A 230,686-nucleotide genomic window follows, 5' to 3' on the forward strand; every position below is an offset into this window, starting at 1 on the left:
AGACCGAGGAGACGTTCCGCTTCGACGGCGGCATCAGCGAGTTCTGCGAGTTCCTGGCCCAGGACAAGGCCGTCTGCGACGTGCTGCGGCTGACCGGCCAGGGCACCTTCAAGGAGACCGTCCCGGTCCTGGACGACCGCGGCCACATGACCCCCACCGAGGTCACCCGCGAGCTCGCCGTGGACATCGCCCTGCGCTGGGGCACCGGGTACGAGACCCAGCTGAAGTCCTTCGTCAACATCATCGCCACCCCCAAGGGCGGCACCCACGTGTCCGGATTCGAGCGCTCGGTCGCCAAGACGGTGAACGAGGTGCTCCGCTCCGCCAAGCTGCTCCGCGTCGCCGAGGACGACGTCGTCAAGGACGACGCCATGGAGGGCATGACCGCGGTCGTGACCGTCCGGCTGGCCGAGCCGCAGTTCGAGGGCCAGACCAAGGAGGTGCTCGGCACCTCGGCGGCCGCCCGGATCGTCGGCCAGGTGGTGGCCCGGGAGCTGAAGGCGTTCCTCACCTCCACCAAGCGGGACGACAAGCAGCAGGCCCGCGCCGTGATGGAGAAGATCGTCGCGGCCGCCCGGACCCGTATCGCGGCCCGCCAGCACAAGGAGGCCCAGCGTCGGAAGACGGCCCTGGAGACCTCCTCGCTGCCCGCCAAGCTGGCCGACTGCCGCAGCGACGACGTCGAGCGCAGCGAGCTCTTCATCGTCGAGGGGGATTCCGCCCTCGGTACCGCCAAGCTCGCCCGGAACTCCGAGTTCCAGGCCCTGCTGCCGATCCGCGGCAAGATCCTCAACGTCCAGAAGTCCTCGGTCTCGGACATGCTCAAGAACGCCGAGTGCGGGGCGATCATCCAGGTCATAGGGGCCGGCTCGGGCCGCACCTTCGACATCGACCAGGCCCGCTACGGCAAGGTCATCATGATGACGGACGCCGACGTGGACGGCTCGCACATCCGCACCCTGCTGCTGACCCTCTTCCAGCGGTACATGCGGCCGATGGTCGAGGCCGGCCGCGTGTTCGCCGCCGTACCGCCGCTGCACCGGATCGAGCTGGTCCAGCCCAAGAAGGGCCAGGACAAGTACGTGTACACGTACTCGGACAACGAGCTCCGCCAGACGCTGCTGGAGTACCAGCGCAAGGGGATCCGCTACAAGGACTCCATCCAGCGGTACAAGGGCCTCGGCGAGATGGACGCCGACCAGCTCGCGGAGACCACCATGGACCCGCGGCACCGCACCCTGCGCCGGATCAACATCGGCGACCTGGAGGCGTCTGAGCAGGTGTTCGACCTGCTCATGGGCAACGAGGTCGCCCCCCGCAAGGAGTTCATCACCAGCTCGGCGGCCACCCTGGACCGTTCGCGCATCGACGCCTGACCCGCTCCGGAGGGCTTCGCTCCATCACCTGATGGAGTGAAGCCCTTCGATACCCCAGTCCGGAATGAGTCCTTCCGTCCATCCTTGGGGCACTCGGCCACAGCGGCCGCGGGCAAGGGAGAGCTCGGTGGACAAGGACGACGGTCGCGATGCCGGAACGATCCGGCTCGACGACCCCTGGTACGACGCGCCGGCCACCGGCTGGGGCGACGAGGGCGGCGACGAGATCGGGCGCACGGGCGGGGAGTCCGGCCCGGGCCCGGACCCGACCGGGGAGCAGCCGGCCCGGACGGCGGCCGACATCTACCTGGAGGTGCAGCGCAGCCCCGCCTTCCAGGAGGTCCGCCTCCGGTACCGCCGCTTCGTGGTCCCCGCGACCGCGGCCTTCCTGCTCTGGTACGTCGCCTACGTGGTCGCCGCCACCGCCGCACCCGGCCTGATGGCGCGTCCGGTGTTCGGCACGGTCAACGTGGCGCTGCTGGCCGGACTCGGCCAGTTCCTCAGCACCTTCCTGCTGACCTGGGCCTATGCCCGGCACGCCCGGCTGCGCCGGGACCGCGCCGCGCTCGACCTGCGGTGGACGGTGTTCGACGAGGAGCACGCCCGAGGAGCCGGCCGGTGACCGCCGAGCACCAGACCCTCGCCCTGGTCCTGTTCAGCCTCTTCATCGCCGTCACCCTGGGCATCACCACCTGGGTCAGCCGCCACCGGCAGGGCTCGGCGGAGGAGTTCTACGCGGGCGGCCGGCTGTTCTCCCCCCTGGAGAACGGTTTCGCCATCGCGGGCGACTACATGTCGGCCGCCTCCTTCCTGGGCATCTCCGGCCTGATCGCGCTGTTCGGCTACGACGGCATGCTGTACTCGGTGGGCTTCCTCGTCGCCTGGCTGGTGGTCCTCTTCCTGGTCGCCGAACTGGTCCGCAACTGCGGCCGGTTCACCCTCGCAGACGTGGTCGCCGCGCGGATGAGCGAACGGCCGGTCCGGATCGCCGCCGGAGCCTCCTCCGTCACCGTCTCCGTGCTCTACCTGGTCGCGCAGATGGTCGGCGCGGGCAGCCTGGTCGGCCTGCTGCTCGGCAGCAGCGGTGCGGCCGCCCGCACCTGGACGGTGATCGGCGTCGGCGCCCTGATGGTGTTCTACGTGTCCTTCGGCGGCATGCGCGCCACCACCTGGATCCAGATCGTCAAGGCCGTGCTGCTGATGGGCGGCGCGATCGCCCTCACCGTGCTGGTCCTGCTCCGCTTCCACGGCGACTTCGGCCGCCTGCTGGCCGGGGCCGCCGACCGCAGCGGACACGGCGCGGCCTTCCTCGGGCCGGGCCTGCGCTACGGCGGCGACTGGACGGCGCGCTTCGACTTCATCAGCCTCGGGCTGGCCCTGGTGCTCGGCACCGCCGGCCTGCCGCACATCCTGTCCCGCTTCTACACCGTGCCGACCGCCCGCGCGGCCCGCCGCTCGGTGGTCTGGGCGATCGCCCTCATCGGCGGTTTCTACCTGATGACCATCGTGCTGGGCTTCGGGGCGGCCGCCCTGATCGGCCCGGACGCCGTGCGGGAGTCCAACGCCTCGGGGAACACCGCCGTACCGCTGCTCGCGGCCTTCCTGGGCGGCGGGGCCGAGTCCACCGGGGGCGCCGTGCTGTTCGCCCTGGTGGCCGCGATCGCGTTCGCGACGATCCTCGCCGTGGTCGCGGGCATCACCCTGGCCTCCTCCGCCTCGGTGGCCCACGACCTGTACGCCTCCCTGCGCCGGCGGCACGCCAAGCAGCGCAGCGAGGTGGCGGTGGCCCGGCTGGCCGCGGCCGGCATCGGGGCGGTGGCGATCGGCCTGGGGCTGCTGGCCCAGGACCTCAACGTGGCCTTCCTGGTCGGGCTGGCCTTCGCCGTGGCGGCCTCGGCCAACCTGCCGGTGCTGCTGTACTCGCTGTTCTGGAGCCGGTTCACCACGCGGGGCGCGGTGTGGTCGGTCTACGGCGGACTGGTCCCGGCCGTCCTGCTGGTGCTGGTCTCGCCGGTGGTCTCGGGCAGCCCGGGCGCCCTGTTCCCCGGTGTGGACTTCCAGGTCTTCCCGCTGCAGAACCCGGGCATCGTCTCGGTCCCGCTGGGCTTCCTGACGGGCTGGCTCGGCACCGTGACCTCGCGCGAGGCCCCGGACCCGGTGAAGTACGCGGAGACGGAGGTCCGCGCGCTGACGGGGGCGGGGGCGGTGTGAGTCGTATGGTCGGTGTGCCCGGTGTGAGTGGTGTGCCCGGCGCGGGCCTCAGCCGGCCGGGATCCAGGCGTAGCGGTGTTCGGGGCGGCCCGTCTCTCCGTAGCGGAGGGTGAGCCGGACCCGGCCCGCGCGGTCCAGGAGCTTGAGGTAGCGCTGGGCGGTCTGCCGGCTGATCCCGGCCCGGTCGGCGATCTGCTGGGTGGAGAGCGGGCCGTCGGCCGTACGGAGCACCTGCCGGACCAGTTCGGCGGTGGTGGGGGAGTGGCCCTTGGGGAGGTCCACCGGTCCGGCGGCGCCGGCCAGGGTCCCGAAGATCCGGTCGACCTCTGCCTGTTCGGCCTCGCCGCCCCCGTCCAGGGTGCGCCGCAGGGCCGCGTACGCCTCCAGCTTGGCGCGCAGCCCGGCGAAGGTGAACGGCTTGACCAGGTACTGGAGGGCGCCGAGCCGCATGGCCGACTGGACGGTGGCCAGGTCCCGGGCCGCGGTCACCATGATCACGTCGGTCTGCCGGCCGAGCTGACGCAGCCGGCGTACGAGGTCCAGGCCGGTCCCGTCCGGCAGGTAGTGGTCCAGCAGCACCAGGTCCACCGGGTGCCCGCCCAGGAACTCCATGGCGTCGGCCGCGGAATGCGCCTGCCCGGACACGGTGAAGCCGGCGACCCGTGCGACGTAGGCCGCGTTGATGCGGGCGACGTGCACGTCGTCGTCCACGACCAGGACCCGGATCGGCCCGGCGTGCGTCGCTCCGCCCGTGCCGCCGGTCATCTCAGGGCCTCCGGGAGCACCACGGAGAACTCCGCCCCGCCGTCCGCGGCCTCGCCGGCCCGGGCGCTGCCGCCCTGCCGCTCCGCCAGCCGGCGGACCAGCGCCAGCCCCAGACCGCGCTCCCGGTGGGCCCGGGGCTGCTTGGTGGACCAGCCTTCGGTGAAGATCTCCTCACGGCGCGCGGCGGGAACCCCCGGCCCGCTGTCGCGCACCCGCAGGACGGCGGTGCGGCCCTCCGCGCGGAGCTCCACCTCGACCCGGGCGCCCTCCGATCCGGCCGCCGCGTCCAGGGCGTTGTCCACCAGGTTCCCGAGGATGGTGACGAGGCCGCCCGGGTCCGCCAGCCGGTCCGGCAGGAGGGTGGAACCGGCCAGCCGCAGGGCCACCCCGCGCTCGGCGGCGACCGTGGCCTTGCCCACCAGGAGGGCGGCCAGCAGCGGGTCCCGGACCTTCTCGGTGACCTCTTCGGCGGTGCTCCGGTGCACCCCGGCCACCTCGGTGACGTACTGCACCGCCTCCTCGTACAGCCCGAGTTCCAGGAGTCCGACGAGGGTGTGCAGCCGGTTGGCGTGCTCGTGGTCCTGGGCGCGCAGGGCGTCGATCAGGCCGCGGGTGGAGTCGAGCTCGCGGCTCAGGTGCTCCAGTTCGGTGCGGTCGCGCAGGGTGGCGACGGCACCGCCGTCCTCGGTGGGCATCCGGTTCGCCACCAGCACCCGGGGGCCGCGTACGGCGACCAGGTCGTGGCCGGTGACCCGGCCGGACAGCACGTCGGCGGTGCGGCCGGGGCCGAGCACGTCCGCGACCGGGCGTCCGGTCAGGGCGTCGGGGTCGAGGCCGAGCAGCCGGGCCGCCTCGTCGTTGACCAGCCGGACGCGGCCGGCGGGGTCGAGGGCGACCACGCCCTCGCGGATCGAATGGAGCATGGCCTCGCGTTCCGCCAGCAGTCCGGAGATATCGGAGAAGGCCAGGTCACGGGTCTGTCGATGGATCCGGCGGGAGATCAGCCAGGCGGCCAGCGCGCCGACGGCGAGTGCGCCGCCCGCGTGCGCGAGCAGGCCGGGGATGGCGCCGAGCAGCCGGTCCCGGACGCTGTCGTAGGCGATCCCGACCGAGACCGCGCCGACGATCTCCCCGTCGGCGGCGAGCAGCGGCACCTTGCCGCGGGCCGAGCGGCCCAGGGTGCCCTCGTCGATCTCCATCACGTCGTGGCCGGCCAGGGCCCGGCCCGGGTCGGTGGAGACGGGCAGGCCGATCCGGTCGGGGCTCGGGTGGGAGCGGCGGATGCCGTTCCGGTCGAGGACGACGACGTACTCGGCGCCGGTGGCGCGGCGGATCCGCTCGGCGGCGGTCTGCACGGGGCTGTCCTCGGTGGCCGCGGAGTCCAGCAGGCCGGCTGCGACGGCAGGGTCGGCGGCGGTGCTCTGGGCGATGGCGAGGGCGCGGCGCATCGCCTGGTCGTCCAGCTGGGCGCTGAGCGGTGCGAGGAACAGTCCGGTGGCCAGCACGGCGACCCCGGCGGCGATGGCCAGCTGGGTCAGCAGGATCTGGGAGACCGCGCGCCGGGGGAAGCGGAGGGTGCGCCGTGTGCTCATGGCGGTCCACGGTAGCCGCGCCGGCTCCGGGGCGTGCGGCCGTGCCGGCTCGGGGTGCGCCGGGTGCCGCCGGTCCGGCGGGAGGCGCCGTTTCCCCTCCCCGCCCTTTCCCGAAACCGGGGCTCCGCCCCGGCTCGGGGGCTACCCCGTTCGTACCGGCCTGCGGGTGGGTGGGGGCCGGTCGCGCAGTTCCCCGCGCCCCTGGCATCTCGCGCCCCTTGCGTTCAGGGGAGGGGGCGGGGTGGGCGGGGGCCCGTGTACTGGCCGGTGGGGCGCATGCGGAGGGGGCGTTCGCCGTATTCCTCCAGGGCGTGTGCGATCCAGCCCGCGGTGCGGGCCACCGCGAACACGGTCTCGCCGGCCTCCGCGGACATGCCGTAGGACACGGTCAGCACGGCGAGCGCGAGGTCGACGTTGGCGTGCAGGCCCCGGCCCTGGCGGGCGGTGACCGCCACGACCTCCCGGGCCGCGGCCAGCGCCGGGGCGGCGGGCTCCAGTCCGGCGAGCCGGGCGAACAGGGCGGCGGCGCGGGGGTCCTCGCCCTGGTAGAGCCGGTGCCCGAGGCCCGGCACCCGGCGGCCGGTCCTCAGGTGGTCCGCGACGACGGGGGCGGCCCCGCCGCGCTCCAGCACGTCCAGCAGCATCCGGTGCGCCAGCGGTCCGGCACCTCCGTGCAGCGGGCCTTCGAGGGCGCCGAGTCCGGCCGAGACGCAGGCGTACGGGTGGGCCCGGGCCGAGGCCGCTACCCGGACCGCGAGCGTGGAGGCGGCCAGGTCGTGGTCGGTGAGCAGGGCGAGCGCCAGGTCCAGGACGCCGACGGCGGCGGGGTCACGGTGGAGTCCGGTGAGCCGTGGCCAGAGCTCCGCGGCCAGGCCGGCCGGTCCCTCCCCGGCGTCCGGCGGCTCGGTGCCGAGGATCGGAAGGGCGCCGACCAGCGTCGGGATCAGGCCGCGGGCCGCGCCGAGCACGGAATCCTCGGACAGGTCGAACCGCAGCGGGTCCGCGACCGCCGCCGCGGCCGTCGCCACCCGCAGCCGGTCCACCGGCCCGCTGTGGTCCGGCAACGCGGCCACCGCCCGCCGGGCGGCCGCCAGCAGCCCGGGCGGGGCCGTGAAGCGGATCCCGAGCTGCAGCCGCCCGGTCCACAGCCACTCGGCGACCTCCTCGTAGCCGTGTCGGCCGGCCAGCTCCACGGCGTCCACCCCGCGGAACCAGTAGCGGTCCGGCTCGATGAGCGTCAGCGCGGTGCGCACGGACAGCTCGCCGGACGGGGCGGCCGCCTCCCGGCGGTTCCGCCGGGCCAGTGCGGCGACCTCGGCGGCGTCGAAGGTGCTGCCCCGGCCGACCGGCTCGCGGCGGCTGCCGAGCAGGCCGCGGCTGACGTACGCGTACACCGTCGCCGGTTTCACGCCGAGCAGTTCGGCGGCCTCGCGGGTGGTGAGCCGGTCGTTCATATGTCCACCCTACATATGTTGATTGAATCAAGATTGACGAGGACTCCATCAAGCATGGATGGTCGACTCATGAATACCACCGTGAACGCCACCGCTGCCACCGCCGGCCAGACCGAGGTCATCGCACCCCGCGGACTCGCGGGCGTCGTCGTCACCGAGACCGCGCTCGGTGACGTCCGGGGCCGCGAGGGCTTCTACCACTACCGCCAGTACTCCGCCGTCGAACTGGCCGAGCGGCGCAGCTTTGAGGACGTCTGGCACCTGATGTTCCGGGGCACCCTGCCCGGCCCCGCCGAACGGGCCGCCTTCGCCGCCGAGCTGGCCCCGCTGCGCCGCCTCCCCGGCGACGTACGGGCGGCGCTGCCCGCCCTCGCCCGGTCCACCGCCGCCTCCGGACCGCTCGCCGGACTGCGCACCGCGCTGTCGCTGCTCGGCGCCTCGGCCGGGTTCCGCCCGCTGTACGACCTCGACCCCGAGCGCCGGGCCGCCGACGCGCTGGCCGCCTGCGCCGCCGTACCCACCCTGCTCACCGCCCTGCACCGGCTCGGACGGGGCCTGGAGCCGGTGGAGCCGCGCGAGGACCTGCCGTACGCCGCCAACTACCTGTACATGCTCACCGGCGAGGAACCGGACCCGGTCAGGGCCCGGGCGGTCGAGCGCTACCTGATCTCCACCGTCGACCACGGCTTCAACGCCTCCACCTTCACGGCCCGGGTGATCGCCTCCACCGGGGCGGACGTGGTGGCCTGCCTCACCGGGGCGATCGGAGCGCTCTCCGGCCCGCTGCACGGCGGGGCGCCCAGCCGCGCCCTGGACACCCTCGACGCGATCGGCACCGCGGACCGGATCGACCCGTGGATCCGCGAACGGGTGCGCGCCGGGGACCGGATCATGGGGTTCGGCCACCCCGTCTACCGGACCGAGGACCCGCGCTCCCGCATGCTGCGCGAGGTCGCGCGCGGTTTCGGCGGGCCGCTGGCCGACTTCGCCGTGGAGGTCGAGGAGCGGGTCGAGGCGATCCTCGCCGAGCTGAAGCCGGGCCGCGAACTGCACACCAACGTCGAGTTCTACGCAGGGGTGGTGATGGAGCTGTGCGGTCTGCCGCGCGAGATGTTCACCCCCACCTTCTGCGTGGCGCGGGTGGTCGGCTGGAGCGCCAACGTCCTGGAGCAGGCGGCCGACTCGAAGATCATCCGCCCGGCCGCCCGCTACGTGGGCCCGACCCCGCCGCAGCCCGTTCCGGCGGCCGGCTGACTACGATCGTCCGGGTGAACAGCAGCGCCCGGGCGGACAGCAGGCAGCCCATCCACCCCATCCCCGTCGTCGTCCTCGCCGGATTCCTCGGTTCCGGCAAGACCACCCTGCTCAACCACCTGCTCCGGGCCGCTCGGGGGACCCGGATCGGCGTGGTGGTCAACGACTTCGGCTCCATCGAGATCGACGCCATGAAGGTCGCCGGCCAGGTCGGCGACTCCATGGTCTCGCTCGGCGGCGGCTGTCTGTGCTGTGCGGTGGACGGCAGCGAGCTCGACCTCTACCTGGGGAAGCTCTCACAGCCGCAGCACCGCATCGACGTGATCGTCATCGAGGCGAGCGGGCTGGCCGAGCCGCAGGAGCTCGTCCGGATGCTGGTGGCCAGCGAGAACCCCGCCATCCGCTACGGCGGCATGGTCGAGGTGGTGGACGCCGCCGAGTTCGACGCCACCCGGGCCCGGCACCCGGAGACCGACCGCCACCTGGGCGTGGCCGACCTCGTCGTGCTCAACAAGACCGACCGCGTGGCCCCGGCCGAAACCGCCCGCATCGAAGGCGTGCTGGCGGGGCTCTGCCCCGGTGTCCCGGTGGTCGCCGCCGACCACGGACGGATCGACCCGGAGATCCTCTTCGACCGGAGGCCGTGGGCCGAGACCCGGGGCCAGCTGTCCTTCGAGGACCTGCTCGCGGAGGCCGAGGACGAGGCCGGGAGCGGGTCCGGGAGCGGTTCCGCAGGACATCAGGGGCACGCCCACGCGCACTACGAGAGCACCGAGTTCACGTCGGACGGCGCCCTCAGCCCGCGCCGGTTCATCGACTTCCTCGACGCCCGTCCGCCCGGCCTGTACCGGATCAAGGGCTACGTGTACTTCGGCGTCCCCGGCCACCGGGAGAAGTACGAGGTCCATGCCGTGGGCAGGTTCCTGCGGTTCGCCCCGCTGCCCTGGGGCCGCACCGAGCCCCGCCGGACCCAACTGGTCCTGATCGGTTCCGGCACGGACGGGGCAGCCCTGCGCGCAGGGCTGGAGGACTGCCGGGAGCCCGACCCGGGGCGGCTCGGCCCCGAGAGCATGTGGGGCGTGCTGCGCTACGTACACCGGGAGCCGGAGCACGAGCCGGACCCCGACTCGGACCCGGAGTCGGAACGGGACTCGGCGCCGGACCGGGAGGCCGATCCGGGAGCGGACGCGTCCTGGAGTCAGGCGACCTCGACGCCGTGGTCGCCCAGCAGCTCCGCCAGCCCGCCCCGGTAGCCGCGGCCGCCGGCCACGAAGTCCCAGTCGCCGTTGGCCCGGCGCCGGAACGAGCCGAGGGCGAGCGCGGTCTCGCCGGGCCGGCCGTCGTTGACCTCCAGCCGGTCCAGCTCCTCGCCGGCCGCGCCGAGCAGCCGTACGTAGGCCCCCGAGAACCCGGCGAGGTCCCCGGCCGGGTCCTGCTCCGGGTCCACGGCGGCGACCAGCACCAGCCGGTCGGCGCGGTCCGGGAGGTGGTCGAAGGCGACCTCCACCGCGGCCCGGTCCGGAGCGGCGTGCTGCCGGGCCCGTACGGAACCGTCGGGGGTGCTCGGGTTGTTGAAGAACACCAGGTGCTCCTCGCTCAGCACCTCCCCGCCCCGGCAGACCAGTGCGCACACGTCGAGCGGTACGGCGCCCGCCCAGTTCAGCCCGAGCACGTTGAACGCGTCCGGCGGTATGTGCCCCGCGGCCGGCGGGGCACCCGGGACGCCCGGGGCCCCGGCGGGACCCGCCGCGGTGACCGCGGGCATCGCGGCCACGGTGGGCGCCGTGGACACCGAGGGGAACGCGGGGGCGGCCGGGGGAGCGGAGGGCATGGCCGGCGGAGCGGGGGGCACCGGCGGGACCGGCAGCGCGGCCAGCGTCGGGGCCCAGGCGTCCGCCGCGGACGGGACGCCCGCCGGGGGCGTCGCGCCCGAGGGGGCCGCCATACCCGCGGGGGAAGGCGGGGAGGGCGGGGCCGGCGGGCCCGCCGGGCCGCCGCCCAGACGCCCGCGCAGCCCGTGCCGGTGCAGCAGCTCGACCAGGTCGGGCCCGGACACCAGCTCCAGCGGCTTGCCCTCCGCGAACCGGTGCGAGGAGGGCCCGAACGAGGAAGTGGTGACCAGGACGCCCTTGTTGGCGCCGCGGTCCTGCACCGTCCCGAACAGGTCCCGGACCGCCGTCGGCGGCACCGTGTTCCGGTAGCGCTTGACCTGCACCACGATCCGGCCGCCGCGGATCGGCGTCGGGTCCACCGCCTCGACGTCCACCCCGCCGTCCCCGGACCGCTGGGTCGTCACTGCCTCCATGCCCATCGCCCGGAACAGCTCGGCGACCAGGTCCTCGAACTCGATCGGGTCCATGAGGAACAGGTCCGGCTCCGGCCCGCCGGGGCCGCCGCCCGCGGAACCCGCGGCCCCGGCGCCCCCGGGAACGCCGGCACCCGCGCCGGGTCCGGCCGCCGGGCCGGTGCCGCGGCCGGCCTCGGCCACCGGCAGCACCGGCCGTACGGCCGTCTGCTGGTCGGGGCGCGCCGACAGCTGCCCGCGGAGCTCGTCCACCAGGCAGTCCACCGCGCTCACCTGCTCCAGGTGCAGTCCGGTCACCGCGGACCGGGCGGCCTGCACGCCCGCCAGGTAGATCCGGGCCGGGCGGCCGGTCGCCGGATCGTGTCCGTCCAGGAAGCCGTTGACCACCACCGAGTCCAGCACGCCGAACTCGTCCGCCGCGAACGCCCGGTGCACGACCAGCAGCACGCACTGCGCCAGCACGTCCCGGTACAGCTCGCGCCGCTGGGTGACCGGCCGGGCGGTCTCCTTGTCCTGGTCGGTGCTCGGCACGTACCGCACGGCCTTGGCCTCCGGCACCACCTCGAAGCCGGGCAGTTCCCAGTCGACGACCAGTCGGCGGGTCGCCGGTTCGTACGCGGCCTCGTGCTGGAGCGGCAGCTCCTGCGGCCAGCCCGGTGCGGACTCCAGGGCCTCGGAGAAGTGGTCCACGACCGCCCCGGGGTCCCCCGCCCGCAGGGCGCCGCCCCGCCCGGTCAGCGCCGCGTTGTGCCGGCGGATCTCGGCCAGCCGCTGCTCCGCCCACCGGTCGTACTGCGCGCGGAGGGCCGCGAGCTGCCGCTGCCGCTCGCCCTCGGCGGCGTGCGCCGCCTGCCAGGCCTGGGTGTAGCGGGCGTGCGCCTCGCGTTCGGCCCGCTGCCGCTGACCCGAGGTCAGCGACCAGCCCGACTGCCCCTGGAAGTGCGCCAGCTGGGGCATCGGCACCGGCTGCGCCAGGTGGCCCGGGTCGAAGGGCTCCACCTGCTCCGGGAGCCGCTGTGCCCCACCGGGCCGGAACGCGGGGGCGCGGCACCCGGCCGCCAGCAGTCCGCGCAGGGCCTCCGCCCGGGCCTCCAGCTCATCGGTGCGGCGCTGCGCCTCGGCCGCACGGTGGCGCCGGTAGGCGGTCTCCTGCCGGCGCAGCCCCTGTGCGACCTCGCGCTCGTGCGCGCGCTGCCGCCGCTCCGCCTCCTGCTGCTGCCGCTGGATGGCTGCCCAGGTCTGCAGCGGACCGTTCGACCGACGGCTCATCAGCGGCTCTCCCCCCACCCGCAGCGGCCACGACATGAGGGCCGACTGCGTCACCAAGACCTTAACGGCCCGAAACGGGCCGCGGACCACCCGATGCCGCCGGATCCGCCCGGAGCACCGGGATCCGCCCGGAACACCAGGATCCGCCCGGACCGGCCCGGACCCGGCCCTGACCCACCCGTACCGGCCGCGGCGGACGGAGCCGCGGCCGGTACGCAGGTCAGAGCATGCCGCCGGCCACCACGTCCACCGGCTTCGGCAGCGGCGTACCCGAGCCGTCCCGGCGCGGGTCCGGCTCCGGCAGGTCCACCGGGGTGCCGTTGGCCGTGGCGCCGCGGGCCGGGGCGTGGCCCGCCCAGGCCAGCACCAGGCCGTCCTCGCCCTTGAGGAACCGCTGGCAGCGCACGCCGCCGGTGGCCCGGCCCTTGCGCGGGTACTGGTCGAACGGGGTCAGCTTGGCCGTGGACGACGAGTCGTCCAGGGTGCCCTGGCCGCCGGCGACCGTGAAGACGTACGCCTCCGCCGCCGGGTCCACCGCCGAGAAGTGGATCACCTTGGCGCCGTCGGAGAGCTTGATGCCCGCCATACCGCCCGCCGGGCGGCCCTGCGGGCGCACCTGGCCTGCCGGGTAGCGCAGCAGCTGGGCGTCGTCGGTGATGAAGACCAGGTCCTCCTCACCGGTGCGGAGCTCCACCGCGCCGACGATCCGGTCGCCCTCCTTGAGGGTGATGACCTCCAGCTCCTCCTTGTTGGCCGGGTAGTCCGGCACCACCCGCTTGACCACGCCCTGTTCGGTGCCCAGGGCCAGGCCCTGCGAGTTCGCCTCGTCCAGCGAGGTCAGGCAGACCACCCTCTCGTCCGGCTCCAGGCCGGACAGGAACTCGCTGATCGGGGCGCCGCCGGCCAGGTTGGGCGCGGAGGCCGTGTCGGGCAGCTGCGGCAGGTCGATCACCGCGATGCGCAGCAGCCGGCCCGTCGAGGTGACCGCGCCGACGTCGGCCCGGGCCGTCGCCGTGACCTGGGAGGCGATCAGGTCGTGCCTGCTGCGCCGGCCGTCGGCCTCGGGCAGCGGGGCGGCGGTCACCGTGCGGGCCAGCAGACCCGTCGAGGACAGCAGCACCCGGCACGGGTCGTCGGCGACCTCCAGCGGGACCGCCGCCACCGGCGCGCCCGCCGACTCCAGCAGCACCGTGCGCCGCTCGGTGCCGAACTTCTTCGCCACCGCCGCCAGTTCCGCGCTGACCAGCTTGCGCAGCTCGCTGTCCGAATCCAGGATCCGGGTGAGCTCCTCGATTTCGGCGTTCAGCCGGTCGCGCTCCGACTCCAGCTCCAGCCGGTCGAACTTGGTGAGCCGGCGCAGCGGGGTGTCCAGGATGTACTGGGTCTGGATCTCGCTCAGCGAGAAGCGCGCCATCAGGCGCTCCTTGGCCTGCGCCGAGTTCTCGCTCTCCCGGATCAGCGCGATGACCTCGTCGATGTCGAGCAGCGCCACCAGCAGGCCCTCGACCAGGTGCAGCCGGTCGCGGCGCTTGCCGCGGCGGAACTCGCTGCGCCGCCGCACCACGTCGAAGCGGTGGTCGAGGTAGACCTCCAGCAGCTCTTTCAGACCGAGGGTCAGCGGCTGCCCGTCGACCAGCGCCACGTTGTTGATGCCGAAGGACTCCTCCATCGGCGTCAGCTTGTAGAGCTGCTCCAGCACGGCCTCCGGGTGGAAGCCGTTCTTGACCTCGATGACCAGGCGCAGGCCGTGCGCGCGGTCGGTGAGGTCCTTGACGTCCGCGATGCCCTGCAGCTTCTTCGAGCCGACCAGGTCCTTGATCTTCGCGACGACCTTCTCCGGGCCGACCGTGAACGGCAGCTCCGTCACCACCAGGCCCTTGCGGCGGGCCGTCACGTCCTCCACGGACACCGTGGCGCGGATCTTGAAGGTGCCGCGGCCGGTCTCGTAGGCGTCCTTGATCCCGTTCAGGCCCACGATGCGGCCGCCGGTGGGCAGGTCCGGACCCGGGACGAAGCGCATCAGCGCCTCCAGGTCCGCCTGCGGGTACCGGATCAGGTGCCGGGCGGCCGCGATGACCTCGCCCAGGTTGTGCGGGGGCATGTTGGTGGCCATGCCGACCGCGATGCCGGAGGCGCCGTTCACCAGCAGGTTCGGGTACGCCGCCGGGAGGGCGACCGGCTCCCGCTCCTGGCCGTCGTAGTTCGGCGTGAAATCGACCGTGTCCTCGTCGATGGACTCCGTCATCAGCGAGGTCGCGTCGGCCATCCGGCACTCGGTGTACCGCATCGCGGCCGGCGGGTCGTCATTGCCCAGCGAACCGAAGTTGCCGTGGCCGTCGACCAGGGGCACCCGCATGGAGAAGGGCTGCGCCATGCGCACCAGGGCGTCGTAGATCGACGCGTCGCCGTGCGGGTGCAGCTTGCCCATGACCTCGCCGACGACGCGGGCGCACTTGACGTATCCCCGGTCGCGGCGCAGGCCCATCTCGTTCATCTGGTACACGATCCGGCGGTGCACCGGCTTCAATCCGTCCCGCGCGTCCGGCAGGGCGCGCGAGTAGATCACCGAGTACGCGTACTCGAGGAAGGAGCCCTGCATTTCGTCGACGACGTCGATGTCGAGGATCTTCTCCTCGAAATCCTCCGGCGGCGGGGTCTTCGTGCTGCGGCGGGCCATCGCTGCGGCGCTCCTTACCAAGACGGGACGGGGGTCTGACGCGGACCATTGTGGCCCCCAGCACCGACAACGCCGACCCCGACCCAGGCGGAGTCGCCCTCGGGGGCTGCTCTGCGGCTCGTTGCGGGGGCATTCCGGGGGCCGCCCGGCGGAGTCGCCGGACACCGGGAACTTCTCCGGATGTCGGTGCGCTTGCATACAGTGACAGGTCTGACAGGAATCTCAGCATCGCCATCGAAGGGACCACATGCCCATGGGTCACACGGCCACCGAGCAGACCGCCTCCGGCGGCCTGACAGCGACCGAGCACCGGCTGGCCAACGGCCTGCGCGTGGTGCTCTCCGAGGACCACCTGACCCCGGTGGCCGCGGTCTGCCTGTGGTACGACGTCGGCTCCCGGCACGAAGTCAAGGGGCGTACCGGTCTGGCTCACCTCTTCGAGCACCTGATGTTCCAGGGCTCGGCGAGCGTGAAGGGCAACGGCCACTTCGAGCTCGTCCAGGGCGCCGGCGGCTCGCTCAACGGCACCACCAGCTTCGAGCGCACCAACTACTTCGAGACGATGCCCACCCACCAGCTGGAGCTCGCGCTGTGGCTGGAGGCGGACCGGATGGGCTCGCTGCTGGCCGCCCTGGACGACGAGTCCATGGAGAACCAGCGCGACGTGGTGAAGAACGAGCGCCGCCAGCGGTACGACAACGTGCCGTACGGCACCGCCTTCGAGAAGCTGACGGCCATGGCCTACCCCGAGGGCCACCCGTACCACCACACCCCGATCGGCTCGATGGCCGACCTGGACGCGGCCTCCCTGGAGGACGCCCGCACGTTCTTCCGCACCTACTACGCGCCGAACAACGCGGTGCTCTCGGTCGTCGGCGACATCGACCCCGAGCAGACCCTCGCCTGGATCGAGAAGTACTTCGGCAGCATCCCCGCGCACGACGGCAAGCAGCCGCCGCGCGACGGCACCCTCCCCGAGACCATCGGCGAGCAGCTGCGCCAGGAGCTCGTCGAGGAGGTGCCCGCCCGGGCCCTGATGGCCGCCTACCGGCTGCCCCACGACGGCACCCGCGAGTGCGATGCCGCCGACGTGGCCCTGACCATCCTGGGCGGGGGAGAGTCCTCCCGCCTCCACAACCGCCTGGTGCGCCGTGACCAGACGGCCGTCGCGGCCGGGTTCGGCATGCTGCGCCTGGCCGGCGCGCCCTCCCTGGGCTGGCTGGACGTCAAGTTCTCCGGTGGGGTCGAGATCCCCGCCATCGAGGCCGCCGTGGACGAGGAGCTCGCCCGGTTCGCCGCCGAGGGCCCCACGGCCGAGGAGATGGAGCGCGCCCAGGCCCAGCTGGAGCGCGAATGGCTGGACCGGCTCGGCACGGTGGCCGGGCGCGCCGACGAACTCTGCCGGTTCGCGGTGCTGTTCGGCGACCCCCAGCTGGCGCTGACCGCCGTCAAGCGGGTCCTGGACATCACCGCCGAGGAGGTGCAGGCCGTGGCCGCCGCCCGGCTGCGCCCCGACAACCGGGCGGTGCTGGCCTACGAGCCGCTCACCGCGGAAGCCGGCGAGGCCGCCGATGCCGCTGACGCCGCCGATGCCGGGAACGACGAGAACGAGGGGGCGGAGCAGTGAGCGACACCGCAGCCGTCACGATGACCTTCCACCCGCAGCCGCAGGCCGGCGCGCCCAAGCCGTGGGCCTTCCCCGCCCCCGAGCGCGGCACCCTGCCCAACGGCCTGACCGTGCTCCGCTGCCACCGCCCCGGCCAGCAGGTGGTGGCCGTCGAGATCTTCCTCGACGCCCCGCTGGACGCCGAGCCCCAGGGACTGGACGGCGTGGCCGCGATCATGGCGCGGGCCCTGTCCGAGGGCACCGACAAGCACTCCGCCGAGGAGTTCGCGGCCGCGCTGGAGCGCTGCGGCGCCACCCTCGACGCGCACGCCGACCACCCCGGCGTCCGGGTCTCCCTGGAGGTCCCGGCCTCCCGGCTGCCCAAGGCGCTGGGCCTGCTCGCCGAGGCGCTGCGCGCCCCCGCCTTCGCCGACGGCGAGGTGGACCGCCTGGTCCGCAACCGCCTCGACGAGATCCCGCACGAGCTGGCCAACCCGCAGCGCCGGGCGGCCAAGCAGTTCTACAAGGAGCTGTTCCCGGCCGACCTCCGCATGTCCCGGCCCCGCCAGGGCACCGAGGAGACCGTCGCCCGGATCGACTCCGCCGCCGTACGCGCCTTCTACGAGGCCCACGTACGCCCCGCCACCGCCACCGCCGTGGTCGTCGGCGACTACACCGGCATCGACCTGGACGCGGTGCTGGCGGACACCCTGGGCGGCTGGACCGGCGGCACCGCCACGCCCCGCCCGGTGCCCCCGGTGACCGCCGACGACACCGGCCGCGTGATCATCGTGGACCGGCCCGGCGCGGTCCAGACGCAGCTGCTCCTCGGCCGGATCGGGCCGGACCGGCACGACCGCGTGTGGCCGGCCCAGGTGCTCGGCACGTACTGCCTGGGCGGCACCCTGACCTCCCGGCTGGACAAGGTGCTCCGCGAGGAGAAGGGCTACACCTACGGGGTGCGCGCCTTCGGGCAGGTGCTGCGGTCCACCCAGGAGGGCACCGGAGCGGCCATGCTGGCCATCAACGGCTCCGTGGACACCCCGAACACCGGTCCGGCCCTGCAGGACCTGTGGACGGTGCTGCGGACGCTCGCCGAGGGCGGCCTGACCGACGCCGAACGGGACGTGGCGGTGCAGAACCTGGTGGGCGTGGCCCCGCTGAAGTTCGAGACCGCGGCCTCCGTCGCGGGCACCCTCGCCGACCAGGTCGAGCAACAGCTCCCGGACGACTTCCAGGCGCAGTTGTACGCGCGGCTGGCCGAAACCGGCACCGTGGAGGCGACGTCGGCGGTCGTCAGCGCCTTCCCGGTGGACCGTCTGGTGACGGTGCTGGTCGGCGACGCGTCGCAGATCGCGGAGCCGGTCCGGGCGCTGGGCATCGGCGAGGTGACCGTGGTCGCCAACTGACCACGGCAACGGCCGGTTGAGCAAGGCCGGTTGGGCCCGTAGGCGCACCGCCGGACGGGTCCGGCCGCCGTCAACCGGGTTTCCGCTCAAGGGGTCCTGGCGGGTTGTCCGCCAGGGCCCCCTTGCGTCTCGAATGTCTGGTTTACGGGTGGGGTTGCCCGTATGTCGTGTGGCGTACGCAACAAAAACCCGTGTCCGTTTGGTGATCGAGTGATGATCCGCCTAGCGTCGGTCTCGCTGTCCGTCAGCTGCAACAGCCGCACCCGCGGCACCGGACAGCGATCGCCGAGTCCCCGTCAGGCGCGAGCCTGGGGAGCCGGGGACCCACATCAGTCCCTGGGGTGAATCGGACAGCCTTCCCCCCGGAGGCGTCCGTAGGAGACCTTCCTGCTCCGAACCCGTCAGCTAACCCGGTAGGCGAGAGGGAAGGAAAGGATCACCCTTTTCATGGGCACTCGTGGCGCCGGCAAGCACCGTGGTTCCAGCCGCCTGACGAAGAAGACCGCCGGCATAGCCGGGATCGCCGCCCTCGCCACCACCGGCGTCATCGGCTCCTTCGCCGCCCCGGCCTTCGCGGCCGACAACGACAGCACGGCGCCGGACCCGGGCCTGAACCACATCAGCATCGGTGACGACGCGGCCCTCGAGATCGAGGCCCAGGCCGACGCCCAGCAGTCCGCCGCCGAGGCCGCCGCCCTCAAGGCGCAGGCCGAGGCCGAGGCCAAGCAGCGGGCCGCCGAGGCCAAGCGCATGGCCGAGGTCCGGGTGAAGGCGGAGCGCGAGGCCAAGGAGCGCGCCGAGCGCGAGGCCGAGCGCAAGCGGCTGAACACCTTCGTCTCGCCGCTTGCCGACTCCTACGTCTCCACCCAGTACAAGGCCGGCGGCGGCATGTGGTCCTCCGGCAGCCACACCGGCATCGACTTCCACGCCTCCGAGGGCACCGTGGTCCGCGCCGTGGGCATGGGCACCGTCGTCGAGGCGGGCTGGGGCGGCGCCTACGGCAACAACGTGGTGATCAAGCACGCGGACGGCACCTACACCCAGTACGGCCACATGAAGTCGCTGAGCGTCCGCGTCGGCCAGCAGGTCGCCCCGGGCCAGCAGATCGGCCTGTCCGGCGACACCGGCAACTCCAGCGGCCCGCACCTGCACTTCGAGGCCCGGACCGGCGCCCAGTACGGCTCGGACATCAACCCGATCACGTACCTGCGCGGTCACGGCGTCACCGTCTGACCGGACGCGAGAACCCCGAGGAAGGCCCCGGCTCACCGAGCCGGGGCCTTCCTCCGTCTCCGGGCGGGGTCTCCGGTCCCTTGGGTTTCCCGTCCGTACTCGGAAATTCCCGCGCCCTGTCATACAGTTCTCGGATAGGTATCCGATCGGTACCGGTTTCGAAATCGGCGGCTCGCAATCAGGCGGAGGTCCGGTCTTGCGTATTCCTGCGCATGCGGTGTGTACGGCAATTCGCGACGACATCGTCACCGGTGTATTCGAGCCGGGCGGCAGACTCACCGAGGAACTGCTGGCCCGCCGGTACGGGGTCTCCCGGGTCCCGGTCCGCGAGGCGCTGCGCACCCTGGAGTCCGAGGGGTTCGTGATCACCCGGCGGCACGCGGGCGCGTGCGTGGCCGAGCCGACCGAACAGGAGGCGGCGGACCTGCTGGAGCTGCGGATGCTGCTGGAGCCGCTGGCCGCGGCCAGGGCGGCCCGGCGCCGTACGGACGCCCATCTGAAGGTGCTGCGGGGGCTGGTCAGGCTGGGCCAGGAGCGGGCCAGGCAGGGGCAGGGCGATGACCTGCGGGCACTGGGTGGCTGGTTCCACGAGACGCTGGCCCAGGCGTCCGCCAGCCCCGGCCTGATCTCGCTGCTGGCGCAGCTGAGGCACAAGGTCGCCTGGATGTTCGCGGTCCAGCCGCCGACCCGGCCGGTGGAGTCCTGGGCGGAGCGCGGCGCGATCGTGGACGCGGTGGCGCGGGGGGACGCGGAGCGCGCCCGAGCCCTGACGGCGGCGCACGCGGAGCGGGCGGAGGAGGGGTACCGGCCGCGGTGGCGGACGGCCCGGGCCGGGGCGGCGCGGTGAGGATTCCGCAACGTGCCGTCAACACGACGGGCGGCGGTATTTAACAATTCCGGTATACAAAGGGACGGCTGCCGCGGCCCGCACGGCGGCTTTTCCTGATGCCGGTAATTCGCGGAGCTCCGGGTGTTCTCATGGCACCTGCCCGCGCAGTTCGCCCGCGTTCGCGGAATAGTGCCCGGGGGAATTCTGGTGCCGATATCGGCGCCCCGCCGAGGTGTGGGCAGGCGTTCCGCGGGGCGATGGGGGTCCCCCTGCTCGAGCGGAGCCGAGAGCTTGGGGGAGGGTGGGCGCACCGGAACGCCGCTCCGCAGGCTCGCTCCCGCCCGGCCGAAGCCCCGCTCGGCGCCGGCACGCACACGGTCGGCCGCGGCGACACCGCACATGCCGGAGCCGCGGCTCCCGACCAAGCGGAGCCGCGGCTCAGGGGTGTGTGGGGACCCGGAGGGTCAGACCGTCTCGGGAAGCTCCTCGAGACCCTCGGCGACCAGCTTCGCCAGGCGGTCCAGCGCGACCTCCGCGCCCTCCGCCTCGGAGGCGAGCACGATCTCCTCGCCGCCCTGGGCGCCCAGGCCCAGCACCGCGAGCATGGAACCGGCGTTGACCGGGGTGCCGTCCGCCTTGGCGATCGTCACCGGGATGCCGGAAGCAGTCGCCGCACGGACGAAGATCGAGGCGGGACGAGCGTGCAGGCCCTCGGCCCAGCCGACGTTGACGCGGCGCTCTGCCATGGTGGTTGCCCTTCAGGTTCTGGCGGTTGTCTAGACCAGTCTCTCACGGCGTGCGGAATGCTCCGGCCGACCTCCGGCCCGCGCTCCCGCATCCCTGGACCTTCCCCAGCTTGCACCGCTTTGTCCCCTGTTGCCCAACACGCCGCGCGAGCGCTCACCAGCGCGTTCCGGCCTTAAGATCACCCCATGACCACCGCGTCGGATCCCTCGTACCCGGCCCACTGGGAAGCGGACGTCGTGCTGCGCGACGGCGGCACCGCCCGTATCCGCCCCATCACTCCCGAGGACGCCGACCGGTTGGTCAGCTTCTATGCGCAGGTGTCGGAGGAGTCGAAGTACTACCGGTTCTTCGCCCCGCACCCCCGGCTCTCCGACCGCCAGGTCCACCGCTTCACGCACCACGACTACGTGGACCGCGTCGGCCTCGCCGCCACCGTGGGCGGGGAGTTCATCGCCACCGTCCGCTACGACCGGATCGACGCGGACGGCCGCCCCGCCACCGCCCCCGCCGACCGGGCCGAGGTCGCCTTCCTGGTCCAGGACGCCCACCAGGGCCGCGGAGTGGCCTCCGTACTCCTCGAACACATCGGCGCGGTGGCCCGCGAACGCGGCATCCGCCGCTTCGTCGCCGAGGTGCTGCCCGCCAACATCAAGATGATCAAGGTGTTCAAGGACGTGGGGTACCAGCAGAAGCGGACCTTCGAGGACGGCTCGGTGCACCTCACCCTCGACCTGGAACCCACCGCGGAGTCCCTCGCCGTCCAGCGCGCCCGTGAACAGCGCGCCGAGGCCCGCTCGGTGCAGCGGCTGCTCGCGCCCGGCTCGGTCGCGGTGATCGGGGTCAGCCGGTCCGGCGGCGGCCTGGGTGCCGCCGCCCTGCGCAACCTGCGCGACAGCGGCTTCCGCGGCCACCTCTACGCGGTCAACCACGCCCTCCCCGCGGGCGGCATAGCCGGAGACCTGCTGGAGGGCGTCCGCGCCTACCGCTCGCTCGGCGACATCGGCGCCCCCGTCGACCTCGCGGTGGTCGCCGTCCCGGCGGAGCGCGTCCCCGAGGTGGTCGCCTCCTGCGGCGAGCACGGCGTCCAGGGCCTCGTCGTCCTCTCCGCAGGCTACGGCGAGAGCGGCCCCGAGGGGCTGGAGCGGCAGCGCGAACTGCTGCGCCAGGCCCGTTCGTACGGGATGCGGATCATCGGCCCCAACGCCTACGGCGTCATCAACACCTCGCCGGAGGTCAGCCTCAACGCCTCGCTCACCCCGGGCCCGGCACCGGCCCGGGGCCGGATCGGGCTGTTCACCCAGTCCGGCGCGATCGGCATCTCCCTGCTGTCCGGGCTGCTGCGGCGCGGCGAAGGGCTGTCCTCCTTCGTCTCGGCGGGCAACCGTGCGGACGTCTCGGGCAACGACATCCTGCAGTACTGGTACGAGGACCCGGACACGGACGTGGCCCTGATGTACCTCGAAACCCTGGGCAACCCGCGGAAGTTCACCCGGCTCGCCCGCCGCACCTCGGCGGTGAAGCCGGTGGTCGTCGCCAAGGGCGGCCGGCACACGGGGGTCACCCCGGCCGGGCACGCCGTCCCCGGCACCCGGCTCCCCGACGCCACCGTCTCGGCGCTGCTCCGGCAGGCGGGCGTGATCCGCGTGGACACCGTCACCGAACTGGTGGACGCCGGCCTGCTGCTGGCCGGACAGCCGCTGCCCGCCGGGCCCCGGGTGGCCATCCTCGGCAACTCCGAGTCGCTGGGCGTGCTCACCTACGACGCCTGCGTGTGGGAGCGGCTGCGGCCGCACCCGCCGGTCGACCTGACGACGGAGGCCACGCCGGAGGACTTCCGGGCCGCTCTCGCCGCGGCCCTGTCCTCGGCGGACAACGACGCGGTGGTCGTCACCGCCATACCTGCCGTGGGGGAGCCGGAGCTCGCCGACGAACTGGCCCGGGCCCTGCGGTCCGCGGCCGCGGAGGTGCCGGGCAAGCCGGTGCTGGTGGTCCACGTCGAGCTCGGCGGGCTGGCCGACGCCCTGTCCGCCGCGCGGATCCCCGGACCGACGGGCCTCGCGGGCCTCGCCCACGTCCCGGTCCCGGGACCGGGCGGCACCGGCCCGGGTGCCGCCGGGGCGGGAGCCGCGGAGGGCGCGGGCCGGCCCGCCGGCGTCACCGGCCGGAGCGCCGGCCCGGCCGAGCCGCGGCCGGACGGCACGCATGATGGCGCGGGCCACGGCGCGGGCGACACCACGCCGGGCGGTGCCGTCCCGGATGGTTCCGCCGGGCAGCCGGGCGGTTGTGCCGGGCACCCTGTCGTTCCCGCCGGGCACCCGGGCGGTTCCGGCCCGGCCGCCGGCGAGGACCCCGGCGCCACACGGGGTACCGGCACGCACCGGGGCTCTGCCGACACGGCCGGGGTGTCGGACGGTTCCACGGCCGTCGGGCCGGGCACCGGTTCCCGCCGGGGCCCCGCTGACACGGCCGGGGTGCCGGACGGTCCCCCGGACACTGCTCGGGGTACCGGTACGCACCGGGGCTCCGCCGCCGCGACCGAGGCGCCGACCGGCCCGACGGCCACCGGCCCCGCGGCAACCACCCCCGCGGCGACCACCCCCGCGACGACCGCTTCCGCGTCCACCGGCCCCGCGCCGGCCGGTCGGGAGGCCGTCGGCGCAGACGCCGCCGGGTACCCAGGGTCCGCCTGGTCCCCGGGGCACACCGGGTCCGTAGGGTCCGCCGGATCCCCCAGGCCCGCCGGATCCCCGGGGCCCGACCGGGCCGCCGCCTCCGCGGTTCCGTCCGCGGCCCCGCACCCCGGCCCCGCGCGGGAGCCGCTCCGCATCCCCGCCTACCCCGCCGCCGAACGCGCCGCCCGCGCACTCGCCCAGGCCGTCCGCTACGCCGACTGGCGCCGGGCCGACGCCGAGGCCGGCAGCACGCCCGAATACGAGGACATCGACGAGGCCGGCGCCGCCGACCTGCTCGCCGGCCTGCTGCGGGACGCCGGCGGCGAAGCCGTCCTGACCCTCGGCCCGGCGGACGCCGCAGAGCTCCTGGCCCGGTACGGCATCCGCGTCCTGCCCACGTTCCCCGCGCCCACCCCCGACGCCGCCGTGGACGCGGCCCGGCGGCTCGGCTTCCCCGTCGCCCTCAAGACCACCGCCCCGCACCTGCGCCACCGCGCCGACCTGGGCGGCGTACGACTGGACCTGACCACCGAGGCCGAGCTGCGCCGGTCCTACGACGAGCTCACCGAGACCCTCGGGAAGCCCGCCGAGCTGCAGCCGGTCGTCCAGGCCATGGTGCCGCGCGGCGTGGACACCGTGATCCGGTCCGTGATCGACCCGGCCGTCGGCGCGGTCCTCTCCTTCGGCCTGGCCGGCGTCGCCTCCGAGCTCCTCGGTGACACCGCCCACCGCCTGGTGCCCGCCACCTCCCGGGACGTGGCCGAGCTCATCCGTTCCATCCGGGCCGCCCCGCTCCTCTTCGGCTGGCGCGGCAGCGACCCCGTCGACACCCCGGCCCTGGAAGAGCTGCTGCTGCGGCTGTCCCGGCTCGTCGACACCCACCCCGAGGTGGTCGGGGTGGAGCTGGAACCCGTCGTGGTGGCCGCCGAGGGGCTCTCCGTGCTCAGCGCGACCGTCCGCGTGGCGCACCCTCCGGCACGCACCGATCTCGGCCCGCGGACCCTCCCCAGCTATTGAGCGGACACCGACCGGGGGCGCGCGGCGGCCACGGGGCGCCGCACGGCGAGGCCGGAGCGCCCCGTACGGGCCTTAGGATGGACCCCATGGCGAAATCCGGTACGACGACCCAGGGGCTGCGCGCGGCGATCGAGCGCAGCGGCTACTACCCGGCCCTCGTGGCCGAGGCCGTGGAGGCCGCGGTGGGCGGCGAGCCGATCTCGTCGTACCTGGTCCACCAGGAGACCACCTTCGACTCCAACGAGGTGCGCCGGCACGTCACCGTGCTGGTCCTGACCGGCAACCGCTTCATCGTCAGCCACACCGACGAGCAGGCCGCCGACGCCGGTTCCCCGTCCCCGTACGCGACCACCTCCACCGAGTCGGTCAAGATCGGCGCGATCTCCTCGGTGGTCCTCAGCCGGGTCGTGGCCAACCCCGAGTCCTACACCCCGGGCACCCTGCCCCGGGAGGTCGTCCTCACCATCGGCTGGGGCGCCGTCTCCCGGATCGACCTGGAGCCGGCCGCCTGCGGCGACCCGAACTGCGACTCCGACCACGGCTACACCGGCAATTCCACCGCGGACGACCTGAGCCTGCGGGTCAGCGAGGCGGGCGACGGCCCCGAGGCCGTCCGCCAGACCCTGGCCTTCGCCCAGGCGCTCTCCGAGGCCACCGCGGCCACCGGCTCCCCCGCCGCCCGCTGATGGCGTACCCGCCCGCGCAGCCGGACTGGGACGAGCCCGAACTGCTGGACCTCGGCACCGCCCCCGTTCCCGAGTACGGCGCCGGCTCCCTCGCCGACCTGCTGCCCACGCTGGCGGCCGGCCAGGGCGTGCCCGGTCTCTCCGCCACCCTCACCGAGCTCACCCCGGCCGACCGGAACTGCGTGTTCCTGATCGACGGGCTCGGCTGGGAGCAGGTCAGGGCCCACCCGGCCGAGGCGCCCTTCCTCACCTCGCTGCTGCCGTCCTCCCGCGGCGGCACCGGCCGGCCGATCACCGCCGGCTTCCCGGCGACCACCGCCACCTCACTGGCCTCCGTCGGCACCGGCCTCCCGCCGGCCCGGCACGGCCTGCCCGGATACGCGGCCCGGAACCCGGAGACCGGCGAGCTGATGAACCAGCTCCGCTGGCACCCGTGGACCCCGCCCGCGGTCTGGCAGCCGTACCCCACCGTCTTCCGGCTCGCGGACGCCGCGGGGGTGGCCACCGCCCAGGTGTCCTCGCCCGCCTTCCAGACCACCCCGCTCACCAAGGTCGCGCTGAGCGGCGGCACCTTCCACGGCCGGATGAGCGGCGAGGAGCGGATGGACCTGGCCGCGGACCGGCTCGCCGCCGGGGACCGCTCGCTGGTCTACACGTACTACAGCGAACTCGACGGCGCCGGACACCGGCACGGTGTGGACTCCGACCTCTGGCGCGGCCAGCTGATGTACGTGGACCGCCTCGTGCAGCGCCTGGCCGAGCAGCTTCCGCCGCGCACCGCCCTCTACGTCACCGCCGACCACGGCATGGTCGACATCCCCTTCGACGAGGACGCGCGGATCGACTTCGACGAGGACTGGGAACTGCGCGCGGGCGTCGCCCTGCTGGGCGGCGAGGGCCGGGCCCGGCACGTGTACGCCGTCCCGGGAGCCGAGGTCGACGTGCTGACCGTGTGGCGCGAGGTGCTCGGCGACCGCTTCTGGGTCGCGAGCCGCCAAGAGGCCCTGGACCTGGGCTGGTTCGGGCCGCCGGGGGAGTGCGACGAGCGGGTCCTCGGTCGGATCGGCGACGTGATCGCCGCCGCCCACGCCGACGTGGCGATCACCGCCTCCGTCAACGAGCCCAACGAGTCCGCCCTGACCGGCATGCACGGCTCGATGACCCCCGCGGAACAGCTCGTCCCGCTCCTCGAAGTCCGCTCCTCCTGACCCCGCCGACGGTCGAACGCCGACCGTCGCCCCGCCCCGGCCGCCCACCGACCGCCGACCCGGCCGACCGTCGACCCTGCCGAAAGGTTTCGAACTCCCCATGCCCGAGCTGGTGTTCTTCTCCGGAACGATGGACTGCGGAAAGAGCACTCTGGCGCTCCAGATCACGCACAACCGCTCCGCACGCGGTCTGGTCGGCGTGATCTTCACGCGGCAGGACCGCGCCGGCGAAGGAAAGCTCTCCTCGCGCCTCGGTCTGGTGACGGACGCGGTAGAGGTCACCGACCCGATGGACGTCTACGCGTACCTGGTGGGCGAGCTCTCGGCGGGCGGCAAGGCGGACTACGTGATCGTGGACGAGGCCCAGTTCCTGACCCCCGCCCAGATCGACCAGCTGGCGCGGATCGTGGACGACCTCGGCATGGACGTCTTCGCCTTCGGCATCACCACCGACTTCCGCACCAAGCTCTTCCCGGGCTCGCAGCGGCTGATCGAGCTGGCCGACCGCATCGAGCAGCTCCAGGTCGAGGCCCTCTGCTGGTGCGGCGCCCGCGCCACCCACAACGCCCGCACGGTGGGCGGCGTGATGGTCGTCGAGGGCGAGCAGGTGGTCGTCGGAGACGTCAACCGCCCGGCGGAGGAGATCGGCTACGAAGTCCTCTGCCGCCGCCACCACCGCCGCCGCATGACCTCCGCCGCAGTCCACGCCGGCGCCCTCTCCCCGGACGTCCTCCCGGTCAACCAGGCCTGAGTCCGCCTTCTCCGCCCTCTCCGCACCCGTCGCCCCGATGTGTTGACCGGGTGATCGCGCCACCCGCCATCGACGGGGCGGCCGAGCGGCTGACCGCAGCGGGCGTCCGGCACGGCGGGGTGCCGCCGTCGTCTTCCGTCCCGTCAACCGCCCCTGAGTGAGCCGTCGTTCACGTGATCGGCCATTGGCCGCGCCCCTGACGGACGAGCGGGCTATCGTGCTGCCGTGGAGCAGCTGATCAACGAGGACCCCGACCGCATAGGCCCGTACCGGCTGATCGCCCGGCTGGGTGCGGGCGGGATGGGCCTGGTGTACCTGGGGCGTTCCGAGGGCGGCCGGACGGTGGCGGTGAAGGTCGTGCAGGCCGAGCACGCCCAGAACCCGGAATTCCGCAGGCGGTTCGCGCGCGAAGTGGCCGCGGCGCGCCGGGTGGGCGGGAGCTGGACGGCCGACGTGCTCGACGCCGATCCGGAGGCCGCCGTGCCCTGGGTGGCGACCCGGTACGTCCCGGGGCCGGACCTGCACGCCGTGGTCGAGCGGGACTTCGGGCCGCTGCCCGGGCACTCGGTGCGCATCCTCGCCAACCGCCTCGCGCTCGCCCTGCAGGCCGTGCACGGGGCGGGGCTCATCCACCGCGACCTCAAGCCGTCCAATGTGCTGGTCACCGTCGACGGGCCGTGCGTCATCGACTTCGGCATCGTGCGGGCCATGGACACCCTCGGGCCGGACAGCCTGCACACGCACACGGGGATGCTGATCGGCTCCCCCGGCTTCATGTCCCCCGAGCAGGTCCGCGGGCTCGAACTCACCCCCGCGAGCGACGTCTTCTGCCTGGGTGCGGTCCTCGTCTACGCCGCCACCGGGCGCATGCTCTTCGGCGCCAGGGACACCGGCCTGAACGCCCACCTCTTCCGCGTCGCCGAGGAGGAGGCCGATCTCACCGGTGTCCCGGAGGGCCTGGCGGACCTCGTCCGGGCCTGTCTGGACAAGGACCCGGCCCGCCGGCCCACCCCGGAGCAGGTGGTCGAGCGTACGGCGGCCGCCGACGGCGCGGAATGGCTGCCCGGTGCGGTGCTCGCGCAACTCGGGCGCCATGCCGCAGGGTTGCTGGACTTCGCTCCCGAGACGCGCGTCGCCGGGACCGCAGCCGCTGCGCCCGCCGCACCGCCGGACCCCCGGGTACCGGTCCGGCCCCCGTCCCCCTCGCCCTCGTCCTCCTCCCCGTCCGGGCCTCCGGTGCCGCCCCCGCCGCCCGCCTACGCCCCGGCGGGCCCGACGCCTCCGGCGTACTCCCCTCCCGGGCAGGGCTTCGGCCCGCCCCCGGGCGCCCTCCCCGACGAGGCCCCCGGCCCGGCCGCGGCGCCGCCCCACCCCCGGCGCTGGTGGGGCCTGGCGGTGATCGCCCTGGCGCAGCTGATGGTGCTGCTGGACGTGACGGCCTTCAACCTCGCCCTGCCGACCGTGCAGGCCGACCTGGCCTTCCCCTCCGAGGATCTGGACCCGCTCTTCGAGAGCTACACGTTCGCCTTCGCGGCCCTGCTCGTCCTCGGCGGCCACCTCGCGGACCTCGTCGGCCGCAAGGCCCTGCTGATCAGCGGCCTGGCCGGATCCGCGGCGGCCTCCGTGGTCGCGGGCACGGCCGGCACCGCCGGCCTGCTGACCGCGGCCCGGATCGGGCAGGGCGCCTTCGCCGCGCTGCTCACGGCGTCCACACTGGCCCTGCTGACGGCCTCCTTCCCCGCCGGGAAGGAACGCGGCACGGCGTTCGGCGTCTACGCCGCGGTCGTCGGCGGCGGTTCCGTGTTCGGCCTGCTGACCGGAGGATGGCTCCTGGAGGCCCTCTCCTGGAGGGTGGCCGCGTACGCCACCGCCGTCCTCGCCGTGGTCGCCCTGGCCGGCACGCTCGCCCTGGTGCACGACGGCCCCCGGCGCCCCGACCGCCCCGCCGGCCCCGGAGGCCGGTTCGACCCGATCGGCGCGCTGCTCGGCACCGCCGGACTCGTCGTCCTCACCTGCGCCTTCACCGCGGCCCAGCCGGACCACTGGGCCGACCCGATCACCCTGGTCCTGCTCGTGGCCGGCGCCGCCCTGTTCACGGCGTACGCCGCATGGCGGGCCAGGACCCCCCGCCCGCTCCCGGGGTCGGCCGACAGCCCCGCCCGCGCCCGCCTGGGGTGCTTCCTCGCGCTCTTCCCGGCCGGGGTCGGCGCCGCCGCCTCCTTCCCTCCCGTGGTGTTCTTCCTGCAGAACTTCCTCGGCTACCCCCCGGTCCGGGCCGGCACCGCCCTGCTGCCCATGGTCGCCGCGGTCGTCACCGGGTCCCAGGCCTCCGGCCGCCTGGCGGCCCGGGTCGCCCCCCGCGTCCTGATCGCCGTGGGACTTGCGGCCGCAGCCGGCGGGCTGCTGCTCCTCTCCGGCATGGCGCCGGGGGGCGCGTACGCCGTCCAGGTCCTGCCCGGCACCGTCCTGTACGGCCTCGGGACGGGCGTCGCCCTCGCCCCGCTCTTCGCCACCGGCACCGCCGGCGCCGACCCGCAGCGCTCCGGCGCGGTGGCCGCGGCCGTCACGGCGGCCCAGCACGCGGGCGGAACGTTCGGCGCGGCACTCTTCAGCAGCGTCCTGCACGCCGGCATGAAGGACTGGATGCCGGAATCCCTCAAGACCGACCTGCTGGCCGGGTACACCGACACCCTGCTGTGGGCGGCCGGAGCCATGCTCCTCGGGGCCCTGATCGCCGGCCTGACGGTCACGGCCACGGCCACGACCCCGGTCGGGGCCACGGCCGGGAGCGGGGCAGGGGGACGGGGGCCGGTGACCCCGGGGACGGCCGACACCGCGGGGTGAGCCCCCGGGGCGGGGCGGTCAGCCGCCGGACTCCGGCGGGTCCTAGCATGGCGGGCGTGCTGCGCCGCCTCCCCCTGCCGCTCCGGGCCTGGTCCGGGATGCTGCTGGCGTGCGCGCTGTTCGTCTGCCTGTCGGGTGCGGCACGGCAGGCGGGAGCGCTGCACGCGGCGTCGGCCGCGGGCTGGATGCGGGCTCCCATGACGTCCCCGATGGCGACGGCGATGGCGATGGTGATGCCGGACGCACTGCCGGAGGCGGCCGTGCCGACGGCACCGGAGACGGCCACGGCCTCGGGGACACCGGCGGCATCGGCCGTTCCGGCGGCATCGGCCATGCCGACGCCGGCCGTCACCACGGCCCGGCTACACCACGGATGTCCGGACGCCGATCCCTGCCCCGCCCCCAAGGTGCTGCCCGTTCAGGACGCTTCCGGGCACGCGCAGCCTCCCGCCGTGACGCGCCCGGCGGGCGCCTGCGGTACCGCCACCGGGGCGGCGTGGGCCCATGCCCCGCCGCCGCCCGTACCCGACCCTCCCGATCTGCACCGGTTGTGCGTGTCCCGGACGTGAGACGACAGGCCCGCCCGTCCTCCCACATCCTTCGGCGTGCCCTGAGAGCGAGCACGCCGACCGCGCAACACCGCAGAACAGGAGTCACGACGCATGTCGTCGTCCGTCGCTTTGCTGATCACCGGTGCGGGCACCGGTCTGTTCGCCGGCGGTGCCTCGTGCGCCGCCGTTCAGGGGGGCCTGCTGGCCGGAGCGGTGACCCGCCTCCGCAACCCCGAGGAGGGCGCACGCGCCCCACTGGCCCCGGTCGGGGCCTTCCTGGCAGGGAAGCTGGCCTCGCACGCCCTCCTCGGCGCCCTGCTGGGCGCCTTCGGCAGTGCCCTGCAGCCCGGTCCGCGGGTGCAGGCGGGACTGCTGCTCGCGGCCGGGGCACTGATGGTGCTGTTCGCGCTGGACCTCTTCGGGGTCAAGGCGGCCGGGCGGCTGGTACCGCGTCCGCCCGCCGCGCTCGGCCGGGTGCTCAGGCGCAGCGCCCGTACGCGTTCGGTCGGCACCCCGGCACTGATCGGTTTCGCCACCGCCCTGGTGCCCTGCGGGGTGACCCTGTCCATGGAGCTCCTGGCCGTCACCTCGGGCTCGCCGGTGGCCGGCGCCGCCGTGATGGCCGGGTTCGTCGTGGGCACGGCCCCGTTGTTCGGTCTGCTCGGGTACCTGTTCCGGCGCGGCAGCCAGGCCCTCTCCGGGCAACTGGCCGGGCTGACCGGGGTGGTGGTGCTGGCCGTGGCCGCCTGGACGATGGCATCCGCCCTCCAGGCGGGCGGCTGGGTCGCCTTCGACTCCCCGGACCGCCGCCCCACCGCCACCGGCCCGTTCACGGTGGAGGGCGTGGAAGGCGGCGCCCCGGCCTCCGAGGACCCCGCCTCCGAGGACCCCGCGAACCCCGCCGGCCCGGCCGGGTCCAGCGGCTCCGCCGACGGGTCCGGGTCCCTGCCCGCACCCGTACGGACCGATGCGAACGGGCGGCAGATCGTCACGCTCACCGTGACCGACTTCTACGCGCCCACCCGCTTCACCGCCCGGTCCGGAGTGCCGACGACGCTGGTGCTGCACGGCAAGGACTCCGGCGGCTGCGCCCGTGCCTTCACCATCCCCGCCCTGGGGGTCCAGGAGATCGTCAAGCGCGACGGGGACACCGAGGTGGACCTGGGCACTCCCGGGCCCGGAACCCTCCGCTTCACCTGTGCCATGGGGATGCAGACCGGCGCCATCGACTTCGGGAAGGGGCGGTCGTGAACCTCTTCCGGCGCAAGGACCGGCGCAAGGACCGGCCCACGGACCGGCCCACGGACGGGAGCGGTGAGCACCCCGGCGGGCAGGTGGTGGTCCTCGTCGTCGAGGGCATGCACTGCACCGGCTGCGGCCTGCTCATCGACGACGGGCTGGAGGAGCTCGATGGGGTCCGCTCGGCCTCCACCAGCGCCCGCACCGGCCGTACGGTGATCCGCCTCGCGCCCGGCGCCCGGACCGATACGGCGGCCCTGGTCGCGGCCGTCGAGTCGGCGGGGGAGCCGGGACGGTACAGGGCCCGCCCCGCCGGCTGATCCGCGCTCAGCGTTCGCTGCGGACGATCGTGAAGATCGCGCCCTCCGGGTCCGAGACCACGGCCAGCCGGCCGTTCGCGGTCTCGTGGGGCGGCCGCAGGACCCGGCCGCCGACATCGGCGGCCAGCTCCGCCGCCGCGTCCGTGTCGTCGACCTCGAAGTACGTCATCCAGTGCGCGCCCCGGTCGTGCGGCAGGGCGCGCCCCACCCCGTGCACGGCGGCGACCGGCCGGCCCACCACGTGGAGCGTCAGGTAGTCGAAGTCCGCCGACACCACGGCCTCCGGGTCATGGCCGAAAACCGCTTGGTAGAACTTGCCGACCGTGGACGTGTCCCGGGTGACCAGTTCGTTCCACGCAGGGGTGCCGTGGACCCCGGTCAGCCGGGTGCCGATGTGCGCGGCCCCCTGCCAGATGCCGAAGACGGCGCCGACCGGGTCGGAGCAGATCGCCATCCGGCCGGCGGCGCCCGCGTCCAGCGGCCCCACCGCCACGGTGCCGCCGCACCCGCGGATCGTCTCCGCCGTCTCGTCGGCGTCGTCGGTCGCGAAGTACGTCGTCCAGGCCACGGGCAGGTTGTGGTCCGGCGGCAGCTGTCCGATGCCGGCCACCTCCCTGCCGTCGATCAGCGCCCGCACGTAGGGGCCGAAGGGCTCGGGTCCGGGCGCGAACTCCCAGCCGAACAGGGCGCCGTAGAAATCCTCCGTCGTGCCGAGACCGTGCACCATCAGGCTCACCCAGCACGGGGTGCCGGGGGCGCGCCGTGTCTCCGCATGGTCGGTCATCGCCCTGTCTCCTCCGTCGTTGCCGCCGTCGCCGCCGCGTCGGTCGTGGGGGTGATGCTTCCACTCCGAGGGCCGTCCCGCGCCCCGACCGGCCGCGTTTCGCGGTGCCGGCCAGGAGATGACCGAATCCCTGCGGCCCGTCCATGTCGGCCTTGTTACACGCGGTACGCACGGGGGTGGAGGATGGGGCCATGACTTCGATCCTCTCTGCAACCGAACTGAAGGCCGAGCTTGCGGGCTCCCGGCCGCCGGTGCTCCTGGACGTCCGCTGGCAGCTGGGCGGCCCCGACCTGCGGCCGGAGTACGAGGCCGGACACGTGCCGGGGGCGGTGTACGTCGACCTGGACCGGGAGCTCGCCGGTCCGCCCGGGAAGGGCGGGCGGCACCCGCTGCCGGAGGCGGAGGCGTTCGGAGCGGTGATGCGGCGGGCCGGTGTCGGCACGGACACGCCCGTGGTCGTGTACGACGGCGGGCTGGGCTGGGCGGCCGCCCGGGCGTGGTGGATGCTGCGCTGGACGGGTCACCCGAACGTGCGGGTCCTCGACGGGGGACTGGCCGCGTGGACCGCGGCGGGCGGCGAGCTGTCGGCCGAGGCGCCGGCTCCGGAGGAGGGCGATTTCAAGCCACAGCCGGGTGCGATGGGGCTGCTGGACGCGGACGAGGCGGCGGCGCTGGCCCGCTCGGGTCTGCTGCTCGACGCGCGGGCGGGGGAGCGGTACCGGGGAGAGGTCGAGCCGATCGACCGGATCGGCGGGCACATCCCGGGCGCGGTGTCGGCTCCGACGACGGAGAACGTCGGGCCGGACGGGCGTTTCCTGCCGGCGGCGGAGCTGCGGGCGCGCTTCGGTGCGCTGGGTGCCTCGGCGGAGGGGGAGGTGGGCGTGTACTGCGGCTCGGGCGTCTCGGGCGCACACCAGGTCCTGGCGCTGTCGGTCGCGGGCGTTCCCGCTGCGCTGTACGCCGGGAGCTGGTCGGAGTGGTCCTCGGACGAGTCCCGCCCGGTCGCGGTCGGCCCGGACCCGCAGTAGCCGCCGGCGGCGGCGCGGCGGGGCACTCCGCAGGGCAGCTCCGCCCCACCCGGCCTCCGATCCGGTCCCGGCTCCGCCGAGGTGCGGCCAGGCGTTCCGCCTGGCTTGGCCCACCCCGTGGGTGGGTCCGGCTCCGCCGAGGGTATGGGCGGCGGCTTCGCCGAGGTGTGGGCAGGCGTTCCGCGGGGCGGAACGGGTGGGCACACCGGAACGCCGCTCCGCAGGCTCGCTCCCGCCCGGCCGAAGCGATGGCTCGCTCCGACGGAGCCGCCGCCCCTGAGGCGAAGCACCGGCTCCGCCTGGGTGCGGAGCTCCGTCCGGAGCGGGGGTCGACCCCGTCAGCGGGGTCGGGGTACAGGCACACGCTGCGCGTTCGGCGCGCGCCGTCGTGCCGTGTGCCCACCCGTGCCGCCCTGCGGCACGCCTGCCCACACGGCCGTGTGAACGGCGCGAGCCCCGCCCGGCCGAGGCAACGGCCGGCAGTCGCACGGCGGCGCGGCCTGCGGCCGCAAAGCCGCACGGCTGGGCATCGGCTGCGGCCCGCCGGAGGCTACTCCTGCTTTTTGCGGCGGGTGCCGAAGACGATTTCGTCCCAGCTGGGGACCGCCGCGCGGCGCCCCGGCCGGACGCCGTCCGCTTCGGCCTGGCGGTCGGTGGTGCCGGTCAGCCGGTCGCGGTGGCCGGCCACCGTCCGCGGCATGAGGACGTCCGCGTACGCCGAGCCCGCTCCCGCCGATGCCGCCGGCGGAGCCGCGGCGGCCTCCTCGGCCTCCGCGTCCTCATCGGCGTACGGCTCCGCAGGGGCCACGGCGGGCCGCTCCGGGACGACCAGGTCGCCCCGGAAGCTGGGCACCGCTTCCAGCAGGCTGGTCAGCGAGTCCCGCTCCTCCTCCGGTTCGGGCGGGGGTGCGGAGGCGATCGCCGGCAACTGGCGGTCCAGCGCACGGTCGAGCGGCCGGTCCCGCGGCAGCCGTGCGATCCGCGGCACGAACGGGAAGGTCGGCTCCGGTGCGGACGGCAGGTCGTCCGATTCGCCGATCAGCGAGCGGGCCTCGTCGTCCACGGCCACGACCAGCCGGCGCGGCGGGTCGTACGTCCAGCTCGCCGAGTGCGGTTCGCCCGCGACCCGGTAGACCAGCAGCACCTCCCAGGTGCCGTCGTCCCGGCGCCACGAATCCCACTGCACGGTGTCCTTGTCGGCGCCGCGCAGCAGCAGCCGCTCCTGTACGGCCTCGCCGAGCTGGGGTCCGGTGTTCTCACCGGGGCGCCGTACGGGGGTCTTCCGGGCGCGCTCGGCCATGAAGGCGCGCTCTGCCAGGACCGGTCCCTCGAAGCGGCGGACGCGGTCCACCGGGATGCCGGCGAGCTGTGCGACCTCCTCCGCGGAGGCACCGGCACGTATCCGGGCCTGGATGTCCCGCGGGCGGAGGTGGCTCTCCACCTCGATCTCGATCTGGTTCAGCCGGGCACGGTCGTTCCGGACCGCCGCCCGCAGCCGTTCGTCGATCGGAAGCGTGTACTCCGTGCTGTCCGCAGCCTTGAGAACCAGTCGTGTGCCGTCATTGGAGACGGCCACGACACGCAGTTCGGGCATGGGGACCTCCCGGGTGGTGCCTGCCGACGTCACGTGCGTCGCTGCTTCCGCTAGTCGAGTGTGGCCTGCCCGGGTGCAGCCTGCCACAACCTTGCCGAGTTAAACCGGCGTGTCGGGCATGCGCCCTTGATCGCCGTTATGGCACGGTTACCTGATGGCCACTCACAGTGACCGAGTGGTCACTGTGCGCAGCAGGAATCCGTGCGATCGTGCGTCATCGCCGGTTTCGAGCGCCGTTTCTCCATCGTCGGCCCCCTCTCCCGGGTCCGGACATCCGTGAGGATGGACGGTCCCAGGGTTGGTCACAGTACTCCATTCGGGCCACCTGGGTGGACCGCCGCGCCGCCGAACTTGTCCCAGGGCTGGGGTGTTGTGGGCGCGACGGGGTCGATATGCCTGCGGACAGGGTCGATTCGGGGTGTCCTGATTCACAGGATCCACAGAAGTGGAACGATCGGCTTCGATGATTTGTCGGCGACTGCCCGCCGACTGCCCGCCGACTGCCCGCCGACTGCCCGGCAGCGGCCCGGAGAGTGTCCGGCAGCGGCCTGGCGAGTGCTCGGTAACAGCCCGGGCGAGTGCCCGGTGAGCGCCCCGGCCGGGGCGGGGTGGCCGCTCGGTCCGTCACCCCGCCCCGCTGCAACCTCCCTGACTTCGGGTCAGTCCCCGAGCACCCGCCGCAGGTAGTCGTTGGCGAACCTGCGCTCCGGGTCCAGCCGGTCCCGCAGCGCGGTGAACTCGCCGAAGCGCGGGTAGACCTCCGCGAAGTAGGCGGCGTCCCGGGTGTGCACCTTGCCCCAGTGCGGCCGGCCCCCGTGGGCGGTGAAGATGCGCTCGGCCGCGGTGAAGTAGGCCTGGTAGGGCGTGCCCCTGTACATGTGGACGGCGATGTAGGCGGTCTCCCGCCCGGACGCGGTCGACAGGGTGATGTCGTCCGCCGGGGCGGTGCGGACCTCCACCGGGAAGCTGATCCGCAGGTCCGACCGGTCGACCATGGACTTGAGTTCGCGCAGCGCCTCGACGACCCGCTCGCGCGGGAGGGCGTACTCCATCTCCACGAACCGGACCCGGCGCGGGCTGGTGAACACCTTGTACGGGATGTCCGTGTAGGTCCGGGCGGACAGGGCCCGGCTGGCGATCCGGGCGATGGAGGGAATGCTGGCGGGGACGGCGCGGCCCAGCGAGTTGACCGCCTGGAAGAGCCCGTTGGAGAGGAGTTCGTCCTCGATCCAGGCGCTGACCGCGCCGGGCGGGGCGGCCGGGCCCGTGCTGCGGTTGTTCCGCTTGGTGTTGCAGTTGCCGGTGTGCGGGAACCAGTAGAACTCGAAGTGCTCGTTCTCCGCGTGGTGCTGTTCGAATTCGGCGGTGACCCGGTCGAAGAGCATCGGCTCCTCGCGGGCGGTGAGGTGGAAGAGGGGCTCGACCGCGAAGGTGATCGCGGTGACCACGCCCAGTGCGCCGAGCCCGATCCGGGCCGCCGCGAAGACCTCGGGGTTCTCCTTCTCGGAGCAGGCCAGCAGGGTGCCGTCCGCGGTGACCAGCTCCAGGCCGCGGATCTGCGCGGCGATGGAGGCGGAGTCCCGGCCGGTGCCGTGGGTGCCGGTGCCGGTCGCGCCGGAGACCGTCTGCTCCATGATGTCGCCCATGTTGGTCAGCGACAGGCCCTCCCGGGCCAGGGCCCGGTTGAGGTCCTTGAGCGAGGTCCCGGCGGCCACCGTGACCGTGCCGGCGGGCCGGTCGAGCGCGAGGATCCCGGCCAGGGCCTGCGGCCGTATGAGCACGCCGTCGGTGACGGCGGCCGCGGTGAAGGAGTGGCCGGTGCCGACCGCCTTCACCCGCAGTCCGTCCTCGGCGGCCCGGCGGACCGCCTCCTGAAGCTCCCCGACCGAGGCCGGGGTCACCACACGGGCGGGTGTGGCCGTGACGTTGCCCGCCCAGTTACGCCACTCGGTCCCGTACTTCGCTGCTGTCGCCGTCCCCATCGGTAGAGGGCTCCTCCCCTAGCGCCGACCTCGTCAGCCGGCGGTAACCCGCGAACGCCACCGCCGCCGCGGCCGCTCCCGCCGAGATGGAGACCACGTATCCGGCGCGCGCCCCGGACATGTCGGCGACCTGTCCGGTCAGGGACGACCCTGCCGCGACCCCGACCGCCAGACCGGTGCTGATCCAGGTCATGCCCTCGGTCAGCTTCGCGCGCGGTACGTGCTTCTCGATCAGGGCCATCGTGGTGATCATCGTGGGAGCGATGGCGAGGCCCGAGACGAAGAGCGCCACGGCCAGAAACGGCAAGTTCCCGGCCAGTAGGAGGGGGATCATACTCACGGCCATCGCCACCACGCCCAGGACCCACCTGGGCTCGGCCCGGCCCTTCAGCTTCAGCAGGCCGAAGACGATGCCCGCCACCATGGAGCCGAACGCCCAGATCGCCAGGACGATCCCGGTGAGGTTCTTGTGGCCCAGGTCCTCCGCGTACGCCAGTGTCGCGGTGTCGATGGAGCCGAAGATGGCGCCGGTGGCCACGAAGGTGAGGGTGAGGACCTGCAGGCCCGGCGAGCGCAGTGCGGAGGTCTTGTCGGCCTGCTCGGCGCGCGGGTGCGGGGCCGGCTCGGTGGCGCGCTGCGCGGTCAGCCACCAGACGCCGACCAGGAGGAAGGCGGCGGCGATCAGCGGTCCGGCCTCGGGAAACCAGACGGTCGACAGGGTGATCGAGATGATCGGGCCGAAGATGAAGCAGACCTCGTCGAGCACGGACTCGAAGGAGTACGCGGTGTGCATCTGGGGCGTGTCCCGGTAGATGGCCGTCCAGCGGGCCCGGGTCATGGAGCCCACGCTCGGCACGCAGCCGGCGATCACGCAGCAGACGAACAGGGTCCAGTCCGGCCAGCCCTGGGAGGCGGCCACCAGCAGGACCGCGACGGAGAGGAAGCACACCAGTGCGGTCGGCCGCAGCACCTTCCGCTGCCCGTGCTGGTCGACCAGCCGGGAGATCTGGGGTCCCACCGCGGCGGCGGAGAGCGCGAGCGTGGCGGTGAGGGCACTGGCCAGGCCGTAACGGCCGGTGAACTCCGAGATCATGGTCAGGATGCCGACCCCGACCATGGACAGCGGCAGCCGCCCGATGAATCCGGCGGTGGTGAACGCCGTGGTGCCGGGGGCCGCGAATATCGCGCGGTAGGGACTGGGCAAGGCGTGCCCTCCGTAAGGGACGTGGTCAATTCGAACAGATTACGTTCGCGCGGTCCGGGGCGCACTGGCTGTCCAGGCAGCGGGATCATGGAAAGTAAGGGTTACCTTACCTGTCGCGCGCTGAGGGTGTCCTAACCTGTGGGATTCCAGCGGGCCGGTTACCGCCGGTCTGCGGCGGGTGGCAGGATTCCAGACATGTCTGACCAGCGCCCGAACCCCGAAGGCGGATCCGCCCGCCCCTACGACGCCCTGCTGCTGCTGTCCTTCGGCGGCCCGGAGGGTCCCGACGACGTCGTGCCCTTCCTGGAGAACGTCACCCGCGGCCGGGGCATCCCGAGGGAGCGCCTCAAGGAGGTCGGACAGCACTACTTCGGCTTCGGCGGGGTCAGCCCGATCAACGCGCAGAACCGGGAGCTGCTGGACGCCCTCCGCAAGGACTTCGCCGAGCACGGCCTGGACCTCCCGGTGTACTGGGGCAACCGGAACTGGGGCCCGTACCTGAACGACGTGATGCGCGAGATGGCCGCCGACGGCCGCCGCCGCATCGCCGTCCTCGCGACCAGCGCGTACGCCTCGTACTCGGGCTGCCGCCAGTACCGCGAGAACCTCGCCGACGCGCTGGCGCTGCTGGAGGCGGAGGGCTTCGACCTGCCGCGGGTGGACAAGCTGCGGCACTACTTCAACCACCCCGGCTTCGTCGGGCCCATGACCGACGGGGTGCTCGCCTCGCTGGACTCGCTGCCCGAGGACGTCCGCGACGGCGCCCGCCTGGTCTTCACCACCCACTCGATCCCGACGGCCGCGGCCGACACCTCCGGCCCGGTCGAGGACCACACCGGGGGCGGGGCCGGCGGCGCCTACGTCAAGCAGCACCTGGACGTGGCGGAGGTGATCGCGGCGGAGGTCGCCGCGGTCACCGGCGTGGACCGCCCCTGGGAGCTCGTCTACCAGTCGCGCAGCGGAGCCCCGCACATCCCGTGGCTGGAGCCGGACATCTGCGACCGCCTGGAGGAGCTGCACGAGGCAGGGACCGCCGCGGTGGTGATGGTCCCGATCGGGTTCGTCTCCGACCACATGGAGGTCCTCTACGACCTCGACACCGAGGCCACCGCCAAGGCCGCCGAGCTGGACCTGCCGATCCGCCGCTCGGCGACCGTCGGCGCCGATCCGCGCTTCGCGGCGGCCGTGCGCGAGCTGGTGCTGGAGCGGGCCGCGCTGGAGCGCGGGGAGCCCGTGGAGCGGTGCTGGGTGGGTGCGCTGGGGGCGTCCCACGACCTCTGCGCGGTGGGCTGCTGCCCGGCGCGCGAGGCGCGCCCCGCGGCCGCCGGCGCCGACAGCCCGTACGCGTGAGGGGCCCGGACATGGCGGACGGGAACGTGCCGGGCGGCGACGGGGCCGGCGAGGACCTTGCGCGGGAGCTGCTGGAGCTCGCCCTGGAGGCCGCCCGGCGTGCGGGCGAGCTGCTGCGGGACGGCCGCCCGGCCGACCTGTCCGTGGCCGCCACCAAGACCAGCGCCGTCGACGTGGTCACCGAGATGGACGTCGCCGCCGAGAAGCTGATCACCGGCTTCCTGGCCGAGCGCCGGCCCCGGGACGGGCTGCTCGGCGAGGAGGGCTCGGACAGCGAGGGCACCAGCGGGGTGCGGTGGGTCGTGGACCCGCTCGACGGCACGGTGAACTACCTCTACGGCCTGCCGAGCTGGGCGGTGTCCATCGCCGCCGAGTACCGGGGCGAGACCGTCGTGGGCGTGGTGTACGCGCCGATGCGCGGGGAGACGTACCACGCGGTGCGCGGCGGCGGGGCCTGGCTGGACGGCGTACGGCTGTCCTGCCGCGCGGCGGCGCCGCTGGACCAGGCGCTGATCGCGACCGGCTTCGGCTACCTGCAGGAGCGCAGGGTGCGGCAGGCGGAGGTGGCGGCCCGGGTGATCCCGCTGGTGCGGGACATCCGGCGGGGCGGGTCCGCGGCGATCGACCTGTGTGACGTGGCCTGCGGCCGGGTGGACGGCTACTACGAGCGCGGGCTCAACCCCTGGGACCTGGCCGCGGGCGAGCTGATCGCCCGCGAGGCGGGCGCGGTGACCGGAGGCAGGCCCGGTGAGGCGGCCTCCGGCGGGCTGGCGATCGCGGCGACGCCGGCGGTGTTCGCCTCGCTGCAGCCGCTGCTGGACGAAGCGGGAGCCTGGCACGACTGACCCCGGGCCGGGGTGTCGCGGTGCCGGGGTGCCGGGGTGCCGCGGTGTCGAGGGGCCCGGGGTGCCGAGGGTGCCCTGGACCGGCCCCAGGAGCCGTTCCAGGGCCTGTAGGAGGCCACCGTGGGGGTGGCCGGTCCTGCCCGGGCCAGTGGTGGTCTGTGGAGGTCTGAGGAGCCTCGTGGCGGTCCGTGGCGGTCCGTGGAGGCCGGCGGGAACGGCGACGGGGCCGGTCCGCCCCCGAGGGTGGGCCGGCCCCGCCGGGAAGGCGAAGCGTCGTCAGGCGGCGTTCACGTGCACGCCGTGCTCCGCCGCCAGGCGGTGGAGGTCGTCCAGTTCGCCCTGTTCGACCTCCGCCAGGAAGTCGTCGCCCGACTGGCGGGCCCGGTCCAGGTCGTACTGGGTGCTGCGGATCCGCTGCAGAAGCCCTGCGGTGAATGCGTCCATGGTGGTTGCGCCCCCTCTTCGTGGCACGGAGGTGTCCGGGAGGTAGGTGATCGGGTGATCGGGGTGTGCAGTCGTCCTCCCCAGCACCCTGGACCCAGAAACCTCGTGAAGCGAGGGAATCCTCACGTCCGCCTCACCTGCGCCGTACCTTCGCACCACCTCCGCATCACGTACGCCTGACGTCCGCCTGTCGTCCACCACCCGGCGGGTCCGGGGGCGCGGGAAGGCGCCCGGTGGCCGCCGTACGCCGCCTTACAGCCGGTTTACGGCCGAAACGGGCAGGATGTATGGCGGAATCGACCCTGCCCGCCCCGGGCACATGAGGAAGGAAATCGACGTGCGCGTACTCGTCGTCGAGGACGAGCAGCTGCTCGCCGATGCGGTGGCCACCGGACTGCGCAGGGAGGCCATGGCCGTCGACGTCGTGTACGACGGCGCCGCCGCCCTGGAGCGCGTAGGCGTCAACGACTACGACGTGGTCGTGCTCGACCGGGACCTCCCCCTCGTGCACGGCGACGACGTCTGCCGCAAGATCGTCGAGCTCGGCATGCCCACCCGGGTGCTGATGCTGACCGCGTCCGGTGACGTCAGCGACCGGGTCGAGGGCCTGGAGCTGGGGGCGGACGACTACCTGCCCAAGCCGTTCGCGTTCAGCGAGCTGACCGCCCGCGTGCGCGCGCTGGGCCGGCGCACCACCGTCGCGCTGCCGCCCGTCCTGGAGCGGGCCGGCATCAAGCTGGACCCGAACCGCCGCGAGGTGTTCCGGGACGGCCGCGAGGTCCAGCTGGCACCGAAGGAGTTCGCCGTGCTGGAGGTGCTGATGCGCAGCGAGGGCACCGTGGTCTCCGCCGAGCAGCTGCTGGAGAAGGCGTGGGACGAGAACACCGACCCCTTCACCAACGTGGTCCGGGTGACCGTGATGACGCTCCGCCGCAAGCTCGGCGAACCCCCGGTCATCGTGACCGTGCCCGGCTCCGGATACCGGATCTGACGCGCGTGGCGGCGACCCCGGTGCCACACCCCGCACCACCGAAACCGACCTGGGACCCCGGCCCGCCCGAGGGTCCCTTCCCGTGGCTGAGGCCGACGATCCGGATACGGCTCACGCTGCTCTACGGCGGGATGTTCCTGATCGCCGGGATCCTGCTGCTGTCGATCATCTACCTGCTGGCCGCGCAGACCATGCGGGTGGGCAGTCCCGTCCCGTTCAGGATCGTCGCCGGTCAGGACGTCAAGGTCACCAGCAGCACCTGCCCGGCCGTCGACCTGGTGCGGACCAACACCGAGCTCAACGCCGCGGTCGCCGCCTGCATGGACGTCCAGCGCAAGCACGCCCTGGACGACCTGCTGAGCCGGTCGCTGATGGCGCTGCTCGGCCTGTCGATCATCGCCTTCGCCTTCGGCTACGCGATGGCCGGCCGGGTGCTCTCGCCGCTGGGCAAGATCACCCGGACCGCCCGCCGGGTGGTCGGCTCCGACCTGACCCGGCGGATCGAGCTGGACGGCCCCGACGACGAGCTCAAGGAGCTGGCCGACACCTTCGACGAGATGCTGGACCGGCTGGAGCGGGCGTTCACCGCGCAGCAGCGCTTCGTGGCGAACGCCTCGCACGAGCTGCGGACCCCGCTCGCGATCAACCGGACCCTGTTGGAGGTGCACCTTTCCGACCCCGGCGCACCGCTGGAGCTCCAGCAGCTCGGCAAGACCCTGCTGGCCACCAACGAACGCAGCGAACAGTTGGTGGAGGGCCTGCTCCTGCTGGCCCGCAGCGAGAACCAGATCGTCGAGCGCAAGCCCGTGGACCTGGCCGAGGTCGCCTCGCGCGCCATCGACCAGGCGCGGGGCGAGGCCGACGCACTGGGCGTGGAGATCCGCGGCGAGCGCGCCCCGGCCGTGGTCCAGGGCAATGGCGTCCTGCTGGAGCGGATCGCCCTCAACCTGGTGCAGAACGCCGTCCGGTACAACGTGCCGGAAGGCGGCTGGGTGGAGGTCGCCACCGATGCCGGGCACGGCCAGGCGGTGCTCGTGGTCTCGAACACCGGCCCGGTGGTGCCCGCGTACGAGATCGACAACCTCTTCGAGCCCTTCAGGCGCCTCCGTACGGAGCGAACGGGCAGCGACAAGGGTGTCGGCCTCGGGTTGTCCATCGCGCGCTCCGTGGCGCGCGCACACGGCGGCCGGATCCACGCCGAGCCCCGGGAGGGCGGTGGCCTGGTGATGCGCGTCACCCTGCCGATCTGACGCAGGAAGCCCCTGTTCGCTCTGGGCTGAATCCCGGAAGGGGCGGACGGGCGGCTCCCTGTGTGATCGATCACAGTGGCGAGTGCCCACCCCGGTACGTTCCGTGATCTCCGAAACGCCGGAACGCCCGGGAAAGTCCGGGTTTCCGGCGCCTCGAACGGCGGAAAATACTCGGGGTGGCTTCCGTGCAGGAGGTTTCCGAACCGTGTACGGTCCGCCTCGACATATCGGCCCATCGCCCCTTCAGGCGGGCGGCCGGGTGTCGATTGAGTAACAGACCTTGATGTGAGGCAAAATCTCCGCCTCAGGTCGGGCACAAGTCCGGCCTCTCGCGCGTTACGTGCGCTGAGACACCGCTAACACCCAGAGGGGGAGAGCGAAAAATGGCAACGGACTACGACACCCCACGCAAGACCGACGACGACGTCGACAGTGACAGCCTCGAAGAACTCAAGGCTCGGCGCAACGACAAGTCCGGCACGGTCATCGACAACGACGACTTCGACGGCGTCGAGGGCCTGGAGCTGCCGGGCGCGGACCTCTCCAACGAGGAGCTGGCCGTCCGGGTGCTGCCCAAGCAGGCCGACGAGTTCACCTGCATGAGCTGCTTCCTGGTGCACCACCGCAGCCAGCTGGCGCGCGAGAAGAACGGTCAGCCCATCTGTCGCGACTGCGACTGAGGCTGCCGGCCGTGACGGGCGCGACGCCGCCCCGCAAGGAGAATTCCCCCGCTCGGCAGGAGCCGAGGGCGTGGGGGAGGTTCTTCCGCAGGCAGGGTGACGCGGTGGAGACGGACGTGGAGGCCACGGGCCCGGAGACGGGCCCCGGCGTCCCTGACGTGTCCACCGGGCCGGCCGCATTCCCGGTCCCGGTGACGGGCGGGGAAGACGCCGGCAAGGCCGCCGGACGCCGCCTGGAGGCGGTCCGCAGCGGCATGCGCAAGGGCGGCGTGACCGCCAGGGCGGTCGTCGGCTACATCGCCGACCGGATCATCGACATCGCGCCGCGCATCCCGGTACGCGACCTGACGACGCTCCGCGCCCAGTTCCCGGGCCTGGGCCCCGATCAGCTGGCCGACAAGCTGATCGCCGGCGCGGCCCACGGGTCCTCGGCCGTGGGAGCCGGGATCGGCGCGGCCGCCATGCTGCCCGCCCCGCCGGCCATGCCGGCCGAGCTGGCGGCAGAGATCACCGGAGTGGCGGCGATCGAGCTGAAGCTCATCGCCGAGCTCCACGAGGTCTACGGGCAGCGCCCGCCGGGCGGCCTCAAGGACCGCAGCATGGCCTATCTGACCTCGTGGACGGAAGAGCGCGGCATCGACCTGACCAAGCCGACCACGCTCAACGCGGCCCTCGGCGGTCAGATGAAGCGCGAACTGCGCCAGCAGATCGTGAAGCGGATGTTCCGCAACCTGCCGAACCTGATGCCCTTCATGGTCGGTGCGGCCGTGGGCGCGGTCATGAACCGCCGCGACACGAAGAAGGTCGCCGAGAAGATCCGCGGGGACCTGCGGACGCGGGCCGTCCCGTGGGACGCGCTGCCCCCGCTCCCGCCGCTGGAGCGGCCCGGCCGGCGGCTCGGCCCCGGCCCGGAGGACCCCAAGGCCCTGCAGGGCCCGGACGCCGGCCCACAGGCCTGACCACCCCCCGGCACGGGCCACCGGGCCTGCCGGCCTGACCACCGGTCGGCCCGGCCGCAGGCCGATCCGACCACCGACCGTCCGTCAGCGGGCCCACGGGTTCGAGCGCCGTCCCGGAGCGGCCGGGGACCCGGGCGGATCCGGCCCCGGACGGCCGGGTGACCGAACGCTCGGACGGCCGGACCGAACGGCCGGATGCCCGGATGACCGGATGCCCCGGGGAAGTGCCGTCGGAGCCCCGCCCGCCCGGAGCCCGGCACCCCCGCCGCTAGCGGGCCGAGGCCGCCCGGGCCGCGGTGATCGCCGCCGCCAGGGCCGCCGGCTCCCGCGTGGAGACGTAGACGTACGGCGTCGGGTCGTCCGGGTCGGTGACCTCGACCCGGACCGCCGTGGGGACGTAGCTACGCATCAGCATGAACGCCCGGGTGTCCGCCTTGTACGTGCGCCAGGCGCGCGCCTGCTCCGCGTCCAGCACCTCCGGCTCGCCCAGCGCCGAGACCGGGATCCGCGCGTCCCCCGCGGCCAGCACCCCGTTCACCACTCGAACGCGAGCACTGCCGTACGCACTCGTGGCCAGGCCCGCCAGCGCCGTGCCGCCGACCAGCCCGGCCAGCAGCGGCAGGGTGCCCAGCGGCAGCAGCATCAGGGCGCAGGCCAGCCCCAGCAGGACCGAGATCCCCCACCACGCGGCGGGGGCGCTGAGACGTTCGTCGTGGTGCGCGGACGGGCTCGCGGCGGGACCTGCGGGGGAAGGGGAGACGTGCTGCATGTCCCCAAGCTTGGCACGGGGCGACCGGTGGGTAGCCGCGCGGGTAAGGTCTCCGCCTGTGAGTGGACGAAACCCAAGCCTGACGCCCCCGGCAGATGCCGCGGCGCCGGTCCGGCACCCGGACGCCCCGGCCCCCGGGGAACTCCTCGGCGCGCACTACGAGCACTGCTTCGGCTGCGGTGCCGGACAGGCGCACGGCCTGCACCTGGAGGCCCGGGCCGGGGACGGCGTGAGCGTCACCGCCGAGTTCACCGTCAGGACCGCCCACCAGGGCGCCCCCGGTCTCGCCCACGGCGGGGTACTGGCCACCGCGCTCGACGAGACCCTCGGCTCGCTCAACTGGCTGCTGCGGGTCATCGCCGTCACCGGCCGGCTGGAGACCGACTACCTGCTCCCGGTCCCGGTGGACACCGTGCTCCACCTGTCGGCCGAGGTCACCGCCGTCGCCGGGCGGAAGATCTACTCCAGGGCCGTCGGCCGGATAGGCGGCCCCGAGGGCCCGGTCGCGGTGCGCGCCGAAGCCCTCTTCATAGAAGTCAAGGTCGACCACTTCATCGAGAACGGCCGGCCCGAGGAGATCCGGGCGGCGATGGCCGACCCGGACCAGGTCAGGCGCGCCCGCGCCTTCGAGGTGAATCCCTGATGGCACAGAGCTTCCACACCCCCGTCGACGTACTCATCAAGCGGGTTGACCCGGAGGTGCCCCTTCCGGCGTACGGCCACCCCGGCGACGCCGGCTGCGACCTGGTGACCACGCAGGCCGCCGAGCTCGCCCCCGGGGAGCGCACCGTACTCCCCACCGGGGTGTCCATCGCCCTGCCCGACGGCTACGCCGCCTTCGTGCACCCGCGGTCCGGGCTCGCGGCCCGTTGTGGGCTCGCGCTGGTGAATGCCCCGGGGACGGTGGATGCCGGGTACCGTGGGGAGATCAAGGTGATCGTGGTCAATCTCGACCCGCGCGAGAGCGTCCGGTTCGAGCGCTTCGACCGCATTGCCCAGCTGGTTGTCCAGCGGGTCGAGAAGGTGCGCTTCCACGAGGTGGCGGAACTTCCCGGCTCGGCACGGGCCGAGGGGGGTTTCGGCTCCACCGGCGGTCATGCGGCTGTGGCCGGAAACGGCGCTGGTCAGCAGGGTGGGAATGGCTACGCTTCGGTCGTATCCGACCGGGAAGGACAGTGACGTGTTCGGACGTCGCAAGAAGAACAGCTCCGTCAAGGACGGTGGCGCGGCCGAGCAGGTCGCGGGCGGCGTCGGGGCGGAGGACGAGTACTCCGACGGTGCCGACGACGCGGAGGCTGCCGAGACCGGCGAGTTCGCCGGCGGCGAGCAGCGTCGGGTGAACCTGCCGCCGGCCCCGCGGCCGGACGGCCCCTGGGACGTCTCCGAGGTGCCCGGTGATCCGGCCGAGGGCCGGGTCGACCTCGGCGGTGTCTTCGTACCGGGTGTCGAGGGCATGGAGCTCCGGGTGGAGGTCGCCGGTGACGCGATCGTCGCCGCGACCGTGGTGCTGCGCGACAGCGCCATCCAGCTCCAGGCGTTCGCGGCCCCCAAGAAGGAGGGCATCTGGGGCGAGGTCCGCGAGGAGATCGCCGCGGGCATCACCCAGCAGGGCGGACTCATCGAAGAGGTCCAGGGCCCGCTGGGCTGGGAGCTGCGCGCGCAGGTCCCGGTCCCGCTGCCGGACGGCACCCGGGGTGCGCAGCTCGTGCGCTTCGTGGGCGTGGACGGGCCGCGCTGGTTCCTGCGCGGCGTGATCTCCGGCCAGGGCGCCGTGCAGCCCGAGTCGGCGGGTCTGCTGGAGACCATCTTCCGCGACACCGTCGTGGTCCGCGGCGAGGGCCCGATGGCCCCGCGCGACCCGATCGTCCTGAAGCTGCCGACCGACGCCCAGATGGTGCCGGACGGCGTGCAGACGGAGGACCAGGAGGGTTCCCGCTTCTCCGGCGGCATGGGCCAGCTGGAGCGCGGCCCGGAGGTCACCGAGATCCGCTGACCCCGGCGCAGCCTGCCGCACGTGTCCGACGGGCCGTACACCCCTGCCCGGGGGGTACGGCCCGTCGCCGTACGTGAGGGCCGTCGCCGTACGTGAGGGAGCCGTACGCAAGAATGGGGCGCATGGGACAGATGGGGCGCGGGCGTCTGCGGATCTACCTCGGCGCGGCGCCCGGGGTCGGGAAGACGTACGCGATGCTCTCCGAGGCCCACCGGCGGCTGGAGCGGGGCGCGGACTGCGTGGTGGGGTTCGTCGAGCACCACGGGAGGCCGCGGACCGAGGACCTGCTCCACGGGCTGGAGGCGGTCCCGCGACGGCGGCTGGAGCACCGGGGGGCGGTGTTCACGGAAATGGACGTGGATGCGGTCCTGGCGCGGCGGCCGGCCGTCGTGCTGGTGGACGAGCTCGCGCACACCAACGTGCCGGGATCGCGCAACGCCAGGCGCTGGCAGGACGTCGAGGAACTCCTGGAGGCCGGGATCGACGTGGTGTCCACGGTGAACATCCAGCACCTGGAGTCGCTGGGCGACGTGGTGGAGTCGATCACGGGGGTGCGGCAGCGGGAGACCGTCCCGGACGAGGTGGTGCGGCGGGCGGACCAGATCGAGCTGGTGGACATGTCCCCGCAGGCGCTGCGCCGCCGGATGGCCCACGGGAACGTCTACCGGCCCGACCGGGTCGACGCGGCCCTGTCGAACTACTTCCGGCCGGGGAACCTCACGGCCCTGCGGGAGCTCGCGCTGCTGTGGGTGGCCGACCGGGCCGACGAGGACCTGCGCGAGTACCGCGGCGAGCACGGCATCAGGACGACCTGGCAGGCGCGGGAGCGGATCGTCGTCGGGCTGACCGGCGGCCCGGAGGGGCGGACGCTGATCCGGCGGGCGGCCCGGCTGGCGGAGAAGGGCGCGGGCGGGGAGGTCCTGGCCGTCTACATCTCCGCGAGCGACGGGCTGACCTCCGCCTCGCCCAAGGAACTCGCGCTGCAGCGCACGCTGACCGAGGACCTCGGGGGAACGTTTCACCATGTCATCGGGGACCGGGTCCCCGAAGCGCTGCTGGAGTTCGCCCGCGGGGTCAACGCCACCCAGATCGTCCTCGGCTCCAGTCGCCGAAGGGCCTGGCAGTACGTGTTCGGGCCGGGTGTCGGGGCCACCGTCGCCCGTGAGTCCGGACCGGACCTCGACGTGCACATCGTCACCCACGAGGAGGCCGCCAGGGGCCGCGGGCTGCCCGCCCCCCGCCCCGGGGCCCGCCTCGGCCGGCCCCGGATCGTCGCCGGCTGGACGGTCGGCATCGCCGGCCCGGCCCTGCTGGCGCTCCTGCTGCGGCACACCGAGACCGACCCCGGCCTGGCCAACGAGATGCTGCTGTTCCTGGCGCTCACGGTGGCCGCGGCCCTGCTGGGCGGCCTGCTGCCGGCGCTGGCCTCGGCGGCCTTCGGGTGCCTGCTGCTCAACTACTTCTTCGCCCCGCCCCTGCACCGGCTGACCGTCTCCGACCCGAAGAACATCGTCGCCATCGTGGTGTTCTTCTGGGTGGCCGCCTCGGTGGCCTCCGTGGTCGACCTGGCCGCCCGCCGCACCCAGCAGGCCGCACGGCTGCGCGCCGAGTCGGAGATCCTCTCCCTGCTGGCAGGGAGCGTGCTCCGGGAGGGGGTCCACCCCGCGGAGCCGGGGCGGGAGAGCACCCTGGGCGCCCTGCTGGAGCGGGTCCGGGAGACCTTCGCGATGGAATCGGTGGCCCTGCTGGAGCGGGACGGCGACACGGCCCCGTGGGTCCCGGCCGGCAGCGTGGGCCCGCACCCGGCGTCCCGCCCGGAGGACGCCGACGTCGACATGCCGGTCGGCGAGCACATGGCGCTCGCCCTGTCGGGGCGGGTGCTGCCCGCCGAGGACCGGCGCGTGCTGGGTGCCTTCGCCGCCCAGGCGGCCGTCGTACTGGAACGGCAGCGGCTCGTCGACGAGGCCGAGCGGGCCCGCCGGCTGGCCGAGGGCAACAAGATCCGCACCGCGCTGCTCGCCGCTGTCAGCCATGACCTGCGGACCCCGCTGGCCGGCATCAAGGCATCCGTCAGCTCACTGCGCTCCGACGACGTGGACTGGTCGGAGGAGGACCGCGCCGAACTGCTGGCCGGCATCGAGGAGAGCGCCGACCGGCTCGACCACGTGGTGGGCAACCTGCTCGACATGTCCCGGCTGCGGACCGGCACCGTGACCCCGCTGGTCCGCCCGGTCGGCCTCGACGAGGTGGTCCCGATGGCCCTGGGCGGCGTACCGGCGGACAGCGTGACGCTGGACATCCCCGAGACCCTGCCGATGGTGGAGGTCGATCCGGGGCTGCTGGAGCGCGCGGTGGCGAACGTGGTGGAGAACGCCGTCAAGTACAGCCCCGCCCGGCAGACCGTCACCGTGGCCGCCAGCGCCCTCGGGGACCGCGTCGAGCTCAGGGTCGCCGACCGCGGGCCCGGCGTGCCCGACGAGGCCAAGGAGCGCATCTTCGAGCCCTTCCAGCGGCACGGGGACGCCCCGCGCGGCGCCGGCGTGGGCCTGGGGCTCGCCGTCGCCCGGGGGTTCACCGAGGCCGTGGGCGGCACCCTGACGGCCGAGGACACCCCGGGCGGCGGACTGACCATGGTGCTGACCCTGCGTGCGGCACCCGGAGCCGGTGCGGACGGGCACGTACGCGCACCGTCGCACGGAGAAGAGAAGCGCGCCCGAGCTCAGCGCGACCGGGAGAAGCGCGACCGGGGCGAGCGCGACCTGGACGAACGCGACCAGGACAAGCGCCGGCAAGAGGAACGCGAACAAGAGAAAGCAGGACCCCAATGACCCGGGTGCTCGTGGTCGAGGACGAGCCGCAGATCGTCCGCGCCCTCGTGATCAACCTCAAGGCACGGAGGTACGAGGTCGACGCGGCCCCCGACGGCGCCACCGCCCTGGAGCTGGCGGCCGCCCGTCACCCCGACGTGGTCGTCCTCGACCTCGGCCTCCCCGACATGGACGGGGTCGAGGTGATCAAGGGCCTGCGCGGCTGGACCCGGGTCCCGATCATCGTCCTGTCCGCCCGCCACAGCTCCGACGAGAAGGTCGAGGCGCTGGACGCCGGCGCCGACGACTACGTCACCAAGCCGTTCGGCATGGACGAGCTGCTGGCGCGGCTGCGCGCGGCCGTCCGGCGGGCCGAGCCGGTCGCCTCGGCGGGCGGGGACGAGGTGGTCGTGGAGACCGCCGGCTTCACCGTGGACCTGGCCGCGAAGAAGGCGGTGCGCGACGGACGCGACGTACGCCTGACCCCCACGGAATGGCACCTCCTGGAGGTGCTGGTGCGCAACGGGGGCAAGCTGGTCAGCCAGAGGCAGCTGCTGCAGGAGGTGTGGGGGCCGTCGTACGGGACGGAGACGAACTACCTGCGGGTCTACATGGCCCAGTTGCGGCGGAAGCTGGAGGCCGACCCGGCGCATCCGGTGCACTTCATCACCGAACCCGGCATGGGCTACCGCTTCGAGCGGTAGGGGGCGGGGGTTGACAAAGGAGGGGGCTTCGGGACCTCCGGGGCCGCCGGTACGCTTCCTGTATGAGTGCTGAACCGCGTCCCGACAAGCCCGCTAAACCGGCCAGGCCGGCGGGCCGGTTCCGCCGGATGATAGAGCGGCTGTCCTCCACCCAGGAGGAGCTGCATTCGGCGGAACTGCAGGAGGACGCAGAAGCCGCGGGGTGCACGCGGATCTGCGACTGCCACGACCGCCAGATAGTCAAGGTGACCGGAACGCTCCGTACCGTCACCCTGCGGCCGAGGGCGGGCGTGCCCGCGCTGGAGGCCGAGCTGTTCGACGGCTCGGCCGCACTGGACGTGGTGTGGCTCGGACGTCGCTCGATCGTGGGAATCGAGCCCGGCCGGCGCATGATCGCCTCCGGACGGATCTCGATGAGCCACGGCCGCCGGGTCCTCTTCAACCCGAAGTACGAACTCCGACCGCTCGGACAGGAGCACTAGCCGGTGACGTCAGTGGACAAGCCGACCCCTGAGCAGGCCGCGGCCGCCGCCGATCAGAAAGCGGTGACGCAGGCGGCGCTCTTCGATGCCTTCGGCGGCATCCGCGGCACCCTGGAGACGATGCTCCCGGGGCTGCTCTTCGTGATGATCTACACGGTCAACAAGGACGTGAAGATGTCCGCCATCGCGGCGGGCACGGTCGCGGTCCTGCTGGTGATCGTGCGGTTGCTGCGGCGGGACACCGTCAAGCACGCCTTCAGCGGGGTCTTCGGCGTCGCCGTGGGCGTCGCCTTCGCCCTCTTCACCGGCACGGCCAAGGGCTTCTACCTGCCGGGCATGATCTACGGCGCCGGCCTCGGCGTGGCCTTCACCCTCTCCGCGCTGGTCGGCTTCCCGCTGCTCGGCGTGGTCCTGGGGCCGGTCTTCAAGGAGAACCTCTCCTGGCGCACCCGGAACCCGGGCCGCAAGAAGGCGTACACCAAGGCGAGCCTGGCCTGGGGCATCATCTTCCTCGCCAAGTACGCCATCCTCTTCCCGCTGTACTGGTGGGGCGACGCGACCCAGCTGGGCTGGCTGCTGATCGCGCTGAAGCTGCCGCCGATGGTGCTGGCCGTGTACTTCACCTGGGTCTTCCTCGCGAAGGCCCCGCCGCCGATCGACGTCTTCGCCGAGATGGAGGCGGAGGAAGAGGCGGAACGCGCCCGCAAGGCAGCCGCCACCGGCGCCGACCGCCGCGAACGCTGACCCGTACGGGCACGAACCCGTACGGGCCCACGGACCGGTACGGGCGGACGAAGAGGGGCGGGGGGGGGGGGGGGGGGGCCCCCCCCCCCACGCCCCGCCCCGCCCCCCGGGGGGCGGGGGGGGGGCGGGGGGGGTGGCACCCTCTGCCCGTCCGGCCCCCGGCCCCGTTCGGGGGGTACTACGTGGGGGGGGGCCCCCCCCGGGCCCCCCCGCCCCTCTTCGCGCTCCGCGCGCAGCGTGTCAGCGTCGGGCCTGGAGGAGGTCCTCCAGCTGCTCCTCACGCGCCTGCGCCGCCACGAACAGCAGTTCGTCGCCCGCCTCCAGGGTCTCCTCGGGGCTCGGCGTCAGCACCCGGTTGCCCCGGATGATCGTCACCAGCGAGGTGTCCTGCGGCCACTCGATGTCGCCGATCTGGGTACCGGCCACCGAGGACTCCGGCGGCAGGGTCAGCTCGACCAGGTTCGCGTCGCCGTGGCTGAAGCGCAGCAGCCGGACCAGGTCGCCGACGCTCACCGCCTCCTCCACCAGGGCCGACATCAGACGCGGCGTGGAAACGGCGACGTCGACGCCCCACGACTCGTTGAACAGCCACTCGTTCTTCGGGTTGTTCACCCGGGCGACCACGCGCGGCACCCCGTACTCGGTCTTCGCCAGCAGCGAGACCACCAGGTTCACCTTGTCGTCACCCGTGGCCGCGATGACCACGTTGCAGCGCTGCAGGGCCGCCTCGTCCAGCGAGGTGATCTCGCAGGCGTCGGCCAGCAGCCACTCCGCCTGCGGCACCCGCTCCACCGAGATGGCCGTCGGCGCCTTGTCGACGAGGAGCACCTCGTGCCCGTTCTCCAGCAGCTCGCCCGCGATGGAACGGCCCACCGCGCCGGCTCCGGCGATCGCGACCCTCATGCGTGAGCCTCCTCGGGACCCTGGGCGAAGGCCTCCTCGACCTTCTCGATCTCGTCGACCCGCATCATCACGTGCACGAGGTCGCCCTCCTGCAGCACCGTCTGCGAAGTCGGCAGCATCGCCTCGCCCAGCCGGGTGAGGAACGCCACCCGGACCCCGGTCTCCTCCTGCAGCTTGCTGACCTTGTGCCCGATCCACGCGGTGGAGGTGTGCACCTCGGCGAGCTGCACCCCGCCGCTCGGGTCCCGCCACAGCGGTTCGGCACCCGAGGGCAGCAGCCGGCGCAGCATCTGGTCGGCGGTCCAGCGTACGGTCGCCACGGTCGGGATCCCCAGGCGCTGGTAGACCTCCGCGCGCTTGGGGTCGTAGATGCGGGCGGCGACGTTCTCCACACCGAACATCTCGCGGGCCACCCGGGCGGCGATGATGTTGGAATTGTCACCACTGGAGACCGCGGCGAAGGCGCCCGCCTCCTCGATCCCGGCCTCGCGCAGGGTGTCCTGGTCGAAGCCGACCCCGGTCACCCGGCGACCGCCGAATCCCGCTCCCAGCCGACGGAACGCGGTGGGGTCCTGGTCGATCACCGCGACCGTATGCCCCTGCTGCTCCAGGGTCTGCGCAAGGGCGGAGCCCACCCTTCCGCAGCCCATAATGACGATGTGCACGGCCGTCCTTCCGGCTGTCAGTGGCTGTTCTTCTCTTCAGCCCATTCACGCTCAGGCTTCACAGGGTCTCAGACCATGGCCCAAGCTACACACGGGCGGTCACGTTTGTGGTCCGCAAGCGCGCAGTGGTGCGTAATTGGTGAGGGCCACGGCCGGGGGTTGGGCACCGGTCTTTTCGAACGCTTACCATCCTCTCCGTGTCCAAACTGACCGACGTGCCCAAACGGATCCTGATCGGCCGGGCTCTGCGCAGCGACCGCCTGGGGGAAACGCTCCTCCCGAAGCGCATCGCACTTCCCGTCTTCGCCTCCGACCCGCTCTCCTCGGTCGCATACGCTCCCGGAGAGGTCCTGCTGGTCCTTTCGATCGCGGGCGTATCGGCCTACCAGTTCAGCCCGTGGATCGCGGCAGCGGTCGTCGTGCTCATGTTCACCGTGGTCGCCTCGTACCGGCAGAACGTGCACGCCTACCCGAGCGGCGGCGGCGACTACGAGGTCGCCAACACCAACCTCGGACCCAAGGCCGGACTCACCGTCGCCAGCGCGCTGCTCGTGGACTACGTCCTGACCGTGGCCGTGTCGATCTCCTCCGGTGTCGAGAACCTCGGATCAGCCGTGGATTTCGTCATCGAGCACAAGGTCCTCTCGGCGATGGTCATGATCCTTCTCCTCACCATCATGAATCTGCGCGGGGTGAAGGAATCCGGGAGCCTCTTCGCGATTCCGACGTACGTGTTCGTCGCCGCCGTCTTCATCATGATCGCCTGGGGTATCTGGCAGAGCACCGTGATGGGAGAGACGCTCACCGCACCCACCGCGGACCTGGAGATCAAGCCGGAACACCAGGGAATCGCCGGTTTCGCGCTGGTCTTCCTGCTGTTGCGCGCATTCTCCTCCGGCTGTGCGGCCCTGACCGGCGTCGAGGCGATCAGCAACGGCGTACCGGCCTTCCGGAAGCCCAAGAGCAAGAACGCGGCCAGCACCCTCGCCCTGATGGGCATCCTGGCCGTCACCATGTTCTGCGGGATCATCGGCCTGGCCATGGCCACCGACGTACGGATGGCCGAGAACCCGGCCCAGGACCTGCTCAGCAACGGGGTCCCGGTCGGTGACGCCTACGTCCAGCACCCGGTGATCTCCCAGGTCGCGGAGGCCGTCTTCGGCGAGGGCAGCTTCTTCTTCATCCTGCTCGCCGCCGCCACCGCACTGGTCCTGTTCCTCGCGGCCAACACGGCGTACAACGGCTTCCCGCTGCTCGGCTCGATCCTCGCCCAGGACCGCTACCTGCCGCGCCAGCTCCACACCCGCGGCGACCGCCTCGCCTTCTCGAACGGCATCGTGCTGCTGGCCGGCGCTGCCATGCTGCTGGTCTGGCTCTACGACGCCGACTCCACCAAGCTGATCCAGCTCTACATCGTCGGCGTGTTCGTCTCCTTCACGCTCAGCCAGATCGGCATGGTCCGGCACTGGAACCGGCACCTGCGGAGCGAGCACGACAAGGCCGCCCGCCGCCGGATGATCCGCTCCCGGGCCATCAACACCTTCGGAGCGATCTTCACCGGCCTGGTCCTGGTCGTGGTCCTGGCCACCAAGTTCACCCACGGCGCGTGGGTCGCCCTGCTCGGCATGCTGATCTTCTACGGCACGATGACCGCGATCCGGAAGCACTACGACCGGGTCGCCGACGAGATCGCCGCCGCCGACGGCCCCTCCGACGACAGCGTGCGCCCCTCCCGGGTCCACTCCATCGTCCTGGTGTCCAAGGTCCACAAGCCGACCCTGCGCGCCCTGGCCTTCGCCAAGCTGACCCGCTCCGACACCCTCGAAGCGCTCAGCATCAGCGTCGACCCGGCCGAGACCAGGGCCCTGCGGGCCGAGTGGGAGCGGCGCGGGATCAACGTCCCGCTCAAGATCCTCGACTCGCCGTACCGGGAGATCACCCGCCCGGTCATCGAGTACGTCAAGGGCCTGCGCAGCGAGAACCCGCGCGACGCGGTCAGCGTCTACATCCCCGAGTACGTGGTCGGCCGCTGGTACGAGCACGTCCTGCACAACCAGAGCGCGCTGCGCCTCAAGGGCCGGCTCCTCTTCACCCCGGGCGTGATGGTCACCTCCGTCCCGTACCAGCTGGAGTCCTCCGAGCTCGCCAAGAGGCGGGCGCGCAAGCGCCAGGACTGGAACGCGCCGGGCGCGGTCCGCCGGGGTCCGGTGGACACCCGCTCGAAGGAGAGCAGCAAGTCGTAAGAGCCTCTCCGGGCGACGTAGACTGATGGGTCGGCTGTCTCAGCGGGGATTCCCCGGGAGGCACCGGCCCGTCAGCCGTTCTTCCGCAGATCCTCTGGAGCTCCTTCACCATGACCACGCCGCAGCACGACAACACGCAGCAGTCGCCGGCGCGGGCGCAGGCGGAGCCGCTGTCGCTGATCGGGGAGGAGTACGAGGTCGAGGTCGGCCCCGTCGCGCACGGCGGCCACTGCATCGCCCGCACCGACGCCGGCCGGGTCCTCTTCGTCCGTCACGCCCTGCCCGGCGAGAAGGTCGTCGCCAAGGTCACCGAGGGCGACTCCGACTCCCGCTTCCTGCGTGCGGACGCGGTACGGGTGCTGGACGCGTCCAAGGACCGGGTCGAGGCCCCCTGCCCCTACGCCGGCCCCGGCAAGTGCGGCGGCTGCGACTGGCAGCACGCCAAGCCGGGCGCGCAGCGCCGCCTCAAGGGCGAGGTCGTCGCCGAGCAGCTCAGCCGCCTCGCCGGGCTGACCCCGGAGGAGGCCGGCTGGGACGGCACGGTCATGCCGGCCGAGGGCGACAAGCTGCCCGCCGGCCAGGTCCCGCAGTGGCGCACCCGCGTCCAGTACGCCATCGACGAGGACGGCCACGCGGGCCTGCGCAAGCACCGCTCCCACGACGTACAGGTCGTCGACCACTGCATGATCGCCGCCCCGGGCGTCTCGGAACTCGGCATCGAGAAGCGCGAATGGCCGGCCATGGCCTCGGTCGAGGCCATCGCGGCCTCCGGCTCCCAGGACCGCCAGGTCGTCCTCACCCCCCGCCCGGGAGGGCGCCTCCCGCTGGTCGAGCTCGACAAGCCGGTCTCGGTCCTCCGCGTCGAGGAGAAGGACGGCGGCGTCCACCGCGTCCACGGCCGCCCCTTCGTCCGCGAACGCTCCGACGGCCGCACCTACCGCGTCGGCATGGGCGGCTTCTGGCAGGTCCACCCCCAGGCCGCCGACACCCTGGTCCGCGCCGTCATGCAGGGCCTGATGCCCCGCAAGGGCGAGATGGCCCTCGACCTCTACTGCGGCGTGGGCATCTTCGCCGGCGCCCTGGCGGAACGCCTGGGCGAAACGGGCGCGGTCCTCGGCATCGAGTCGACGAAGCGCGCGGTGGAGGACGCCCGCCACAACCTTGCGGACTTCCCCCGCGTCCGCATCGAACAGGGCAAGGTCGAATCGGTCCTCCCGCGCACCGGCATCACGGAGTGCGACCTGATCGTCCTCGACCCGCCCCGCGCCGGCGCCGGCAAGCAGACCGTCCGCCACCTGGCCTCCCTCTCGGCCCGCCGCATCGCCTACGTCGCCTGCGACCCGGCCGCCCTGGCCCGCGACCTCGCCTACTTCGCCGAAGCCGGCTACAAGCCCCGCACCCTCCGCGTCTTCGACCTCTTCCCGATGACGCACCACGTGGAGTGCGTGGCGATCCTGGAGCCGGTCCGCGACGACGCCTGACTTGCGGCTTCAGTCGGGGAGCGCCGTCGCATCCTCCGGCAGCACTCGTGCACTCTTCAGGAAGCTGACGCCCTTCCTGTAACCTCGCCACTTCGGCCCGGCCGTGTCCCGTGAACACGACCGAGCCGAGGGCGGGTGCCCACACGCTGCGTGCGCGGGCGTTGACGTCACCTCACCGCCGTGATGAGGTCGGAGCTCCCGGATGTCGGCGGTCAGTGTGGCGCGGATGTCGGAGCCCAGCCGGCGTCTGCCGAAGAACTCGCAGGACTGCCGCATCAGCTCTTGGTCCGACATACCAGGGCACTTGGCGGCCAGCTCCCAGAGGGCAATCCGGTGCTCGACCGGGGCGACGTGCAGCACCTTCCGTCCGGCCTGACCGGTGTTCGGCGTGCGAGCCCGGAGCGTGACCCGGTTCGGAACGTCGAAGAATCGACCGGGACGGGTGTCAAAGTGATGAAGTACACGCTTGGCGATGAACTCGGCCTCTGCACGGTTGTCGCGACGGCCACCGCGATCGTAGACGCCGTCGGACTGGAAGAAGGAAGCCCCGACGTCGTGACCCTGCCGAGGTGTTCGTGCTCGTACTCGGACTCGGTGACCGTGGTCCACCGGCCTGCCCGCATGTGCGGCCCCCGCTTTGTTGCTTCCTGCTGAGAGCTGACCGGCTCGGCCATCCGGTGGTAGAGAAGGCTTTCGGGAGATCCTAACGGTGGGCAGTGACATCCGGCGCAGCCGAGATGAACCGGGCACGGAGCTGCCGGGGCGTGGCCCAGTGTGATCCGGCCATGATGGTCGTGGTTTCGGCCGACGGCCGTGGCGGGGTGCCTGGGCGTGGAGCCGTTCCTTAAGATCACCGGAACCGATTGCGGCCCGACGGGCTTCCCCGCGAGGACATGCCCCCACCCGCACGAGTCACTCGTGCCCTGGGGGAACCACCTCGTGTCCATGCTCCTGCTGAAGTTGTCGGCGCAAGATCTGCTCACGCTGAACGCCCGACGCCGTATGGTCCCGCACCTTGCCGCCCGATGGCGGCATTTCCGGGGGGCCGACGCTTCGCTGTCGGAACGGTCCGCATGGGCGGAGAGCCTCGTCAGCCTTGCGAGCGACCTCGTGGTAGCAGGGCGCGGAAACGTGGAGATGATCGTCGAATGCGCCGCGACGATCGACGAGAGTGACCGGCCCGGTGATCCTCGGCTGATCGATGTCGTCCTGGTGGGCCGGCATCCGGAGCGGAGCGTGCCGTCCGTGCAGTTGGTCGAGTTGAAGCGCTGGTCGATGGTAACCAGGGTGGAACGGGCCACCGCGGAGCTGGTCCACGTGACGGGAATGGGGGAGAAGAAGCACCCGGTTCTCCAATTGCGCGACTACTACCAGGCGTTCACGAGTGATCGCGGACCCTTCGGGAACCTTGATTTCGCGTGCGGTGGTTTCGCCTACCTGCACAACGCCACGGACGATTCGGTGCGCGCCCTGATCGATGTGGATGCGCCGATGGGCGCCTACGGGCATGTCTACACCAGTGACCGGCGGGAGCGGTTGCTGTCAGACCTCCGCAAGAACTTCGCGGAAGACGGTGCCATGTCCCAAGCGGAGACGATGCTGCAGAGGATGGGCCTGCGTAACACGCCCCTGCTCGACGCGATGATCGAGTCCCGCGGAGACGACACCGTGTTCACCCTGCGGGGGGCACAGAAAGAGGTTGCTGATCAAGTCCTGGAGGCTGCCGCCAAGGTGCTCCCGGATCCCGCGCGTCCTGCCCTCGTCCCGGACGAACGGAGAGTGGTCTTCTTGGTGACCGGTGGAGCCGGTACGGGCAAGAGTGCGATCGGCCTCCAGATCAAGGCGGAACTGGAGGCGCAGGGGCGGACGGTCAAGTACGCCAGCGGCAGCAGGGCCTTCAACGGAGCACTTCAGGAGCACGTCGGGTACGGAGACCGGGAGTTCAGGGAGTCCTTCACCTACTTCAGTAGCTTCGTCACCCCGCCGGACCCGCCGCTGGACGTGTTGATCTGCGACGAGGCGCACCGTCTTCGCGACCGCTCCACGAACCGGTTCTGGAAGCCGGAGGACTGGGGCACCGGCCCGCAGGTCGACGAGCTCCTGGCGGCTTCGCGGCTCACCGTCTTCTTCCTGGACGAGGGCCAGTCGGTCCGGCCGAACGAGGTGGGCACCGTAGCCCTCATCGAGGACGCGGCCAGGCGGCACGACGCCCGACTCGTCCCGAGCAATCTCCGGGAGCAGTACCGGTGTGGCGGGAGCGACGCATACATCCGCTGGGTGCAGGCGGTGCTCGGCGTCTCCGGCGAGCCCGTCGAGCAGTGGCGGCCGGACGGACTGATGCACATCGAAGTTGCTGACACTCCCGAGGAGCTTGAAGGGATCATCCGTGCCGAAGCACTGGCCGGGGCCTCGGGACGCATGGTCGCCGGCTACTGCTGGCCCTGGACGAAACCGCTCGGCAAGGAAAGGCGGCTGGAGGCCGACGTACGGATCGGCGACTGGCACCGCCCCTGGAACGCCGACAGTGAAAGCTACTGCGAGGGAGGTCAGGCACCTCCTGCGAAGACCTGGTCCGTCGATGCGAACGGCCTCGGACAGATCGGCTGCGTGTACACGGCGCAAGGTCTCGAGTGGGACTGGTGCGGGGTGATCATGGGCGAGGACATGGTGCGCCGTGGAGACAAGTGGGTCTTTCGCAGGGGCAAGGAACGCAAGGAGGAGGGCTCGAAGATCAAGCGGGTGGGCCTCCCCGGCTCCTTCGACCCGAAGGTGCGACCAGGCAGCGTCGACGACGAAGAGTTCGCCCGGTTGATCCGCCACGCCTACCACGTGCTGATGACCAGGGCCAGCCGCGCGACGGTGCTGTACTCCACCGACGCGGAAACGCGGGCGTACCTCAAGCAACTCGTCGGCGAGGTCGAGATCCACGGCTTGCGCCCCACCTGGGCGAACCTGCCCCCCGAAGCCCGCAAGCCGCATCTTCCGAGGCCGCGCCGAGGAACGGGCAGTCGAGGCAAGCGGAAGCGGAGGGCGAATGAGGCGAAGGGCCCGGACCTGAGGCTGTTCTGACGCGGAACCCCGAGGAATTGGGAGGCAGGCTCACCGGGCCCGCCTCCCGCCTGCGTCAGAAGAGCAGGCTCGCAATCGCGGCCAGAGTCGCCACCAGAAGGTTGGAGACGACTCCCGCAGCGATGTCGATCAGGATCCTGCGGATCCGGTCACGACGCGCAGACTTGTACTCGACCGAGGTCATGGCCACTCCAGAGCAGTGAGATACGGAATGGCAGGGGGACGCCCTACCGGGTATCCACGCTCACGTCGTGTGTCGCCACATGACGGGCACAACCATTCGTCACCCGCTGCCCGTTGGGGTCAGCGCACGACCATCGCCTCGTACCCTCCGGGAAGGTGCGCAGCGCACTGATGCTAACCCGTTTGGGATCAATGTGCTGCGGGGATCAGGGAGCGGAGCTTTCTGCGGGTCTCGGCGTCTGTCGAGTAGACGACCGTTCCGATCATGCCGCGGGTCAGGAGCACCTTGTACGTATTGCGGATCAGGCGGTCGATGTCCTCGTCAGGCGTCGCCTTCGTGAAGGAGGGGTCCTTCGAGGCGGTGCGGTCGACCACCCAGCGGTCCGTCCGCCAGACCAGGTCCGGGCCCATGATCACGCCCGACCAGTCGTATTCGAAGCCCTGGGCGGTGTAGACACAGCCGACCTGGCCGAAGCCTGCGGGATCAGTGGCCCAGAGCGGAGCCGGCGGTGCGCCCAGCAGGGATCGGTCCCCGTACAGGTTCCACGGCCTCGACCAGTCGCCGATGGCCACGTCCGCGGGCAGCGTCGTCATCGCCGGAGTGATCTTCGTGGTCCACTTCCAGCAGTAGCCGGCGGAAAGACGGGCGCCGTACCCTTGCGCACGCTTGTCGCAGAGGAGGTCCTCCAGTTCCTGTGGGCTGTCCACCGTAAGCAGCTGTACCTTGCCGTCCGGCTCCCACTCGATCGGCCCCTCGCCCTCCAGGCCCAGGAGACCGGTCACCCAACGCAAGTAGGCGTCGCTGCCTCCGCACCGGAACTGGCTGTCCAGCTCGACCAGTGTGAAGTCCACTTCCTGTTCGGCCGCAGCCTGCCTGATCTGCTCGACGGTACCCATCTCGCCGGGACGTACCACCTGGTGCTGGTCGAGGAGGAACACCGGGACACGGGCGGCGTCGATCAGCTCCACCACCTGCGGGCGGCCGGTGCGGAGGGCGGCCTTGGTGTAGCGGTTGGCGGACGTCTTGCGGAGCCGGTGCGCCTCGTCGCAGACGAGCACGTCGATGTCGTTGGGCTCGGCCTCCATGAAGCTGTTGAAGTAGCGGAACAGGCGCTGGACCTCGGGCTTGCGGGCGCCCGCGACCTTGCGCATGGTCTTCGTGAACGACTGCGAACCGGTGGCATGGAGGGCCGGTACGCCGCGCCGGTAGAGGTCGCCGAGAACGGACAGGGCGATCACGCTCTTGCCGGATCCGGGCCCGCCGGTCACAACGACCACCTGCTTGCGGTTGGCGCGGCGCGCCTTGCGGACCGCCGCCATCACCGTCTCGTAGGCGAGTCGCTGTTCGTCCAGCAGCACGAACTGCTCGCGGTCGCGGACCTCGTCGGCGGCCACGGCCATCAGCTGCCTGGACGGACGGATCCTGGCCTGAAGGAGGTCGTCAGCGGCGGCAGCGCCAGGCTTCGCGGCCAGCCTCGAACGCAGGTAGTCGAGGAACGCGCCACGTTGATCGCCGGTGAACATGCGGCCGCGGCGGTCCTCCTCGACCTCGCGCAACCCGACGACCCCGAACTCGGTCGCGTTGTGCAGGTAGGCCACTCCAGTGACGGAGTCGGGGTTCCTTTCGAGAGCCCCGTTGAATGAGACAAGGTAGTCGCAGTAACCGCGAACCTGCTCGATGGGGTTCAGTACGGGCTCGCGGTAGGAGGGCACACTGCACCGCAGCGGATCGTCGTCCACCGGGTGGGCCTCGCTCCACTGCTTGAGTTCCACGATGACGTACGACGGCTCCCCGGACACCGGATGGATGCCGGCCAGTATTACGTCCGCGCGCTTGCTCGTCAGCGGCAGTCCGTACTCCAGCAGCATCTCGACCTCACCGAGACCTGCTTCGACCAGAGCGTGGGTGAGCGCGGGGATGCTCCGCTCCCAGGAGCGCACCTCCGAAGCGTGCGGCTTGTGGCCGTGCCTGTGCAGGAAGTTCTCGCTCAGGAGTTCTGACAGCCGGCCTTCGAGGCGGGTGCGGTTGGCCAAGGACGCCGCGGACTCACGGAACAGCAAGAAATCGCCCCCAGGCAGCACGGAGTAGCTCGTGCGGGTGGGGGCGTGTCCTTCGGTTCCACGTGAGGTGGAGCGGAAGCCCGGCGGGCCGCTGAGATTGTCCTTGCCATCTTATGACAGTGAGTGATCAAGCAGCCAGGCCGGTGATCGTGATCAGGACCGGCGCCTCAGGGTCGATCACGGCATTGCGGAAGAGTGGCGCGCTGGATCAGGCACGTTCGCGGCGGCTCGGCAGATGGCTGAAACAGCGCTCTTTCCCGGTGCGTAACGACTGCTCACTCTGGAGATCGGAGAGGTAGGTCGAGGTTGCGCCAAAGAGGGAGCCGCCATGACCAGACCGCTGTACGTTCCTGTCCTGCCGACCCGGCCGCATGCGGTGGACGCCTACTCTCGGCTTCGGCCGGAAGCGCAGAACGCAATGGCGCCGGTCTGGAATCTGCCGCCACGTCCCGGACTCGCACCGGCCGAGCTCGCGGCGAAGGTCCGGAAGGACCTGGCTGCAGTAACCAGGGTCCAGAGGTACCGTCCTGCTTGGCTGGACGCTCCGTTCGCGGACGAGGACGAAATATCCGTACTCGCTGAGCTGATGCCGGAGACGAGCGCGTTCGCGCTGCTGCGCCCGGTGACCGGGCCTGAAAGGCCCGAGGTGCAGCAGGCCGTGGCCCTGCAGACTGCCCGGACTGCCGGCGACGGACTGGGCATACGGGTTCGGGTGCCAGGTCAGTGGGACGGTCGTACGGGCGACCGGGTACGCCACCTCCTCGAGAGGTCCGAACCGGTGGTTCGGATGGACCTCCTTCTGGACCTGGGCGCTGTACAAGCCGACAGGGCTGACGCCGGCAAGGAGGCCCTGCGCGCCTTGGACTCTCTCGTCCCGCTGACGCCCTGGCGAACCGTCGCTGTACTCAGTGGCGGATTTCCCCTCGTCACGGCCGACATGCTCGACAGGGGACTGTGTGAAGTGCCGAGGACAGAGCTGTACATGTGGCATGAGGTCGCTGCCGGCGGCCGTGCATACCAGGGGCTACTCAGCTATGGGGACTACGGAATACAGCCGGCCGAAGCCATCAGCCTGCCCCCTCGTTCGGGTGGGGGCGGACCGTCCTGGGGCTTTCTCCGTTACACGCTCGACGGAGCCTTCCTGCTCGGCAGGGTGCTCGCGTCGGGCCGTGGCCGCGACGCACACAATCGTGCAATCGCCCGTGAGTTCCTTGCGCATCCGGGATTCCGCGGCCCGGCTGCCGGCGGTGGGGAAAGCTGGCTGCGGGACTGTGCCCATGGAATTGGCCGAGGGGGGACGGGTAACTTCGGCACGTGGCTGCGGGTCGGAAACCTGCAGCATATGACCTACGCCGTGCGGCAACTGTGACGCGCGCGGATCCGCACCTCCGACGTCCCCGGACCGCAGTCCGGGGTCCGGGGTGGCTTCGGGATCAGCTGTGCAGGTCCTTGGCCTGGTGGCGGATGCGGCGGACTGTCCAGGCCAGGACGGTTGCGGAGCGGATGGCCAGCCAGAGGGTGTCTGCGTCGGGGGTGGCGGTTGGGTGGTACGCCGTGTGCCAGAGGTAGGGGGCCGTGACGAAGGCTGCGGCCAGGGTGGGGGCCAGGCGCCAGAGGATGAACGGCAGGGCTGCGTACCAGTCGAGGGACAGGGCCAGCAGGTCGTAGCGGGGGGCACCGCGGTAGGCGCCCACCAGGGTGGTGCCGACCAGGGCGGGGCCCGCGAGCAGGAGTGCCGTGGCGTAGGCGCCGAGGGGTCCCTCGCCCGAGAGCAGGGACGCGGTCCAGGCGGCACCGCCGGCGGTCCAGAGGAAGGCGGTCGGTACCGCCAGGTGGGAGAGGGCCAGGGCGCCGGGTGAGAGGGGTAGCAGCAGGGCTCGGCGCGGTCGGTCCGTGTCCTGGTAGGCCGGTTCGGAGAGTGCTACCGCCGCGAGATAGGGCGGTACGACGAGGAGCAGGCCCATGAATGCTGCTTTGAGGGGGCCGGCGGATTGATGGTTTGGCTCCGTCAGCCAGTCCGTCACCAGGTGGAGTTGGGCGAAGCCGGCGACCAGGGCGGCGCAGGCCAGGAGCGGGCGCCAGGGGTGGCGGAGGAGGATGACGGCGTCCCGCCAGAGCGGTACCGCCCAGCGGGAGCGCGGCATCGGGATGCGGGCCGTCCACCGGCGTCGGCCGCCGGTCGACTGGAGGACGAGGGTCAGTGCGCGCAGGTCCAGCAGCGTCGCGCCCTGGGTGACCTCCCGCCCGGTGCGGGCCCGGGAGAGGAGTGCGTCCGTGGGGATGGCCGCCGCGGTGCGGAACGCCTTGCGCAGGGTGATCGTCGTACACGCGGCGAGGCCGGCGAGTGCCGCCGCCCAGGTCAGGGGGGAGTTGTGTTCGGATGCTGTGGCGACGGCCGCTCCTGCCCAGCCCCAGGGGCCTGACCAGGCAGCCACCTCGGTCACCGCGGGCGCCGAGGTTCCGCAGGTGAGTACGGTCGCTCCGGCCAGTGCCAGACCGGCGCCGAGCAGCCGGATCCGGCCCGCCTGGATGGGATTGGCCTCGGCCACGGTGCCCAGACCGACTGCGAGAGCGGCCAGTGCCAGGTGGGCGAGGAGTGCCACGGGGAGGGTCTCGTAACGCTGTTCGGCCTGGAGGGTCAGGGCCAGTGCGGCGGCCAGGGCGCCGGTGGGGAGGGCCGCCGCGCAGGCGACGGCCACGGCCCGTACGAGGCGAGGGCGCAGGAGTCGGCCCCGGTCGCCGGGCAGCGGCAGGAGCCAGGTGATCTCGGCGGGGCTGAGCAGTACCGGGCCCAGACGGATGCACAGGGCGATCTGGCCGGCGAAGAGGAGCAGCGTGGTGCCGACCACCCCGGCGCGGGCGGCCGGCCCGCCGGACCATCCCAGTCCCTGGCCGATGCCCGGTGCCGCCTGGACCAGGCCCGCGAGTACCACCAGTGCGGAGACTGCCGCGCACACCCAGGTCCACACGTCGTCGAACCTGGGCCGGCCGGCGCCGCGTTCGCGCCGGGCCCGCGTCGCGGTGGCCACGGCCGTGGCGGTGGCGTCCCGCTCCTCGGCGGTGGGTTCGGTGGTCACCGCCACGGTGAGACCTCCGCTACGCCGGTCACTTCGGCGGGGGTGCCCAGGGCGACCGTCCGGCCCCGGTCCAGGAGCAGCACCCGGTCGGCGGCCTCCTCGACGGTGGCGCGGTCGTGCGAGGCCAGCAGTACGGCCGTGCCGGCGGCCTTCGCCGCCCGGAGTGCGGCGGCCAGCCTGCGCCGGGCGGCGGTGTCCAGGCGCTGTTCGGGCTCGTCCACGACGATCAGGCGGGCCGGACGGACCAGGACCGAGGCGAGCAGTAGCATCTGGCGCTGTCCCGCCGACAGGGCGTCGGGGAAGGCGTCGCCGCGGTGGTCCAGGCCGAGTTCGGCCAGCACCCGGTCGGTGGCGGCGTCGGCCCGGGAGCCGAGGCCGTGGGCGGTGGCGATCATGCGTATGTGCTCCGCGACGGTGAGGTCGGGGAAGCATTCGGCGCCGTCGAGGAGCAGCCCGACGTCCCGCCGGAAGGAGGGGGCCGCCTCGCGCGGTGCGGTCCCCGCGAAGCGGACCTCGCCCCGGTCCGGCTGCTGGCGGCCCACGCAGACGCGCAACAGGGTCGACTTGCCGGAGCCGTTGGCGCCGGCGAGAGCCAGACACGCGCCGGGCTCCAGGGCCAGGGAGACGTCGGCCAGGACGGTCTCCTCGGCGTAGGCGACGTGGATGTCCTGCGCGGACAGCAGGCCGGTGTTCCGGGAAATGTCATCGACGGCGTCAGTCACGCCCGTACCCCTTCGCCGCCGGTACCGGCAGTCGCTGTACCGGCAGTCGCTGTACCGGCAGTCGCCGTGCCGGCAGTCGCCGTACCGACCGTGGCCGTATCGGCCGTGGGTGTCCCGGTTGGGGCCCGCAGCAGCCGGGCAGCGGCCTCCGCCAGAATGTATTCATCGTGCACGAATATACCCATGCGATTGAGCGTCATATGGGTGTGGGAGATCAGCAGGCCGGATCGGGCGGGTGCGGTGGGGGCGAGGGGCAGGAGGGCGGCCAGCGCCTCGGCCCACGGTGACACCGCCGAGGCCCGTGCGGTGAGCGCCGGGGCGTTCACCCGCCCGCGGGACAGCAGGAGTTGGGCCCAGTCGGCGGCATGCTGCGCCAGCAGCGCGGTGGGGAACACCTCCTGAGGGGCGGACCGGGACCAGCCGCTCCAGTAGTCGGCGTGAGCCCGCAACTGGGCCATTGCCGGATCGGCTTCGCCGTCGTCGGCCGCCGGCCCGCCCTCCTGCCGCACCCCGTCGTCGGCCAACGCCGCTGCCTTGAGCAGGACTTCGGTGCCCAGCAGCCGCAGCCGCAGGTCGTCCAGCTCGGACCGGGCCGCACGCAGGGCCAGTTCGCTGGAGAGCGTGAACACCTCCTCGGTCGCCTCCAGCGCCGCCCCGGTGCCGTATCGGTCGGTCTCCGGTACGTAGTCGGCCGCGTGCACACCGGGCGGCAGCACCGTCGCGGCGAGCCGCCGGTCCACCGTCGGGTCGGAGACGACCGAGGCCGCCGCCAGGTCGCCGATGGAGGCCAGGTAGCCCTCGGGGTCGTGACCCTCGCGGGGAACGTCGGCGAAGGCGCGCCGTACCGCCGCGTCCAGCGCGTCGGGCGTGGCGGCACGGCCGGCGCCGGGCTGTGGCAGGAGGCGGATCCGCAGGTGCGGGCCGCCCTCCCAGTAGCGGATGAAGAACCACCGGTGCAGCAGTCCGGCCTCGCGCAGCGGGGCCAGCAGCGCCGGGAGCTGTTCCCGTACCAGCGGCGTGAGCCGGTCCGTACCCTCCGCGTCGGCGGGTACGTGTACGTGCCAGGAGAGCCAGCCGTCGGGGTTGGGGGCGGGGGTGCTCATGCACGACCTCCGGGGAAGTGGCGGACGTCGAGGGCGGGCTCGGTGAACCGGTTGGGCCCGCAGGCCAGTTGGTAGACCGGCACCCGGTCCGGTCCCAGGCCCAGCGCGGTGGCGGCACCCTCGGCGTCGTAGCTGCGCAGCGGCCGTGCGAACAGCCCGTGCGCGGCCATCGCGTACGACAGGTGCTGGGCGGTCCAGCCCGCGGCGGCCAGCAGGTCGGCCGCCAGCCGGGGCGCGGGCGCGTCCGACGTACGGCAGGCGGCCGTCACGTCCGCGGTGACCAGCCACACCAGGTTGCACGCGTCGAGTTCGAAGGCGAGGCCGGGCGCGGCGGCGGAGTCCACGAGGAGCGCGCCGCGCGCTGTCCCGAGCTCCCCGACGCGGCGGGCCGTGCCGTCGAAGCCGATCTCGTAGCAGCCGTCCGCCACGTCCTCCACCTCGCGCACCCAGCAGAACAGGCCGAGGCCGGATCGGGCGGGCAGCAGCGTGCCGAGGCCGCGGCCGCTGCTCGCGAGGGTGCTCAGGGCTGCGTGCCACAGCGCGGCGGGTGCCGGGCGGTGAGCGCCGGTGAAACCGGAGACGCCGCGCGGCGCCCGGCCGCTGTTGCGCGCCCAGACCACCTGGTTCCAGGTCGTGGCACCGGATCCGGCGGATGGCGCGATGACCGGCGACGGGGTTCCCCCGGGGTCCGGCGACGGGACCGGCGGCGCCTCCGGATCGGGGGTCATGACGTAGCCGGGCACAGCAGCGCCCGGCAGCGGGGCGGCCCACGCCTCGGCGGCCCCGGACGGCCCCGCGATGCTCAGCGGTCGGCCCAGGGCCCTGCCCAACAGGGCGAGCGAGGCCAGGACATGACCGGTTTCCAGGCCGGTCAGCACGGTGCGCAGCGGTCCGTAGAACGACGGCAGGGCGTCGGGGAGCGCGAACGTCCGGATGTGGTCCCCGCCTTCGCCACCCCCGGGCGCGGGCACGGCGAGGGCGTCGCCCGCCTCGGGCCGCGGGAAGCGGCCGACGCCGTCCTCCTGGGCGACCAGCCGCACCGGGAACTTGGCCCGGGGCGACGGATACGCCCGGTGTTCGGGATACGGGTTGTCGACCTCGAAGCGCACCGGGGCACAGACGGTGGCGGCCACCTCGTACAGGGACACCTCCGAAGCGGGTGCCGCGGCGGGCCAACGGGTCCGCGCCAGCAGGTCCCAGCGCGCGGGCAGGCCGCCACCGGTTGCGTCGGTTGCGTCGGTCGCGTCGGTTACGTCGGTCGCGTCGGTCGCCAGGGCGGCAACGGCCGAGCGCACCCGCTGGCGCTCGGGGCGTGCTTCGGGGTCCACCCGGGTGTCACCGGACGGCACGGCCATCAGGATCGCCTTCAGCGAGGCAGGGCGGGCCGGGCCGGAGCCGGGCTCGGGGGCGGGAGGGGGAGGGGGCGCAACGACCACGGAGGGCAGCCACTTCCTTCGTGCGGAACGGGGACGGGCAGACGGGCTCAGAGGGACTCGGACGGACTCGGACGGCCGGGGACGAAACCGGACCGAACGGGGACCGGCCCCCGGGACCGGACGGGGTACGCAGGACCCCGCCCGGCACGCCGGTCAGGGGAACGGGTGCACGGTGAGCCGTTCCAGGGACAGTTCCTGTTCCCCCGCCGCCGCGAGCAGCCGGGGCAGGCCGAGCACCCGCTGGTGTGCGAAACCGAAGGCCAGGGGGACGCTTCCGGGCACCAGGACCCGTGCGGCGCGCAGCCCGGCGGACCGGTGCTCACGCCCGGTCTGGTCCACGACCAGCACCTCGTCCATGCCCGCGTCGGCGAGCAGCCCCAGCAGCCGCCGCCGGGCCCGGCCGAGCGTGGCGGCCCCGAGCAGCGGGGAACGCGGGAACGCCTCGGCCAACGGCACGGACGGGCCCGTCAGGTACGGCTCGAAGGCACCGGCGGCCTCGGGCACGGAGTACCACTCGATGTGGTGGTCGAGGTCGGTGACGCTCCAGCGGTCCGTACGCAGTCGGCGGGCCCGCTCCGGTGAGGGGGCCACGACGTCCCCGAGGACCAGCGGGGCCAGTTCCGCGACCGCGGCGCGTACCGCCTCGGCCGGATCGGGGTGGGCGGCGGCCGTCGTCAGACTGTACTTGTCCGGCGAGCGGGGGTTGCGGGCCAGCGCCCACACCGCCGGGACCGGAACGTCCCTGGTCAGGACCAGCAGGTCCACCTCGTAGCCGGCGCGGTGCATCGCGGCGCGCAGTTCGACGGTGGTGGGGTCGGTGACCGAACGCCAGTCGATCCGGGGGACGGGCCGTCCCGCCCACCAGGTCAGCAGGAACGCGTCGCGTTCGAGGAGTTCGAGCAGGGCGTGCAGTGCCGCCTCGTCGAGGGTGGCTCCGAGCGCACAGCCGTTGGAGGACTCGTACAGCACCCGTCCCCACTTCTGTCCGGGCCGGGGCTCGGGATGGACGTGGTAGGAGCCGGCCTCCAGCGGCACCCAGCATTCCTCGTCGGTGCCCCAGACGCGGGCGGGGATCCAGCGCAGGACGTCGTCCGGGGAGAACGGATCGACCCGGCAGGAGGGGTGGGCGTACTGCTCCGGCGCGAGGTCGCCGAGCCGGCGCGGGTCCAGGGCGCGCCCGGGCAGCTCCCGGTGGGTGGCGCGGACCGGCCGGGCCGCGCTGACGACGGCCTCCGACCCGGAACGCTCCAGGCGCTCCAGCAGCGCCAGGCGGGAGGCCGCGGCGATGGTGCGGCCACGGCCGTAGCCGGCGGCTTCGGACGCCTTGCCGTGCCGGGCGTGGACGGCCGCGACCAGGGAGGCCGGACTGTCGGGAACCGGCTGGAGGCCGATCACCGGGCCGTAGCGGCTGTCGACGAGCAGGGCGCTGAGGGTCGACACCGACAGGTCCGGCCCCGGCACCTGCCGCAGCGCCCCGTCGAGTGCCGGGTCCGCGTACCGGTCGGCGTCCTCGTCCACGCTGCGGTCCACGTCCACGTCCACATCCGCGTCCACGTCGTCCGGGTCCACGTCCGCGTCGGCATCCGGCCCCGGGAGCCCGTCCGCCCCCCGCCCGGGGACGGCGCCCCCGCAGCCCGGGCAGCCGGTCTGCGGCAGCACCCGGTGCCGGGAGCTGCCGGCCGGCCCGACCACGACCGTCTCTCCCGGTCCCGGCGGCTGCCGGCGGACCAGCCCGCAGGCGGCGGCCAGCGCGGCGGCCGACGCCCGGGCCAGGCCGGGCCCGGCCGAGAGCCGGCGCGGCGGGTTGGTGATGCCGCGCGTCCGCAGGTGGGCGGAGACCTGGCAGAGCGGGCAGCCGACGGCCGCGTCCCGCTGCCACAGCGGTCCGATCTCCACCTCGGCGCCCCACAGGCGCACGGGCAGCAGGGGCAGGCCCAGGCGCTGGGCCTCGGCCATCCGCTGCTGCTCCCAGTCCGCGTCGTGGCCGGCCACCAGCGCCACCAGCGCGCCCTGTTCGTTGACCAGTTCCGCCAGCAGGCCGGCGGCCTGCGGCCATTCGTTCCCGGTCGCGGCGTGCACCGCGAGCCGCCCGGTCACCGGTCACCCCGGACGTCACGGACGTCACCGACGTCACGGACCAGCGTGCCGTGCACCAACGGATGCGCGCCGAGCAGCGGGTCGGGGGCGGCGGGCCGGAACCCGACGCCTTGGCCCAGCAGTTCGGCGGCCAGGTCGTACGGCCGTGCCGATGCGGCCAGCTCCTCGGCGATACGGCAGTCCGGGCCGAGCGCCCCCGCCAGCACGGGGTCGTGCGCGGCGAGCTGTGCGCGGGCCCGGGCGGCGGCCCGTGCCGCCTCCGTCGCGGCCGTGCGGTCCAGGCCCCAAGCAGTGCCGTGCCACGCTGCGGGCCGCCCCGCCGCGCCGCCGTCGCGGTCGCCCTCCGTCTCGACGGGCGGGGTGAGCGCGGCCTCGGCGCACACCAGTCCACCGGGGGCCTCGTGCAGGCGGTACCGCCAGGAGGGACCGGACGGAGCCGTCCGCTCCGCATCGCCCTCCTGCCACGGCACACTGCCGTCCGCCTGCCGGTCGAGGGCGGCGAGCCGCAGTGCCGCGTCCAGCAGGGCCGCGCCTTCGGTGGTACCGGCCCCGCCCTCCGGGTGGGGGCCGCGCAGGAAGGCCCGCAGTGCCTCCTCGTCCGCCTCGCCTCCGGTGGCCCCCCAGCCCGCGGCGGCGCGACCGTCCGCTGTGCCGGGCCCGGGGACCACGCGCGCCAGGCAGGCCGGCAGCTGGGTCCAGTCGGCCGGCGTGTCGGTCCGGTGCAGGCCGATCAGTGCCGCCGCATCGGGGCCGCGGGCCTCGCCGTCGTCGGTGAGGTCGAGCGAACGCCAGCCCAGCGGACGGGAGTCCACCACGTGCACGGTGCGCGACCCGCGGCCGGCCAGCCCGGTGATCTCCTTGAACGCCTGCTCGGCGGCGAGCTGAGCGGCGAGCTCGGTGGCCGCCGCGTCCGGCACCGCAGGCGCACCGGCTGCGGGCGTCCCGGTCGTCAGCCGGGCGCGCAGGGCCGCAAGGGCTGCCGGGACGGCCGCGAGCGCGGACGAGACGACCCACAGGCGACCGCCGGCCGCCTCCACCCGTATGCCCAGCCCCGGTCCGGTGACGGCCGCCACCCCGGAGGGACCCCGGCCGCCCTGCTCCGTCCCGCTGACCACCCGTACGCGCACGCCCCGTGCGACGAGGGCGGCTTCGGCGGTCGCCGCCTGCGGCCACGCGGCCTCGACCGACACCTCGGCCGCCGCCAGTGCGCGCAGCGCGGCTGCGGGGTCGTCGCTGTAGCTCTCCACGTACGCCACCGCGGCCTCGGGGATGCCGGGCGGTGCGTCGTACGCCTCCACCAGCGCTCCCTGGGCCCGCATCTGCGCGACGACCCGCTCGACGAACGGCGCCGCCTTCGGGTTTCCGGCCGCGGCCACCAGGTCGGCCGTCGTACGCGGCTCCTCCAGGGCCCGGATCCAGGCGCAGGCGGGTTCGGCCAGGGGTGCGGGCAGGCGCAGGGTGAAGGCCCCGCGCGGGGTCTGCACGAACACCCCTTCCGGGTAGGCCCCGTACACGGTGCTGGGGCGGAGTTTCACGCGCATGTCAGGAGGGCCTCGCTGTGAGTCGGTCCTGCCAGGTCTCGCCGAGCCGCTCGTCTACGGCGTGGGCCAGGCAGTGGCAGTACAGGTATCGGTTGATCGGGGTGACGCCGAGCCATTGCAGGGCCTCGTAGAGCCAGTTCACGAGCACCCGGTATGCCTGGAAGGCGGGCGGTGTGCGCTCGCCGAAGCCGAGTTCGGCGAGCCGGCGGTGGAAGGCGCTCGGCGCTCCGCCGGCGTCGGGACCACGCGAGTCCGGGCCGCCCGCGCCGGGGCCACCGGTGTCCGGGCCACCGGTGTCCGGACCACCCGCGTCGGGGCCACCCGCGTCCGGGCCCGCCCCGGCACGGCCGGTCCAGCCGGAGCCGGCCGGGCCTCCGAGCACGTCCTCCAACTCCCCGTGCAGCCGCGGGTCGCGCAGCTCGGCGAGCGCGGTGGCGCAGGCGGCGTACCCGGGCAGCTCCTCGGGCCGGTGCAGGGCGAGGTCGACCAGCCGGCCGGTCTGCGGCGCGTACCGTTCGGCCGCGGCGGCGAAACGGGCCCGCAGCTCTTCGCCCTCGGGCCGGGAGGCGAGGAACGCCTCGGCGTGCGAGCGGAACGACAGGGATCCGAACCGCGCGCCCCCGGGGTAAGCAGCCGCCAGGGCCGCCATCCAGCGCAGCGCGGTGCCGGGGGCCCCGGCCCGCGCGGCCGCCGGGTCTGCGGGCAGCAGGCCGGCCAGCTCACGGGCGAGTGCGGTCAGGAACCGGTGCCGCACGGCCTCCACCGGGCCGGGAACCGCGGTGTCGGTGGACACCGGCACCGACCCGTGCGGGTGGGGCAGCCCGTGGCGGACCGCCACTCCCTCGGCCCGGGCGAGTGCGCCCGCCCGGCGCGCGTACTCCTCGGGCGTCCAGGCGGAGCCGTGCCCGGCAGCGGCGGCGAGCCGTCGGCGGGCCCGTTCCAGGACGTCGGCGGCGGGGGCCGCGTAGCCCAGGTGCAGGGCCAGGTGGGGGCCGCCGTCCCAGTGCCGGGTCGGGAAGCACACGTCCAGGGCCGGGTCGGCGGCGAGACCGGCGATCAGGGGCAGCGCCCCCTCGGTGAGCAGCGGCAGCGTGTCGGGACGGTAGTCGTGGACGCGCAGGGTCGTCAGCACGCGGAGCCCTCCTCGTGGCCGGCAGGGGTACCGGGACCGGCGCTACGACCGGACCCGGACCCGGACTCGGACCCGGAGGAGGCGGCAGCGGAAGCGGTGGCGGAGGCGGCGTCGGCGCGGGTCGACTCCGCCTCGGCCAGGTCGAACTCGTAGACCGCCTCGCGCACGTGGTGGCCGGCCGCCGGGCCGGGCAGGCATTCCTCCAGGTACGGATGGGTGAAGTCGGCGGCGTCCTTGGCGAAGGAGGCCAGGCCCAGCACACCGGCCGTGTCCACGTAGCGGGGCTTGGGCTGGGAGACGGGGCGGGAGGTGACGTCGGGCACGAGCGCCTCGCCGCGCTCCCACTCCGGCAGCTGCTTGACGAAGAACCGTGCGGGTACGCCGTGTTCGGCCCGCAGCCGTACCAGCCGGTGCAGGTCGTCGACCGATCCCCGGCAGGTCCCGGTCAGGACCTCGGCGTCCGGCAGGTACCAGCGGCGACGCTGGAGCACCAGGTTGCCGTGGCGGAGCCGGGGTACGGCGATCACGCCCGCGCCGGGGCGGGCGCGCTCGCGGAAGACGTGGTCGTAGGCGCACGCGATCACACCGCCTCCCTGGAGCCACAGGGCGATCCGGCTGGGCGCGGGCATCAGGTCCCAGCGGGTGGAGCCGACGGTGATCGGGCGCAGGCCGCGCGGGGTCCGCAAGCGCAGCCGGCCGGCCGGACCCTCGTCGACGAGGACGGTGCCCGCCCAGTCGCGGGCGGTCATCTCCCGGTCGAGGAGCGGGGGGTGGCAGCCGGTGTTGAACCCGTGCGCGGCCCGGTCCTCGGCGACCGCGGGGCCCAGGACGCGGCGCAGCCGGGCGCGGAGGCCGGCGGTGGCGGCACCGCCGGCGGCGGAATCCGCCTCCAGGAACCGGGACGAAGTGGCGCCGTAGCCCCCGAACCATCCGTTGGCGGCCCACCGGCCGTCCGCGTACTGGGCCATCAGGGCGTACGAGGAGCCGTCCGCGTGGAGCTGTTCGGGCAGGGCGGCGGCCCAGGCCGCCAGGTGCTCGTCCTCGATGACGGCATCGACGCCATCCCCCGCCGCGAGGGCCGCCTCGAACAGGTCGGCCAGGTCTGCCAGCACCCGCCGCCGGAAGGTCCACAGGCCGACCATCGCCGCCCGGCTGTCCGGGTCGAGCGGTGCGCCGGTGTCACCGGCGGCCGCCGAGGTGGCGAGGCGGGCGGCGTCGGCGGCGAGGTTCTCGGCCTCGGCCACCAGCCGGACCGTCCCGCCGCGGGCACGGACCGCGGCCCGGAGGCCGATGCGCAGGTCGGCCTTGAGGTCGAAGGCGCCGAGGACCGGCAGCAGGGCCGCCGCGGCGGCGGCCGGGGACGCCTCGGATCCGGGCAGGGGCGGCAGGACGGCAACGGCGTCCTCGTACAGCTGCGGCGCCAGCGCGTCGGCGTGCGGCAGCCGGGACGCCGCCGCGCGGAACCGGGCGTGCAGGGCGGGCCGGGCGGCGACCGTGTCGGCGGCCAGGAGGGCGGTCGCCCCGGCCAGTTCGGCGACGACGGCCCGCAGACCGCCGTGCCCTGCGCCGTCCACGAGGGCGAGGGCGCCGGGCTCCACCTCGGCCCCGGTCTCACCCACCATGACCTCGGGCAGGGCGTCGTGACACGCCGTCAGGAAGTTCGGGTCCTGGTCGTCCACGGGCAGCGCGGAACCGAGCAGCCCGGCCCGGAGCGCCGCGCGCATGACCTGTTCGGCCCGGGAGGCCGGGCAGTCGAGGGCCTCGGCGAGCCGCCCGGCCACGTCCTCCCACGCGTGGACGCCGAACCGGGCGACGGCGGTGAGTTCGGTCAGTTCCGGGGCTCGGCGCAGGGTCACCTTGCGCGGGCGGGGATGGGCCGGGGTGATGGCCATGAACGCCAGCTCGCCGGGCGCGGCCGGCAGCAGCGGAGCCAGGCGCACGGGAAGTCCGGGCCGCGGTGCGGGTTCCAGGGCGGACAGCAGGGCGCCGCGCTGGACCTCCACCGTGCGCAGCGCGACGGTGGGCGGTGCGGTCGCCCAGCGGGCGGCGGCGGGCGCCCCGGGACCGGCCGCCGGTCCGTCCTGCGCGGCCGAGAGGGCGACGGCGGTGAACCGGGAGCGCGGGCTGGTCCGGGTCATGGCCCGCAGCGCGTAGGCGGTGATGCGGGGTTCGGACTTGCGGTCCGCCCGCGTGGCCTCGCCGCCGGAGTCGGCGTACCGCCGGACGGCGGCGCCCAGATGGGGGCTGATCAGCTCGACGGAGGAGGCGAGCTCCTCCTCGGCGCAGAGCAGGCTCAGTGCATGGCGCTCGTGGGCGGCAGCGGCCGCCCGGTCGTGCGCGACCTGCTCCAGCAGCGTGCGGTAGGCGTCGGCGGCCGCCTGCCAGTCCGCGACGGCCGGGACGGTCGCGGCGTCACCGCCGGGGGCCGCAGCGGGGAGCGGGGTGAGGGGCTTTTCGCGGATCCTGCGGCGCACGCGCAGGTGCCAGGCGGGGGCGCCGGCCGAGCCGGCCGACTCTGCGAGGGCACCGTCGGCGAGGCGTGCCGTCACCAGGGCGCGGTCGGCAGCCGCGGCGAGGCGGTCCCACGCGGCGGCGGTCTGTGGCCGTACGAGCGGGGCGTACGGCAGGAGGTTGACCCGTGTGGCGGCCGTGTCGGCCACGACGAATCGCCGCATGGCAGGCGGTGCCCTTCTGGCTTGCCCGGCCTACCGGTTGTGAGGTCCGGCCGGGAGTGGTTCCTGTCGGCTGGCGCGCCGGGGGCCGCGAGCGGCCCCCGGCGGCGAATCAGCTGCTGCTGCTGCAGCAGGAGCAGCTGGCCCGGCAGCACGAGGCTCCGTTGGAGGCCCCCATCACCGGCAGGCCGGTGGTGTCGGGCACATCCTCGACGGCGATCTCCTCGAGGGAGAACTCATCGAAGTCGATCTCCAGAGCGTCCATGACGCCTCCTTGGATTCGTTGGCCACGACCGGGTACGTCAATGGTTTTCGACGACAGGCCGGTGACCGGTTACTTGTGGGTAGATCCCCGACGCTACGATCCGCCGATCTTGAAGACCAGAAGGCGTATCAGACATTCCGCTTCTATCCGGCAATGCCCGAGATCCCCTGGTCTTCCGGGGATCCGTAGCCTCGGCCCGGAGGAAACAAGGCGCCTGGGGGTGGCTGAAATTCGCCTAAAGCTTCTGGAATGATGCGTGTCGTTTCAGTCACCCGCAGGGCCCGATCGCCGTATCGAAAATGGCCTGACCTGTGAATATGTCAACTTCCCCGCCGGGTGACCCGTACCGATCCGGCCGGGGTGCCGCTCGGGGGCGATCCGGAATCGGGGATTCGGTGGGGTGGCAGACTGGCGGGCGGTCCGGCCGAAGGAGTCGCAGTGTCCGTGTTCAGCAGCATCCGCCAGGCGGTTCGTCGTAGTTATCGGCGGGCCGTGGACCTCAGTCATCCGGCGCGGTCGCCGCTGGGGAGTGCGGTGGTGAACTGCGTCGTGTACCTGGAGGGTGTGCGGCAGGAGGGCTGTGCGGAGGTCGAGGAGGCCCTGCGGCGGGTCCGCAAGGCGGGGGACGGGTTCGTCTGGATCGGGCTGCACGAGCCGGAGCAGGAGGAGTTCGCCGGTCTCGCGGAGCTGTTCGAGCTGCATCCGCTGGCGATCGAGGACGCCGTTCACGCGCACCAGCGGCCGAAGGTGGAGCGGTACGACGGCACGCTGTTCGCGGTGTTCAAGACGGTGCGGTACGTGGAGCACGCCGAGCTGACCGCGACCAGCGAAGTGGTGGACACCGGTGAGCTCATGGCTTTCATCGGGGCCGATTTCGTCATCACCATCCGGCACGGCGGCCACGGTTCGCTCGGGCCGCTCAGGGAGGCGCTGGAGGCTTCGCCGGAGCAGCTGGCCAAGGGGCCGGCCGCGGTCCTGCACGCCATAGCGGACCATGTGGTGGATGACTACCTGGCGGTCACCGACGCCGTGCAGCACGACCTCGACGCGGTGGAGAGCGCGGTCTTCAGCGAGAGCGGCGGTCGTGGCGACGCGGGCCGGATCTACCAGCTCAAGCGCGAACTGCTGGAGCTCAAGCGGGCCGTGGCACCGCTGGAACGACCGCTGCAGCAGCTCGCCACCCAGGCCATGCCCGCCGTCGAGCTCGACTTCCGCGCGTACTTCCGGGACGTGGCCGATCACCTGAGCCGGGTCATCGAGCAGATCACCTCCTACGACGCGCTGCTCGACTCGGTCCTCCAGGCGCACCTCGCCCAGGTGACCGTCGCCCAGAACGAGGACATGCGGAAGATCACTGCCTGGGCCGCGATCGTCGCCGTCCCGACCATGGTGTGCGGGGTCTACGGCATGAACTTCGAGCACATGCCGGAACTGCGGTGGACGTACGGGTATCCGACGGTCCTGGGCGTGATCGCCGTCGCCTGTTTCGTCATCCACCGCAGCTTCCGCCGCAACGGCTGGCTCTGAGGGCGGAGTCATCGGGTGATGAGCCCCCGCACCCCCGGGCCGGTCGGTCAGTGGGTGTCGCCGTGGCCGTCGCCGCCGTGGTCGGAGCCGGCGCCGGAGCCGGCGCCGGAGTCGTCCGTGGTGGGGCCGGTGGCCGTGGGCGTGGTGGGCCCGCCGGTGGTGGGGAGGGTGAAGGCGGCCGTGCGGACGGTGCCCTGGTGCTTGAAGTCGAGGAAGAGGCGGTAGGTGCCGGCAGTGGGGGCCGTGGCGGAGAAGGAGACGGCGGGGCCGGGGGCGGTGGCCGGGTCGCCGGGGGTGCCTTCCGGGTGGACGTGGAGGTAGGCGAGGTCTCCGGCGCGGAGCGCCACCAGGTGGCCGTACGAGCCGAGGTAGGGCTCCAGGTCGGTGACCGGGCGGCCGTCCTTGGCCACGCTGAGGGTCAGCTTGCCGGCGCGGCCCGGGGTGAGGCCGCCGTTGAGGGTGACCGTGTAACCGTCCTCGGTCCGGGCCGTGGCGTCGGGTGCGGGCAGGTCGCGGGGCTCGTAGGGGCCGGCGACGGCCAGGTCGGCGCCGAGGGTGAGGGAGGGGGCGCCCTCGCCGGCCGGGGTGAAGTCGGCGAAGACGCGGTGGTCGCCGGCCGTGGGCAGGTCGAGCGGGGTGCTCCAGGTGCCGTCCGCCGCGCGGGTGGGGTGCAGGTGGCGGAAGGTGTTCAGGTCGCGTGAGGCCACGATCAGGTGCAGTTCCCTGTCGTGCGACGTGCGGTATCCGGTGACCGGCCGGCCCGCCCCGTCCTTGATCGTGAAGCGCAGGGATTCCTGCCGTCCGGCGGTCAGGCGCGGGGTCTGGAGGGCGAGGGCGTAGCCGTCCTGCGAGACCTGGAGGCCGCCGGGGGGAGGCGGGGTGCGGGTGCCTTGCGCCGTGCCTTCCCCTGGGCTTCCCGCCGTGCCTCCCGTGCGGGCGGCGGCGTGGTGTGCGGCGGGGGCGGTGCGGTCCGTGAGGGGGCCGGCAGCCGACCCGAGGGCGAAGGCGCCGGTGAAGGCCACCGCGAGGGCCGCGCCGTAGAGGCTGATCCTGGCCGCCGTGTTCATGGTCGTCTCCCTGTCTCTGGTGTCGTCGTGCGTGCTCACAATACCCCTGGGGGGTACCCAGTCAAGGGGTGGGAGGGGGTTGCGGTTGATACGGGGTGGGGGTATACATAAACCAACCCGCCGGATACCCCCGAGGGGTACCGGGTGAAGCTGGTCCGCCGGCCCCGAACCGAGACTCAGGAGAACGCCATGTCCTCGTCCTGCTGCTCCCCGAACAACACCTGCTCCACCACCGCCGCCGAGTCGCAGACGGCCGTCGCCGTGGAGGGTTTCCGTACCGTCTACGCGGTCGCCGGCATGACCTGCGGACACTGCAGGACCACGCTCACCCGGGAGATCGGCGCGGTGGAGGGCGTCACCCGGGTCGAGGTGGACCTGGGCGCCGGTCAGGTCACCGTGATCAGTGACGGTCCGCTCGACGACTCCGTGATCGCCGGTGTCGTCGACGAAGCCGGCTACGAGGTCACCGGCCGCGTCGCCGTCTGATCCCCCTGTCGGATCCCTTGGCCCGAGCTACCCGAGCTACCCGAGCCACCCGAGCCACCCGAGCCACCCGAGCCACCTGAGCCGCCGGGGCCCTGCCGGGCCCCGGCCGGGTACCCCCGAACCATCCCGCACGAGGAGTTGCACATGACCGTCGCCACCACCACCGGCGCCGCCGAGGTCGAGCTCGCCATCGGCGGCATGACCTGCGCCTCGTGCGCGGCCCGGATCGAGAAGAAGCTCAACCGCATGGAGGGCGTGACCGCCACGGTCAACTACGCCACCGAGAAGGCCAAGGTCAGCTTCGCGGAGGGGGTCAGCGTCGCCGATCTGATCGGGACGGTGGAGGCCACCGGATACACCGCCCGTGAACCTCAACCGCCCCGCGAGACGGGTGGTCCTGCCGGGTCCGAAGCCGCGGCGGAGGCGGCGGAGGAGGAAGAGCTGCGGCCGCTGCGCCAGCGGCTGGTCACCGCCGTGCTGCTCGCCGTACCGGTGATCGCGATGGCGATGGTCCCGGCCCTGCAGATCGAGTACTGGCAGTGGCTGTCGCTGACACTGGCCGCGCCCGTGGTCACGTACGCCGCCTGGCCCTTCCACAAGGCCGCGTTCACCAACGCCCGGCACGGCGCCGCCACCATGGACACGCTCATCTCGGTGGGTACGTCGGCCGCCTTCCTGTGGTCGCTGTGGGCGCTGTTCTTCGGTACCGCCGGTACGCCCGGCATGACCCACCCCTTCGAGCTCACCATCGCCCGCAGCGACGGCGCGGGCAACATCTACCTGGAGGCGGCGGCCGGAGTGACCGCCTTCATCCTGGCCGGCCGCTACTTCGAGGCCCGTTCCAAGCGGAAGGCCGGGGCCGCGCTCAAGGCGCTGCTGGAGCTCGGCGCGAAGGACGTCGCCGTGCTGCGCGGAGGCCGCGAGGAGCGCATACCCGTCACCGAACTGCGGGTGGGGGACCGGTTCGTGGTCCGGCCGGGCGAGAAGATCGCCACGGACGGCGTGGTCGCCGAGGGCGCGTCCGCGGTGGACGCCTCCATGCTGACCGGTGAGTCCGTCCCCGTGGAGGTCGGGCCCGGCGACGGTGTCACCGGAGCCACCCTGAACGCCGGCGGCCGGCTGGTCGTCGAGGCCACCCGGGTCGGCGCGGACACCCAGCTCGCCCGGATGGCCAAGCTGGTGGAGGACGCGCAGAACGGCAAGGCCGCAGCCCAGCGGCTCGCCGACCGGATCTCCGCCGTGTTCGTCCCGGTCGTCATCGCGCTCGCGCTCGGCACCCTCGGGTTCTGGCTCGGCAACGGCGCGGGCTGGACCGCCGCGTTCACCGCCGCCGTCGCCGTACTGATCATCGCCTGCCCCTGCGCCCTCGGACTGGCCACCCCGACCGCGCTGATGGTCGGCACCGGCCGGGGCGCCCAGCTCGGCATCCTCATCAAGGGGCCCGAGGTGCTGGAGACCACCCGTCGCGTCGACACCATCGTCCTGGACAAGACCGGCACCGTCACCACCGGCAGGATGACCCTCCTGGCCGTCCACACCGCCGCCGGCACCGACGAGCAGGAGGTGTTGCGGCTGGCCGGAGCCCTGGAGCACGCCTCCGAACACCCCATCGCCCGGGCCGTCGCCGCCGGTGCCGCCGAACGCGTCGGTGAACTGCCCGCCCCGGAGGACTTCGCGAACGTCGCCGGGCTCGGCGTCCAGGGAATCGTCGAGGGGCACGCCGTCCTGGCCGGCCGCGAGAAGCTGCTGGCAGAGTGGGCCATCGAACTGCCCGCGGAGCTGGCGGAGACCAAGCGCCGGGCCGAGGCGGCCGGCCGGACCGCGATCGCCGTGGCCTGGGACGGTGAGGCCCGTGCGGTCCTGGAGGTCGCCGACGCGGTCAAGGACACCAGCGCCGAGGCGATCGCCCGCCTGAAGGGGCTGGGCCTCACCCCGATCCTGCTGACCGGCGACAACAAGGCCGTGGCCGAAGCGGTCGCCGCCGAGGTCGGCATCGAGCAGGTCATCGCCGAGGTGATGCCCGAGGACAAGGTCGACGTCGTCAAGCGGCTCCAGGCCGAGGGCCGGTCGGTCGCCATGGTCGGTGACGGGGTCAACGACGCCGCCGCGCTCGCCCAGGCGGACCTCGGGCTGGCCATGGGCACCGGCACCGACGCGGCGATCGAAGCCGGCGACCTGACCCTGGTCCGCGGCGACCTGCGGGCGGCCGCCGACGCGATCCGGCTGTCCCGGAGGACCCTGGGCACCATCAAGTCCAACCTCTTCTGGGCCTTCGGCTACAACGTGGCCGCGCTGCCGCTGGCCGCTGCCGGACTGCTCAACCCGATGATCGCCGGAGCGGCCATGGCCTTCTCCTCGGTCTTCGTCGTCGGCAACTCCCTGCGACTGCGCTCCTTCCGGCCGGCCGGCTCCTGAAGTCCCGCCCGGCACCCGCAGGCAAGCTCCACCAGGCACCCCCGCACCGGACTCCGGGCGGGGGTGCCCTGCCGTGCACGGCAGGTGGGGACATCGTGGAGACCTGCGCCCCGGCTTTGGCTTGCCGCGCGCCGTCCCATAGGTTGGACGGCCGAAGCGGAACGGGGGCTTTGAAATGGGACTGGTCGAGGAAATCGCCCGGATGCGCGCGGGGGAAGGCGAACCGGCGAGCCTGGTCGGTGAATTCCGGCGGACGGCGCTGCTGGTGCCGGTCGTCGACGGCGGGCTGATGTCCGGCTTCCAGGGCGGGGTCCGCTGGATCCACGCGTTCACGGACGAGGAGGCGCTGGCCCGGTTCGCCGTGGCACGCGGCATGGACGCGACGCGCGAGCTGGAGTACCTGGCCGTACTGGGTGCGCGGCTGGTGGACGGGATCGTGCCGGGCCTGGACGGGCCGACCGGGGTCGCGCTGAACGTCGCGGACCAGGACGGGGCCATGCTGTTCCCGCCGGTGAGCGGGATCGTGCCCGACGCGGTCGCGGTGGACGTACGGGCGGATCCGGTGCGGGCGGAGCCGGCGCAGACCGAGGGGGTGGCCCGGGCATGAGCGGGAACGAGGACCTCGGGCTCGACCCGGCCGCGGTGAAGAACATCCGGGACGGGCTGCGCGGCGCGGTCGCGGAGCTGCGCGAGGTCGGCACGGCCGGCGGCGCCTCCATGGGCGCCGGCTTCGAGTCGATGTCGATGACCGGGATGGAGGCCGGGCACCCGGGCGTGGCCGACCTGTTCGAGGACTTCTGCGAGAAGTGGGAGTGGGGCGTACGGGCGCTGGTCCAGGACGCGAGCACCCTCTGCTCGAACCTCGGGATCGCGGCCGGCACCGTCTGGGAGGAGGACCAGTACATCCAGGGCGCCTTCAAGGTCGGCGTGAACTCCCTCTACGGCAATCCGCACGCCTCGGAGGACGAGATCGAGCAGAAGTCCTGGGACGACATCACGCGCCCGCCGTGGGAGGTCTACAAGCCGGACTACAGCGCGGAGTCCTTCGAGAAGATGCAGAAGGACGTCAAGGACAACTGGTCCCAGACGGGCGAGACGCTGAAGACCACGGGGAAGATCGGTTCGCTGAACGACCTGCTCGAACAGGCCAAGGGCGGCAGTGGCAGTGGCAGTGGCAGCGGCAGTGGCAGCGGCAGTGGCAGCGGCAGGGGTAACGGGGGCGAGGGCTGATGGGCTGGCGGGACTGGACCCCGGACTTCATCGAGGACGCCGGTGAGGACGCCGTCGAGGGCATGGGCGACGGCATCGAGTGGCTCGGCGACAAGAGCGCCGACCTCGCCGAGGACGTCGGCTGGGACGACGGCGCGGACTGGATCCGGGAGAAGAGCCGCTCGCTGGCGAACACCATGGGCGCGGAAGTCGCCGAGATGGAGCTCGACCAGACCGAGGACCCCAAGAAGATCATCTACGGCAGCGTGTCGAAGATCCGGGAGAACGCCAAGCACCTGGCCGACTTCCGTACGAACTTCGACAAGGTCGGCAACGGCGTCAAGGGCCTGGACTCCGATGCCATCAAGGGCGTGACCGCCGACTCGTACGCCGGCGAGGTGGCCAAGCAGCCCCCGAAGTGGTTCAAGGCAGCCGACGCCTTCGAGAAGGCCGAAGGAGCCCTGACCCGTTTCGCCGAGACCGTCGAATGGGCCCAGAACGAGGCCCGCGACGCCATCGAGGCGTACAGGAAGGCGAAGCAGGCCTCCGAGGACGCCCGCACCGCCTACAACACGAAGGTCGACGAGTACAACGACGCGGTCAAGGCGAAGAAGGACGACCTTCCGCCCCGCCCCTCGGGCTTCAAGGATCCGGGCGAGGCCGGCATCAAGGCCGCCTACGACAAGGTGATCAACGCCCGCAAGCAGCGCAACGAGGCCGCGGAGACGGCCAGGACGGCGCTGACCGCGGCCCGCGACGCGGCCCCGCCCAAGCCCTCGTACGCCGAACAGCTCGACGACGGCCTGCAGGGCCTGCAGATCGACGCCAACCACCTCACCGGCGGCGTCATCAAGGGCACGGCCGGCCTGATCGACTTCGCGCGGTCGGTCAACCCCACCGACCCGTACAACCTCACCCACCCCGCCGAGTACCTCACCAACCTCAACAACACCGTCACCGGCCTCGTGGTCGCCGCCAACGACCCCGTCGGCACCGCCAAGACCATGCTCGACGAGTTCATGAAGGACCCCTCCGAGGGCATCGGCAAACTCATCCCCGAGCTCGTCGGAACCAAGGGCCTGGGCGCGGCCAAGAAGGCCGCGAACATCGCGAAGCACGCCGACGACCTGAAGGTGCCCGGGCGCAAGGGGCCCGGGCGCAAGCAGACGGACGGGGACGGTCCGGACGGGCCCGCGCGGTGCGGTACCGACAAGGTCTGTGACGGTGACCCCGTGGACGTGGCCACGGGCCGGATGCTGCTCCCGCAGACCGACCTGGCCCTGCCCGGCTCACTGCCACTGGTCTTCGAGAGGACCTTCGAGTCCTCGTACCGGACGGGCCGGTGGTTCGGTCCGACCTGGGCGAGCACCATAGACCAGCGGCTGGAGGCCGACCCGGAAGGCATCGTCTTCATCCGTCAGGACGGCGGCATCCAGCTCTACCCGCACCCGGCCCCCGGCCTCCCGGTCCTGCCGACGCACGGGCGCCGCTGGCCGTTGGAGCGGTACCCGGACGGTCGCTACACCGTCACGGACCCGGACGCCGGGGTGGTCCGGCGCTTCGGGCCCGTCGGGGGCGCCGAGCCGGCGGACGTGGCCGCACCCGCGGACGGCGACGGCGTGGCCGTGCTCCAGGAGATCACCGACCGCAACGGTGCCGCCCTGGCATTCGAACACGACGCGGACGGCGTCCCGCTGGGGATCACCCACAGCGGCGGATACCGGGTCCGCTTCGAGACCGCCGACGGCCGCATCACCGGACTGGCCCTGGCCGACGGCCCGCACGTGCTCACGTACTCCTACACCGGAGGGAACCTCACCGAGGTCGTGAACTCCTCCGGGAAGCCGCTCCGCTTCGGCTGTGACGGCCGGGGCCGGGTCACCTCCTGGACCGACACCAACGGCCACCGCTTCGACTACGTCTACGACGACGCCGACCGCTGCGTCTCCCAGGCGGGCACCAACGGTCGCATGAGCACCACCTTCGTCTACGAGGACGGTGCCACCACCGTCACCGATGCCTGCGGGCGCCGCCGCCGGTACGAGGTCAACGCGCGGTACCAGGTCGTGGCGGACATCGACGCGCAGGGCGCCGCCGTCCGCTACACCCACGACCGGTACAACCAGCTGCTCACCCACACCGATCCGCTCGGCCACGTCACCACCTGCCGGTACGACGAGCACGGCCGGCTGGTCGGCATCACCCGCCCCGACGGGCGGTCGACCACGGCCGAGTACGACGCGCTGGGCCTGCCGACCCGGGTGGTCCGCCCCGACGGCACCGTGCTGCGGCAGACCTTCGACGAACGGGGCAACCGCCTCTCCGAGACCGCGCCCTCCGGGGCGCGCACGCACTTCGCCTACGACGGGCGCGGGCACCTGAGCTCGGTCACGGACGCCCTCGGCCGGACGACCACGTACCGCTGTGACGCCGTCGGCCGGCCCGTGGAGATCGCCGATCCGCTGGGGGCCGTCACCCGTTACGCCTACGACTCCTTCGGGCGGCCCGTCACGGTGACCGGCCCGCTCGGCGGGACCACCCGCCTGGAGTGGACGCCCGAAGGCAGACTGGCCCGGCGGACCGACCCGGACGGCGCCGAATCCGCGTGGAGCTACGACGGCGAGGGCAACCTGCTCGTCCACCGTGACCCGGCCGGTGCGACCACGACCTACGAGTACGGCGACTTCGACCTGCTGATCGCCCGCACGGACCCGGACGGCGCCCGCCACCGGTTCAGCCACTACCCGGACCTCCGGCTCAGGGAAGTCACCAACCCACAGGGCCTCACCTGGTCCTACACCTACGACCACGCCGGCCGGATGATCTCCGAGACGGACTTCGACGGGCGTACGCTGACCCGCACCTACGACGCGGCGGGTCGCCTGGAGAGCCGGTCCAACGCCCTGGGCCAGACCGTCCGGTTCGAGCGCAACGCCCTGGGGCAGGTCGTCCGCAAGGACGCTGCGGGGCGGGCCACCACGTACGAGTACGACGTCAGCGACGAGCTCACCCGGGCGGTCGGGCCGGACGCGACCCTGACCTGGCTGCGGGACCGCGACGGGCAGCTCCGGTCGGAGACGGTGAACGGGCGCGAGCTGCGCTTCGAGCACGACGTGCTGGGCCGCAGGACCCGCCGCACCACCCCCGGCGGGGCCGTCAGCTCCTGGGAGTACGACGCGGCCGGGAACCGTACCCGGCTGACCGCCTCCGGCCGCGAGCTGCGCTTCGAGCACGACGCCGCAGGACGCGAAACCGTTCGCAGCCTCGGCGGGCCGGTGACGTTCGGCAGCAGCCGGGACCTCATGGGCCGGCTGACCGGACAGTCCGTCACGGCCGGTGGGCGGACCATCAGGCGGCGCGACTACCGTTACGACGCCGCCGGGAGCCTCACCGGAATCGAGGGGACGGGCGGGGCGCCCTCCCGCGGTTTCCGGCTGGACCCGGCCGGTCGCGTCACGGACGTGGACGGGAACGGGTGGACCGAGCGGTACGCGTACGACACCGCCGGCAACCTGGCCTCGGCCCGCCACCCGGCACTGCACGCGGACACGGCGGCCACCGGGGCGCACCACACGTACGAGGGCAACCGCGTCGTCGGCGCGGGCACCCTCCGCCACGAACACGACGGGCAGGGCCGGGTCGTACGGCGGACCCGGAAGAGGCCGTCCCGCAAAGCGGACAGCTGGCGCTACACGTGGGACGCGGAGGACCGGCTGACCGAGGTGGTCACCCCCGACGGGACGACGTGGCGGTACACGTACGATCCGCTGGGCCGCAGGCTGTCGAAGCAGCGGTCGGCCGGCGACGGGGCCGTGGCCGAGGAGACGCTGTTCACGTGGGACGGCCACACGCTGTGCGAGCAGTCCACCCGGACACCGGAACGGCCGCACGAGGTGGTCCTGACCTGGGACCACCGGGGACTGCATCCACTCGCCCAGACCGAGCGGGTCCTCGACGCCTCCCGCGAAGAGGTGGACAGCCGCTTCTTCGGCATCGTCACCGACATCGTCGGCACCCCGACGGAACTGGTCGACGAGGCCGGCGGCATCGCCTGGCAGTCCCGTTCCACGCTGTGGGGCACCACCGGCTGGAACAGCGACGCCACCGCCTACACCCCCTTGCGCTTCCCGGGGCAGTACTTCGACCCCGAGACCGGCCTCCACTACAACCTCCACCGGTACTACGACCCGGAGACCGCCCGGTACCTGAGCGTGGACCCGCTCGGTCTCGATCCGGCGCCCAACCCCAGGGCGTACGTGGACAACCCGCACCTGTGGGCCGACCCGCTCGGCCTCAAGCCGTGCAAGGTCAAGGTCTCGCCGGTGGCGTCCGACTGGGCGACCAAGGGGGCGCACCTCCACGTCGGTGCCGACGAGGTGAGGATCAGCGTCAACAAGGACGGCGAGCTGGTGGGCGAGCCCATCCGGCTGAAGGCGACGGGCTGGGCGTCCGACAAGAGTGTCAGAACGGCGGTCGAGGCGGTGGAGAACGACCCCAAGCTGCGGGCGGACCTGCTGGCCAAGGCGAAGTCGGCCAAGGAACACATGGAGGACCACAACTGGGGCAACACGCAGAACCGGAAGGACGAAATGCAGGCCCTCATCGACAAACTGGAGAACTGGCCGTGACCGGAGCCGAGTTCATTGCGAAGCTGCTCGCCGACGGCAGCCCGTTGGGCCTGCGGGCCGGGGACGGACCGGAGGCCGCCGAGCGGGCGGTGCCCGTGGGGTTCCTCGACGTCGAGGAGGTCCCGGGCGCATCCCTGCGCCGGGACCACGGGCTGCTGGAGCTGTCCTTCTCGGGCGGCGGCGAGACCGCCGGCTGGACCCTGAGCAGCGGCGTGCTCGAGCTGCACCGGCTGCCCTTGGACCCCGGGCCCGGCACCGAGTGGCGGGAGGCGACCGGCGTGGATTTCGCGCCGTACACGGCCTGGTCCGAGGTCGAGGCGGCACTCGCCGCCGTTCCGGGTCACCCGGAGCCCGTCCTCGAACTCATCCACCAGGGGGGCTACCTGGAGTACCGCAATCCCGCGTCGGGAGTCTCGGTGCTGGTCGTCGACGATCCGGACGAGGAGCGCGACGAATGGCCGGGGAACGGCGACGTGTGGAGCGTCGGTTTCGGAGGAACGGGGAAGTGGTGACCGGCAAAATCCGGTGAGCGGTGGCCGGGAGCCGTGGCATCGTGGCCCGGGAACGGGAGAGGAGCCGATATGACGGCGGAGACGGCGGAGGCGGGGCGGGGGCACACCCATGAGGTGCGCGCCCTCCACACGGACGAGACGATCACCGTGTACCAGGCGTACTCCGCGCGGATCGCCGGACCGGCCCTGGCCGCGGGTACCTTCGTGCCGCCCTTCAAGCGGGAGCGCATGACCTGGATCAAGCCCTCCTTCCTGTGGATGATGTACCGCTGCGGCTGGGGTGCCAAGCCCGACCAGGAGCGGGTACTGGCCGTCGACATCACCCGGGAGGGCTTCGAGTGGGCGCTGGCCCACGCCTCCCTCAGCCACTACGACCGGGACCGCTTCGCGAGCGAGGCCGAGTGGCGCGAGCAGCTGAAGGCGAGCCCGGTCCGCGTGCAGTGGGACCCGGAACGCGACCTCCACCTGAACCCGCTGCCGCACCGGGCGATCCAGATCGGCCTCTCCGGCTCCGCGGTGGACCGCTACACCGACGAGTGGATCACCGGCATCCGCGATGTGACCGCCCTCGCCCACGAGGTCCGTGCGGCCGTCCGGGCCGGCGACCTCGACACGGCGGGCGAGCTGCTCCCCGCCGAGCGCCCGTACCCGCTCCCGGCGGACCTCGTCACCCGCATCGGCCGCCGCTGACCGCACCTGACCGTGGGACCGCCCGTGAGCGGCGCCGACCGGCGCTGACCGGCGCTGACCGGCGGGGACGCGGGGGAGCATCAGCTCCGGCCGACCGGGAGGCCCGTCGGTTCCTTGATGCGCTTCATGATGATCTGGGAGTTGACCTCGGTGACCCCCGAGAGGGCGGTGAGCTGCTCGATCCAGAGGCGTTCGTACGCCCGGAGGTCGGCGACCGCGATCCGGAGGAGGCAGCCGGGGCTGCCGAAGAGGCGGTACGCCTCGATCACGTCCGGGATGTCCTGGAGGGCGGCCTCGAACGCCTCGACCGCCGCGCGGTCCCGCCGGACCTCCACCGACACCAGCACCTCGAAGCCGCGGTCGACCGCCTCGGGGTTGATCACCGCCCGGTAGCCCTGGATCACGCCGTCCTGCTCCAGCTGGCGGACCCGGCGCATGCAGGGGGACGGGGTGAGGCCCACGCGCTGGGCCAGCTCCTGGTTGCTGAGCCGGCCGTCCTGCTGGAGCTCGCGCAAGATTTCTCGGTCGATCGCATCCATGGCGCAATTATCCACCACCGAATGTGAACGGACGGCCGGAATCCGCAATCACATTGCGTGAGGAACCGCTTACCATTGCTTGCTGCGCACGTGCGTGCGAAACCCGTGGGTACGTCACCCGTACGGGTGAAGTGGTGCAGTCCGGCGTCAGGCGAAAGGTGGGCATTCCGTGGGACGGATCGTCGTCATCAGCACCGGCGGGACCATAGCGAGCCGCTGGCAGGGTTCAGGGTTCGCGGCGGACGCGGACGGCACCGAGGTCATGGCCACGGCGCCGCTGCCGGAGGACGTGACCGTCGAGGTCGTCGACCTGTTCAGCGTGAACAGCCCACGCCTCACCACCGCCCACCAGCTGACCCTGCTGCGCACGGTGCACGAGGTGCTCGCCGACCCCGGCGTCGACGGGATCGTCGTCACCCACGGAACGGACACCCTGGAGGAGTCCGCCTTCCTGGTCGACCTCCACCACCACGACGAGCGCAGCGTCGTCTTCACCGGGGCGCAGCTCCCCATGGGCGCGGAGGACGGGGACGGCCCCGGCAACCTCTACGACGCCCTGCTGGTCGCCGCCCGTACGCGGGGCCTGGGGGTGCTGGTGTCCTTCGCCGGGCAGGTGCACGCGGCCCGCGGCACCGTCAAGACCCAGACCCTGGCCGCCGACGCCTTCGCCGATCCCTCGGGGGAGTGGCTGGGCAAGATCGGCTTCGGCAAGGTCACCGTGCTCCGGCAGCCGCGGCGGCCGGAGGCGCTGGCCCTGCCCCCGATGCCGGAGGCCCTGCCGCGCGTGGACATGGTCATGCACCACTCCGACGGCGACCCGCTGCTGTTCCGGGCGTCGGTCGACGCCGGCGCGCGCGGTGTGGTGCTGGTCGCCACCGGCGCCGGCAACGCCACCCCGGAGTTCGTGGAGGCCGTCGCCGAAGCGACCGCGCGCGGGGTGCTCGTCGCCCTCACCACACGGGTGTCCGCCGGCCCGGTCACCGAGATCTACACCCACGGCGGTGCCGTCGACCTGGTGGCGGCGGGCGCGGTCCCGACCGGCACCCTGCGCGCCGGCCAGGCCCGGATCGCCGTACTCGCCGCCCTGCTGGCCTCCGGCGAGCGCGCGGAGCAGGACCGGGTGCTGCGGCTGGCGCTGGCCGCGGCGGAGTCGAAGCCGCTGGTCGATGCGTAAGTCCCGCTGACCGGGCCGCCGTTCGGGACGTAGGATCGTCCCGGGCGGCGGCTTGTTGAGCTCGGCGGGGGGCGCGTACACGTGGAACCGGGGACCATCGGCATCCGGCTGGCTTCGAGCGTGCTCGGCCCGCTGGTACGGAAGCTCTTCGTCAGCGAGGGGCCGGGCGCCGGCCTCGTCGACAAACCGGTCCGGATCTCCGGGTACGTCTCCTTCCGGGGCGAGAAGCGGAGCCTGACCGAGGCGGACGTACGCACCCTCGCGGCGAAGATCGTCAAGCACGCCCTGCGGACGGGCGGCGAGCGGCCGATCGCGGCGGACGAGGAGCAGGCGGTCGTGGACGCCCTGGCGGCGACCCTCTCCGCGCTGGGCGAGCTGACGATCACCGACCTGGACGCGGTCCGGCTGGGCGCGCCGGAGTTCGCCCGCACGCTGCGCAGCGCCGCCGAGGCGGCTAGCGGCGACCCCACCCGCGAACTCACCGCCGACGCCGCGTACTTCCACGACCGGCTGCTCGACTCGGCCTGCCTTCACATCCTGCACTTCTTCACCCAGCGGTCGACGTTCGTCGCCCACGCCCTGGTCGAGCAGACGCGTGCGGTGGGCGACCTGACGGCGAAGGTGGACGAACTGATCCGCCGCAACCCGCTCCCCGGTGCGGAGGACGCCGCCTTCGAGCAGGAGTACCTGCGCTACATCGCCAGGAAGCACGGCAAGCTGACGATCTACGGCATCGACCTCAACCGCTCCCCGGCCCGCTGGCCGCTGGACGTGGCCTACCTCAGCCTGGAGGCGACCGTCTCCGCGGCATCGCCGTGGCCGCACTACGACGACCCGTGTGCCGCCGACCCGTACCCCGACGGCCCCCCGGACGAGGACCCGGAACCGCCCGCCGGACCCGAGTACATGCCCGACGAGCTCGCCGAGCAGTTCTACCGGGACACGTTCGAGGCCGCGGCGGAGGCGAGTGACCCGGAACACGAGGAGTACCACCGGAGGGTCAACGAGCATCTCCTCAGGAGCCTCTTCCCCCAGCCCGCGGACGAGGTGCTCGCCGGCAGCCGCCGCGTGCTGCTCCGGGGCGAGGCCGGATCGGGCAAGACCACCCTGGTGCAGTGGCTGGCGGTCGGGACGACCGGACGGAGCCGGACCCCGGCGATGGCGTACCTCCACGACCGGATCCCGTTCGTGCTGACCCTCCGTACGATCACCCGCAACGGCGGCCGGCTGCCCGCGCCCAGGGACTTCCTCGGCGCCGTCGACTCCCCCCTCGCCGGGTCCCAGCCGGCCGGGTGGGAGCAGCGCGTCCTCACCGCCGGCCGTGGCCTGGTGCTCATCGACGGCATCGACGAGGTACCCGAACGCGAGCGCGAGCGGACCCGCCGGTGGCTGCGGGACCTGATGGAGGCGTACGACGGCGACAACCGCTGGCTGGTCACCTCCCGGCCGTCCGCCGTGGGCGTGCGGTGGCTGGCGGAGGAGGGGTTCGACGAGCTCACGCTGTCCGCGATGGGTCCCGCCGAGGTCGCCACGTTCATCCGGCGCTGGCACGACGCAGCCCGCCCGGACGCCGACGACCCGGCCGAACTCGACGCGTACCAGGAGCAGCTGCTTGCCGCGGTACGCACCAAGCCGGACCTCGGACGGCTCGCCACCAACCCGCTGATGTGCGGTCTGATCTGCGCCCTGCACCGCGACCGGCGGGGGTACCTGCCGCACGGGCGCAAGGAGCTGTACGACGCCGCGCTGTCCATGCTGATCGGCCGCCGCGACCGGGAACGCGACATCGAGGTGCCGGAGCTCGGGGAGGACGCCCGGCTGGATCTCCTCCAGCGCCTCGCGTACTGGCTGATCAAGAACGGCCGGACCGAGATGGACCGGGAGCGGGCCGAGGACATCATCGGCCGGGCGCTCCCGGCCGTGCCCGAGCTGGCGGCACTGGGGGACGCCTCCGCGGTCTTCGGGCATTTCCTGCTCCGCAGCGGCCTGCTGCGCGAACCGGCCCCGGACACCGTGGACTTCGTCCACAAGACCTTCCAGGACTTCCTCGGCGCCCGCGCGGCGGTGGAGGAAGGCGACTTCGGCCTGCTGATCGGCCACGCAGCCGACGACCAGTGGGAGGACGTCATCCGGATGGCGGTCGCACTGGCCAACAAGCGGGAGCGCGCCGAGATCCTCCGCGGCCTGCTGGAAGCCGGGGACAACTCGACGGACCGGCCGACCCGGGTGCGGGTGTACCTGCTGGCCTCGGCCTGTCTGGAGCAGGCGACGGTGCTGGATCCGGCGGTCCGCGAGGCCGTGCGGGAACGGACGGCCTCACTCATCCCGCCGAAGACCGAGGACGAGGCCCGAGCCCTGGCCGAGATCGGCCCGCTGGCCCTCGGGCTCCTGCCGGGACCTGGAGACACGCGCGGAAGCAGCGAGGCGTACCTGGTGGTGGTCGCCGCATCGCACGTGACCTCCGACGCGGCACTCCCGTTGCTGGCCAGGTACGCCGAGCACCCCTCCCTCCAGGTCCGGTCACAGCTCATGTGGGCGTGGTCGCGTTACGACAGCGCTGCCTACTTCGAGGAGGTCATCGTCCGCCTGCGCTCAGACGGCCTCCGGTACACCGTGCAGTCCGCCGAGCAGCTGGACCTGCTCCACCGGCTTCCGGCGCGACCCCGCCGACTGGACGTCCGCAGCGAGGTTCCGCTTCAGCGCCTGGAGTCCTACCTCGCCGAAACCACGCTCGATGAATTGGTGCTCGCCCACCCGGAGGTCTCCGACCTCGGATTTCTGGCCCCGCAGGGAGAACTGCGGGACCTGCGCGTGGTGGGATGTCCCGCTCTCACGGACCTTTCGGCGCTCGGCGGACTCCCTCTGGAGTCCCTGGCGATCGGCGGCAGCCCGGACCTCCGCGCGCATCCGGTCGGGCCGCTGCCCGAACTGCGCTACCTCATCGTGGACGTCCCGGCCGACGCGGACTGGGAGGTGGCCGACCTGCCCACCGGCCCGCTGCTGCAGAACCTGGTCCTGCGCGGCACCGCGTTGCCGAGCGGCCTGAGCGGCCTGAGCCGCCTGCGCAACCTCGAATCCCTGACCTTCGGCCCCGAAAGCGGCCCCGCCTCCGAGGGCGATTGGCGGGAGGTCCGGGACCTTCCCCTGCTGAACGACCTGGTCATGAAGGCGTCCCGCTTCGTCACCCTGCCGGCCGGCGCCGTCCTGCCCGCGGTCTCGACCCTCGGCCTCCGGGACTGCGGTGATCATGACGTGCAGGCCGTGCTCACCCGCCTGAGGGGCGCGTGTCCCCGGTTGCAGAGGTTCTCCCTGCGCGGGCTGATCGGTGAGGAGGCCGAGCTCGACGTCGCTCCGCTGGCAGACCTGCCCCACCTGCAGTACCTCTCCCTGCCGGTACCGTTCCACCGCGTCCGCAACGCCGACACCCTGCCCGATGGTGTCGGGCTGACCGCGCTCAGGCCCCCGCCCTGATCGCCCTCAGCCCCCCGCCGGCTCCCCGAACGCCGCCAGGATGCGGTCCGCCGCCGACGTGGCGGTGACCTCGCCCGCGCGGACCGCCGCCTCCAGGTCCGGGGCCACGCCGCGGACGCCCGGGTGGGAGCGCAGCCGGTCCAGAAGCTCGTCGCGGACCATCGACCAGGTCCACTCCACCTGCTGGGACGCCCGCTTCGCCGTCAGCCGGCCGGTGCCGGACAGCAGCTCGCGGTGGGCCTCCAGGCGCGCCCAGACCTCGTCCAGCCCGGTGGACTCCCGGGCGCTGCAGGTCAGCACCGGCGGGGTCCAGGCCGCGTCGGCCGGGTGCATCAGGCGCAGGGCGCCGGACAGTTCGCGGGCCGCCGCCTTCGCGTCGCGCTCGTGCGGGCCGTCCGCCTTGTTGACGGCGAGGACGTCCGCCAGTTCCAGGACGCCCTTCTTGATGCCCTGCAGCTGGTCGCCCGTACGCGCCAGGGAGAGCAGCAGGAAGGAGTCGACCATGCCGGCGACCGTGGTCTCCGACTGGCCGACGCCGACCGTCTCCACGAGCACCACGTCGTAGCCCGCCGCCTCCATCACGATCATGGACTCGCGGGTGGCCTTCGCGACCCCGCCCAGGGTGCCCGCGGAGGGCGAGGGCCGGACGAAGGCCGACGGGTCCACCGACAGGCGCTCCATCCGGGTCTTGTCGCCCAGGATGGAGCCGCCCGTACGGGTCGAGGACGGGTCCACCGCCAGCACCGCCACCCGGTGGCCCAGGCCGGTCAGCATCGTGCCGAAGGCGTCGATGAAGGTGGACTTGCCCACCCCGGGGACACCGCTGATGCCGATCCGGCGGGCGTTTCCCGAGTGCGGCAGCAGCTCCGCGAGCAGCCGCTGGGCCAGCACCCGGTGGTCGGCGCGGGTGGACTCGACGAGGGTGATGGCGCGCGCGATCTGCGCGCGCTTCCCGTCGAGCACGCCCTTCGCGTACGCCTCGATGTCGATACGAGGGGGCATTCCTCGGCTCGCCCCCGCCTACAGCTCGTGGCCGAGGTCCGCGGCGAGCCGCGTCACCAGGTCGTGCGCCGCGTCGGGGATGACCGTGCCGGGCGGGAAGACCGCCGTCGCGCCCATCTCCAGCAGCGTGGGGACATCGGCCGGCGGGATGACGCCGCCCACCACGATCATGATGTCCTCACGGCCCTCCTCCGCGAGCTGCTCGCGCAGCGCCGGGACGAGGGTCAGGTGGCCGGCCGCCAGCGACGACACGCCCACCACGTGGACGTCCGCCTCGACGGCCTGGCGGGCCACCTCCGCCGGGGTCTGGAACAGCGGGCCGACGTCCACGTCGAAGCCCAGGTCGGCGAAGGCCGTGGCGATCACCTTCTGGCCGCGGTCGTGGCCGTCCTGGCCCATCTTGGCGACCAGGATGCGCGGGCGGCGGCCCTCCGCCTCCTCGAACCGGTCCACCAGGGCGCGGGTGCGCTCCACGTTCGGGGACTCTCCTGCCTCGTTCCGGTACACACCGGAGATCGTACGGATCTGGCTGGCGTGCCGGCCGTACACCTTCTCCAGGGCGTCCGAGATCTCGCCCACGGTGGCCTTGGCGCGCGCCGCGTCCACCGCCAGGGCGAGGAGGTTGCCGTCACCGCGGTCCGCCGCGTTCGTCAGCGCGCGCAGCGCGTCCTGGGTGACCGCCTCGTCGCGCTCCTCGCGCAGCCGCCGCAGCTTGGCGATCTGCTGGGCGCGGACGGAGGAGTTGTCGACCTTGAGCACCTCGATCTGCTCGTCGTTCTCGACGCGGTACTTGTTGACGCCGATGACGGGCTGGCGGCCGGAGTCGATCCGCGCCTGGGTGCGGGCCGCGGCCTCCTCCACCCGGAGCTTGGGGATGCCCGCGTCGATGGCCTGCGCCATGCCGCCGGCCGCCTCGACCTCCTCGATGTGCTGCCAGGCCCGGCGCGCCAGGTCGTACGTCAGCTTCTCCACGTACGCGCTGCCGCCCCACGGGTCGATCACCCGGCAGGTGCCCGACTCCTGCTGGAGCAGCAGCTGGGTGTTGCGGGCGATGCGGGCCGAGAAGTCCGTCGGCAGGGCCAGGGCCTCGTCGAGCGCGTTGGTGTGCAGCGACTGGGTGTGGCCCTGGGTGGCCGCCATCGCCTCGATGCACGTACGGGTGACGTTGTTGAACACGTCCTGCGCGGTCAGCGACCAGCCCGAGGTCTGCGAATGGGTGCGCAGGGACAGCGACTTGGCGTTCTTCGGGTCGAACTGCTTCACCAGCTTCGCCCACAGCAGGCGGGCCGCGCGCAGCTTGGCGACCTCCATGAAGAAGTTCATGCCGATCGCCCAGAAGAACGACAGGCGGGGCGCGAACGCGTCCACGTCGAGCCCGGCGCCCTGCCCGGCCCGCAGGTACTCCACACCGTCCGCCAGGGTGTACGCCAGCTCCAGGTCGGCCGTCGCCCCCGCCTCCTGGATGTGGTACCCGGAGATGGAGATCGAGTTGTAGCGCGGCATGTGCTGCGAGGTGAAGGCGAAGATGTCGGAGATGATCCGCATCGACGGCTTCGGCGGGTAGATGTAGGTGTTGCGGACCATGAACTCCTTGAGGATGTCGTTCTGGATGGTCCCGGCGAGCTTGTCGGGGGAGACGCCCTGCTCCTCCGCCGCCACGATGTAGAGGGCGAGGACCGGCAGCACCGCGCCGTTCATCGTCATCGACACCGACATCCTGTCCAGCGGGATCCCGTCGAACAGCTGCCGCATGTCGTAGATGGAGTCGATGGCCACGCCGGCCATGCCGACGTCACCGGTGACGCGCGGGTGGTCGCTGTCGTAGCCGCGGTGCGTGGGCAGGTCGAAGGCGACCGACAGGCCCTTCTGTCCGGCCGCGAGGTTGCGCCGGTAGAAGGCGTTGGACTCCTCGGCGGTGGAGAAGCCCGCGTACTGCCGGATCGTCCACGGCTGGTTGACGTACATCGTCGGGTAGGGGCCGCGCAGGTACGGGGCCACGCCCGGGTACGTGCCCAGGAAGTCCAGGCCCTCCAGGTCCCGGCCGGTGTACAGCGGCTTGACCCCGATGCCCTCGGGGGTCTCCCACAGCAGGTCGGAGGCGGCGGAGCCGGTGGACTCCTTGACGGCCGCCCGCCACTGGTCCTCGGTCGCCCCGGCGGGGGCGCCCGGCCCGAGCGGCAGCTCGGTGAAGTCGGGGATCCCCATCAGGACACTCCCATCCGGTCGAGTACGGAGGACAGCACGGCGACGGCGTCGCAGCCGGCGAAGACGTACTCGTCCACGGCGTCGGCGGCGGTGCCGGGCCGGCCGGCCAGGAACACGGTCGTGGCGCCGGCGGCGCGCAGGGACTCGGCGACCCCCGCCGCCTGCTCCTCGTACAGCGCGTCGCTGGAGCACAGCACCGCCATGGCCGCCCCGGAGGCGGTGAAGGCGGCGCCGGCGGTGGCCGCGTCCACCGACACCGGGTCGTGGACGGCCTCGATGCCGCCCGCCCGGAACAGGTTCGCGGCGAACGTGGCACGGGCGGTGTGCGCGGCGGCGGTGCCCAGCGCGGCCAGGAAGATACGCGGCCGGGTGCCGGTGGCCGCGAGGTGCGCGTCCGAGCGGGCCCGCAGGGCCTCGTACGCCTCGTCGCGGCGGACCCGCGGCAGGCCGCCGGAGAGCGGTGCCGGAGCGGGCTCGCGCTCCGGGAGCTTCTCGTCCAGGTTCGGGAACTCGCTGACCCCGGTGACGGGTTCGCGGCGCTTGGCGAGCTTCTTCGAGCGCTCGGCCCAGGTCGCGGACAGCCGCCCGGCCACCAGGCCGGAGCGCAGTGCGGCCGACAGGCCGCCCGACTTCTCGATCTCCCGGAAGAACTCCCAGGCGGCGTGCGCGAGTTCGGAGGTGAGCTGCTCCACGTACCAGGAGCCGCCGGCCGGGTCGATCACCCGGGCCAGGTGCGACTCCTCCAGCAGCACGGTGGAGGTGTTGCGGGCGATCCGGCGCGCGAAGGCGTCCGGCAGGCCCAGTTCGTGGTCGAAGGGGAGCACGGTCACCGCGTCCGCGCCGCCGACCCCGGCGGCCATGCAGGCCACCGTGGTGCGCAGCATGTTCACCCACGGGTCGCGCCGGGTCATCATCACCGGCGAGGTCACCGCGTGCTGCCGCTGCGCTCCCGCCTCCGGGGCGCCCGACGCCTCCGCGACACGGGCCCACAGACGGCGCGCGGCCCGCAGCTTGGCGATGGTCAGGAACTGGTCGGCGGTGGCCGCGTAGCGGAACTCCAGCTGCCCGAGGGCGGCCCCGACGGACAGGCCCGACTCGGTCAGCGCGCGCAGGTAGGCGACCCCGGTGGCCAGCGACAGGCCCAGCTCCTCGGCCGCCGAACCGCCCGCCTCGTGGTAGGGCAGTGCGTCCACGGTCAGGGCCCGCAGCCCCGGCCAGGACTCGGCGGCCTCCCGGGCCAGCGAGACGGCCGGGCCGAGGTCGAGGACCTCGCCGGTACGGGCCTCGTGGCCGAACGGGTCCGCTCCCAGGCTGCCGCGGGCGTCCTCGGGGGACACCTCGCGCTCGGTGTACAGGCGGAGCAACTCCCGTGCCGCCTGCGCGTATTCGGCTCCGGCGTCCAGGGTGACCGGGGCCAGGTCAAGGTAGACCCCGACCAGTGCGCGGGCCAGTCCGGAGACCGGGACGCCGCCCCGGCCGACGGCGAGCCACAGCGAGGTGACCCCGTTCTCCAGGTCGGCGAGGACGGCCTCGTTCAGCCGGGCCGGGTCGGTGTGCAGCTGCCGCTGCCGTACGTCCCAGCCGGTCGCGGCGTTCCCGGCAGCCCGGCCGCCGCGCACGTAGGGCGCGAATCCCGGAAGGCCGGCGCCGTCGGCGCCGGGCGCGCCGGAGCCGGCCGCGGTGGCCGGGGTGGCCGCGGTGTACAGCGGGCGGGTGCTGAGCCCGTCCTGGAGCTGGGTGGACAACGCGTCTTCCGCGGCCGCGCCGACAGCTTCCTTGCCCGACTTGCGCAGTACGCCTTCAACCAGGCGCTGCCACTGCTCATGCGTCGCGTCAGGGAACTCGGCGGCCAGGGAGAGCCCGTCGTCAGGCAGGACCGTCATGGCTCGAATGCTAGGGGGGTCGCTCATGCGAGACCATAACCACCGGATGTGATCTCGCACCCACGAGTAGCTACGCCAAACCGGGCGAACCGGACGGGTCGGTGAAGAGGGGGCCGAGCAGGACGGTCGCGGCCGCCTCGGGCAGCACGGCGGGGCCGGCGTGCGGGACGACGATCCGCCCGGGGTCGGTGCAGACGTGGGAGAACGCGATCGCCGCCGTCCGGACCTCCTCCAGGTACTCCTCGTGCAGCACGCTCGACAGTTCCGTGACGACCATCACGGCGGGGTTGAACACGTCGAGGAGCAGCGCGGTGGCCCGCCCCACGTTCCGGGCGCGGTCCCGCAGCAGCCGGTCGGCCCGCGGGTCGCCGCCGGCGGCCGCGTCCACCAGGAGCCCGATCGCGGGGGTCGGCACGATGCCCAGCCGGACCGCCTCCGCGGTGACCGCGGTGTCCGAGGCGGTCGCCTGGAGGCAGCCGGTCCGCCCGCAGGCCGCACAGCGCGCCGTCGATCCGGGCACCGGCAGGTGCGCGACGTCGCCGGCCGCCGCGTCCGGCCCCTGGTGCAGGGATCCCTCGATGCCGAAGGCCGCGTCGACCACGTTCCCGATGAACAGGTGGACCAGGCTGCGGCGGGCCTCCGGACGGCCGAAGAGGATCTCCGCGCCCGCCACCGCGCGCGCGTGGTTGTCGATGCGGACCGGCAGGCCGAGGGCGTCGGACAGCTCGCGGGCCAGCGGCCGGTCCCGCCAGCCCAGGCGCTCGTGCCGGACGACCAGGCCGTCGTCCGGACGGATCCAGCCGCCCAGCGCCGCACCCACCCCGAGCAGCGGCCGGTCCGAGGCGAACTCCGCGAGGAAGGCGGCCAGTCCGGCGGCGATCCGGGCGGGGGAGTGGTCCCCGTGGTGCGGCAGGGTCCGGCCGGCGAGGACCCGGCCGCGCAGGTCCACCAGCCCGAACGTGGAGGAGGGCACGCCGATGTGCAGCCCGGCCACGACGGCCCCGCCGACCGGACCGGTGTGCAGGTCGAGCGGGACGCGGGGGCGGCCCACCCCGCCCGGCGGGGGCGGTTCCGGCAGTTCCCGCAGCAGGCCGCGCCGGAGCAGGCCGGTGGTCTGCCGGGACACCGCGGCCGGACTCAGGCCGCAGAGGTGCGAGATGGTGCTGCGGGCGACCGGGCCGTGGTCGAGCACCGTGCGCAGCACGGTGGCGGAGTTGGCCGCGGCGCGGTCGTCACCGGTCACGGCGGGCTCCGTCACATCGGCCCGGACGCCCGGCGGCGGGGCGGCGGCGGTGGGGTTGGGTCACGGCCGTCGACAGTAACCGCGACCGGGCGCGACGCACCCGGGGTGGCCGATTGGCGCCGTCCTGATGGCCGGTTCCCGTGTGTACGGGGCGTGGCGGGGTGTGCGAAGGCGTGGCGGGAGCGTTGCGGCACCGTGAAATCGAACCGTGGCGGGAGCGTGCCGGGCATGGGTTCGCCCGCCCCGGGCGAAGGGGAAGAACCGCAGGTCAGTTGGGGTGCGGCGGAGATTCCGGGGGTGTGCGGGGAGCCCGCCGGGCGGCCCCCGGGGCGGGGTCGCGGGCCCTTGACCGGGGGCGGGCCCGCTGACACGCTCCTGCCCATGTCCGCAACCGAGCGATTCGCCGAGCGGCTCCACACCTCCGGCGGCACCCCCACCGTGCCGACCGCGTGTCAGGGCCGCTGTCCGGCCTGTTCCTTCTCCGCCTGAGGGCGACCGGCATCGGGCCGGGCGCATCCGGCGACCGACCGGCACGCACCGCGCGCCGTGACGGGGCCCGCCTCGCACCCTATTTCTTCCGCTGAGGAAGTAACCCGTCGCGCGCCCCGTCCCTCCGGGCGGTCGTCCGCCCCGGTGGCGTGCCGGTCGGTGCTTCCGTCACGGACCTCCGTGCACCGGGCACGTCGCGTCGGGCACTGAACCGCACCGCGCACAACTGCGCAGAACCGCGCCGAACCACACCGAACCACACCGAACCGAACCACACCGCACGTCTCCGGACCGCGGCCGGTCCGTGGCGCCGGTGCGGCCGTGCCCGTCCGGCCGCCCGTCCCGTCCGGCCGCCCGCTCCCGCGACCACCCGCTCCGTACGGCCTCACCGCCTCACCGCCGCACCGCCGCACGGACGCGCTGCCGGCACCTCCCGTCCCCGCATCGTCCCCCGCTCCGTCTCCCCTCCGTCCCCGTGCCGTACGTCCGGCACGTCTCCGCCCGGGCCCCGGCCCGTGCCCGTCCCCAGGAGTCACCATGGCCACCGCCACCCAGCCCGCCGCCACCACCGAGCCCGCGGCCGCGGCCGTCCCGTCCGACACCGGATCCGGGATCACCGCCACGCCCATCGGCGGCCGTATCGGCGCCGTCATCGAGGGCGTCCGGCTCGGCGGCGACCTCGCCCCCGAGGCCGTCACCGCCGTCCGGGACGCCGTACTGGCCCACAAGGTCATCTTCTTCCGCGCCCAGCACCACCTGGACGAGGAGGGCCACGAGGCGTTCGCCCGGCTGCTGGGCACGCCCGTCGCGCACCCCACCGTCCCGTCCGCCGACGGCCGCTACGCCCTGGGCATCGACTCCCACCACGGCGCCCGCGCCAACCAGTGGCACACGGACGTCACCTTCGTCCCCGCCTACCCGGCCTTCTCCATCCTGCGCGCCGTCACCATTCCCCCGTACGGCGGCGACACCCTCTGGGCGAACACCGCCACCGCCTACGCCCACCTGCCCGAGCCGCTCCGCGCCCTCGCCGACGGCCTGCGCGCCGTCCACTCCAACGAGTACGACTACGCGGCCCTCAAGCCCGACGCGGTGCCCGAGGCCCTCGCCCAGTACCGCGAGGTCTTCACCTCCACGAAGTTCCTGACCGAGCACCCGGTCGTACGCGTTCACCCGGAGACCGGCGAACGCACGCTGCTCCTGGGCAACTTCGTGCAGCGCCTCCAGGGCCTCACCGGCCGTGACTCCCGCGCGCTGGTGGACCTCTTCCAGGCGCACGTCGAGCTGCCCGAGAACACCGTCCGCTGGCAGTGGCAGCCCGGTGACGTCGCGATCTGGGACAACCGCGCCACCCAGCACTACGGCGTGGACGACTCCGACGACCACGAGCGCACCCTGCGCCGGGTCACCGTAGACGGCGACGTCCCCGTCGGCGTGGACGGCCGTCCCTCCCTCCTGCTCAGCCCCGAGACCGTCCCGGCGCCCGCCTTCGGCATCGCCTCCGGGGACTCCGTCACGCCCGAGACGGCCTGACACCTCACCGCCCTCACGCCCCAACGGCCCGACGGCCCCGACGGGCCGGCCCGCTCCGGCGGCCGGCCCGGCCTCCGGCCCACCCGATCAGCCCGCACCGCCGAGTACCGGAAAGAGAAACCGTGCCCCGCATCCTCGCTCTCACCGGCAGTCCCTCCGTCCAGTCCCGCACCGCCGTCGTCGCCGAGCACGCCCTGAGCCGTCTCGCGCACGCCGGCTTCGACACCGCGCACCTGGCCGTCCGTGAGCTCCCGGCGGCCGACCTGCTGGCCGCCCGTACCGGACAGCCGGAGCTGCGCCGCGCCCTGGAGGCCGTCGCCGAAGCCGACGGCCTGCTCATCGCCACCCCCGTCTACAAGGCCTCGTACACCGGTCTGCTGAAGGCCTACCTCGACCTGCTCCCGCAGGACGGCCTGGACGGCAAGACGGTGCTGCCGCTCGCCACCGGCGGCAGCCTCGCCCACGTCCTCACCCTCGACTACGCCCTCCGCCCGGTGCTCTCGGCGCTCGGCGCCCGGCACGTCACGGCGGGCCGGTTCGTCCTGGACTCCTCCGTGGAACGCGGCGCCGGACCCGACCGGCTCCGCCCCGAGGCGGAGCTCGACCTCTACCAGGCCGTCGACGAGTTCGCCGACGCCGTCCGTGCCGGTGTCGGTGTCCGTCCCGGTGCCGTCCGCGCCGGCGCCGCCGCCGTCACAGCCGCCGGCTGACCCACCCTTCCCCGTACCGAACAAGGACCACGCCATGCCCGCAGCTCTCACCTCGTCCACCACCTCCCGGCGCCAGTTCCTCACCCTGCTCGGCATCTCGGCGGCCGCGGTGAGCTGCGGCACGGCCACGGCCGGCAGCGGCGGGGGATCCGGCAAGCAGGTGAAGACCCTCAAGTACCAGGGTGCCGTCGGCTCCGTCACCCTTCCCGAACTCGCTGCGGACCTCGGCTTCTTCGAGGACGTCAAGCTGGAGTGGGTCGGCAACACCATCAGCGGCCCGCAGGACATCCAGTCCGCGGCCACCGGCCAGACCCACTTCGGCAGCGCCTTCAACGGCGCGGTCATCAAGCTGGCCTCCAGCGGGGCTCCGATCAAGGCCGTCATCTCCTCCTACGGCTCCGACCAGTACACCTACGGCGGCTACTACGTGCTGGAGGACAGCCCGATCCGGTCCGCCCGGGACCTGATCGGCAAGAAGGTCGGGATGAACACCCTGGGCGCCCACTACCAGGCCCTGCTCGACATCTACCTGAGCCGCAACGGACTCTCCAAGTCGGAGGCGGGCAAGGTCGAGCCGCTGGTGGTGCCGCCGGTCAACACCGAGCAGGCGATCCGGCAGAAGCAGATCCAGGTGGGTGTGCTCAGCGGCATCCTGCGCGACAAGGCGCTGGCGACCGGAGGCATCCGCCCGCTGTTCACCGACACCCAGCTGCTGGGCCCGTTCAGCGCCGGCACCTACATCATGACCCAGCGCTTCATCAAGGAGAACCCGGACACCGTACGCACCTTCGTCACCGGCGTGGCCAAGGCCATCGAGTGGTCCCGGACCACCCCGCGCGAGGAGGTCATCGCCCGGCAGACCGAGATCGTCAAGAAGCGCGGGCGCAACGAGGACGCCGCCAACCTCAAGTACTGGCACTCCTACGGCGTCGCGGAGACGGGCGGCCGGATCGAGGACAAGCACTTCCGGCTGTGGCTGGACTGGCTCGGCGAGCGCGGCGAGATCAAGCAGGGCCGCCTGAAGGCCTCCGAGCTCTACACCAACGAGTTCAACGGCTTCGGGAAGGGGTGACGGCCGTCATGGCGAAGATATCGATCGAGGGCGTGCACAAGGCGTTCGGGGGGTTCACCGCCCTCGACGGCATCGACCTGGAGATAGACAGCGGCGAGTTCCTGGTGGTCGTCGGCCCCAGCGGCTGCGGCAAGTCCACCCTTCTGGACCTGCTGGGCGGCCTGGCCCGGCCCACCGGTGGACGGATCCTGCTCGACGGGAAGCCGATCACCGGACCGGGACTGGACCGGGGCATCGTCTTCCAGCAGTACGCGCTGCTGCCCTGGCGCACCGCCCAGGGCAACGTCGAGTTCGGCCTGGAGGCCACCGGCGTGCCGCGCCGTCAGCGTGCAGCCCGTGCCCGCGAGTTCCTGGACCTGGTGGGGCTCACCGGCTTCGAGGACCGGCACCCGCACGAGCTGTCCGGAGGCATGCGCCAGCGCGTGGCGATCGCCCGCTCCCTCGCCTACGACCCGGACGTGCTCCTGATGGACGAGCCGTTCGCGGCGCTGGACGCGCAGACCCGCGAATCGCTCCAGGACGAGCTCCGCCGCATCTGGCAGAGCACCGGCAAGACCGTCGTGTTCATCACGCACGGCATCGAGGAGGCGGTCTACCTCGGGCAGCGGGTCGCCGTCATGACCTCCCGGCCCGGCCGGATCAAGGAGGTCGTCCCGGTCTCCTTCGGCGAGCGCGACGCACTGCTGGGCGAAGCCCTCCGGTCCAGCCCGGAGTTCGCCCGCTACCGGCACGAGATCTGGACGCTGCTCCACGACGAAGTGGCCCGTGCCCAGCAACTGGAGAAGGAGGCGGCAGCCGCATGACCACCGGAACCGACATCACCGCCCTGGCCGCGGCGGGCGCCCGGGCCCCGGGCACCCCGGCCGACAGCGGCACGGAACCCGGCGGGGCACCCCGTCCCGCCGGAACCGCCGCCACCGCCGCGGCCGTACTCGACGCGTCCACCACCGCCGACGCCCCGGACGCCGACGCCCCAGCCGCCCAGGCTCCCGACACAGCGGCTCCCGGCGCCCCGGACACCGCCTCGGACACGGGCACCGCCTCGGCCACCCCCGCACCCGCCCCCGAGCCCGGCGCGCCGGGCAGGAGTGCCGCCGCGGCCCTGGCCGTCGTACGCGGCCTCAAGGCCGCTCTCGTACGGTCCGTCGCGATCCTCGCCCTGCTCGCCCTGTGGGAGATCGCCCCGCGCGCCGGCCTGGTCGACTCCACCTTCCTGCCCCCCATCAGCGAGGTCGCCGTCGCCTGGTGGGAGCTCGCCCTGGACGGCCAGCTCGCCGAGCACACCGAGGCCAGCCTCACCCGCTCGTTCGGAGGCTTCGGCATCGCAGTCCTCGTCGCCGTCCCCCTCGGACTGCTGATCGGCTGGTACCGGCCCGTCGCCGACGTGCTCGGCCCGCTGCTGGAGCTGTTCCGCAACACCGCCGCCCTCGCCCTGCTGCCCGTCTTCGTTCTGCTGCTCGGCATCGGCGAGACCTCGAAGGTGTCCATCGTCGTCTACGCCTGCGTCTGGCCGATCCTCCTCAACACCATCAGCGCCGTACGCAACGCCGATCCGACCCTGATCAGACTCGCCCGGTCGATGGACCTGTCCACGCCCCGGCTGTTCCAGAAGGTGATCCTCCCGGCGTCCGTCCCGACCATCTTCACCGGCATCCGGCTGGCCGGAGCGATCTCCATCCTGGTCCTGGTCGCCGCCGAGATGATCGGCGCCAAGGCCGGCCTCGGCTACCTCATCAACGCCTCGCAGTTCAACTTCGCCATCCCGCAGATGTACGCCGGGATCATCACGATCTCCGCGATCGGCGTCGCCTTCAACCAGCTCCTCGTCACCGTCGAACGCCGCCTCAGCCTGTGGCGCGTCCCCGCCTCCGCCTAGGGAAACCCAGATGACCACCGAGACGCCCCGCACCCTCCACCTCAACGCGTTCCTGATGAACGCCGGCCACCACGACGCCGCCTGGCGGCACCCCGGGTCCCAGCCCGAGCGGATCACCGACCTGGCCTACTTCCAGGAACTCGCCCGCACCGCCGAGCGCGGCAGGCTCGACTCGATCTTCTTCGCCGACGGCGTCGCCCTCTGGGGGAAGGCCCGGCACAACGCCCTCGGCGGGTTCGAGCCGCTCACCCTGCTGTCCGCGATCGCGGCCGTCACCGAGCACATCGGCCTGATCGCCACCGTCTCCACCACCTTCAACGAGCCCTACAACCTGGCCCGGAAGTTCGCCTCCCTCGACCACATCAGCGGCGGCCGGGCCGGCTGGAACATCGTGACCTCCGGCACCGTCGACGAGGCCCGCAACTTCAACCGCGACGAGCATCTGGAGCACGCCGTCCGCTACGAACGGGCCCGCGAGTTCCTGGAAGTGGCAGGAAAGCTCTGGGACAGCTGGGAGGACGACGCGATCGTCCTGGACCGGGAAGCCGGCATCTACGCCGACACCGACAAGCTCCACCCGGCCGCCCACCGCGGCACGCACTTCCGGGTCGCCGGCCCGCTCAACGTGCCCCGCTCCCCGCAGGGCCACCCGCTGCTGGTGCAGGCCGGATCCTCCGAGGACGGCAAGGAGTTCGCCGCGCAGTACGCCGAGGCGGTGTTCACCGCCCAGCAGACCCTCGCCGACGGACAGACCTTCTACAAGGACCTCAAGTCCCGCCTCGCCCGCCACGGCCGCACCGAGGACGAGCTGCTCGTCCTGCCCGGCATCGCGCCGGTCATCGGCTCCACCGAGGCCGAGGCCAGGCGGCTGGAACAGGAGCTCACCGACCTCCAGGTGCCCGAGTACGGGCTGGCCCAGCTCTCCGGCATGCTCGGCGTCGACCTGACCGGGCTGCCGCTCGACGGCCGGCTGCCCGACCTCCCGGAGGAACGCGACATCAACGGCAACAAGAGCCGCTTCACCCTGGTCGCCGAACTCGCCCGGAAGGAGGAGCTCACCCTGCGGGAGCTGATCGCCCGGCTCGGCGCCGGCCGCGGCCACCGGGTGTTCGCCGGCACCCCGGAGCAGATCGCCGACCAGCTCCAGGAGTGGTTCGTCAGCGGCGCGGCCGACGGCTTCAACATCATGGCGCCGGTGCTGCCCACCGGCCTCGCCGACTTCGTCGACCAGGTCGTGCCGATCCTGCAGCAGCGCGGCCTGTTCCGCACCGAGTACACGGGCACGACCCTGCGCGACAACTACGGACTGCCCCGGCCGGCCAACCGATACGCACGGACCGCGGGATGACCGCGGCCACCGGCCACACCGCGGAGCTCGCCGCCGACGTCCTGGTCGTCGGCGGCGGGCCCGCCGCCACCTGGGCCGCCCTCAAGGCGGCCGAGAACGGTGCCGCCGTGGTCCTCGCCGACAAGGGCTACTGCGGGACCAGCGGCGCCACCGCCGCCGGAGGCACCGGCGTCTGGTACGTGCCGCCCGAGCCGGCCGCCCGCGAGGCCGCCATGGCGAGCCGGGAGGGCCTCGGCGGCCACCTCGCCGACCGCCGCTGGATGTCCCGCGTCCTCGACGAGACCTACGACCGGATCAACGAGCTCGCCGGCCGGGGCCGGTACCCCTTCCCGGCCGGCCCCGACGGACGGCCCCTGCGCAACGGCCTCCAGGGCCCCGAGTACATGCGGCGGATGCGCATCCGTATCCGCCGGGCCGGGGTCCGGATCCTCGACCACAGCCCGGTCACCGAACTGCTCACCGACCGCGAGGGCGCCGTCGCCGGAGCCGCCGGATACCGCCGCCAGGCCCGCGCTTCCTTCCGGGTCCGGGCCGGCGCCGTCGTCCTCGCCACCGGCGGCTGCGCCTTCCTCAGCGGGGCGCTCGGCACCAACACCAACACCGGCGACGGCGCCCTGTTCGCCGCCGAGGCAGGAGCCGAACTCTCCGGGATGGAGTTCTCCAACGCCTACGGCATCGCCCCCGAGGGCACCTCGGTCACCAAGACGGCCTTCTACTCCTTCGCCACCTTCTACCGGGAGGACGGCGAGGTGCTGGAGGGCGCGGCCAGTCAGGGAGGCCGCTCCGTCATCGCCCGCGAACTGCTCGCCGGCGGCAGGGTCCTCGCCCGCCTGGACCGGGCCGGCGCCGACGCCCGCGAAGCGATGCGGCGCGCCCAGCCGAACTTCTTCCTCACCTTCGACCGGCTGGGCATCGACCCCTTCACCGAGCGCTTCCCGGTGACCCTCCTCGCCGAGGGCACCGTCCGCGGCACCGGGGGCATCCGGATCGTCTCGGACGACTGCGCCACCGGGGTGCCCGGCCTGTACGCCGCCGGGGACGCCGCCACCCGCGAGGAGATCTGCGGGGGCTTCACCGGGGGCGGCAGCCACAACGCGGCCTGGGCGATCTCCTCCGGCAGCTGGGCGGGCCGCGCCGCCGCGGGGTACGCGCGGTCCCTGCCCTCGGGACGCGCCGCGCACCGTCCGCTGACCGGCACGGGCGGAGCGGGGCTCCGGCCCGGCGGCACCCCCGGCCGACCGGACGGATACCGCGAGGCCCTGGAACTCGTACGGGCGGAAGTGCTGCCGTACGACAAGAACTACCTGCGGCACGGGGACGTGCTGGCCCGGTCGCTGGAGGTGCTCGACCGGAGCTGGGCCGGACTGCGCACCTCCCTGTACGCGGAGGGCGCCGATCTGGTGCGGGCCCGGCAGACGGCAGCCATGACCGCGCACGCCCGGTGGATGTACGCGGCGGCACTCGCCCGGCCGGAGAGCCGGGGGATGGCCAGGCGGCTGGACCATCCGGGGCAGGACCCGGCGCTGCACCACCGGATCACCGTCGGCGGACTGGACCGGGTGTGGACCCGGCCCGGCCGCCGGCGGACGGCGGTCCCGGCCGGAGATCCGGCGGCGGTCCCGGCCGTGGTTCCGGGCGTGGTCCGGGCCGTGCTCCCCCGACAGAGGGGAGCGGGCGGGTGATCGAACTCGTTTCGGCCGACCGGTGCATCGCCTGCGACAAGTGCGTCGAGGTGTGTCCCACGGACGTGTTCGAGCGCGGACCCGGGGGGATCCCGTTGCTCGCCCGGCAGCAGGACTGCCAGACCTGCTTCATGTGCGAGGCCAACTGCCCGGTGGACGCCCTGTACGTGGCCCCGCAGACCAGGCCGCTGCCGGAGGACCCGGCGGTACGGGACGAGGAGGCGCTGGCCGCCGGCGGGCTGCTCGGCAGCTACCGGCGGGAGATCGGCTGGGGCCACGGCCGGACCCCCGGCGCACTGCGCGCGGTCGGGCCGCCACTGGGGTCCGCGACGCCGCCGATCACCTCCTGAAAGGCCGCGGGTGCCGCCGGAGCCCCGGGCTCGGACTCCGGCGGCACCCGCTCGTTCCGGTCAGACCGTCAGGACGATCTTGCCTCGGGTGCGGCCGGACGCGCTGAGCTCCCAGGCCCGTGCGGCCTCCGCGAGCGGGAGCGCGTGCTCCACGCTGATCGACAGCTTCCCGGCGTCGGCGAGTTCGGTGAGGAAGGTCAGGTCGGTGGTGTCCGGCCGGGCCCACATCTTCTTGGCGCCCTTGGCCTCGGCATCCTGATCGGCGATCGAGAGCACCCGTCCCTGCTCCTGGACCAGGGAGAGCAGCAGCTCCACGCCGTCGCCGTAGAAGTCCAGGCCGGCGTCGACCCCTTCGGGCGCCAGCGCGCGGATGCGGTCCCCGAGCCCCTCGCCGTAGAGGACCGGCTCGGCGCCCAGCGAACGCAGGTAGTCGTGGTTGTGCGCGCCCGCCGAGCCGATCACGCGCAGGCCGAGGGCGACGGCGATCTGGACGCCGAGCGAGCCGGTGCCGCCGGCCGCCGAGTGGATGACCACGGTCTCGCCGGACTTCACGCCGACCCGCTTCAGCGCCTGGTAGGCCGTCAGTCCGGCCAGCGGTATGCCCGCCGCCTGCTCGAAGGTCAGGTCCCGGGGCTTGCGGGCCAGGGTCCGCACCGGGGCGGACACCAGCTCGGCGTAGGTGCCCAGCTCCACCCATTCCTTGCGTACGTACCCGTACACTTCGTCGCCCACGGCGTAGTCGGTGGTGTCGTCGCCGACCGCCTCGACGATTCCGGCCACGTCCCAGCCGGGGACGACGGGATAGTGGACCTCGAAGGTCGATTCGAGGTAGCCGGCGGCCACCTTCCAGTCGATCGGATTGACCCCGGCGGCCTTCACCCGGACGAGGACCTCTTCGGGTCCGACCTTCGGTGACGGAGCGTCAACCAACTCCAGGGCGGCGGGTGTTCCGTATGCGCTGTACGTGATTGCCTTCATGATCAAGGCCAACCGGGCGCCGTGGCGGGGTATTCCGGCAGGAGAACGCCGGTTTGGGCCGGTCTCGGTCCGGGTCGTGGCTCGGGTCCGGGCCGGTCGTGGTCGGGTCGGTCCGGGGTCCGCGCCGGTCTCGGGTCCGGGCCGGGCTCAGGCCGGGAGGGTGTTGCGGTGGGACATCCGGCGGGCCTTGCTGACGAGAGCCTGGATCTGGGCGCCGGACTGTTCGACGTCGTCGAGCCGGGAGGGGAAGGGCAGCCGTACGTCGTGGTGCCCGTGCCGGGACTCCACCCGCAGGGTGAGCCCGTAGCGGTCCATCGCGAGCGGCAGCGCGCGCAGCACCGTGCAGCCCGGGGCGGGCGGCGGGGCCAGCCGGAGCAGCAGCGGCACGAGCTCCGCGTGGCCGTCCATCAGATGGGTCAGCATGCCGGCCTCGTGGGCGGCGAGCGGGTCCGGGTACGCCTCGTCGAGCTCGTCCAGGCCGACGTGCACGATCCCCTCGGCCGTCTCCAGGACGGCCCGGTCGTATTCCACGCAGGTGCTCGCGGCCGGATCGGAGGGGGCGGCGGCCGGGTGCGGGGTGAGCAGCCTGCCGAGGACGGTGACCCGGGCGCGGACGCGGTCGCGGACCGGGGTGGGCGCGATGTCGGTGAACTCCAGCCGGACGGCCGGGCGGTCCCCGGCCCGAGCGGCGGGCCCCTCCGGATCGGCGGGGCCGGGCGCGGGGTGGAGGTGGAAGCGGCCCAGCACGTCCGCGCCGGGGGACCGGTGGACCTCGGTGCGGAGCCCGTCCGTGACCACGCTCATGGAGTGGGCCGCGGCGAGGACCGACCGGACCCGCTCGGCGTCGGTGGGCCGGGCCGGTGCGGGGTCGGAGGCGGGGAAGCCGGACAGGCGCATGCGGATCTCTCCATCCCAGGGGGCGGGGCGAACGGACTGACTTAGGTTTGCCTAACCTAACTCATAGGGGGGTGGGGTCGGCAACCACGTCCCGCGCGCCACGCCGCTCGTGTCGTTGTTGGGCTGAACGGGTGAAAGGGGGGAGGATGGGGGGATGCACATGAAGCGTGGGGCCGAGGTGGGCCGGTGAGCAGGTACGACGTCACCGACGAACAGTGGGAGGGGCTCGCGCAGGTCGTGCCCCTGCGCGGCCGCAACGAGTGGCCGTCGCGGGTGGACCACCGCACGATCCCCACGGCTCCCGAGGCGGCCGCCTCCGAACAGCGCCGCTTCGTGGTCATCCGGGTGCAGATCTTCGCGGACGCGCGCGAGGTCGCCGAATACCTGATCTCGCAGGTGCCGGTGCTGCTCGACCTGACCGGGGCGGACACCGAAGTGGCCAAGCGCATCCTGGACTTCAGCAGCGGCGTGGTGTTCGGGCTCGGCAGCGGCATGCACCGCGTCGACCGGAACGTCTTCCTGCTGGCCCCGGTCGGCACCGAGGTCGAGGGGATTGCGGCCGCGGCCGTCCCCCGATCGTAGGAAGAGCGGCCCGGTGGAACGGTTCGGCGGCCGACCGGCCCGCCGGGGCGGCCGTACGGTCCGCCCATGGACGCCATGACGAACGCCACGACGAACGCCACGACGAACGCCGCGACCGACCCCGCCACGGACCCCTTGGCGAACGGCACGGCGGACTGCACGAGGGGCATCGCGCCGGAGCCGCGTACGCCGGAGCCCCGTATGCCGGAGCCGCGCTCGCCGGAACCCCGGACGCCGCAGCCCCGTACGCCGGATCCGCGGGCGTACGACTGGCGGGCGGGGCCGGGCCCGGGCGGCGGTGCCGGGCGGGTGCCCCGCAGGCCGCAGCCGCGGCCCGTGCTCTCCGAGCTGAGGCTGTCCGCCTTCGGCCCGCACCGGGCCGCCGCCTTCGGGTTCGGGCCGGTCACGCTGATCGCCGGCCCCAGCGGCAGCGGCAAGTCCCGGCTGGTGGCGGCCTGTACGGCCCTGGCCGGGCTGGGCGCGGGCGGCACGCTGGCCGAGGTGTTCCCCGAGCCGGCGGCCTGCGTCCCGGACGGGTCGGTCCCCGACGCGGAGCGGCGGCGCGGATTCCGGATCGGCTGTACGGTCGACGGTCCGGCCGGGCCGGTCCGGCTCGACCTGGCGGTGCAGGCCGAACCCTCCTTGCGGATCGTCGGCGAGCGGCTCAGCGCCGGCGGCCGGCCGCTGCTCACCACCGCGTTGCGGGAACCCCGACTGCCGGTGGTCGAGGCGGCCTGGCTGACCGAGGGGACCCACGGGGTCACCCGCGCCCCGCTGCCCGACGACCGGCTCGGCACTGCCCTGCTGCCGCTGCGGGTGGCCGGCCGCACGGAGGGGCAGCGGCGGGTGCTCGCGGCCGCCGAGCAGGTCGTGGTCGCCCTGCGGTCGGTGTACGGGTGCGATCCGCGGCCGGAGGCGATGCGGGAGCCGGTGCCGCTGGGTGCGGGCCGGCTGGCCGGGAACTGCGCCGACCTGGCCGACGTACTGCGCCGGACCCGGCGGGAGTGCGGCACCCGGTACGCGCTGCTGCTGAACGCCGCCTGGGCCGGGTGCGCGGGCGGCCCGGTCCGCGAGGTGGCCGCGCGGGCGCTGGCCGGCGGACGGGTCGTGGCCGAGCTGGTGCGCGAGTCCGGGCCCGCGACCCCGCTGGCCCGGCTGGGCGACGGGGAACTGCGCTTCCTCGCCTTCGCCCTGGTCCTGCTGACCGGGCCCGGGGTGCTGGCCGTGGACCCGGCCGCGGAACTGCCGTCCGCCCGGCAGGCGCTGACCGTGCTCGCCGACGGCTTCGACCGGTGCCTGGACCGGCGGCAGCGGACGGAGCTGGTCCGGCTGGCCGTGACGGCGGCGGAGCGCGGGCACCTGAGGCTGGTGGCGACGGTGGGGGAGGACGCGATGGGGGCCCGGGGGCTGCCCGGGGTGTCGGTGGTAGACCTGGTGCCGTGAGCGATGAACTGACTGCGGATGACGGGGCGGACGGCCGGGACGGCGGCGGCGCGGGCGGCGGCGGTGCGGGCGGGGGCGACGGCGTGGGCAGCGGCGGTGCGGGCGGGGGCGCGGACGGCGGGGAGCGGCTGGCCCGGCTGCAGCGCCGGCTGGCAGAGTTCGCGGAGGCGCGCGGCTGGGGGCCGTACCACACCCCGAAGAACCTGGCGGTGGCGTTGAGCGTGGAGGCGTCCGAACTGGTGGAGATCTTCCAGTGGCTGACGCCGGAACAGTCGGCGCGGGTGATGGAGGAGCCGGACACCGCGCACCGGGTGGCCGACGAGGTGGCCGACGTGCTGGCGTATCTCCTGCAGTTCTGTGAGGTCCTGGGGGTGGATGTGCTGGATGCGCTCGCCGCGAAGATCGAAAGGAACGAGCTCCGCTTCCCGGTACCGGGCACTCCGGGGCCTGATCGTCACTCTTCGGAGTGATGGCGTTGTCCACAACCTTGATTCTGTCCACATTTTCCGAATACCCCTGGCTTTACTGACTCGTTGCCCTCACTCTGGGTAGTGGTGAGTACGGGATGTCGTGCGGACGGGGGACGGCATATGGATGCGGTACGGCTGATCGCGGCCGGCCGGCATGCGCTGGCACGGAGCGGGGCGGCGATGGACATCATCGGCGAGTCCTGGCAGGCACAGGCACTGGCCCAGGGGATCGGGAGCTGGCTGGCGGTCACCGGGCCGCAGGAGCTCAGAGCGGAGGCACGGGGACTGAGGGAATCGGGGGGCAGAGGCTGCGGGGCGCTGGACCGCGCCCAGCCGCGCGGCGAGGACAGAACCGTCGACCGCACGCCGCGGGCGGAGCGGTTGACGGAGGTTTCGGACGTGCGGCAGGCGCTGTTGGGGTTGCAGGCGCTGCTGGGCGAGGTCGGCATAGCGCTGGTCGGGGTGGCCTGTGCCACGGATGACGACGGGCTGTACTGGCCCTGCATAGAAGCCATCGACGCGGCCGACGAGTCCAGCGACCGGGTCCGGGCGATCCTGCGCCGCCTCGCGGTCCGCGAGCGGGGCTCCGCCTCGGGCGTGGCCTGAGCGGCGGAGGGCCTTCCGGGGCCGGCCGGACGTCGTCGTCCGTGCCGGGCCGGAAGGCCCTGGGGCGGCCCCGGAAGCTAGTGGGTGCCGAAGGGGGCGCGGTGCTCGGTCGTGGGAGTGTGCTTTCCGGAGGACTGCAGATCGGCGTCGAGTTCGGAGAGGTCGGCGTTGAGCGCGGCCATCAGCTCTTCCATCTGCTGGAGGAGGCCCTTGGGTGCCCCGCTCTGCGCGGGTACCGCGGGCTCCCCTGCGACGGGCTCGGGCACGGACTCCTGGGACATGGCGGCGGCCTCCTCGGCCCTGCCCTTCCGGGACGGAAGGGGTGGCGGACGCACCGGCGATCGGTGGCCGCCGGCGCGCGGGCCGGGCGGTCCGGCTCCGGACGGGCCAACGATCACCGTCGGCGCCGGTCACTGGCGGGGACCTGCCGGAGGCTCGACGTTGACGGAGATTCACCCTGCCGGGGCGTCGGGCCGTGTCTTTCTGATCGTGCCGGCCCGCGGCGTCCGGATCGCGCCGATCCGGACCGATCCGAAAGGCACGGCACTGGGGGCAGGATGGGGGTATGGATCTTCGCATTTTCACCGAGCCCCAGCAGGGCGCCTCCTACGACACCCTGCTCACCGTGGCAAAGGCAACCGAGGACCTCGGCTTCGACGCGTTCTTCCGCTCCGACCACTACCTGAAGATGGGCTCGGCCGACGGGCTGCCCGGGCCGACCGACGCCTGGATCACCCTCGCCGGGCTGGCCCGCGAGACCAGCCGGATCAGGCTCGGCACGCTGATGACCGCCGGCACGTTCCGGCTGCCCGGCGTGCTGGCCATCCAGGTGGCGCAGGTGGACCGGATGTCCGGCGGCCGGATCGAGCTCGGCCTCGGTGCGGGCTGGTTCGAGGAGGAGCACAAGGCGTACGGGATCCCCTTCCCGGCGGAGCGGATCGCCCGGCTGGAGGAGCAGCTGGCGATCGTCACCGGGCTGTGGGGCACCGAGGTCGGAAAGACCTTCGACTTCGACGGGACCTACTACACGGTGGAGGGCTCACCCGCGCTGCCCAAGCCCCTCCAGGCCAAGGTGCCCGTACTGATCGGCGGGCACGGCGCCAAGCGGACGCCGGCCCTGGCCGCGCGGTACGCGGACGAGTTCAACATGCCGTTCGCCTCCGTGGCGGACAGCCGGCGGCAGTTCGGCCGGGTCCGGGACGCGGCCGAACAGGCCGGCCGGGCGCCCGGGGACCTCGTCTACTCGAACGCGCTGGTGGTGTGCGTGGGCCGGGACGAGGCCGAGGTGTCCCGCCGGGCCGCCGCGATCGGCCGGGACGCCGACGAGCTCAAGGCCAACGGGCTGGCCGGCTCCCCTGCCGAGGTCGTGGAGAAGATCGGCACCTACGCGGAGGCCGGTTCCTCCCGCATCTACCTCCAGGTCCTCGACCTGGACGATCTGGACCACCTGGAGCTGATCTCCGACCGGGTGCTCTCCCAGCTCGGCTGAGGCTCCGATGACCCGCGCATCCGGCCCGCTCGCCGCCGCCCTGGACCGCCGGACCGTCCTGCTCGACGGCGGCCTGAGCAACCGGCTCGCCGACCAGGGCTGTGATCTGTCCGGCGGCCGGTGGACGGGCCGGGTGCTCGACGAAGCGCCCGGCCAGATCACCGCCGCCCATGCCGCGTACGTCCGGGCCGGCGCCGAGGTGCTGATCACCGCGAGCTATCAGGTGGGGGCCGAGCCCGCACTGCTGGAGCGCAGCGTCGCCCTGGCCGCGCGCGCCGCCGAGGAGGCGGAGCGCGAGGTGTGGGTGGCCGCCTCGGTCGGCCCGTACGGGGCACTGCTCGCGGACGGCTCCGAGTACCGGGGCCGGTACGGGCTGACGGTCCGGCAGCTCGCGGACTTCCACCGCCCGCGGATCGAGGCCCTGCTGGCCGCCGGTCCGGACGTGCTGGCCCTGGAGACCGTCCCGGACACCGACGAGGCGGAAGCCCTGCTGTCGCTGCTGGCCGGCACCGGGGTGCCGGCCTGGCTCTCGTACACCGTCGAGGGCGGCCGCACCCGGGCCGGACAGCCCCTGGCGGAGGCGTTCGCACTCGCCGCAGGGATCCCGGAGGTGATCGCGGCCGGGGTCAACTGCTGTGACCCCGCGGAGGTCCTGCCGGCCGTCGCCCTGGCCGCCCGGACCACCGGCCGGCCGGCGGTGGCGTACCCCAACGACGGCTCGGTCTGGGACGCCGCCACCGGCACCTGGAACCGGCCGGCCGCTCCCCTCCCGTGGCCGGTCGACTCCTGGCGGCGGGCCGGCGCCCGCCTGATCGGCGGCTGCTGCCGCGTCGGCCCGCCGGGTATCGCGGACCTGGCGGACGCCATGGGCGGACCGGGCGGTGCCCCGCTCGGTGACTAGCTGCGCTTCCAGGTCTTGCAGCCGTTGGTCTCGAAGACCTTGTCCGACTTCTTGACCGTCACCACGGTGGCGCCCTGCGAGTTGCCGTTGGCGATGATGCTGTCGAAGCTGCCGTCGGCGCTGGAATGCCGCGCCCAGTAGCAGTTGGCGATGAATCCGGGCTCGGGGCCGGCGGTCTTGTAGGTGCCGGGCTGGATGTCCTCACCCACCACGTAGCTGCCGTCGCCCGGAATCTCCGTGGCGGGGCCGTCTTCCTCGGTGCGGGCGGTCTCCGCCGCGGGTGGGGTCGCCGTCTCGGTCACGGTGGCCGTCTCGGTCACCGTGGTGGTGACGGTCGGACCGGGCGGGGCGGGCTCGGAGGACGTGGCGGTGACGGTGACGGTGACCGTGGGGCCGGGCGTGGAGCGGGTCACCGTCCGCGGATCCGCGGTGCACGAGGCGGCGACCACGAGGACGGCCAGGGTGGCCGCGGCGATGCCGCCGCAGCCGAGCGCCGTCTTCTGCCGGGCCCCCCAGCCGGGCGCCCGGGGAACCGGAGGTGGGAGGGGCGGCGGGGGCGGTATGGATGTCATCAGTGGCAGGTGGTGTAACCGCGCCCGTTGGCCTTCCAGGAGCAGGAGTCCTTCTTGGTGCCGTTCGCGGCGTACAGGGTGACGCCGCCCTTGCTGTTGTTGAACCAGAAATTGTTGGCCTTCCGGTACACCGTGGAGCCGGTGTTGGTGCCCTGACCGTTGCGCACGCGCACGGTCTTGCCGGCGCCCAGGACGAAGGAGCCGCTGAAGGTGGCCTTGAAGCCCGAGTCGGTGCGGACCGTGTAGCCCTTCAGCTGGACCGCCGCGCGGGTGTTGTTGTGGATGTCGACGTACTCGGCGTTCAGCTTCGCGTTCGTCTGCGGACGGTCCGCACCCGGGCCGTCGAACTGGAGCGCGCCGAAGTGCAGGCCGCCCTGGTGGGTGGCGGCGACGGCCGGCGGCGCGGCCAGGATGCCGACGGCGAGCGCGGCGGAGGCGGCGGAAGCGCCGATGACGTGGGTCTTCTTCATGGGATCCCCCCTGCTGGTGGCATGACAAAGCCCCGCCTCCGCACTGCGGCATGATGGAGCCGGGGCGGTCGTAATCATGGCACAGCCTCGATCAAGTTGAGCGCTTGCGTTACATGCAGGTGATCAATTTTGAGCCAGGGAGGGCAGTACATGAAGGTCACCACCAGCGCGAACACCATCACCGTGGAGCAGGTGGACGGGTACGAGGGCTACGCGTTCGTCGTCTCCTTCCTGGCCGATGGGACCAAACCGCACGGGTTCTACGTCTCCGCACCGGCGGACCGGCCCGTGACCGCGACGTTCCTGCGCAGGTTGCCGTTCGACACCCTCCTGCGGGCCGCGGCCGAGGCCCGTGTCGCCCAGTTCTCCGGCGCACCCGCCCCCGCCGCGGAGGGCCGGCCGTACGGCGGCGGGAACGAGCACACCGCAAGGGTCGCGGAGCTCTACCGCTGGGCCGTCGACCACGGGATCCCGCCCCGCCGGGCCATCGCCGCCCGCTGGGGCAAATCGGAAGCCACGGCCGGCCGCTGGATCGCCGAAGCCCGCCGCAAGGGCCTGCTCCCGCCCCGAGACGCCTGACGTCCACCGGGGACACCCGGTGCGCGCCGGCGCGACGGGCACTGCCGATGCTGCCGATGTCCCGTGGCTCACCGGGCGGAAGCGACCGGATGACGGACCCGAGCCATGCGTGCGCACGTCGGCACCTACACTCCGGCCGGACTGCCACTGCGGGCAGCCGGATTACCCGGAGGAACCGTTGATCCTGTTCAGCCTCGCCCCCCTCTCTGATTGCCCCGACGGGGATCTGCTGGGCCGCCCGTGCAAGGGGTGGCAGGAGGGGATGGCTCCGGAGCTCGTCTACGCCCTGAACCGGGGGTGCTGGGAGCTCGGTACCGACAGGGCAGCCGAGCAGACGATCGCCCTGTACGCCTCCACCGGAGACCAGACCGTGCGACTGGCCGTGGAGATCGACCGGATCGATCCCGTCGGCGAGGCCGGCGGCCGGAAGCTGTACGCCGTGGTCGGCCGGATCCTCACCGATGAGCACCCGGTCCACCGGGCTTACGTGGGCCGGCGGGCGCCGGAGCGGCTCCAGCAGACGTTCCGCTACTGCGAACCGGAGTGTGGGGTCGTGCTGTCGGACGCGGGTGGAGCATGTACGGCCGTCGCGCAGTGGATCGTGTCGGAAGAGGCGTCGGAAGAGGTGTCGGGAGCGGCACCGGACGAGGGCTTCCGGCAGTACATGGCCTGTGGCGAGCACATGGCACCGCCTGGAACGGGCCGATACCGTGTGCGGCCCATCGTCTGATCCGCACTGCCGAAGTCCCGTCTCCCGGGGAATGGCGTGCCGCGCCGCGTGAGGTCGGCGGTGCCGGACGGGAAATCCAGTCGCCCGTGGCGGTCGGGGCGGTCATGCTGAAGCGCATGTTCCTGACGATCAGCACCACCGGCACCGCCGAGAAACCGGCCACTGACCTGGGCTTCCTGCTGCACAAGCATCCCGGCAGGGCCCAGTCGTTCAGTACCTCCCACGGCACCGCGCACGTCCTGTACCCCGAGGCCACGGCCGAACGGTGCACCGCCGCGCTGCTGCTGGAGGTCGACCCGGTGGCGCTGGTCCGGCGGGGTCAGGGCAAGGGCCGCGGCGGGGCTCCCGACGCCGCCCTCGCGCAGTACGTCAACGACCGCCCGTACGCAGCCTCCTCGCTGCTCGCCGTGGCCCTCGGCAGTGTCTTCCGCACCGCGCTCCAGGGTCGGTGCACCGCCCGGCCCGAGCTGGCGGAGCAGCCGCTGCCGCTGCGCATCGAGATCCCCGCGCTGCCCGCGCGCGGCGGGGCGGCGCTGGTGCACCGGCTGTTCGGGCCGCTCGGCTGGACCTCCGTGACCGCCGATCCGGTCCCGCTCGACGAGCACTTCCCGGAGTGGGGCGACTCCCGGTACGTACGCCTGGTCCTGGAGGGCGAGCTGCGTCCGGCCGACGCCCTGCGGCAGCTCTACGTCCTGCTGCCGGTGCTGGACGACGCCAAGCACTACTGGGTGGCCCCCGACGAGGTCGACAAGCTGCTCCGGGCCGGCGACGGCTGGCTGGCCGGGCACCCCGAGCACGCGCTCATCACCGCCCGCTACCTGTCCCGCCGCTGGGGCCTGACCCGTGCCGCCATGGAGCGGCTGGAGCTGGTCCGGCTCGCCGAGGCGGACGGCAGCGAGGTCGAGGACATCGACAACGCCGTGGAAGACGGTGACAACGCCGTCGAGGGCAGCGACAACGCCGTCGAAGGCGGGGCGGAATCCGACGGCGCGGCGCGGCCCGTGCCGCTCGCCCAGCAGCGCCGCGATGCGGTCCTCGCCGTGCTGCGCGAGGCCGGCGCCCACCGGGTGCTGGACCTCGGCTGCGGCCAGGGCCAGCTGGTCCAGGCGCTGCTCTCGGACCCGGCCTTCACCGAGATCGTCGGCGTGGACGTGTCCGTGAAGGCCCTCACCGTCGCCGCGCGGCGGCTGCGGCTGGACCGCATGGGTGAGCGCCAGAGCTCCCGCGTCCGGCTGCTCCAGGGCTCGCTCGCCTACACCGACAAGCGGCTCGCCGGCTACGACGCGGCCGTGCTCAGCGAGGTCATCGAGCACCTGGACCTGCCCCGGCTGCCGGCCCTGGAGTACGCCGTCTTCGGCTCGGCCCGCCCCCGTACGGTGGTGGTGACCACCCCGAACGTCGAGTACAACGTGCGCTGGGAGTCCCTGCCGGCCGGACACGTACGGCACCGCGACCACCGCTTCGAATGGACCCGCGAGGAGTTCCGCACCTGGGCGGCGGGGACCGCCGAACGGTACGGGTACTCCGTCTCGTACGTGCCCGTCGGCGACGACGACCCCGAGGTCGGCCCGCCCACCCAGATGGCCGTCTTCACCACCCTGACCACCACCACCGCCACCGGCGCCCCGAAGGAGGGAGAGGCCGCATGAACAGCGACGCCACCGACGCCACCGACGCCACCGACGCCACCGACGCCACCGAAGTCACCGGTACCCAGACCGGTACCGAGGACCGCGCGGGTGCCGCCACCGCCGGCCGGAAGCGGGTGCTGCCCGTCACCGACCTGTCCCTCGTCGTCCTGATAGGCGCCACCGGATCGGGCAAGTCCACCTTCGCCCGCCGGCACTTCAAGCCCACCGAGGTGCTCTCCTCCGACTACTGCCGGGGCCTGGTCGCCGACGACGAGAACGACCAGAGCGCCAGCAGGGACGCCTTCGACGTCCTCCACTACATCGCCGGCAAGCGGCTCGCCGCCGGCCGCCTCACCGTCGTCGACGCCACCAGCGTGCAGCAGGACGCCCGCCGGCAGCTGGTCCAGCTCGCCCGCGCCCACGACGTGCTGCCCATCGCGATCGTCCTCGACCTGCCCGAAGAGGTCTGCGCCGCGCGCAACGCCACCCGTCCCGACCGCGCCGGCCTGCCCCGCGCCGTGATCCAGCGGCACCGTCGCGAACTCCGCCGCTCGCTGCGCGGCCTGGAGCGCGAGGGCTTCCGCAAGGTGCACGTGCTGCGCAGCGTCGAGGAGGTCGAGGCCGCCGAGGTGGTGCTGGAGAAGCGCTTCAACGACCTGCGGCACCTCACCGGCCCCTTCGACATCGTCGGTGACATCCACGGCTGCTCCTCCGAGCTGGAGACCCTGCTCGGCAAGCTCGGCTACCGGGACGGTGTGCACCCCGAGGGCCGGACCGCCGTGTTCGTCGGCGACCTCGTCGACCGGGGACCGGACAGCCCCGGCGTGCTCCGCCGCGTCATGGGCATGGTCAAGTCCGGCAACGCGCTGTGCGTGCCCGGAAACCACGAGAACAAGCTCGGCCGCCACCTCAAGGGGCGCAAGGTGCAGCTCACCCACGGCCTCGCCGAGACCGTCGAGCAGCTGGGCAAGGAGGACGAGGAGTTCGTCGCCGAGGTCCGCACCTTCATCGACGGCCTGGTCAGCCACTACCTGCTGGACGGCGGCAACCTGGTCGTCTGCCACGCCGGACTCCCCGAGAAGTACCACGGCCGCACCTCCGGCCGGGTCCGCTCGCACGCCCTGTACGGCGACACCACCGGCGAGACCGACGAGTTCGGGCTGCCGGTGCGGTACCCGTGGGCCGAGGAGTACCGGGGCAAGGCCACCGTGGTCTACGGCCACACCCCGGTCCCGGACACCTCCTGGGTCAACAACACCATCTGCCTGGACACCGGCGCGGTGTTCGGCGGACGGATGACCGCGCTGCGCTGGCCGGAGCGCGAGCTGGTCGACGTACCGGCCGAGCGGGTCTGGTACGAGCCGGTCAAGCCGCTGGCCGCCGCCGCGCCCGGTGGACACGAGGGCCGGCCGCTGGACCTGGCCGACGTGCACGGGCGGCGGACCGTGGAGACCCGGCACCTGGGGAACGTCGCCGTGCGCGAGGAGAACGCGGCAGCGGCCCTGGAGGTCATGAGCCGCTTCGCCGCCGACCCGCGGCTGGTGCCGTACCTGCCGCCGACCATGGCGCCGACGGCGACCTCGAAGGAGGAAGGCCACCTGGAGCACCCGGCCGAGGCCTTCGCGCAGTACCGCAAGGACGGCATCGGGCAGGTGGTCTGCGAGGAGAAGCACATGGGCTCCCGGGCCGTGGTGCTGCTCTGCAAGGACGCGGACACGGCCGCGGAGCGGTTCGGGGTGCAGGGGCCGTCCGGCTCCGTGTACACCCGCACCGGACGCCCGTTCTTCGACGACCCGGCCACCACCGAGGAGGTCCTCGCCCGGCTCCGGGACGCGGTCTCCGCGGCCGGACTGTGGGAGGAACTGGCCACCGACTGGCTGCTGCTGGACGGCGAGCTGCTGCCCTGGTCGCTGAAGTCTGCGGGACTGCTGCGCAGCCAGTACGCGGCGGTGGGCGCGGCCGCCGGAGCGGTCTTCCCGGCGGCGCTCGCCGCCCTGGAGGCGGCCGCGGCACGCGGCGTGGACACCGCCGGACTGCTCGCCCGGCAGCAGGACCGGGCGGCCGACGCGGCGGCCTTCACCGAGGCGTACCGCCGTTACTGCTGGACCACCGACGGCCTGGACGGGGTGCGGTTCGCGCCCTTCCAGCTGCTCGCCGCCCAGGGGCGCAGCCTCGCGGCGGAGCCGCACGACCGGCAGCTGGCCTGGCTGGACCGGCTGGTCGAGGCCGACGAGAAGGCCGGCACCGGGCTGCTCCGCCGTACCGGGCGGATCGTGGTCGACACCGGCGACGAGGACTCCGTACGGGCGGGCACCGGCTGGTGGCTGGAGCTGACGGCCGCGGGCGGTGAGGGCATGGTCGTCAAGCCGCTGCAGGCGTACGCGCGCGATGCGGACGGGCGGCTGGTGCAGCCCGGGGTCAAGGTGCGCGGCCGTGAGTACCTGCGGATCATCTACGGCCCGGACTACACGCGTCCGGAGAACCTGGAGCGGCTGCGGCAGCGCTTCCTCGGCCACAAGCGGTCGCTGGCGCTGCGGGAGTACGCGCTGGGTCTGGAGGGGCTGGACCGGCTGGCCGCGGGCGAGCCGCTGTGGCGGGTGCACGAGACGGTGTTCGCCGTGCTGGCACTGGAGTCGGAGCCGGTCGACCCCCGGCTCTAGGGACTGTCCGGCAGACCAGGGCCGCGTGGGCTGCGGCCCACGCCCGGCCCAAGGCCGGGCCCGCGCCGTCAGGAGCGGCGGCGCGGGCCGGGCCGTCGGGGCCGGCGAGGGATCCGGGTCAGGGTCGGCCCGGGATCCCCGTCAAGGCCGGCCCGGGATCCGCGTCAAGGCCGTGCGGGGCGGCGTCAAGGCCCGGACCACCGGTTGTGACCAGGTGCGCACGGGATCGTTCTTCCATGACAGCGGATGTACATGACCCATGTGGAAGGACGGAACGTCAGATATGAAGATGACCGCGCGCGGAAGCATTGCGGCGCTCATGACCTGTATGGCCGCGGCGGGGGCGGCGTCCCCGGCCGCGGCCGATGTCCCGGTCGGGGTCCCGCTGGAGGGCGTCGAGTCGACGCTCGGCATCGACGCCCCGCGGGTCGCCACCGGCGTACCGGTCCCCGTGGTCGGCGCGATCGACGCCCCCCGGTTCCACACCGGGGAGCTCATGCCCGAGCGGACGCTGCCCACGGTGCCCCTGGACCTCGGTCTCGGCCGCACCCTGGTCGCCTCGAAGGTGCCCAATGCCCTCGGCCCGGAGAAGAAGGACGCCGAGGGTTCCCTGGAGGCCCCGGCCACCACCATGGCGGCGCGCGGCCCGGGCGCGGTGCTCGGCCTGCCGCTGACCGCGCCGGACGCCTCCAACTACGGCCTGCCCAACGTGACCCTGCCCAAGCTCGGGGTGGTCGGCCCGGAGCTCGTCGGCGAGCCCTCGGCGCTGCTCGGCCTGCACTGAGGTCCGTCCGCGCGGAGACGACGCTGCGTCAACTCCACGTCGAAACGCCGTCCGGTCTGCGAACGTGTACCGCATGGGATTCCATGTCGATTCCGAGACCGGGCGGCTCCGCCGCGTCATACTGCACCGGCCCGACCTGGAGCTGAAGCGGCTCACACCGAGCAACAAGGACGCGCTGCTCTTCGACGACGTGCTGTGGGTGCGCCGGGCCCGACAAGAGCACGACGGCTTCGCGGACGTGCTGCGCGACCGCGGGGTCGAGGTGCACCTCTTCGGGGACCTGCTGGGCGAGGCGCTGGACCTGCCCGAAGCCAGACGGCTGGTCCTCGACCGGGTGTTCGACGAGAAGGAATACGGTCCGCTCGCCACCGACCACCTCCGGTCGGCCTTCGACGAGCTGTCCTCCGCCGAGCTGGCCGAGGCGCTGGTCGGCGGGATGACCAAACGGGAGTTCCTGGAGCGGCACGCCGAACCGGTCTCGGTCCGCTTCCACGCCCTGGAGCTGGACGGCTTCCTGCTCGGCCCGCTGCCCAACCACCTGTTCACCCGGGACACCTCGGCCTGGATCTACGACGGGGTGTCGATCAACGCGATGCGCTGGCCGGCCCGGCAGCGGGAGACCGTGCACTTCGAGGCGATCTACAAGCACCATCCGCTGTTCACCTCCTCGGGGCCCTTCCACTACTGGTCGCAGGGCCAGGCCGACTACCCCTCCACCATCGAGGGCGGGGACGTCCTGGTCATCGGGAACGGGGCGGTGCTGATCGGGATGAGCGAACGCACCACCCCGCAGGCGGTGGAGATGCTGGCGCGGGGGCTGTTCGCGGCCGGCTCGGCCCGCACGATCGTGGCGCTGGACATGCCCAAGCGGCGGGCCTTCATGCATCTGGACACGGTGATGACCATGGTCGACGGGGACACCTTCACCCAGTACGCCGGCCTGGGCATGCTCCGCTCCTACACCATCGAGCCGGGCGGGGACGGGCAGGAGCTGAAGGTCACCGACCATCCGCCGGAGCACATGCACCGGGCGATCGCCGCCGCCCTCGGGCTGGATTCCATCCGGGTCCTGACCGCCACCCAGGACGTGCACTCGGCGGAGCGGGAGCAGTGGGACGACGGCTGCAACGTGCTGGCCGTGGAGCCCGGCGTGGTGATCGCGTACGAGCGCAACGTCACCACCAACACCCACCTGCGCAGGGAGGGCATCGAGGTGATCGAGATCCCGGGCAGCGAGCTGGGGCGCGGCCGGGGCGGTCCCCGGTGCATGAGCTGCCCGGTCGAACGGGACCCGGTCTGACGGAGCCGCCGCCCGGTCCTGTGCGACGGAGTCACCCGGTCCGGTCTGACGGAGCCACCCGGTCCGGTGTGACGAGCCCCTCCGGGCATTTCCGTATAGCAATGCAAGCTTTCGTATAGACTTCCATGGTCTCTTGTCCCGCGCCACCCTGGAGCACCCTCATGGCCATCGACCTCGCCGGCCGCAGTTTCCTCAAGGAGCTCGACTTCACCGCCGCCGAGTTCCGCGGTCTGGTCGAGCTGGCCGCCGAGCTGAAGGCGGCCAGGAAGGCGGGCACCGAGGTGCGCCGGCTCCAGGGGCGCAGCATCGCGCTGATCTTCGAGAAGACCTCCACCCGCACCCGGTGCGCCTTCGAGGTCGCCGCCGCCGAGCAGGGCGCGCACACCGTCTACCTGGACCCCTCCGGCTCCCAGCTGGGCCACAAGGAGTCGGTCAGGGACTCGGCGCGGGTGCTCGGCCGGATGTTCCACGCCATCGAGTACCGGGGCGACAGCCAGGACTCCGTCGAGGAGCTGGCCGCGTACGCGGGGGTCCCCGTCTACAACGGGCTGACCGACGACTGGCACCCCACCCAGATGCTGGCCGACGTGCTCACCATGACCGAGCACTCGGACAAGCCCCTCGACGGCATCTCCTTCGCCTACCTCGGCGACGCCCGCTTCAACATGGGCAACTCCTACCTGGTCACCGGCGCCCTGCTCGGCATGGACGTACGGATCGTGGCGCCGAAGGCGTACTGGCCGGCCGAGCCGGTCGTGGCCCGGGCCCGGGAGCTCGCGCAGGTCAGCGGTGCCCGGATCACGCTGACCGAGGACGTGGCCGAGGGGGTCGCGCAGGCCGACTTCGTCGCCACCGACGTCTGGGTCTCGATGGGGGAGCCCAAGGAGGTGTGGGACGAGCGGATCGAGGCGCTCCGCGGCTACGCGGTCACCATGGACGTGCTCCGCGCCACCGGCAACCCGGACGTCAAGTTCCTGCACTGCCTGCCGGCCTTCCACGACCTGGGCACCAAGGTCGGGCGGGAGATCCACGAGCGGCACGGGCTGACCGCCCTGGAGGTCACCGACGAGGTCTTCGAGTCGGAGCACTCGGTGGTCTTCGACGAGGCGGAGAACCGGCTGCACACGATCAAGGCCGTGATGGTCGCCACCCTCGCCGGGCCCGCCGCATAGTCATACGGTGCACCGGAGCGTCGGCAGGGTGAACCACACCGCCTTGCCGCGGTCCGTCGGTCGCTGACCGCAGGAGGAACTGAGCGCGCGGATCAGGAACAGGCCGCGGCCACCCTCCTGCCAGGGGTCCGGAGCCTCCGGGTGCGGGTCCGGATGCGCATGCGGGTCCGGGTGCCGGTCCGGGTGCCGGCCGGCCTGCCGGTGGTGCCCGTCGGGAGCCCGCCCGGCGGGGAGGGCGGGCGCCACCGCCACCGCCACGTCCACCGGATCGCCGTCGTGGACCTCCACCTGGCACCCGTCCGGCAGCACTTCCACCACGATCTCGATGGGGCCCTCGCCGCGCGCGTGCTGCACGGCGTTTGCGACCAGCTCCGCCGTGAGCAGTTCCGCGGTGTCGCCGTCGGCGGGCTGCCCGGCCTCGGCGAGCGTGTTCCGGACCAGGGCGCGGGCCATGGGGACCGCCGCGACGGAGTGCGGGAGCACGATGCGCCGGGCGGGTCCGGCCGCACCGGCGGGTCCGGCGACGGGCACGATGGCGGCCGCGGCGGCGGCCGCGGGCACGCAGGGTTCGGCCGTCGCGGCCGTCGCGGCCGGCGAGGCCGGCGGGGTCGGTGCACCGGGCGCAGTGGGTGCGGTCGGCATGGCGGGCGGTCCTTTCCGTGCGGCACCGGCGGGGACACGGGCGCAACTCGTTCAACACTTCAACGATACGGAGCCGGAAAGTGTGCCCCAAGGGCACCCCGGCGCCCCCTGGCGGGACCAGGGTCATGCCCGCCCCGGGACCTTGGGCGGGGACGGCCGCGCCGTCCCGGCCAAGCTATCGCGACTTCGTGACGGCAGTCACAGATCGGTGCTACGGTCGGGACCGTGAGCCCCTTCACTGGTTCCGCAGCCGGCACGCAACGGTGGCGCCACCTCCGGGTCACCCGGCAGGACGGAGTCGCGACCGTCACCCTCGACCGCCCCCAGAAGCTGAACGCGCTCACCTTCGGCGCCTACGCCGACCTGCGCGATCTGCTCGCCGAACTCTCCCGCGAACGCTCCGTCCGGGCCCTGGTGCTCGGCGGCGAAGGCCGTGGCTTCTGCTCCGGCGGGGACGTGGACGAGATCATCGGCGCCACCCTCGCCATGGACACCGCCCAGCTCCTCGACTTCAACCGGATGACCGGCCAGGTGGTGCGCGCCGTCCGGGAGTGCCCCTTCCCGGTGATCGCCGCCCTGCACGGCGTGGCCGCCGGGGCCGGCGCGGTCCTCGCCCTCGCCGCCGACTTCCGGATCGCCGACCCCACCGCCCGCTTCGCGTTCCTCTTCACCCGGGTGGGCCTGTCCGGCGGCGACATGGGCGCCGCCTACCTGCTGCCCCGGGTGGTCGGACTCGGCCACGCCACCCGCCTCCTGATGCTCGGCGAACCCGTCCACGCCGCAGAGGCCGAACGGATCGGACTCCTCAGCGAGCTCACCGAGGAGGGCAAGGCGGGCGTCCGGGCCGCCGAACTCGCCGACCGCCTGGCCGCCGGCCCCGCCCTCGCCTACGCCCAGACCAAGGCCCTGCTCACCGCCGAGCTCGACATGCCGCTGGCCGCCTCGGTGGAACTGGACGCAGCCACCCAGGCGCTGCTGATGAACGGCGAGGACTACGCCGAGTTCCACGCGGCGTTCACCGGCGGGCGCCCGCCCGCCTGGCGGGGACGCTAGCCGTGCGGGCCGCCGTCACCGGCGGGGGACCCGGCGGGCTGTACGCGGCCGCGCTCCTCGCCCGCCGCGGCCACGAGGTCACCCTCTGGGAACGCAACGCGCCCCACGACACCTTCGGCTTCGGGGTGGTGCTCTCCGACGAGACCCTCGGCGGCATCGAGAGCGCCGACCCGGAGGTGTACGCGGCCCTGTCCGCCGGGTTCGTCCGCTGGGACGACATCGACATCGTCCACCGGGGCCGGCTGCTCACCTCCGGCGGCCACGGCTTCGCCGCCCTCGGCCGCCGCCGGCTGCTGGAGGTCCTCCACGCCCGGTGCGCGGGCCTCGGCGTGGACCTGCGGCTTCGCCGCGAGGCCCCGGACCCGGCCGCGCTGGCGGCCTCGTACGACCTGGTGGTGGCCGCCGACGGGGTGCACAGCGCCACCCGCGGGGCCCTCGCCGAGCACCTCCGGCCCACCGTCGCCACCGGCCGCTGCCGCTACATCTGGCTGGCCGCCGACTTCGCCCTGGACGCCTTCCGCTTCGAGATCGCCGAGACCGAGCACGGCGTGATGCAGCTCCACGGCTACCCCTACGCGGCCGACTCCTCCACCGTGATCGTCGAAATGCGCGAGGAGGTGTGGCACGCTGCCGGCTTCGACCTGTGCGACGAGACCGAGTCCGCCGCCCGCTGCGCCAAGATCTTCGGCGAGGCCCTGCGCGGGCGCGCCCTGCGCGGCAACCGCTCCGCGTGGACCGCCTTCCGGACCGTCGTCTGCGAACGCTGGTCGCACGGCAACACCGTGCTGCTCGGCGACGCCGCCCACACCGCGCACTTCTCCATCGGATCGGGCACCAAACTGGCCGTCGAGGACGCCCTCGCCCTGGCCGATGCCGTCACCGCCACACCCGGTGACGTACCCGCCGCGCTCGCCGCGTACGAGGAGGCCCGCCGCCCGGCCGTCGCCTCCACCCAGCGCGCGGCCGCCGCCAGCATGCGCTGGTTCGAGGAACTCGCCGGGTACACCGGCCAGCCCGCCCGCCAGTTCGCCTTCAACCTGCTCACCCGGAGCCGCCGGGTCACCCACGACAACCTGCGGCTGCGCGACGCCCGCTTCACCCACGCCGTGGAGCGGGACTTCGGCTGCCCCGACGGTGCCACCCCGCCGATGTTCACCCCGTACCGGCTGCGCGGCCTGACCCTGCGCAACCGGGTGGTCGTCTCTCCGATGGACGTGTACTCCGCCATGGACGGGGTGCCGGGCGACTTCCACCTGGTCCACCTCGGCTCCCGGGCCCTGGGCGGAGCCGGCCTGGTGATGACCGAGATGGTCTGCGTCTCCCCTTCGGGCCGGATCACCCCCGGCTGCGCCGGCCTGTACACCGACGGGCAGGCCGGGGCCTGGCGCCGGATCGTGGACTTCGTGCACGGCTCCGCACCGGGCACCGCACTCGGTGTCCAGCTCGGCCACTCCGGCCGCAAGGGCTCCACGAAGGTCATGTGGGAGGGCATCGACGAGCCGCTGCCGGAGGACAACTGGCCGGTGGCGGCCGCCTCCCCGCTCCCGTACAAGCCGGGGCTGAACCAGACCCCGCACGCCCTGACCGTCCCCGAACTGGCTTCGATCCGGGACGAGTTCACGGCAGCGGCGGTCCGCGCCGCCGCCTGCGGCTTCGACCTGCTGGAACTGCACTGCGCGCACGGCTACCTGCTGTCCGGCTTCCTGTCCCCGCTGACGAACCGCCGTGACGACGCCTACGGGGGCACCCTGGAGGGCCGCCTCCGATTCCCCCTCGAAGTCTTCGACGCGGTCCGCGCGGTCTGGCCCGAGGACCGGCCGATGACCGTACGCATCTCCGCCACCGACTGGGCGGACGGCGGCACGACGGAGCAGGACGCGGTGGCGATCGCCGCGGCCTTCGCCGCGCACGGCGCCGACGCCATCGACGTCTCCACCGGGCAGGTGGTCGCCGACGAGCGCCCCGAATACGGCCGCTCCTACCAGACGCCGTACGCCGACCGGATCCGCAACGCCCTGGGCGTGCCGGTCATCGCGGTCGGCGCGATCTCCTCCTGGGACGACGTCAACTCCCTGCTGCTGGCCGGCCGCGCCGACCTGTGCGCCCTGGCCCGCCCGCACCTGTACGACCCGCACTGGACCCTGCACGCGGCGGCCGACCAGGGCTACGAGGGCGCCGCAGCCCCCTGGCCGGCCCCCTACCGGGCCGGCAGCCGCAAGCCGCCGACCGGCAGGACCTGACCCCGGGCCCCGGGCCGCCCCTCACACCGGGACGACGATGGTCCGGTCCTCCACGGGGCGGTAGCCCAGGCGCAGGTACACGCCGTTGCTGGTGGGGTTGGCCAGGTCGGTGAAGAGCAGCACCTCCCCGGCCCCGGAGGCGTACGCCGCCCTGCTCGCGGCGGTCGTGACGGCGGCGGCGTACCCGCGGCCCCGGAGCGGGGCCGGGGTGTAGACGGGGAACAGCCGGGCGGCGCCGCCGACGGTGCGGGAGTGGCCGGCCATGGACACGGGGGTGGCGGCCGGATCCTCCCAGAGCACCAGCCCGCCGTAGGAGATCCGGTCCAGGAGCACGGCCTCGGAAGGGGTGCCGGACTCCCCGACGTCCGCGTTGAACGCCGCGAACCACTCCACGAGCAGCGGAAGGTCGTCCGGGACGGCGGTGCGCGCGCTGCCCGCCGGGGCCGGATCCGGCGGGACCAGCCCCTCCCGCCCCGGCAGCCGGTACAGCCGCTGCTCCTCCTCCACCCGGCTCGGCCGCCCCCAGGCCGCGGCCAGCGCCTCGGCGTCGGCCCGCCGGGCGTTGAACCCGCCGGCCGCCCCGAGCAGCGGGTCGGCGGCCAGCGCGGAGACGGCCTCCGGGGGTACGGCACCGAGCAGCAGCGGATGCGGCGGGGTCCACAGCAGCGCCCCGGCCACCCGGCCGTCCGGCCCGGTCCACCAGCCGAACACCGGATCCTCGTCACCGAAGGCGTGCACCCCGCGCCGGGCGAGGGCATCGGCGACGGTGAGCAGCATGGTGTTGGACACGGCGTCGGCGCCGACCGCGGGCCCGGCGGTTTCGAGGTACGTGTTCAGATCACGCGTGAAGGTCCAAGTCATGGCCCATGGTCGCGGACCTCGCCTCCGCCGCGCACCCGATTTGAGCGGCGTCAGAGCGCGGCGAAGGCCGCGCCCGGGTCGCGGAGCCGCGCGTGCAGTTCCGCGAAGACCGCCGCCGAGCGGTCGCCCGGCCAGTCCGAGGGCAGGAGTGTGCGCGGCAGGCCGGGATCGGCGTACGGGAGGCGGCGCCAGCTGTCCAGGGCCGTCAGGTAGTCCCGGTAGGCCGCCTCCGGCTCCGGCGCCGCCGGGCCGCCCTGCCAGCCCCGCAGCACCGGCTCGTGCCGGTCCAGGAACTCCTCGTGCTGCTTGGCCAGCGAGGTCAGGTCCCACCAGCGGGCCACCGCCTCCGCCGTGGGGGCGAATCCGAGGTGCCCGCCGCGGAACAGTTCCACGTACGGGGTGAGCTGGAGCCGGCCGAGGGTGTGCCGGGTCTCGTCCTCCACGTGCGCGGGGGCGATCCACACGCCCGGCGCGACCGTCCCGAAGCCCAGCCGTGCCAGCCGGGAGCGCAGCAGGTGCCGCTTGTGCCGCTCCTGCTCCGGCACCGAGAACGTGGCCAGCAGCCAGGCCGGCTCCGCGTCCCCGGCCGGCGGCTCCGCGTAGATCCGCCGGTCGCCGTCCTCCAGCAGTTCGCGGGCCTCGTCCGAGAGGCCGTAGCCGGCGGAGCCGTCCGCGGCCCGGCCCGGCACCAGGAACCCGCGCCGCTTGAGCCGGGACACCGAGGACCGCACCGACGGGGCGTCCACGCCGGCCGCGCCCAGCAGGCGGACCAGCGCGGACACGGGGACGGGTCCCTCGGCGGAGCGTCCGTAGGCGCCGTAGAAGGTGACGATCAGGGATCGCGGGGTGTGCTGCTCGGCCACGTGGTCACTCTAGATCCCGCAGCCGGAAGCGTTGGACCTTGCCGGTCGCGGTCCGGGGGAGGGCGGGCAGGAAGACGAAGGTGCGCGGGCATTTGTGCGGGGCCAGCTCGTCCTTCATGAAGGCGCGCAGCGCGTCCTCGGACACGGCCGAACCCTCGCGGGTGACGGCGTACGCCACCACGACCTGGCCGCGCCGCTCGTCGGGCCGGCCCACCACCGCCGCCTCCAGCACGTCCGGGTGGCGCAGCAGGGCCTCCTCCACCTCCGGGCCGGCGATGTTGTAGCCCGCGGAGATGATCATGTCGTCGGCGCGGGCGACGTAGCGGAAGTACCCCTCCGGATCGCGGACGTAGGTGTCCCCGGTGAGGTTCCAGCCGTCGCGCACGTACTCGCCCTGCCGCGGATCGGCCAGGTACCGGCAGCCCACCGGGCCGCGGACGGCCAGCAGGCCGGGTTCGTTGTCCGCCACCGGCCGGCCGTCGGGGTCCACCACCCGGGCCTGCCAGCCGGGTACCACCCGGCCGGTGGTGCCCGGGCGGATGTCCTCGTCGGCGGCCGAGATGAAGATGTGCAGCAGCTCGGTGGCACCGATGCCGTTGATGATCCGCAGGCCGGTGCGCTCGTGCCAGGCCCGCCAGGTGTCGGCCGGCAGGTTCTCCCCGGCCGACACGCACCTGCGCAGCGCCGAGAGGTCGTGGCCGTCCAGCTCCCCGAGCATCGCCTTGTACGCGGTCGGTGCGGTGAACAGCACGGTCACCCGGTGCTCGGCCAGGGCCGGCAGCAGCTGCCGGGGGCCCGCCTGCTCCAGCAGCAGCGCGCAGGCCCCGGCCCGCAGCGGGAAGACCACCAGCCCGCCGAGGCCGAAGGTGAAGCCCAGCGGCGGGCTGCCGGCGAACAGGTCGTCCGGGCGGGGGCGCAGCACCTGCCGGGAGAAGGTGTCGGCGACGGCCAGCACGTCCCGGTGGAAGTGCATGCAGCCCTTGGGGCGGCCGGTGGTCCCGGAGGTGAAGGCGATCAGTGCCACGTCGTCGGCGGAGGTGGGCACGGCCGGGAAGGGATCGTCCCGCCCCTCCCGGTGCTCCGCGGCCAGGTGCAGCAGATCGCCGGGGTCCGTTCCGCCGTACGGGGTGATGCGCAGGCCGGGCACCCCGGCCCGGCGCAGGTCCGCCAGCGCCGAGGCGTGGCACAGCGCGAACTGCACCCGGGCCATCGCGCACACGGTGGCCAGTTCCTGGGCGCGCTGCTGCGCCAGCACGGTGACGGCCACCGCGCCCGCCTTCACCACCGCCAGCCAGCAGGCGGCCAGCCAGGGGCCGGTCGGGCCGCGCAGCAGCACCCGGTTGCCCGGGACCACGCCCAGGTCCTCGGTGAGCACCCGGGCGATCCGGTCCACCCGCCGGCGGAGCTCGCCGTACGTCCACACCTCGCCGGCGGCGGTGCGGAAGGCCGGCCGGTCCGGGCCGAAGCGCGTGACGGTGGCGTCCAGCAGCTCCGCCGCGCAGTTCAGCCGGTCCGGATAGGCCAGTTCGGGCAACTGGAAGACCAGTTCCGGCCAGGCGTGCGGGGGTGGCAGGTGGTCGCGGGCGAAGGTGTCTGCGTGGGCGGAAGGCAGGAGTTCCAAGGCGGGATCGCCCCCTTGCACAACGGTCCGGGCCCCGTTGTGCGGGACCGAGTGGATGGAGCCGGCCGTGCGGTCGCGGCATCGAGCGTATCGTGACGGTGACGACAGTCAACTGAACGCGATAAAACTGGGGACAATCGATGCCCGAATTCGCGCTGGAGAAGGAACAAGAGGAACGGGCCGGGCGGCTGCGCGCCCTGGCCGCCGAACGGCTCCACCCGCTGGCGGCGCGCGGGGAGCCCGGCCGCGTCAACCGGCCCCTGCTCGCCGCCCTGGGGGAACTCGGCCTGCTTGAACGGCTGTTCGACTCCGGTGCGCTGGAGCTCTGCCTGCTGCGGGAATCCCTGGCCTACGGCTGTACGGAGGCGGAGACCGCCCTGGCCCTGCAGGGGCTCGGAGGCTTCCCGGTGGTGCGCGGCGGCAGCGCGGCGCAGCGGGAGCGCTGGCTGCCGGCCGTACGGCGGGGCGCGGCGGTGGCGGCCTTCGCGCTCAGCGAGCCGGGGGCCGGGTCGGACGCGGCGGCGCTGGCGCTCCGCGCGGAACCGGACGGGGAGGGGTGGCGGCTCACCGGGGAGAAGCGGTGGATCTCCAACGCCCCGGAGGCCGACTTCTACACCGTGTTCGCCCGGACGGGGGAGGCCGCGGGTGCACGCGGGGTCACCGCCTTCCTGGTCCCGGCGGACCGTCCGGGGCTGACCGGCGAAGGGCTGGAGATGCTCTCGCCGCACCCGATCGGGGCCCTGGCCTTCGACGGGGTGCCGGTCGGGCCCGCGGACCTGCTGGGGGAGCCCGGCCGGGGGTTCCGGCTGGCCATGGACACCCTGAACCGCTTCCGGCCCAGCGTCGGGGCCTTCGCGGTGGGCATGGCCCGGGCGGCCCTGGACGCGGCGGTCGCGCACACCGCGCGGCGGGAGGCGTTCGGCGGGGTGCTGGGCGACCTCCAGGCGGTGGCCCACCGGATCGCCGAGATGGCCACCCGGACCGAGGCGGCCCGGCTCCTGGTCCACGCGGCCGCCGCGGCGTACGACGCGGGGGCGCCGGACGTGGCCCGTCGGGTGGCGATGGCGAAGCTGCTGGCCACCGAGACGGCGCAGTACGTGGTCGACCACGCGGTGCAGCTGCATGGCGCACGGGCGCTGCAGCGCGGGCACCTGCTCGAACACCTCTACCGGGAGGTGCGGGCGCCGCGCATCTACGAGGGCGCCAGCGAGGTGCAGCGCACCATCATCGCCAGGGAGCTGTACCGGGAGGCGGGCGTGGCGGATACGGCGGGCACGGCTGGTGCCGTGGGTGTCGCGGGTGCGGTGGAGGGGGTCCGATGAGCCTGGAACGGGTCAACCCGGCGGAACTGTCCCCGCCCGCCGGCTTCTCGCACGCCGTGGTCGCCTCCGGCTCCCGGCTGGTGCTGCTGGCCGGGCAGACCGCCCTGGACGGCACGGGCGCGGTGGTGGGGAAGACCCTGCCCGAGCAGTTCGAGCGCGCGCTGGCCAACCTGCTCGCCGCGCTCGCGGCCGCGGGCGGCACCCCGGACCGGCTCGCCCGGGTCACCGTGTACGCGGCCGATGTCGCGGCGTACCGCGAGCACGCTCCCGAACTGGGGAGGATCTGGCGGAAGTTGGCCGGGCGGGACTACCCGGCAATGGCGGTGGTCGGGATCACCCGGCTGTGGGACGAGGAAGCGCTGGTGGAGCTCGACGGGATCGCCGTGATCGATTGAGTGTTCGAGTGATTTTGACAGCGGCCCGGGTCCGCGCGACGGTGGAAATGCCCCGGAATGTTCTCCGTCAACGATGTTCGGAGGTGCATGAAGATGCGCCGTAGGATCGGAGCGGCAGTTCTGGCAGGGGCCGCCGGGGTCACCCTCGGCCTCATGCCCGTCAGTGCTGCATTCGCCGCCTCAACCCCGCAGACGGCTCCCCAGGTCCAGACCGGCGACCACGGTCGCTGGTGCGACGACGACTGGCGCAACAACCGCGACTGGTGCGACAACGACTGGAGCGGCTACGGAGGTTATGGCGGCTACGGCGGCTACAGCCCCTACTGGACGGGCTATGGCGGCTATGGCGGCGGCGATGGCTGGAACCACGACGGCTGGGACCGCGGCGGCGACGGCCACCACTGGAACGACGACGACTGGGGTCACGGCGGTTACGGCGGTGGCGACGGCTGGGACGGCCACGGCGGTTACGGCGGTGGCGACGGCTGGGGCGGCCACGGCGACTGGTGACCCCGGCCGGGACGGCTGATCCGCTGATCGACCCATCGACCCATCGACCCATCGACCGATCGACTCATCAGCGGATCCGCTGATCCGGTGATCGGCCGGTGCCGCCGGCCGGCACCGGCACCACCCACCGCCACCCCTAGCCCTCCAGCAGGGTCCCCATCCACTCCTCGACACCCGCCACCGTGCGCGGCAGGGCGCCCGACATCAGTCGGGCGCCCTCCGCCGTGATGACCAGGTCGTCCTCGATACGGACGCCGATCCCGCGCAGTTCGGCGGGGAGGGTGAGGTCGTCGGGCTGGAGGTACAGACCGGGCTCGACGGTGAGCACCTGGCCCTCCTCCAGCACCCCGTCCAGATACGTCTCGTCGCGCGCCTTGGCGCAGTCGTGGACGTCGAGCCCCAGCATGTGGCCGCTGCTGCAGAGCGTGTAGCGGCGGTGCAGGTCGCCCTCGGCGTCCTTGAGCACGCCCCATTCGGCCAGGCCCTCGGCGATGACCCGCATGCCGGCCCGGTGGAAGTCCCGGAAGCTGGCGCCCGGCCGGAGCGCGGCGATGCCCGCCTCCTGGGCGGCCAGGACGAGTTCGTAGACCTGGCGCTGCACGGGGGAGAAGCGCCCGGAGAGGGGGAGGGTCCGGGTGACGTCCGCGGTGTAGAGGGTGTCCGTCTCCACTCCGGCGTCCAGCAGCAGCAGTTCGTCCCGGTTCAGTGCGCCGTCGTTGCGGATCCAGTGCAGGACGCAGGCGTGGGCGCCGGAGGCGGCGATGGTCTCGTACCCGGTGCCGTTGCCCTCGGCGCGGGCGCGCAGTCCGAAGACCCCCTCGATCCAGCGTTCGCCGCGCGGGTGGGCCAGGGCGCGCGGCAGGGCGCGTACGACGTCCTCGAAGCCGGCGGTGGTGTGGTCCACGGCGAGCTGCAGCTGGGCCACCTCCCAGGCGTCCTTGACCAGGCGCAGTTCCGAGAGGACGCCGGCCAGGGCGGAGTCGGTGGCGGCGTTCCGTCCGGCGACTTCTCCGAGGTCGTCCAGGTGGGCGCAGCGGATGCCGGTGAGCCGCTCGGCCTCGGCCAGGTCGGGGCGGCGACCGACCCAGAACTCGCCGTAGCGGCGGTCCCGGAAGAACTCCTCGCTGCCGCCGGTCCGCGGTGAACGGGGGCGCAGGTGGAGCACGGCCTCGTGGCCGTGCGGGCCGGACGGCTCCAGCACCAGGACGTGGCCGGCCTGGTCCTCTCCGGTCAGGCCCGTGAGCCAGGCGTAGGCGCTGTGCGGGCGGAACCGGTGGTCGCAGTCGTTGGTGCGGACCTTGAGCTCGCCGGCCGGGATGATCAGCCGTTCGCCCGGGAAGCGGGCCGAGAGCCGGGCCCGGCGGGCCGGGGTGACGTCGAAGGCGGTGACCCGGTCGGAGGCCGCCAGCGGGGAGGGCGCCCAGTCACCCGTCATGAAGCGGGACAACTCGGCTGATACCGGCAGGTCGTGGCTGCCGGTGTTGAGAGCGGCGGCGGGCGGGGCGGGGCGGTCGGTCACGGGGGCTCCCCAGGTTTGATGCGAACTGGTGGGCGCACAGGTCTTGTCAGTGCAATTTCACATTACTATGTTACAGCTCACACCGCGGCCCGTGAACTGCGCTCAAATGCCGCGTGACGTAAGGCAGTTGACCTTCTCCAGCACCATTTCCCCCACCTCCCCTCCCCACAGGAGTTCTTGGTGTCCATGCACAGAGCCGTGCGTTCCTCCCTTCTGGCCACGTCCGTGGCGGTGGCCCTGGTCGCCTCCGCCGGGCAGGCCGTGAGCCTCGCCGCCGAACGCACCGCCCCGGCCGCCCCGTCGGCCGCCGCCCTCCCCGGCGCCTTCGCCTCCGGCACCGGTGCCGGCGCCGCGACGGCGCACGGCCAGAACCCGTTCGACGAGGTCGAGCGGCTGGCCTCCGCCCCCGAGACCGTCCCCGCCGCCGACCGCGTTCCCGGCGGCCGTACGGTGAAGCCCGGCGCCAAGGCCAAGGACGCGGCCAAGGTCCCCGGCCCCGCCGAGAAGGCCCCCGCCGCCGCGAAGCGCACGCTCGCCCGGGGCGTGGCCGCCACCACCGCCGCCGGGGTGCCCTGCACCCTCGACGGGATCACCGGCCTCGGCCCGGAGCAGTTCGCCGACTTCCTCGCCGACCCGGCCGTGCAGGCCGACGGATGCCTCCGCGACCTCATCTGGACCTGGGACGCGCGCCTGGCCCCCGTCATGTCCGACGCGCACGTCCAGGCGGTGTCCCGCCGGATATCCGGGCTGGCCGCCGCCCACGACGGCCGCAACTCCTCCCACCTGGAGGAGATGTTCACCTACCTGCACGCGGTGGTGTACCACGACTTCTCGCGCGGCGAGATCGACGTCACCGACGCCCCGACCGTGGCCGCGATGCGCCAGGCCATCGACGGCTTCGGGGCCGCCGCCCGCACCTTCGACGTCACCCCCACCAACGCCCGGACCCTGCGCGAAGCCCTGTACGCGGCCAGCGGCCCCGGCCTGCGCCAGCACCAGCTCGGCCTGATCCGGAACGTGCTCGCCACCATGGGCCCGGACCGGCCCGCCACCAACCGCGACGCCGGCTGGGCGGGTGCCGCCCTAGCCGCGCTCTCCACCGACTACCTGGGCGTGTACCCCGGCAACCAGGACGCCGCCTTCCACGCGGCCGTGGCCGCCGACCCCTCCTACCGGGCCTCGTTCAAGGCGGCCGCCGGCTGGACCCACCTCAAGGGCACCGGCAACGCCTGGGTGGTGCGCGACACCCTCAACGAGTACGCCCGCTTCGGCCAGATCGAAGGACTCAAGGACGGCATCGTCGCCGACCTCGGCGGCCTGCTCGGACAGGTCGAGCGCGACTGGGGCGCCGGCAGCGAGCAGTGGGCCGCGCTCGTCTCCTGGCTCAACCACTACGGGGCGTGCCAGCCGTACGGGGTCTGCAAGGAGGACATCGAGAAGCGGATCTTCCCGTACACCTACACCTACGACAACGGCGCCATCAAGGTCCGCACCGGGCTCCCGCAGACCACCGTCGACCAGCTCTACTACGCGAGCAAGCAGGTCAAGGCGCAGTACCACCGGGTGCTCGGCACCGACCAGCCGCTCGCCGGGGACCCCAACACCACCCTGAACATCGTGCTCTACGCCTCGCGCGCCGACTACGAGCGGTACCACCCGATCCTCACCGGGATGGGCACCAACAACGGCGGCATCTACATCGAGCGCGGCGCCACCTTCTACACGTACGAGCGGCGGGTCCCGCAGGACTCCTCGCTGACGCTGGAGGAGCTGTTCCGCCACGAGTACACGCACTACCTCAACGGGCGGTACGCGGTCCCCGGCTTCTTCGGCGAGGGCCCCTGGTACGAGGGCGACCGGACCACCGCCATGGACGAGGGCACCGCCGAGTTCTTCGACGGCGCGACCCGCGACAACGGCATAGCCGTCCGCAAGTCCCTGGTGAAGAGCGTCATGGCCGACACCGCGGGCGGCGGCCCGCGGATGACCGTCGAGCAGCTCCTGAACGCCACCTACGACGGCGACGGCTTCCGCTTCTATTCCTACGCCGGCACCTTCTTCGAGTTCCTGTGGACCGAGAAGCCCTCGCTGCTCCGCGAGATGTACACGCACCTGCGCAACAACGACGTCGCCAAGTACGACGAGTGGCGCCACCGGACGGGCGCGGACACCTACCTGCAGCGCGACTACGACCGCTTCCTGGACGCCCAGATCGCCAAGGTCGACCAGCTGTACGTGCCGAACACCGCGTTCACCCCGGTCGACCGGCTGCGCGACTCGGCGCTGTCCTCGGTGAAGTCCTCCTTCGCCACGGCCACGTACAACACGCCCGACTGCGTGGAGAACGGGGAGCCCGGGAAGCGCCGCTTCACCTGTACCGGGCGGATCACCGCCAACCTGAAGAACTGGCGCAGCGACGACCAGAACTTCAAGGACATGTCCGAGACGGTGGACTACTTCATCCTCGACCGGGCGGGCGCGGCCTCCAACAACCTGGCCGACATGAACTGCCACTTCGGCCCGGTGGAGATCTGGTCCAACAAGGTGGCCGGCACCTCGTCCTACAGCTGCGAGGGGCCGCTGCGCGGCTGACGCGCAGGCCGGGACCTGTGGGGCCAGGAGTTCGGGGCCAGGAGTTCCGGGGCAGGACCTCCGAGTCCGGACTTCCGGGTCAGGACTTGCAGGTCAGAGCTCTAGGCACGCACAGAAGTATGTGACATATTACTGTCGTGCCCAAGAGACACCCACAGGATGCCTCCCCGGACGTCGTGATCATCGGCGCCGGTGTGGTCGGAGCCGCCTGCGCGTACTACGCGAGCCGCTCCGGCCTGTCCGTCGCCGTCGTCGACCGCGGTCCCGTCGCGGGCGGCACGACCGGCGCCGGGGAAGGCAATCTGCTCGTCTCCGACAAGGAGGCGGGCCCCGAGCTCGATCTCGCGCTGCTGTCCACGAGCCTGTGGCGCGAACTGGCCTCCGTCCTACCGCCGGAGACCGAGTACGAGCCCAAGGGTGGTCTCGTCGTGACGCCCGACGAGACCACCCTCAAGGCCCTGCGCGACTTCGCGCAGGGGCAGCGGGCAGCGGGCGTGGACGCGCTGGAGGTCGGCCCGGACGAGCTCCGCGAGCTGGAGCCGCACCTCGCGCCCGGCCTCGCGGGCGGCTTCCACTACCCGCAGGACGCCCAGGTCCAGCCCGCCCAGGCGGCGGCCCGCCTGCTCGCCGCGTCCGGCGCCGCGCGGTACCTGGGCGAAGAGGTCACCGGGATCCTCCGCGAACCCTCCGGAGCCGTACGGGGCGTCCGCACCGGCCGCCGCGAACTCCTCGCCCCGGCCGTGGTGAACGCGGCCGGCACCTGGGGCGGCGCGGTCGCCGCGCTGGCCGGCACCGACCTGCCGGTGCTGCCCCGCCGAGGCTTCGTCCTGGTCACCGAACCGCTGCCGCGGGTGGTCCGGCACAAGGTCTACGCCGCCGACTACATCGCGGACGTGGCCAGCGGCTCCGCCGCCCTGCAGTCCTCGGCGGTGGTCGAGGGCACGCCGTCGGGCCCGGTCCTGATCGGCGCCACCCGGGAACGCGTCGGCTTCGACCGCTCCCTCTCCACCGAGGCGGTGCGCCGGCTCGCCGCCCAGGCGGCCGCGCTCTTCCCGGTCCTGGCGGACGTGCGGGTGATGCGGACCTACCACGGCTTCCGCCCGTACCTGCCCGACCACCTCCCGGCGATCGGCCCCGACCCGCGCGTCCCGGGCCTGCTGCACGCCTGCGGCCACGAGGGTGCGGGCATCGGCCTCGCCCCGGCCACGGGCGCGCTGATCGCCGCGGCGCTGACGGGGGGCGCGCAGCCCCTGGACCCGACCCCGTTCCGTCCCGACCGCTTCGCGGAGGCCGCCCGATGAGCGACAGCACCGGCAGCGGGGGCCGTACGCCGCGCGACCTGGTCGGCGGAGCGCCGGAAGCGACGTACACGATCAGCTTCGACGGCCGCGACATCCCGGCGCAGGCCGGCCAGACCATCGCCGCCGCACTGTGGGGCGCGGGCGTCCTGGCCTGGCGCACCACCCGCGAGGGCGGAGCCCCGCGCGGCGCGTTCTGCGGGATCGGCCAGTGCTTCGACTGCCTGGCCACCGTCAACGGCCGCCCCAACCGGCGCGCCTGTCTGGTCCCGGCCCGCCCCGGGGACGCCGTCACCACCCAGGAGGGAACCGGTCGTGCCGAACTCGCCGTCTGAAGGGGCTCCGCAGGCGCGGGACGCGCGGGACGCGGGGGATGCCGCCCGGGAGTTCGACCTCGCGGTCGTGGGCGCCGGGCCGGCCGGGCTCGCGGCGGCCGTCACCGCGGCCGGGCTCGGCCTGCGCGTCGCCCTGCTGGACGCGGGCGACCGGCCCGGCGGCCAGTACTACCGCCACCCCGCCCCGGGCCTGGGTGCGGCCCGCCCGGAGGCCCTGCACCACGGCTGGTCCGCCTTCGCGTCCCGCGAGGCGAGCCTGCGCGCGCACGAGGCGGCGGGCCGGGTGGCGTACCTGCCGGGCCACCACGTGTGGACGGTGGTCCCGGCGGAGGAACGCCAGTGGCTGCTGCACGCCGTCGTCGGCGCGGAGGAGGGGGCGGCGACCGTCCGCGCCCGGTCCGTGCTCCTGGCCACCGGCGCGTACGAGCGCCAACTGCCCTTCCCCGGCTGGACGCTGCCCGGCGTGGTCGGAGCCGGCGGGGCACAGGCCATGCTGAAGGCCGGGCTGGTGCTCCCCGGACGGCGGATCGTGGTGGCGGGCAGCGGCCCGCTGCTGCTGGCCGTCGCCGGATCGCTGGCCGCGGCCGGGGCGCGGGTGCCCGCGGTCGTCGAGGCCGCGTCGTACCTCGCGTACGCCGGCCGGGTGCCGGCCCTGCTCCGCAACCCCGGCAAGCTCGCCGAAGGCGCAGTCTTCGGCGGGGCCCTGGTGCGCCATCAGGTCAGACTCCTCACCCGGCACGCGGTGGTCGAGGCGCACGGCACCGACCGCGTCGAGGCCGTCACCGTGGCCCGGCTGGACCCCGACTGGCGGCCCGTGCCGGGCACCGGCCGCCGCATCCCGTGCGACGCCCTCGCCGTCGGCCACGGCCTGGTCCCCCAGCTGGAACTGGCCACCGGCCTGGGCTGCGCCACCCGGCTCGCCGCCGACGGCACTCCGGCCCTGGTCCTGGACGCCGAACAGCGCACCTCCGTCCCCGGCATCTGGTCGGCCGGCGAGACGGGCGGCATCGGCGGCGCCCAACTGGCCCTGACCGAAGGCGAACTGGCGGCGCATGCGGTCGCGGCGGCGCTCCGACCGTCGCTGCGCAGCGGCAGCGGCAGCGGCAGCGACGGCCGCGGCACCGCCCGGCTGCGCCGCCGCCGCGCCCGCCTGCGCGCCTTCGCCGAGGCCATGGGTGCGGCCCACCGCCCGGGCGGAGCCTGGACCGGCTGGGTCACCGATGCCACCGACGTCTGCCGGTGCGAGGAAGTGACCGCCGGCCGGATCCGCGAGGCCGTCGACGAGCTCGGCGCCCGCGACGCCCGCACCGTCAAGCTGCTCACCCGCGCCGGCATGGGCTGGTGCCAGGGCCGCATGTGCGGCCCGGCCGTCGCCGCGCTGGCCGGCTCGGAGCCGACCGCCGACCGCCGCCCGCTGTCCTGCCCGGTGCCGCTCCGGCAACTCGCCGACCTGCCCGTGGCGGCGCCCCGAGCCCGCGCCGAGGCCGACACCGGCGCCGCCGCCGACCCCGAAGACTGACACCCCCGCAGCGCCACCTCTTGTGGCGCACGCACACCACCCAATAAAATGTCACACACCACACTAGGGAGTTCCCATATGAGCGCCGCACCCCGCACCCCCTGGCACGGCATCATGGTCGCCACCACCCTGCCGCTGCGCCCCGACCTCTCCGTCGACCACGACGCCTACGCCGAGCACGTCGCCTGGCTGATCGCCAACGGCTGCGACGGCGTCGTCCCCAACGGCTCCCTCGGCGAGTACCAGACCCTCACCGACGAGGAGCGCGCCCGGGTGGTCCGTACCGCCGTCGAGGCGGCCGGCGACGGTGCCCGCGTCATGCCCGGCGTCGCCGCCTACGGCAGCGCCGAGTCCCGCCGCTGGGCCGAGCAGGCCGCCGAGGCGGGCGCCGGCTCCGTCCTCCTGCTGCCGCCCAACGCCTACCGCGCCGACGAGGCCGCCGTACGCGCCCACTACGCCGAGGTCGCCAAGGCCGGCCTGCCCGTGGTCGCGTACAACAACCCCATCGACACCAAGGTCGACCTGACCCCGGCCCTCCTCGCCCGGCTGCACGCCGACGGCAGCATCGTCGCCGTCAAGGAGTTCAGCGGTGACGTCCGCCGCGCCTACGAGATCGCCGAGCTGGCCCCCGGCCTGGACCTCCTCATCGGCGCCGACGACGTCCTGCTCGAACTCGCCCTGGCCGGCGCGGTCGGCTGGATCGCCGGCTACCCCAACGCGCTGCCGTCCTCCTGCGCCACGCTCTACCGGGCCGCCGTCGCCGGGGACCTGGAGACCGCCCTGCCGCTGTACAAGTCCCTGCACAGCCTGCTGCGCTGGGACTCCAAGACCGAGTTCGTCCAGGCCATCAAGCTCTCCATGGACCTCGCCGGCCGTCCCGGCGGTGCCACCCGGCCGCCCCGCCTCCCGCTCACCGGCGAGATCGAGGCCGCCGTCCGCGCCGCCACCGAGAAGGCCCTCGCCGACGGCCACTGCTGAGCCGACCGCCGAGCCGAAGGCCACCACCGACAGTCAGGGGAGACCCCATGCGTACGCGTCACATCTACCACGCGGTGGACTCGCACACCGAGGGCATGCCGACCCGGGTCATCACGGGCGGTGTCGGGGTGGTCCCCGGCGCCACCATGGCCGAGAAGCGCCTGCACTTCATCGAGCACCTGGACCACGTCCGGACCCTGCTCATGTACGAGCCCCGCGGCCACGCGGCGATGAGCGGCGCCATCCTCCAGCCGCCCACCCGCCCGGACGCCGACTTCGGCGTGCTGTACGTCGAGGTGTCCGGGCTGCTGCCGATGTGCGGGCACGGGACCATCGGGGTGGCCACCGTCCTGGTCGAGACGGGCATGGTGCCGGCCGTCGAACCGGTCACCACCGTGCGCCTGGACACGCCCGCCGGCCTGGTGAGCGTGGACGTCCGCGTCGAGGACGGCGCGGCGACGGCCGTCACGCTCACCAACGTCCCCGCCTTCTGCGTCGGCCTCGACCTGAAGGCCGACGTACCCGGCTACGGCACGGTCACCTACGACCTCGCCTACGGCGGCAACTTCTACGCCTTCGTGGAACTCGACGCCCTCGGGCTGCCCTTCGACCGCACCCGCAAGGAGGACCTCCTCGCCGCCGGCCTCGCCGTCATGGACGCGGTCAACGCCGGACCGGACCGCCCGGTGCACCCCGAGGACCCGGGCATCTCCGGACTCAAGCACGTCTACCTCGCCGCCCCCGGCTCCGACGCGGTCCGCTCGCGGCACGCGATGGCCATCCACCCGGGCTGGTTCGACCGTTCCCCCTGCGGTACGGGCACCAGCGCGCGGATGGCGCAGCTGCACGCCCGGGGCCTGCTCGCACTGGACACCGACTTCGTCAACGAGTCCTTCATCGGTACCGAGTTCACCGGCAGGCTGGTCGGCGAGACCACCGTCGGCGGTCTGCCCGCCGTCGTGCCCACCGTCACCGGACGGGCCTGGATCACCGGCACCGCCCAGTACTTCCTCGACCCGGCCGACCCCTTCCCCGGAGGGTTCCTCCTGTGAGCCCCGCCCCCACTCCGGCCCCCACTCCGGCCCCCACTCCGGCCCCCGCGCCCGCCCCCGCCGCGGACTCCTCCTACACGGTGCATTCCGTCCGCACCACCGACTACCACACCGCCGGCGAACCCTTCCGGATCGTCACCGAGGGCCTGCCGCCCGTCCCCGGGGACACCGTCGCCGAGCGCTGCGCCACCGCCATCGGCCCCGGCGGCTCCGGCACCGCGCCCCGGCGCAGCGCGCTGGACGACGTACGGCGCATGCTGGTGCAGGAACCGCGCGGGCACGCCGGGATGTACGGCGGGTTCGTGGTCCCGCCCGACGACGACGGGGCCCACCTCGGGGTGCTGTTCTGGCACAAGGACGGCTACTCCACCGCCTGCGGCCACGGCACCATGGCCCTGGGCGTCTGGGCGGTGGACAGCGGACTGGTGGCCGCCCCCGAGGACGGGACCGCCCAGGTCAGGATCGACGTACCGTCCGGGAGGGTCACCGCCACCGTCCACCGGGACGGCGGCCGCACCACCGGGGTCACCTTCCGGAACGTCCCCGCCCGGGTCGCCGCCCGCGGGGTGCCGGTGGCCACCACCCTCGGGCTGGCCGAGGTGGACATCGCGCACGCCGGGGCCTGTTACGCCTCCGTGCGCGCCCGCGACCTCGGCCTGCGGGTCGTCCCGGCCGACCTGCCCGCACTGGTCCGGGCCGGACAGGAGATCCGCACCGCGCTGGCCACCCACCCCGCCACCTGGCACCCGGACGGACCGCTGCTCTCCGGCGTCTACGGGGTCATCCTGTACGAAGAGCTGCCCGACACCCCGTTCGGCCCGCACCAGCGCAACGTCACGGTCTTCGCCGACGGCCAGATCGACCGCTCGCCCTGCGGGTCGGGCACCTCCGCCCGGCTGGCGCTGCTCGCCGAGGACGGGCTGCTGGGGACCGGACAGGACCTGCTGCACGAGTCCGTGGCCGGGACGGTGTTCACCGGCCGGATGCTCGACGGCGGAGTCACCGAGGTCACCGGCACCGCCTACCGGACCGGCGAACACGGCTTCCTGCTGGACTCCCGGGACACCCTCGGCACGGGGTTCCTGCTGTGACGGCCGCGCCGGGCGCCGCCGGCACGAGGGACATGCTCCTCCTGGGTGCGGAGGAGATCGCCGGGCTGCTCGGCCCGGCGGCCGCCGCCGACGCCCTGGCCGGCGCCCTGCACGCCGGCCTCGACCCCGAGAGCTGCCCGCAGCGCGCCAACGTGCCCGTACCGGCGGGCGAACTGCTGCTGATGCCCGCCGCCTCCGGCGCCTGGGCCGGGGTGAAGGTGGCCGGGGTCGCGCCCGGCAACCCGGCCCTCGGCCTGCCCCGGATCACCGGCAGCTACCTGCTGCTCGACGGCCGCACCCTGCGCCCCGTCGCCCTGCTGGACGCCGCCGCGCTCACCGCGCTGCGCACCCCGGCGGTGTCCGCCCTCGCGGTGCGCGCCCTCACCCCGGCCGGACGGCCGCTGCGGACGGTGCTGTTCGGCACCGGCCCGCAGGCGTACGGGCACCTCGACGCGCTGCTCGCGGAACGTGAACTCGACACGGTGACGGTGGTCGGACGCAACGCCGACGGGGCCGAGCGGCTCGCCGCGCACGCCCGTGCCCGCGGGGTGGCCGCCCGTACCGGCAGCGCCGGCGACGTGGCCGGGGCCGATCTGGTGGTCTGCTGCACCACGGCCCGCGAACCCCTCTTCGACGGGCGGCTGGTGGCCGACGGCGCCACCGTCGTCGCGGTCGGCTCGCACGAGCCGGACGCCCGCGAGACCGACACCGCGCTCGTGCGACGCGCCGCGGTGTGGGTGGAATCGCGGGCCGCGGCCCTGCGGGAGGCGGGGGACCTGCTCGTCCCGGAGGCCGAGGGCGCGACGGGGCCGGGCCACATCACCGGCACCCTGGCCGACCTGGTCGCCGGGCGCGGGCCGGCCGCGGGGCCCACCGGGCCCGCCGGGCCCCCAGGACAGCCCGGGGGGCCCGGGGGGCCTCCGGGCTGTCCTCACCTCTTCAAGAGCGTGGGCATGGCCTGGGAAGATCTCGCTGTGGCGGTGGCCCTGTACCGGGCCGCGCACGGCGCCACCGGGGGCGACAGCGAAACGTGACATTGTACGCTGTTCCTCTGCGATTTCTCGGAGGAATGCGATGGGTGACCTGAAGCAGCACAGTCTCATCAAGGCCCAGGAGCGGCTGCGTGATCAGGTGGGCCATGCCCTTCGAGCAGCCCTGATAGCCGGACAGCTGGAGCCCGGCCGGGTCTACTCGGCGCCCACGCTCGCCGCCGACCTCGGTGTGTCGGCCACCCCGGTCCGCGAGGCGATGCTCGACCTGGCCCGCGAGGGCCTGGTCGAGCCGGTCCGCAACAAGGGTTTCCGGGTCACCGAGGTCAGCGAACGCGACCTGGACCAGTACACCGAGCTGCGCACCCTGATCGAGGTCCCCACGATCGGCGTGGTCACCCGGATCGCCGCCAAGGAAGCCCTGGAGGAACTCCGGCCCATCGCCCAGGAGATCGTCACCCAGGCCCGCGAGCACAACCTGATCGGCTATCTGGAGGCCGACCGGCGCTTCCACCTCACCCTGCTCGGCCTCGCCGGCAACGAGCGCCTGGTGGAGACCGTCGGCGACCTCCGCAAGCGGTCCCGGCTGTACGGGCTGACCAGCCTGGACAGGGCCGGCCTGCTGGTGTCCTCGGCGGAGGAGCACCTGGAGCTCCTCGACCTGATGCTGGCCGGCGACGCCCCGGCCGCCGAGGCGTGCATGCGCCGTCACCTCGGCCACGTCCGCTCCCTCTGGGCGACCTGACTCCCTCACGGACCGGAGCGGGGCCCGGAGAACGAGCGGGGCCCGGAGATCGAGCGGGGCCCGGACCTGTCGGTCCGGGCCCCGCGCGCCGTCATGGCGCCGCGCCTACCGCAGGGCGGCCTTCAGGAAGGCGAGTTGCTGGGCGGCGATCTTCTCGTGGGTGCCGTTCGGGGTCATGTGGGTCACGCCGGGGAGGGCGAGGAGCTGGTGCGGGCGGCCGGCGTCGGTCAGGGCGCGGGAGAGCCGCAGGGTGTGCGAGGGGTGCACGTTGTCGTCGGCCAGGCCCGTGACCAGCAGCAGGGGGCGGGTCAGCCGGGGTGCGTCAGTGATCAGTGACTCCCGGTCGTAGACCTCCGGGTTGTCCGCGGGCAGGCCGAGGTACCGCTCCGTGTAGGCGGTGTCGTAGTGGCGGAAGTCGGTGGGCGGGGCGCCCGCCACGGCGGCGTGGAAGACGTCCGGGCGGCGCAGTACGGCCGCCGCGGCCAGGTAGCCGCCGTAGGACCAGCCCATGACCCCGACGCGGTCGAGGTCGAGTTCGGGGTGGCGTTCGCCGAGCGCCCGGAGGGCGGCCACCTGGTCGTCCAGGGTGACCCGGGAGAAGTCCCGGTACATGGCGTGGGTGAAGGCGGGGGAGACGTTCGGGGTGCCGCGGTTGTCGGTGGTGACCACGGCGAAGCCCTGGTCGGCCCACCACTGCCGGTGCTGCCAGCGGCGCGGCTCCAGGCTGACGTCCTGGAAGCCGGGCCCGCCGTAGCCCTGGACCAGCACCGGCAGGCGCTGCCCGGGCACGTGGCCGCGGGGCAGCACCAGCGCGGTGGGCAGGCCGAGTTCGGTGACCCGGGCCAGCCGGGGCACCACCCGGTACGGCAGCGGCTCGGAGAGGTCGGCGGGGGTGAACTCCCGCCCGTCTGCGGTGCGTACGGTCCTGCGGACGCCGTCCGGGCCGGCCGAGGTCAGCAGCAGCGCCCCGGCGGAGGCGGTCACGGAGTGCACGCCGGGGCCGTCGGCGAGCGGGGTGAGGGCGCCGGTGTCCGGGTCGAGCAGCAGCACCTGCTGTTCGGCGGGGTCGCGCAGGCCGGCCTCGACCAGCAGTTCGCCGTCGTGCTCCCCGGCCACCCCGCGTATCTGCACCCCGTCCCCGGTGAGCAGTACGCCGTCCAGCGCCAGCGCGCGGGCCGCGCCGTCCGCGGTGTCGGCGGCGGTGAGCACGCGGCCGTCGGAGAGCCGGGCCGGGGTGCCGGGCAGGGGGTCCACCCAGTGCGGGTGGGTGGTGCGGGACAGCTCGCGGGTGGCACCGGTGGCCGGGTCCGCGGAGAGCAGGAGGACGTTCTGCTGGAGCCGGTCCTGGACCGTCAGCAGGATCTCCTCCGGGCTCTCCCACCCGGCGTCGGAGACGTAGGGGTACGTCGCGGTGTCCCAGACCAGGGGGACCCGCCGACCGTCCGGGCCGAGGACCCACAGGCCGACCTCGGCGTTCGGGCCGCCCGCCTCCGGATAGGCGAAGTCCTCGGCGGGGAGCTCGGGGTGGGCCGGGTCGGCGAACCAGCGGCGCTGCAGCGCGGACTCGTCCACCCGGGCGGCCAGCAGGGCCTGCCCGTCGGGGGACCACCAGTGGCCGCGGGCCCGGGCCAGCTCCTCCGCGGCGGCGAACTCGGCCAGGCCCCAGCGGGCGCCGTCCTCGGGGCTGACGCGCCCGGCGCTCCAGGGGGCCGTGGTGTCATCGGCCGCCGGTGCGGGGTCATCGCCGGCCGGGGCGACGTACAGCGCGTCCCCGCTCACATAGGCGATGCGGCTGCCGTCGGCGTTCGGCCGCGGGTCCACGACCGGGCCCGCGGCCGGGATCTCGCGCGGCTTCCCGGTGCCGTCGCCCGGGACCTCGTACAGCCGGCCGTAGAGCGCGAAGACGGCCCGCCGTCCGTCACCGGAGAGGGCGTACGAGCCGATGCCGGCGGCGACGAGGCGGATGCGCTCGCGGAGCCGGCGCTCGGCGACGGGCAGCTCGCCCGGTTCGGGGGAGAGGTCGCGGGGGTCGGCGAGCAGGCTCTCGGCTCCGGTCGTGGTGTCGAGCACCCGGAGGGAGTCGTACGGATCGGTGGGGCCGGCGGAGCGGAGGAAGTAGAGCAGGCGGGCGTCATCGCCGAAGGCGAAGGCGCGAGGGGCGCCGTGGGTGAACCGTCCGGTGCGGGCGGAGAGGTCGAGAAACGGATCCATGAAGTGGAGTGTGACATGTGAAATGGCATGCGCCTAGCCTTCGGCCGTTCGAGTGGTGACGCTCCGCGCCCGGGCTTAGCGTCGGAAGGGTGGACCGGAGCGACGAGGACCGGAACGGCGCGGACCGGAACGCCCCCGTGCCGTCCACCGAACCGGGCGGCGGCAAGGCCGAAGGGCGCGGGGACGGACTCGCCCTCTTCGTCATCGCCTCATGCCAGTTGATGGTGGTGCTCGACATCACCATCGTGAACATCGCCCTGCCGCACATCCAGACGGCGCTGGGCTTCTCCACCGAGAGCCTGTCCTGGGTGGTCAATGCCTACACCCTCACCTTCGGCGGCCTCCTGCTGCTCGGCGGGCGGGCCGGCGACATCCTCGGCCGGCGCCGCGTGTGGATCTTCGGCGTGCTGCTCTTCGGCCTGGCCTCGCTGCTCGGCGGTTTCTCGCAGACGGCCGGTCAGCTGATGGCCGCCCGGGCCGTGCAGGGCGTCGGTGCCGCCATCGCCTCACCCACCTCACTGGCCCTGATCAGCACCACCTTCAAGGAAGGCCCGGAGCGTGCCCGGGCCTTCGGCGTGTTCGCGGCGGTCTCGGCGGGCGGCGGCGCGATCGGCCTGCTGGCCGGCGGCATGCTCGTCGAATGGCTCGACTGGCGCTGGGTGTTCTTTGTCAACGTCCCCATCGCGCTGACGATCGCCCTGATCGCGCCGCACGTCCTGAAGGAATCCGAACGCCACCCCGGGCACTTCGACCTCGCGGGCGCGCTGACCGGCACCCTCGGAGTGGTGGCCCTGGTCTACGGGTTCATCCGGGCCGCCCAGGAGGGCTGGCGGGACCCGGGCACCTCCGTCTCCTTCGCCGCCGCCGTGCTGCTCCTCACCGGGTTCGTGCTGATCGAGCGCCGCTCGCGGCAGCCCATCACCCCGCTGCACATGTTCGCCGACCGCAACCGCTCGGGGACGTACGGCATCATGCTCTTCCTGGCCTGCGCCCTCTTCGGCATGTTCTTCTTCCTGACCCTGTTCGTGCAGAACGTGCTGGGCTTCAGCCCGATCGAGGCGGGCCTGTCCTTCCTCCCGGTCAGCGTGATGGTCGCGGTGGTCGCCAACATCACCTCGAAGCTGCTGCCGAAGTACGGGCCGAAACCGTTCATGGTGGGCGGCGCGCTGAGCACGACCATCGGCCTGGCCTGGCTGAGCCTCACCGACGTCCACTCCACCTACCTGGGCAGCATCCTGGGGCCGATGCTGCTGTTCAGCGCGGGCATGGGCATGCAGTTCGTCTCGCTGACGCTGACGGCCCTGTCGAACGTCGCCGACCGGGAGTCGGGCGCGGCCTCCGGGCTGCTGAACACCACCCAGCAGGTGGGCGGCTCCCTGGGCCTGTCCATCCTGGTCACCGTGTTCGGCGCGGCGAGTACGACGGAGGCGGCGCGGCAGGTGGTCGCCTTCCTCGCGCGCGCCACGCCGGTGCAGCGGGCGCTGTTCGAACGCACCCGGACGCTGCCGGACCCGTGGGGGGACCGGGTGCTCACGGCGGGCGTGTCCGCGGCCTTCACGGTGGCGGCCCTGTTCACGCTGGTCGGGGCGGCGATCGCGCTCTTCGTGATCCGGGTCCGCCCTTCGGACCTGGAGCGGCTGCAGGGCGGCCGGCACGGATGACGGGGCGGGTGCCGCCCACGGGCGACCGGGAGGGCGACCGCCTCCGCAGGTGGCCGGGGCGAGTGGGTGAGCCCCGGCCACCTCTCACCGGGCGCCGACTCCCGGTGAGGGGTGACCGGGCGTCCGGGGGCCGGGTGGCGGGCGCGGGCCCGCACTGCCCGGCCCCACCCCCGTGCGCCCGGTGGACCTGTGGAAGTGGCGTCATCCTGGCAGGACGGCAGGGCCCGGGTATTGGAAAAAACCGCCGAACCGCAGGTGGGAAGGCTTCCGCTTGACCCGTCGAGCCGGGGGCAGGAGCAGCGGGCGGAGGGCGGCAGGCAGCAGGGAGGAGGCGGCCGGCGGTGGGCCGCCGGCCGCCGGCAGCGAACGCCTGGCCGCCAGGACGCCCGGACGCCAGGTCAGAGCAGCACGCTGGTCACCCGGCCCGGGACCCGGTCCACCGGCCGTTCGCCGCCGCCCCGGTACGCCAGGAACTGCCCGGGCGCGCAGCCGGTCATCTCCCGGAAGTCCCGGTGCAGGTGCGCCTGGTCGTAGAAGCCGCACGCCGACGCCGCCTCGGAGGCCCGGTGCCCGGTGGTCAGCATCCGCAGGGCCCGCTGCATCCGCAGCACCCGGGCGGCGGACTTCGGGGACAGCCCGATCTGCTCGCGGAAGCGGTGCTCCAGGCGGCGGGCGCTCCAGCCGGCACCGGCCGCGAGCTCGTCGACGGGCACCAGGCCGCCCGTACGCAGCAACCGGTGCCAGGCCCACATCACCTGCGGGGCGGCGGCGGGCCCCGCGGCGGCCCGCTCCAGCAGCACCGCGTCGAGCAGGGCGAAGCGCTCGGCCCAGCCCGGCGCCCGGTCGAGCCGTTCCTCCAGCCGGGCGGCCTCGGCGCCCAGCAGGTCCGGGAGCGGGACGACCCGGTCCCGGAGTTCGTGCATCGGGAGCCGGAAGACGGTGAACGCCATCCACGGGGCGAAGTGGATCTCCACCCCGTGCAGTCTGCCGCCGTGCTCGCCGACCGTCGCGTCGGTGCGCAGACCGGTGAGCAGCGAACGGTAGGCGGTGCCGCCGCCGGAGCGGGGGCCGCCCACCTCGGACATCCGTGATATCCGTACCGGCTCGGCGAAGTTGACGACCACGGTCGCGGTCCCGTTCGGGATCTCGATCCGCCGCTGCGGGCGGTCCATCTCCACCCGGTAGCCGCGGTACCCGCGCACCCCGGGCCGCAGGGCGGGCGCGGGCGCGGCGGTGGCCAGCCGCCAGGTCCCCTGCGCGGTGACTCCCGAGGCCCGTCTCACGGACACGGTCCCGTCGGCGCGTACTACGACGGGGCGACGGGCCGGATCCGGCACCGGGCCGGGCCGGTGACCCGCAGGGTGATCCCGGCCGCCACCGGCACCTCCCGGTCCACGGGTTCGAACTCGTACGCCCGGAGGATCATCGCCAGGGCGATCACCGACTCCAGCATGGAGAAGTGCTGCCCGATGCAGGCGCGCGGGCCGCCGCCGAACGGCAGCCACGCGTACCGGGGCCGCCCGGCCTCCGCCTCCGGGGCGAACCGGTCCGGGTCGAACCGCTCGGGATCCGGCCAGTAGCGCGGGTGCCGGTGGGTGACCCAGGGCGCGATGATCACGTCCGCGCCGGCGGGCACGGTGAAGCCGTCGACCTCGGACGCGGCCACGGAGCGGCGGCCGACCACCGGGGCCGCCGGGTACAGCCGCATCGCCTCCTTCAGCACCTGCGTCAGGTACGGCAGCCGGTCGAGGTCCGCGGCCTCCGGCGTCCGGTCGCCCAGCACCTTCGAGATCTCCTCGCGGGCGCGGTCCTGCACCTCGGGGTGGCGGGCGAGCAGGTGCAGGGCGAAGGCCAGGGAGGTCGCTGTGGTCTCGTGCCCGGCGAGCAGGAAGACGAGCACCTGGTCGCGGAGTTCGGTGTCGTCGAACGCCCCGTCCTCACCGCCGCCGGCCGCGGCCAGCAGCGACAGCAGGTCCTCGCCACCGTCCTCGTCGCCGGTCCCCCCGCCGGCATCGGCCCCGGTCCGGCGCCGGCGCTCTATGATCCCGTCGCACACGCCGTACAGTTCGGCGATCGCGGCGGCCGCGCGCTTGTTGCCCGGGGTGGGCCAGGTACGGGGGATGCGCACGGGGGAGTAGCCGCGCTTGAGCACGTAATCCGTGATGACCGGAAAGCACCGGTCCACGACGGGGACGGTGGCCTCGACGTCCGCCCCGAACAGGATCCGCGCCACCGCGCGCAGGGCCAGCTCCATCATGGAGTCGGACACGTCCACCACCCCGCCGGGGGCCGACTGCCAGGCGTCCAGGGCGGTCTGCGTCTCGGCGGCGATGGCACCGGCGTACGAGTCCACCCGGCGCCGGGTGAACAGCGGCTGCACCAGCCGACGCTGGCGCAGGTAGTCCTGGTCCTGGCTGGTCAGCAGGCCGTTCCCGAAGGATTCGCGGATCTCCTGGTAGAAGGTGTTCTCCTTGCGGAAGTTGGCCGCGTCCGAGGCCAGGACCTGCTGGGCCCCCTCGGCGGAGAACACGCAGTACAGCTCGACCCGCAGGCCGGGCGGCCCGGCGGAGATCCGGACCACGTCACCCAGCTCGCGCCGGGCCCGCAGATAGGTCCCCAGCGAGTCCTCCCGCAGATCGAGAACCGACCCGAGCAGCGGCACCCCCGCCAGCCCCGGGACCTTCGTGCCGACGCCCTCTGTCACTGCCATCCCGGTGTCCCTTCCGCGATCTCAACGCCCCGATTCTGCCGTCCGGTTGCCCGCGAGGGCGAGCCCCACCACCGGTCACACGGCCGATTCCCGCCCTTGACGTCCGCGCGTGCATCCGCTCGCCGGACGCGCTTCACCGGCACACTGGCATGGATTGCCATATGGCAGTTGCTGACAATTTGATGGATGCTCACCTCTGCAACATCTTCAGCTTCCAAGATCCACGCGCTACGTTCCCGCTCCCGCTCCTGGAAGGAACCCCCGCGTGCGATCGATATCCCGCGCCCTCGGCGTGTCCGCCGCCGCTCTGACCCTGGTGGCCGCGCTGGCCCCCGCGGCCGCGCATGCCGCACCCCCGGCCTCCGGATACGCCTCCGGCGCCGGCGTCACCGCCCCCTCCCGCGTCCTCGCCGTCCCCGGCACGGTCAACGCCCGCGACACCGGCGGCTACACCACCTACGACGGCAAGACCACCCGCTGGGGCGTGCTGTACCGCTCCGAGACCCTCTCCAAGCTCCCCCCTGAGGGCGTCACCGCGCTCGGCCGCCTCGGGCTCGGCAGCGTCATCGACCTGCGCACCGCGCCCGAGATCCAGGCCGACGGCGCCGACCGCCTGCCCTCCGGGGTCACCCCGGTCGCCCAGCCGGTCGACGACACCAGCCTGTTCGCGTTCATCGGCCAGGTCGTACGCAGCAAGGACCCCGCCTACCAGCAGGCGCAGCTGGCCAACGGCAAGGCCGAGGCGCGGATGACCGCGCTCTACCGGGGCTTCGTCACCAACCCGGCGAACCGGGCCGCGCTCGGCGCCGCGATCCGCAGCACGGCGAACTCCTCGAAGCCGGTGATGTTCCACTGCTCGGCGGGCAAGGACCGCACCGGCGTCCTCGCGGACACGATCCTGCGTGCGGTCGGAGTACCGGCCAGCACCTCGCAGCAGGACTACCTGCTGTCCAACCAGCTGCGGGCCGCCTCCGACAAGGCCCTCCGGGACCAGGTGAAGGCCGCCGGCTACATGCAGGACCCCGACCTGCTCATCCCGCTCCAGGAGGTGCGCGCCGACTACCTCGCCGCGTTCCGCGACCAGGCCGTGAGCGACTACGGCAGCTTCGGCGACTTCCTCACCGACGGCCTCGGCCTGGACGCCGCCACCCTGCTCAAGCTCCGCCAGCGCATGGTCGCCTGACGCAGGACGGACGAAGCCCCCGCCGTCCGGATCGCATCCGGGGCGGGGGCTTCGTGCTGCGGCCTATCCGTGGAAGGTGATGTAGCCGTTGCCGTCGCGGTCGTTGGCGCTCTTGGTGTAGGCGTGGGTGTCCGCGGAGGCACCGCCCGGCTTGTACAGCTTCACGGTGTCCTTGTCGTTGTTCCAGATGAAGTTGCAGTTGTTGCGGTAGGCGACGTTCCCGGCGTCGGACTCGGTGCCGCGGCCTCCGCGCAGGCGCACGAAGTCGCCGGGCTCCAGGTAGTGGTTGATCTTGAAGGTGTAGGAGTTCCCGACGGAGTCCTTGACGGTGTAGCCCTTGAGGTTGACCGTGCCGCGCGAGTAGTTCTTGACCACGACGTACTCGGCGGCGGTGTTGCCGGTGGTGCAGCTGTTGGAGTCGCGCCCGGGGGCGTCGTACTGGATGCCGCTGATCTTCAGCGCCGAGGAGTACTCGGCGGCCTGCGCCGGGGCGGCAGCCAGGGCTATCGCGGCGGTCGTGACCGCAAGGGCCACGGCGGTCTTCTTCATGAGGTTCCTCCCCCTGATGGGTCTGCTGGGCGGCGTGAAGATACACGGATTGCAACCACGGCACGATATGCCGCCAGAGGATGAGATGGGCATGGCGCAGCCCCGTCGCCGAAGTCCGTTCCGGCACGCCAAGACTGAGGCCCCATCACCCCCGGTGAAGGGGTGATGGGGCCTCGGAAGGTGTTCCGCGGGTCAGGGGCCGGTCCTTGCGGCTTCGAGCGGCCTTCCGGTTGGTCCCTGCCCGTCCGGCTTCCTAGATGTCGCGGAAGATCTCGATCTGGGCGCCCACCGAGTTGAGGCGTTCGGCGAGTTCCTCGTAGCCACGGTTGATCACGTAGACGTTGCGGAGGACAGAGGTGCCTTCGGCGGCCATCATGGCCAGGAGGACGACCACTGCGGGGCGGAGGGCCGGCGGGCACATCATTTCGGCCGCGCGCCAGCGGGTGGGGCCCTCGACCAGGACGCGGTGCGGGTCCAGGAGCTGGAGGCGGCCGCCGAGGCGGTTGAGGTCCGTGAGGTAGATGGCGCGGTTGTCGTAGACCCAGTCGTGGATGAGGGTCTTGCCCTGGGCGGTGGCCGCGATCGCCGCGAAGAACGGGACGTTGTCGATGTTCAGGCCCGGGAACGGCATGGGGTGGATCTTGTCGATCGGGGCTTCGAGCTTCGACGGGCGGACCGTCAGGTCGACCAGGCGGGTGCGGCCGTTGTCGGCCGTGTACTCCGCCGAGCGGTCGTGGTCCAGGCCCATCTCCTCCAGGACCGCGAGCTCGATCTCCATGAACTCGATCGGCACGCGGCGGATGGTCAGTTCGGATTCCGTGACCACCGCGGCGGCGAGGAGGCTCATCGCCTCGACCGGGTCCTCGGAGGGGGAGTAGTCGACGTCCACGTCGATGTTCGGGACGCCGTGCACGGTGAGGGTGGTGGTGCCGATGCCCTCGACCTTGACGCCCAGGGCCTCCAGGAAGAAGCACAGGTCCTGGACCATGTAGTTGGAGGAGGCGTTGCGGATGACCGTGACGCCGTCGTGGCGGGCCGCGGCCAGCAGCGCGTTCTCGGTGACCGTGTCCCCGCGCTCGGTCAGCACGATCGGGCGGGTGGGGCTGACGCCCGGCTCGACCTTGGCGTGGTAGATGCCCTCGGTCGCGGTGATGTCCAGGCCGAAGCGGCGCAGGGCGATCATGTGCGGCTCGATGGTGCGGGTGCCGAGGTCGCAGCCGCCGGCGTAGGGCAGACGGAACTGGTCCATCCGGTGGAGCAGCGGGCCCAGGAACATGATGATGCTCCGGGTCCGGACGGCCGCTTCGGCGTCGATCGCGTCCATGTCCAGGGCGGCCGGCGGGACGAGTTCCAGGTCCACGCCGTCGTTGATCCAGCGGGTGCGGACGCCGATGGAGCCGAGCACCTCCAGCAGACGGTAGACCTCTTCGATCCGGGCGACCCGGCGCAGGACCGTGCGGCCCTTGTTGAGGAGGCTGGCGCAGAGCAGGGCCACGCACGCGTTCTTGCTCGTCTTGACGTCGATGGCGCCGGAGAGGCGGCGGCCGCCGACGACCCTCAGGTGCATCGGGCCGGAGTAGCCGAGAGCGACGATCTCGCTGTCGAGCGCTTCGCCGATCCGGGCGATCATCTCAAGACTGATGTTCTGGTTGCCGCGCTCGATCCGGTTCACGGCGCTCTGGCTGGTGCCGAGCGCCTCGGCGAGCTGGCTCTGCGTCCATCCCCGGTGTTGCCGGGCGTCACGGATGAGCCTGCCGATGCGTACGAGGTAGTCGTCTGCCATGGGTGCACCGTATCTCAGATATGAGATGGGGTTCGCGCGGGGTGTGGCGGACGGGTGTTACCCACCGTCAGATCGTGTCCGTTCTGTCCCGGGTCCCGGCTGCTTTCCCCCGCTTTCCCCTTCCCGTTCCGCTTACCCCTGCTTTTGCCCCTCCTTTCATCCCTCCTTCGGCCGGTTTCCGCTCGGCTCCATCCGGCCCGCCGCGCCCGCGTGGTGGGTGACGAGTTTGGTCAGCAGGGCCGTGAGCTGCTGCTGTTCGCGGGGGGAGAGGGGGGCCAGGAGCTCCTCCTGGGCGGCCCGGAGCAGTTCCTCCAGCCGGTGGAGCTGCTTCCGCCCGTGCGGTGTGAGGGTGATGACATTCCGTCGGCGGTCCGCCGGATCGGGGGCCCGCTCCACGTCCCCGCGCTCGGCCAGCTCGTTGAGTACGGCGACCAGGTCGCTCCGGTGGATGCCGGTACGGGTGCTCAGTGCGGCCTGGCTGGCCGGCCCGTACTCGTCCAGCGCGACCAGAGCGGCGTAGTGCCATTTGCGGGCATCTGCCCCGTTCAGCCCCTCCGCGACCAGGCGTTGGGCCAGGGTTGCGGCCTGCCCCAGGAGCCGGGTGGGCAGTTCGCGCAGCCGGGCGGGCACCGGTGGCCGGGTCTCGTCTTCCTTCTCCATGTCCCGATCCTAGCCCTTGCGTTGGTGACACCAACGGTCTAACTTCGTTGGTGTCACGAACGTTAGTCGCCCGAACGAAAACGAACGAGAAGGAGGGGCCGGCATGCCCACCATCGACGTGCTCGACTCGACGATGTACTTCGAGGACCAGGGCGAAGGAGTGCCCTTCGTCTTCCTGCACGGCAACCCCACTTCGTCCCATCTGTGGCGGAACGTCCTGCCCTGGATGGCCGAAGGGATCAGGGTCCTCGCACCCGACCTCATCGGCATGGGGCGCTCCGGCAAGCCCGGCGGCGAGTACCGATTCGCCGACCACGCCCGCTACCTGGACGCCTGGTTCGACGCCCTCGGCCTCGACGACGTCGTCCTCGTCGGCCAGGACTGGGGCGGGGCGCTCGCCTTCGACCACGCCGCCCGGCATCCCGGACGGGTGCGCGGCATCGCCTTCATGGAGACCATCCTGCGGCCGATGACCTGGGCGGAATACCCCGAATCGTCCAGGGCCCGGTTCCAGGCCCTCAAGACCCCCGGAGTGGGGGAGCGGCTCGTCCTCCAGGAGAACGTCTTCATCGAGGACAGCATCCACAAGACCGTGCTGAACCCGCTGACCGAAGCGGACCACGCCGTGTACGCCGCCCCGTACCCCACCCCCGAGAGCCGGCTCCCCATGCTCCAGTGGGCGCGGTCCATGCCGCTGGAGGGCGAACCCGCCGACGTGGTCGCCCGCGTCGAGGCGTACGACGCCTGGCTGGCCGGCACCCCGGACGTGCCGAAGCTGCTGCTCACCTTCGACGGGTCGCCCGCACTGATGATCGGGCCGGAGCTGACCGCCTGGTGCGAGGAGAACATCGCCGCCCTGGAGACCGAGTACTGCGGGCGCGCCGCGCACCTCGCCCCCGAGGACCGTGGCGAGGAGATCGCCGCGGCGGTCAATGCGTGGGTCGTACGGCAGCGGCTGCTGGGCGGCGCCGACGGGTCTGCGGGGCGCTGACCGGGCGGGGCCCTGATGCGCCGTCCGTGCCGGCGTGCGCCCCGGCGCCCGGCCCGGCGCCCGGCCCGTCGTTCGGTCCGCCGTTCGGTCCGTCACCTGTTCCGGTCATGATCCCCGCCGGGTGACGTCCGGGGGACCGTTCCTGCGTTGAGCCGTGCGAACCCGCCGTCCCTCGTGCCGCGGGCTCTCATGCCCGGTATGTCCCGGCGATTGCGCCCGATATGCCCCGAGTCGAAGCTGCGCAGAGGTGATGCCTGATGGTGCCCGAGGTTCGGTCGTTCCGTCGCCGGGCGGGAGTGGCCGCCCGCTGCCGGGCGGTGGTCGAGGACCCCGTCTTCGGGCTGAGCGTCTTCGCGCTGATCCTGGTCAACGCCGCGGTCCTCGGGGTGGAGACGTACCGCGGGACCGCCCTCGTCTACCGCCAGGAGATCCACGCCGTCGAACAGGTCTGCCTGCTGCTGTTCACGCTGGAGCTGCTGATCCGCGCCGGAGCCTGCGCGGACCGGCCGCGCGAGTTCTTCCGCGACCCGTGGCAGCTCTTCGACCTGGCCGTCGTGGTCTCGGCGTTCCTGCCGCTGCTGTGGGACAACACCACCCTCTTCCGGCTGCTGCGGCTGGCCCGGGTGCTGCGCACGGCCCGGTTCCTGCCGCAGCTGCGGATCCTGCTGGTCGCGATGGGGCGCAGCCTGCCGGGCACGCTGAGCTTCCTGTTCGTGGGCGGGCTGGTGCTCTACGTCTACGCCATGATCGGGTGGATCTGCTTCGCCCGGGTCGACCCCGCGCACTACGGCTCCATCGGGCGGGCGGGCCTGACGCTCTTCCTCCTCACCACGATGGACGGCCTGACCGACGCCGTCCGGGCCGGGCTGGCGATCTCCCGGTTCAGCATCCTCTACTACGCGTCGTACGCCCTGCTGGCCTCCTTCTTGCTGGTCAACATGCTGATCGGGGTGGTCCTCGGCTCGCTGGACGAGGCGCGGGAGATGGAGAAGGAGGAGCGGGAGAGGCAGGCGCGGCCGAAGCAGCCGGGGCCGCCGCCGGCGTCCTCCGCCGGGGTGGCGGCAGCGGTTCCGGCGGACGTGGACTCCCGCGAGGTGCGCGAGCGGATCGCCGGCGCCCGCCGGGCGCTGGACGAACTGGAGGCGAGCCTGCAGGTCGGCGCGGAGCGCGAGCACCTGGTCCCGTCGGGCCGCCGGCTGGAGGTCTCGGGAAGCGGATGACGCCGCGGCGGCGCCCGGTCGGGTGACGTACGCGGCCGGGCCGGAGGTGTGCTCCTCCGGCGGCGGCCGGGACGGTACCGGCTCCGCTTGGGCCGGTCGCTCCGGGGCCCGGACCGGGCGCGCCGGTCCGGTCTCGCCCGGTCCGGGCCCGCCCCGTCCGGCCCCGCGCCGACTGCTCCGGCGGTGGCTGCTCGGGTACCGGCTCCACCGGACCGCCCGATCCACGCTCGCCCGATCCCCGGCAACGCCGGGGACGTGCTTGCCACCACCCACGAGCGACTCCAGCAGGTCCAGGCGGGCAGGCGGGGCCACGGCCACCGCGGTGGAGGCGGCCGAGGAGGCGGAGACGCCGCAGCGTCAGTCCGCCTCCCGGCAGCGTGGTCCCCCACACACAGCAACTCCGGGCGTAGGCCGGTCGAGGCCCGTCCGGCCTCAGGCCCCGCAGCAGGCGTCGTGCCGGCCGCCGTGGACCGAGGCGTACGACGCCGGTCGCGGGCCGGCCGCCGCGCGGGTGAGGCGGCCCGCGGCGGCCCGGCCCGCGGCGGACCGTGCGTCGTGGACCACGCGACCGCCGACCAGGGTGAGTTCGACCGCCGTGCCGCTGATGTCCGGCACCGGACAGCGGGTCACGTCCCGGTCCAGCAGCACCAGGTCCGCGGCCTTGCCCCGCTCCACCGTCCCCGTCAGCGCCTCCTGGCGCAGCTGCCACGCCGTGCCCGAGGTGTGCATCCGCAGGGCCGACGTACGGCTCAGCCCCTCCAGTTCGCGGTGGAGCTCACCGCTGCCGTACGCCCCCTGGCGGTCGACCGCGGTCCGCAGCTGGTTCCACACCTGCAGCGCGTCCACCGGCCAGTCCGAGCCGCCGGACAGCCGGGCGCCGGCCTGCTCCAGGCTCCGTGCCGGGTACATCCACCGGTGCCGGCGCGGCCCGATGTACGGCAGCAGCGCCTCCATCGTCCAGGTGTCCTCCGCCGCCCACTGCAACTGCATGCAGGCCGCGACGCCCAAGGCGGCGAACCGCCGCAGGTCCGCCGGGTCGACGATCTGCAGGTGGGCGACGGCGTTGCGCGGGTCGTGCTGCCCGGTGACCCGGCGCGCGTACGCGTACCCGTCCAGGGCGGTACGGACGGCCCGGTCGCCGAGCCCGTGGGCGTGCATCTGCCAGCCGGCCCGGTTGAAGGCGGCGGTGAGCCGGCCGTAGTCGGCGGCCGTCGTGTACAGCTCGCCCCGGTTGCCGGTCGGCTTCCCGGTCGTCCCGTCCAGGTACGGCTCCAGCAGGGCGGCCGTCTGCGCCGGGTACTCGATGACCCCGTCCAGGAAGACCTTGATCATCCCGAACCGGAGCCCCGGCACGCCCCCGAACTCCCGGCGCAGGCCCCGCGCGTACGCCAGGGAGCCCGCGGGGTCCCGGGTCTGCTCCACCTCCAGCCGGAGCGCGGGAACGATCCGCTGCGGCAGCTTCCCGGCCGCTGCGAGGTCCCGGTACAGCTCCAGCTCGTGCCGTCCCACCAGCGCGTCCATCATCGTGGTGACGCCGGAGGCGGCCGCCTGCTCCAGCACCTTCGCGCAGGCCGCCACCAGCTCCGCCCGGGTCGGCTCCGGAACGTGCCGCTTGACCAGGCCCTGCGCGTCGTCCTTGAGCACGCCGGTGGGCAGGCCGTCGGGCCCCTTGACGATCTTCCCGCCGGGCGGGTCGGGGGTGGCCGCGGTGATGCCCGCGACGTCCAGGGCGCGCCGGTTGGCCCACAGGTTGTGGCCGTCACCACCGACGAGGACCACCGGGCGGCGGGTGGGCAGCGCGTCCAGCATGGAGTGGTGCGGGACGGTGCCGGCCGGCATCAGCCCGACCGGGTTCCAGTCCTCCACCACCAGCCAGGTGTCGGGCTCGGCGCCTGCCCCTCCGGTGTCGGCGAGGAACCCGCGCAGGATCTCCCGGAGTTCGGGCAGGGTGGTCTCCGCACCCTCCAGCGAGGGGCGCAGCGAACGGTCGCCCGCCCCCAGCGGGTGGACGTGCCCGTCGTGGATGCCGCTCATCACGGTGTTGCCGCGGGCGTCGACCACCTCGGTGTCCCGGCCGACGTACCGGTGCAGGGCCCGGCCCCGGCCGGTCTCCAGCACGGTGCCGTCCCGGCCGATCGCGACCGCCTCGACCGGAGGACCGCCGTGCGTGCCGGTGAACACCCGGGCGTTGTGGATGACCAGGGCGGCGGAACCGCGCTTCGAAGCGGCACCGGTGGCGGCACTGACCCCGGTGCCGGCACCGACACCGGCGCCGGTCGCGGGAGCGGCGGCTGCGGCACCGGCCGCCGTCCCGATCAGACCGGCCGCACCGACGGCCCCGGCCGCGGCGATCAGACCCCGCCGGGACAGGGAGGAGGAAGACGTCATGACCACTCCAAAGGTTGGGTGGCCAGGACACTCGGTGATTAACCCCTTAACCGGAACCCGCCCCCGGCGACGGATTCCGCATCCCGCACGCCCCGTACGCCCCGCACCCCCCCCGCACACACATCCCGTTCGGCGTAGGACGGCGGGCCGCGCGTCCGTACGATGACCCCCGTGCCCGCGCCCCCGACCATCGCCGACATCGCGCGCGCCGCGGAGGTGTCCACGGCGACGGTCTCGCACGCCCTCAACGGCACCGGGCGGATCGGAGAGGCCACCCGCCGCCGGGTCCGCGCCGTGGCGACCGCCCTCGGCTACGGCGCCCCGGGCGCCGGCCCCCGCACCCGCACGCTCGGACTGGCCGTCACCACCTTCGCCGGCTCCCCCTGGAACTACGTGGCGGTCTCCTACTTCTCCCGCTGGCTGACGGCCGCCACCGCCGCCGCGCACGCCCGCGGCTACGCCCTCACCACCCTCCCCGCCGACCGCGGCGCGCAGACGCTGTGGCACAACCTGGCCGTGGACGGGATGCTCCTGCTGGACAGCCCGGACGGCGACCCGGTCCTGCGCGCCCTGCGGGCCCGCGGCATCCCGGTCGTGTTCGACGGCCGCCCCACCGCACCCCGCCCCGAGGACACCTGGGTGGACAACGACCACGCCGCGACCACCCGCGAGGTCCTCGACCACCTCGCCGCGTCCGGCGCGCGCCGCATCGCCCTGCACGGCGGCTTCGGCGGCGAGTACTACACCCGTGCGGTGACGGAGGCGTACGAACGCTGGTGCGCGGACCACGCCCGCCCGCCGCTCCCGGTCCGCTTCGACCCGCACGACGCCCCCGGCCACGCCTTCGACGAGGCGTTCGCCGCGGGCGCGGCCGACGCCGTCTACTCCCTGTACGACCCGGGCGGCCGCCAGACCCTGGCCGCCGCCGCCCGCCACGGCCTGCGCGTCCCGCAGGACCTCCTGATCGTCTGCGCCAGCGAGGACCCCGCGTACGAGACCACCGAGCCGCCGGTGAGCACCGTCACCCTCCACCCCGAACGCATCGCGGAGGCGGCGGTGGCGGCCCTGGTCGCCCGGGTGGAGGCACCGGCCGAGGCGGTCCCGGGCGGGTGCACGGTCCCGGCCGGCCTGCTGGTCCGGGCCTCGTCGCGGCAGCCGCGGTCCTGACCTCCCCGTCCTTCCCCTCCTCTCTCCTCCCCTCCCCGTCCCGGCAGGGGACGGGGTCAGTCCGCGAGGAAGGCGCTGACCGTCGTGGTGAAGGCCTTGGCGTCGTCCAGCCACGGGAAGTGGCCGGCGGCCGGCTGGACGGCGAGTTCCGCACGCGGGAAGAGCCGGCCGAAATCGGCCAGCACCGACACCGGGCCCTGCAGGTCGGCGTCGCCGGCCAGGACCAGGACCGGCTGTCCGAAGCGGGCCAGCGCCTCGCGCAGCGCGGGCGGGTCGAAGGCGCCCTCGGCGCCGAAGGCGGCGCCGGCCTCGTGGTTCTTCGCGCCGTCGCTCTCCGCGGCGAGACGCTGTGCCGCCCCGTCCCAGCGGCCGTGGAAGAAGGGGGTGACGGCCTTCCAGTTCTCCGGCGTGGCCTCACCCGCGACGACCCTCTCCAGCGCGGCGTACGCCTCCGGGAACCAGGGCTCGTCGGCGCGGAGACGGGCGGTCTGCAGTCGCAGCTCGCCGCTGATCCCGATGCCGGCGGCCATGACGCTCGGCGTGATCAGGGCAAGCCGGCCCACGTGTTCCGGCCACCGTGCCGCGTACTGCACCGCGAGGTTGGCGCCCGCACTGTGCGCGAGCAGGTCGATCCGCTCCAGGCCCAGGTGCAGGCGCAGCGCCTCCACGTCCCCGACCTGCCGGTCGCAGCGGTACGTGGCCGGGTCCGCGGGCACCGCCGACGCGCCGGTGCCGCGCGGGTCCAGCAGGATCAGCCGCCGGCCCGCGGACGCGGCCAGGCCGCCGAGGTCCCCGAAGTAGTCGGAGTTCCGCATCGGGCCGCCGGGCAGGCAGATCAGGTCGGGAGTGGCGGCAGTGGCAGGAGTGGCGGGGTCGGCTGCCGCTGCGGGGTCGCCGCAGACGTGGTAGGCGAGCTCGGTCCCGTCGTACGAGGTGAACGTAGGCATGATCGCGAGGCTCGCAAGCCCTGCCCCGCCGGGCAACTCGTTTCCCGACCGCTCTTTTCCCGGCAACCCGTTTCCCGACCACCCCCTGCCCGACCACCCCTCGCCCGGCACCCGCTTCCGGTCAGCCGTTCTGGGCGGCCCGGGCGCGTTCGGAGAGCAGCCGGGTGAGGGATTCCAGGTCGCCGCTGTCGTAGGACCGGCTCTCGTTGTCCTTGCCGAAGACCACGGTGAGCAGGGTGCCGGTGCGGACCATCGTGTAGTGGACGGTCTCGGTGACGTACCCGGCTCCCCGGCTGCTCGACCGGGTGAACGCCGTGCTCTCGTCGCCGATCCGCGGCATGGTCAGCTTCGCCGCCCCCGCCTCCTGCGCCTTCCGGCGGTACTTCTCGAAGGCGGTCCGTGCCTCCGCCGTGCCGGGATAGGCGTACACCACCAGCTCCGTCTCCATGCTGAAGCGCGCCCGGTACTCGGCCTGCCCCTCGAACGTGGATCCGTCGTCCTGTGACGAGACGTCCGCCGTGGGCGCGGTGACCTCCGTCCAGCCGCTCGGCAGGCTCGCTGCGTCCGGCAGGACCGCCTTGACCGCCGCCGCGTCGGTCAGCTCCCTGGCCTTCCCGCCACCACTTCCGCCACCACTTCCGCCCCCGCCCCCGTCCCCGCTCCCGCCGTCCGGTGCTCCCCACACACCGTCGGACCCCCCGGGCCGGGCCGCGCCGGAGCCGGGTGAGTCGTCGCCGTCGAGCAGCCGTGTCCCTCCGTAGACGCCCAGGGCCACCAGAACGACCAGCGCCACCGTGACCAGGACGGCCAGGGCGCGCCCGGCCGGGGTGTTGTTGAAGGTGACGGGTCCCAGCGCGATCGTGCTCCTGCGCACACGGGCGCCGCCGTCGATCACGATGCCGCCGACGTTGCTCCGCGGGGGTCGGGCCGGCGGCGGTCCGGTGAGGGCCCGGACCAGCAGGGCGGCGAAATCGGGGTCCTCCGCGACCGCGGCGGAGAGTGCTTCCGCCAGCAGGGCGGGGGCCTCCGGATCCGAGGGCCCGGCGTCCACGGCGGCCAGCGCCGCCCGCCCGCCGGGATCCCGCCCGAGCCGCTCGCGGACCAGGTCGGAAACGGTCCGTGCGAGCTCCGCCCCCGTGGTGGCCGTCGCGCCGCTCGCGATGTCCGTCATCATCCGCACGACCAGTGCCGTCATGTCGGCTTCCAAAGCGCGCCCCCCACGGCCGGTGAAACCCGAGGGGTTCAGGTTCGGTGTCCGCCGGGCGGTCCGCATCCGTGCGACCGGACAAATATCGGCGACAACCGGCCACCCTGCGCCGGGCGCGACGGATCGTCGCGCGTGCTCGCGGATCTTCCCGGGCCATGCCGGGCATGACCTCGGCGCGGCCATGTACTAGAGTTATCTCGACATCGAGATATCTGCCGAAGGCGAACCGCAGCCGCCCCGCTGGTAAGGGTTACCTAACTTAGCCCTACCTTAGCGGATTGGCCAGAGTGCCACGCGGCAGGATGCGGTAGAACGCGCGAATTCATGCATGAAGGAGACTGTCGTGTCGGCGAACAGCTTCGACGCCCGTAGCACGCTGCAGGTGGGCGACGAGTCGTACGAGATCTTCCGGCTGGACAAGGTGGAGGGCTCCGCCCGTCTGCCCTACAGCCTGAAGGTGCTGCTGGAGAACCTGCTCCGCACGGAGGACGGCGCGAACATCACCGCCGACCACATCCGCGCGCTGGGCGGCTGGGACTCGCAGGCGCAGCCGAGCCAGGAGATCCAGTTCACGCCCGCCCGCGTGATCATGCAGGACTTCACCGGTGTGCCCTGCGTCGTCGACCTGGCCACCATGCGCGAGGCCGTCAAGGAGCTCGGCGGCGACCCGTCGAAGATCAACCCGCTGGCCCCGGCCGAGCTGGTCATCGACCACTCCGTCATCGCCGACAAGTTCGGCACCAAGGACGCCTTCACCCAGAACGTGGAGCTGGAGTACGGCCGCAACAAGGAGCGCTACCAGTTCCTGCGCTGGGGCCAGACCGCCTTCGACGAGTTCAAGGTCGTCCCGCCCGGCACCGGCATCGTCCACCAGGTGAACATCGAGCACCTGGCCCGCACGGTCATGGTCCGCAACGGCGTCGCCTACCCCGACACCCTCGTCGGCACCGACTCCCACACCACCATGGTCAACGGCCTCGGTGTGCTCGGCTGGGGCGTCGGCGGCATCGAGGCCGAGGCCGCGATGCTCGGCCAGCCGGTCTCCATGCTGATCCCGCGCGTCGTCGGCTTCAAGCTGACCGGCGAGCTGCCCACCGGCACCACCGCCACCGACCTGGTGCTGACCATCACCGAGATGCTGCGCAAGCACGGCGTCGTCGGCAAGTTCGTCGAGTTCTACGGTGAGGGCGTCGCCGCCACCTCCCTCGCGAACCGCGCCACCATCGGCAACATGTCGCCCGAGTTCGGCTCCACCGCCGCGATCTTCCCGATCGACGGCGAGACCCTGAACTACCTCAAGCTCACCGGCCGTTCCGAGCAGCAGGTCGCGCTGGTCGAGGCGTACGCCAAGGAGCAGGGCCTCTGGCTGGACCCGGCCGCCGAGCCGGACTTCTCCGAGAAGCTGGAGCTCGACCTCTCCACGGTCGTCCCGTCCATCGCCGGCCCGAAGCGCCCGCAGGACCGCATCGTCCTGGCCAACGCCGCCCAGCAGTTCGCGGTGGACGTCCTCAACTACGTGGACGACGCCGACGAGGCGGGCAAGGAGTCCTTCCCGGCCTCCGACGCCCCGGCCGCCACCAACGGCGTGCCCAGCCGCCCGACCCAGGTCACCCTGGCCGACGGCACCTCCTTCGAGATCGACCACGGCGCCGTCACCGTCGCCGCGATCACCTCCTGCACCAACACCTCGAACCCCTACGTCATGGTCGCCGCGGCGCTCGTGGCCAAGAAGGCGGTCGAGAAGGGCCTGTCCCGCAAGCCGTGGGTCAAGACCACCCTGGCCCCGGGCTCGAAGGTCGTCACCGACTACTTCGACAAGGCCGGTCTGACCCCGTACCTCGACAAGATGGGCTTCAACCTCGTCGGGTACGGCTGCACCACCTGCATCGGCAACTCCGGTCCGCTGGACGAGGAGATCTCGAAGGCGATCAACGAGCACGACCTCGCGGTCACCTCGGTGCTCTCCGGCAACCGCAACTTCGAGGGCCGGATCAACCCCGACGTCAAGATGAACTACCTGGCGTCCCCGCCGCTGGTCGTCGCGTACGCCATCGCGGGCTCCATGAAGGTGGACATCACCACCGACGCCATCGGCGTCGACACCGAGGGCAAGCCGGTCTTCCTGAAGGACATCTGGCCCTCCGAGTCCGAGGTCAACGACGTCGTCGCCAACGCCATCGGCGAGGACATGTTCAACAAGTCCTACCAGGACGTCTTCGCGGGCGACGCCCAGTGGCAGGCGCTGCCGATCCCGACCGGCAACACCTTCGAGTGGGACCCGCAGTCCACCTACGTGCGCAAGCCCCCGTACTTCGAGGGCATGACCATGGAGACCACCCCGGTCTCCGACATCGCCGGCGCCCGCGTGCTGGCGAAGCTGGGCGACTCGGTCACCACCGACCACATCTCCCCGGCCGGTGCGATCAAGGCCGACACCCCGGCCGGCCAGTACCTCACGGAGCACGGCGTCGAGCGCCGCGACTTCAACAGCTACGGCTCGCGCCGCGGCAACCACGAGGTCATGATCCGCGGTACGTTCGCCAACATCCGCCTGCGCAACCAGATCGCGCCGGGCACCGAGGGCGGCTTCACCCGCGACTTCACCGTCGAGGGCGCCCCGGTCTCCTTCATCTACGACGCCTCCCAGAACTACCAGGCCGCCGGCATCCCGCTGGTCATCCTGGCGGGCAAGGAGTACGGCTCCGGCTCCTCCCGCGACTGGGCGGCCAAGGGCACCGCGCTGCTCGGCGTCAAGGCCGTCATCGCCGAGTCCTACGAGCGCATCCACCGCTCCAACCTGATCGGCATGGGCGTCCTGCCCCTGCAGTTCCCCGAGGGCGCCACCGCGGCCTCCCTGGGCCTCACCGGCGAGGAGACCTTCTCCTTCACCGGTGTGGAGGAGCTCAACAACGGCACCACCCCGCGCACCGTCAAGGTGACCACCGACTCCGGCGTGGAGTTCGACGCGGTCGTCCGCATCGACACCCCCGGTGAGGCGGACTACTACCGCAACGGCGGCATCATGCAGTACGTGCTCCGGAACCTCATCCGCGGCTGAGTGACCGCCGGGCGGTAACGCTCGCAGGGCAACACCAAAGGGCCGTATCCCCGTTAAGGGGGTACGGCCCTTCCGCTTTTCGCGCGGACGGTGCCAGATGACGGACAGGTCTCGACTCGGAAAAACCGTCGGCCAATTCTTGTGCCCGATCTTGCTGCCCCGAGCGGAAGTGGACTATACCTGTGCGCGTCCGGGCCACCGCGGACGAGCGGCCCGGGCCCTCCTTCACATTTCTGACGAAGGCGAGGACAAGCATGGGATCGACTGGTGAGGGCCTCGGACGCCGTGATCTGATCAAGCGCTCCGCAGCACTCGGACTGATCACGGTGCCGACGATGGGCATCCTGTCCGCCTGTGCCTCCGGTGGCGAGGAGACCACCAAGGGCCCGGACAAGGCGCCGGTGACCAAGGAGAACCCCTTCGGCGTGGCGAAGGGGGGCAATCTGGAGGTGGTCGTCTTCAAGGGCGGCTTCGGCGACGACTACGCCAAGGCGTGGGAGAAGGCCTTCGACGGGAAGTGGGGCACCAGCAGCTCCCACACGGGCACGCAGGAGATCACCGGGAAGCTCCAGCCCCGCTTCAACGGGGGCAACCCGCCCGACGTCGTCGACAACGCCGGCGCGCAGAAGATCAAACTGGACGTGCTCTTCAAGGCCGGGCAGCTGGCCGACCTGACCCCGGTGCTGGACGCGCCCTCGCTGGACGACCCGACCCGGAAGGTGCGGGACACCCTGATCCCCGGCACCATCGAACAGGGCACCCAGGGAGGCAAGTTCGTCGCGCTGAACTACGTCTACACCGTGTTCGGCTTCTGGTACTCGGGCAAGCTCTTCAAGGAGAAGGGCTGGACGCCGCCGAAGACCTGGGACGAGTTCCTCGCGGTCTGTACGAAGGCCAAGGAGGCCGGCATCGGGGGCCTGGCCCACCAGGGCAAGTACCCGTACTACATCAATGTCGTGATCATGGACCTGATCGCCAAGAAGGGCGGTCTGGAGGCCATGAAGGCCATCGACAACCTGGAGCCGAACGCCTTCGAGGGCAACGCGGCCGCCCTCGCCGCCGTGGAGGCCGTCTACGAGGTGGTGGAGAAGGGCCTGCTGATGCCGGGCACCAACGGCCTCACCCACACGGAGTCACAGACGGCCTGGAACCAGTACAAGGCCGCCTTCATCCCCTCCGGCTCCTGGCTGGAGAACGAGCAGCTCAAGCAGACCCCGGCCGACTTCGAGATGACGTTCCTGCCGGTGCCGCCGCTCGCGGACAGCAAGCTGCCCTTCGAGGCCATCCGGGCGGGCGCCGGGGAGCCCTTCATCGTCCCGGAGAAGGCGGCCAACAAGGCCGGCGGCATGGAGTTCATCCGTTCGATGCTGTCCCGCGAATGGTCGACCGTCTTCGCCCAGCAGGCGAACTCGCTCAGCGTGGTCAAGGACGGCGTGGACCCCGGCGTCAAGCTGCGCCCCGGCACCCAGTCGGCGGTGGCGGCCCTCAAGGCGGCCGGTCAGGACACCTTCAACTTCCTGTACACCGAGTGGTACGGCGAAATGGACACGGCGATCCAGGACGCGTCCAATGAGCTGATGGCCAAGCGCATCCAGCCCAAGGAGTGGATCAAGCGGTGCCAGGCCGCGGTGAACAAGGCGGCCCAGGACCCGAACGCCAAGAACAACCGCCGCAGCTGACCCGGGGACGGACACCATGAGCCAGGTAGCCCGCAGCAAGGGACGGGCCGGATTCATCGCCGGCTTCCTCTTCGCGCCGCTCGCGCTGTACCTGACCTTCGTCATCTGGCCGTACGTACAGACGTTCGGCTACTCCTTCACCAACTGGTCCGGGCAGTCGCCCGTGTTCGACTTCGTCGGACTGGACAACTACTCCGCCCTGATGAAGGACGAGGTCTTCCGCGGCGCCCTCTGGAACAACCTGCTGCTCCTGGTGTTCGTCCCGGTGATCACCATCCTGCTCGCCCTGTTCTTCGCCTTCATGGTGAACGCGGGCGGGCGGGGCGGTGCCGGCGGGGTGCAGGGCGTACGGGGATCCGGCTTCTACAAGATCGTCTACTTCTTCCCGCAGGTCCTGTCCCTGGCCATCCTCGCCGTGCTCTTCGGTGCCGTGTACCGCAGCGACCAGGGCGGGCTGCTCAACGGCTTCCTGGTCCGCACCGGCCTGGTGGACGCCCAGCACCCCGTCGAATGGCTCAACGAACCCGACCTCGTCCTGTGGTGCCTGCTGCTGGTGGTCATCTGGCACGGGGTCGGCTTCTACCTGGTCCTCTTCTCCGCCGCCATGCAGTCCATCCCCAGGGACATCTACGAGGCCGCCCTGCTCGACGGCGCGCGCCGCGGGCAGACCTTCTTCAGGGTCACCCTGCCCCTGCTGTGGGACTCCGTACAGACCTCCGCGGTCTACCTGGGCATCGCGGCGATGGACATGTTCGTCCTCGTCTCCACCATGACCTCCGGCGAGTTCGGCGGCGGCCCGGACCACCACAGCGAGGTCATGGCGACGGTGCTCATGCGCAACTTCCTGTACTACGGCAGGAGCGGCTACGCCTGTGCCATGGGCGTGGTGATGCTCCTGCTGACCATGATCCTTTCGATCATCACGCTGCGCGCGACCCGCCGCGAGCGCATCGAGTTCTAGGGCGGCACGAGCCTTTCGGGAGCGGGAGACACCATGACCACAGTGATCAAGGCCCCGGGTGAGGCGGCCGCCGGGCGCTCCGGCGGCTCCGCGGGCCCGGAGGGGCGGCGCGGGCGCGGCTCGGAGGGCGCGGTCCTCAACGTCTTCTCGCACGGCTTCCTCGCCGTGTGGGCGCTGCTGATCGTCCTGCCGCTGATCTGGCTGGCGCTCGGGTCCTTCAAGACCGACGCCCAGATCGGCGGCTCGGCCCTCGGCTGGCCCTCCAACTGGAACCTCGACGCCTTCGGGCGGGCCTGGGAGAAGGGCATCGGGGACTACTTCGCCAACACCCTCATCGTGATGGTGTTCTCCGTCCCGCTGACCATGCTGCTCGGCTCGATGGCGGCGTACGTACTGGCCCGCTACCCCTTCCCGGGCAACCGGTTCCTGTACTACTTCTTCGTCAGCGGGGCGATGTTCCCGGTGTTCCTGGCGTTGGTGCCGCTGTTCTTCATGGTCAAGCGCTTCGACATGCTGAACACCTACCAGGGCCTGGTCCTGGTCTACGTCGCGTATTCGATGCCCTTCACCGTCTTCTTCATGCACTCCTTCTTCCGCACCCTGCCCACCGCGGTGCACGAGGCCGCGGTGATCGACGGCGCGTCGGACACCCGGATCTTCTTCCAGGTGATGCTGCCGATGGCCAAGCCCGGCCTGATCAGCGTCGGCATCTTCAACACCCTCGGCCAGTGGAACCAGTACATCCTGCCGACGGTGCTGATGCAGCCGCAGCACGGATCGGATCCCGAGCGGTACCTGCTCACCCAGGGACTGATCCAGCTCAAGCAGCAGCAGGGGTACGCGACCGACCTGCCGGTCCTGTTCGCCGGCGTGACCATCGCGATGATCCCGATGCTGGTGGTCTACCTGTCCTTCCAGCGGCAGATCCAGTCCGGCCTGACCTCGGCGACGCTGAAGTAGGGCGTTCCCGGGCCGTCAGGAGCCGCTGACGGCCCGCCGCAGGCCGGCCGGCCTGCGGCGGGCACGGAGCGCACGCCCGGCCACCATCAGCGGCGCCCGCAACACCTCGGGTCCGCCGATCCGGCGGGCCGACACCGCGGCCAGCGCGACCGCCGCTGGACTGAACGCGTTCAATTGAATGGCCGTGTGTGCTCGGATACCAGGAAACATCAGGGGCATCCAGGAGGAAACTGGGAAATACTGACAAGGTCATCGCTTCGATGGCGGCAGCGCGAAGTCGGACTGTGCTTCTCTCGTACTTTTGGTCATGACCGGTTGTCGGCGGCTCTTGACGTCCGGAAAGCCCCAGGGGTCGACTTGGGGTTCACAAGTTGGAGAGATGGCAGGAGTGGATCAGTGGTGGAGACTCCGGGTTCGCAGTCGTCCTTGCACCGCGCGAATCTCGAACGGGTCGTACGGGCGGTGCGGCTCGCGGGTTCGCTGACCCAGGCGGAGATCGCCCGTACCACCGGACTGTCGGCGGCGACGGTCTCCAACATCGTCCGGGAGCTGAAGGACGGCGGGACCGTGGAGGTCACGCCGACCTCGGCGGGAGGCCGGCGGGCGCGCAGCGTCTCGCTCAGCGGGGACGCGGGGATCGTGATCGGCGTGGACTTCGGGCACACGCACCTGAGGGTCGCGGTCGGGAACCTCGCCCATCAGGTGCTGGCCGAGGAGGTCGAGCCACTGGACGTGGACGCCTCCTGGACGGCCGGCTTCGACCGGGCGGAACACCTGGTCGGACGGCTGATCGAGAGCGTCGGGACGGTCCGCGAGAAGGTCATCGGCGTCGGCCTGGGCGTGCCCGGCCCGATCGACGTGGAGTCCGGGACGCTCGGCTCCACCGCGATCCTGCCGGGCTGGGCCGGGATCAACCCGCGCGACGAGCTCGCGCGGCGGCTCGGGGTGCCGGTGTACGTGGACAACGACGCGAACCTGGGCGCGCTGGGCGAGCTGGTGTGGGGGAGCGGCCGAGGCGTCAAGGACCTGGCCTACATCAAGGTGGCCAGCGGTGTCGGCGCCGGCCTGGTGATAAACGGCCGGATCTACCGGGGGCCGGGCGGCACGGCGGGGGAGATCGGGCACATCACCCTGGACGAGTCCGGGCCGGTCTGCCGCTGCGGCAACCGCGGCTGCCTGGAGACCTTCGCCGCCGCCCGCTACGTGCTGCCGCTGCTGCAGGGCAGCCACGGGCCCGAACTCACCATGGAACGCGTGGTCGAGCTGGCCCGGGAGGGTGATCCCGGCTGCCGCCGGGTCATCACCGACGTGGGCCGGCACGTGGGCAGCGGGGTGGCCAGCCTGTGCAACCTGCTCAACCCCAGCCGGGTGGTGCTCGGCGGCTCCCTGGCGGACGCCGGTGAACTGGTGCTGGCCCCCATACGTGAATCCGTGGGGAGGTACGCGATCCCCAGCGCGGCACGCCAGTTGTCGGTGCTGACCGGGTCGCTGGGCGGCCGGGCCGAGGTGCTGGGCGCGCTGGCGCTCGTACTGAACGAGATGGGCGATTCAACGCTTTTGCCCGTCACCGGCGGCGGGGCTGCCGAGCCGCGGCCCATGTCTTCAGTTAGATAACGGATGGCACCGTTGTCATCTCGTTAAGGATTCACTCCTTGACGACAAGTTGCGGCCGGGGTTGACTCACGTCCACCTCGGCCGCAGCGTTGCGGCCTCGTCAGGGAGGTTCAGGAAATGAACACGCGGATGCGCAGAGCCGCTGTTGCCGTCGCCGCCACCGCCATGGCCGTCTCGCTCGCCGCCTGCGGGAGCGCGAAGGAAGCCGGCGAGAAGTCCACGGGCACCACCACCGGCTCCGCAACGGCCGACGGTGCGATCAAGGTCGGTCTCCTCCTTCCGGAGAACCAGACGGCGCGCTACGAGAAGTTCGACAAGCCGCTCATCGAGAAGCAGGTCAAGGAACTCACCGGCGGCAAGGGCGAGGTCGTCTACGCCAACGCCAAGCAGTCCGCGACCACGCAGAACTCCCAGGTCGACACGATGATCACCAACAAGGTGGACGTGCTGATCCTGGACGCGGTGGACTCCAAGGCCATCGCGAGCGCGGTGAAGAAGGCCAAGGACGCCGGCATCCCGGTCGTCGCCTACGACCGCCTCGCCGAGGGCCCGATCGAGGGCTACACCTCCTTCGACAACGAAGAGGTCGGCAAGGTCCAGGGCAAGGCCCTGCTGACGGCCCTGGGCGACAAGGCCAAGGCCGGCGACATCGTGATGATGAACGGCTCCGTCACCGACCCGAACGCCGCCCTGTTCAAGAAGGGCGCGCACGCCGAGCTCGACGGCAAGGTGAACGTCGGCAAGGAGTACGACACCGTCGAGTGGAAGCCGGAGAACGCCAACACCAACATGGCGGCCGCCATTTCGGCACTCGGCAAGGACAAGATCGTCGGCGTCTACTCCGCCAACGACGGCATGGCCGGCGGCATCATCACCGCCCTCAAGGCGGCCGGCGTCTCCCCGCTGCCCCCCGTCACCGGCCAGGACGCCGAGCTCGCGGGCGTACAGCGGATCGTCGCGGGCGAGCAGTACATGAGCGTCTACAAGCCCTACGCGCCGGAGGCCGAGGCCGCCGCGAAGATGGCCGTGGCCCTCGCCAAGGGCGAGAAGACCGACTCCATCGCCACCTCCAAGGTGGACAGCCCCACCACCAAGGGCGTCCCCTCCGTCCTGGTCCCGGTCGTCTCGCTGACCAAGGACAACATCAAGGACACCGTGGTCAAGGACGGCGTCTACACGGTCGCCGAGATCTGCACCGACAAGTACGCCGCGGCCTGCGGGTCGGCCGGCCTCAAGTAGCCCCGCGGCAGCCGCGCACCGGCGCGGCCCGCCGCACCCGACGCGCCGCACCGCACCGCAGCGCGTCACCGCACCAGCGCTTCAGCGCACCAGCGCACCAGCGCACCAGCGCATCAGCGCACCAGCGCATCAGCGCACCGAGCGTGCCACCGCACCACCGTGCCACCGCACCACCGCACCGCGGGTCCCACGAGGGCCCGCTCCCCCTCCGGCCGGCGCCCCGCCCCTCATACCCCCGCCACCGCGGGGCGCCGGTGCAGAATCGTTAATGCAGGACATCCCCGCCGGTCAGGCGGCGAAGGAGATGATTCACGTGTCCGCTGCGCCCGTGCTGGCGTTGCGCGGGGTCTCGAAGCGATTCGGTGCCGTTCAGGCCCTCACCGACGTAGAACTCGAGATCCATTCCGGCGAGGTCGTCGCCCTGGTCGGCGACAACGGCGCCGGAAAGTCGACGCTCGTCAAGACGATCGCCGGCGTCCATCCCATCGATGACGGGGTCATCGAGTGGGAGGGCAAGCCGGTGGCGATCGGCAAGCCCCATGACGCCCAGAACCTGGGCATCGCGACGGTCTACCAGGACCTCGCCCTCTGCGACAACCTCGACGTCGTCGGCAACCTCTTCCTGGGCCGCGAGCTCAAGCGCCGCGGCGTCCTGGACGAGGTGGAGATGGAGCGCCGCGCCCGAGAGCTGCTCACCACCCTCTCCATCCGCATCCCGAGCGTCCGGATCCCGATCGCCTCGCTCTCCGGCGGTCAGCGCCAGACGGTGGCGATCGCCCGTTCCATGCTCGGCGAGCCCAAGCTCGTCATCCTCGACGAGCCCACCGCCGCCCTCGGCGTCGAGCAGACCGCACAGGTGCTCGACCTGGTCGAGCGGCTGCGCGAACGCGGTCACGCGGTCATCCTCATCAGCCACAACATGGCCGACGTCAAGGCCGTCGCGGACCGGGTCGCGGTCCTCCGGCTGGGCCGCAACAACGGTGTCTTCAAGGTCGCAGACACCTCGCAGGAAGAGATCATCTCCGCCATCACGGGCGCCACGGACAACGCCGTGACCCGCCGGGCGGCGCGCACCGGGGAGGCTCGCAAGTGAGCACCGAACACACACCCGTGGACGCCGAGGTCCCCGGCCCCGCGACCGTCGCGGACGAGATCCCCGTCGCGGCCGTCCCCGTCGTGGACCCGCGGCTGCTGGTCCGTGAGGAGGGCCTGGCCGGCTACGTGCACGAGTTCAGGCGCAAGATGCGGGCCGGAGACCTGGGCTCCCTGCCGGTGGTCGTCGGACTGGCGGTCATCTGCGTCATCTTCCAGAGCCTGAACGCGAACTTCCTCTCCGCCGAGAACATCAACAACATCGCGGTCACGATGGTCGCCACCGGCATGATGGCCGTCGGCATCATCTTCGTGCTGCTGCTCGGCGAGATCGACCTGTCCGTCGGCTCGGTCAGCGGCGTCTCCGGCGCCATCGTCGCCGTCCTCTCCGTCACCCACGGCATGAACGAGTGGCTCGCCGTCCTCGTCGCCCTCGCCTCCGGTGCGGCCATCGGCGCGATCCACGGCTTCTTCTTCGCCAGGATCGGCGCGCCGGCCTTCGCCGTCACCCTTTCGGGCCTGTTGTTCTGGTCCGGTTTCATGCTTCAGCTGCTCGGCGACAGCGGCACCATCAACCTGGACTCCGACGGCCTGGTCGGAAAGCTCACCACGTACTACTTCTCCGACGTCGCCGCCGCCTACGGGCTGGCCGCGATCGCCGTGGCGGCGTACTTCGCGGGCTCCTTCCTGGACGCCAGGCGCCGGGCCGCAGCCCAGGTGCCGCACCGGCCGCTGAGCGAGATCCTGCTCCGCACCGGCCTGCTGGCGCTGGTCTCCTTCGGGGCCGCCGCCGTCTTCAACCAGTACAAGGGCCTGCCGCTGGCGGTGCTGCTGTTCCTGGTGGTCCTGGTCGGCACCGACTTCGCGCTGCGCCGCACCGGCTTCGGCCGGAAGGTGTTCGCCCTCGGCGGCAGCGTCGAGGCGTCCCGCCGGGCCGGCATCAGCGTGGCCGGGATCCGTGTCGCGGTGTTCTCCATCGCGGGCTTCTTCGCGGCGGTCGGCGGCCTGTTCTGGGCCTCCAAGATCGCGGCGGCCAACCAGAGCGCCGGTGCCGGCGACCTGCTGATGAACGTGATCGCGGCGGCCGTCATCGGCGGCACCAGCCTCTTCGGCGGGCGCGGCCGCACCTGGAACGCCCTCCTCGGTGTCATGGTCATCACCTCGATCCAGTACGGTCTCGCCCTGCAGGGCATCGCCACCCCGATCCAGTACATGATCACCGGTGCGGTCCTGCTGGCCACCGTGGTCATCGACTCGGTCACGCGCAAGACGCAGAAGACCGCGGGCCGCGCGTAGCGGCGCACCCGCACCAGGTACGGTCCTGTGCCCGGCACCACCCCGCGGTGGCGCCGGGCACACCCGTGCGACCGGCCACCCGTACGGGGCGTGTGCGCTCACCTTGGGCCGCACATGTATGACAAAGCCGTGACCCGGACGGGGCCGCCCGATGCCGGACGCACCGCGCCGGTTCATTAGACTCGTCAAACCAGCAAGCAACTGCAAGGAGGCACGGGTGCTGCTGACCCGCATCAAGGGACCGCGCGATCTGGACCGGCTCAGCCCGGAGCAGCTGGACCAGCTGGCCGCGGACATCAGGTCCTTCCTGGTCGACGCGGTCTCCAAGACCGGCGGGCACCTGGGCCCCAACCTGGGTGTGGTCGAACTGACGATCGCCCTGCACCGGGTCTTCGAGTCCCCCAAGGACCGGATCCTCTGGGACACCGGCCACCAGTCGTACGTGCACAAGCTGCTCACCGGCCGGCAGGACTTCTCCAAGCTGAAGATGAAGGGCGGCCTGTCCGGCTACCCGGCGCAGGCCGAGTCCGAGCACGACGTCATCGAGAACTCGCACGCCTCCACCGTGCTGGGCTGGGCCGACGGCCTGGCCAAGGCCAACGAGGTGCTCGGCCGCACCGACCACCACGTCGCCGCCGTCATCGGCGACGGCGCGCTCACCGGTGGCATGGCCTGGGAGGCGCTCAACAACATCGCCGACGCCAAGGACCGCCCGCTGGTCATCGTCGTCAACGACAACGAGCGCTCCTACGCGCCGACCATCGGCGGCCTGGCCAACCACCTCGCCACCCTCCGCACCACCGACGGGTACGAGCGTTTCCTCGCCCGCGGCAAGGACATCCTGGAGCGCACCCCGGTCGTCGGGAAGCCGCTCTACGAGACCCTGCACGGCGCCAAGAAGGGCCTGAAGGACTTCATCGCCCCGCAGGGCATGTTCGAGGACCTGGGACTGAAGTACGTCGGCCCCATCGACGGCCACGACATCACCGCCCTGGAGTCCGCCCTCACCCGCGCCAAGCGGTTCGGCGGCCCGGTGATCGTCCACTGCCTCACCGAGAAGGGCCGCGGCTACCAGCCCGCCCTCCAGGACGAGGCGGACCGCTTCCACGCCGTCGGCAAGATCCACCCGGACACGGGCCTGCCGATCGCCTCCTCCGGCGCCGACTGGACCTCGGTCTTCGGCGAGGAGATGGTCGCGCTCGGCAAGGAGCGCGAGGACATCGTCGCGATCACCGCCGCCATGCTCCAGCCGGTCGGCCTCGACAAGTTCGCCAAGGCCTTCCCGGAGCGCGTGTACGACGTCGGCATCGCCGAGCAGCACGGCGCGGTCTCCGCGGCGGGCCTGGCCACCGGCGGCCTGCACCCGGTCTTCGCCGTGTACGCGACCTTCCTCAACCGCGCCTTCGACCAGGTCCTGATGGACGTGGCCCTGCACAAGTGCGGCGTCACCTTCGTCCTGGACCGGGCCGGTGTCACCGGTACCGACGGTGCCTCCCACAACGGCATGTGGGACATGTCGATCCTGCAGGTCGTCCCGGGCCTCCGGCTGGCCGCACCGCGCGACGCCGACCAGGTCCGCGCCCAGCTGCGCGAGGCCGTCGAGGTCAAGGACGCCCCGACCGTGGTCCGGTTCTCCAAGGGAGCCGTCGGCCCCGCCGTGCCCGCCGTGGGCCGCGTCGGCGGCATGGACGTGCTGCGCGAGGCCGGCGCGGAGAACCCGGACGTCCTGCTGGTCTCCGTGGGCGCCCTGGCGCCGATGTGCCTGGAGATCGCCGACCTGCTCGACCGGCAGGGCATCTCCACGACCGTGGTCGACCCCCGCTGGGTCAAGCCGGTCGACGAGGCGATGGCCCCGCTCGCCGAACGGCACCGGGTCGTCGTCACCGTCGAGGACAACAGCCGGGTCGGCGGTGTCGGCTCCGCGATCGCCCAGGCCCTGCGCGACGCCGACGTGGACGTCCCGCTGCGCGACTTCGGCATCCCGCCGCGCTTCCTCGACCACGCCTCCCGCGCCGAGATCCTGGCCGAGATCGGTCTGACCGCCCCCGACATCGCACGGCAGGTCACGGGCCTGGTCTCCAGGCTGGACGGCCGCCTCGACAGCCGTCCGGCCGCCACCGTGGACTAGGACGCGCACAGGATCCGTACGGGCCCGGCACGGGACCCGTACGGGATCCGCGGAGGACCCGAACGGGTGCGGCCGGAAGGCCGTCCTGTTGCAGCCCCCGGGCCGGGAGGATCATCCTTGAATGGGTGATTCGCCCGGCCCGTTCGCGTGCCGGGCGCCCTCCACTCAGCGGGGGCCCCGTTCGGAGGTGTGCGCGTGGGTACGAATCTGAACAGTCCCTTCCGTACCAAATCGGTGGAACAGTCCATCCGTGACACGGAAGAGCCCGAACACCAGTTGCGGAAGTCCCTCTCCGCCTGGGACCTCACGGTCTTCGGTGTCGGCGTCATCATCGGCACCGGCATCTTCGTCCTGACGGGCATCGCGGCCAGGAACAACGCCGGACCCGCCACCGCCCTGTCCTTCGTGGCCGCGGGCATCGTCTGCGCCCTGGCGGCCCTCTGCTACGCCGAGTTCGCCTCGACGGTGCCGGTGGCCGGTTCGGCGTACACCTTCTCGTACGCCTCGATCGGCGAGCTGCCCGCCTGGATCATCGGCTGGGACCTGGTCCTGGAATTCGCCCTCGGCACGGCGGTGGTGGCGGTCGGCTGGTCCGGGTACGTGCGCCACCTCATGGACACCAACCTGGGCTGGCAGTTCCCGTCCTCGCTGTCCGGACCCGATGCGGGAGGCAGCTTCGACCTGCTGGCCTTCCTGCTGGTCCTGGCACTGACCGCGATCCTGGTCGTCGGCACCAAGCTGTCGGCGCGGATCACCGCGGTCGTGGTCGCCATCAAGGTCACCGTGGTGCTGCTGGTCATCATCGCCGGCCTGTTCTTCATCAAGGCCGACAACTACAAGCCGTTCATTCCGCCCGCCCAGCCGCAGGCGGAATCGGTCAGCGGCTGGCACTCGCCGCTGGTCCAGCTGCTGTTCGGGTACGCGCCGACCAACTTCGGCGTGATGGGCATCTTCACCGCCGCCGCACTGGTCTTCTTCGCCTTCATCGGCTTCGACGTCGTCGCCACGGCCGCCGAGGAGACCAAGAACCCGCAGCGGGACATGCCGCGCGGCATCCTCGGCTCGCTGCTCATCTGCACCGTGCTCTACGTGGCCGTCACCCTGGTGGTCACCGGCATGCAGCGCTACACGGAGATGTCACCCACGGCCCCGCTCGCCGAGGCCTTCAAATCCGTGAACCAGCCGTTCTTCTCCGGCGCCATCAGCCTGGGCGCCGCCGTGGGTCTGATCACGGTCTCCATGATCCTGCTGCTCGGCCAGACCCGGGTGTTCTTCGCGATGAGCCGCGACGGCCTGCTGCCGCGCGTCTTCTCCGTCACCCACCCCAAGTTCCGCACGCCCTACCGGGCGACCCTGCTGCTCGGCGTGATCATCGCCTTCCTCGCCGGGTTCACCAGCCTGGAGAAGCTGGCGGAACTGGTGAACATCGGCACCCTGTTCGCCTTCATCGTGGTCGCCCTCGGCGTGATCATCCTCCGCAGGACCCGGCCCGACCTGCACCGGTCCTTCCGCACCCCGTGGGTGCCGGTGCTCCCGATCGTGTCGATGCTGGCGTCCCTGTGGCTGATGCTCAATCTGCCGGCCGACACCTGGCTCCGGTTCGCCATCTGGATGGTGATCGGCCTCGCCGTGTACTTCCTCTACGGCCGCAGCCACAGCCGGCTGGGCAAGGGCCTGGAGCGGTCGGAGACGGGCGTACCGGAGGACTGACGGGACACGGACCCACCGACCCGGACTCACCCGTACGGGCCAACGCACGCGGGCCCACCGGCACGGCACGACACGGCCCCGGACGCGGAAAGCGCCGGGCGGCCGGACCCCACAGGGGGTCCGGCCGCCCGGCGCCCGTCCACCGGAGCGGCGGTCAGCCCGCCTTGGCGGGGGACTTCTTGGCGTCGGCCGGGATCGGCTGGTCGTTGCGCACGGCCTCCCAGAGGTGGGTGGCGTTCGGCTCGGCCGCAACCACCCGGTTCGGGTCGATCTTGTCGTAGGCCACCGGGAGCATGATGGTCTCCATCGTCTCCGGGTCGACGCCCTTCATGCTCTTGGCGAAGTCGGAGAGCTTGGTGAGCGAGGCCAGATCGGAGTCGGTGGTCAGCGACTTGGTGCCGGCGTCGGCCAGCTTGTAGAGCCGCGCCGGGTTGCCCAGGGCGTCCTGCTTCTTGATCTCGGACAGCATCGCGGTCATGAACTTCTGCTGCAGACCGATGCGGCCGAGGTCGCTGCCGTCGGCGTAACCCTTGCGGGTGCGGACGAACTTCAGCGACTGGGTGCCGTCGAGGCGGTGCTCGCCGGCGTCCAGCTTGATGCCGCCCTTGGACCCGTTGATGGGCTTGTCCAGCTTGACGGTGACCCCGCCGAGGGCGTCCACCAGGCCCTTGAAGCCGGCGAAGTCCACCTCGACGAAGTGGTCCACGCGGACCCCGGACATCTGCTCCACCGTGTTCACCACACAGGCCGGGCCGCCCGTGGTGTAGACGCTGTTCATCATGGCCCGCTTCTGGCCCGGGATGCTCTTGCCGTCCTCGTCCTTGCAGTCGGGACGGTTGATGAGGGTGTCGCGCGGGATGCTCACCGCGGTCGCCTTGGCGCGCCCCTCGGGTATGTGGATCAGCAGCGTGGTGTCCGAGCGGGCGCCCGCCACCTTGCTCCCGCCGTCGAGGTCGGAGTTCTCCCCGGCGCGCGAGTCGGAGCCGATCACCAGGACGTTCTGGGCGCCCTCGACCACCTTCTGGGGGCGGTTGTCGCCGATCGCCTTGTCGAGGTCGACGCTGTCGATGTTGCCGTTGAGGTGGCTGTACATCCACCATCCACCGCCACCGAGGGCCACCAGGACGACGGCCAGGGTCCACAGCAGGGCCCGGCGGATCTTCTGCCCCCGGGTCCGGGTGCGGGGGGCACTCCGGCGCCGGGCGGCGCGACCGCCCGGCGGCGGAGTCGTCGTCCTGTCTTGAGTGTCAGCAGTCATTCCCGGGGACCGTGCCCTTCCGCACTGATGAGACTTCCGAACTGATGAGAGAAGTCACGCGGCCTATAACATAAACGCACTCTTGAGCGGAGAAGGCGCCGGGGTATGCTCACTTCGTTCGAATGATGAAGTGGGAAGGCTGCTTTCGGTTCATGGCTACGCGATCCGCGCGCAGGTCCCCCAAGCAGTCGGCCCGCGCCCCGAGACCGGAAGAGACCCCCGTCGGCGACGGTGGCGCCGCAGCGCTGGGGCCGGTCACCGGTTCCTGGCTGGTCACGGGCAAGGACGGCCGGCTGACCGCCTACGCGGTGGCCCACGGCGGACTGGTCCGCTGGACCGAGACGGTGCCCGGCGGCCCCGAGTGGACCGGCCCCGAGTTCTTCCCGGCTCCCGATCTGACGCACCTCACCCTGGCCCAGGGCCAGGACGGCTACGTGCACTTCGTCGGCCGCCGCCGACAGGTCGTGGACGGCGTGGAGCGGATCACCTTCCACCATGCCCTGCAGTACCAGACGGGGCGTCCGCTGGGCCCCTGGGCCTCCCTCGGCCCCCTCTACCAGAACGAGGACATGGCCCGCACCGCGGGCGTCCCGACCGCCGCCGTCGACGTCAACGGCGGACTGCACGTGTTCGTACGGAACTTCGGCAAGGGCGTCCACTCCCGCAACCAGGACGGCAAGGGCAAGTGGACCAAGTGGGCCGACATCAAGGGCAGCGGCACCCTTGACGGAGCCACCGCGTTCTCGACCTTCGGCGGCCGCGTCCAGCTCCTGGCACCCGCCGAGAAGCGGGTCAGCCTGTGGTCCCAGTCCGAACCGGGCAAGGGCCCGGCGGCCAAGGCGGAGGACCTGCCCTTCCTCGGGCAGCCCGGTTCCGCCGGCGCCGTGGAGACCGCGCAGGACCGGGTCACCTGGTTCTGGCACGCGGTCGACGGCAGCGGTGTCATCGCCTACCGGGCCGGAGTCGGCGTGATGGCGCTCGGCGGCGGACCCGCCGCCCACGGCGCGGTCGCCGGCACCCGGGCCTACGTCGACGGCTACGACTGCACGATCCTCGCCTTCCGCGGCGCCGGCGGCCGCACGGCCCTGGCCGCGTACCCGACCGAGAACGAGACGGCGGGCCTGTGGTGGGCCGAGACCGGCGAGGCGTCGGTGGGCACGCCCGGCCTCACCGTCGACGCCCAGGGCAGGATCGTGATCGCCTGCATCAGCACCGCGGGTGAGCTGCTGGTGACCCGCCAGAAGGACAACATGGGCCTGTCGCTGGGCCGTTGGATGCGTTTCTGAGTCACGTACGGAGCGGGACCCGCTCGGTCAGTACGCTTCGCGGGAGCCGTACGGGCTGTGCTGGCCCGGGATCCCGGGCAGCATGTGCGGTGCTCCCGGATGGGCCGGCGGGGCCGGAGGCCCCGGCAGGTGCAGGGGAGGACGCGCGCCGCGCGACTGCGGGGGGACCTTCGACAGCCCGTGGCGGTCCACCGCCAGCGAGGAGATCTTGCGCAGGAAGTCCACCGAACGGGCCGCCGTGCCCTCGGTGATCCAGGCGTCGTCGATCTCGCAGAGCTCCACCCGCACCGGGGATCCCTGCAGCACGATCGGCAGCGTGTAGGCGATGGTGGAGGCGAAGGTCAGCACGGTGTGCCCGATGGGCTCCACCCGGGCCATGACCTCCATGGGCAGCTCGGGGTGGACGATCTCCATCCCGGTCGCGTCGGCGATCTCCCGGAGTTTCTCGGGGCTTTCGCGGCGGTGCGCGAGGTAGCGCCAGGCGCCGCGGGACCGGGCGATCCAGGTGATCGCCTCCAGGTAGCGGTGCTGGTCGATGATGCCGGTCTCGACCAGCGAGGTGCCGGCCAGGTCGGCGCCGCCGCGGACCTGCACCGGGCCGAAGGTGTCCCGGATCCACCGGTACTCGTTGGGCACCACCACGGCGCCCGGCGGCGGGGCCACCGGCATGCAGGTGAACAGCGTGAACCGCTCCAGGGTGTCCCGGGCCAGCCAGCGGCCGACCGAAGAGCCCTTGCCGTCCGCCTTCTTCGACGTGTCGCCCTGGTGCCAGCGGCTCAGCTGCTGGCCCTGCGTCAGCAGGGTGACCAGTTCGGTGGTGGCGGTGCCGTCGTCGACGACGACCACCTCGTGCGCCTTGGAGAACGGCAGCAGCGCCTGGACGGTCCGTGAGAACAGGTCGCCGATCACCAGGCGGCCGGCGTTGGACACGGACCGGCCCAGGCGGAGCAGGGTGCGGGCCCGGCTCACCGAGCCGGACCGCACCTCGTAGCGCCGCCAGACCAGCTTGGCCTGGGACGCGAACTTGCACAGCCTGCGGACCTGTTCACGGGAGTGACGGTCCGTCGGCTGCAGGATGGCGATGCTGAGCGAGGACGCCTCGCCCGGGTGGACATGTGCCCACTCCAGAACGTTGAGCAGTTGAGCAGGGCTCTCCACCAGGGCGAGGGTCTCGGTCATCGACGGGTCGTCATTCCCCCGCGGCCGCGGCGACGGTGCCCTGGACGCGGCGGAGCTTCTTCATCGGGCCGAGCTCGGACTCGTAGACCTTCTTGACGCCGTCGCCCTTGGCCTCCTCGATGACACGGATGTCACGGACCAGGCGCTGCAGACCGCCCGGCTCGACGGAAGCGGCCTGGTCCGAGCCCCACATGGCACGGTCCAGGGTGATGTGGCGCTCGACGACGCAGGCGCCCATGGCGACGGCGGCGACGGTGGTCTGCAGGCCGATCTCGTGGCCGGAGTAGCCGACCGGGACGTTCGGGTACGCGGCCTCCAGCGCGTGGATGACGCGCAGGTTCAGCTCGCCGGTCACGGCCGGGTAGGTGGAGGTGGCGTGCAGCAGGATGGTGTTCTCGCTGCCCAGGACCTCGACCGCGTGGCGGATCTGCTCCGGGGTGGACATGCCGGTGGACAGGATGACCGGCTTGCCGGTGGCGCGCAGGGCGATCAGCAGCTCGTCGTCCGTCAGGGAGGCCGAGGCGACCTTGTGGCAGGGGACGTCGAACTTCTCCAGGAAGATGACGGCCTCGGTGTCCCACGGGGAGGCGAACCAGTCGATGCCGCGCTTCTTGCAGTGCTCGTCGATGGCGCGGTACTCGTCCTCGCCGAACTCCACGCGGTGGCGGTAGTCGATGTAGGTCATCCGGCCCCAGGGGGTGTCGCGCTCGATGTCCCACTGGTCGCGCGGGGTGCAGATCTCCGGGGTGCGCTTCTGGAACTTGACCGCGTCGCAGCCCGCCTCGGCGGCCGCGTCTATGAGGGCGATGGCGTTGGCCAGGTCGCCGTTGTGGTTGATGCCGATCTCACCGATCACGTAGGTGGGCAGCCCCGGGCCCACCTGCTTGTTGCCGACCTGGCGGATGCGGTTGCTGTTCACCACTGTTCAGAGTTCCTTTCCAAGGATCCATTCGGCGATTTCTCGCACGGCGCCGTGCCCTCCGTGGGCCGACGTGACAGAACGAGCGCGTTCGCGGACCGCGCCGTGGGCATCGCCCACGGCGACGGGCCAGCCGACGAGCTCGAAGCAGGGGAGGTCATTCACGTCGTTGCCGACGTAGACGATGCGCTGGGGGTCGATCCCGGCATCGCCGTACCACTTCGCGAGTTCGACGTCCTTGGTCTCCACTCCGTGGACGACCTCGACGCCGAGCTTGCGCGCCCGGGCGGCGACGACCGGGTTGCGCTCGCTGGACAGGATGAAGACGGGGATGCCGGCCTTGCGGAGCCGGGCGATGCCCATGCCGTCGCCGCGGTGGGCGGCGACCATCTCGCGGCCGGTCTCGTCGATCCAGACGCGGTCGTCGGTCTGGGTGCCGTCGAAGTCCAGCACCACGGCGTCGACGTCGCCGCGGCGCGGGAGGTCCGCGGCGTCCAGCAGCGGGGCCAGGGCGCGGGCCCGGTCCAGGTCGCCGGGCTCGTCGAGCTCGATGGCCCGTTCGGGCGCGGTGGGGACGAGCTGGGTACGGCCGAAGAAGCGGTGCCCGTGCTCGCGGAAGCCGTCTACGCGCATCGCATAAACGGTGCCGGTCTCCAGGTATTCGGGGTGCCGGTCCTGGCGGCGCTGGCGGAAGGCCTTGTCGTGGTTGACGCCGTCGGCGCCGTGCCCGGCGGGCGCGCCGTCGGGGGAGGTGCGCCAGACGAAGCCGTGGAACGGCACCGCGGTGAAGGCGGAGTCGGCGCCGTCACGGGTGATGGCCAGGACCGTCTCGTCCACTTCCTCGGTGGTGATGAACGGGCTGGTGCACTGGACGAACACGAGGACCCCGACGGGCTCGCCGTGGCGCTCCTCCAGGGTGTCCAGGGCGTGCAGCAGGGCCGATTCGCTGGAGGACTGGTCGGCGGAGAGCTCGGCCGGGCGGTCGACGACCTCCGCGCCCGCGGCGCGGGCCACCGCGGCGATGGCCGGGTCGTCGGTGGAGACCACGGTGCGGGTGACGTGCTCGGCGGCCAGGCAGGCCCGGACGGCACGGGCGACGAGCGGGACACCGCCGATCGGCGTGATGTTCTTGCCGGGGATGCCCTTGGACCCGCCGCGGGCGGGGATGACAGCGGTGACGGCGGACGAGGCCTGCCGGACGGCCGTGTTCACAAAGCTCTCCAAGGAAAGGGAAGGTGAAGGACGGAGCGAAGGGGCTCGGGCAAGGGTTACACGCCGCCCCACTGTTGGATCTTGGGGGCCACCCGCTGGACGCCGAACTGGTACGCGCCCTTCATGACCCGCCGCGAGGTGCGCTTCATCGCGCTGCTGGAGCGGGGGCCGGGCAGATGTCCCGGGGATCCGTCGAGGTTCAGCCCGCGCCGGCTCAGCAGTGAACCGACGTAATCCGGCGCGCTGTCGGCCGTGTAATACGGGGTGACCGGCGGCATCGCCCCGCTCTTCAGCTCGGCGATGCGGGCGCGGATCGCGCCGAACGGATCGTGGGCGCGGATTCCCTGGTCGTGCGTCCAGGATTCGTGCGCCATCGGGGCCGCGCCCTCGTCGATGGCGGTCCAGTCGGTGACGCAGCCGGAGCCCACGAAATAGTGGTTCCCGTGGATCTCGCGGACGCCGAGATCGCTGAGAATGGCCGTGGGCATTCCGCGGTGCATCGATTCCAGGGCCGCCGTCGAACTCACCGTCACCAGCAAGTCGGTGCGGTCCAGCGTGTCCGACATGTTGCCGTAGACGAAATGCAGGTTCGGCGGCAGCGGCTCTTCCATCTGTTCGGCCAGGACCTGGTAGTGGTGCGTTTCCACGTGGGTGGTCGCCTCACCGGGTTTGCTGCGGAGTTTGATGAGGACATCGCGCCCCGGGCGCAGCCGCGCATGTTCAATGGCGCGGCGCAGCATGTACGTACGGCCTTTTCGGTCGCCGGGTACCGAGGGCTGTACCGCGAAACACACCGTGTAGGCGTGCTGGGCATTGGTCCGGTTCATGTCGTACGGCCGGTGGTCGAGGAACGGCAGAGCGGTCTGCACGACCGTCGGACCGGGAATTCCCAGGGGCTCGTAGATCTCGCGGAACCGGCGTGCGTCGTACGGGCTGTTGGCGAGGACGATATCGGCGCCGCCGCGCAGCAGAAGACCGTCGGTCACCTTCTCGTAGACCACGCCGACGTAACCGGTCATCAGGATCGGGCGGCGCCACTGTCCCTGGAAGCGGTACGCAAGCGCATGCAAAGCGGCATGGGTCGCTCCGCCGACGGTGCCGAGGATGATCACATCGGCGTCGTCCAGCGCGGGGTCGGACGCGAACTCGGGGAGGGTGGACTCGGAAATGGAGGCGGGGGTGATCCCCACCTCGGCGAGCTGGCGCGCGGTGGGCGTCGAACGCCCCCGCAGCATGTGCGCGTGCACCTGGCCGCCCGGGTCCATGCCGATGGCGAGGCCGGCTCCCCACTTCCAGCGGGTGTCGGAGTCGGCGAGTACGTGGATGCGCACTGGGACTCCTGGCTCGTTGTGGGAAAGCGGACGAAGGGCTTCGAATGGCGCATTGTGTGCGAAACCGGTCGATCCGCCCCCAACTGCCCCCCGGTCGAAGCGCTTCCGCGCCGTAGTCTGGACCGGATTGCCCCGCAGTCTGGATCACTGTACATCGTCGGGAGGTGTTTACAAGCCTTGGAAAGCTTTCGATCATGGTGGGGAGTTGTACGTCACACTCCCTGGAATCGGAGTGGCTTCCGGGGCCTCTGACATGATGTCCGGCAGGCTTACGCGTAGGCGGGCCCGACCTGTGCGCGGCGTCCGCGCCGGCGAGGTCCCACGGGGGTGTATCTGTGAATGGAAGTAGGTGAGTGTTACTGATGGTTACGTTGTCGGTGATTGTTCCCATGTGCAATGTCCGCGACTACTGTCGGACGACACTTAAGTCTCTGGCACTGAATGCGCGAGAGGATTTCGAGTTCATCATCGTGGATGACTGCTCCAGCGATGGGACTTTGGAAATCATCCAGCAGATGGTGCCTTCCATTCCCGGTGCGATCTTGATCGCGAACCCCCAGAACATAGGCATCTCGGCCACCCGGAACAGGGGACTTTCGGCCGCTCGCGGGCGTTACGTCACGTTCCTGGACGGCGATGACTGGTACGGCCCGGGGTATCTCGCGCAGCTGGTCGGCTGGATGAGCCAGTCCGGGGTCGACTTCTTGCGCACCGGACACGTCAAGGTGTTCGGCAAGAAGCGCGAGATAGCCAAGTGCCCGGTGTCTCCACGGGCGATGCAGCTCGACCCCGCCGACTACATCCTGCCGGTCGACGCCTCGTCGATCGTCGACTATCCGCTGGTCTGGGCCGGTATCTATGACCGCGAGCGGCTGTTGTCGTTCGACGGCCTCTACTTCGACGAGACCCTGCGGACCGCCGAGGACCGCCACTGGATGTGGCGGCTGCACCTGCGGTCCCGCTCCTTCGGAGTGGTCGATCTGCACGGCATCTTCTATCGCCGCGATGTCGCGGGTTCGCTCACCAAGATCCCCGACGAACGGCAGCTCGATTTCATCGTCTGCTATCAGAAGGTGTTCCAGGAGATCGCGAACCATCCGCGGGGATACGAACTCTCGTTCAAGGCGATGCGCACCCTCCTCGCGATGACCTGTATCCACCTCGACCGGGCGGATACCTATGACGACTACACGCGCAGCCTGCTGATGGAACGCAGCGCCCGCGCCCTGGTGGAACTCCCGCAGGAGATCCTGGAGGGCACACTGGCCGGAATGGATGCCCGACGGGTGAAGATGATTCGATCGCTGATGTCGTCGGTTCTGGGTGTGGCCGCGTAATGACCCAGATTTTCGCCGCATCCACCCTCTACGGCGCGATGACGGTGGCCGCCGCCATCGACGCCGGCCAGTTCGGTCCGCCGGGACGCGAGCGCATCCTGCTCGTCTGCAACAACGTGGACATCCCGGAGGTCGCCACTCCGCTCCACCGCATGCACGGGGCGCAGTCCGTGGTGTCCCGATTCAACCGGATCGTCTACTGGAACGAGCTCATCGCCCCGTACCACCCCTCGATGTGGGGACCGCGGGGCGAAGACCTGGTCCTCTGGCGGTCCATCATGGCCCAGAAGATCGGCATCCCGGCCGGCCCGCTGGAGCTCATCGTGGAGTCCATCCAGGTCAAGCCGGCCCAGACGCTCGTCCAGATCTTCTCGGACGCCATCGTCACCGTCTACGCCGACGGCGTGATGAGCTACGGCCCGACCCGCAACGACCTGCACCGGGACATCCACGCGCGGATCTCCAGGGTCCTCTACCTGGACCTCATCCCCCGCCTGGTGCCCATGCTCCTGACGGAGTACCGGATCCCCTCGCAGCCCGTGGACACCCGGGCCGTACTCGGCCTGATGTCCGAGGTGACGCGGGAGTGCCGCCCCCTCCTGGACGCGGCCATCCCCCCGCACATGCTGCAGCGCGGTCAGGACACCGCCGTCCTGCTGGGTCAGTACCTCTCCGCCCTCAACATCCTCACCGAGGAAGAGGAGGAGCAGCTCCACCTGCGCATGTTCCACGCCGCTGTGGGCATGGGCTTCCGCTCCGTCATCTTCAAGCCGCACCCGAGCGCCCCGTCCAACCTCGCCGACACGCTCGCCCTCGCCGCCCACCAGGCCGGCGTGGACTTCCTGGTCGTGGACGCCCCGGTGCTCGCCGAGACGATGTTCGAGTACCTCAAGCCGCGGTACGTCATCGGCTGCTTCTCCACCGGCCTGTTCACCGCCCGGTCGCTGTACGGGATCGGCGTCGGCCAGATCGGCGCGCTCGAGGTCATCCGCCGGATGCGGCCCTACGAGAACAGCAACCGCATCCCGGTCACCATCACCCACGCCCTGCTGCCCGACCTGGAGGCGCCGGGCGCCGGCATGGACCGGATCGGGGACGCCGCGTACGTCACCGGCGAGCTCATGTCGTACGTCTCCACCGTCGGCTTCTGTATGCAGCCCAAGCGGTACGCGTTCCTCCGGCCGATCGCCGAGCAGTACATCGCGTCCTGCGTCCAGGTGTGGAACGACCGGCCCGAACTGGGCATGCACTTCAACGACAAGACCCGGGACAAGCTGGAACTGCCGGGTCCGCCGACGAAGAAGATGAAGGCCGGCCGGCGGATGCGGTCCGTGCCCTCCCGGCAGGGCATGCAGTTCGACGTCCCGGTCAACGAGGTCTCGCTGGAGGCGTTCGCGTCCCTGCTGGAGGACGGCGACGACGCGGGAGCCCTGGAGGTCGGCACCAAACTGCTCGCCGAGCGCGAGCACTTCGACGTCCTCATCGGCATGGCCCAGCTGCGGATCCGCACCAACGAGGTGGACACCGCCGAGGAGCTCCTGAACAAGGCCGTCCGCCAGGCCGCCGGCAGTGACCGCGCCCTGACGTGGCTGCGGATCGGCGAGACGGCGGCCCGGATGGGCAAGCGCGGTGCCGACCTGCGCCAGCTGGCGGGCAAGGAGGCGTTGCGGATCAACCCCAACTCTCCGGCCGCCGAACGGCTGTTGAAGGGCAAGCGCTTCGGCCGGCGCTGACCTGCGAACCGTACGCGGGAGCCCGCTCACGGGTTCCGCGCGTACGCGGCCCGCACGTACGAAGCCCCTCCGCACCCGGTGCGGAGGGGCTTCGCCGTACGTGCCCGCGTGCGCGGGGCGCGCGTTACGCCGGGACGCTCGCGACGCCGGGGGCGAGGAACTTCTTGCCGTTCACCCGCTCCGAGACGCCCTCACGGTCCAGGTACGGGGTGATGCCGCCCAGGTGGAAGGGCCAGCCCGCACCGGTGATGAGGCAGAGGTCGATGTCCTGGGCCTCGGCCACGACACCCTCCTCCAGCATCAGACCGATCTCCTGCGCCACCGCGTCCAGGACGCGGGCACGGGCCTGCTCCTCGGTCAGCACGGTGTCGCCCTGCTTCAGGAGCGCGGCGACCTCGGGGTCCAGCTCCGGCTTGAAGCCGTTCTCGGGCTTGTAGACGTAGAAGCCGCGCTTGCCGGCCTCGACGACGGCCTTCAGGTTGGGGGAGACCGTGAAGCGCTCCGGGAAGGCGCGGTTCAGGGTCTCGGAGACGTGCAGGCCGATGGCCGGGCCGACGAGCTCCAGCAGGACCAGCGGGGACATCGGCAGGCCCAGCGGCTCGACCGCCTTCTCCGCCGTGACCACCGGGGTGCCCTCGTCGATGATGTTCTGGATCTCGCCCATGAAGCGGGTCAGGATGCGGTTCACGACGAACGCCGGGGCGTCCTTGGTGAGCACCGCGGTCTTCTTCAGCTTCTTGGCGACGCCGAAGGCCGTGGCCAGCGAGGCGTCATCGGTCTGCTCACCGCGGACGATCTCCAGCAGCGGGAGGACCGCGACCGGGTTGAAGAAGTGGAAGCCGACCACGCGCTCCGGGTGCTGCAGCTTGGAGGCCATCTCCGACACCGACAGCGAGGAGGTGTTGGTGGCGAGGATCGCGTGCGCCGGGGCGACCGCCTCGACCTCCGCGAACACCTTCTGCTTGACCGACATCTCCTCGAACACGGCCTCGATGATGAAGTCCGCGTCCGCGAAGCCCTCGGCCTTGTCCAGCACACCGGAGACCAGGCCCTTGAGGCGGTTGGCCTTGTCCTGGTTGATCCGGCCCTTGCCCAGCAGCTTCTCGATCTCGGCGTGGACGTAGCCCACGCCCTTGTCCACGCGCTCCTGGTCGATGTCGGTGAGGACTACCGGCACCTCCAGACGGCGCAGGAACAGCAGCGCCAGCTGCGAGGCCATCAGGCCCGCGCCGACCACGCCGACCTTGGTGACCGGGCGCGCCAGGCTCTTGTCCGGGGCACCGGCCGGGCGCTTGCCGCGCTTCTGGACCAGGTTGAAGGCGTAGATGCCGGAGCGCAGCTCGCCGCCCATGATGAGGTCGGCCAGGGCCTCGTCCTCGGCGTCGAAGCCGGCCTGGAGGTCGCCGTCCTTGGCCGCGGCGATGATGTCCAGCGCGCGGTAGGCGGCCGGAGCGGCGCCGTGCACCTTGGAGTCCGCGATCGTACGGCCCTTGGCGACGGCCGCGTCCCAGGCCTCGCCGCGCTCGACCTCGGCGCGCACGACCTCGGTCTCGCCCGTCAGCACGCGGGCGGTCCAGAGCAGGGACTGCTCCAGGAAGTCGGCGCCCTCGAAGATCGCGTCGGCGATGCCGAGCTCGAAGACCTGCTTGCCCTTGAGCTGACGGTTCTGGTTCAGCGAGTTCTCGATGATCACCGAGACCGCGCGCTCCGCACCGATCAGGTTCGGGAGGATGGCGCAGCCGCCCCAGCCCGGAACCAGGCCGAGGAAGACCTCGGGCAGCGAGAAGGCCGGGATGGCCTTCGAGACGGTGCGGTAGGTGCAGTGCAGACCGACCTCGACACCGCCGCCCATCGCCGCGCCGTTGTAGTACGCGAAGGTGGGGACGGCCAGCGCGGAGAGGCGCTTGAAGACGTCGTGGCCGCCCTTGCCGATGGCGAGCGCCTCGTCGTGCTTCTTCAGCAGCTCGACGCCCTTGAGGTCGGCGCCGACCGCGAAGATGAACGGCTTGCCGGTCAGGCCCGCGGCGACGATGGTGCCGGCGATGGCCTCCTGCTCGACCTGGTCGATCGCCGCGTTCAGGTTGGCGAGGGACTGCGGGCCGAAGGTGGTCGGCTTGGTGTGGTCGAAGCCGTTGTCCAGCGTGATGAGCGCGAAGCGCCCGGCGCCGAACGGCAGGTCGAGGTGACGGACGTGCGCGCTCGTGACGACCTCGTCCGGGAACAGCTCGGCCGCGCCCTTCAGGAGCTCAGCGGTGGTGCTCACTTGGAGTCTCCCTTGGTGTCGAAGTGCGGGTTCTCCCAGATGACCGTGGCGCCCATGCCGAAGCCGACGCACATGGTGGTCAGGCCGTAGCGGACGTGCGGCTGCTCCTCGAACTGGCGGGCCAGCTGCGTCATCAGGCGGACGCCGGAGGAGGCCAGCGGGTGGCCGAACGCGATCGCGCCGCCGTACTGGTTGACGCGGGCGTCGTCGTCGGCGATGCCGTAGTGCTCCAGGAACGCCAGGACCTGGACCGCGAAGGCCTCGTTGATCTCGAACAGGCCTATGTCCTCGATGGACAGGCCGGCCTGGGCGAGGGCCTTCTCGGTGGCCGGGATCGGGCCGTAGCCCATGACCTCGGGCTCGACACCCGCGAAGGAGTACGAGACGAGGCGCATCTTGACCGGGAGGTTGTTCTCGCGGGCGAAGTCCTCGGAGGCGATCAGCGCGGCGGTGGCACCGTCGTTGAGGCCCGCGGCGTTGCCGGCGGTGACACGGCCGTGGACGCGGAACGGCGTCTTCAGACCGGCCAGGTTCTCCAGGGTGGTGCCCGGACGCATCGGCTCGTCGGAGGTGACCAGGCCCCAGCCCGTCTCGCCCGCGGCCTCGTTGGTGTTGCGGACGGAGATCGGCACCAGGTCGGGCTGGATCTTGTTGTCCGCGTACGCCTTGGCGGCCTTCTCCTGCGAGCGCACGGCGTACTCGTCGGCGCGCTGCTTGGTGATGGTCGGGTAGCGGTCGTGCAGGTTCTCCGCGGTCATGCCCATGAACAGGGCGGACTCGTCGACCAGCTTCTCGGAGACGAACCGCGGGTTCGGGTCGACGCCCTCGCCCATCGGGTGGCGGCCCATGTGCTCGACACCGCCGGCGACGGCGACGTCGTACGCACCGAAGGCGACGCTGCCCGCGACCGCGGTGACGGCGGTCAGGGCGCCGGCGCACATGCGGTCGATGGAGTAGCCCGGAACGGACTGCGGCAGGCCCGCGAGGATGCCGGCGGTGCGGCCCAGCGTCAGACCCTGGTCGCCGATCTGCGTGGTGGCGGCGATCGCGACCTCGTCGATCTTCTTCGGGTCGAGGTCCGGGTTGCGGCGCAGCAGCTCCCGGATCGCCTTCACGACGAGGTCGTCGGCGCGGGTCTCGTGGTAGATGCCCTTCGGGCCCGCCTTGCCGAACGGGGTGCGGACGCCGTCGACGAAGACGACGTCCCTGACGGTACGAGGCACGTTGGCTCTCCTCCAGGTGCGGGATGGCACTGCTGCGTGGCGTCGCGCGTCAGTCTCCTGAGCGCTTGCTCACCCGCCATGCTACTTGCGGGTAACTGTTGTGCACACCCCCCGCCCGCCAAGCGGCGAAGGTCACACTCCGCGCCCGGCGGATCGGGCCCGTCGGAGGGGAAGCCGCAGGGGGAGGCCGGAGCGGAAAGCCGGAGCGGAAAAGGGAAAGGGGTCCCCGTCCTCCGTGGAGGACGGGGACCCCGTCACGAGGGTGCCGTTCGGCCGGGTACGGCCGCCCCGGCTCAGGCGGTGGCGGCCAGGGCGGTCACCAGCGCGCCGGTGACCTGCTCGACCTGCCACGGCCGTGCGCCGTGGTCGGCCAGGGCCTGTGCCACCGAGGCGGCCGAGACCTGCATCGGCGGCTCCCAGCACAGCCGGCGGACCGTGTCGGGGGCGATCAGGTTCTCCTGCGGCAGGTTCAGCCGCTCGGCCAGGGCCGTGACCGCCGTCCTGGCCGCCGACAGGCGGGCCGCGGCGGCCGGGTCCTTGTCCGCCCAGGAGCGCGGCGGGGGCGGGCCCGAGGGGGTCGCCCCCGGCTGCGGCAGCTCGGCCTCGGGCAGCGCCCGGGCCCGGTCCACCGCGGCCATCCACTGCTCCAGCGACCGCCGGTTGACCCGCTGGCCGAAGCCGGGCAGGGCGGACAGCGCGTGCAGGTTCGAGGGGAGCGCCAGGGCGGCCTCCACGATCGCCGCGTCGCCCAGCACCTTGCCGGGGGACACGTCGCGCCGCTGGGCGATCCGGTCCCGGGTCTCCCACAGCTCCCGTACGACGGCCATCTGGCGGCGGCGCCGCACCTTGTGCATGCCCGACGTACGCCGCCACGGGTCCTTGCGGGGCGGGGCGGGCGGGGCCGAGGCGATGGCGTCGAACTCCTGCCGGGCCCACTCCAGCTTGCCCTGCCGGTCCAGCTCCTTCTCCAGCGCGTCCCGCAGGTCGACCAGGAGCTCCACGTCCAGGGCGGCGTAGCGCAGCCACGGCTCGGGCAGCGGGCGGGTCGACCAGTCGACGGCCGAGTGGCCCTTCTCCAGGGCGTAGCCGAGCACGCCCTCGACCATCGCCCCCAGGCCCACCCGGGGGAAGCCGGCCAGGCGGCCCGCCAGCTCCGTGTCGAAGAGGGAGGTCGGCACCATGCCTATTTCGCGCAGGCAGGGCAGGTCCTGGGTGGCGGCGTGCAGGATCCACTCGGTGCCCGAGAGGACTTCGCCGAGCGCGGACAGGTCCGGGCAGCCGACGGGGTCGATCAGCGCGGAGCCGACCCCTTCGCGGCGGAGCTGGACGAGGTAGGCGCGCTGGCCGTAGCGGTATCCGGAGGCGCGCTCGGCGTCCACGGCGACGGGCCCGGTGCCGGCGGCGAAGGCCGCCACCACCCGGGCGAGGGCGTCCTCGTCGGCGACCACCGGAGGGATCCCGTCACGGGGTTCGAGCAGCGGGATCGGCAGCCCATCGGACGGAACAACGACGTCGTCCGGGGGGCCGCCCCCGGTGTTGGTGCGCAGGTCTGCTGCGGTCTCATGGGCGTCGGTCACCGGTCAAGGGTATCCGTGGATACGGCGCGCCCGTCGCCGGAACGTTCCGTCGACGGGCGCGGGCGGTATGCGCGGTGGTGGAGCGGTGGGTGCGCGATGGGTGTTCGGCGGGTGTGCGGTGGGGTGTGCGGTGGGGTGTTCCGTGGCGTGTTCCGTGGACGTGCGACGGTTGCGCGGCGGTTGAGTCACGGCTTCCCGGAGTTCCCCGGCCGTTCGTCCGGGCCCGGCTATCCGGGGGCGTGCGGTCCGGGCGCCGGGGGCCGGGCTCAGTGGATGATCCCGGTCCGGAGGGCGACCGCGACCATGCCGGCGCGGTCACCGGTGCCCAGCTTGCGGGCGATCCGGGCGAGGTGGGACTTGACGGTCAGGGCGGACAGGCCCATCGAGACGCCGATGGCCTTGTTGGACTGGCCCTCGGCGACGAGGCGCAGGACCTCGACCTCGCGGCCGGAGAGCTCGCGGTAGCCGCCCGGGTGGCTCGGGGCACCCGGGGGGCGGCGGTGCATCCGGGCGGCGGCCGACCCGATGGGGGCGGCGCCGGGCCGGCTGGGCAGCCCGATGTTGGTCCGCGTTCCGGTGACGACGTAACCCTTCACACCGCCGGCGAGGGCGTTGCGGACCGCGCCGATGTCGTCGGCGGCGGACAGGGCCAGGCCGTTGGGCCAGCCCGCGGCGCGGGTCTCGGAGAGCAGGGTGAGACCGGAACCGTCGGGCAGGTGGACGTCGGCCACGCAGATGTCGCGCGGGCTGCCGATGCGGGGACGGGCCTCCGCGATGGACGACGCCTCGATCACGTCACGGACTCCGAGGGCCCACAGATGGCGGGTCACGGTGGAACGGACGCGCGGGTCGGCCACGACGACCATGGCCGTCGGCTTGTTCGGGCGGTAGGCGACCAGGCTTGCGGGCTGCTCGAGAAGAACGGACACCAGGCCTCCTGGGGGAGTGGCGGGACGGCGCCGGCTCGGGGAAGAAGCCGGTGCGCTCCGTGCGGATGGTCACTGACTCCTTCGGCACGTCACCCGGCCGGCTTTAGGAAATGATCACGATTTGGTGAGTAACAATTCGGGCAATTCGGACGAGCGATCGATCGGGGGCGATCAGAAGCGGTGTCGATGGCTCCGCATCCGGCCCGGCGGTGGCGCTGCGCTGCGGCCTCGGCCGGCCCTCGCCCCCGGCTCCCCCGAAGCCCTGCGCAGGCACCCGCTGTCCTCCGCCCCGCCCCCCGGTAACGGCCCCGGCTCCCCCGAGGGTGCGGGCAGGCGTTCCGCGTGCTTCGGCCCCGCCGATGTGTGGGCGGGCCCGCCGCCCGGGCTTCGCCCCGCCCCGGCCGGCGCGCGGCTCCGCCGAAGCCGCCCCCTCTCGGGCAGAGCACCGGCTCCGCCGGACCTGGCACCGCCCCGGAGCGGGGTCCGACCCCGTTGGCGGGGTCGGGGGTGCGGGGGAGCTGCGCGAGCCCTCGCGAGACCGGGGTGCCGTGTGCCCACCCTCCCCCAAGCTCTCGGCTTCGCTCGAGCAGGGGGGACCCCCATCGCCCTGCGGCACGCCTGCCCACACGGCGCGGCGTAGCGCCACCAAGCCAACAGCCGGCAAGCACACGGCGGCGGCGTACGGCCGCCAAGCCCGCCCCGGCCCAGGCAAAGGGCGGGATGCACGCGGCGGCGCGGCGTAGCGCTGCCGGGTCCCGCCCGGCCGGGGGTGACGGCCGGCACCCGCACAGGGGCGGGGTCGCACCCGCGCTCAGGGGTGGTGGGGGCCTCGGCGTTGGGGGAGGGAGACGACGGCGGGGTCGGCCGGAGGGAGGGGTTCCAGGCCCGCCACCTGACACAGCAGCTCGCACCACGCGGAAAGGTGCGCCCCCGTGTCCGGCACCCCGCCCACCCCCTCCCGCGGCGTCCACGACGCCCGGATCTCGATCTGCGTCGCCGGCCGCCGCGCGGACAGCCCGCCGAAGGAGTGCGAGCTCGCCATCGTCACCGTGCCGCTCGCCTCCCCGTACCCCGGCGCGCGCGCCTCCAGCGCGCCGGTCAGCCAGGACCAGCACACCTCCGGGAGCAGCGGGTCCGCCGCCATTTCCGGCTCCAGTTCCGCCCGTACGAGCGTGACCAGGCGGAACGTGCCGTGCCACGCCTCGTGCCCGGCCGGGTCGTGCAGCAGGATCAGCCGTCCGTCGGCGAGGTCCTCCTCCCCTTCGACGACCGCGGCCTCCAGGGCGTACGCGTAGGGGGCGAGTTTCCGCGGCGGCTTGGTGGCCTCGATCTCGATCCCCGGCCGCAGCCGCGCCTTCTGCAAGCCGCCGACCGCCCGTCTGAACGGGAGTGGGACGGAGGTCTCCTTCGCGCTGTCCACACCGTCAGCGCCATCTGAAAATCGTCCCTGAGCCGCAGCCATGCGGGGAAGACTAGGCGGAAGGAGGCCCCGTTCAGCGCAGGGACACCCGGCCCGGAGGGGCCAGTTCGTCATACGTGCGAAGATTTGGGTCGTGAGTGCCAACGACCGCCCCACGGGCCAGCCGCGTCAGACCTACGATTCCGCCTTCCTCAAGGCGTGCCGGCGGGAGCCGGTGCCGCACACCCCGGTGTGGTTCATGCGGCAGGCCGGGCGCTCCCTCCCCGAGTACCGGAAGGTCCGGGAGGGCACCGCGATGCTGGAGTCCTGCATGCGGCCGGACCTGGTCACCGAGATCACGCTGCAGCCGGTGCGGCGGCACAAGGTCGACGCCGCGATCTTCTTCAGCGACATCGTGGTGCCGCTGAAGGCCATCGGCATCGACCTGGACATCAAGCCCGGCATCGGCCCGGTCGTGGCCCAGCCGATCCGCCGCCGCGAGGACCTCGCGCAGCTGCGCGACCTGACGCCGGACGACGTCCGGTACGTCACCGAGGCGATCGGCATGCTCACGGGTGAACTCGGCAGCACTCCGCTGATCGGCTTCGCCGGCGCTCCCTTCACCCTCGCCAGCTACCTGGTCGAGGGCGGGCCCTCGCGCAACCACGAGCACACCAAGGCGCTGATGTACGGCGACCCGAAGCTGTGGGCGGACCTGCTGGACCGGCTGGCGGAGATCACCTCGGCCTTCCTCAAAGTCCAGATCGAGGCCGGCGTCTCCGCGGTGCAGCTCTTCGACTCCTGGGTCGGCGCGCTGGCCCCGGCCGACTACCGCCGCTCGGTGATGCCCGCCTCGTCGAAGGTCTTCGACTCGGTCGCCTCCTACGGCGTCCCGCGCATCCACTTCGGCGTGGGCACCGGTGAGCTGCTCGGCCTGATGGGCGAGGCCGGCGCCGACGTGGTCGGCGTCGACTGGCGGATCCCGCTGGACGAGGCGGCCCGCCGGGTCGGCCCCGGCAAGGCCCTCCAGGGCAACCTGGACCCGGCGGTCCTGTTCTCCACGCCCGAGGCGGTCGAGGCGAAGACCGACGAGGTGCTCGCCGCGGCCTCGGGTCTGGAGGGCCACGTGTTCAACCTGGGCCACGGCGTCCTCCCGACGACGGACCCGGAGGCGCTGACCCGCCTGGTGGACTACGTCCACACCAAGACCGCGCGCTGAGCCCGGTCACGGCCGCCGGCGCGGCGCACGCCGTCCCGCCCCGGCCCGGGGTCGTCCCCGGGCCGGCGGGCGGGCGACGACCCCGGGCCCGAGACCGAGATCCGGCGGGCCGGTCCGGCACCGATGGCCCGTCCGGAGCCGAGGGCCGGTCCGGCACCGATGGCCGGTTCGGAGCCGAGGGCGGCGGCGATGGTGGTCACGGCCGTGAGGGCCGTCTTGCGCAGGTGGGCCAGGGCAGCCATGGCCGCCTCCTTCGGTGCTGCCGGACGGGCGGTCCGTCCGGTCCGCACCCCATTGGGCCCGCCGGCGGCGTGCCGGGTCATGCCACGTGAACCCGTGACATGACCCGGGTGCTACGGCCCGGGACCATCACCCGCCGGCCCTCACCCGCCGGCCGTCACATGCCCGCGGCGCGGACCGCGGCGAGCGCCTTGCGGGCCGCCACCAGGACCGGGTCCCAGACCGGGGAGAACGGCGGGGCGTAGCCCAGGTCCAGCGAGACGACCTGTTCCACGGTCATGCCCGCGGTCAGGGCGACGGCCGCGACGTCCACGCGCTTGGCCGAGCCGGCGCCGCCCACGATCTGCACCCCCAGCAGCCGGCCGGTGCGGTGTTCCGCCAGCATCTTCACCGTCATCTCCTCCGCGCCCGGGTAGTACCCCGCCGTGTTGGTCGACCGGACGGTGGCCGTGACGAAGCGCAGGCCGGCCGCCGAGGCGTCCTTCTCGCGCAGCCCGGTGCGGGCGATCTCCAGCGAGCAGACCTTGCTGACCGCCGTGCCGACCACGCCCGGGAAGGTCGCGTAGCCGCCGCCCACGCCCGACCCGATCACCTGGCCGTGCTTGTTGGCGTGGGTGCCCAGCGGGATGTGCCGGTTCCGGCCCGACACCAGGTCCAGGACCTCCACGCAGTCGCCGCCCGCCCATACGTTCCGATGACCGCGGACCCGCATCGACAGGTCGGTCAGGATGCCGCCCGAGTCTCCGAGCGGCAGGCCGGCCGCCCGGGCCAGGCCGGTGCGCGGTTCCACGCCGATGCCGAGCACCACGATGTCCGCCCCGTACTCCGTGCCGTCGGCGGTGACCACCGCGCGGGCCCGGCCCTCCTCGTCCGTCCGGATCCCGGTGACCTCGGCCCGGGCGACCGTGCGGATGCCCATCGCGTTCATCGCGCCGTGCACCAGCGCCCCCATGTCCGGGTCCAGCGTGGCCATCGGCTGCTCGCCCCGGTGCAGGACGGTGACCTCGTGGTCCCGGTTCACCAAAGCCTCGGCCATCTCCACCCCGATGTACCCGGCGCCGACCACCACGGCCCGGCGGCCCGGCGTCCGCTCCAGCGCCTCGACGATCCGCTGGCCGTCCTCCAGGGTCTGGACGCCGTACACCCCGGCCGCGCCGATGCCGGGCAGCCGGGGCCTTACCGGCCGGGCGCCGGTGGCCAGGACGAGCCGGTCCCAGCCGGTCCAGGACTCGGCGCCGGAGTCCAGGTCCCGGGCCCGGACCCGCTGTCCGGCGAGGTCCAGCTCCAGCACCTCGGTGCGGGTCCGCAGGTCGATCCCGCGGGACCGGTGCTCCTCGGGCGTACGGGCGACCAGCGCGTCCCGGTCCGGGACCAGCCCGCCGATCCAGTACGGGATCCCGCACGCGGAGTACGAGGTGAAGGGGGACCGCTCGAAGGCCACGATCTCCAGCTCGTCCGGGCCCTTGAGGCGGCGGGCCTGCGACGCGGCGGACATGCCCGCCGCGTCCCCGCCGACCACGACCAGTCGCTCCGCCGCCATGCCCCTACCGCCCTCCGCCGTGTCCCCTGCGCGCGGTCGCCCGCGCCGTCCGCGGAACACGCTATGCGGGAAAGGGCGTTCGGATCACGTCATTCCGTGCCGGCGGGCGGAGTCGTGGGCTCCGGAGCGGCGGACCGCTCGGTGGGCCGGTCGGCGGACCCGGCGACCCCGGCGGACCGCTCGGCGGACGGCGCGGGGTACGGCACGAGGCCCGCCGCGGAGCGCCCCGCCGGGGCCGGGGAGCGGTCCCGCGCCGCCCCCGCCGCCGGCCGGGCCGGGCGGAACCGGCGGAACGCCCGCCACAGGGCCAGCAGCACGCCGCCCGCCAGGGCGAACGGGAGCAGGGCGCCCACCGCCAGCGTGATCCACTTCAGGACGGCGAGGAAGACCTCCCAGCCGCCCTCCAGCGCATCGGTGAACGCCGGGTCCCCGTCCGCGTCGGCGGCGGTGTCGCCAGCCGCCGAGGACACCTCCAGCGTGATCGTGCCCAGCGAGGTCTGGTCCTTCAGCGCGTTCTGCTGGGCGAGCAGCGCCTCCAGTTCGGTCTGGCGCTTGTTCAGTTCGCCTTCCAGGGTGACCAGATCGCCGATCGCGGTGGCCTTCTCCATCATCTCCCGCACCCGGGCCACGCTCGCCCGCTGCGATGTGACCCGGCTGTCGACGTCGACCACGCGCTCGGTCACGTCCTGCGCGTCCACCTTGCGGTGCAGCAGCTTCCCGCTGCCCTCCAGCGCGGCCAGCACCCGGTCGAAGCGGTCCACGGGCACCCGCAGGGTGACCGTCGAGGTCATCCCCGCGCCTCCGTGCCCGTCCCGGGTCTCGTCCCCGCCGCCGTCCCCATCCCCATCCCCATCCCCGTTCCCGTTCCCGTTCCGCAGGGTCGTCTCGCTGCCCACGTAGCCGCCCGCGCCCTCGGCCGCCGAACGGGCCGCCGCGAGGGTCTTCTGCGGGTCCTTCGACTCGATGCCGAGGGTCGCGGTGCGGATGATGTGCTGCCGCGCCTGTGCGGGGGCGGCGGGGGAGCCCGCGGTGCCCGGGGCGCTCTGCGGCGCGGCCGCCCCGCCGCTCGCCTTCGCGTCCGCCCGCCCGTCCGCGGCGGCGACCCCGCCGGCCTCCCTCGGCGCGGCGAAGCCCTTGTCGGCGGCGGAGTCCGAGACCGCCTTGTCCCCGGAGTCTCCGGCCCCGCACCCGGTGAGGGTCAGGGCCCCGGCGGCGGCCAGGGCCACCAGGGCCGCGGCCGCGGAGCGGTTTCGGTGCGTACGCACTCTGCAGGACGGGTCCGAAAGCCCGGACGGGCGGGACGGGTCGGACGGGCCGGACGGGTCGGACGTACGGATCGGCGTGGTCATGCTCATGGCCCCCCGGGCTCGGACGGAATCTCGCCTTTCCGACGTGACCGGAGCCCGGCCGGTTTCGCCCCCGGGTCCCGGGCCGGTTCCGGACCGGTCACGGTCCGGCCTCGGAGCGCCCCCCTTGATCGGTCTGCGACGATGTGTCCATGCACGAAGCGGACACGCGTACGGACGAGGCGCGCACGGACCATGCGCCCACAGGCCATGCACGTACGGGCGATGCACGTACGGAACACCCGGCGGCCCCCGCCCACGTCGTCGTGGTCGGCGGCGGGATCGCCGGTCTCGCGGCCGCCCACCGGCTGCTCGCCGCCGGCGCCCGGGTGACCCTCTTCGAGGCGTCCGCGCGCCTCGGCGGCAAGCTGTACACCGCCGAACTCGCCGGAGCCCCCGTCGACCTCGGCGCCGAGTCCCTGCTCGCCCGCCGCCCCGAGGCCCTGGACCTCGCCCGGGCCGTCGGCCTCGGCGACGCCCTGCAGCCCCCCGCCACCGCCACCGCCAGGCTGTGGACCCGGGGCGTGCTCCGCCCGATGCCGGGCGGCCACCTCATGGGTGTCCCCGGCGATCTCGGCCCGCTCGCCGCCTCGGGGGTGCTGTCCGACGAGGGCCTGGCCCGCGCCCGGGCCGAACGCACCGCCCCGCCGGGTACGGACGCGGAGCTCCCCGCCGACGTCGCCGTCGGCGAGTACGTCGCCGCACGGCTCGGCCGCGAGGTCGTCGACCGGCTGGTCGAGCCGCTGCTCGGCGGCGTGTACGCCGGCGACGCCTACCGGATCTCCATGCACGCCGCCGTCCCCGCCCTGTACGAGGCGCTGCGCGCCGACCGCTCCCTCACCGAGAGCGTCCGCTCCGTGCAGCGGGCCGCCGCCGAGCGGACCCACGCCGTCGGCGCCGCCGCGGCCGGCCCGGTCTTCGCCGGCATCGAGGGCGGCATCGGCCGCCTCCCGCTCGCCGTCGCCGACGCCTGCCGGGCGGCCGGCGCCCGCATCCACACCGGCACCCCGGTCCGCGAGCTGGCCCGTACGCCGCACGGCTGGCGGGTCACCACCGCCGACGGCCGGGCCACCGAGGCCGACGCCGTGGTCCTCGCGGCCCCGGCCGGGCCCGCCGCCCGGCTGCTCGCCCCGCACGCCCCGGCGGCCGCCGCCGGACTCGACGCCGTCGAGTACGCCTCGATGGCCCTGGTCACCCTGGCCGTGCGGCGGTCCGAGCTGCCCGCGCCGATCGCCGAGGGCGGGTCCAGCGGTTTCCTGGTGCCGCCCGTGGACGGCCGTACGGTCAAGGCGTCGACCTTCTCCGGCAACAAGTGGGCCTGGAACGCCGACCCCGAACTCTTCCTGCTGCGCGCCTCGGTGGGCCGCCACGGCGACGAGAAGGACCTCGACCGCGAGGACCCCGAGCTGGTCGCGGCCGCCCTCGCCGACCTCGGTGACGCCGTCGGCCTGACCGCCCGGCCGGTCGCCGCCACCGTCACCCGCTGGGACGGCGGGCTGCCCCAGTACCCGGTCGGCCACCTGGACCGGGTCGCCCGGATCCGGGCCGCCGTCGCCGAGGTGCCGGGGCTGGCGGTCTGCGGCGCCCTCTACGACGGCGTCGGCATCCCCGCCTGCATCGCGAGCGCGCGGGCCGCGGTGGACGCGCTGGCGGGCGTGACCGGCGCCGCAGGTGACGGACCGGACGGCGTACGGCGGCCCGGAGCCGGCGGACCGGGCACCCCAGGCACGGAGCACCGACCGGGGCAGGGACAATAGGCACATGACTGCACCAGAGAAGATCCCCAACGCGGGGAAGAAGGCCAAGGACCTCAACGAGGTCATTCGCTACACCCTGTGGTCCGTCTTCAAGCTGAAGGACGTGCTCCCCGAAGACCGCGCCGGCTTCGCCGACGAGGTGCAGGAGCTCTTCGACCAGCTCGCCGCGAAGGACATCACCGTCCGCGGTACCTATGACGTGTCCGGCCTGCGCGCCGACGCGGACATCATGATCTGGTGGCACGCCGAGACCTCGGACGAGCTGCAGACCGCCTACAACCTGTTCCGCCGCACCAAGCTCGGCCGCGCGCTGGAGCCGGTCTGGTCGAACATGGCGCTGCACCGCCCCGCCGAGTTCAACAAGTCCCACATCCCGGCCTTCCTGGCCGACGAGGTCGCCCGCGACTACGTCAGCGTCTACCCGTTCGTGCGCTCGTACGACTGGTACCTGCTGCCCGACGAGGACCGCCGCCGGATGCTCGCCGACCACGGCAAGATGGCCCGTGGTTACCCCGACGTCCGCGCCAACACCGTCGCCTCCTTCTCCCTGGGCGACTACGAGTGGCTGCTCGCCTTCGAGGCCGACGAGCTGTACCGGATCGTCGACCTGATGCGCCACCTGCGCGCCTCGGAGGCCCGTATGCACGTCCGTGAAGAGGTCCCCTTCTTCACCGGGCGCCGCAAGTCCGTCGCCGACCTGGTCGCCGGACTCGCCTGATACCTCCCCACGGGGGGAAGGACCGGAGGGACACGCCGTCACGTGCCCGCTCCGGTGGATCGGGAGGCCGGGGCACGGCACCGACCCCCGAAACGACGCAGCCGGAGCCCCCGCCCGGAAGTTCAGACCGCCGGAGGCGGCAGCGACCGAACGGTCGCGGCCGCCCGGCCGTCCAGCGACACCGGTGCGGGCTCCGGATGCGGCGCACACTCCGACCGCGGACCCGCCGTGTCCCCGGTCAGCAGGTACCGCTCCACATGGCGGTCCACGCAGGCGTTGCGGCCGCCGACCACCCCGTGGGCGCCGGCGCCCACCTCGGTCACCAGGGCCGCGGCCGGTCCCAGCCGCCGCTGCAGCTCCAGTGCCCCCGCATAGGGGGTGGCCGCGTCCCGTTCCGCGGCCACGATCAGCACCGGGGGCAGCCCGGCCCGGTCCGCACCCGTTTCCGCGCCGGCTCCCGTTGCGCCCGTTCCCGCCGCGGAGAACGCGCCCACGTCCACCGGCTGCTGCCGGTCCGTCACCGGCCAGTACGCGCAGGGCAGGTTGAGCCAGGCGTTCGGCCAGGTCTCGAAGGGCGCACGGCGCGCCAGTTCCGTGTGGTCGCGGTCCCAGACGGCGAAATCGGCGGGCCAGGAAGCGTCGTTGCACAGCACGGCCGTGTACACCGCCGTGGCGTTCTCCTCCTCCGCGGCCCGCTCCGGATCGGGCGCGGCCAGCTCCACCAGCGGCTCCGGGTCGCCGGCCAGGAAGGCGGCCAGCGCGGCCGCCCGCTGCGGCCACACCTCGTCGTAGTACGCCGCCTTCAGATAGGCCGCCTGCAGTTCCCCGGTGCCCACCAGCCCGCCGGCCGGCCGCCGCGCCACGACCTCCCGCACCCGCTCCCAACTGGCCCGCACCGCCGCCGGGGTGGCGCCCAGCCCGTAGGTGGCGTGGTGCCTCGCCGTCCAGGCCCGGAAGTCGTACCAGCGCCGTTCGAAGGCCGCCGACTGGTCCAGGTTGTTCCGGTACCAGATGTGCCGCGGGTCGGGGTTGACGGCCGAGTCGAAGACCAGCCGGCGGACGTGGCCGGGGTAGAGGGTGGCGTACACCGCGCCGAAGTAGGTGCCGTAGGAGGCGCCGAGGAAGTTCAGCCGCCGCTCGCCCAGCGCGGCCCGCAGCACGTGCAGGTCGCGGACGTTGTCCAGGGTGGTGTAGTGGGCGAGGGCCGTGCCCGCGCGTTCCGCGCAGCCCCGGGCGTAGGCGCGGGCCAGTGCGACGCGCTCCCGCTTGTACGCCGCCGAGGGCGCGGCCGGGTCCTGGCGCGGTGCCCGCGCGTGTTCGGCGGGGGAGCGGCAGCTGAGCGGGGCGGAGCCGCCGACGCCGCGCGGGGCGTAGCCGACCAGGTCGTAGGCGGCGGAGATGCGGCGCCACTCCGGGAGGCCGGCGACCGCCGGGAAGAAGGTGCCGGAGGCGCCGGGGCCGCCGGGGTTGAAGACCAGCGCGCCCTGGCGGTGGGCGGTCTTGTGGCCGGTGGTGCCACCACCGGCCGGCAGCCGGCTGACGGTGAGGGAGATCTGCGGGCCGTCCGGGCGGGTGTAGTCGAGCGGCACCCGCAGCCGGGCGCAGCCGACCCCGTCGGGCAGCTGCTCGTCCGTGGGGCAGGGGCCGAACGCGAGCGGGCGGGCCGCCGCCCGTCGGGCGGCGAGCTCGGCGCCGGCCGCCGCGGCCGGGTCCTGGCCGGCGGAGGCGGCGGAGTCCGTGGAGTCGGTGGATTCGGCGGGGACGGCGGGGGAGGCGGACGGGGTGGGGGCGACGGGCGTGGCGGACCGGGTGGGGGCTGCGGCGCGGGCCGGGGCGTGGGTGCACAGGGCGAGCGCGAGCACCGCCGCGGCGGCTCCGTAACGGGCGGGCGGAGTCCGCATGGGGGCGGCCCCTTTCATGTCATCGGACGGTCCGATGACATGTCCGGGCGGCCCGGATGTAAAGGAGACCGGGCGGGTGTCGCGGTCAATGACCCCGTTGCCGCGGAATGAGCGCCCGGTCGTCGCAGGACAGGGCGGCCCGTACGCCCGGGTCGGGGACCGCGGAGATTCCGCGCACGGCCACGGCGGTCAGGTAGCCGCCGTCCGCCAGGTCCACCCCGGAGAGCAGCCGCTGCCCGGCCGGGGAGGCCCAGGCGGAGTGCTGCAGGCCGTCGGACACCGCCATCGCCAGACAGGCGAGGGCCAGGACGAGCGGCAGCGCGAACCAGCACAGGACCAGCCGGGCGGGGGTGCCGCCGCCGGGTACCGAGAGGGCGGCCGCGCACAGGGCGAGCACCAGCAGGGCGGCGCCGCACACCGCGCGGACCCCTTGGGAGACGCCGGAGCGGACCTCCTCGCGGATCGCCAGCCCGGCCGCGCAGAGGCGTTCGGCGAGCTGCCCGACGGGGGCGGCCGCCGCCACGGCACCGCGGACGTCCGCGATCGGGGACTGGCCGTCCGGGCCGAACGCGGCGAGCACGGACCGCTCCAGGGCGTCCCGGCCCACCGGGTCGACCACGGTCGCCCAGCCGGTGTGGGCGAGCAGCAGACGCCCTTCGCGCTCCATGGCGACGAGCGTCAGCTCGGCGACCCGCTGCGGGCCGCCCGCGAGGTACGCGGCTTCGCAGCGGGTCAGCTCCCCGGGCCGGCGGACGGTGACCGGGCCGGCGGGTGGCTCGGCGGCTTCGGCGGCTGATCGCACGAGGAGGGTGCACGAGACGAGCACCCCCGCCCAGGCGACCAGCAGGAACAGGACCCAGAACATGGGAGGTTTCTACAAGGAGGAGAACTGCCCGGTCAGGGGCCGGTGCCGAGGTGTGAACACCTTGTGATGCGTCCGTGATGCGCCGTCAGGAACTGCTGCCGCAGCTGGAACCGGACGAACTGCCGCAACTCGATCCCGAGGAACAGGAGCTCGACCCGGAGGAGCAGCTCGAAGCGCTGCCACAGCTCGAACCGGTGCTGCCGCCACAGCCGGACGAGCCGCCGCAGGACCCCGTACCGCCGTGGCCGCCGTGACTGCCGTGACCCCCGTGACCCCCGTGGCCTCCGTGACCGGAGTGGCCGCTGTCACCGCTGCCACCGCCGCCGCCGCTGTCGGAGCCGGCGGCGCACCACCAGGCGGCCGCGGTCTCGGAGCCGTCGGAACCGCCGCGGTGACCCGGCCCGTGCCCGGGCCGCGCGGAGGCCGCCGACCCGGGCAGGGTCAGCTGCCGCCGCAGCAGCGGATCGGGCACCCCGGCCGGGCCGTGCAGCGCGACCCGCACCCGGGGGTCCCCGGAGGCCCCGTGGGCCCGGCGGTAGCCCTCCAGCGCGGCCCGCCCGGCCGCCGTCGTACGCCGTCCGGCGGCCACGCCCAGCAGCACCGCGGCGACGATGCCGAGGACCGGCGCGGGCAGTGCGGCGAGGGCCGGACCGGTGTCGACCGCGGCCAGGACGGCGAGCACCGGCAGCGAGACCAGGCAGGCCACGCCCTGTACGGCAGCCCGGGTGCCGGGACGGGACATCGCCCCCGGCGGGACCAGCAGCCCGCGCGCGGCGAGCGCCTCGCCGGTCTGCCGGACCGCGGGATGCGTCTGCACGGTGGCGCGCAGCGGGCCCAGGGCGCCGCTGACCGCTCCGCCGAACACCTCCAGTACGGCCCGCTCGACCGGGTCGTTGCCGTGTGCGCCGGTGCGCACCTGCACGATGCCCGGACCGCCGATCATCATCCGGCCGTCGTAACAGAGCGAGACCAGGGCCGTCTCCACGACCCGGCGCGGGCCACCGGTGAGGAAGGCGGCGCCGGAGGCGTCCAGGACGGGCGGGACGGCCGGGGCGGTGCCCCGGGCGCGCCGGAAGGCGAGTGCCGTGTACGCGGTCGAGGCGAGTACGCCGAGCCAGACGGCGATGCTGACGACGATCATGCGGCGGCCCGCCTCGGGAGGCGTGGCAGGCGGGGCAGGCCGAGGCCGAGGCGGCGGGCCCACCGGCCCACCCGGCCGTTCGGGAGGCTGCCCGCCCGGTCCTGCCACCACTGGGTGAGCAGGCGGCGTGCGTCGGGGTCCTCCGGGAGCCCGCGGACGAGCAGGTGCTCGGCGAAGTCCAGGGCGTCCCGCCGGTACCCGCCGGTCAGCGGCCGGTGCCGGGCGTAGCCGACGTAGGCCGTGCGGTACGCCTCCCGGCCGCCGAGGATCCCGACCAGCTCGGGCGCGACCTTCCGCACCACGGAGGCCCGCTTGGCCAGGAGCGCCCGCGCCTGTACGGCGATCCGCTGCCGGTCGAAGCCCTCCGGCACCGGCGTCCCCGCCACCAGTGCCGACAGCAGCGCCGTCTGCGCCACCGAGACCCTGTTGCGGGCCGCATCCGCGTCCCGGGAGGTCCGGCCGGGCGCCGGCGCGGGACCGTCCGCGGTCCGCGGCCCGCCGGTGGCCGTGACGACCGCGGCGGCATCCGCGGCACCGGTGACATCCGCGGCGCAGGCGGCACCCGCGGCACCCGCGGCGGCGGTCAGGGCCGCGCGTATCGCGGTGAGTTCACCCGCCAGCTCCGCCTCCGGCGGGAAGTCGTCGTCCCGCTCCAGCAGCACCCCCGGCGGGTCCACCCGTTCCCGCAGCGCGCCCAGCAGGCCGAGGATCTCCGGGGTGACCGGGTGCGCGTGCGTGTCGTGCCACACCCCGTCCCGTTCCAGGCCCCCGGCCACGTGCACGTACGCCAGCGCCTCGACCGGCAGCGCGTCCAGGACGGCGAGGGGGTCCTCGCCCCGGTTCACCCGGTTCGTGTGCAGGTTCGCCACGTCGATCAGCAGCCGTACGCCGGTCCGCTCGACCAGTTCCGCCAGGAAGGCGCCCTCGGTCAGTTCCTCCCCGGGCCACTGCACCAGCGCGGCGATGTTCTCCAGTGCCAGCGGTACCGGCAGGGCGTCCTGCGCGATCCGCACGTTCTCGCAGAGCACGTCCAGCGCGTCGCGGGTGCGCGGCACCGGCAGCAGGTGTCCGGCCTCCAGCGCCGGGGACTCGCTCCGTACGAAGGCGATGTGCTCGGTGACCAGCGGAGCGCCCAGCGCCACCGCCCGTTCGGCGAGGTTCGCGAGCCGGCCCGGGTCAGGGCGCTCCGCGCCGCCGATGCCCAGCGAGACGCCGTGCGGAACCACCGTCACCCCGCGCTCGCGCAGCCGTACCAGCGATTCCGGCAGGTGTCCGGGACAGATGTTCTCGGCCACCACCTCGACCCAGTCGAGTCCCGGCAGCCGTTCCACCGCGTCCGCGATCTCCGGCCGCCAGCCTATGCCCACCCCCAGGCGTGCCATGGGCTTCATGCCCCTCGCCCCCCTTCAGTCGTTCCGTGCCGGTGTGATGGCCCCGCCGCGGTGCGGCCAATCCCGGAGGCGCGGGTTCAGAGCAATATTTGAGCTTCGGTGAGCGTCCGCGACCGGTCGGCCGGTCGATCGGCCGGTCGATCGGCCGACCGGGTCCAGGGCAGGCCCGTGTCCGGCCGGCCGGTGTCAGGCGGAACGCCCGCCGGCCACCGCGCCGCCGCAATGATGGGGTGAGGAGGGCCTAGCCGCCCAGTCGTGTCCGCAGGGCGGGATGGTCGGCGATCACCGTTGCCGAGCCCGGGGCGATCTCGGTGAAGCCCGCGTCCCGGACCACCGGCAGTCCGCTCGCCGCCAGCGAGGCCCACTGTTCCGGCCCGGCGGCCGGCCGTACGGCCAGGGCGAAGCCGGAGTCACGCCAGGCGGCCCGCTCCGGGCCGGTCAGCTCCCACCAGGCCAGCTGCGCCGCGTGCCCGGCCTGGGCCATGGTCTTGCCGGCCGACATGCCGAGACCGGGGTTGAGCCAGAGCACCGGGATCCCGGGCTCCACCGGGCCGGCCGGCTCCGGGTCGTCCAGGTCGGTGCCCGAAACCTGGAGCTTGGCCAGCTCCTTGGGCCAGCCGTCGAGCGGTACCGGCGGGAACACCCGCACCTCCGCGCCCGCGCCCTCCACCGTGATCCCCGGCAGCGCGGACGCCTTGCGCCACTCCGCACCGCGGGCCCGCCGCACCACCTTGCGGATCCGCGCGTCCTGCCAGTCGCGGACCGCTTCCGCCCATTCGCCCTCGCCGAGGGCGCGTTCGTCGGAGAGCAGCACCAGCACGGCCCGCGCCGCCGTCTCCAGTGCGTCCGTACGGGCCGGCGGCGCGGCCTTCTCGATCCGCACCACCAGGGGCAGGACGAACTGGGGTGCCTCGTCGCGGGCGATCCGCTCCTGACGGAACGGGCTGTCCGCCCCGACGGCGGGCCGGTCTTCGGTGTGGTGGCTGCTCATCGACCACAGCATGCCAGGACCGGCGCGCGGGTCCGACTTCAGGATGACCCCCGGGCTTGCGGAGCGGCTTCCAGGATGATGCCCCCGGGCGCAGGGCCGGGCGACGATCGGGGCCATGAAGAGCGACCTGTTTGCCACCGAGCACCTTGCCCAGCCGTCCGCGGCCCCCGGCATGTCCCTGCAGAACGCCAAGTCCGTGAAGTACGCCGTCAACGGCGAGATGCTGGCCCGCCAGGGCTCGATGGTCGCGTTCCGCGGCAACCTGCAGTTCGAGCGCAAGGGCCAGGGCATCGGCGGCATGCTCAAGCGGGCCGTCACCGGCGAGGGCCTGGCCCTGATGTCGGTGCGCGGGCAGGGCGAGGCGTGGTTCGCGCACCGGGCCGGCAACTGCTTCATCGTCGACGTCGAGCAGGGCGACGCGTTCACCGTCAACGGCCGCAACGTGCTCTGCTTCGACTCCACCCTCGGCTACGAGATCAAGACCGTGAAGGGCGCCGGCATGACCGGCGGCGGCCTCTTCAACAGCGTCTTCACCGGCCACGGCAAGCTCGCCCTGGTCTGCGACGGCCACCCGATCGTCATCCCGGTCACCGCGCAGAGTCCGGTGTACGTGGACACGGACGCGGTGGTGGGCTGGAGCGCGCACCTGGAGACCGGGCTGCACCGCTCCCAGTCGGTGGGCTCGATGATCCGCGGCGGCTCCGGCGAGGCGGTGCAGCTCAGCCTGCGCGGTGACGGCTTCGTCATCGTCCGCCCGAGCGAGCTCACCGAGGTGGCGGCCGCCGGCTGACGGGTGCCGGGGGGACGGCCACGGGGAGACGGCCGCCGGCTGACGGCCGCCGCCCGACCGGCCGGCGGCCCGCCCGCGTGCCGCCTCAGGTGCCGATCAGCTCGGACACCTTGACGAACCGGTAGCCCCGCTTGCGCAGCTCCGGGACGATGGTCCGGATGGCCTCCTCGGTCACCGGGGCGGCGCTGCGGGTGCAGTGCATGACCACCACCGAGCCGGGCTTGACCCCGGCCAGCACCTGCTCGGCCACCGCCACCGGGTCCTTGGCGAAGGCGTCCCCGCTGACCACGTCCCACTGGACGGCGGTGACCCCGGCGGTGGACAGCGCCCGCAGGGCCCGGTCGTCGTAGCAGCCGCCGGGGAAGCGGAAGTACGGGACGGTGTTGACCGCGCCGGCCTTGCGGAACGCCTCGAAGGCCCGGTCCACGTCGGCACGGACGGCGGCGCCGTCGAGGGCGGGCAGCCCGTAGCAGGGCGAGGTGAAGGCGTGGTGGCTGTAGGAGTGGTTGGCGATCTCGAACATCGGGTCGGTGCCGATGGACTTCGCCTGGTCCGGGTACTCCTCGGCCCACCGGCCCGTCATGAAGACGGTCGAGGGGACCTTCAGCCGCCGCAGGGTCTCGATCAGCGGGGGGTTGTCGAAGTGCTCGCCCTCGGCGGCGCGCGGCCCCTGGTCGGAGGTCATGTCGGCGTCGAAGGTCAGCGCGACGGTCTTGTCGGTCCGCTGCCGGGCCCGTTCGAAGACGGGCGTCAGCCCGCCCGGCCCGGGCGCCAGCATCGGGGGCCGCTTGCCCGGCTGCCGGGCCGGACCGGGAGCGGCCGGGGCCCCCGGGGACGCAGAGGCGGAGCCGGGCGCCGGTGCCGGGCCGGACGCGGCGGCCGGGGCGGAGGGGCCGGTGCGGTCGCCGGTCCCCCGCCGGATGTCGGAGGAGGCCGACCCGCCGGATCCGCCGGCGCATCCGGCGAGCACGGCACCGAGCACCGCGAGGGCGGCCGCACTGCGGAGGGAGCGTCCGGTGCGCCCGGAGCGCGTGCGACGTGCGGAACGTTCGGAACGTACGGAACGTGCGGAAACTGTCACGCACGCAAACTATATGACTATCTGCCAAGCGGCTTTACGGCGCTCACGGTGCCGGAGCCGGCCACCGGATCTCGCGGTTCCGTGTCCTCCGGATGCCCCAGCCCCGGTTTGCCGACCGGCCGGACGCGGTACCGCGGGGCCGGTCAGCGCCAGGGGCCCGTCACCGCGAAGGTCGTGCCCGGGGCGTAGGCGTTGACGAACATGGTGCGGCCGTCCGGGGCGAAGGTCACACCGGCGAACTCGCCCCACTCAGGGGAACCCGGCGCGCCGATGTCGTCGGCGTTGCGGGCCACCGGGTAGACCTCGCCCTGCCGCGTCACCCCGAACACGTACTGCGCCCCGCCGCCGTCCTCGCACACCATCAGGCCGCCGCCGGGCGCCAGGCAGATGTTGTCGGGGGAGTCCCCGGGCAGCTCCGTGTCCGTCGCCGGGCCGAACAGGACCTCCAGCCGGACCCGCGCCTGCCGCGGGTCGTAGTGCCAGACCTGGCCGAAGTGGTCCGCGGACGCGCCCTCGCGGGAGCGGGCGTAGCTGGAGACGAAGTACACGCCGGTGCCGCTCCAGTAGCAGCCCTCCAGCTTCTGCGCGTGGGTGATGCCGCCCGGGCCGAAGTCCTGGAGCCGGATCGGGGTGCCGTTCGCCGAGGGGTCCGGCACCGGGACCCACCGCACCGGGAAGGAGGCCCCCGGCTCGGTGACCAGTGCCAGGTCCGGCACCCCGGGCACGCGCATGGCCTCCAGCCGGCCGCCGGCCCGCAGCGAGCCCCGGCCGCCCAGCGGTACGTCGGGCAGGAAGCGGTAGAAGAGGCCGAACGGCCGGACGAAGGCGTCCTCGGTCTCGTAGACCACGCCCCGGTACGGATCCACCGCCACCGCCTCGTGGGCGAACCGGCCCAGCGCGGTCAGCGGCACCGCACCGGTGCGGTGCGGGTCGGCCGGGTCCACCTCGAAGACGTAGCCGTGGTCCTTCTCGTAGCCGTCCTTGCCCGCCCGGTCCTCGGTCTCCTCGCAGGTCAGCCAGGTGTGCCAGGGGGTGCTGCCGCCCGCGCAGTTGACCGCCGTACCGGCGATGCCCACCCGTTCCCCGGCGACCTCGCCCCGCTCGTCCAGGGAGAGCACCGTGCAGCCGCCGCGCGCGCCCGGGTCGTAGGTCAGGCCGGGCACGGCCGGGACCCGCAGCGCCGCGGCCGCCCGGTTCTCGTGGTTGCGCACCAGCCGGATCCGCCCGGCACCGGCGGCGAAGGCGCCCATGCCGTCGCAGTTGGCCGGAACCGGCCCCTCGCCCGAGGCCATCGGGTCGCCGGCCCGGGACAGCACGCGGTAGCGGAAGCCCTCCGGCAGGTCGAGCAGTCCGGCCGGATCGGGCAGCAGCGGCCCGTACCCGGCGGCTTCCGGTGCCGGCGCGGCGGCGGTGGTTCCGCCGAACAGCGCGCCCAGCGCACCGCTGAAGACCACCCCGCCCAGGATCTGACGTCGTGTCGCTGACATGGGCCCGTCGTACCACGCGGCGGCACGGGGGACCCGTACCGCCGCGCAGGCGGGTGAACGCGCGGGCTCAGGCGAGCTTGGCGCTCAGCGTGATCGTCGTGCCGGTCAGGGCCTGGCTGACAGGGCAGTTCTTCTTGGCGTCCTCGGCGGCGGCGACGAAGGCGTCGTCGTCAATGCCGGGCACCTCGCCCTCCACCGTGAGGTGGATGCCGGTGATGCCCTCACCGGGCTGGAAGGTGACGTCGGCCTTGGTCTCCAGGCGGGTGGGCGGGGTGCCCTTGCCGGCCAGGCCGTGGGACAGGGCCATCGAGAAGCAGCTGGAGTGGGCGGCCGCGATCAGCTCCTCCGGGCTGGTCTTCCCGTTCGGCGCCTCGGAGCGGGCCGGCCAGGAGACGTCGTAGGAGCCGATGCCCGAGGAATCGAGGGTGACGACACCCTTGCCCTCCAGCAGGTTGCCTTCCCAGACGGTGTGGGCGTGACGCGTGGTGGCCATCGTGGATCCCTTCGCAAGAGGCGGATACGGCCGGGCGGTGCGCGGCGCACGGCACGTACGGGGTCCGCCGCTCGTGTGCGGATCGCGCACACGGCGGGCACGGCCCGTACGGCACGCGGCCGAGCGGTGGCCCGGCGCTCCCAAACCTACTGCTCCACAAGCCCCTTCGCGTCGCGGGCGAGCGCGGTGAGCCGCGAGATGGCGCGGAAGTACTTCTTTCGATAGCCGCCGTTCAGCATTTCTTCGCTGAACAGCCGGTCGAAGGGGACCCCGGAGGCGAGCACGGGTATCTCCCGGTCGTACAGGCGGTCGGCGAGGACCACCAGGCGCAGCGCGGTCGACTGGTCGGGCACCGGGCCGACGTCGGTCAGGCAGACCGCCGCCATGCCCTCGGTCAGCGCGCCGTAGCGGCTGGGGTGGACCCGGGCGAGGTGGTCCAGCAGGTGCGGGAAGTCGTCGAGACTGGCGTCCGGGGTGGCGTACGCGGCCTTGGTGACCTGCTCTTCGGAGTGCGGCGCGGGGGCCTGCGGCAGTCCGCGGTGGCGGAAGTCCTCGCCGTCGATCCGCAGCGGGTGGAAATGGGCGGAGAGCCCCTGTATCTCGCGGAGGAAGTCGACCGCGGCGAACCGGCCCTCGCCCAGCTTGCCGGGCAGCGTGTTGGAGGTCGCGGCCAGCGCCACGCCCTGCTCGACCAGTTTGGCGAGCAGGGAGGAGACCAGGACGGTGTCGCCCGGGTCGTCGAGTTCGAATTCGTCGATGCACAGCAGCCGGTGCCCGCTCAGGGTCTGCACGGTCTGCTGGAAGCCGAGCGCGCCCACCAGGTTGGTGAGCTCCACGAAGGTGCCGAAGGCCTTGAGGGAGGGCTCGGCGGGGGTGGCGTGCCAGAGGGAGGCCAGCAGGTGGGTCTTGCCGACGCCGTAACCGCCGTCGAGGTAGACCCCGCGGGGGCCGGCCTGCGGCTTGGGGGCGCGGGAGAACCAGCGGCGCCTGCCGGCGCCGGAGGCGTGTGCCCCGCCGAGTCCGGCGGCGAAACCGCTCAGCGTGGTGACCGCCTGGGCCTGGCTGGGCTGGTTCGGGTCCGGGATGTACGTCTCGAAGCGCACCCCGTCGAAGCGGGGCGGCGGCACCATCTCGGCGACGAGCCGTTCGGCGGGTACGCGGGGCTCGCGGGCGCACAGCGCGTGCGGTCCCGCCTCGGCTATGTGGCTCCGTCCGGCAGCGCCGCCGGACGTGGTGATCGACGTTGACACAGCATTCCACTCTACGGCGTGACAGACTGCGGCCCATGCGCCGCCTGTTCCCTGTGACCGATCAGACACTGGCCGAGACCGACCGGGAGTGGTCGCTGGACGAGCTCGCGGAGGCGTACGCGTACCCTCCGCTGACCGGTGGTGACCGAGTGTCGCCGCACTGGCTGCGCGGCAACATGGTCGGCACCCTGGACGGCGCGGCCCAGCACGACGGGCGTTCGCAGCCCATCTCCGGCGACACCGACATGCGGATCTTCGGCACCCTGCGGGCGCTGGCCGATGTGGTGGTCGTCGGTGCGGAAACGGTTCGTCAGGAGGGGTACCGGCCCGCCCGGGCCCGGGAGGCCTTCGCGGCCCGCCGGGCGGCCGCCGGACAGGGCCCCGCACCGGCCATCGCGGTGGTCACGGCCAGTCTGGACCTGGACTTCTCGCTGCCGCTGTTCACCGCCCCGCTGGTGCCCACCCTGGTGCTCACCGGGGCCGGCGCGCCCGCGGACCGGGTGGCGGAGGCGGCCGCGGCGGGCGCCGAGGTCGTGGTGGCGGGGGAAGGCGCCGGGGTGGACCCGGCGCGGGTCGTACGGGAGCTGGCCGCGCGGGGTCTCGTACGGCAGCTCACCGAGGGCGGGCCGCGGCTGCTGGGGCAGTTCGTGGCCGCCGGAGTGCTGGACGAGCTGTGCCTGACCGTGTCGCCGGTGCTCACCGCGGGTGACGCCCAGCGCATCACCGGAGGGCCCGGAGTGGACGTGCCGAAGCGGCTGGAACTGGCATCGCTGCTGGAAGAGGCCGGGTTCCTGTACACCCGCTACCGTCGGATCTGACAGGTTGCGGAATTTGTCGTTCCGCTTTGCTCCCGCTGGGCACTATTACCAGCGCGAGCCCCGTGCCGGAGCGGGGCAGGATGGTTTCCGCAGGGGCCGCCACGGCCCATGAAGGAGAGGGCGTCCGTGTTCACGAGCGTATTGATGATCGAGAAGCCTCTGACATCCGTAGACGTGGACTTCGTCACCACCCTGCACGGGGACGACCCGGTCTCCTTCTTCGTCCTCATGCAGCCCCGGGGGGACCAGGACCGGCTGCTGCGCGCCATCGACGACGTGGCCCTGGGAGAGCTCCCCGAGGCGATCCGGGAGGGCGACGAACCGGAGGGCGACGCTGCCCGCGGGCCGGCCCGGCAGGCCCTGGAGTACTCCCTGGACCAGCTCCGCAAGAGGGGCAGCCAGGCGGTCGGACGGCTGATCGACGACCATCCGCTGGACGTCCTGAGGTCGGTGGTCGAGGAATCGGGCGCCGACGAGGTCATCGTGCTGACCGCCCCCCACTTCGTGGAGGAGTTCTTCCACCGGGACTGGGCGTCCCGCGCCCGCCACAAGGTCGGGGTGCCGGTCCTGAAGCTGTTCGCGCACAACGAGTGACCGGCCCGCGCCGGGGGCGGTGACGTCACAGCCCTGCCACGAAGCGCCCGGCGCGCCGGACGCGGGGCGGCCGCGGGCCGGGCGAGCCACTAGTCTGGGCTCACCGGCACCCGGCCCCGGGTGCGAGCACGACCTCGACCTGGAGCATCCGCTATGACGCCCGGCCTGCCGACCGCCATGGACCGACCCCACTTCATCGGCATCGGCGGGGCGGGAATGTCCGGCATCGCGAAGATCCTCGCCCAGCGCGGCGGCCGGGTCGCCGGAAGCGACGCCAAGGACTCCGCCACCGCCGACGCGCTCCGCGCGCACGGTGCCACCGTCCACATCGGGCACTCCGCCGGCCACCTCGCCGACGACGCCACCTGCGTGGTCGTCTCCAGCGCCATCCGCGCCGACAACCCCGAGCTGGCCCGCGCCGCCGAGCTCGGCGTGCCCGTGGTGCACCGCTCGGACGCGCTGGCCGCGCTGATGGACGGCCTCCGCCCGATCGCCGTCGCCGGCACCCACGGCAAGACCACCACCACCTCCATGCTGGCGGTGTCCCTCTCCGCGCTCGGCCTGGACCCCTCCTACGCCATCGGCGGCGACCTGGACGCCCCGGGCTCCAACGCCCACCACGGCGCCGGCGACATCTTCGTCGCCGAGGCCGACGAGAGCGACCGCAGCTTCCACAAGTACGCGCCGCAGGTCGCCATCGTCCTCAACGCCGAGCTGGACCACCACGCCAACTACGCGTCGATGGAGGAGATCCACGACTCCTTCGTCACCTTCGCGGAGCGCATCACGCCCGACGGCACCCTGGTCGTCTCCGCCGACCAGGACGGCGCCGTCGAGCTGACCCGCCGCGTCCGCGCCGCCCGGCCCGCCCTGAAGGTGGTCACCTACGGCGAGTCCGCCACGGCGGACGTCCGCGTCACCGGCATCACCGCCCGGGGCCTGACCAGCGAGGTCACCGTCCTCCTCGACGGCCGCGAGATCGCCTTCACGGTCTCCGTCCCCGGCCGCCACTACGCGCTGAACGCGGTGGCCGCCCTCTCCGCCGGCGTGGCCCTCGGCGTCCCGGCCGCGGACCTGGCCGCCGCCCTCGGCAAGTACACCGGCGTCAAGCGCCGCCTCCAGCTCAAGGGCGAGGCCCGCGGCGTCCAGGTGATCGACTCCTACGCGCACCACCCGACCGAGATGTCGGCCGACCTGGAGGCGATCCGCGGAGCCGCCGGGGACTCCCGCATCCTGGTCCTCTTCCAGCCGCACCTGTTCTCCCGCACCCAGGAACTCGGCAAGGAGATGGGCCAGGCCCTCGCCCTCGCCGACGCCTCCGTGGTCCTGGACATCTACCCGGCCCGCGAGGACCCGGTCCCCGGGGTCACCAGCGAGATCATCATCGCGGCGGCCCGCGCCGCCGGCGCCGACGTCACCGCCGAACATGACAAGGACGCGGCTCCCTCGGTGCTCGCGGGAATGGCCAAGCCCGGCGACCTCGTTCTGACCATGGGCGCGGGCGACGTCACCGATCTCGGCCCCGAGATCCTCGCCCGCCTGGCCGACTGAGGAGAGCACCGTGCCGTACGAGATCGAGAAGTCCGACGAGCAGTGGCAGGCGGAGCTCACCCCGACCGAGTACCGGGTCCTCCGCCTGGCCGGCACCGAGCCCGCGTTCCGCGGCGAATACACGGACACCAAGACGGACGGCACCTACGCCTGCCGCGCCTGTGGGGCCGAACTCTTCCGCTCGGAGACCAAGTTCGAGTCCCACTGCGGCTGGCCGTCGTTCTTCGACCCCAAGGACTCGGACGCGGTCGAACTCATCGCCGACACCTCCCACGGCATGGTCCGCACCGAGGTCCGCTGCGCCCGCTGCGGCTCCCACCTGGGCCACGTCTTCGAGGGCGAGGGCTACCCCACCCCCACCGACCAGCGCTACTGCATCAACAGCATCTCCCTCCGCCTGGCCCCGGACGGCGACCAGGGCTGACCGCCCGCCGGCCCGGGGGAAGGCCCGTCACGGTCGCCACCCGGGGGCGGTGCTCACGGGGCGATCTCGAACGTCGGGGGCTTCAGGTCCTTGAGGCAGCCGGTGTCCGGGGACGTGGGCGAGTCGAAGAAGGACGCCGTGATGGCCTGGGCGCACTTCGAGGTCGCGAAGACCACGTGGGGTTCGTAGGGGACCGTGACGACGGTGGCCCGGGGCAGGGTGCGGGCCACGTACGGGCCGTTGTCCGCACCGGTCTGGGAGTCGAAGCCGCCCGACAGGGCAAGGGTGGGGATGTCGCTGCGGGTGGCGTCGCGGATCGAGCGCGGTGCCGCGGGGACGTTCCAGGCGTCGCAGTCCTGCCGGAGGAAGGCGAGCTGCGGGGCCTGGGCCTGGACCGAGCGGGGGAAGGACGGGAAGGCCTCCCGGCCGCCCCGGAGCGCCTGCGCCTGGCTCTCGTACGGCGTCCACTCGCTGCAGAAGACGCCGTAGACGAGACCGTGCGCGACCCGGCCCACGGCCTGGGGGCTGAGCTTGCCGCCCGCCCACTGCTGCGCGATGCGCTGCGGCTTGCCGTGGGCCAGTTCGTCGAGGGCCCGGGGCACCTGGGGTGCCACGTGGGTGGCCGAGGTCAGCCAGTTCACCAGGGCTGCACCGTCCAGCACCACCTTCACCGGCTTGTCGCTGCCGGGGAGCGTGACCGTGGTGGTGACCGGTTTGGCTTCGAGGTCGCGGACGAGCCGGTCGAAGGTGGCGGACAGGTTCGGGTAGCGCTCGTTGCAGGCGGGCTGTTGCGCGCACGCCTTGAACAGGCCGTCGAAGCCCTGCCGGGCGCTGCTCCAGGTGGCCGCCGAGCCGGACGTGGAGGGCGGCAGGATGCCGTCGATGCCCACCGAGCGGATCCCCTCGGGGTGCAGGCGCATGTAGGTCAGCGCCAGGTGGGTGCCGTAGGAGATGCCGAACACGTTCCACTGCGGGATGTCCAGGGCGCGGCGCAGGTCGGCGTAGTCGGCGGCGCTTTCGGTGTCGTTGTAGGCGCCGAGGTCGATCCCGCGGGCCGCCAGCTTGTCGCGGCATGCCTTCGTGGCCGCGACGTGGAGGCGCTCGGTGGACGGGGCGTCCTGGGCGAGGCCGACCGCGCGGGCGTTGAACTGGTCGATGTTCGGGCAGAGGAGGTCCGGCTCGGCCGAGTAGGTGCCGCGCTGGGACATGAGGATGACGTCCCGGTCGCGGTTCAGGCCGCCGTCGACGGCCAGTTTCGCCTCCCCGACGGCGTCGTCGCCGGGTCCGCCGGCGAGCCATGCGATCGGGTCGGCTTTCGGCTTCGCGGCCTTCGCCGGCACGATCGCCACTCCGAGGGTGATCTGCCGGCCGCCGGGCTCGGCGCGGTTCTCGGGCACGGTGAGGGTTCCGCAGCGGGCCCCTGCGAGGGCGGCGACCGGTTCCGGCGTCTTCGGGCAGGGGCCGGGCTCGTAGCGGGCGTCGCCCACGGTGCGGGCGACCGTGCCGGTCGCTCCTCCGGGGGTCTCGTCCTGTGCGCCCGCGGGGGCCGCGAGCAGGCCGGTGACGAGGATTCCGGCCGTCGCGGCGGCCGACCTGGTGCGCAACCGCCGTACGTGTGGGCGTGCCATCTGCCCTCCCGGTCACTTGGGGGTGATCGTGAACGGTTCCCACCGCAGGTCCGCCACGCAACCGGTGTCGGGCGCGGTGGGACGGGCGAGGAAGGATGCCAGCACCTTCTGGGCGCAGGGCGACTGCGGGACCGTCCAGTGCCCGATGCCGGGGATCTGCACGGTGGTCGAGCGGGGGAGCGTACGGGCCGTCTTCTGCGCCCAGCTCGCCCCGGTCTTCATGTCGAAGGTCCCGTTGAGGAAGAGCGTCGGTACGGAGCTCACGGGGGCCACGCGCTGGACGGCGGTGCGGTCCGGGACGTTCCAGATGCGGCACACCTGGTCCTGGAAGGCCAGTTGGGGTGCCTGGGCCTGGACCGAGCGCGGCCAGTCGGGGAAGGCGGTGCGGCCCGCCGTCAGCACCTCGGACGGCGGGTGCCCCGGCACCCATTCGCTGCACACCACCGAGTTGGTCAGGCCGTGGGCGATCTGGCCGACGTCCTGGACCGAACCGGCGGCGCGGGCCCGGGCGAAGCGCTCCGGGTTTCCGCGGGCGAGTTCGTCGATGGCCGCCGGCACGTCGGCGAACGGGATCGCCTTGGCGACCAGCAGGTTCACCAGTGCGCCGCCGTCGAGGACGACCTTCACCGGGTCTCCACCCTGCGGCGGGCGGACGTCCAGGGCCAGCGGGTGGGCCTCCAGCTTGCGCACCTGCTCGTCGAGGGTGCGTTCGAGGTCCGGGTAGCGGCTCTTGCAGCGGGGCTCCGCCGCGCAGGCCCGGTAGAGGTGGTCCAGGCCCTCCCGGGCGCTCGCCCAGCCGAACGGCAGGGAGACGTACTGCGGAGGAGCGATGGAGTCGAACGCGACCGCGCGGATGCCCTGGGGGTGCAGGCGCAGATAGGTCGCGGCCAGGTCGCTGCCGTAGGAGTGGCCGTAGACGTTCCACTGCTTGATGCCCAGGGCGGTGCGCAGGTCGGCGAAGTCGGCGGCGTTCTCGGTGCTGTTGTAGGCGCTCAGGTCGGTTCCGTCGGCGACCAGGCGGTCGCGGCACTGCTTCACCGCGTCGAGCATGAGCCGTTCCGTGGGCGGGGCGTAGGAGGGGAGCCCCACGGAGGCGGCGTTGAAGCGGTCCAGCTCGGGGCAGGCGAGGTTGGGCCGGTCGTGGAGGTTGCCGCGCTGGGCCATGACGATCAGGTCGCGGTCCCGGTTGAGGCCGGAGTCGACCAGGAAGGGGATGTCGTCGAACGTCTCGCCGCCGGGGCCGCCCGACATGAACACCACGGGGTCGCCGGCAAGTTTCGCCGAGGCGGCCGGAACGACCGCCACGGCCAGCCGGATCGTACGGCCGCCGGGGCGGGCGCGGTTTTCCGGGACCTCCAGGAAGCCGCACCGCGCGGTGCCCAGGGCCTCGATCGGCTCGGGCGTCGTGGGGCAGGGTCCGGGTACGAAGCGGGAGGCAGGGCTTGGGGTGGGGTCGGAGGCCGTGCCGGAGCCGGCGGTGCCGGGGTGCGGTGATGCGGAGGCGGCCGGGGCGGGGCCCAGCGCCGTCAGGAGGGCCAGAGCGGCCGTGGCGGCCGCCGCCCCGGGACGGAAGGCGTGCTCTGCCATGGGATCCCGTTCCTCTGCCGACGTGCACGGCCGGCCCGGCCGTGCGACGCCGCGGCCGGGTGGGCGGAACGCACGTAACCGACGCTACCGGCCGTCCCGGCCCCGCGCATACGGGGATCCTGCGGCGCCGGTCAGGACGGGGTGTTCCAGAGGCGGGACAGGAGGAGCACGAGGGTGTCGCCGACGGTGTCCCCGGGGCGGTCGGGGTGGGCGAGGGCCCAGCCGTCGAGTGCGTCGAAGACGCCCTGGGTGGCGGCCGTGGTCAGTTCCGGGTCGGGGTCCGCGGCGATGGCGCCGATGCGCAGGCCGTTGGCCACCAGGTCCCGGACCCAGGGGCCGGGGTCCTGCCCGCGGCCGCGGCCCCCGGCCAGCAGGGCGCGGTCCGCCGGGTGTTCGCGGAGGTGGCCGAGGAGCCGGCGGGTGCCGGCGGTGAGCTGCTCCAGGAGCTCGGCCGGGGTGTCGACGGCCTTCCACGGGCCGAGTACGGCGAGGGCGCGGGCGGCGACGTCCTCGGCCACGGCGGCGTACAGGTCGTCCTTGCCGTCGAAGTAGTGGTAGGCGGAGGTCTTTGAGATGCCGGCCTCCGCGATGATCCGGTTGAAGGAGGCGGCGTCCTTGCCGTCGCGCGCGAAGTGGGTGCGGGCGACGGCGAGGATGGCGGCCTGCGCGTCGGCCGGCAGCCGGTGGTAGCGGGGCAGCGGCATGGGGTCCTCAGGTGCTGTGGGCGATCCGGGCGGTGGACGGGCGTACGGCCAGGGACCGGTTGACCCGGACCGTCAGGACCCAGTGTGCCGCCCACAGCAAGAGGGCGAGGCCGCCGCCCGCCCGTCCCGCCGCGCCGGGGAAGAGGGAGAGGATCTGCAGCGCGCACCAGCCGTGGCCGGTCAGGGCCCAGTGCCGGACGGACCGGGCGGGTACGCGCCCGTCCGCAGCAAGGGACGCGGCCACGTTGCGGACGATGAAGAAGTCCTCGGTGAAGTTGTGGGGGATCGCGAACATCCACCACACCGAGGCCGGTGGCGCGGCCCGCGCGGCGGCGGGTATCAGCGTCAGGGTGCGCTGCAGGGCGCGGCAGTACAGCGCCACGAGCGCGAGGAAGACGGCCGCGGTGAGCAGTGCGGCGGCGGGGCCCCGGGCGGTGATCTCGCCCAGGATGCCGTCGCCGCCGCCCTGCGGCCCCCACAGGGGGTACGTCAGCAGCGCGGTGACGAGCGCGGTGCCGGCCGCTTTGACGAGGAGGTCACGCGGGAGCCGTTGGGTACGGTGGGTGCGCATGGGTGGAGTGTACTGGTGGTACACACTGCCGGTCCATGATGAGGTGGGTGTGCCGTGGTCCGTGCTGCCGGTGCGGCCCCGCTCAGCCCCCGACCGCGTCCTCGCACGCCGGGCAGGCCAGGTCGGCGTACTCCGGCGGGTACCAGGCGGTGCCGGGCTCGGCTGCGGGGACCCACCGGGAGCGGAGCATGGCGAAGGTGTCCCGGCCGCAGAAGGTGCGCGGCCCCGAGAGCTCCGGCTGGTCCGGAGCGGTGGGCGCCGCGTGCACGAGGACCACGGGCGGTTCGGTCTGCTGCGGGGGTGCCTGCCCCGGGGCGTGCCCGGCGCCGTGTCCCGGGGCCGTCGGGTCGAGCTCGTACAGCACAACAATCTCGCTCATGGGGAGACCGTAGGGTCTGGTGCGCTGCGCGGGCGCCGGGCGCGCGGGCGGCTCGCCCGACAGGACCCGCACCCCGCGGCCGGCACCGGCTCACCCGACAGACGGCGACGGGCGCGCCACTCATAGCATCTGCCGATATCGGAATCAACGTATCCGATTCAGCCGTTCGGCTGGTTATGATCAGCGCCTTCAGACTGGCGTCCCCCGCTCCCCGCCCGCTGCCCAGCCGCCCCCGAGGAACGATGTCCCCCAGAGAACCCGAAGGCCCAGCAGGACCCGCAGACCCGGCAGGATCCGCAGACCCGGCAGAACCGACCGACCCGGCCGTTCCCCTGACGGCCCGGCAGCGGAAGCCCCGGCGGCGGACCGTGCGGCTGCGCACCCTGCTGATCTGGATGGCCGTCGTCCCCACCGTGGCCATGGGTGCCCAGACCGTCCTCAACGCCGACCGCCTGCTGGAGCAGTCGGCGGACCTGCGCGCCGACGTGGCGACCAGCGAGCGGGTCGGCGTCCCGCTGTACACGCTGCTGGTCAACCTCCAGGCCGAGCGCACGGTGACCGCGGCCCGGTGGGCGGGCACCCCCGGCGCCGACGTCGAACTGCGGCAGCGCCGGCAGGCCACGGACCGTGCGGTGTCCGACTTCGGGCGGGTGGTGGACGGTTCGGGCGTGGCCCTCGGGGACATCGCCCGGCGCATGCAGACGATCGGGGGGCCCCGTCAGCGCGCGGACGCCCGGGTCGGCACGGCGGAGAGCGCGCTCGGCTACTACACCGGGGCCATCAGCGAGATCATCCGCGTGTACCAGCAGGAGTTCAGCCACGCGCAGGACGCCGAGCTCACCCAGGCCAGCCGGCCGGTGGTCTCCATGCTCTCGGCCTCCGAAATGGTGGCGCGCGAGGACGCGGTACTGGCGCTGGCCGGACCCTCCAGGGTGCTGAGCCCGTCCGGCTTCGACGAGTTCGCCAGCGCCGTCGGCGCCCAGCGCTACCTGTACGAGACCTGGATCGTGCCGTACCTGCCCGAAGCGGACCGGACGTTCTACGAACGGGTCGCCGCCTCCTCCGACTGGCAGACGAAGGCGCGCATCGAGAACGCGATCATCTACGAGAACAAGGACACCGAAACCGGCATCAAACTGCCCGCCGAGGTCGCCGGCTGGCGTTCCGCGCACGACAACGTCTCGGTGCAGATGGCCACGCTCAACATCGACCGGGCGCGGGACGTCCTGGTCCGGGGCGAGCTCAAGGCGGACCGGCTGCAGACCGAGGTCGCCTGGCTCATCGGCCTCAGCGCCGGCGGACTGCTGCTGGTCGTGGGCGTCGTGGTGTTCTCCACCCGCTCGGTGCTGCGCCGCCTGGACGGCCTGCACCGGCGCACGGTGGCCGTCGCCGAGCGGATCCTCCCGGACGTGGTGGCCCGGCTCGACAGCGGCCGCCCCGTGGACGAGTCCGCGCTGCCCGCCGTACGGGGGCACCAGGACGAGGTCGGACGGATCAACGACGCCTTCGCCCGGGTCGTCGCCGTGTCCGTGGACGGGCACCGGCAGCTCGCCGCCGAGCGCCACGGCTTCGGCGCGTTCGCCTCCGGCATCGCCTCGCGCACCGGGAACCTGGTCAGCCGCCAGCTCGCCCTCACCGAGGACCTCCAGGACGCGTTCGGCCACAACGAGGCGCTGCTCGCCGAGCTGATGAAGGCCGACCAGCTGACGGTGGGCATGCGGCGGCAGATCGAGAACCTGCTCATCCTCGCGGACGGCGAGATCCCCGACCCGCACACCGAGCCCATGCGCATCGCGGACCTGCTGCGCGAAGCCGCCGCCGAGGTCGAGGACTTCCGGCGGATCGAACGGCAGGCGCTGGACGAGGCCAGTGTGGAGCCGCAGTTCATCAGCCAGATCAGCCACCTGCTGGCGGAGCTGCTCGACAACGCCACCCGCTTCTCCCCGCCCCGGTCGAGGGTGGTGATCCGCGCCGAACTGGTCGCGGACGGCCTGTCCGTGGAGATCGAGGACCGGGGTCCGCGGGTGAGCGGCGCCAGCTACGAGGAGATGAACCGGCGCCTGCACTCCGCCCCGCCCTACGCCGTCCTCGCCGAGAACGCGCACCGGCTCGGCCTCTTCGTGGTCGGGCACCTCGCCGAACAGCTCGGCGCCACGGTCACGCTGCGGCGCTCGGTGTTCGGGGGGACCTCGGCGGTCGTGGTGCTGCCGGGCACGCTGCTGGCGGCGGAAGGGGCTCCCGCGACGCCGACGCGCGCGGCGGTGACCCGTGCGGCGGGTCCGGCCGGTGCTCCTGCTGCGGCTCGTGCTGCGGCTCGTGCCGTGGCTTCCGTTGTGGCGGAGCCCGAGCGGGAGGCCGTGGCGGAGCCGGCGCGGAAGCCGTCGGCGGAGTCCGGGCCGAAGCCCGTCGTGGCGTCCGTACCGGAGCCGGCGCGGGAGCCGGAGACGGAGTCCGGCCCGGTGGCCGTGCTCGTACCCGCGACCGCGTCGACGACCGCGACCGCCTCGACGACCGGGGCGTCGGCGACGACCGGGGCGACCGCGCCGGCCGAGACGACGGCTGCGACCACGGCCGCGAGCGCACCCCTGCCCGTGCCCGCGGTCGCCCCCGCGACCGGACCGCGGGCGGTCGAGCCGGAGCCGGCGCCCACCGCCGCCGGGCTGCCGAGCCGCCGCCGGTCCGAACCCCCGGCCGCCGCCCCCGACGGCGGCGACCCGCGGCCCGCGCCCGCCGTGCGGGCGGCCAGGCCCGCCCTCCCCGAGCGCGGTGCCCGGCCCGCCCTCCCCGAACGTGTCCCGCAGACCCACATGACGGAACGGCTGCGCGGACCGAGGGCTCCGGAGGCGGTCGCCGGCCCGGACCCGGCCACGCCCGAAGAGGTGGCC

Annotated in this window: 185 protein-coding genes and 1 riboswitch (2 of these 186 cut by a window edge); of the genes, 107 read left to right on the forward strand and 78 right to left on the reverse strand. The window is 73.0% G+C overall.

Annotated elements, in window-relative coordinates:
- The 3 genes from AB0O36_RS00430 to AB0O36_RS00440 form a co-directional block, all read left to right on the forward strand.
- Nucleotides 1-1,376 carry the 3' portion of a DNA topoisomerase IV subunit B gene (locus AB0O36_RS00430; RefSeq protein ID WP_365101862.1) on the forward strand. 745 nt of this gene lie to the left of the window's left edge, so only the last 1,376 of its 2,121 coding nucleotides appear in the window; its start codon lies off the left edge, out of view; its stop codon occupies nucleotides 1,374-1,376.
- Between the two features lie 127 nt (nucleotides 1,377-1,503).
- The gene (locus AB0O36_RS00435; RefSeq protein ID WP_365101865.1) at nucleotides 1,504-1,998 is read left to right on the forward strand and encodes a DUF485 domain-containing protein; all 495 of its coding nucleotides are present in this window, start codon (nucleotides 1,504-1,506) and stop codon (nucleotides 1,996-1,998) included.
- On the forward strand, nucleotides 1,995-3,587 hold the full coding sequence (locus AB0O36_RS00440; RefSeq protein ID WP_365101867.1) for a cation acetate symporter: 1,593 nt from the start codon (nucleotides 1,995-1,997) through the stop codon (nucleotides 3,585-3,587). Before AB0O36_RS00435 ends, AB0O36_RS00440 begins: the two co-directional genes overlap by 4 nt.
- 48 nt (nucleotides 3,588-3,635) lie before the next feature.
- Here the strand turns inward: AB0O36_RS00440 and AB0O36_RS00445 are convergent, their stop codons facing one another.
- The 3 genes from AB0O36_RS00445 to AB0O36_RS00455 all read right to left on the reverse strand — a co-directional run bounded on the left by AB0O36_RS00445 (nucleotide 3,636) and on the right by AB0O36_RS00455 (nucleotide 7,398).
- Complete coding sequence (locus tag AB0O36_RS00445; RefSeq protein ID WP_365101870.1) at nucleotides 3,636-4,352, reverse strand: response regulator; 717 nt, start codon at nucleotides 4,350-4,352, stop codon at nucleotides 3,636-3,638.
- The gene (locus AB0O36_RS00450) at nucleotides 4,349-5,944 is read right to left on the reverse strand and encodes a sensor histidine kinase (RefSeq protein ID WP_365101873.1); all 1,596 of its coding nucleotides are present in this window, start codon (nucleotides 5,942-5,944) and stop codon (nucleotides 4,349-4,351) included. The genes AB0O36_RS00445 and AB0O36_RS00450 overlap by 4 nt, the downstream gene beginning before the upstream one ends.
- A 224-nt stretch (nucleotides 5,945-6,168) precedes the next feature.
- Nucleotides 6,169-7,398, reverse strand: coding sequence for a citrate synthase (locus AB0O36_RS00455; protein WP_365101876.1), 1,230 nt, complete (start codon nucleotides 7,396-7,398; stop codon nucleotides 6,169-6,171).
- Nucleotides 7,399-7,467: 69 nt separating this feature from the next.
- Between AB0O36_RS00455 and AB0O36_RS00460 the strand changes: the two genes are divergently transcribed.
- Both AB0O36_RS00460 and AB0O36_RS00465 read left to right on the forward strand, forming a co-directional pair.
- Entirely contained in the window at nucleotides 7,468-8,652 is a 1,185-nt protein-coding gene (locus AB0O36_RS00460) for a citrate synthase/methylcitrate synthase (protein WP_365101879.1), read from the forward strand.
- Between the two features lie 14 nt (nucleotides 8,653-8,666).
- On the forward strand, nucleotides 8,667-9,905 hold the full coding sequence (locus AB0O36_RS00465; RefSeq protein ID WP_365101881.1) for a CobW family GTP-binding protein: 1,239 nt from the start codon (nucleotides 8,667-8,669) through the stop codon (nucleotides 9,903-9,905).
- On the opposite strand, the gene AB0O36_RS00470 is transcribed toward AB0O36_RS00465, so the two are convergent.
- Entirely contained in the window at nucleotides 9,851-12,226 is a 2,376-nt protein-coding gene (locus AB0O36_RS00470) for a restriction endonuclease (RefSeq protein WP_365101884.1), read from the reverse strand. The two genes, AB0O36_RS00465 and AB0O36_RS00470, sit on opposite strands and share 55 nt — an antisense overlap.
- A gap of 220 nt (nucleotides 12,227-12,446) precedes the next feature.
- A complete protein-coding gene (locus tag AB0O36_RS00475) occupies nucleotides 12,447-14,903 on the reverse strand; it encodes a DNA topoisomerase IV subunit A (protein WP_365101886.1) in 2,457 nt (818 codons plus the stop codon).
- 253 nt (nucleotides 14,904-15,156) lie between these two features.
- Here AB0O36_RS00475 and AB0O36_RS00480 point away from each other — a divergent pair, with 253 nt between their 5' ends.
- From AB0O36_RS00480 to AB0O36_RS00495, 4 genes are all read left to right on the forward strand, one after another.
- Nucleotides 15,157-16,530: a pitrilysin family protein gene (locus AB0O36_RS00480; protein ID WP_365101887.1), complete on the forward strand. Its 1,374-nt coding sequence runs from the start codon at nucleotides 15,157-15,159 to the stop codon at nucleotides 16,528-16,530.
- A 20-nt stretch (nucleotides 16,531-16,550) separates the two neighbouring features.
- A complete protein-coding gene (locus tag AB0O36_RS00485; RefSeq protein ID WP_365102522.1) occupies nucleotides 16,551-17,918 on the forward strand; it encodes a pitrilysin family protein in 1,368 nt (455 codons plus the stop codon).
- Nucleotides 17,919-18,191: 273 nt separating this feature from the next.
- A riboswitch (cyclic di-AMP (ydaO/yuaA leader) is annotated at nucleotides 18,192-18,353 on the forward strand.
- Nucleotides 18,354-18,365: 12 nt separating this feature from the next.
- A complete protein-coding gene (locus AB0O36_RS00490; RefSeq protein ID WP_365101890.1) occupies nucleotides 18,366-19,151 on the forward strand; it encodes a peptidoglycan DD-metalloendopeptidase family protein in 786 nt (261 codons plus the stop codon).
- Between the two features lie 196 nt (nucleotides 19,152-19,347).
- On the forward strand, nucleotides 19,348-19,998 hold the full coding sequence (locus tag AB0O36_RS00495; RefSeq protein ID WP_365101893.1) for a GntR family transcriptional regulator: 651 nt from the start codon (nucleotides 19,348-19,350) through the stop codon (nucleotides 19,996-19,998).
- Nucleotides 19,999-20,444: 446 nt separating this feature from the next.
- Here the strand turns inward: AB0O36_RS00495 and AB0O36_RS00500 are convergent, their stop codons facing one another.
- Nucleotides 20,445-20,726 carry an HPr family phosphocarrier protein gene (locus tag AB0O36_RS00500; RefSeq protein WP_125647959.1) on the reverse strand — a complete coding sequence of 94 codons (282 nt, stop codon included), beginning with the start codon at nucleotides 20,724-20,726 and terminating at the stop codon, nucleotides 20,445-20,447.
- A 186-nt stretch (nucleotides 20,727-20,912) separates the two neighbouring features.
- On the opposite strand from AB0O36_RS00500, the gene AB0O36_RS00505 reads away from it, so the two are divergent.
- The 8 genes from AB0O36_RS00505 to AB0O36_RS00540 all read left to right on the forward strand — a co-directional run bounded on the left by AB0O36_RS00505 (nucleotide 20,913) and on the right by AB0O36_RS00540 (nucleotide 32,015).
- Nucleotides 20,913-24,416 carry a GNAT family N-acetyltransferase gene (locus AB0O36_RS00505; protein WP_365101896.1) on the forward strand — a complete coding sequence of 1,168 codons (3,504 nt, stop codon included), beginning with the start codon at nucleotides 20,913-20,915 and terminating at the stop codon, nucleotides 24,414-24,416.
- Nucleotides 24,417-24,493: 77 nt separating this feature from the next.
- Nucleotides 24,494-25,102, forward strand: coding sequence for a DUF5998 family protein (locus tag AB0O36_RS00510; protein WP_365101899.1), 609 nt, complete (start codon nucleotides 24,494-24,496; stop codon nucleotides 25,100-25,102).
- On the forward strand, nucleotides 25,102-26,310 hold the full coding sequence (locus AB0O36_RS00515) for a nucleotide pyrophosphatase/phosphodiesterase family protein (RefSeq protein ID WP_365101902.1): 1,209 nt from the start codon (nucleotides 25,102-25,104) through the stop codon (nucleotides 26,308-26,310). The genes AB0O36_RS00510 and AB0O36_RS00515 overlap by 1 nt, the downstream gene beginning before the upstream one ends.
- Before the next feature lie 100 nt (nucleotides 26,311-26,410).
- Complete coding sequence (locus AB0O36_RS00520; protein ID WP_365101905.1) at nucleotides 26,411-27,061, forward strand: thymidine kinase; 651 nt, start codon at nucleotides 26,411-26,413, stop codon at nucleotides 27,059-27,061.
- 225 nt (nucleotides 27,062-27,286) lie between these two features.
- On the forward strand, nucleotides 27,287-29,905 hold the full coding sequence (locus AB0O36_RS00525) for an MDR family MFS transporter (protein ID WP_365101908.1): 2,619 nt from the start codon (nucleotides 27,287-27,289) through the stop codon (nucleotides 29,903-29,905).
- A 56-nt stretch (nucleotides 29,906-29,961) separates the two neighbouring features.
- Complete coding sequence (locus tag AB0O36_RS00530) at nucleotides 29,962-30,474, forward strand: hypothetical protein (protein WP_365101911.1); 513 nt, start codon at nucleotides 29,962-29,964, stop codon at nucleotides 30,472-30,474.
- Between the two features lie 93 nt (nucleotides 30,475-30,567).
- Nucleotides 30,568-31,707, forward strand: coding sequence for a sulfite exporter TauE/SafE family protein (locus tag AB0O36_RS00535; protein ID WP_365101914.1), 1,140 nt, complete (start codon nucleotides 30,568-30,570; stop codon nucleotides 31,705-31,707).
- A complete protein-coding gene (locus tag AB0O36_RS00540) occupies nucleotides 31,704-32,015 on the forward strand; it encodes a heavy metal-associated domain-containing protein (RefSeq protein WP_365101917.1) in 312 nt (103 codons plus the stop codon). Before AB0O36_RS00535 ends, AB0O36_RS00540 begins: the two co-directional genes overlap by 4 nt.
- 7 nt (nucleotides 32,016-32,022) lie before the next feature.
- Here AB0O36_RS00540 and AB0O36_RS00545 read toward each other — a convergent pair whose 3' ends face one another.
- Nucleotides 32,023-32,799: a VOC family protein gene (locus AB0O36_RS00545; protein WP_365101920.1), complete on the reverse strand. Its 777-nt coding sequence runs from the start codon at nucleotides 32,797-32,799 to the stop codon at nucleotides 32,023-32,025.
- Between the two features lie 191 nt (nucleotides 32,800-32,990).
- On the opposite strand from AB0O36_RS00545, the gene AB0O36_RS00550 reads away from it, so the two are divergent.
- Nucleotides 32,991-33,827 carry a sulfurtransferase gene (locus tag AB0O36_RS00550; RefSeq protein ID WP_365101923.1) on the forward strand — a complete coding sequence of 279 codons (837 nt, stop codon included), beginning with the start codon at nucleotides 32,991-32,993 and terminating at the stop codon, nucleotides 33,825-33,827.
- A 550-nt stretch (nucleotides 33,828-34,377) separates the two neighbouring features.
- On the opposite strand, the gene sepH is transcribed toward AB0O36_RS00550, so the two are convergent.
- From sepH to AB0O36_RS00565, 3 genes are all read right to left on the reverse strand, one after another.
- Nucleotides 34,378-35,421, reverse strand: coding sequence for a septation protein SepH (gene sepH, locus AB0O36_RS00555; protein ID WP_365101926.1), 1,044 nt, complete (start codon nucleotides 35,419-35,421; stop codon nucleotides 34,378-34,380).
- A gap of 659 nt (nucleotides 35,422-36,080) precedes the next feature.
- The gene (locus AB0O36_RS00560; RefSeq protein WP_365101929.1) at nucleotides 36,081-37,403 is read right to left on the reverse strand and encodes a D-arabinono-1,4-lactone oxidase; all 1,323 of its coding nucleotides are present in this window, start codon (nucleotides 37,401-37,403) and stop codon (nucleotides 36,081-36,083) included.
- Nucleotides 37,360-38,607, reverse strand: coding sequence for an MFS transporter (locus tag AB0O36_RS00565; protein WP_365101932.1), 1,248 nt, complete (start codon nucleotides 38,605-38,607; stop codon nucleotides 37,360-37,362). The genes AB0O36_RS00560 and AB0O36_RS00565 overlap by 44 nt, the downstream gene beginning before the upstream one ends.
- A gap of 195 nt (nucleotides 38,608-38,802) precedes the next feature.
- Here AB0O36_RS00565 and AB0O36_RS00570 point away from each other — a divergent pair, with 195 nt between their 5' ends.
- Together AB0O36_RS00570 and AB0O36_RS00575 are read left to right on the forward strand one after the other, a co-directional pair.
- Nucleotides 38,803-39,957 (forward strand): ferrochelatase, encoded by a 1,155-nt coding sequence (locus tag AB0O36_RS00570; protein ID WP_365101934.1) that lies wholly within the window; start codon nucleotides 38,803-38,805, stop codon nucleotides 39,955-39,957.
- An 11-nt stretch (nucleotides 39,958-39,968) separates the two neighbouring features.
- Nucleotides 39,969-40,802 carry an inositol monophosphatase family protein gene (locus AB0O36_RS00575; RefSeq protein WP_365101937.1) on the forward strand — a complete coding sequence of 278 codons (834 nt, stop codon included), beginning with the start codon at nucleotides 39,969-39,971 and terminating at the stop codon, nucleotides 40,800-40,802.
- Between the two features lie 276 nt (nucleotides 40,803-41,078).
- Here the strand turns inward: AB0O36_RS00575 and AB0O36_RS00580 are convergent, their stop codons facing one another.
- Nucleotides 41,079-41,246 (reverse strand): hypothetical protein, encoded by a 168-nt coding sequence (locus AB0O36_RS00580; protein ID WP_365101940.1) that lies wholly within the window; start codon nucleotides 41,244-41,246, stop codon nucleotides 41,079-41,081.
- A 337-nt stretch (nucleotides 41,247-41,583) separates the two neighbouring features.
- Between AB0O36_RS00580 and AB0O36_RS00585 the strand changes: the two genes are divergently transcribed.
- The 4 genes from AB0O36_RS00585 to AB0O36_RS00600 all read left to right on the forward strand — a co-directional run bounded on the left by AB0O36_RS00585 (nucleotide 41,584) and on the right by AB0O36_RS00600 (nucleotide 45,126).
- The gene (locus AB0O36_RS00585) at nucleotides 41,584-42,237 is read left to right on the forward strand and encodes a response regulator transcription factor (RefSeq protein WP_030206113.1); all 654 of its coding nucleotides are present in this window, start codon (nucleotides 41,584-41,586) and stop codon (nucleotides 42,235-42,237) included.
- Between the two features lie 5 nt (nucleotides 42,238-42,242).
- Nucleotides 42,243-43,487, forward strand: a complete 1,245-nt coding sequence (locus AB0O36_RS00590) for a HAMP domain-containing sensor histidine kinase (protein ID WP_365101943.1) — start codon at nucleotides 42,243-42,245, stop codon at nucleotides 43,485-43,487.
- Between the two features lie 383 nt (nucleotides 43,488-43,870).
- Nucleotides 43,871-44,167: a DUF4193 domain-containing protein gene (locus AB0O36_RS00595; RefSeq protein ID WP_365101946.1), complete on the forward strand. Its 297-nt coding sequence runs from the start codon at nucleotides 43,871-43,873 to the stop codon at nucleotides 44,165-44,167.
- 104 nt (nucleotides 44,168-44,271) lie between these two features.
- The gene (locus AB0O36_RS00600; RefSeq protein WP_365101948.1) at nucleotides 44,272-45,126 is read left to right on the forward strand and encodes a hypothetical protein; all 855 of its coding nucleotides are present in this window, start codon (nucleotides 44,272-44,274) and stop codon (nucleotides 45,124-45,126) included.
- Between the two features lie 268 nt (nucleotides 45,127-45,394).
- On the opposite strand, the gene AB0O36_RS00605 is transcribed toward AB0O36_RS00600, so the two are convergent.
- Nucleotides 45,395-45,895: a DUF3093 domain-containing protein gene (locus tag AB0O36_RS00605; RefSeq protein ID WP_365101950.1), complete on the reverse strand. Its 501-nt coding sequence runs from the start codon at nucleotides 45,893-45,895 to the stop codon at nucleotides 45,395-45,397.
- A gap of 58 nt (nucleotides 45,896-45,953) precedes the next feature.
- Here AB0O36_RS00605 and AB0O36_RS00610 point away from each other — a divergent pair, with 58 nt between their 5' ends.
- The 7 genes from AB0O36_RS00610 to AB0O36_RS00640 all read left to right on the forward strand — a co-directional run bounded on the left by AB0O36_RS00610 (nucleotide 45,954) and on the right by AB0O36_RS00640 (nucleotide 52,625).
- Nucleotides 45,954-46,538 (forward strand): PaaI family thioesterase, encoded by a 585-nt coding sequence (locus AB0O36_RS00610; protein ID WP_365101953.1) that lies wholly within the window; start codon nucleotides 45,954-45,956, stop codon nucleotides 46,536-46,538.
- Nucleotides 46,538-47,074, forward strand: a complete 537-nt coding sequence (dut, locus tag AB0O36_RS00615; RefSeq protein ID WP_365101956.1) for a dUTP diphosphatase — start codon at nucleotides 46,538-46,540, stop codon at nucleotides 47,072-47,074. Before AB0O36_RS00610 ends, dut begins: the two co-directional genes overlap by 1 nt.
- A gap of 1 nt (nucleotide 47,075) precedes the next feature.
- The gene (locus AB0O36_RS00620; protein WP_365101959.1) at nucleotides 47,076-47,888 is read left to right on the forward strand and encodes a DUF3710 domain-containing protein; all 813 of its coding nucleotides are present in this window, start codon (nucleotides 47,076-47,078) and stop codon (nucleotides 47,886-47,888) included.
- A 131-nt stretch (nucleotides 47,889-48,019) separates the two neighbouring features.
- A complete protein-coding gene (locus tag AB0O36_RS00625) occupies nucleotides 48,020-50,716 on the forward strand; it encodes a sensor histidine kinase KdpD (protein WP_365102524.1) in 2,697 nt (898 codons plus the stop codon).
- The gene (locus AB0O36_RS00630) at nucleotides 50,713-51,399 is read left to right on the forward strand and encodes a response regulator (RefSeq protein WP_365101962.1); all 687 of its coding nucleotides are present in this window, start codon (nucleotides 50,713-50,715) and stop codon (nucleotides 51,397-51,399) included. Before AB0O36_RS00625 ends, AB0O36_RS00630 begins: the two co-directional genes overlap by 4 nt.
- Nucleotides 51,400-51,461: 62 nt before the next feature.
- On the forward strand, nucleotides 51,462-51,881 hold the full coding sequence (locus AB0O36_RS00635; RefSeq protein WP_365101965.1) for an OB-fold nucleic acid binding domain-containing protein: 420 nt from the start codon (nucleotides 51,462-51,464) through the stop codon (nucleotides 51,879-51,881).
- Between the two features lie 3 nt (nucleotides 51,882-51,884).
- The gene (locus tag AB0O36_RS00640) at nucleotides 51,885-52,625 is read left to right on the forward strand and encodes a DUF3159 domain-containing protein (protein ID WP_365101968.1); all 741 of its coding nucleotides are present in this window, start codon (nucleotides 51,885-51,887) and stop codon (nucleotides 52,623-52,625) included.
- Between the two features lie 240 nt (nucleotides 52,626-52,865).
- Here AB0O36_RS00640 and AB0O36_RS00645 read toward each other — a convergent pair whose 3' ends face one another.
- On the reverse strand, nucleotides 52,866-53,528 hold the full coding sequence (locus AB0O36_RS00645; protein WP_365101970.1) for a TrkA family potassium uptake protein: 663 nt from the start codon (nucleotides 53,526-53,528) through the stop codon (nucleotides 52,866-52,868).
- Entirely contained in the window at nucleotides 53,525-54,193 is a 669-nt protein-coding gene (locus AB0O36_RS00650) for a TrkA family potassium uptake protein (RefSeq protein ID WP_365101973.1), read from the reverse strand. The genes AB0O36_RS00645 and AB0O36_RS00650 overlap by 4 nt, the downstream gene beginning before the upstream one ends.
- A 197-nt stretch (nucleotides 54,194-54,390) precedes the next feature.
- On the opposite strand from AB0O36_RS00650, the gene AB0O36_RS00655 reads away from it, so the two are divergent.
- The 3 genes from AB0O36_RS00655 to AB0O36_RS00665 all read left to right on the forward strand — a co-directional run bounded on the left by AB0O36_RS00655 (nucleotide 54,391) and on the right by AB0O36_RS00665 (nucleotide 60,986).
- Entirely contained in the window at nucleotides 54,391-56,436 is a 2,046-nt protein-coding gene (locus tag AB0O36_RS00655; protein ID WP_365101976.1) for an APC family permease, read from the forward strand.
- A gap of 110 nt (nucleotides 56,437-56,546) precedes the next feature.
- Complete coding sequence (locus AB0O36_RS00660; protein WP_365101979.1) at nucleotides 56,547-57,917, forward strand: TRAM domain-containing protein; 1,371 nt, start codon at nucleotides 56,547-56,549, stop codon at nucleotides 57,915-57,917.
- Nucleotides 57,918-58,862: 945 nt separating this feature from the next.
- Entirely contained in the window at nucleotides 58,863-60,986 is a 2,124-nt protein-coding gene (locus AB0O36_RS00665; RefSeq protein ID WP_365102527.1) for a DNA/RNA helicase domain-containing protein, read from the forward strand.
- Nucleotides 60,987-61,041: 55 nt separating this feature from the next.
- Here the strand turns inward: AB0O36_RS00665 and AB0O36_RS00670 are convergent, their stop codons facing one another.
- Both AB0O36_RS00670 and AB0O36_RS00675 read right to left on the reverse strand, forming a co-directional pair.
- Nucleotides 61,042-61,170, reverse strand: a complete 129-nt coding sequence (locus AB0O36_RS00670; RefSeq protein ID WP_365101981.1) for a DUF6408 family protein — start codon at nucleotides 61,168-61,170, stop codon at nucleotides 61,042-61,044.
- A 188-nt stretch (nucleotides 61,171-61,358) separates the two neighbouring features.
- The gene (locus AB0O36_RS00675; RefSeq protein ID WP_365101983.1) at nucleotides 61,359-63,230 is read right to left on the reverse strand and encodes a DUF2075 domain-containing protein; all 1,872 of its coding nucleotides are present in this window, start codon (nucleotides 63,228-63,230) and stop codon (nucleotides 61,359-61,361) included.
- Nucleotides 63,231-63,558: 328 nt separating this feature from the next.
- Here AB0O36_RS00675 and AB0O36_RS00680 point away from each other — a divergent pair, with 328 nt between their 5' ends.
- A complete protein-coding gene (locus tag AB0O36_RS00680; protein WP_365101986.1) occupies nucleotides 63,559-64,599 on the forward strand; it encodes a beta family protein in 1,041 nt (346 codons plus the stop codon).
- A gap of 64 nt (nucleotides 64,600-64,663) precedes the next feature.
- Here AB0O36_RS00680 and AB0O36_RS00685 read toward each other — a convergent pair whose 3' ends face one another.
- The 9 genes from AB0O36_RS00685 to AB0O36_RS00725 all read right to left on the reverse strand — a co-directional run bounded on the left by AB0O36_RS00685 (nucleotide 64,664) and on the right by AB0O36_RS00725 (nucleotide 77,275).
- Nucleotides 64,664-66,313, reverse strand: a complete 1,650-nt coding sequence (locus tag AB0O36_RS00685) for a DUF6297 family protein (RefSeq protein WP_365101989.1) — start codon at nucleotides 66,311-66,313, stop codon at nucleotides 64,664-64,666.
- Nucleotides 66,304-67,029 carry an ABC transporter ATP-binding protein gene (locus tag AB0O36_RS00690; protein WP_365101991.1) on the reverse strand — a complete coding sequence of 242 codons (726 nt, stop codon included), beginning with the start codon at nucleotides 67,027-67,029 and terminating at the stop codon, nucleotides 66,304-66,306. The genes AB0O36_RS00685 and AB0O36_RS00690 overlap by 10 nt, the downstream gene beginning before the upstream one ends.
- Nucleotides 67,026-68,132 (reverse strand): thiopeptide-type bacteriocin biosynthesis protein, encoded by a 1,107-nt coding sequence (locus AB0O36_RS00695; protein ID WP_365101993.1) that lies wholly within the window; start codon nucleotides 68,130-68,132, stop codon nucleotides 67,026-67,028. The genes AB0O36_RS00690 and AB0O36_RS00695 overlap by 4 nt, the downstream gene beginning before the upstream one ends.
- Nucleotides 68,129-69,568: a hypothetical protein gene (locus tag AB0O36_RS00700; RefSeq protein ID WP_365101995.1), complete on the reverse strand. Its 1,440-nt coding sequence runs from the start codon at nucleotides 69,566-69,568 to the stop codon at nucleotides 68,129-68,131. The genes AB0O36_RS00695 and AB0O36_RS00700 overlap by 4 nt, the downstream gene beginning before the upstream one ends.
- Nucleotides 69,569-69,721: 153 nt before the next feature.
- A complete protein-coding gene (locus AB0O36_RS00705) occupies nucleotides 69,722-71,665 on the reverse strand; it encodes a YcaO-like family protein (RefSeq protein WP_365101997.1) in 1,944 nt (647 codons plus the stop codon).
- Nucleotides 71,662-73,206 (reverse strand): hypothetical protein, encoded by a 1,545-nt coding sequence (locus tag AB0O36_RS00710; protein ID WP_365102000.1) that lies wholly within the window; start codon nucleotides 73,204-73,206, stop codon nucleotides 71,662-71,664. The genes AB0O36_RS00705 and AB0O36_RS00710 overlap by 4 nt, the downstream gene beginning before the upstream one ends.
- A gap of 1 nt (nucleotide 73,207) precedes the next feature.
- Nucleotides 73,208-74,338, reverse strand: coding sequence for a hypothetical protein (locus tag AB0O36_RS00715; protein WP_365102002.1), 1,131 nt, complete (start codon nucleotides 74,336-74,338; stop codon nucleotides 73,208-73,210).
- Entirely contained in the window at nucleotides 74,332-77,013 is a 2,682-nt protein-coding gene (locus AB0O36_RS00720; protein WP_365102004.1) for a lantibiotic dehydratase, read from the reverse strand. The genes AB0O36_RS00715 and AB0O36_RS00720 overlap by 7 nt, the downstream gene beginning before the upstream one ends.
- Before the next feature lie 109 nt (nucleotides 77,014-77,122).
- Entirely contained in the window at nucleotides 77,123-77,275 is a 153-nt protein-coding gene (locus AB0O36_RS00725) for a thiazolylpeptide-type bacteriocin (RefSeq protein ID WP_365102006.1), read from the reverse strand.
- A gap of 438 nt (nucleotides 77,276-77,713) precedes the next feature.
- On the opposite strand from AB0O36_RS00725, the gene corA reads away from it, so the two are divergent.
- Nucleotides 77,714-78,802, forward strand: a complete 1,089-nt coding sequence (gene corA, locus AB0O36_RS00730) for a magnesium/cobalt transporter CorA (RefSeq protein ID WP_365102009.1) — start codon at nucleotides 77,714-77,716, stop codon at nucleotides 78,800-78,802.
- 47 nt (nucleotides 78,803-78,849) lie between these two features.
- On the opposite strand, the gene AB0O36_RS00735 is transcribed toward corA, so the two are convergent.
- Complete coding sequence (locus tag AB0O36_RS00735) at nucleotides 78,850-79,869, reverse strand: hypothetical protein (RefSeq protein WP_365102012.1); 1,020 nt, start codon at nucleotides 79,867-79,869, stop codon at nucleotides 78,850-78,852.
- Between the two features lie 189 nt (nucleotides 79,870-80,058).
- Between AB0O36_RS00735 and AB0O36_RS00740 the strand changes: the two genes are divergently transcribed.
- The 7 genes from AB0O36_RS00740 (at nucleotide 80,059) to AB0O36_RS00770 (ending at nucleotide 89,809) form a co-directional block, all read left to right on the forward strand.
- Nucleotides 80,059-80,355: a heavy-metal-associated domain-containing protein gene (locus tag AB0O36_RS00740; protein WP_365102015.1), complete on the forward strand. Its 297-nt coding sequence runs from the start codon at nucleotides 80,059-80,061 to the stop codon at nucleotides 80,353-80,355.
- Between the two features lie 144 nt (nucleotides 80,356-80,499).
- Nucleotides 80,500-82,770 (forward strand): heavy metal translocating P-type ATPase, encoded by a 2,271-nt coding sequence (locus AB0O36_RS00745; protein WP_365102017.1) that lies wholly within the window; start codon nucleotides 80,500-80,502, stop codon nucleotides 82,768-82,770.
- Between the two features lie 175 nt (nucleotides 82,771-82,945).
- Nucleotides 82,946-83,377, forward strand: coding sequence for an SseB family protein (locus AB0O36_RS00750; RefSeq protein WP_365102019.1), 432 nt, complete (start codon nucleotides 82,946-82,948; stop codon nucleotides 83,375-83,377).
- Nucleotides 83,374-84,000, forward strand: coding sequence for a hypothetical protein (locus tag AB0O36_RS00755; RefSeq protein ID WP_365102022.1), 627 nt, complete (start codon nucleotides 83,374-83,376; stop codon nucleotides 83,998-84,000). Before AB0O36_RS00750 ends, AB0O36_RS00755 begins: the two co-directional genes overlap by 4 nt.
- Nucleotides 84,000-88,607: a putative T7SS-secreted protein gene (locus AB0O36_RS00760; protein ID WP_365102024.1), complete on the forward strand. Its 4,608-nt coding sequence runs from the start codon at nucleotides 84,000-84,002 to the stop codon at nucleotides 88,605-88,607. Before AB0O36_RS00755 ends, AB0O36_RS00760 begins: the two co-directional genes overlap by 1 nt.
- Entirely contained in the window at nucleotides 88,604-89,119 is a 516-nt protein-coding gene (locus tag AB0O36_RS00765; protein WP_365102027.1) for a hypothetical protein, read from the forward strand. The genes AB0O36_RS00760 and AB0O36_RS00765 overlap by 4 nt, the downstream gene beginning before the upstream one ends.
- A 69-nt stretch (nucleotides 89,120-89,188) precedes the next feature.
- Nucleotides 89,189-89,809: a DUF4291 domain-containing protein gene (locus tag AB0O36_RS00770; protein ID WP_365102030.1), complete on the forward strand. Its 621-nt coding sequence runs from the start codon at nucleotides 89,189-89,191 to the stop codon at nucleotides 89,807-89,809.
- A gap of 80 nt (nucleotides 89,810-89,889) precedes the next feature.
- On the opposite strand, the gene AB0O36_RS00775 is transcribed toward AB0O36_RS00770, so the two are convergent.
- Nucleotides 89,890-90,348 carry an Lrp/AsnC family transcriptional regulator gene (locus tag AB0O36_RS00775; RefSeq protein ID WP_365102032.1) on the reverse strand — a complete coding sequence of 153 codons (459 nt, stop codon included), beginning with the start codon at nucleotides 90,346-90,348 and terminating at the stop codon, nucleotides 89,890-89,892.
- Nucleotides 90,349-90,517: 169 nt separating this feature from the next.
- On the opposite strand from AB0O36_RS00775, the gene AB0O36_RS00780 reads away from it, so the two are divergent.
- Both AB0O36_RS00780 and AB0O36_RS00785 read left to right on the forward strand, forming a co-directional pair.
- A complete protein-coding gene (locus tag AB0O36_RS00780; RefSeq protein ID WP_365102035.1) occupies nucleotides 90,518-91,522 on the forward strand; it encodes an asparaginase in 1,005 nt (334 codons plus the stop codon).
- A gap of 81 nt (nucleotides 91,523-91,603) precedes the next feature.
- The gene (locus AB0O36_RS00785; RefSeq protein WP_365102038.1) at nucleotides 91,604-94,993 is read left to right on the forward strand and encodes an NACHT domain-containing protein; all 3,390 of its coding nucleotides are present in this window, start codon (nucleotides 91,604-91,606) and stop codon (nucleotides 94,991-94,993) included.
- 6 nt (nucleotides 94,994-94,999) lie between these two features.
- Here AB0O36_RS00785 and meaB read toward each other — a convergent pair whose 3' ends face one another.
- The 4 genes from meaB to AB0O36_RS00805 form a co-directional block, all read right to left on the reverse strand.
- Nucleotides 95,000-95,995: a methylmalonyl Co-A mutase-associated GTPase MeaB gene (gene meaB / locus AB0O36_RS00790; protein ID WP_365102041.1), complete on the reverse strand. Its 996-nt coding sequence runs from the start codon at nucleotides 95,993-95,995 to the stop codon at nucleotides 95,000-95,002.
- An 18-nt stretch (nucleotides 95,996-96,013) separates the two neighbouring features.
- Nucleotides 96,014-98,200 carry a methylmalonyl-CoA mutase gene (gene scpA, locus AB0O36_RS00795; RefSeq protein ID WP_365102043.1) on the reverse strand — a complete coding sequence of 729 codons (2,187 nt, stop codon included), beginning with the start codon at nucleotides 98,198-98,200 and terminating at the stop codon, nucleotides 96,014-96,016.
- Nucleotides 98,200-100,083 carry a methylmalonyl-CoA mutase family protein gene (locus AB0O36_RS00800; RefSeq protein WP_365102045.1) on the reverse strand — a complete coding sequence of 628 codons (1,884 nt, stop codon included), beginning with the start codon at nucleotides 100,081-100,083 and terminating at the stop codon, nucleotides 98,200-98,202. The genes scpA and AB0O36_RS00800 overlap by 1 nt, the downstream gene beginning before the upstream one ends.
- 70 nt (nucleotides 100,084-100,153) lie before the next feature.
- A complete protein-coding gene (locus tag AB0O36_RS00805; RefSeq protein ID WP_365102048.1) occupies nucleotides 100,154-101,326 on the reverse strand; it encodes an ROK family protein in 1,173 nt (390 codons plus the stop codon).
- Nucleotides 101,327-102,352: 1,026 nt separating this feature from the next.
- Between AB0O36_RS00805 and AB0O36_RS00810 the strand changes: the two genes are divergently transcribed.
- The 8 genes from AB0O36_RS00810 (at nucleotide 102,353) to AB0O36_RS00845 (ending at nucleotide 110,386) form a co-directional block, all read left to right on the forward strand.
- The gene (locus AB0O36_RS00810; protein WP_365102053.1) at nucleotides 102,353-103,348 is read left to right on the forward strand and encodes a TauD/TfdA family dioxygenase; all 996 of its coding nucleotides are present in this window, start codon (nucleotides 102,353-102,355) and stop codon (nucleotides 103,346-103,348) included.
- A 122-nt stretch (nucleotides 103,349-103,470) separates the two neighbouring features.
- Nucleotides 103,471-104,058 (forward strand): NADPH-dependent FMN reductase, encoded by a 588-nt coding sequence (gene ssuE, locus AB0O36_RS00815; RefSeq protein WP_365102056.1) that lies wholly within the window; start codon nucleotides 103,471-103,473, stop codon nucleotides 104,056-104,058.
- 34 nt (nucleotides 104,059-104,092) lie between these two features.
- Nucleotides 104,093-105,130 (forward strand): ABC transporter substrate-binding protein, encoded by a 1,038-nt coding sequence (locus AB0O36_RS00820; protein WP_365102059.1) that lies wholly within the window; start codon nucleotides 104,093-104,095, stop codon nucleotides 105,128-105,130.
- An 8-nt stretch (nucleotides 105,131-105,138) separates the two neighbouring features.
- On the forward strand, nucleotides 105,139-105,933 hold the full coding sequence (locus tag AB0O36_RS00825; RefSeq protein ID WP_365102062.1) for an ABC transporter ATP-binding protein: 795 nt from the start codon (nucleotides 105,139-105,141) through the stop codon (nucleotides 105,931-105,933).
- Nucleotides 105,930-107,006: an ABC transporter permease gene (locus AB0O36_RS00830; RefSeq protein WP_365102065.1), complete on the forward strand. Its 1,077-nt coding sequence runs from the start codon at nucleotides 105,930-105,932 to the stop codon at nucleotides 107,004-107,006. Before AB0O36_RS00825 ends, AB0O36_RS00830 begins: the two co-directional genes overlap by 4 nt.
- A 10-nt stretch (nucleotides 107,007-107,016) precedes the next feature.
- Nucleotides 107,017-108,354, forward strand: coding sequence for an LLM class flavin-dependent oxidoreductase (locus AB0O36_RS00835; protein ID WP_365102067.1), 1,338 nt, complete (start codon nucleotides 107,017-107,019; stop codon nucleotides 108,352-108,354).
- The gene (locus AB0O36_RS00840; protein WP_365102069.1) at nucleotides 108,351-110,036 is read left to right on the forward strand and encodes an FAD-binding protein; all 1,686 of its coding nucleotides are present in this window, start codon (nucleotides 108,351-108,353) and stop codon (nucleotides 110,034-110,036) included. The genes AB0O36_RS00835 and AB0O36_RS00840 overlap by 4 nt, the downstream gene beginning before the upstream one ends.
- On the forward strand, nucleotides 110,033-110,386 hold the full coding sequence (locus AB0O36_RS00845) for a ferredoxin family protein (RefSeq protein ID WP_365102071.1): 354 nt from the start codon (nucleotides 110,033-110,035) through the stop codon (nucleotides 110,384-110,386). Before AB0O36_RS00840 ends, AB0O36_RS00845 begins: the two co-directional genes overlap by 4 nt.
- Nucleotides 110,387-110,446: 60 nt before the next feature.
- On the opposite strand, the gene AB0O36_RS00850 is transcribed toward AB0O36_RS00845, so the two are convergent.
- Nucleotides 110,447-111,364 (reverse strand): NADP-dependent oxidoreductase, encoded by a 918-nt coding sequence (locus AB0O36_RS00850; RefSeq protein WP_365102074.1) that lies wholly within the window; start codon nucleotides 111,362-111,364, stop codon nucleotides 110,447-110,449.
- Between the two features lie 147 nt (nucleotides 111,365-111,511).
- Nucleotides 111,512-112,261 carry a DUF2470 domain-containing protein gene (locus AB0O36_RS00855; protein ID WP_365102077.1) on the reverse strand — a complete coding sequence of 250 codons (750 nt, stop codon included), beginning with the start codon at nucleotides 112,259-112,261 and terminating at the stop codon, nucleotides 111,512-111,514.
- A 186-nt stretch (nucleotides 112,262-112,447) separates the two neighbouring features.
- On the opposite strand from AB0O36_RS00855, the gene AB0O36_RS00860 reads away from it, so the two are divergent.
- From AB0O36_RS00860 to AB0O36_RS00875, 4 genes are all read left to right on the forward strand, one after another.
- Nucleotides 112,448-112,843, forward strand: a complete 396-nt coding sequence (locus AB0O36_RS00860) for a cell division protein SepF (protein WP_365102079.1) — start codon at nucleotides 112,448-112,450, stop codon at nucleotides 112,841-112,843.
- 66 nt (nucleotides 112,844-112,909) lie between these two features.
- On the forward strand, nucleotides 112,910-114,286 hold the full coding sequence (locus tag AB0O36_RS00865; protein WP_365102082.1) for an ATP-binding protein: 1,377 nt from the start codon (nucleotides 112,910-112,912) through the stop codon (nucleotides 114,284-114,286).
- A gap of 128 nt (nucleotides 114,287-114,414) precedes the next feature.
- Entirely contained in the window at nucleotides 114,415-114,756 is a 342-nt protein-coding gene (locus AB0O36_RS00870) for a nucleotide pyrophosphohydrolase (RefSeq protein ID WP_365102530.1), read from the forward strand.
- A gap of 120 nt (nucleotides 114,757-114,876) precedes the next feature.
- Nucleotides 114,877-115,362 (forward strand): DUF6099 family protein, encoded by a 486-nt coding sequence (locus tag AB0O36_RS00875; protein ID WP_365102084.1) that lies wholly within the window; start codon nucleotides 114,877-114,879, stop codon nucleotides 115,360-115,362.
- A 77-nt stretch (nucleotides 115,363-115,439) separates the two neighbouring features.
- Here AB0O36_RS00875 and AB0O36_RS00880 read toward each other — a convergent pair whose 3' ends face one another.
- On the reverse strand, nucleotides 115,440-115,643 hold the full coding sequence (locus AB0O36_RS00880; RefSeq protein WP_365102087.1) for a hypothetical protein: 204 nt from the start codon (nucleotides 115,641-115,643) through the stop codon (nucleotides 115,440-115,442).
- 284 nt (nucleotides 115,644-115,927) lie between these two features.
- Between AB0O36_RS00880 and AB0O36_RS00885 the strand changes: the two genes are divergently transcribed.
- The gene (locus AB0O36_RS00885; protein ID WP_365102090.1) at nucleotides 115,928-116,851 is read left to right on the forward strand and encodes an LLM class F420-dependent oxidoreductase; all 924 of its coding nucleotides are present in this window, start codon (nucleotides 115,928-115,930) and stop codon (nucleotides 116,849-116,851) included.
- A gap of 7 nt (nucleotides 116,852-116,858) precedes the next feature.
- Nucleotides 116,859-117,752: a homocysteine S-methyltransferase gene (gene mmuM, locus AB0O36_RS00890; protein WP_365102093.1), complete on the forward strand. Its 894-nt coding sequence runs from the start codon at nucleotides 116,859-116,861 to the stop codon at nucleotides 117,750-117,752.
- Here the strand turns inward: mmuM and AB0O36_RS00895 are convergent.
- A complete protein-coding gene (locus AB0O36_RS00895) occupies nucleotides 117,749-118,324 on the reverse strand; it encodes a hypothetical protein (RefSeq protein ID WP_365102096.1) in 576 nt (191 codons plus the stop codon). The genes mmuM and AB0O36_RS00895 overlap by 4 nt on opposite strands.
- Complete coding sequence (locus tag AB0O36_RS00900) at nucleotides 118,324-118,794, reverse strand: lamin tail domain-containing protein (protein WP_365102099.1); 471 nt, start codon at nucleotides 118,792-118,794, stop codon at nucleotides 118,324-118,326. The genes AB0O36_RS00895 and AB0O36_RS00900 overlap by 1 nt, the downstream gene beginning before the upstream one ends.
- A 150-nt stretch (nucleotides 118,795-118,944) precedes the next feature.
- On the opposite strand from AB0O36_RS00900, the gene AB0O36_RS00905 reads away from it, so the two are divergent.
- The 7 genes from AB0O36_RS00905 (at nucleotide 118,945) to argF (ending at nucleotide 127,650) form a co-directional block, all read left to right on the forward strand.
- Nucleotides 118,945-119,373 (forward strand): hypothetical protein, encoded by a 429-nt coding sequence (locus AB0O36_RS00905; protein ID WP_365102102.1) that lies wholly within the window; start codon nucleotides 118,945-118,947, stop codon nucleotides 119,371-119,373.
- 262 nt (nucleotides 119,374-119,635) lie between these two features.
- Nucleotides 119,636-120,103, forward strand: a complete 468-nt coding sequence (locus AB0O36_RS00910; protein WP_365102104.1) for a hypothetical protein — start codon at nucleotides 119,636-119,638, stop codon at nucleotides 120,101-120,103.
- Nucleotides 120,104-120,219: 116 nt separating this feature from the next.
- Nucleotides 120,220-121,752 (forward strand): 3' terminal RNA ribose 2'-O-methyltransferase Hen1, encoded by a 1,533-nt coding sequence (locus AB0O36_RS00915; protein WP_365102107.1) that lies wholly within the window; start codon nucleotides 120,220-120,222, stop codon nucleotides 121,750-121,752.
- Nucleotides 121,749-124,394, forward strand: a complete 2,646-nt coding sequence (locus tag AB0O36_RS00920) for a polynucleotide kinase-phosphatase (RefSeq protein WP_365102110.1) — start codon at nucleotides 121,749-121,751, stop codon at nucleotides 124,392-124,394. Before AB0O36_RS00915 ends, AB0O36_RS00920 begins: the two co-directional genes overlap by 4 nt.
- Nucleotides 124,395-124,683: 289 nt before the next feature.
- A complete protein-coding gene (locus tag AB0O36_RS00925; RefSeq protein ID WP_365102113.1) occupies nucleotides 124,684-125,178 on the forward strand; it encodes a hypothetical protein in 495 nt (164 codons plus the stop codon).
- Nucleotides 125,179-125,251: 73 nt separating this feature from the next.
- Entirely contained in the window at nucleotides 125,252-126,478 is a 1,227-nt protein-coding gene (locus AB0O36_RS00930; protein WP_365102116.1) for an arginine deiminase, read from the forward strand.
- Nucleotides 126,479-126,639: 161 nt separating this feature from the next.
- Complete coding sequence (gene argF, locus AB0O36_RS00935; RefSeq protein ID WP_365102119.1) at nucleotides 126,640-127,650, forward strand: ornithine carbamoyltransferase; 1,011 nt, start codon at nucleotides 126,640-126,642, stop codon at nucleotides 127,648-127,650.
- Here the strand turns inward: argF and AB0O36_RS00940 are convergent, their stop codons facing one another.
- Nucleotides 127,651-128,292 (reverse strand): ATP-binding protein, encoded by a 642-nt coding sequence (locus tag AB0O36_RS00940; RefSeq protein ID WP_365102122.1) that lies wholly within the window; start codon nucleotides 128,290-128,292, stop codon nucleotides 127,651-127,653.
- 225 nt (nucleotides 128,293-128,517) lie between these two features.
- Here AB0O36_RS00940 and AB0O36_RS00945 point away from each other — a divergent pair, with 225 nt between their 5' ends.
- Both AB0O36_RS00945 and AB0O36_RS00950 read left to right on the forward strand, forming a co-directional pair.
- Nucleotides 128,518-129,345, forward strand: coding sequence for an enoyl-CoA hydratase family protein (locus AB0O36_RS00945; protein ID WP_365102125.1), 828 nt, complete (start codon nucleotides 128,518-128,520; stop codon nucleotides 129,343-129,345).
- 2 nt (nucleotides 129,346-129,347) lie between these two features.
- Nucleotides 129,348-131,585, forward strand: coding sequence for a bifunctional salicylyl-CoA 5-hydroxylase/oxidoreductase (locus tag AB0O36_RS00950; RefSeq protein ID WP_365102128.1), 2,238 nt, complete (start codon nucleotides 129,348-129,350; stop codon nucleotides 131,583-131,585).
- A gap of 21 nt (nucleotides 131,586-131,606) precedes the next feature.
- Here the strand turns inward: AB0O36_RS00950 and AB0O36_RS00955 are convergent, their stop codons facing one another.
- Genes AB0O36_RS00955 through AB0O36_RS00965 form a run of 3 tightly spaced genes read right to left on the reverse strand, consistent with a single transcriptional unit; the run spans nucleotide 131,607 to nucleotide 134,930 of the window.
- Nucleotides 131,607-132,446, reverse strand: coding sequence for a GNAT family N-acetyltransferase (locus AB0O36_RS00955; RefSeq protein ID WP_365102130.1), 840 nt, complete (start codon nucleotides 132,444-132,446; stop codon nucleotides 131,607-131,609).
- Nucleotides 132,447-132,496: 50 nt separating this feature from the next.
- Nucleotides 132,497-133,309: a PaaX family transcriptional regulator C-terminal domain-containing protein gene (locus tag AB0O36_RS00960; RefSeq protein ID WP_365102133.1), complete on the reverse strand. Its 813-nt coding sequence runs from the start codon at nucleotides 133,307-133,309 to the stop codon at nucleotides 132,497-132,499.
- Between the two features lie 4 nt (nucleotides 133,310-133,313).
- On the reverse strand, nucleotides 133,314-134,930 hold the full coding sequence (locus AB0O36_RS00965) for an AMP-binding protein (RefSeq protein WP_365102136.1): 1,617 nt from the start codon (nucleotides 134,928-134,930) through the stop codon (nucleotides 133,314-133,316).
- Between the two features lie 140 nt (nucleotides 134,931-135,070).
- Here AB0O36_RS00965 and AB0O36_RS00970 point away from each other — a divergent pair, with 140 nt between their 5' ends.
- From AB0O36_RS00970 to AB0O36_RS00980, 3 genes are all read left to right on the forward strand, one after another.
- Nucleotides 135,071-136,252, forward strand: coding sequence for an acyl-CoA dehydrogenase family protein (locus AB0O36_RS00970; protein ID WP_365102139.1), 1,182 nt, complete (start codon nucleotides 135,071-135,073; stop codon nucleotides 136,250-136,252).
- Nucleotides 136,249-136,647 (forward strand): RidA family protein, encoded by a 399-nt coding sequence (locus AB0O36_RS00975; protein WP_365102141.1) that lies wholly within the window; start codon nucleotides 136,249-136,251, stop codon nucleotides 136,645-136,647. Before AB0O36_RS00970 ends, AB0O36_RS00975 begins: the two co-directional genes overlap by 4 nt.
- Before the next feature lie 93 nt (nucleotides 136,648-136,740).
- Nucleotides 136,741-137,157: a hypothetical protein gene (locus AB0O36_RS00980; RefSeq protein ID WP_365102144.1), complete on the forward strand. Its 417-nt coding sequence runs from the start codon at nucleotides 136,741-136,743 to the stop codon at nucleotides 137,155-137,157.
- Nucleotides 137,158-137,293: 136 nt separating this feature from the next.
- On the opposite strand, the gene AB0O36_RS00985 is transcribed toward AB0O36_RS00980, so the two are convergent.
- Complete coding sequence (locus tag AB0O36_RS00985) at nucleotides 137,294-138,676, reverse strand: aminopeptidase P family protein (protein WP_365102147.1); 1,383 nt, start codon at nucleotides 138,674-138,676, stop codon at nucleotides 137,294-137,296.
- 180 nt (nucleotides 138,677-138,856) lie between these two features.
- On the opposite strand from AB0O36_RS00985, the gene AB0O36_RS00990 reads away from it, so the two are divergent.
- The 9 genes from AB0O36_RS00990 to AB0O36_RS01030 all read left to right on the forward strand — a co-directional run bounded on the left by AB0O36_RS00990 (nucleotide 138,857) and on the right by AB0O36_RS01030 (nucleotide 149,275).
- On the forward strand, nucleotides 138,857-141,268 hold the full coding sequence (locus tag AB0O36_RS00990) for a collagenase (RefSeq protein ID WP_365102150.1): 2,412 nt from the start codon (nucleotides 138,857-138,859) through the stop codon (nucleotides 141,266-141,268).
- Nucleotides 141,269-141,405: 137 nt separating this feature from the next.
- Nucleotides 141,406-142,569 (forward strand): FAD-binding oxidoreductase, encoded by a 1,164-nt coding sequence (locus AB0O36_RS00995; protein ID WP_365102152.1) that lies wholly within the window; start codon nucleotides 141,406-141,408, stop codon nucleotides 142,567-142,569.
- On the forward strand, nucleotides 142,566-142,901 hold the full coding sequence (locus tag AB0O36_RS01000; protein WP_365102155.1) for a (2Fe-2S)-binding protein: 336 nt from the start codon (nucleotides 142,566-142,568) through the stop codon (nucleotides 142,899-142,901). Before AB0O36_RS00995 ends, AB0O36_RS01000 begins: the two co-directional genes overlap by 4 nt.
- Nucleotides 142,882-144,420 carry an NAD(P)/FAD-dependent oxidoreductase gene (locus AB0O36_RS01005; RefSeq protein ID WP_365102158.1) on the forward strand — a complete coding sequence of 513 codons (1,539 nt, stop codon included), beginning with the start codon at nucleotides 142,882-142,884 and terminating at the stop codon, nucleotides 144,418-144,420. The genes AB0O36_RS01000 and AB0O36_RS01005 overlap by 20 nt, the downstream gene beginning before the upstream one ends.
- A gap of 78 nt (nucleotides 144,421-144,498) precedes the next feature.
- Nucleotides 144,499-145,398: a dihydrodipicolinate synthase family protein gene (locus AB0O36_RS01010; protein ID WP_365102161.1), complete on the forward strand. Its 900-nt coding sequence runs from the start codon at nucleotides 144,499-144,501 to the stop codon at nucleotides 145,396-145,398.
- A gap of 47 nt (nucleotides 145,399-145,445) precedes the next feature.
- Nucleotides 145,446-146,450, forward strand: a complete 1,005-nt coding sequence (locus AB0O36_RS01015; protein WP_365102164.1) for a proline racemase family protein — start codon at nucleotides 145,446-145,448, stop codon at nucleotides 146,448-146,450.
- Nucleotides 146,451-146,530: 80 nt separating this feature from the next.
- Complete coding sequence (locus AB0O36_RS01020; protein WP_365102532.1) at nucleotides 146,531-147,541, forward strand: proline racemase family protein; 1,011 nt, start codon at nucleotides 146,531-146,533, stop codon at nucleotides 147,539-147,541.
- Nucleotides 147,538-148,575: an ornithine cyclodeaminase family protein gene (locus tag AB0O36_RS01025; RefSeq protein ID WP_365102166.1), complete on the forward strand. Its 1,038-nt coding sequence runs from the start codon at nucleotides 147,538-147,540 to the stop codon at nucleotides 148,573-148,575. Before AB0O36_RS01020 ends, AB0O36_RS01025 begins: the two co-directional genes overlap by 4 nt.
- 40 nt (nucleotides 148,576-148,615) lie before the next feature.
- Nucleotides 148,616-149,275: a GntR family transcriptional regulator gene (locus AB0O36_RS01030; RefSeq protein ID WP_365102167.1), complete on the forward strand. Its 660-nt coding sequence runs from the start codon at nucleotides 148,616-148,618 to the stop codon at nucleotides 149,273-149,275.
- A 105-nt stretch (nucleotides 149,276-149,380) separates the two neighbouring features.
- Here the strand turns inward: AB0O36_RS01030 and AB0O36_RS01035 are convergent, their stop codons facing one another.
- Nucleotides 149,381-151,486, reverse strand: coding sequence for an alpha/beta fold hydrolase (locus tag AB0O36_RS01035; protein ID WP_365102170.1), 2,106 nt, complete (start codon nucleotides 151,484-151,486; stop codon nucleotides 149,381-149,383).
- Between the two features lie 137 nt (nucleotides 151,487-151,623).
- Here AB0O36_RS01035 and AB0O36_RS01040 point away from each other — a divergent pair, with 137 nt between their 5' ends.
- The gene (locus tag AB0O36_RS01040) at nucleotides 151,624-153,147 is read left to right on the forward strand and encodes an MFS transporter (RefSeq protein ID WP_365102535.1); all 1,524 of its coding nucleotides are present in this window, start codon (nucleotides 151,624-151,626) and stop codon (nucleotides 153,145-153,147) included.
- 398 nt (nucleotides 153,148-153,545) lie between these two features.
- On the opposite strand, the gene AB0O36_RS01045 is transcribed toward AB0O36_RS01040, so the two are convergent.
- Together AB0O36_RS01045 and AB0O36_RS01050 are read right to left on the reverse strand one after the other, a co-directional pair.
- A complete protein-coding gene (locus tag AB0O36_RS01045) occupies nucleotides 153,546-154,430 on the reverse strand; it encodes a helix-turn-helix domain-containing protein (RefSeq protein WP_365102172.1) in 885 nt (294 codons plus the stop codon).
- A gap of 23 nt (nucleotides 154,431-154,453) precedes the next feature.
- Nucleotides 154,454-155,857, reverse strand: a complete 1,404-nt coding sequence (locus tag AB0O36_RS01050) for a cytochrome P450 (protein WP_365102175.1) — start codon at nucleotides 155,855-155,857, stop codon at nucleotides 154,454-154,456.
- A gap of 265 nt (nucleotides 155,858-156,122) precedes the next feature.
- On the opposite strand from AB0O36_RS01050, the gene AB0O36_RS01055 reads away from it, so the two are divergent.
- Nucleotides 156,123-157,040, forward strand: a complete 918-nt coding sequence (locus tag AB0O36_RS01055; protein ID WP_365102177.1) for a tyrosine-protein phosphatase — start codon at nucleotides 156,123-156,125, stop codon at nucleotides 157,038-157,040.
- Between the two features lie 63 nt (nucleotides 157,041-157,103).
- On the opposite strand, the gene AB0O36_RS01060 is transcribed toward AB0O36_RS01055, so the two are convergent.
- From AB0O36_RS01060 to AB0O36_RS01070, 3 genes are all read right to left on the reverse strand, one after another.
- Complete coding sequence (locus AB0O36_RS01060) at nucleotides 157,104-157,589, reverse strand: lamin tail domain-containing protein (RefSeq protein ID WP_365102180.1); 486 nt, start codon at nucleotides 157,587-157,589, stop codon at nucleotides 157,104-157,106.
- Between the two features lie 253 nt (nucleotides 157,590-157,842).
- The gene (locus AB0O36_RS01065) at nucleotides 157,843-159,372 is read right to left on the reverse strand and encodes a UDP-N-acetylglucosamine 1-carboxyvinyltransferase (RefSeq protein WP_365102182.1); all 1,530 of its coding nucleotides are present in this window, start codon (nucleotides 159,370-159,372) and stop codon (nucleotides 157,843-157,845) included.
- 156 nt (nucleotides 159,373-159,528) lie between these two features.
- A complete protein-coding gene (locus tag AB0O36_RS01070; protein WP_365102184.1) occupies nucleotides 159,529-160,032 on the reverse strand; it encodes a MarR family transcriptional regulator in 504 nt (167 codons plus the stop codon).
- Between the two features lie 103 nt (nucleotides 160,033-160,135).
- Here AB0O36_RS01070 and AB0O36_RS01075 point away from each other — a divergent pair, with 103 nt between their 5' ends.
- The gene (locus tag AB0O36_RS01075; RefSeq protein ID WP_365102187.1) at nucleotides 160,136-161,023 is read left to right on the forward strand and encodes a haloalkane dehalogenase; all 888 of its coding nucleotides are present in this window, start codon (nucleotides 160,136-160,138) and stop codon (nucleotides 161,021-161,023) included.
- A gap of 257 nt (nucleotides 161,024-161,280) precedes the next feature.
- Entirely contained in the window at nucleotides 161,281-162,243 is a 963-nt protein-coding gene (locus tag AB0O36_RS01080) for an ion transporter (protein ID WP_365102190.1), read from the forward strand.
- Nucleotides 162,244-162,675: 432 nt separating this feature from the next.
- On the opposite strand, the gene AB0O36_RS01085 is transcribed toward AB0O36_RS01080, so the two are convergent.
- Nucleotides 162,676-164,631: an amidohydrolase gene (locus AB0O36_RS01085; RefSeq protein WP_365102193.1), complete on the reverse strand. Its 1,956-nt coding sequence runs from the start codon at nucleotides 164,629-164,631 to the stop codon at nucleotides 162,676-162,678.
- 162 nt (nucleotides 164,632-164,793) lie between these two features.
- Between AB0O36_RS01085 and AB0O36_RS01090 the strand changes: the two genes are divergently transcribed.
- Entirely contained in the window at nucleotides 164,794-165,798 is a 1,005-nt protein-coding gene (locus AB0O36_RS01090) for a LacI family DNA-binding transcriptional regulator (RefSeq protein WP_365102196.1), read from the forward strand.
- Nucleotides 165,799-165,854: 56 nt separating this feature from the next.
- Here AB0O36_RS01090 and AB0O36_RS01095 read toward each other — a convergent pair whose 3' ends face one another.
- Entirely contained in the window at nucleotides 165,855-166,745 is an 891-nt protein-coding gene (locus AB0O36_RS01095; RefSeq protein ID WP_365102198.1) for an alpha/beta hydrolase, read from the reverse strand.
- Nucleotides 166,746-166,866: 121 nt separating this feature from the next.
- Nucleotides 166,867-167,940 (reverse strand): hypothetical protein, encoded by a 1,074-nt coding sequence (locus AB0O36_RS01100; RefSeq protein ID WP_365102200.1) that lies wholly within the window; start codon nucleotides 167,938-167,940, stop codon nucleotides 166,867-166,869.
- A gap of 355 nt (nucleotides 167,941-168,295) precedes the next feature.
- Here AB0O36_RS01100 and acnA point away from each other — a divergent pair, with 355 nt between their 5' ends.
- The 4 genes from acnA (at nucleotide 168,296) to AB0O36_RS01120 (ending at nucleotide 174,610) form a co-directional block, all read left to right on the forward strand.
- Nucleotides 168,296-171,010 carry an aconitate hydratase AcnA gene (gene acnA / locus AB0O36_RS01105; RefSeq protein WP_365102538.1) on the forward strand — a complete coding sequence of 905 codons (2,715 nt, stop codon included), beginning with the start codon at nucleotides 168,296-168,298 and terminating at the stop codon, nucleotides 171,008-171,010.
- A 254-nt stretch (nucleotides 171,011-171,264) separates the two neighbouring features.
- A complete protein-coding gene (gene ngcE, locus AB0O36_RS01110; protein WP_365102203.1) occupies nucleotides 171,265-172,689 on the forward strand; it encodes an N-acetylglucosamine/diacetylchitobiose ABC transporter substrate-binding protein in 1,425 nt (474 codons plus the stop codon).
- Between the two features lie 16 nt (nucleotides 172,690-172,705).
- Nucleotides 172,706-173,650: a sugar ABC transporter permease gene (locus AB0O36_RS01115; protein ID WP_365102206.1), complete on the forward strand. Its 945-nt coding sequence runs from the start codon at nucleotides 172,706-172,708 to the stop codon at nucleotides 173,648-173,650.
- 33 nt (nucleotides 173,651-173,683) lie between these two features.
- Nucleotides 173,684-174,610, forward strand: a complete 927-nt coding sequence (locus tag AB0O36_RS01120) for a carbohydrate ABC transporter permease (protein ID WP_365102209.1) — start codon at nucleotides 173,684-173,686, stop codon at nucleotides 174,608-174,610.
- A gap of 15 nt (nucleotides 174,611-174,625) precedes the next feature.
- On the opposite strand, the gene AB0O36_RS01125 is transcribed toward AB0O36_RS01120, so the two are convergent.
- The gene (locus tag AB0O36_RS01125) at nucleotides 174,626-174,784 is read right to left on the reverse strand and encodes a hypothetical protein (protein ID WP_365102211.1); all 159 of its coding nucleotides are present in this window, start codon (nucleotides 174,782-174,784) and stop codon (nucleotides 174,626-174,628) included.
- A 225-nt stretch (nucleotides 174,785-175,009) separates the two neighbouring features.
- On the opposite strand from AB0O36_RS01125, the gene AB0O36_RS01130 reads away from it, so the two are divergent.
- The 6 genes from AB0O36_RS01130 (at nucleotide 175,010) to AB0O36_RS01155 (ending at nucleotide 183,689) form a co-directional block, all read left to right on the forward strand.
- Nucleotides 175,010-176,224, forward strand: a complete 1,215-nt coding sequence (locus tag AB0O36_RS01130; RefSeq protein WP_365102540.1) for an ROK family transcriptional regulator — start codon at nucleotides 175,010-175,012, stop codon at nucleotides 176,222-176,224.
- 117 nt (nucleotides 176,225-176,341) lie between these two features.
- Nucleotides 176,342-177,463 (forward strand): substrate-binding domain-containing protein, encoded by a 1,122-nt coding sequence (locus AB0O36_RS01135; protein WP_365102213.1) that lies wholly within the window; start codon nucleotides 176,342-176,344, stop codon nucleotides 177,461-177,463.
- Between the two features lie 304 nt (nucleotides 177,464-177,767).
- A complete protein-coding gene (locus AB0O36_RS01140) occupies nucleotides 177,768-178,556 on the forward strand; it encodes an ATP-binding cassette domain-containing protein (RefSeq protein ID WP_365102542.1) in 789 nt (262 codons plus the stop codon).
- A 59-nt stretch (nucleotides 178,557-178,615) separates the two neighbouring features.
- Entirely contained in the window at nucleotides 178,616-179,851 is a 1,236-nt protein-coding gene (locus AB0O36_RS01145) for a sugar ABC transporter permease (RefSeq protein ID WP_365102544.1), read from the forward strand.
- A 151-nt stretch (nucleotides 179,852-180,002) separates the two neighbouring features.
- The gene (dxs, locus tag AB0O36_RS01150; RefSeq protein ID WP_365102216.1) at nucleotides 180,003-181,979 is read left to right on the forward strand and encodes a 1-deoxy-D-xylulose-5-phosphate synthase; all 1,977 of its coding nucleotides are present in this window, start codon (nucleotides 180,003-180,005) and stop codon (nucleotides 181,977-181,979) included.
- A gap of 195 nt (nucleotides 181,980-182,174) precedes the next feature.
- The gene (locus tag AB0O36_RS01155) at nucleotides 182,175-183,689 is read left to right on the forward strand and encodes an amino acid permease (RefSeq protein WP_365102218.1); all 1,515 of its coding nucleotides are present in this window, start codon (nucleotides 182,175-182,177) and stop codon (nucleotides 183,687-183,689) included.
- A gap of 154 nt (nucleotides 183,690-183,843) precedes the next feature.
- Here the strand turns inward: AB0O36_RS01155 and AB0O36_RS01160 are convergent, their stop codons facing one another.
- On the reverse strand, nucleotides 183,844-184,947 hold the full coding sequence (locus AB0O36_RS01160) for an LCP family protein (RefSeq protein ID WP_365102221.1): 1,104 nt from the start codon (nucleotides 184,945-184,947) through the stop codon (nucleotides 183,844-183,846).
- A gap of 152 nt (nucleotides 184,948-185,099) precedes the next feature.
- On the opposite strand from AB0O36_RS01160, the gene AB0O36_RS01165 reads away from it, so the two are divergent.
- Complete coding sequence (locus AB0O36_RS01165) at nucleotides 185,100-186,233, forward strand: hypothetical protein (RefSeq protein ID WP_365102224.1); 1,134 nt, start codon at nucleotides 185,100-185,102, stop codon at nucleotides 186,231-186,233.
- A 27-nt stretch (nucleotides 186,234-186,260) separates the two neighbouring features.
- Here the strand turns inward: AB0O36_RS01165 and AB0O36_RS01170 are convergent, their stop codons facing one another.
- The 4 genes from AB0O36_RS01170 to AB0O36_RS01185 are packed head-to-tail and all read right to left on the reverse strand — an operon-like array spanning nucleotide 186,261 to nucleotide 190,874.
- Nucleotides 186,261-187,412, reverse strand: a complete 1,152-nt coding sequence (locus AB0O36_RS01170; protein ID WP_365102226.1) for a hypothetical protein — start codon at nucleotides 187,410-187,412, stop codon at nucleotides 186,261-186,263.
- A 10-nt stretch (nucleotides 187,413-187,422) separates the two neighbouring features.
- On the reverse strand, nucleotides 187,423-188,334 hold the full coding sequence (locus tag AB0O36_RS01175) for an N-acetylneuraminate synthase family protein (protein ID WP_365102229.1): 912 nt from the start codon (nucleotides 188,332-188,334) through the stop codon (nucleotides 187,423-187,425).
- Between the two features lie 3 nt (nucleotides 188,335-188,337).
- Nucleotides 188,338-189,543: an acylneuraminate cytidylyltransferase gene (locus AB0O36_RS01180; RefSeq protein ID WP_365102232.1), complete on the reverse strand. Its 1,206-nt coding sequence runs from the start codon at nucleotides 189,541-189,543 to the stop codon at nucleotides 188,338-188,340.
- A gap of 56 nt (nucleotides 189,544-189,599) precedes the next feature.
- Entirely contained in the window at nucleotides 189,600-190,874 is a 1,275-nt protein-coding gene (locus tag AB0O36_RS01185; RefSeq protein ID WP_365102235.1) for a DUF6716 putative glycosyltransferase, read from the reverse strand.
- Between the two features lie 362 nt (nucleotides 190,875-191,236).
- Between AB0O36_RS01185 and AB0O36_RS01190 the strand changes: the two genes are divergently transcribed.
- Both AB0O36_RS01190 and AB0O36_RS01195 read left to right on the forward strand, forming a co-directional pair.
- Nucleotides 191,237-192,211, forward strand: coding sequence for a glycosyltransferase family 2 protein (locus AB0O36_RS01190; RefSeq protein WP_365102547.1), 975 nt, complete (start codon nucleotides 191,237-191,239; stop codon nucleotides 192,209-192,211).
- A complete protein-coding gene (locus tag AB0O36_RS01195; protein ID WP_365102237.1) occupies nucleotides 192,211-193,944 on the forward strand; it encodes a polysialyltransferase family glycosyltransferase in 1,734 nt (577 codons plus the stop codon). The genes AB0O36_RS01190 and AB0O36_RS01195 overlap by 1 nt, the downstream gene beginning before the upstream one ends.
- A gap of 124 nt (nucleotides 193,945-194,068) precedes the next feature.
- On the opposite strand, the gene AB0O36_RS01200 is transcribed toward AB0O36_RS01195, so the two are convergent.
- The 5 genes from AB0O36_RS01200 to AB0O36_RS01220 all read right to left on the reverse strand — a co-directional run bounded on the left by AB0O36_RS01200 (nucleotide 194,069) and on the right by AB0O36_RS01220 (nucleotide 201,398).
- Nucleotides 194,069-196,207, reverse strand: coding sequence for a 3-hydroxyacyl-CoA dehydrogenase NAD-binding domain-containing protein (locus AB0O36_RS01200; RefSeq protein ID WP_365102240.1), 2,139 nt, complete (start codon nucleotides 196,205-196,207; stop codon nucleotides 194,069-194,071).
- Nucleotides 196,204-197,430, reverse strand: a complete 1,227-nt coding sequence (locus AB0O36_RS01205; RefSeq protein ID WP_365102243.1) for an acetyl-CoA C-acyltransferase — start codon at nucleotides 197,428-197,430, stop codon at nucleotides 196,204-196,206. Before AB0O36_RS01205 ends, AB0O36_RS01200 begins: the two co-directional genes overlap by 4 nt.
- Before the next feature lie 293 nt (nucleotides 197,431-197,723).
- Nucleotides 197,724-199,007, reverse strand: coding sequence for a ribonuclease D (locus tag AB0O36_RS01210; protein ID WP_365102245.1), 1,284 nt, complete (start codon nucleotides 199,005-199,007; stop codon nucleotides 197,724-197,726).
- A gap of 266 nt (nucleotides 199,008-199,273) precedes the next feature.
- Nucleotides 199,274-199,936, reverse strand: coding sequence for a response regulator transcription factor (locus AB0O36_RS01215; RefSeq protein ID WP_365102248.1), 663 nt, complete (start codon nucleotides 199,934-199,936; stop codon nucleotides 199,274-199,276).
- An 811-nt stretch (nucleotides 199,937-200,747) separates the two neighbouring features.
- Nucleotides 200,748-201,398, reverse strand: a complete 651-nt coding sequence (locus AB0O36_RS01220; RefSeq protein ID WP_365102251.1) for a DUF3000 domain-containing protein — start codon at nucleotides 201,396-201,398, stop codon at nucleotides 200,748-200,750.
- Nucleotides 201,399-201,489: 91 nt separating this feature from the next.
- Between AB0O36_RS01220 and hemE the strand changes: the two genes are divergently transcribed.
- Nucleotides 201,490-202,554 carry a uroporphyrinogen decarboxylase gene (gene hemE / locus AB0O36_RS01225; protein WP_365102254.1) on the forward strand — a complete coding sequence of 355 codons (1,065 nt, stop codon included), beginning with the start codon at nucleotides 201,490-201,492 and terminating at the stop codon, nucleotides 202,552-202,554.
- Here the strand turns inward: hemE and AB0O36_RS01230 are convergent.
- The 3 genes from AB0O36_RS01230 to AB0O36_RS01240 form a co-directional block, all read right to left on the reverse strand.
- On the reverse strand, nucleotides 202,527-202,796 hold the full coding sequence (locus AB0O36_RS01230; RefSeq protein ID WP_365102257.1) for a hypothetical protein: 270 nt from the start codon (nucleotides 202,794-202,796) through the stop codon (nucleotides 202,527-202,529). The genes hemE and AB0O36_RS01230 overlap by 28 nt on opposite strands.
- A gap of 155 nt (nucleotides 202,797-202,951) precedes the next feature.
- Entirely contained in the window at nucleotides 202,952-204,334 is a 1,383-nt protein-coding gene (locus AB0O36_RS01235) for an FAD-dependent oxidoreductase (protein WP_365102259.1), read from the reverse strand.
- A gap of 89 nt (nucleotides 204,335-204,423) precedes the next feature.
- Nucleotides 204,424-205,683, reverse strand: coding sequence for a DUF4349 domain-containing protein (locus AB0O36_RS01240; RefSeq protein WP_365102261.1), 1,260 nt, complete (start codon nucleotides 205,681-205,683; stop codon nucleotides 204,424-204,426).
- Between the two features lie 149 nt (nucleotides 205,684-205,832).
- Here AB0O36_RS01240 and hemG point away from each other — a divergent pair, with 149 nt between their 5' ends.
- Nucleotides 205,833-207,437 carry a protoporphyrinogen oxidase gene (gene hemG / locus AB0O36_RS01245; RefSeq protein WP_365102263.1) on the forward strand — a complete coding sequence of 535 codons (1,605 nt, stop codon included), beginning with the start codon at nucleotides 205,833-205,835 and terminating at the stop codon, nucleotides 207,435-207,437.
- Between the two features lie 4 nt (nucleotides 207,438-207,441).
- Nucleotides 207,442-208,155: a hydrogen peroxide-dependent heme synthase gene (hemQ, locus tag AB0O36_RS01250; protein ID WP_365102266.1), complete on the forward strand. Its 714-nt coding sequence runs from the start codon at nucleotides 207,442-207,444 to the stop codon at nucleotides 208,153-208,155.
- 122 nt (nucleotides 208,156-208,277) lie between these two features.
- On the opposite strand, the gene AB0O36_RS01255 is transcribed toward hemQ, so the two are convergent.
- The 5 genes from AB0O36_RS01255 to AB0O36_RS01275 form a co-directional block, all read right to left on the reverse strand.
- Nucleotides 208,278-210,056, reverse strand: a complete 1,779-nt coding sequence (locus AB0O36_RS01255; protein WP_365102269.1) for an alpha/beta fold hydrolase — start codon at nucleotides 210,054-210,056, stop codon at nucleotides 208,278-208,280.
- An 85-nt stretch (nucleotides 210,057-210,141) separates the two neighbouring features.
- Nucleotides 210,142-210,921 carry a TIGR04222 domain-containing membrane protein gene (locus AB0O36_RS01260; protein ID WP_365102271.1) on the reverse strand — a complete coding sequence of 260 codons (780 nt, stop codon included), beginning with the start codon at nucleotides 210,919-210,921 and terminating at the stop codon, nucleotides 210,142-210,144.
- An 85-nt stretch (nucleotides 210,922-211,006) separates the two neighbouring features.
- Nucleotides 211,007-212,062, reverse strand: a complete 1,056-nt coding sequence (locus tag AB0O36_RS01265; RefSeq protein ID WP_365102273.1) for a TIGR04222 domain-containing membrane protein — start codon at nucleotides 212,060-212,062, stop codon at nucleotides 211,007-211,009.
- Nucleotides 212,059-213,453 carry a DUF692 domain-containing protein gene (locus AB0O36_RS01270; RefSeq protein WP_365102275.1) on the reverse strand — a complete coding sequence of 465 codons (1,395 nt, stop codon included), beginning with the start codon at nucleotides 213,451-213,453 and terminating at the stop codon, nucleotides 212,059-212,061. Before AB0O36_RS01270 ends, AB0O36_RS01265 begins: the two co-directional genes overlap by 4 nt.
- A gap of 241 nt (nucleotides 213,454-213,694) precedes the next feature.
- The gene (locus AB0O36_RS01275; protein WP_365102277.1) at nucleotides 213,695-214,444 is read right to left on the reverse strand and encodes an aminoacyl-tRNA hydrolase; all 750 of its coding nucleotides are present in this window, start codon (nucleotides 214,442-214,444) and stop codon (nucleotides 213,695-213,697) included.
- A gap of 115 nt (nucleotides 214,445-214,559) precedes the next feature.
- Here AB0O36_RS01275 and AB0O36_RS01280 point away from each other — a divergent pair, with 115 nt between their 5' ends.
- Nucleotides 214,560-215,234: an AIM24 family protein gene (locus AB0O36_RS01280; RefSeq protein WP_365102280.1), complete on the forward strand. Its 675-nt coding sequence runs from the start codon at nucleotides 214,560-214,562 to the stop codon at nucleotides 215,232-215,234.
- Between the two features lie 85 nt (nucleotides 215,235-215,319).
- Here AB0O36_RS01280 and AB0O36_RS01285 read toward each other — a convergent pair whose 3' ends face one another.
- The 4 genes from AB0O36_RS01285 to zapE all read right to left on the reverse strand — a co-directional run bounded on the left by AB0O36_RS01285 (nucleotide 215,320) and on the right by zapE (nucleotide 219,533).
- Nucleotides 215,320-216,156 carry a polysaccharide deacetylase family protein gene (locus AB0O36_RS01285; RefSeq protein WP_365102550.1) on the reverse strand — a complete coding sequence of 279 codons (837 nt, stop codon included), beginning with the start codon at nucleotides 216,154-216,156 and terminating at the stop codon, nucleotides 215,320-215,322.
- A 302-nt stretch (nucleotides 216,157-216,458) separates the two neighbouring features.
- Entirely contained in the window at nucleotides 216,459-217,802 is a 1,344-nt protein-coding gene (locus AB0O36_RS01290; protein WP_365102282.1) for an alkaline phosphatase PhoX, read from the reverse strand.
- Between the two features lie 67 nt (nucleotides 217,803-217,869).
- Nucleotides 217,870-218,295, reverse strand: coding sequence for an OsmC family protein (locus AB0O36_RS01295; protein ID WP_365102285.1), 426 nt, complete (start codon nucleotides 218,293-218,295; stop codon nucleotides 217,870-217,872).
- 146 nt (nucleotides 218,296-218,441) lie between these two features.
- Nucleotides 218,442-219,533 (reverse strand): cell division protein ZapE, encoded by a 1,092-nt coding sequence (gene zapE, locus AB0O36_RS01300; protein ID WP_365102553.1) that lies wholly within the window; start codon nucleotides 219,531-219,533, stop codon nucleotides 218,442-218,444.
- Nucleotides 219,534-219,580: 47 nt separating this feature from the next.
- Here zapE and AB0O36_RS01305 point away from each other — a divergent pair, with 47 nt between their 5' ends.
- The 4 genes from AB0O36_RS01305 (at nucleotide 219,581) to msrB (ending at nucleotide 222,932) form a co-directional block, all read left to right on the forward strand.
- The gene (locus tag AB0O36_RS01305; protein WP_365102287.1) at nucleotides 219,581-220,363 is read left to right on the forward strand and encodes a pyrimidine reductase family protein; all 783 of its coding nucleotides are present in this window, start codon (nucleotides 219,581-219,583) and stop codon (nucleotides 220,361-220,363) included.
- Nucleotides 220,364-220,489: 126 nt separating this feature from the next.
- The gene (locus AB0O36_RS01310) at nucleotides 220,490-220,957 is read left to right on the forward strand and encodes an indole-3-glycerol phosphate synthase (RefSeq protein ID WP_365102289.1); all 468 of its coding nucleotides are present in this window, start codon (nucleotides 220,490-220,492) and stop codon (nucleotides 220,955-220,957) included.
- Nucleotides 220,958-221,110: 153 nt separating this feature from the next.
- Nucleotides 221,111-222,508: a UDP-N-acetylmuramate--L-alanine ligase gene (gene murC / locus AB0O36_RS01315; protein WP_365102291.1), complete on the forward strand. Its 1,398-nt coding sequence runs from the start codon at nucleotides 221,111-221,113 to the stop codon at nucleotides 222,506-222,508.
- Nucleotides 222,509-222,518: 10 nt separating this feature from the next.
- Nucleotides 222,519-222,932: a peptide-methionine (R)-S-oxide reductase MsrB gene (gene msrB, locus AB0O36_RS01320; protein ID WP_365102293.1), complete on the forward strand. Its 414-nt coding sequence runs from the start codon at nucleotides 222,519-222,521 to the stop codon at nucleotides 222,930-222,932.
- A 53-nt stretch (nucleotides 222,933-222,985) separates the two neighbouring features.
- Here the strand turns inward: msrB and AB0O36_RS01325 are convergent, their stop codons facing one another.
- The 5 genes from AB0O36_RS01325 to AB0O36_RS01345 all read right to left on the reverse strand — a co-directional run bounded on the left by AB0O36_RS01325 (nucleotide 222,986) and on the right by AB0O36_RS01345 (nucleotide 227,801).
- Nucleotides 222,986-224,560, reverse strand: a complete 1,575-nt coding sequence (locus tag AB0O36_RS01325) for an alpha/beta fold hydrolase (RefSeq protein ID WP_365102296.1) — start codon at nucleotides 224,558-224,560, stop codon at nucleotides 222,986-222,988.
- 12 nt (nucleotides 224,561-224,572) lie between these two features.
- Nucleotides 224,573-226,147 carry an alpha/beta fold hydrolase gene (locus tag AB0O36_RS01330; protein ID WP_365102299.1) on the reverse strand — a complete coding sequence of 525 codons (1,575 nt, stop codon included), beginning with the start codon at nucleotides 226,145-226,147 and terminating at the stop codon, nucleotides 224,573-224,575.
- A 131-nt stretch (nucleotides 226,148-226,278) separates the two neighbouring features.
- Nucleotides 226,279-226,851 carry a TetR/AcrR family transcriptional regulator gene (locus AB0O36_RS01335; RefSeq protein ID WP_365102302.1) on the reverse strand — a complete coding sequence of 191 codons (573 nt, stop codon included), beginning with the start codon at nucleotides 226,849-226,851 and terminating at the stop codon, nucleotides 226,279-226,281.
- A gap of 7 nt (nucleotides 226,852-226,858) precedes the next feature.
- The gene (locus tag AB0O36_RS01340; RefSeq protein WP_365102305.1) at nucleotides 226,859-227,422 is read right to left on the reverse strand and encodes a hypothetical protein; all 564 of its coding nucleotides are present in this window, start codon (nucleotides 227,420-227,422) and stop codon (nucleotides 226,859-226,861) included.
- An 82-nt stretch (nucleotides 227,423-227,504) separates the two neighbouring features.
- Nucleotides 227,505-227,801, reverse strand: coding sequence for a hypothetical protein (locus AB0O36_RS01345; RefSeq protein WP_365102307.1), 297 nt, complete (start codon nucleotides 227,799-227,801; stop codon nucleotides 227,505-227,507).
- Nucleotides 227,802-228,169: 368 nt separating this feature from the next.
- On the opposite strand from AB0O36_RS01345, the gene AB0O36_RS01350 reads away from it, so the two are divergent.
- Nucleotides 228,170-230,686, forward strand: partial view of a nitrate- and nitrite sensing domain-containing protein gene (locus tag AB0O36_RS01350; RefSeq protein WP_365102310.1) — the 5' portion only. It continues 69 nt past the right edge of the window; only the first 2,517 of its 2,586 coding nucleotides appear in the window; its start codon is at nucleotides 228,170-228,172; the stop codon falls past the right edge of the window.

This window comes from Streptomyces sp. NPDC089799 (assembly GCF_040684755.1).
Classification (GTDB): Bacteria; Actinomycetota; Actinomycetes; order Streptomycetales; family Streptomycetaceae; genus Streptomyces.

Coding starts and splice junctions, on each gene's coding strand:
- AB0O36_RS00445 (WP_365101870.1), bottom strand. CDS start 4,352: ATGACCGGCGGCACGGGCGGAGCGACGCACGCCGGGCCGATCCGGGTC.
- AB0O36_RS00450 (WP_365101873.1), bottom strand. CDS start 5,944: ATGAGCACACGGCGCACCCTCCGCTTCCCCCGGCGCGCGGTCTCCCAG.
- AB0O36_RS00455 (WP_365101876.1), bottom strand. CDS start 7,398: ATGAACGACCGGCTCACCACCCGCGAGGCCGCCGAACTGCTCGGCGTG.
- AB0O36_RS00460 (WP_365101879.1), top strand. CDS start 7,468: ATGAATACCACCGTGAACGCCACCGCTGCCACCGCCGGCCAGACCGAG.
- AB0O36_RS00470 (WP_365101884.1), bottom strand. CDS start 12,226: ATGAGCCGTCGGTCGAACGGTCCGCTGCAGACCTGGGCAGCCATCCAG.
- AB0O36_RS00475 (WP_365101886.1), bottom strand. CDS start 14,903: ATGGCCCGCCGCAGCACGAAGACCCCGCCGCCGGAGGATTTCGAGGAG.
- AB0O36_RS00480 (WP_365101887.1), top strand. CDS start 15,157: ATGGGTCACACGGCCACCGAGCAGACCGCCTCCGGCGGCCTGACAGCG.
- AB0O36_RS00485 (WP_365102522.1), top strand. CDS start 16,551: ATGACCTTCCACCCGCAGCCGCAGGCCGGCGCGCCCAAGCCGTGGGCC.
- AB0O36_RS00490 (WP_365101890.1), top strand. CDS start 18,366: ATGGGCACTCGTGGCGCCGGCAAGCACCGTGGTTCCAGCCGCCTGACG.
- AB0O36_RS00500 (WP_125647959.1), bottom strand. CDS start 20,726: ATGGCAGAGCGCCGCGTCAACGTCGGCTGGGCCGAGGGCCTGCACGCT.
- AB0O36_RS00505 (WP_365101896.1), top strand. CDS start 20,913: ATGACCACCGCGTCGGATCCCTCGTACCCGGCCCACTGGGAAGCGGAC.
- AB0O36_RS00510 (WP_365101899.1), top strand. CDS start 24,494: ATGGACCCCATGGCGAAATCCGGTACGACGACCCAGGGGCTGCGCGCG.
- AB0O36_RS00515 (WP_365101902.1), top strand. CDS start 25,102: ATGGCGTACCCGCCCGCGCAGCCGGACTGGGACGAGCCCGAACTGCTG.
- AB0O36_RS00520 (WP_365101905.1), top strand. CDS start 26,411: ATGCCCGAGCTGGTGTTCTTCTCCGGAACGATGGACTGCGGAAAGAGC.
- AB0O36_RS00535 (WP_365101914.1), top strand. CDS start 30,568: ATGTCGTCGTCCGTCGCTTTGCTGATCACCGGTGCGGGCACCGGTCTG.
- AB0O36_RS00545 (WP_365101920.1), bottom strand. CDS start 32,799: ATGACCGACCATGCGGAGACACGGCGCGCCCCCGGCACCCCGTGCTGG.
- AB0O36_RS00550 (WP_365101923.1), top strand. CDS start 32,991: ATGACTTCGATCCTCTCTGCAACCGAACTGAAGGCCGAGCTTGCGGGC.
- sepH (WP_365101926.1), bottom strand. CDS start 35,421: ATGCCCGAACTGCGTGTCGTGGCCGTCTCCAATGACGGCACACGACTG.
- AB0O36_RS00560 (WP_365101929.1), bottom strand. CDS start 37,403: ATGGGGACGGCGACAGCAGCGAAGTACGGGACCGAGTGGCGTAACTGG.
- AB0O36_RS00570 (WP_365101934.1), top strand. CDS start 38,803: ATGTCTGACCAGCGCCCGAACCCCGAAGGCGGATCCGCCCGCCCCTAC.
- AB0O36_RS00575 (WP_365101937.1), top strand. CDS start 39,969: ATGGCGGACGGGAACGTGCCGGGCGGCGACGGGGCCGGCGAGGACCTT.
- AB0O36_RS00580 (WP_365101940.1), bottom strand. CDS start 41,246: ATGGACGCATTCACCGCAGGGCTTCTGCAGCGGATCCGCAGCACCCAG.
- AB0O36_RS00595 (WP_365101946.1), top strand. CDS start 43,871: ATGGCAACGGACTACGACACCCCACGCAAGACCGACGACGACGTCGAC.
- AB0O36_RS00605 (WP_365101950.1), bottom strand. CDS start 45,895: ATGCAGCACGTCTCCCCTTCCCCCGCAGGTCCCGCCGCGAGCCCGTCC.
- dut (WP_365101956.1), top strand. CDS start 46,538: ATGGCACAGAGCTTCCACACCCCCGTCGACGTACTCATCAAGCGGGTT.
- AB0O36_RS00625 (WP_365102524.1), top strand. CDS start 48,020: ATGGGGCGCGGGCGTCTGCGGATCTACCTCGGCGCGGCGCCCGGGGTC.
- AB0O36_RS00630 (WP_365101962.1), top strand. CDS start 50,713: ATGACCCGGGTGCTCGTGGTCGAGGACGAGCCGCAGATCGTCCGCGCC.
- AB0O36_RS00635 (WP_365101965.1), top strand. CDS start 51,462: ATGAGTGCTGAACCGCGTCCCGACAAGCCCGCTAAACCGGCCAGGCCG.
- AB0O36_RS00645 (WP_365101970.1), bottom strand. CDS start 53,528: ATGAGGGTCGCGATCGCCGGAGCCGGCGCGGTGGGCCGTTCCATCGCG.
- AB0O36_RS00660 (WP_365101979.1), top strand. CDS start 56,547: ATGACCACGCCGCAGCACGACAACACGCAGCAGTCGCCGGCGCGGGCG.
- AB0O36_RS00665 (WP_365102527.1), top strand. CDS start 58,863: ATGCTCCTGCTGAAGTTGTCGGCGCAAGATCTGCTCACGCTGAACGCC.
- AB0O36_RS00670 (WP_365101981.1), bottom strand. CDS start 61,170: ATGACCTCGGTCGAGTACAAGTCTGCGCGTCGTGACCGGATCCGCAGG.
- AB0O36_RS00680 (WP_365101986.1), top strand. CDS start 63,559: ATGACCAGACCGCTGTACGTTCCTGTCCTGCCGACCCGGCCGCATGCG.
- AB0O36_RS00695 (WP_365101993.1), bottom strand. CDS start 68,132: ATGAGCACCCCCGCCCCCAACCCCGACGGCTGGCTCTCCTGGCACGTA.
- AB0O36_RS00710 (WP_365102000.1), bottom strand. CDS start 73,206: ATGCGCGTGAAACTCCGCCCCAGCACCGTGTACGGGGCCTACCCGGAA.
- AB0O36_RS00720 (WP_365102004.1), bottom strand. CDS start 77,013: ATGCGGCGATTCGTCGTGGCCGACACGGCCGCCACACGGGTCAACCTC.
- AB0O36_RS00725 (WP_365102006.1), bottom strand. CDS start 77,275: ATGGACGCTCTGGAGATCGACTTCGATGAGTTCTCCCTCGAGGAGATC.
- AB0O36_RS00735 (WP_365102012.1), bottom strand. CDS start 79,869: ATGAACACGGCGGCCAGGATCAGCCTCTACGGCGCGGCCCTCGCGGTG.
- AB0O36_RS00740 (WP_365102015.1), top strand. CDS start 80,059: ATGTCCTCGTCCTGCTGCTCCCCGAACAACACCTGCTCCACCACCGCC.
- AB0O36_RS00745 (WP_365102017.1), top strand. CDS start 80,500: ATGACCGTCGCCACCACCACCGGCGCCGCCGAGGTCGAGCTCGCCATC.
- AB0O36_RS00750 (WP_365102019.1), top strand. CDS start 82,946: ATGGGACTGGTCGAGGAAATCGCCCGGATGCGCGCGGGGGAAGGCGAA.
- AB0O36_RS00755 (WP_365102022.1), top strand. CDS start 83,374: ATGAGCGGGAACGAGGACCTCGGGCTCGACCCGGCCGCGGTGAAGAAC.
- AB0O36_RS00760 (WP_365102024.1), top strand. CDS start 84,000: ATGGGCTGGCGGGACTGGACCCCGGACTTCATCGAGGACGCCGGTGAG.
- AB0O36_RS00770 (WP_365102030.1), top strand. CDS start 89,189: ATGACGGCGGAGACGGCGGAGGCGGGGCGGGGGCACACCCATGAGGTG.
- AB0O36_RS00775 (WP_365102032.1), bottom strand. CDS start 90,348: ATGGATGCGATCGACCGAGAAATCTTGCGCGAGCTCCAGCAGGACGGC.
- meaB (WP_365102041.1), bottom strand. CDS start 95,995: ATGCCCCCTCGTATCGACATCGAGGCGTACGCGAAGGGCGTGCTCGAC.
- scpA (WP_365102043.1), bottom strand. CDS start 98,200: ATGGGGATCCCCGACTTCACCGAGCTGCCGCTCGGGCCGGGCGCCCCC.
- AB0O36_RS00800 (WP_365102045.1), bottom strand. CDS start 100,083: ATGACGGTCCTGCCTGACGACGGGCTCTCCCTGGCCGCCGAGTTCCCT.
- AB0O36_RS00810 (WP_365102053.1), top strand. CDS start 102,353: ATGGCCACCGCCACCCAGCCCGCCGCCACCACCGAGCCCGCGGCCGCG.
- AB0O36_RS00820 (WP_365102059.1), top strand. CDS start 104,093: ATGCCCGCAGCTCTCACCTCGTCCACCACCTCCCGGCGCCAGTTCCTC.
- AB0O36_RS00825 (WP_365102062.1), top strand. CDS start 105,139: ATGGCGAAGATATCGATCGAGGGCGTGCACAAGGCGTTCGGGGGGTTC.
- AB0O36_RS00830 (WP_365102065.1), top strand. CDS start 105,930: ATGACCACCGGAACCGACATCACCGCCCTGGCCGCGGCGGGCGCCCGG.
- AB0O36_RS00835 (WP_365102067.1), top strand. CDS start 107,017: ATGACCACCGAGACGCCCCGCACCCTCCACCTCAACGCGTTCCTGATG.
- AB0O36_RS00840 (WP_365102069.1), top strand. CDS start 108,351: ATGACCGCGGCCACCGGCCACACCGCGGAGCTCGCCGCCGACGTCCTG.
- AB0O36_RS00850 (WP_365102074.1), bottom strand. CDS start 111,364: ATGAAGGCAATCACGTACAGCGCATACGGAACACCCGCCGCCCTGGAG.
- AB0O36_RS00855 (WP_365102077.1), bottom strand. CDS start 112,261: ATGCGCCTGTCCGGCTTCCCCGCCTCCGACCCCGCACCGGCCCGGCCC.
- AB0O36_RS00865 (WP_365102082.1), top strand. CDS start 112,910: ATGGACGCCATGACGAACGCCACGACGAACGCCACGACGAACGCCGCG.
- AB0O36_RS00875 (WP_365102084.1), top strand. CDS start 114,877: ATGGATGCGGTACGGCTGATCGCGGCCGGCCGGCATGCGCTGGCACGG.
- AB0O36_RS00880 (WP_365102087.1), bottom strand. CDS start 115,643: ATGTCCCAGGAGTCCGTGCCCGAGCCCGTCGCAGGGGAGCCCGCGGTA.
- AB0O36_RS00885 (WP_365102090.1), top strand. CDS start 115,928: ATGGATCTTCGCATTTTCACCGAGCCCCAGCAGGGCGCCTCCTACGAC.
- mmuM (WP_365102093.1), top strand. CDS start 116,859: ATGACCCGCGCATCCGGCCCGCTCGCCGCCGCCCTGGACCGCCGGACC.
- AB0O36_RS00895 (WP_365102096.1), bottom strand. CDS start 118,324: ATGACATCCATACCGCCCCCGCCGCCCCTCCCACCTCCGGTTCCCCGG.
- AB0O36_RS00900 (WP_365102099.1), bottom strand. CDS start 118,794: ATGAAGAAGACCCACGTCATCGGCGCTTCCGCCGCCTCCGCCGCGCTC.
- AB0O36_RS00905 (WP_365102102.1), top strand. CDS start 118,945: ATGAAGGTCACCACCAGCGCGAACACCATCACCGTGGAGCAGGTGGAC.
- AB0O36_RS00910 (WP_365102104.1), top strand. CDS start 119,636: ATGGCTCCGGAGCTCGTCTACGCCCTGAACCGGGGGTGCTGGGAGCTC.
- AB0O36_RS00915 (WP_365102107.1), top strand. CDS start 120,220: ATGTTCCTGACGATCAGCACCACCGGCACCGCCGAGAAACCGGCCACT.
- AB0O36_RS00920 (WP_365102110.1), top strand. CDS start 121,749: ATGAACAGCGACGCCACCGACGCCACCGACGCCACCGACGCCACCGAC.
- AB0O36_RS00925 (WP_365102113.1), top strand. CDS start 124,684: ATGACCGCGCGCGGAAGCATTGCGGCGCTCATGACCTGTATGGCCGCG.
- AB0O36_RS00930 (WP_365102116.1), top strand. CDS start 125,252: ATGGGATTCCATGTCGATTCCGAGACCGGGCGGCTCCGCCGCGTCATA.
- argF (WP_365102119.1), top strand. CDS start 126,640: ATGGCCATCGACCTCGCCGGCCGCAGTTTCCTCAAGGAGCTCGACTTC.
- AB0O36_RS00940 (WP_365102122.1), bottom strand. CDS start 128,292: ATGCCGACCGCACCCACTGCGCCCGGTGCACCGACCCCGCCGGCCTCG.
- AB0O36_RS00955 (WP_365102130.1), bottom strand. CDS start 132,446: ATGACTTGGACCTTCACGCGTGATCTGAACACGTACCTCGAAACCGCC.
- AB0O36_RS00970 (WP_365102139.1), top strand. CDS start 135,071: ATGCCCGAATTCGCGCTGGAGAAGGAACAAGAGGAACGGGCCGGGCGG.
- AB0O36_RS00975 (WP_365102141.1), top strand. CDS start 136,249: ATGAGCCTGGAACGGGTCAACCCGGCGGAACTGTCCCCGCCCGCCGGC.
- AB0O36_RS00980 (WP_365102144.1), top strand. CDS start 136,741: ATGCGCCGTAGGATCGGAGCGGCAGTTCTGGCAGGGGCCGCCGGGGTC.
- AB0O36_RS01000 (WP_365102155.1), top strand. CDS start 142,566: ATGAGCGACAGCACCGGCAGCGGGGGCCGTACGCCGCGCGACCTGGTC.
- AB0O36_RS01010 (WP_365102161.1), top strand. CDS start 144,499: ATGAGCGCCGCACCCCGCACCCCCTGGCACGGCATCATGGTCGCCACC.
- AB0O36_RS01015 (WP_365102164.1), top strand. CDS start 145,446: ATGCGTACGCGTCACATCTACCACGCGGTGGACTCGCACACCGAGGGC.
- AB0O36_RS01030 (WP_365102167.1), top strand. CDS start 148,616: ATGGGTGACCTGAAGCAGCACAGTCTCATCAAGGCCCAGGAGCGGCTG.
- AB0O36_RS01035 (WP_365102170.1), bottom strand. CDS start 151,486: ATGGATCCGTTTCTCGACCTCTCCGCCCGCACCGGACGGTTCACCCAC.
- AB0O36_RS01050 (WP_365102175.1), bottom strand. CDS start 155,857: ATGGCAGTGACAGAGGGCGTCGGCACGAAGGTCCCGGGGCTGGCGGGG.
- AB0O36_RS01060 (WP_365102180.1), bottom strand. CDS start 157,589: ATGAAGAAGACCGCCGTGGCCCTTGCGGTCACGACCGCCGCGATAGCC.
- AB0O36_RS01065 (WP_365102182.1), bottom strand. CDS start 159,372: ATGGCAGACGACTACCTCGTACGCATCGGCAGGCTCATCCGTGACGCC.
- AB0O36_RS01070 (WP_365102184.1), bottom strand. CDS start 160,032: ATGGAGAAGGAAGACGAGACCCGGCCACCGGTGCCCGCCCGGCTGCGC.
- AB0O36_RS01075 (WP_365102187.1), top strand. CDS start 160,136: ATGCCCACCATCGACGTGCTCGACTCGACGATGTACTTCGAGGACCAG.
- AB0O36_RS01080 (WP_365102190.1), top strand. CDS start 161,281: ATGGTGCCCGAGGTTCGGTCGTTCCGTCGCCGGGCGGGAGTGGCCGCC.
- AB0O36_RS01085 (WP_365102193.1), bottom strand. CDS start 164,631: ATGACGTCTTCCTCCTCCCTGTCCCGGCGGGGTCTGATCGCCGCGGCC.
- AB0O36_RS01090 (WP_365102196.1), top strand. CDS start 164,794: ATGACCCCCGTGCCCGCGCCCCCGACCATCGCCGACATCGCGCGCGCC.
- AB0O36_RS01095 (WP_365102198.1), bottom strand. CDS start 166,745: ATGCCTACGTTCACCTCGTACGACGGGACCGAGCTCGCCTACCACGTC.
- AB0O36_RS01100 (WP_365102200.1), bottom strand. CDS start 167,940: ATGACGGCACTGGTCGTGCGGATGATGACGGACATCGCGAGCGGCGCG.
- ngcE (WP_365102203.1), top strand. CDS start 171,265: ATGGGATCGACTGGTGAGGGCCTCGGACGCCGTGATCTGATCAAGCGC.
- AB0O36_RS01115 (WP_365102206.1), top strand. CDS start 172,706: ATGAGCCAGGTAGCCCGCAGCAAGGGACGGGCCGGATTCATCGCCGGC.
- AB0O36_RS01120 (WP_365102209.1), top strand. CDS start 173,684: ATGACCACAGTGATCAAGGCCCCGGGTGAGGCGGCCGCCGGGCGCTCC.
- AB0O36_RS01135 (WP_365102213.1), top strand. CDS start 176,342: ATGAACACGCGGATGCGCAGAGCCGCTGTTGCCGTCGCCGCCACCGCC.
- AB0O36_RS01140 (WP_365102542.1), top strand. CDS start 177,768: ATGATTCACGTGTCCGCTGCGCCCGTGCTGGCGTTGCGCGGGGTCTCG.
- dxs (WP_365102216.1), top strand. CDS start 180,003: ATGCCGGACGCACCGCGCCGGTTCATTAGACTCGTCAAACCAGCAAGC.
- AB0O36_RS01160 (WP_365102221.1), bottom strand. CDS start 184,947: ATGACTGCTGACACTCAAGACAGGACGACGACTCCGCCGCCGGGCGGT.
- AB0O36_RS01165 (WP_365102224.1), top strand. CDS start 185,100: ATGGCTACGCGATCCGCGCGCAGGTCCCCCAAGCAGTCGGCCCGCGCC.
- AB0O36_RS01170 (WP_365102226.1), bottom strand. CDS start 187,412: ATGACCGAGACCCTCGCCCTGGTGGAGAGCCCTGCTCAACTGCTCAAC.
- AB0O36_RS01190 (WP_365102547.1), top strand. CDS start 191,237: ATGGTTACGTTGTCGGTGATTGTTCCCATGTGCAATGTCCGCGACTAC.
- AB0O36_RS01195 (WP_365102237.1), top strand. CDS start 192,211: ATGACCCAGATTTTCGCCGCATCCACCCTCTACGGCGCGATGACGGTG.
- AB0O36_RS01220 (WP_365102251.1), bottom strand. CDS start 201,398: ATGGCTGCGGCTCAGGGACGATTTTCAGATGGCGCTGACGGTGTGGAC.
- AB0O36_RS01230 (WP_365102257.1), bottom strand. CDS start 202,796: ATGGCTGCCCTGGCCCACCTGCGCAAGACGGCCCTCACGGCCGTGACC.
- AB0O36_RS01235 (WP_365102259.1), bottom strand. CDS start 204,334: ATGGCGGCGGAGCGACTGGTCGTGGTCGGCGGGGACGCGGCGGGCATG.
- AB0O36_RS01240 (WP_365102261.1), bottom strand. CDS start 205,683: ATGACCACGCCGATCCGTACGTCCGACCCGTCCGGCCCGTCCGACCCG.
- hemG (WP_365102263.1), top strand. CDS start 205,833: ATGCACGAAGCGGACACGCGTACGGACGAGGCGCGCACGGACCATGCG.
- hemQ (WP_365102266.1), top strand. CDS start 207,442: ATGACTGCACCAGAGAAGATCCCCAACGCGGGGAAGAAGGCCAAGGAC.
- AB0O36_RS01255 (WP_365102269.1), bottom strand. CDS start 210,056: ATGCGGACTCCGCCCGCCCGTTACGGAGCCGCCGCGGCGGTGCTCGCG.
- AB0O36_RS01260 (WP_365102271.1), bottom strand. CDS start 210,921: ATGTTCTGGGTCCTGTTCCTGCTGGTCGCCTGGGCGGGGGTGCTCGTC.
- AB0O36_RS01265 (WP_365102273.1), bottom strand. CDS start 212,062: ATGATCGTCGTCAGCATCGCCGTCTGGCTCGGCGTACTCGCCTCGACC.
- AB0O36_RS01270 (WP_365102275.1), bottom strand. CDS start 213,453: ATGAAGCCCATGGCACGCCTGGGGGTGGGCATAGGCTGGCGGCCGGAG.
- AB0O36_RS01275 (WP_365102277.1), bottom strand. CDS start 214,444: ATGAGCAGCCACCACACCGAAGACCGGCCCGCCGTCGGGGCGGACAGC.
- AB0O36_RS01280 (WP_365102280.1), top strand. CDS start 214,560: ATGAAGAGCGACCTGTTTGCCACCGAGCACCTTGCCCAGCCGTCCGCG.
- AB0O36_RS01290 (WP_365102282.1), bottom strand. CDS start 217,802: ATGTCAGCGACACGACGTCAGATCCTGGGCGGGGTGGTCTTCAGCGGT.
- AB0O36_RS01295 (WP_365102285.1), bottom strand. CDS start 218,295: ATGGCCACCACGCGTCACGCCCACACCGTCTGGGAAGGCAACCTGCTG.
- AB0O36_RS01305 (WP_365102287.1), top strand. CDS start 219,581: ATGCGCCGCCTGTTCCCTGTGACCGATCAGACACTGGCCGAGACCGAC.
- murC (WP_365102291.1), top strand. CDS start 221,111: ATGACGCCCGGCCTGCCGACCGCCATGGACCGACCCCACTTCATCGGC.
- AB0O36_RS01325 (WP_365102296.1), bottom strand. CDS start 224,560: ATGGCACGCCCACACGTACGGCGGTTGCGCACCAGGTCGGCCGCCGCG.
- AB0O36_RS01330 (WP_365102299.1), bottom strand. CDS start 226,147: ATGGCAGAGCACGCCTTCCGTCCCGGGGCGGCGGCCGCCACGGCCGCT.
- AB0O36_RS01335 (WP_365102302.1), bottom strand. CDS start 226,851: ATGCCGCTGCCCCGCTACCACCGGCTGCCGGCCGACGCGCAGGCCGCC.
- AB0O36_RS01340 (WP_365102305.1), bottom strand. CDS start 227,422: ATGCGCACCCACCGTACCCAACGGCTCCCGCGTGACCTCCTCGTCAAA.
- AB0O36_RS01345 (WP_365102307.1), bottom strand. CDS start 227,801: ATGAGCGAGATTGTTGTGCTGTACGAGCTCGACCCGACGGCCCCGGGA.